This is a genomic window from Paenibacillus sp. J22FR83, from assembly GCF_059691955.1.
Genome location: NZ_JCAUAM010000013.1, coordinates 57,672 through 262,017, shown reverse-complemented (window position 1 = coordinate 262,017; position 204,346 = coordinate 57,672). Strand labels below are relative to the sequence as shown.

Genomic DNA, 204,346 nt, shown 5'->3' with positions numbered 1-204,346 from the left:
TAAATTCATCATTGTACCTTTGCCGCTGTTCACCCATTGTGAACACCTCCTCGTTAATTGTATTATCTTAAATTTGTTAACGAGGTGTCCACTTTTTATTCTAGCTGCAAACCTCCAGTTAAATTCAACCCAAACCTGCTAAATCTAAGTTTAGATGGAAAACCTCCAGTTATTTCAGCTAAGTTAGGCCGTTCTGAAGAGAATATAGCCAAATGAACTTCAGAAAATCCAGTTATTTACTTTAAATGGTGTTTTTCAAGCAAATTAACTACAGGAAATCCAGTTATTTGCCCGAGGAGTAAGTTTACAGCAAATATCGCCAGCTATTCAACAGACTGCTCTGTCGCACTCTCGTTCTTATCCTTCTGCTGCGCCTTCATCAACTTATCCTTCATTTCATCCCGCTTCGGTCGACGATCCTTCAGTGACAAATGTTCAGGCGTTTCCTGATACACTTTTCTTCTACCAATTCGCCGCAAATTTTCTGGCACTAAGTTGAATTTTTCATCTTTCATGAGGGCAATGATGCCGGTGCTTTCTGGTTGTTTTTGAATGCCATATATTTCGTTGAAATATTCATCTGCACGGCCTGGTATATAATTTTTCGGCTCTGGATAGCCGACGATTACACCTTCATAATTGCGCAGAATGACTTTATCCTGACTTTGTGAGATGAGATAGTTGGGTTGGAGTGCGATTTTGCCGCCACCACCAGGCGCGTCGACGACGAAGGTAGGCACCGAATACCCAGAAGTGTGACCGCGCAGGGACTCAATAATTTCAAGCCCCTTGGAAACAGGTGCACGGAAATGTCCGATACCCTCGGATAAATCGCATTGGTAAATGTAGTAGGGGCGTACACGCATTTTTACAAGATCATGCATGAGCTTCTTCATAATGTAGGTGCTATCGTTAATACCAGCGAGAATCACGGATTGATTACCCAGCGGAACACCAGCGTTTGCAAGCATCTCGCAGGCTTTTTGCGCTTCGTCCGTTATTTCTAGAGGATGATTGAAGTGGGTATTCAACCATATCGGGTGATATTTACGGATAATATTGCACAAATGCTCTGTAATTCGCTGCGGGAATACCACAGGAGCTCTCGTACCAATCCGAATGATTTCAACATGGGGGATCGCCCGCAAATTTTTCAGAATATACTCCAAAATATTGTCGTTAATTAATAAACCATCCCCACCAGACAGCAGGACATCGCGTACTTCTGGTGTATTTCGGATGTAGGCAATCGCATCATCTAACTGTTTCTTCGGCACACCCATTCCAACCTGGCCCGAGAAACGACGGCGCGTGCAGTACCTGCAGTACATAGAGCACTGATTCGTTACCAAGAATAGCACCCGATCCGGGTAACGATGCGTTAAGCCAGGTGTAGGGGAGTCTTCATCTTCAAAAAGCGGATCCTCCAGATCATATTTGGTTTTTAATAATTCAGCAGAAATCGGAACAGATTGCATACGAATTGGGCATCGAGGGTCATCGGGATTCATTAAGGATGCATAGTAAGGTGTAATATTTAAGGGAATGGTTTGCGTTGAAATGCGAACGCCTTCCTCTTCCTCCGGAGTTAGCTTCACGACCTTCTTCAGATCATCTAATGTTCGAATCGTATGTGTCAGCTGCCACACCCAATCATTCCATTGCTCATCTGTCACATGCTTCCATAGCTCAATTTGCTTCCAGTTACGTTGTTCCATCATTGCACCTCCAGCATGGATGTCTTCTCACCTATACTAAGATGCAAGAAGGATGCCAACATGCCACTTTCCTTTGAAAAAAAGAAAAAAGACTCCTCGGAGTCTCACTGAAACCCTATAGTTTTCAAGGTTTTCTACCGATCCCATAACGGTTCAGCTTATATTGCAGGGCTTGCCGCTTAATACCGAGCGCTTGTGCGGTGAGCGTGATGTTATATTGATGCGAAGCTAGCGCATTCGTAATGGCTTCCTTTTCTAGTTGTTTCACTTTATCCGTTAATCGACTGGTCGTGATCTCTGCAATAGGGTCACTCCGAGGGCTGGTTCGAAGCGGTGTCGGGATTGCATCGCCGAAGAGATAAGCAGGCAGATGGTGATCTTCAATCCTTTCGCATTCCAGTTCCAACATATTATATGTCGACTCAATCGCATGGCTTAATTCACGAATATTACCAGGCCAATGGTAGTTCGCTAAAATGGCCAAAGCCGAGGGAGATAATCCCGTTATTTTCATCCCGAATAAGTGATTGAATTTGTCAATAAAATGGGAAGTAAGGAGCGGGATATCTTCTATTCTGTGTGCTAGTGGAGGCAAGTGTAAATTCACGACATTGAGTCGGTAATAGAGGTCGCTTCTAAGTACGCCTGTAGCTAATGCTTCTTTGGGATCGATATTCATGGCGGTAATGATGCGAACATCGACTTGTTGCTCCTGTGTTCCGCCGACCCGACGAACGATGCCATCTTGTAAGACTCGCAATAATTTGGCTTGCAGAAATAAATCCAAGCTATTCAATTCATCTAGGAAAAGAGTACCCCCATTCGCTTGTTCGAATAATCCCGCTCGATCTATGGCACCAGTAAACGCGCCTCTTGCGGTTCCGAACATAATGCCTTCCATTAACTCATTAGGCACTGCGGCACAATTCTGAGCAATGAATAGTCGATTCCGCCGGGCACCAGCATTGTGAATGCTATGAGCAAATAATTCTTTCCCAGTGCCGGTCGGTCCTGATATCAGAACAGGCGAGCTTGTGCGCGATGCCTTTTTGGCGAAAGCAATGGTTTGCAGGAAGCTTTCACTTTGTCCAATTAAATCACTGAAATGGTAACGAGCAGCGCTCGCATTTTTTTTATCCTTAGACGGGGATTCATAGATCTGATGTCGTAGATCCAAGATTTGATCATGCAGATGAACGATACTCGTGATATCCTTAGCAACCTCTAACGCACCGATGATTTCGCCATTTTCCAAGAGTGGGTACGTGCTATTGATGGTTGTAATCCTTTTCCCTGTAACATTCACATAGGTTTGAATTTTTTCGCGGATGTCATTGCCTGTTTGCAGTACTTTCATGAAGGTACTCGTTTCGTTCGTCAGGGAAGGGAAGAGATCGAAGAAGTTTTTCCCCACAACCTGTTCCTTTTTTAAACCATCCGTCTCCGCCATCTTCTCATTATAAAAAATAGTAATTCCCTTATTGTCAATCAGGTGAACACCGACATCGATGATCGTCAACATCTGCTCAAAATATTTAGATCCATGATCGTTCTGCTCGGACATTACGTTCACCCGCCTCACGAAGAATGGTTGAGTGGTTCAATTAACAGCTTATGATGCACGATTTGGAAACATGACAAGGACATGATGTGCAGTTCTTCCCCATATAAATCGAGTAAAACGCGATGACGACATGAGAAAAAGGTGGGTTAGCGGTGAACACACACGTCTATCGGCCCAAGAATCCAGTACGCTTTGTCACGGCTGCAGCTCTGTTTGACGGACACGATGCGACCATTCAACTTATACGAAGGATTTTACAAGCATCAGGGGTTGAAGTGATCCATCTGGGTCATAACCGATCTGCACAGGAAGTTGTTCATGCAGCAATTCAGGAAGATGTGCAAGGGATCGCCATAAGCACTTATCAGGGGGGACATATTGAATACTTGACGTACATGTATGATCTTCTCCAGCAAAAAGCTGCCGGACACATTAAAATATTCGCCGGTGGTGGAGGCGTTATCATCCCTAGTGAGATTCATCATTTGCAGCAATATTCTAGAATATTATCTGAGCCGCGGGATGCATATCGACGATTTTGCGCCGAATTTGTCTTATTTTTTCAGCAATGGATTGGATCCGGAATATACCGTAATGGGTAGAGTGGCGCGTCGCATCTGGGCAACGCTAATTCGAAATCAATATGGCGGCAATGCGCGCAGTCAGAAGTTAAAATACCATATTCAAACATCAGGCCGCTCCTTGCATGCTCAAGAAATGGATTTCAATGATATACGAACCAGTCTGCAGGCTCTTATGGCGATCTACGATAATTGTAATTCCTTGCACACGAACGCCTATATTGAAGCGATTACAACACCAACAGTGAATTCCGTTCGAAGAGCGATGGCCATTCAATTAATTATTAATAAGGAATTGGGCTTGACGAAGAATGAGAATCCGCTGCAAGGCGCTTTTATTGTGGATGATTTAACAGATCTTGTGGAAGAGGCCGTACTAGTTGAATTCGAGCGAATTCATGAACGCGGCGGTGTCTTAGGGGCCATGGAAACGCAATATCAACGTGGTAGAATTCAAGAGGAATCTATTATATATGAAGGTAAAAAGCATTCCGGAGAGCTGCCGATTATCGGTGTGAATACGTTTGTTAAGGGGAGTGATCCTCTTCCTGCTGCAGAAATTGAGCTGGCTCGTTCCACAATTGAAGAGAAGGAAACGCAAATTGCAGGGCTACAAGTTTTTCATGAACAGCACAAATTAGCTTGTCCTGCAGCTCTGGAACGATTGAAGCAGACGGCACGCAATCATGGGAACATTTTTGAAGAACTGATGGAAACAGTTAAAGTCGCTTCGCTTGGGCAAATCACGGCTGCCTTATATGAAGTTGGCGGACAGTATCGCAGAAATATGTAAAAGTTGATAGATTGCTATAGCTCATTCGTCCATTCCATGATATATATGTAGGGAGCCAAATTTTGTTGAATGGAGTGAGATGAATGAGAATCGCCACGCAATTGTATACAGTTCGTAACTTTTTGCAAACCCCAGAGGATATTGCCGAGAGCTTGAAGAAAGTGAAGCAAATAGGGTACCAATCGGTGCAAGCATCAGGTGTTGGTCCTATTGGTGTTCATGAATTTAAAGCGCTTACGGATCAAGCGGGTCTGAGTATTTGTGCGACGCATATCGGGTATAACGATTTGTTAAACGATATGGATTCTGTCATTGAGAAGCATTTGGCCTGGGAATGCAAATATGTGGGACTTGGTGGTTTACCGCCAGAATTCCGCGAAACAAGCCAAGGGTATGCCACATTTGCAAAACAAGCTTCCGATTTTGGCAGACAATTGAAAAATGCTGGTTTGCAATTCATCTACCATAACCATGATTTTGAATTTGCCAAGTATGATGGGAAAACAGGTATGGAGATTTTGTTTGACGAGTCTGATCCGGAAACCGTGGATTTTGAGCTTGATGTGTATTGGGTCCAAGCTGGCGGAGCCGATCCCATTGAATGGATTCGCAAAGTGGACGGACGGATGAAAGTTGTCCATTTCAAAGATATGTGCATTACGCCAGATCGGCAACAGCGCTTCGCTGAGGTTGGTGAAGGCAATATGAATTTCAAAGGCATCATTCAAGCCTGTGAGGAAATTGGCGTGGAGTGGGCGGCCGTCGAGCAGGATGACTGCTTTGGACGCAATCCATTCGAAAGCCTGGAGATTAGCTACGCTAATCTTGCTCGCTTAGGGTTAAAGGGATAGATTTGTTTGTGTGAGTAAGGAGCTGGGCGCTTTGGGCGCTTGGCTCCTTTTTGTTTTGGTGGTAGAGATGGGGACTGAGCAAGCGCAATCGAGCCCCATTAACTCGAAAAATCGAGTTACGGAGCCGCGAATGCGCTGTCGCGCATCACAGACAGACCAATAGTCCGATTTTGCCGATCTAATTTCACTGAATGCGGCATTTAAGTTTGAATAGTCCGACTTTGCACAACTAAATCGACGGTATCGACCTAAAGACACGAAAACCGGGGAAATAGGTGGGTAAAATCGGACTATTGGTCATTTCCTCCGCTTATTTCTCATTTTAAGTGGGCAAAATCGAACTAAAGCTACTCTCGGCCACATGTTAAATTGAACACGGGAATAATGAGGAAATTTCACGCCAACAAATCAGGAGATCTAGTAGAAAACCTCAATGTATGTCAGGTTTTATCACTCATTAATGATGAACTAAACTTTATGTTTAACATTGTCGAATTATATGTTATATTATCTAACATATTAAAAAGTTTTCTAGGGTTCCGCGGAATCACCGCCGGTCAGGTCCGAGAGAAAACACACAGCGCGCTGTGTTCACGGAGGGATAAAAGCCCGGGAGGTTATCGATTCTGATACCTTTCGGGTTTTTATTATATCTTTGGATAAAGTGACATATTGGAGGGGTTCAGATGACGATTAAAAGAAAGCTTCTGTTAGGATTTGGAATTATTGTTGGTTTATTTTTAATTTCGCTTTCCATTCTCTATACGTCACTTCGTCAGACATCTTCCTCATTTGATCAATTTGCGCATGATGATGTTCATTTACTTAACCTAGCTAATCAAATAAGATACGAAGATATCCGGTTAACGGATTCGGTGAGAGGAATTATTATTGATCCTGGAAACAAATCAGAAAGTGATACTTATAACAATTACGCGGTACAAATCGATAATCACATTAAAGAAACGGTCGGTCTACTTCAGACAGAAGAAGAGAAACAGATCTTCCGTGATTTGGATGCAGGTAACGTGAAATTGGTTGAGTTGGAAACCAAAATGATGGAACTCGCAGCTAGCGACAAAGCGCAGACATTACGCATTTTTGCAGGTGACTATGCAGAGCTTCGGATACACTTTGCCCAACTATTAAACCGATTTCAACAAATGCAGGAGGGGCATATTGAGGAGCGTTCCCATCATACTGCAACGCTCGTGAAGCAACGATCAGCAATTGCACTGGTGGTGCTTGCATGTTCAATTATCGCTGCGGTGCTTATCGCATTATGGGTAACTAGACATATCCTTTCTCGGGTGCGCCTAGTGAAATCCAAGCTGGACGAGCTGTCTGGAAGTTCAGGTGATTTACGTGAACGAATTCAAATCCAAGGCAAAGATGAAATTGCCCAGTTAGCGCAATCTTTTAATGGGATGATGGATATGATCCAAGGACTCATTCATCAAGTCAAGGAATCAGCCGACAGAGTTAACTTAGCAACCAAGCATCTAGTCTCGTCTTCCGAACATACTTCTAAGATTACACGTGATATTGATCAGAAATCCGCGGATATTGCGAAAGGTGCGAATTCACAAGCCAAAGGGATCGAAGAGAGTTCTTTTGCCATGGGAGAAATTGCCTCAGACATCCAACGAGTTGCTGATCATATGTCGACGATGGCTGCGCAATCAGAACAATCTGTTTCACTAGCGACGATGGGGAGTAAGTCCATTGCAACTGCAGTAGCTGGTATGCATGCACTTACGGAATCGGTACAACATGCGAATCAAGCTGTGAAGAAAGTAAACGCGAAATCACAAGCCATCAATCAAGTGATTGCATGGATGCGAGAGGTAGCCGATCAGACGAATCTTTTGGCACTTAATGCAGCGATTGAAGCTGCCCATGCTGGAGAGCACGGTAGAGGCTTCGCTGTTGTAGCTGAAGAGGTTAGAAAGCTTGCTAGCCAGAGCACGCAATCGGCTGAACATATCACTCACTTGATTGGGCAAATTCAAGCGGACTTAACGGAAGCAGATGTGGCCATGGATCAAGGAGGGGCAGAGGTTAGTACAGGCCTTGCGAGCATGGAGCATGCGGGGGAAATATTTGAGAAAATTCGGAACGATATCCAGCTCATCTTTCACAATACACTGGAAGTGTCTGGCGTGTCGCAGCAGATGGCCGCGGGTTCAGAGCAGATCTATGCATCATTCAGCGAAGCAACTGAGATTAGTAAGCACACGGGAAGAGACACGAAGTTTGTGTCTGAGATGGTGCAACAGCAATTAGAAACGGTAGAAATCGCAACAGAACATGCGACAACACTATCACAGGTTGCGAATGAATTGCATACACAGATTCAACGTTTTCATATTTGAAAGAAGGTTACGAGCTAACGCTTATTGCGTTGGCTCGTTTTGTATATCCGATGACAAAGTAAGGATGTTCCAAGGAGGAGTCACATCTTTTACTGTTGAATACAAGAAGTGTTGCTTATATGCTTAATTTCAAATTACGGAGTGTGATTACGATGCTGTTACAGCTGAATGAATTGCAGTTTTATAAAAATTTTGATGAACTGGCAAGAGATGTTCTAGAGATGGCGAAAGAATCGATGCCAGATCGATTGATTTACTTGACTTCTTTGAACAAACAACAACAAATCATTCTAAAACTTTCTGAATCACATGCAGATATCGGTATTCATGAAGGTATGGTGATAGAAGCTAACGAGACTGTATGTAACCGAATTGACTTTGTGAACAATTCACCACTCGTTCTTGAAGATATGAGTATAGAAACCAACTTGGACAATTTAAGGGCCGCGCTTGTTGCAGCTAACATTAATTCTTATTTAGGCATTCCGATTGTGTTATCCAATGGTGATACCTTTGGGACGTTATGCGCGGTTCATACAGATGCCATGGTCATCAACAAGAAGTGCATTACGATGCTCCAAAGAATAGCCAAATTATTCTCATACTACTTAGAATTGGAACGACTAGCTTATCGAGATTCTTTAACAGGGCTCTATAACCGGCAGTTTCTTTATAAATATTTTGAAGAGATGTCCACCACTGGGGGCGCTTTGTTGTTTCTGGATTTGGATGGTTTTAAGAAAATTAATGACTTGTACGGTCATGATACAGGGGATTTAGTCCTGAGGGAAGTTGCCTTAAGACTCGAGAGTTTCGTTCAGCAGCAACAAGGGTTTGCGGTTAGATTAGGGGGAGATGAATTCGTCGTTAATCTGGTTGGTGTCTCGAGTAGAGGAGAGATCAGTGCATTAGCCAGTGTGTTGCTTGCCCGGTTATCATCTTGGGATACCCAGTTAGAAGCATTCAATTTGTCAGTGAGTATTGGCATTGTGCTTTATCCAGCTGATGAGGCCAATCATTTAAAAGTGCTGCTTAAAAATGCAGACAATGCCTTATATCGTGCGAAAGCAAACGGAAAGAACGGTTATCAATTTTTCTAAAGAGTAGAGCCATACGTTTCAGAATCATTTTACCAAAAATATGTGTAATAACTTCTATTCCACGCGTGTTGAGAGTTATGCTATAATTCACGGAGTCATAATACCTGGCTTACAACCTCCCAAGGTTGTAGGTCTTTTTTGCAGGAATGCACGAAATATCGCAATAACAACTTAGGTGTTTACGGAAATTAATAAATAATTGTGATATTGAAAGTAGGTACATTTATGAATTTTATTCTAATGGCTGCGATGTCGTTGGTACCCCTGTTTTTAGGTTTGTCGTGCAAAATGCTGTTTAAAACCAAACTAACCAATGCCATGTTAATTTTCATGATTTTTATGAGTATTTGGCAGTTAGATGTCAGCGTTCTATACAGCAATGATGTGATTGAAACGAAGGCAATCTTGTTTCTGTTTCAGCTATTTCGAATTGGTTCGATTATGCTTCCTCCTGCCTTTCTGTATGTTGGTTATATCTCACTTAGACATCTCTCCAAAGATGAAGCGAAATGGATGAATCTCATCATCAATAAGTATACGCTTACTGTCTACGTATTATGGTCGCTCTTTATTTATTGTATCAATTGGACAACACTTGGTGTGCTTGGGTTAAAGTCGATTCAAGGAATCGGTAACCAGATTACGGTTTTGTATCCGATCTATGGTGCCTGGGGGAGTTTATTTGTTAACCACATTAAATTATTAGTCGTGAGTATTTTGTTGACGTTAGTTGCGAGTCGAAAAGTTGCAGATAAATATGTGCGAAATTTCCTTACCTTATTTAGTCTCACGTTCCTTTTAACGTATATGATCGGTGTCTTGAATCTGCAGGCAGGTACGTTTATCTACTCAAGTCAAATTGCCGTCATGATGTTTTCTATCATTATTTTCTTTATCTTTGTTCAAATGAGTACAAGAATGATTAGAGACACTTCTCAAATTTTGAAGAGGAAAGAGAAAGAAGAGCAAATTGAAATATCGACTTCTGGACTCATTCATGAAATTAATAATCCACTTACAGTGGTAAAAGGATATTCCGACCTCTTATCCCGATATGATCAATTGGATGGCAGTGCCAAATTCATGGTCAGCCATATTGGGATTGCTGGTGACCATATGAACAGTATCCTTACGAACTATAATCATTTTATTAAAAGTGGTAAAATTCAAACGGAACCCGTTGACATTCTGGAGGTTCTTCAGGAATCGATCGCATTGACTTCCATTCAAGCGAAAGAGAAGGATGTATGCATTGAATTCAGCCAACATAAAAATATTATCGTCTCGATAGATCGAGATAAAGTAAGACAGGTATTTATTAACCTGATTAATAATAGTGTGGATGCCATGGAGCATTCAGCTCGAAAAGTGCTTAAGATTGATTATTACACGAAAAATAATGAGATTCATATCCTAATAACAGATACCGGCTCTGGTATTCATCAAGACGAGTGGGATCGCATTTTCACACCATTTCATACAACCAAGAAAACAGGAATGGGTTTAGGCTTATCGATCTCGCAACGCATTATTAACTCCCATGGCGGATATATTGAAATTGTAAATAGTTCTGAAGAAGGGACAGAACTGAGGATAATCATGCCTCTCTGGTCCGAATAGATACAAAAAGCTTAGTCCGAGACACTCGTCTCACAGACTAAGCTTTTTATTATTGACTAACGGCAATTTGCTCATCGGTCGAAGTATCCTGCATGAGAGGTCTGCTCTTCGTTCTGTAGACGCCAAGCATTAATCCTGCGCCTAGTGCTGTGCATTCGAGAGGGTGTTCGGCAATATGCACCGAAACTCCCGTTTCAGCACGAATACGTTCATCAATTCCTTCCAATAACGCACCGCCTCCACAAAGCAATATGCCTTGTTCCATGACATCCCCTGCAAGCTCCGGCGGACACAGTTCTAACGTAGCTCTAATCGCATCAATCAAAGCATCCAAAAATTCATTAACCACAGCGTATATTTCACTGGATACCAAACGGATGGAACGAGGTAAACCGTGAACCAAATCACGACCACGGATCTCGATCGAACGTTCTTCCGCGGAAAGGACGGCCGTTCCGATTTGCATTTTAATCTGCTCTGCGGTACGTTCACCAATTTCCATGTTATATTGACGTTTCACATAATCCATAATATCTCGGTCGATCGAAAGGCCACCTTGGTTAATCGTATGACTCGCGACAATGCCACCCAGAGATAATACGGCTACTTGACAAGTTCCGCCACCAATATCGAGAACTAAGTGACCGATGGGTTCGTCGAGCATAAGTCCAGCTCCAAGCGCAGCTGCAATGGGTTCTTCGATGGCGATCGCTTTTTTGGCTCCCCGATGAACGATGGTTTCTTCAATCGCTCGTTTCTGCACGTTCGTAATGCCACACGGCACAGTAATATAAATTTGCGAACTACGAAGAAATGAAGGTCTACCTTGAATTTTTTTTATAAAATAGTTCAGCATCTTGCTGGTTTTTTCAAAATTAGCAATGACACCATGGATTAAAGGATACGTGATATCCACATGGGCGGGAGCTCGTCCAATCATTGCTTGCGCTTCCGATCCTGCGGCTAACAATTCTCCTGTATGGTTATCGAAAGCGACAACAGAAGGTTCATTAAGCACAATGCCTTTACCCTTTTCGAAAATAACGGTGTTGGAAGTACCTAAATCAATCCCGAATAACTTATCAAACTGTTTGAACATTACTTGTTTCCTCCTTTGAGTTGTAATTAAGCCTAGTGGGGAGGTGGCATTCACGTCTGTATAGTATTCTTGTTCAATTGCAGATTTAAGGGGGCTGTTCACAAGGAAATATTTGTGAGAGCACGAATACTTAAGTAAACTCATGATACGAAATTCAATTAAACGCACAGGAATATCATGATGAATATTGCTTTTGGTTGAAAGCACTACACACTTAATTGATAAGAGGGAGTAACAATGCGCGTAAACATACAAACAGTAATCAATAGATTGATATCACCGATCGCGAAGCTCGAGCAAACTGTCGATACCCTGAAGTTTGGCCATCCTGACACGGAAGTGACCGGTATTGTGATCGCTTTTATGCCGACGCAATCTGTCATTGAGCAAGCGATTGAGCGAGGAGCTAATCTAATTATTGCTCATGAAGGTCCCTTTTTTTCGCATCATGATGATACGGTATTACGGAAAGATGATCCTGTTTATGAAGAAAAGCGTCGACTCTTGGAATCATCGGGTATCGCGTTATTCCGTTTCCACGATTATTTGCATCGCTATACGCCAGATGGTGTCATGGAAGGTTTGCTTCAGAAACTCGATTGGATGCCTTACGTTCAGAAGCATCAGCCTGCCTACTCCATCTTGCAAATTCCAACGGCAACTTTGAGTCATATCGCAGAGCATGTGAAGAGGCGGCTTGGTATTACATTTGTAAGATCACATGGTGATCGTGAGCTGTCATGCTCGAAAATTGGTTTGCTTGCAGGTTATCGTGGCGGTGGTCAGAATGCCATTCCGTTATTCGAAATAGAGGAATTGGATCTAGTTATGTATGGAGAAGGACCTGAATGGGAAACGCCTGAGTATGTAAGGGATGCAGTCTATCAGGGAAGACATAAGGCATTGATCGTGCTTGGTCATGCGGAGAGTGAAGAGCCTGGTATGGAATTGCTGGCAAATAAACTTACAAGCATGTACCCCGAGGTTCCTATTCACTACGTGAAAGAAAGTCCGATTTTCAATATTTTGTAAGTTATGAAGTATCAGGAGTCGAATAGCCCATATGAGAGGGGTTATCACTTCCCTAGGAGGATACAATTTGGCACAGGAAGTTGTCATCGAACCTTATCATTCGGAATGGGTCCAAGAATTTGAGCATGAACAAATAAGGATATCGCAAGTTTTATCAAGCAATGCCATTCAAATCGAGCATATCTGCAGCACCTCAATCGTTGGGATGCCATCCAAGCCGATTCTAGATATTGCTGTAAGTGTGACTGGTGAATATCCTTCGTTTCCGGAATTACCTGAGAAGTCATCCTGAGAAGGCAGAACAATATGCCCGGCTCAAAATTCAACTTGCTCACTTATACGTTGAAGATAGGGCGACGTATACGCAAATGAAAGCACCTTTCATTCAATCTATCATCGAATTAGCCCGAAATGAGTAGAGGCACAGACTGTTAATGATCACACCTGACTGAGGAGTTGATTTCAAATGCCTGTTTACAATGCAGCTTGTGATGTAAATCATCCCCAACAAGGGCTACTATCCGAGATCCTTACTGGACATTTGGAAGGGCCGTGGGAACAACTTCCTCCTCTTGTGAGAGATGACAGTGGCCACGGCATGATGTTCCAGTCTTCCGGAGGTACATGGGTGCTAATCCTTCACCAACCTTTTCGAATGCCTGAATCGAGATGCAAAATGTTCCAAATGGAAGACACAGGCGATAGCTTCAAAGTGGTTCGCCAAATCGAATAAATAGGACTGAAGGAGATGCTTATATGATGAAATTACGCTGTGCCATACTAGATGATTACCAGCAAGTAGCCTTGACTTCTGCAGATTGGTCGCAGTTGCTAGATCAGGTGGAGGTTACACGTATTGATCGGCATATCGACAACGTTGATGAACTGGTCGAGCATATTGCAGACTGTGAAATTGTCGTTATTATGCGAGAAAGGACGCCGTTCCGCGAGGCCTTACTCGCAAGGCTTCCGAAGCTGAAATTGCTCGTTACGACGGGCATGCGCAATGCCTCTGTAGATATGACAGTCGCTGCGGCGCAAGGCATTATCGTATGCGGCACGGGAGGGGCTGGCAATGCAACAGCGGAGCTAACGTGGGCGCTGTTACTAGGTCTTGCCCGCAACATTGTCACGGAACACAATGCGATTCGTCATGGACAATGGCAGAGCACGGTTGGCGCGGATTTGTACGGGAAGACGCTTGGCGTCATCGGGCTTGGTAATTTGGGTTCGAAGATTGCCAAATTCGGCCATGCGTTTGGCATGGATGTCATGGCATGGAGCCAGAATTTAACGCAAGAGCGGGCTGACGAAGTTGGCGTGCGACTTGCTGCTTCCAAAGAAGAACTGATGGCGAATAGTGATTTTGTGTCGATTCATCTTGTTTTAAGTGATCGAACACGCGGATTGATTGGTGCTGAGGACTTGAAGCGAATGCGGTCTTCGGCTTATTTAATCAATACATCTCGAGCACCGATCGTAGATCAAGCTGCACTTGCGGAAGCATTACAGAACGAATGGATCGCCGGAGCAGCGGTGGATGTGTTCGAAGTGGAACCTTTGCCCAAGGATGATAAGTTCCGGTCACTTCCGAATCTCCTCACGACACCTCATATAGGCTATGTAGCGAAAGCGAATTATGAAGCATTTTACAAGCAAGTGGTTGAAGATATTGAAGCTTATTTAGCCGGGTCGCCAATTCGTAAACTGAATTAGTTAATCACGTTAACTATTGAACGGGGGAATTTGTCGGTAAGACTACGATCGAACGAGTAGGTAGGCAAGTGGATTATGTGGAGGGTTTACAGGGCTTAGTTGTAGAACCGAATGGAATGCAATGCACACAAGTTAACTGGAAAATATACATCTATTTCCGCATAATCTGCTCGAAAACTCTAATTAACTGTAAAACATGTAGGTAAAAACTGCCGTTACTCCTCAAATTGAGTGAAATGGTTGAAATTAGCTACATATTTTCCATCTATTCTTAATTTAGCTAGGATATCCAAGGGAATAACTGCAGAAAATCCATCTATTCATGAGTGGCACAAGAGATATACGAAACGCAACCGTTGGCGTGCAAAATCCCCGATGGAGCATAAGCTCTGTCGGGGATTCTTCGATTGGCTTCACTTCAACTGCCCCATAGAAGCTCTATACTGCGTTGGTGAAATCTCCACAAGCTTCAAGAAATTACGACTAAAGCTGGCGAACGATTCGTAACCGACTTCAAACGCGATATCCGTTACCTTCATTTCGGTGGTTGCTAACAGACTACAAGCGTGCCGAATTCGAGTCTCTTGAAGCAGGGTCACGAATGTCACGCCGAGATGCTGCGATAAGATTTGCGTCACTCGTGATGGATGACAATGGAAATGAGCGCCGATCAGTTCCAACGTGAGCGGGTCGCGATAGTGAGTATGAATGTAGCGTAGGATCGCCCATGGCAAAGCGGTTTTGGAAGGCAATTCAGATCCATTCGGTTTCGACTGTACGACGACGTTACTGGAAGTAAGTCGGTGTAGAAACGCAAGTATGCGTTGGAGCTCGCCTTTTAAGAGAAGGGGCTGCCAAATATCAGTGGATTGCTCATATTCATGGAGCATACCTTGCAGTTTCTGTCGTAAAATTTCAGCTTGTTCAGCATTAAGGTCATAGTGCGTTTGGAATGAAGTATGATCCGATAACAGCAATCGCTCCGCGGGATCCCCCAGCAACTCTAAACCAAACATACAGTTGAACAGAATAAGCGGGCTTCCCGGGCTCGCAGTGATTTCGTGCACTTGATAGGGAAGAAGTAAAGTAAAGGTCCCAGGTTGCATGGGATGTACGTGGCCATTCACGGTTTCATATCCATTGCCCGCAACGACTAGAGAGAATTCCAAGAAATCATGACGATGGCTGGGAAAGTGCTGGTCAACACGATTAATGGACAAATGAAAGGGGAATGCCCCGATATTAGGATAGTCCGATAATTGCTTATTCATCGGAAATGTCATGAGAATCACAGCCTATTCAAGAAATGAGAGGTTTGTTCAAGGAATGATAGGAAACCTGCGCACACCTATTGTAACCTATGGATAGACAAGATTGAAGGAGGAACTCTCATGACATTAACTATTGGTTCATTAAAATCAAGTTCTGTTATTACAAGGCATCCTGCTAACCCGATCCTTACGGCAGATTCCGTACCTTATCCTACAGCGCTTACATTCAATGCAGGCGTTACCAAGTTCCAAGGTCAATATATCATGGTGTTCCGGAATGATCATGGCTCTATCCAAGATCAAACGATCGAACCTTCGCATACTACTGATCTAGGTCTTGCTTACAGCAAAGACGGCATTCATTGGGATGTAAAGTCGAAACCATGTTGGAAGCTATATGACGAGGAAATTACACGCGTGTATGATCCACGACTAACGGTGATGGATGGGCGAGTTTATATGTGTTTTGCCGTCGATACGCGTCACGGAGTTCGGGGTGGGATTGCCGTAACGGATGATTTTGAATCCTTTGACATTTTGTCCATGTCAGCACCAGATAACCGAAATATGGTTCTGTTTCCTGAGAAAATTAACGGCAATTATGTACGTCTAGAGCGTCCTTTCCCGGTTTACAGCCGTAGCAAAGATCAATTCGACATCTGGCTTTCACAGTCGCCTGATCTCAAATATTGGGGAGACACGGATCTTGTCCTAGGCGTTGAGCATGTGCCTTATGCGAATGACAAAATTGGTCCAGCGGCGCCGCCGATTCGTACGTCCAAAGGGTGGTTAACAACAATCCATGCTGTTGATATCGATGCCAGCCGTGGTAAGAATGGCTGGGAGCCGACGTGGAAAAAGCGCTATACAGCCGGTATTATGCTGCTTGATTTGGATAACCCGAAGAAGGTTGTCGGCCTATATAAAGAGCCATTGCTTGCCCCTGAGGTTAGCTATGAAACAGATGGCGGCTTCCGTAATGACGTTATTTTCCCAGGCGGTATGATTCTTGAAGATGATGGTGAAGTGAAAATTTACTATGGTGCAGCGGATACCGTTGAATGTTTGGCTACTGCACATGTAGATGACTTGGTGAAATTATGTTTGGAAGGAAATAAATAACGCCTGTTGACTTTTGTCGATGAAGATGCAAGAATGTATTAACTGAATGTTCGAATTAAATTCATTGACGAGAAAGAGTATAGGGAGCCCTTGATCCACAGAGAGTTGGCGCTGAGCTGAGAGCCAATGTTCAAGACTTCGTAGAAAATCCTCTCCGAGAAGGAAAGCTGAAGTAGGTAAGTAAGCTGACCCGGGTTCCAGCCGTTACTAAGGATGCGTATGATGGTACGTAGTTAGAGGTGTCGTAGGATTATGGTAGTCACAATCCCTACGGAACTAGGGTGGTATCGCGAGATGAAATCTCGTCCCTTATGGGACGGGATTTTTTGTGTTTTTCTAAGAACTTTCTCGTCAAGGAATGGACGTACAGTGGGATGAATGAGAGGATGAAACCTATGAGAAAAGTGGATGTGAAAGAGCAAGCAAGGACGCGTGAACTCCGTGTTCTTGAACAGTGGAAACAAAATGATACATTTCGTCAATCGATTGCAAATAGGGAGGGAAGTCCCAACTTTGTTTTCTATGAAGGTCCCCCGACAGCGAATGGTGAGCCGCATATCGGACATGTGTTAGGCCGCGTGATCAAAGATTTCATCGGTCGTTACAAAACGATGGCAGGCTTCCGTGTCGTTCGCAAAGCAGGATGGGATACGCATGGACTTCCCGTAGAGCTTGGTGTTGAGAAAAAGCTTGGTATATCTGGCAAGCAGGAAATCGAATCGTATGGGGTCGCCAAATTCGTGGAGGCGTGTAAGCGCAGCGTTTTCGAATATGAGAAACAGTGGCGCGAATTGACCGAGGGGATCGCTTACTGGACGGATATGGAGAACCCCTATGTCACATTAACCAATGCGTATATCGAGAGTGTTTGGCACATTTTATCGACCATTCATGGGAAAGGACTGTTGTACAAAGGGCATCGCGTAAGCCCGTACTGTCCTGATTGTCAAACAACGCTAAGCTCCCACGAAGTAGCACAAGGGTATGAAGATGTGAAAGATTTGAGTGCCACTGTGAAATTCAGGAGTAGGCACGGGAATGAACATTTTCTTGCATGGACGACGACGCCATGGACGTTGCCTGCCAATGTCGCTTTAGCCGTCAATAAAGATCTAGATTATGTCAAAGTCAAACAGGATGGCGAAGTCTACATTGTTGCAAGCAATCTTGTGAGTAAGATCATGAAAGGAGAGTATGAGCTCCTATCTACGCATAAGGGATCCGAATTTATAGGGATGCCGTATGAGGCACCATTTGGGTATGTACAAGTGACGAAGGGACATATCGTCGTAGACGCTGATTACGTGAGTGATACCAGTGGTACGGGGATCGTCCATATTGCGCCAGCACATGGGGAAGACGATTATCGTACCGTACGTCAGCATGCATTGGATTTCGCGAACGTTGTTGATGCGAGAGGCCGTTATAGCGACCAAATTTCAGATTTTGCCGGTCGTTTTGTGAAGGATTGTGACATCGATATCGTCAAAAACTTAGCTGAACGTGGCTTGTTATTTTCTAAGGAACGATACGAGCATAGCTATCCGTTTTGTTGGCGTTGTAAATCACCGCTGCTCTATTACGCGACGGAGAGTTGGTTCATTCAAACAACAGCGATCAAAGACCAACTGATCGCAAATAACAGTAACATCACGTGGTATCCGTCTCACTTGCGAGAAGGCCGATTTGGGAAATTCTTAGAGGAGCTAGTTGATTGGAATATCAGCAGGAATCGCTATTGGGGAACGCCGCTGAATGTATGGGTATGCGAAGACTGCAACGGCGAATATGCACCTCATAGTCATAAGGATCTCCGTGATCGCGCTACTGATCCGATAGCGGAAAATTTGGAGTTGCATAAGCCGTACGTGGATCACGTGAAGCTGCGCTGCGCTTGTGGTGGTAAGATGCATAGAACCTCGGAAGTCATTGACGTCTGGTTCGATAGCGGCTCCATGCCGTTTGCCCAGTATCATCAGCCATTCGAACATGAGGAGCTGTTTCAAGAGCAGTATCCCGCGGATATGATATGCGAAGGAATTGATCAGACGCGGGGCTGGTTTTTCAGCTTGCTGGCGGTATCTACCCTTTATAATGGGCAAATCCCATATAAGTCTGTGTTATCAACGGGGCATGTACTCGATGAGAATGGGCAAAAAATGTCCAAAAGCAAAGGCAACGGAATCGATCCTTGGGAAATCATTAACGAATTTGGCACAGATGCATTCCGTTGGGCATTGTTGTCCGACAGTGCGCCATGGAGCAGCAAGAGGTTCTCTAAACAGATTGTCGCAGAGGCGAAATCCAAAGTTATCGATACGATCAACAATACACATGCCTTCTATGCGTTGTATGCACAAATCGATCAGTATGAACCAGAAGACTTTCCGCAGATAACCTCCGTGAATGTGCTAGATCGTTGGATATTGTCTAGATTAAATAGCACTTTGCAAGACGTTATCAAAGGTTTAGAAGTGAACGATTTCTTGAATCCAGCGAAGCAGATTGAAACTTTCGTAGATGAGCTTAGCAATTGGTATATCCGACGTTCGCGTGATCGCTTCTGGGGAAGTGAGTGGACGGAGGATAAAATAGCAGCCTATCAAACGTTACGTCATGTACTGCTCACGCTTGCGCAGATCATTGCTCCTTACACGCCATTCATTGCAGATGATTTATATGCCAATCTGGGTGGAGAGGGAAGTGTGCATTTGACAGATTATCCGAGCATGGTTGCATCATTGCACGATGTTTCTTTAGAGAAAGAAATGGGTACCGTGAGGCAAATCGTGGAATTGGCTCGTAATATCCGGAATGAAACGGGGATCAAAACTCGGATGCCACTCTCAACGTTATTCGTTTCGATGGATGGTGTGTCAAACATCGATGGATTTGAAGGCATCATCCAAGATGAAATCAATGTGAAGTCGATCCAATTCGTATCGAATGATGACGGCTTCGTGCGCGTTACGTTGAAATTAAACTTGAAAGCAGCTGGTAAAAAGGTTGGGAAATTGGTAGTGCCTGTGCAAACTCAGCTGAAGCAGCTGTCTGCACTAGAAGCGCAGTCCGTGATTGACAATGGCTTCCTGGATATGGAGGTTGATGGTGAAACCCTTCATATTCTGCTTGAAGAACTTCTCATTGAGAAACAAGCGAACGAAGGTTATGCTTCAGCAAGCCATAATCAAATGACTGTTGCCCTAAATACAACCTTGACAGAAGAGTTAGAACAGGAAGGGTTAGTTAGAGAGGTCATTCGTGCAATTCAGGATTATCGCAAAAAGAAGGGACTTCCGATTGAGAAACGCATCGATCTTGTTCTAGATGTAGACGCGCACGTACATGCTGCTTTAGTCCGTTTTGACCACGTATTACAAGAACATGTTGTACTGAACAGTGTTCGCTATGCAGCAGAACCCCATATGGAATCTGTTTCGTACGGTGAAAGTACGTTCAATCTCCGAATTGTAGAGTGTGAAAGCAGGAGCTGAAACGTCTTTTTCGCGGCAAGTAAGTCACATTTCCACTTCACCTACAATATGATGGGTCTAGACATATACTCAATTGAGGTGAGCGAATGGCAGTCGTAAAAGCTAGAAAGCAGGATATCGACATGTTAGCTAGGTTGCTTCGAGCAGAAGCGGAGACCGAAGGCGAAAACGGTATGCTACTTGTTGGAAATGTGGGGATTAATCGTATAAGAGCGAATTGCTCTGATTTCAAAAATCTTCGGACGATTCCCCAAATGATCAATCAACCGCATGCGTTTGAAGCGTTGCAGCACGGGTTGTACTATCAGAACGCGAGAGAAAGAGAGCGGAGGCTTGCTCAAAGAGCTGTAAATGGAGAGCGGATTTGGCCTGGTAAGTTCTCACTCTGGTATTTCCGACCGGGTACATTCGACAATCCAGGCCCGTGCCCGGATACTTGGTATAATCAGCCGAAAGCGGGACGCTATAAGAAGCACTGTTTCTATGAGCCAACTGCGAAAGAATGTTCAAATGTTTATAATACGTTTTAGGATTGAAACAGAGTCATACGACGTGAAGAAAGAGCTGTCCATGGACAGCTCTTTTCGTGTTTTATTTATTTTTCAATTGATTTTGTTCCGCGAGATAACCTGGATTGTCATAAGCACCACCAGGATCAATTTCGGTTACGCCATCCCAAATATTCGCAACATCAACCTGATCAGGGTGTTCAAAAATAAGGAGGCCAGAAGGTAGTCTTCTTTCGCCATAACGGCTGGAGGGATGCGTGATGAGATCATTCCCGACAACCATCTCCGAAGATGCACCGCCATCCAAGAAACCGGCATTGACACAGCCTTCTTTCAGCAGAAGATCTTGAACATCTTTTAGAGAAGCGCCAATGCTTTTGGTTTGACGTCCGTCAATCACGATCATAATGATTACGCCATCCGCCCGTTGCCCAATGGCTGTCCGCGGGTTAAGACCATCACCAACGATGGGCAGAGCTTTCCCATTGGCGATAATGCGCGGATAGAAGGATACAGCGTCAGTCACATGCAAAGCTAATAGCTCATCAATCGAGTATTTCCCTATAATTAATTTCCCCGTAGTGTCGAACGCAACGACTTGTTGAGGAACAGTCCCGTCTACGCTTGTATACAAGATCTTGCCTCCAGACATAATAACGCCAATGGGGGCAAAACCATTGCCCAGTCCCTGCGGGTCATCGAAACCGCCACCGTTAATACCGGCAAGTGCCCCTGTACGATTCACCATTGAACTAATCGTTTCCCCTTGGCCCACTTTACTGGGAACAACTACACGAATCGCTCTTGGATCGTAGACAATCATTTTTTTACCGACCCAGCCACGTCCAGCAATATCTTCAACATCAATGAGCTTGCCATCTTGTTTCTGAACCGTGATGGCATTCAAATCCTGTTTTTCAATCGCGTTATTTTCACTCATTTGTTGAACGTTTTGAATCATTTCATCCCGTTTCTTCACACCTACAAAAATCCATGCCCACTCCCGATGTTGAGTAGCAATAAATGTGTCCGCAAGGAACAAGCGAATTTTCGCTCCAGGTGGCGTTAAGAATAGAAAGCTTAGGGATAGAGATATCATAATGATACAAATCACTATGGAACGTTTCAGCCAGCTTACGCTTTGCTCATGTTTGTAAGTAATCCCCGCTAGCTTCATGATAATAGGTGCCTACTTTCTATGATTTTTGAATCGGATAAAGCTAGTTTAAGTATATATAATGAACCTGTAGCAAAGCTGAAAATAACCTTAAAAACGATCCATTGAAGCCAAGTAAATAGATCCAATTATGCCAAATCATTCTTTAAAACAAAGCAAAAATGGCTACCTGAGAGGGTAGCCATTCAATGGTTCAACCTTTGTTCTGAAGCTGGATCCGCCCTGAAACCCTGTTTGCCAATTCTTGTGACGATTGGTATAGATAACTGAGGACGATGTGTTGGAGGTCAGTGGATATACGAGCTAAATCAGCAGCAAGATTCTCTACCAAATGTTCTTGTTGAAGGGGTGGAAGGGCGTTATAATACTGACCTGCTTGTGTGAAATTATTGGGGTTAGGTATATCCGATCGCACGAGGCGACCTTCAACATATCTACCCTCACCACTAGTCTCGAGCGAACGAGGAGTCCAATTCATCTGATGGTTAATGGGAAGCTTACGGAAATCAGATCCCAGACGATGTCGCTGTGAATCCCAGTATATATTCGTACGGCCTTGCAGCATTTTATCGTCCGACAATTCGGCTCCTTCTAATAGATTGGCAGGAGAAAAAGCAATTTTCTCGACTTGTTCCATATAATTATCGGGATTACGATTCAGTATAAGCCGTCCTACAGGCATCAACGGGAACTGTGTTTCATCCCAAACTTTCGTATCGTCTAGCGGATCATAAGGCAGCTTGGCACCCTCGTCAGGGTTCATTAATTGAACATACAGCCCATATTCAACTGTTCTACCTGAGGCTAGCGTATCAAAGAGATCCTTACCCGCATAATCGGGATTTTCCCCAGCTAACTTAGCAGCTTCGCGGCTATCAATAACCTGTCTGCCTGCTAAGGGATACCAGTGATATTTCACCAATGTACGAATGCCTAGTTCGTTGCGCCAAACATACGTGTTTACGCTATGACCTGGCATATGGCGGAAACTCTTGATGGTTCCAGCATCCGAATATAATTGGACAAGGAAGTGAGTCGCTTCTGGCGCACGGGCGATGAAACTCCAGAAACGTTCAGGATCAATCAAATTGTTAACGGGTGAAGGCAAGAAGGCTTTGATCGACTCAGGAAATCGAATAGCATCCCGAACAGAGAAGACAGGGATATGATTACATAACAAATCAAAGACGCCTTGTTCTGTATAAAATTTCGTAGAAAACCCACGCACATTACGAGACGTATCCGGTGTACCTTTATTGCTAACAGCAAGGGAAAATCGGACTGTAACAGGAACTTGCTGACCTGGTTGTTGTAGAAAGTGAAGCTTCGTATAAGGTGTCATCGCATTTACGGTTTGAAAGTATCCAAAAGCGCCATAACCTTTCACATGGACAGGTCTTTCTAGAATCTTGCTATGTACGAAAGTTTCTAAAGTTTCATGTAATACACTATCTTGTTCTAGAACGGGTCCTTGATTACCAACACTTTGGGAATGAAATTTCGCAGGTGTGTCTCCTGACCATCCTAAAGAACCGTTTGGATGATTAGGTTTTTGCGGCAATCCTCTGTTATCTTCCATGATTCTACCTCCTGTACATAGCACTGATTTAGATCGTTATGCTGGTATTTCAACAATTATGCCAACCGCCACAAATGAGGATGCTGCACATGAAAATTTCTCGGTTGACATCTTATCTACTAAAAGGTAGAATAACCACATGACCAAAACCACTAACAACAAAAACACATCAGAACTTATTCTTGACACCGCACAAGCGATTGTTCAGCAATATGGGTTTAACGGATTCAGTTATTCGCATATTGCGGAAAAAGTAGGTATACGTAATGCCAGTATTCATTACTATTTCCCGAATAAGGAGGATTTAGGAGAAGCTCTAATTGCTCGTTATCTCAGAAATTTCAACCAATTTGTTGCTGGAATCGATGCCGAGATATCGAATAATATGGAGAAGCTACGCAAATTCATCTTACTTTACAGTGGTCCTGTTCAAGATTACTGCGCTTGTCTAAGTGTCATGCTCTCGACTGACTTAGCTACGTTATCAGGCAAAGTGCAAGTCGGGTTATCCCAGTTCTTCACTGCCAATCTCGCTTGGTTGGAACGCGTGTTAGAGGAGGGCCGGCGTAAAGGTCAACTGAACTTTGAAGGCGCCGCAGATATTCAAGCTCACCAATTTCTAGCTGCATTACAAGGTGCCCAATTATTGGCGAGAAGTTTTCATGATACAAGTAAGTACGAGAAGATAGCAGAAGGTTTACTATCCGCTTTAGCTTGAAAAAGAAGGCGGATTACTTTTTGAGTTATGTCTACCTTTTAGTAGGTAGATAATATGAAGTAAGGAGGTGAGAAAATATGTTATATGAACTACGAATTTATCATGTTCACCCTGGCAAAATGCAGCACCTTCATGAGAGATTCAGAGATCATGTGACCGAATTATTTTTGAAACATGGCATGAAGATTACGCATTATTGGGAAGATATCAATGAGTTAAACAACCGACTCTATTATGTAGTTGAGCATGCTAATATGGAAAGTCGCAATCTGAATTACGAACGTTTCCGAAACGATCCGGAATGGATGGAAGTGAAACGAATTTCAGAATTGAATGGTCCTCTTCTTAGGGATCAGGAAAGTATTTTTATGCAGAATGTAGCCTTTTTCCAAAACAAATGAAACAAGACAATATAGCAAAAACAAATCATATAATTAGAATGGAGCAAACCTACAATGAAAACATTAGTCATCATCACTCATCCGAATATCGAGCAATCCCAATGGAATAAAGCCTGGTTGGAAGCCTTACAAGAGCAAGGTGAGTTCACCATTCATCAACTTTATAAAGAGTATCCAGACGAAAATATCGATGTTGCCAAAGAACAGAAATTAATTGAAGCACATGACCGGGTTATTTTCCAATATCCGCTCTATTGGTACAGCACGCCTTCTTTGCTTAAAAAGTGGTTTGATACCGTTCTTCAATACGGCTGGGCTTATGGTCCAGAAGGCAGCAAAACGGCAGGTAAAGAAATCGGTGTTGCGATTTCGACATATGGCACAGAAGCTTCATATCAGGCTACAGGCTCTAATCGTTTCACACTTCAAGAAATTTTACGCCCGATGGAAGCACTCGCGCAATTTATCAGCGCTTCGTATTTGCCACACTTTGCACTGAACGATACTTCTACAGTTACCGATGAGCGGTTAGCGCAAAGCAGCAAAGATTACATTCATCATCTGCAAACGGTAAAGCCAGCTCTAGTTTCCAATAAGTGATAATTTGTGTTGCTTATAATTTACCTTTTAGTAGATAGATGAATTTTGTTAATCATTTCAAGGAGGGGTCCATCTATGCCAGTCGTTACGATTAAAGTAACCCGAGAGGGAACCACGCCAGAACATCAGTCGGTTACGGCCGAAGAAAAGGCAGCACTGATCAAAGGTGTTAGTGAACTTCTTCTTAACGTCCTAAACAAGCCATTAGAATCAACTCATGTTATTATTGAGGAAGTCGAATTGGACAATTGGGGATGGGGCGGTTTACCAGCACTTGAATACCGCAATCAGCGATCCTCTCTCAAGTGATAGGAGGCAGAAGATCATTCATCTGAACACAGCACTTTGCCGCATGTTTGACATTCGTTATCCCATTTTCCTAGCGGGTATGGCAGGAGGACCTGGAACGGTTAGCTTAACGGCAGCCGTATCCAATGCAGGCGGGTTAGGTACCCTCGGAGCGGCCTATATGGAGCCTGAAGCGATTCGTAAAGCTATTAAGGAGATTCGTACATTAACGAACGCTCCATTTGGTGTTAATTTGTTCGTTTCTCAGGCTCCTGATGATAATGAGCGAACACTGGAAGTTCAACGGGAACTGAACGGGATGAGAACCAAACTTGGCATACCGCAGATTGAGGCAGGAGAAGTAAAGACACCTGATCACTTTGAGCAGCAATTCACTGTTCTGTTAGAAGAACGCGTGCCGGTGATCTCGACGGCTTTCGGCGTACTGCCACCACACATGACAGAAGCAGCCAAAGCGGCTGGGATTCGAATTGTAACGATGGTAACCAGCGTTGAAGAAGCCATTCTTGCTGAGCAAGCCGAATGCGATGCAATTGTTGCACAAGGAAGCGAAGCTGGCGGTCACCGCGGGACATTTGACATTACCAATCGGCCTATGGGCTCAAACATTGGTACAATGGCGCTCGTACCGCAAATTGTTGGGCATGTTCGAGTTCCAGTTATTGCAGCAGGCGGGATCATGGATGGTCGCGGACTGGTTGCCGCGTTGGTACTCGGAGCTCAGGGGATTCAGATGGGAACGCGATTCCTGACTTCGATTGAATCGGGAGCTCACCTCGCTTACCAACAGAAACTGCTTGCAAGTACCGAAGAGAGTACAGTGATTACGAATGTATTCTCCGGGCGACCTGCCAGAGGGATTGTGAACGAATTTATAAAAACATGGGATGGGCATGGGGTCCAACCGCTACCGTTTCCCACTCAAAATACGGCGACAAGAGACATTCGTAATGCAGCGGCTCAACAAGATAACACCGACTATATGTCGTTGTGGTCTGGGCAAGGCTTGCGCTTGCTTACAGCTGGCCAAAGTGCGGAAAGCATCGTGGAGGAGACCATCCAACAAGCTCAAGTGATTCTCAACCAAATTAAAAACGCTTAAATAGGGCAGGGATCCTCATGGAGGGATTCCTGCTTATTTTTGCATGTTGACGGATTATTCGAATAGGAATATATTAAATGTAGTTAGATTAAATAATTATAGGATATTAAATAGAGTAATCATTACATTCGATCAGACAAGGAGATATTCTTATGCATATTCAAATACTAGGACCCGAACAACAGGGGAGAGAAGAATTCGACGGAGGCAAAATTAGGGCTCAGAAACCATTAGGCTTCTCTGGCCAAGGGGCAGTTACGGTTAGACTAGGTCCACTATTTTATTGGGCATGGGGACAAGCAGAAGCGGCAGGCGGGATTGGGTTTCATCCCCATCGAGGGTTCGAGATTCTTTCTTATGGGATCTCGGGTCAAGGCTTTCACCGAGACACACTCGGAACGGAAAGTACGCTTCAGCCGGGAGACATTCAACTCATGCAAGCAGGCTCAGGCATGCAGCATGCTGAGAATGTGGAAGCGGGCTTCGAAAGCTTTCAAATTTGGCTTGAGCCTGACTTAAATGAAGCGGTTCGACGTGAGCCAACCTACTCCCTTTATAAGGCAGAAGAATTCCCTCAGACAGACCAAAATGGCGTTAAGATCAAGACCGTTCTAGGTGAAGGATCGCCTGTTCACCAACTCATCAGCGACGCGCGTATGTTTGACATCGAAGTTGAAGCAGGTGTATCTTATGTTCACCGACTATTACCGAACCGCACGCTTGCAGGACTTTCGATCCGAGGGAACGGAGGATCCTTTCTTTTACAGGGACAAGAGCCCATCCCATTCATGAATAAAGACTTTGCTATCGTGCAAACGGATAAGGAAGATGACGTCATCATTCGTGCTGCTGGTGAGACACTTCGAATATTTTTAATTGAAGTTCCTACTGAAGTCGATTATCCTTTGTATAACAAAGCTAGATAAGGTGGTTGACGAATGATAGAACGAGACGCTGAGGGGAAGGCACTTGATTTAAGGCTTACTCGCGTACTAAGAAACATGGTGAATGAGCTGTATGGAAGCTTAGAACGCGATATTGACAGCTATGGTCTCAGTAGAGAAACTTTTCAAATTCTTGAGCTGCTCTACAATAAAGGTCCGCATCCTATTCAGAAAATAAGTGAGACATTCAACATTCCAAGTGGGAGTATTACGTACGTGGTTGATAAGTTGGAAAAGAAGTCCTTCGTGGAACGACTTCCGATTCCTGGAGATCGACGAAAAACGAATGCGGCTTTAACCGAAGCCGGACGCAATTACTTTGATACGATTTTCCCCACCCATGTCCAAACCATTTCCAATAATTTGTCTTATATAACAGATGAGGAAAAGCTCCAACTTATTGAGCTGCTGAAGAAGATAGGCTATGGAATTAAGCATGCTCAAGATGGAGAAACGGAGGAGTCATGATGACAACAACCATGATTAACGCAGAAGTAGTCATGCAAGAACTTGAAGCTCTTGGTAAGGAACGAATGAAGAAAATATACATGTCGAACGGAGCTCACGAGCCGGTGTTTGGCGTGGCAACAGGTGCGATGAAACCATTAGTAAAGCAAATCAAAATTAACCAACCTTTAGCAGAAGAACTTTATGCAACTGGGAACTATGACGCGATGTACTTTGCGGGCATCATCGCTGATCCCATAGCAATGACGGCAGCGGATTATGAGCGTTGGATCGATGCAGCTTATTTCTATATGTTGTCTGACTTCGTCGTTGCTGTAACGTTATCGGAATCCAATATTGCACAGGAAGTTGCCGATACCTGGATCGCAAGTAGGGAAGAGCTGAGAATGTCAGCGGGGTGGAGTTGTTACTGTTGGCTTCTGGGGAATCGAAAAGATGTTGAATTTGAGGAAAGTAAAATATCTTCGATGCTCGATTTGGTATTAAATACGATACATGATGCACCTGAGCGAGCTAAATATGCGATGAATAATTTCATCTACACAGTAGGGCTATCTTACAAGCCGATGCATGAGAAGGCGATAGATATCGCAAAAGCTGTAGGACTTGTTGAAGTTAAACAGGATAAGACGAAAAGTAAATTTCTTAACGCTGCGGACAACATCCAAAAAGAAGTTGATAAAGGACGAATTGGATTCAAACGCAAGCATGTAAGGTGTTAATACGTACGCACAATTATATATTCGTAGAAATAAGTCCGTGAATCTCACGGGCTTATTTGATGTACTGAACAGAATAATCGTTTCATCGTCTAATTTAGTGGGGATATTTACCAATCACATTCGGGTAATATTCATGAGTATAGACGAGCGTGCAGGAGAGTGACATTCGCAATGGAAGTGAACTATTGGAATCATAATACGGTATTTCACGATGAATTAATTGCAGACGCTAAGCTGCGTGAAGGCCGCGTGCTTGATATTGGTTGTGGTGATGGATTACTCCTTCAACGTCTCGCGCCATTCGTATCACAAGTGATAGGGATCGACCCCGATCATACAGCGCTAGAAGTTGCACAGAGGCGACTTGCTGCGATCTCGAATGTGACATTGATGAATGGCGACTTCCTTACGTTGCCAATCCCAAACCAAGAAGAACGATACGCAACTATCGTTTGTGTGGCGACTTTACATCATATGGATTTAAGAAGCGCGCTTCTACGAATGAGCCAATTTCTCGCCCCTGGGGGGCGACTTCTTATCATCGGACTAGCAGAAGATAAATCCTTGCTGGATTTGATGATATCCGGCGGACTGCTTCTTCCAATCCGTATCATGGATCGACTTCATGGTGGGATGGGGAACCCCAATGTTCGGATCGCACCGCCCAAGGAGAGCATACGGGAAATTCGTCAGGTTACGAAGGAGATTCTTCCAGGAGCAAAGGTTCGACGACGCTTCTATTATCGTTATCTTCTATCATGGGATAAACCCTTGGTGTAAGATTAGGGTAGCACTTTACTCCAACTTTTTTAAAGCAGGAAAACATCTTGTGCTTATCGAACAAAATGACAGATATAGCAGAGTTGTTACTTAAGTAGCTGCTTTTCTCGGAAGGGGGATTTTTTATGAAAATAAGGGTTATTGGCAGATGGGGTGCTTATCCAAAGCGAGGAGAGGCAACGGCAGGCTTTCTTCTGGAAGTAGGCACTCATAAAATCTTGCTCGACTGTGGCAGCGGCGTATTGTCTGTCTTACAAAATTACATCCAACTTCACGAATTGACGGCAGTATTTATATCGCACAATCACTTCGATCACATGGCGGACTTAGGTTCTCTTCAATATGCTTGTTTAATTGATATGGATTTGAAACAACGTGACATACCCCTAGAAATGTTAATTGCCAAGGAGACACAAGATGATTGGGAGATTCCTCCTTTAAATGGAACGATAGAGGGAGTAATTAACCAAGACACAATTATTTCGTTCGAAGATGGCTTAACGTTAACTTTCTTTCGAACTGATCATGATATATATTGCTTAGGCGTGAAAGTTTCGTATGGAGGAAAGAAGTTGGTGTATACGGCAGATACACGATATGATGAAACGCTCATTCCTCATTTGCAAGATGCAGATCTGCTTATTACAGAAGCTTCCTTCTATGCTAACTTCGACGCAGCTCGATATGGTCATATGAATTCAACAGAAGCTGGGATGCTTGCATCGAAAGCAGGAGTCAAGAAATTGCTTCTAACCCACTTGCCTCACTTTGGAGATATTCCGTTATTGAGGGAAGAAGCTGCAGAAAATTATGGCGGCGAAGTCGTGCTAGCTGAATGTGGCTTACAAGTCGTCCTATAAAACAAGGAGGAAACGTATGTTAAATATGGATCAGATTTATCTCATAACAGATATTCCTGGTTATTCGCCGCAGATTAGTCGATTGCTGTCGATGATGAATTATGCCAGGCATGTAACCCTAGAATCCGTCAAGAATCTAACCGTACATGAATTAGATTTTCTATTAGATGAGGAAAGTAATTCAATCGGCGCCTTGTTAATGCACTTCGCGGCAGTTGAATACGCATATCAACTGGAAACTTTTGAAAAAAGAGATTTGAATGAGGAAGACATGGCAATTTGGGGGCCTGCTATACATTTAGGTGCAGAAGGGCGGGAAAAGATAAGAGGAAATGATTTATCCTACTATCTAGATAGGTTAAATGAAATGAGAAATCGTACTTGCGAATTATTCAAAACGGTGGATGATGATTGGTTATACCGTGAGGAAGAGTTCTGGTCTAAGAAACAAGCGAATCATTATTTTATGTGGTTTCACGTGTTTGAAGATGAAATCAATCATAGAGGCCAAATTAATTTGATCAAGAAAAGAGTAAAAAGATAGGAAAAGAACCGTCAGGATATGAATCCTGAACGGTTTTTCTTTTGTAAGCATAGGTGCTAAGTGATGCTTGTCAAAAAAGTGCTATTTGAAAGTCAAATCACTCCTCTATGAATAGAAGATCGTATCCTTAATAATTAAAAGCAAAAGAGAGCCATGCTGGTTATGAGGTAAGTGTGTGACAGTCATTTAATGTGTTCCCAATCGAAATGTGAAAGGTGTGAAAGAATGAAAAAGTTGGTAAGTTTACTATTGGTCTTTGTTCTACTGATTGGCTTTATCCCAGTATTCTCGGAAACGGTTTCAGCGGCAGAAGCAGAGCTAACGAATGGAGGGTTTGAGAACGGTTTGACAGGATGGACGCAAACGGTTGCCACTACAGGAGTTACAGTTAGTACGGAACAGAAAGTATCCGGCACTAGCAGCCTAAAAATTGTAGATGCTAGCGCAGGTACAACCGTGGCCGTGGAGAGTACAAGGTATGATGCCGTACCGGGGAATTTCTACACGGTGACGGGTCAGGTTTATCTAGCATCGGGTACGACGACAGTCAATCTCCGATTCTATGATGGCGCCAATAATGTAATTGGAACGCCGCCATTGGCCTATGTATTTACACCGATCGGCGCATGGACGGGCATTAACATAGCGGGGGATGCCCCAGTCAATGCGGTGAAGTGGAGCATTTACTTAAACACAGGAAATTCAAATACAGGAACAAGTTATTATGACGATATCCGCGTTTATGAAAGCGCTCCAACGGCTATGCCGTTTCACGATACGTTTGACAGCGAGTCTGTAGGATCAATGCCTAATGCTTACACGGCATACGGTGCAGGGGAAGTAACTGTTTCGGATATACCTGGAGGAGGGAACCGCAGTTTAAGACTTCATGACCAGCAAGCGTCAACTGCTGGTGTTGTGGCAACACGTGCTATACAGCCGGTTACGAGCGGGAGTTATGAATTCGAGACTAAGTTTCGTTATGGGTCCAACTCTCCGCTGACGAACCAGGTGCTGGCTGCTAACCTGAAAGTAATGGGTAAAACTGCGGCAGGCGTATTGCAGCCTGCTGCCCAGATACGGATCGTAAAGGCTGGCCCAGCCAAAGTAGTAAGCGCTACAGCTTTTAATGATATTCCGAACGGGAATGGGCCGCTAGCTTCGGACAAATGGTATACCATTCGTTTTGCCATTGACTTGGATAACAAGACTTTCGATACCTATATGACGAGTGATTTCATTCAGACAGGGACATATATTAAACCGCCAGCGGTAAGAATCGACCCGAATACGGCAGTTATTAAAGATCAGACATTTTCGACAAGCGGTCTTGTCAGTTTGAATAATGTTACATTCGAAACGGTAGATAATACGGGAATAATCGATATCGATTACGTGAAAATGGTCCGCAAGTTCAGTGGATTTGTAAAAGAAACTGGAGGGGCCGTTATTTCAGGTGCGAATGTGACATTGTACCACACAAGCGATACAGGTTTTCTCAACCCAATTGCCACTGCTAGTACAGGAACGAATGGGAAATATGCTTTTGAAAATACGATTGAAAATGGTAGTTACGTGCTGCGGGCGACAAAACCAGGCTATCTGGAAGTGACCAACCCCATTACGGTTTCAGCGTCCAGCCTAGGAAATACGGATCTAACTATGATAGTAGATTCAGGATATATTGTTCTTCCAGTTAATGGAAATATAACCTTGGATGGTTCAGGATCCCCGCTTTCGGAGGTCGAGGTGAAACTGTACGCTGCGGCCGATACAGGCTTCCTTCATCCGATCGCAAGTAGTGTGACAAACGTGAATGGCAGTTACAACTTTAGCGCTATTCCAAGTGGCAGTTATGTACTGCGAGCGGTAAAAACAGGGCTGATTACGGTGACGAAGGCTCTTACAGTTACTACCGCAGGTGTTGGCAATGCGGATCTGACAATGTCTGAAGATCCTGAAGTCAAGTGGTATACCATCGGCGGGAAACTGTTTGAGGCTGGTTCCAAAGAACCGCTAACAGGAGCAGTTGTGAAATTATACAGTGATGCAGATCTTGCTTTTGCGACAGTGCTAGGCACGGGAACGACGTCATCTGATGGTTCCTTTACCATCAATCCTCAAGTATTTAATGGTCGATACAGACTGAAAGCGGAGCTGACGGGCTACATCCCAACAACGTCACCTGTTGCTGTATGGCAATCTGATATGACGGATGAAGTGATCGTGATGCCAGTGAAAGAAACGGTATCGCTGGAAGCCATGCCTAAACCTCCCTTGAATGTTCACCCGAGATTGTACCTCAGAGAACAGGATAAACAGGGAATCAAGGACAAAATGAAAGATCCACTCTTCCAAAAAGTGTGGGAGCAAGTCATTGTTAAAAGTGAAGCAGGCTCCTATACAGCGAAGAGCAGCGGTACGACCCAGGAACTTGAAACGTATGTGCTGCCGAGTGTACAACAGGCCCGCTATGTGCGAATCGTTGGCAGAGGCACGAGTCAGGGTGTTTGGAATTCTATTTTGGAAGCTAAGGTATATGGACAGAAGCAAGGGGGCGTGTTCACAAACCTGCCCATTCAAAATGTGCAATGGAGCGCATCCAATGGCAGCGACTATGACGGAACGAAATCGATCGATGGAAATATGTCAACCTATTGGACAGCAGAAGGTTCAGGCGTATGGTTATCGTATGACCTAGGTTCTCTGCAAGATATTCATGCTGTTGCCTTGGCTTGGTTTAGAGGTAATGTTCGCAATGCCTACTTCGACATTGATGTATCGACAGATGGGGAGCAATGGACACGTGTCGATCTAGGAATGGGACCAGCTAATATGGGTCAACTGCCGTCAGTTGGGCCTAACTACAATAAGACGATTCGAGAGGCCATTGAAGCTTCAGCTTTAAGGTATGTCGTATTAGGAGACGTGCAACAAGGGAATAAAGCCATCTCCATCTTGAAGAACTTTCTGAATTCGATTATCTTCACAAGCCCTGAACAATATAATCAAATCGGAAGTACGATCAATGCGATTGCCATCGTATATGATTGGTGTTACGATCTGCTGCCCGAAGCGGATCGGAAGGCATTCAGAGATAAGATAAAGGCTATAGCGAATTATTCGGAAATCGGATACACGAATCTGATAACGAATGCCGTGGAAGGTCATCCTAGCGAGAGTATGGTGATGAAAGACCTGTTAGCGGCCGGTGTCGCGGTTTATGACGAGGATACGGAGATTTACAACAAAGCTGCGGAACCCATTTTCAACAAATATGCTCCCGTACGTAATTTCTGGTATGAATCGGGCATGCATCATCAAGGTGACTCCTATGGTATGCAAGGACGATATGAGCCGGAGCTCTATTCGCAGATCATTATGCGTCGTATGGGACATGAGGATATTTTCTCGGAAAAGCAAGGGGAAGTTCTGATGAGAGCTATCTACACTCGCCGGCCAGATGGACAACTGTTGCGTGATGGGGACTCGTATCAAGACCTCTATACGCTTCCGAATACGACTTGGAAATATCTGAGTCAATCGATGCTTGCGGCTTCCCAGTATGACGATCCGTACATTCGGGATATGTTTCTCAAAGAATATGTGCCTGGAAAGATCGATCCGGTCATGGAAATGTTGCTTATACCATCCAATATCGTGAGCAGACCGGTTGATGAGCTGCCACTTACCAAATACTTCGGATCACCCATGGGCTCGATGGTAGCGCGTACCGGATGGGATAACCCCGTCGCTATTAACAAAAATTCTCCATCTGTCGTTGCAGAGATGAAAATCGGCGGTTATTGGTTCGGGAATCATCAGCATTTGGATATGGGCAGCTTTCAGTTGTATTACCAAGGAGCACTTGCGGTGGACAGCGGAATGTATCGAGGTGTGTTAACGCCTGGCGCTCAAGTTACGCAAGATTATATGAGTGCGCATGACCGCAATTATTATAAAAGAACGATTGCTCATAATTCCATGCTCGTGTACGATCCATCTGAAGTTTTTAGCTATCGGGGACAATCATTGGATAATGATGGCGGACAGCGCTGGGCGAACAGTACTTACGCTGAAGCCAAATCGCTTGATGAGCTTGTGAGCAAGGATTACAACAGAGCGAAAGTAACGGGGCAAGAGTATGGAAGCGATCCCCTTGCACCTGAGTACAGCTACATCAAGGGAGATTTGACACAGGCTTACTCAGATAAAGTAAAGCAATTCGAGCGCTCCATGATGTTTCTTAATTTGAAAGACAGTACACATCCGGCCGCTATGGTTGTCTTTGATAAAGTCGTATCGGCGGAGGGCAACTTTAATAAATATTGGCTGCTTCACAGTATGGAGAAGCCTGTTGTAAATGGTTCAATTGCAACGATTACAACGAATGCTAACGGTTATTCTGGCAAACTGGTCAATGAGACACTGCTGCCATTGAATCCTTCCGTGAAAGCAGTTGGCGAACATGATTATAACTTTGAGGGGTTCGGCAAGAACTATGACCAATGGCCGTATGTGGCTACCGGTCAGCCATCAGGTCAAGATACGACTGAGCAAGGGGCATATCGGGTCGAGGTCACTCCGACAATCAAGACAGAGACGGACTATTTCCTGAATGTCATGCAGGTGATGGATAACGGTGAAACAGTGACGTTGCCTAGCCAACGTTTAGATTCGGAACTCATGACCGGCGCGCAGATTGCAGACCGGGCGGTTTGGTTCAGTAAAAGTGGCAACCGATTGGATGAAACGGTGACACTATCCACCTATGGCTCGCAAACGGACATGATGTTGACGGTGGCCGATTTAGAACAGGGAACATGGCGAATTTCGAAAGCTGGTCAACCGGATCAATTTGGCGAAGTAAGCGATGAAGGCGGCGTGTTGGCATTCCATGCAGCAGCGGGCAGTTATACGCTCACACCTATGGGCATGATCGACAATGTAGCACCATCGACAAGAGCAATTATTTATGGGGATGCAGGAGTAGGAACGTATAACAACCATGCTGTAACGGTAAAATTCGAAGCGACTGATCGCATATCTGGCGTTAAGAAAACGGAATACCGTATAAATAGCGGAGCTTGGACTACGGTAACTGATTCCGTATATGTGAGCGGCAATGGCATCCATTCGATCGACTATCGCTCCGAGGATTTCGCTGGGCATATCGAGTCAACGAAGCATGCAATCATTGCGGTTGATACAATCAAACCAACAATCGCATGGAGTGGTGTCACCGAAGGCGGAGCATACAGCAATTCCATCACTCCTGCCGCAGTGGCAACCGATGAATTAAGCGGCATTGCCAGTGTAACCTACAAGCTGGATGGAGCAGCGTGGGTCACGGGAGGAACAATCAGCGGATTAGGCATCCATAAGCTAGAAGTCATAGCAGCGGATCAAGCCGGCAATACGATGATTTCTACTGTCATGTTTACCATTACAGGTCAAACTGCTGGTGCTACATTATCGTCAGTTAATCCCGTAAAACCAGGCGAATCTTTCACAATCAAACTAGGTGTACAGCAAGTAACCCATGTTTCGGCGCTCGACATAACGGTTGCTTATGATAAAAATGCTTTTGACTATGTTGATGCTGTAAGTGACCGTTCAGGAACTGTCATTGCGGATTGGGATCACGACATTGAGGCGGGTACCGTACGTTATATCATTGCCAATTCGGGTACGTCAGGAGTGATGAATGGCGAAGCCTCCGTTATGCAAATGAATTTCAAAGCGAAAGCAGGTTTACCTGACGGTAGCGGTATTATATCTGTCATTAGAGCGGTTACTGCGGAAGGTAATGGTCAAGAAACAGTCATAGGCCATACGTTGCAGACGGTAACCATTCTGAATGCAGTTTCGAAAGAAGCATTACTTGCAGCCATTGCAAATGCAGAATCGATCAGCAATAGCGCAGTGGAAGGGATTGACAATGGTCAGTTCTTTCCCGGTACGTTGGATTCGATGAGAACAGCACTCCAACTAGCGATGACGGCTGCACAAGCAGTAGCGGATCATGCAACTGCATCTCAACTCGTTATCACGCAAGCTGTTACAGATTTGGAAGCGGGAATTGCTGCTTTCGAAAGCGGCAAAATCACAGTGCTTACGGGGAACGTGATTAATAAAGATACTACAGGCATAACAATTGGTGATATTGCTAATGTGGCATTCAATTTAGGAGTTGCAAACACAAGTTCGACATGGAGCTTGCTGGAGGCTGCGGATGTGAATAGAAACGGTACAATTGACCTGATCGACCTTGCATTCGTGGCAACGCGAATCGAATAGAACGACATGAGGTGAGGACTTGAATTGGAAAAAGGTAGTGCTGCTAGTAACGGCAACGTTGACGCTGCTGGCGGCTATACCGGCTCATGGATCGCTCGCAGCTGCTACAGTTGTGAGCGAGCTCCAAGCCGATGCCGAGTGGGGTGCTGCTGCCTCTGAGTTGCGAGTTGGCGATACAGCTACGCTCGCATTGAAAGGCATGAGGTTGTCGAATTTGATCGCGTTCGAAGCATTCGTAGAGATCGATCCTGATAAGCTTGCTCTTGTTGAAGCTAAGGCGGGATGGAATGGATTTGATGCCCTCCAAGAGGAGGGCACGGTCCTCCACTTTGCCTCAACTCTGTTGGGCAAGCAAGCGGGAGTGAGCGGCGATCGAACGTTAAGTGAATTTACATTCAGAATGAAACATGCTGGGGACATGAAGTTGAAGCTTAAGAAAATTATATTCGTTGATTCGAGTTTTCAAAGTGTAACCATTCAAAAGGATGCCGAGTTATATCTGTCTGTTGTAACCGTTGGTACGCCTACACCTGAGCCACCAATAACACCGCCAGTAGCACCACCTGTTACACCATTGCCACGATCAACAACACCGTCTGTTGTCGTTCCCAACACACAGGTAATGCGCCTCGTTGTGAATGAGGAAAAAGCCGATGAATACTTCCGAATTACCGCTTTCCAGTCTGGGCTGCCCGGTACTTTTCGACCAGCCAGTGAACTCGTTGAGATTCAATTTAATGCGCAAGAGTCAACGGAAATTGTCCTTCCAATTAAGAATGTAGACAGCAAGAATATCCATATGCTTGGAGTCTATAGCTTGGATACGAACAGCCATAAGTGGGTGTATGTCGGGGGCAAGCTTGATAAGGACCGAACGAAAATGTCGTTCGTAGCGAAGCAATCTGGGATGTACGCAATCATGGCGTACGATCGATCTTTCCAAGACTTGACTGGTCACTGGGCTCGTGCGCTCATTGAACAAATGGCAGCAAAGCATATCGCTCAAGGCACAGGCATGGTTACGTTTGAGCCGGACGCAGCGGTCTCGCGAGCAAGTTTCGCAGCTTTTCTCGTTCGTTCACTTGGTATGAGCTCGCAAGACCAGAGTGGTCTTTCTTTTCCTGATGTGAAGGAGGGGACGAGGTTCTACCCCGTCATCGCTGCTGCCATCCAGAATGGTATCATCGATGGCGATTCGGGGACTATTCGACCCGAAGAGCCCATTACGAGGGAAGAAATGATCGTGATGCTGATGCGCGCGTACTCGAAAGCACAAGGAAAGGTAGATCCACGGCCAAGTACAGTTGTTGGCTCACAAGGAAGGGAATCCACGTTTGATGATGCTGGAGATATTGCCGGCTGGTCATTGGCAGCGGTGAAGCAGGCCAGGGCACTAGACATCATTGAAGGGGCGGAATCCAACCGCTTTTTCCCTAAAGAACAAGCAACGAGGGCGGAGTCAATGGCTGTCATTTTACGATTGTTAGCACATATGTAGGTAAAAAAAGTACCAATCGAAAGTCAAACTGCTCATCTATGAATTCACGTGCTCTTGAAGGATAATAAGCGTAAGCGATTACAAGATAACAACTTTGGAAGGTGATGAAAGGTGAAAAAATCTTTACTTGTTATACTAACGGGGTTATGTGTGTTAACAACAGCGTGCTCAGAGAACAGCCAAACAGCAGAGTCAAGCAAGCCAACAGTAAGCAGTGATACGAAAGCAGCGACAGAAACGACGAAACCGGTCAGACTCAGTCTTCGCTTCATGATTCCTGTCGGAACCGAGTTTGCCAATGCGACATTGCCTGCGGCTGACAAGGACTTTGTCAAAAAAGCCATTGAAGAGAAATTTAATGTAGATCTGAAGCTCGATTATTTTGTTGGTGGTGAAGATTATAAGAATAAAATGAATGTTCAGCTGGCTGGTGGGGATATTCCAGATATTTTCATCGGGGATGCCGCTGCCTCGCAAAAGTATGCGACAGATAGGCTGCTGGCTGACTTGACCTCATATTTCACGCAACAATCGATGCCGAACTACTTCAAATGGGTTAAGCAACAGGAGTTGGAGTCATTCCAGATGAAAGGCATGAACATCAACCGTGGCATCTTACCATTCTTGCGAAATCAATATCCAGCTTGGTATGTGCGCCAGGATTGGTTAGATAAGCTTAACCTGAAAGCTCCAAAGTCTTACGACGAGATGCTCGAAGTTATGCGTAAATTCACGAATGGCGATCCGGACGGAAATGGTAAAAAAGATACGTTTGGTTTCTCGGTTTCGGGTAATGGCGCGAGCGTACCCTTTGATTTCCCAATGTGGCTGGCCAACGGATTTGTGGCTGATTTCCAAATCGCAAATAATACGTTCGTCGATAATCGGACTGACCTAGGTGTTCAGAAAGTAATTCAGGATATTATTAATGTAACGAATGAAGGTATCATCGACCCGGACTGGTTCTTAAGTAAATCACCTGGTCACTTGGATAAAGCAGTTCAGAATAAAATAGGTATTTTCTTCAGTGGAACTGAGAATGTAGCATTAGAAGGCACTCCGAATAGTGTGCAAGCTCGAACGAAAGCGATTGATCCCAAAGCGAACTGGCAGCCGTTCAATCCATTCCCGGATAAACCAGCAATTTGGAAAAATGGTGTACCTGAAACTTCGGTTATGGCGGGTAAAACGGTAGCTGAGAAAAAGCCGGAAAACATAAAACGAGCTTTCGAAATATTGAACTGGTTAGCTAGCGAAGAAGGATATTTATTGACTCACTATGGTCAAGAAGGCAAGCATTACAAGAGGGATGGCAAGAAAATTACACTTGTCCCAGAAACCTTTGATGCAGATATCGCGAAAGCAGGCAATTGGTTGGGCATCTATCGTTTCTTTACACCAGAAGAGCCGGCGGTTCTCGGATTTGAGATTAACGATCCGCGGATTTCTCCGCGCGACCAAGCTATTTTGAAAACGGTGGCATCATACCCTAAGCATGACGCGCTTCCACCAGTCTCGCTCCAACCTCCACAGGGGATGAATATCGGTGATTTGCGCAAAGAAATGAACAAGCTGCATATCAAAATGATATTTGAAGACAAGAGCGCTGATAAATGGCCGCAATACCGTGAAGAGCTTATGACGAAGTTCAGTGGAAGAGCCATATTCCAAGGGTATACGGATCAAATTAATTCGGTTATGAAAGATAAAAAGTTGAGCGATTTCAAGTAAGCTAATGGCAAGAAAACCCTGGTGAATTCAGGGTTTTCTTCTTCTCAGAAAGCAGCCTGACAAGAAAGGGAGAAATGGCAATGAACCGAAGTATAACGGAGATGAAGCAAACGATTGCCACCCCGCGCACGACCGGATTGCGTAAATCGCTAAGTAGAATATACCGCAGCAAATGGATGATCATCATGATGATTCCCGGTCTGCTTTATTATTTGTTATTTCATTATGTTCCAATGGCGGGAATTCTGATTGCCTTTCAGGATTATAATCTCCTGAAGGGAGTATGGGGAAGCCCTTGGGTAGGATTAGATAACTTTATGACTGTGTTTAAGTCCCCTGATTTTCCGCTCATTATGAAAAACACGCTGTTAATCAGCATCTATCGGATTGCGTTCAATATGCTGCCGGATATGCTATTAGCTCTCATGCTTAATGAGATTCGTTCTCCTTGGTTTAAGCGTGTTGTACAGACCATTACGTATGGTCCACATTTTCTATCGTGGATCATCGTTTACGGCATTGTATTTTCCTTCTTTGCTCCTGGAGCGGGACTAATTACTACGTTTGTACGAGACATGGGATGGGGAGATCTAAACCTGCTAACGGATGCAGACTATTTTCGCCCCTTGTTGATTGTCTCGGATTTGTGGAAAAATGTAGGTTTTGGTGCCATTATTTACTTGGCCGCGCTTGCGACGATCAATCAAGAATTGTATGAAGCTGCTGTCGTGGACGGGGCGGGAAGATGGCGGAAAATGTGGCATATTACGCTGCCCGGCATACGTTCGGTATTCGTCCTGCTGCTTATTCTGCGAATGGGGAACATTCTCGATGCAGGTTTCGATCAGGTTTATATATTCCTAAATGCAAGGGTATATGATGTTGGCGATATCATTGATACGTGGGTCTTCCGACAAGGACTTGAACAGCTAGATTTCAGCCTAGCAGCGGCAACTGGGGTTTTCAAATCGGTTATAGGTTTGGTCTTCATTCTAGGGGCTAACAAAATAGCCAAAAAAGTCGGGGGTTCAGGCATATGGTAACCAAGGTAGATCGCCTTGTCGACATTGTACTTTATACGGTACTGGCATTGTTTGCTTTATCGACGTTGTTTCCCCTGTATTTCGTGTTTATTATGTCGGTAACACCGTATACGGAGGTTCTGCGTAATGGCGGGTTTATTATATGGCCGAGTTCGGTTACGCTGGATGCATATAAGCAAATATTCGCAAGTAAAAGGATTCCAGACGCTTTACAAATAACGGTTTTCGTCACTGTCGTAGGTACTTTCTTGAATCTGCTTGTGACGACGCTGCTTGCCTATCCACTTTCTAAGAAAACTACACCATGGCGGAACGGTATACTGCTCGCGATCATTTTCACCTTGCTGTTTAATGGTGGTTTGATTCCCACTTATCTCGTCGTAAGGGGACTTGGGTTGTACAACACAGTCTGGGCGCTGATCGTGCCTGGTATGGTATCCACATTTAATTTTCTAATTATGAAAACGTATTTTGAAGGAATTCCACAGGAAGTGGAAGAAGCTGCGCGTGTTGACGGATGCGGTGAATTAGCCACATTATTTCGCATTGTACTTCCACTGTCGGCTCCCATTATGGCAACAATCGGACTTTTCTATGGGATCGGTCACTGGAACGAATATTTCAAGGGCATTATGTATGTAACGGAAAAGAGCTTGGCTCCCATACAGGTTGTCTTGCGTAATATGATTCAGACACCAAGCGTGAGTCAAGAACTATCGCTGAACGCGACGAATCTGTCGCAACTACCGCCGGAGACGATCAAGATGGCGACTGTAACGGTTGCGATCCTGCCCATTATACTTGTGTATCCGTTTCTGCAGAAGTACTTCATTAAAGGTGTCATGATTGGTGCGATCAAAGGATAGGGAGATAACGGGGCTCGGCAATTCGGAACATTCTGAATTGCCGTAGCCCTATGTGAGTTATATGTTAAAATATGTGTAAACGTATTCGTTATTATCCACCCTTCCAATCGGAGGTATTGACACTAATGGCCGGTTTACTCACAAGGATAACAAAGGCTTATAAACGATCTGTCCAGTTTCGGTTGACGAGTTATTTCCTGATTATTCTTGTCCCGTTAGTTGGGGTCAGCATGTTTGCCAGTCTTCGTTCCGAACAAATTCTAGAACGCAAGGTAAATGAACAAACGACAGTTGCACTGTCATCAGCTATGGAAGCTATTGATATGACGATGGATAATATTGAGAACATGTCGATGGTTCTTGCGACAGATACGAATCTGAATGAACTACTAAACCGCAAGGAAACGCAATTGACTGCGGAGATGACGTTGGATTTTCAGAAAGTGCTACTACAACTGTCAAACATGAATTCGGTCAACACATCCCTAGCACAATTATCCATCTACCACGCCTATTCCCAAACGGTTCTTTCTTCTAGATACGGAGGCAGGAGGATGGATGAGTTGCCGGACCAGTCCTGGTATCAGAATTTGTTAAAAGCGGGAGGCAAGAGTCAGCTCTTGCTTCCGAGAATAGGCGAATTCAATTCGTATCAACAGTTAGACCAAACGTTTCAACCAGGCTATGTCACTTTGATGCGCACGATGGACCCGTTTAAACCAGGTGACCGTAAACATGTACTTATGATAACTTTGGATGCCAATCATATAAGGAAGCATCTCGATACGTTAATTCATGACAATAATGAAAGCGTTTATCTAATAGCACCTGATAACCGTTTGATTGCCGGAACGAGTACAAATGAGGTTCCTCCGTTATGGTCAACCGGCACGGAAAACATGCTGATTCGCAATTCCGAGCTAACCGGTGAATCGGAAATGCTCGTACGTTACCGTTCTGCCCTCTCTGGTTGGACCGTTGTCGTGGTGAAACCAGCTTCTGCCATGTACGCTGAGCTTAACCAACTAAGGACGTTTATGTACATCATAATCGGGATGAGTATCCTATTGACGATATTAATTTCGTGGATCGTCTATCGGGGCATAGCATCGCCTCTAAGTTCGCTTGCCTATGGGATGAAGCAGGTGCGACTAGGCAGACTGGATACGAATCTTCCGAATAAGCGAGAGGATGAGTTCGGTTACTTGATGAATTCGTTTAACGATATGGCGTTGGATCAGAAGCATTTAATCGAGAATATCTATGAGCAGCAGCTGCTGAGGTTAAAAGCAGAACTCCGCGTGCTTCAATCGCAGATTAATCCACATTTTCTATACAATACACTGGATACCATCTATAGCATGGCTGAAAATTATGAAGCGGAAGAGATCACGGAAATGGCGCTTAATTTATCCAAATTTTTCAGATTGAGTTTAAGTAAGGGGCATGACGAGTTCACTGTTGAGGAAACCATCGAGCATCTGCAATATTATTTACGGGTCCAAGCCTTACGTTTCATTGATAAACTCTCCGTATCCATCAGTATGGATGATTCATGTAAGTCCTATCTCGTCTTGAAATTGTTACTGCAACCGATTGTAGAGAACGCAATCTTACATGGACTGGAGCAGCGAAAGCGTGATGGACAGGTGAAGATCGACTGTCGGCTGGACCAGGGCAGGCTTCGTCTGGAAGTGACCGATAATGGAAAAGGCATTAAAGCAGAACGACTTAGCTATATTCGTGATGAACTTGCGAAGGTTTCCGTATATACAGGAAAAGCATGGGTGCAAGAAATAAGAAGGAACGATCTCTATGGCTTATGGAATGTAAAAGCAAGGCTAAAGCTGTATTACGGCGAGTCGGCAGATTTGACCATTGATAGTGTAGAAAATGAGGGAACCACAGTTGTTCTATGGATCCCAATCGGAGGCGCAAATGAATCTGATGATCGTGGAAGACGAACTACGGCTTCTTAATAATATTGCTCACAACATTCCTTGGGAAGAGCAGGGAATTGAGGTTGTCGCCACGGCGGACAATGGAGCCGATGCCATCAGGCTGTTCGAGCAAGTGAAACCTAATATTGTGCTCATGGATATTCAAATGCCGGAATTGGACGGTTTAACTTTGGCTAAACATATACGTGAAGTGGATCCTCTGGTAAAAATTATTGTGCTCAGTGGGCATGATGATTTCACATATGCGCAGACCGCCATTGAACTTCACGTTGTGAAATATTTGCTGAAGCCATCTAGCAATACCGATGTACTTCAAGCAGTATTGGATGCACGCGAAATCATTCGTCAAGATCTAGAAGCCAAGTATAACCAGGAAATGATGCAGAAGAAGTGGATGGAGCATTTGCCAAGGCTTCAGGATTTATTTTATCAGAGCTGGACAGCTGGGAAATATTCGGAGTGGGAAATCGAGCAACGTAGTCGTGAATTAATGATTACACTTCCATACAAAGGATTGTGGGCTGTAGCAGTCGTGGATCCGGATCCCTTAACAAGTGCAAATGGGAGATTTACCGCTGAGGACATCACCTTACTGAAAATTTCGTTGCTTGGGATGGCAAAAGAATTTCTGGATAAGGTACCTTGCTTTATTTTCTCCAATGATAATGGGTCCACGGTACTCGTATTCTTCGATTGCTCGAATAAGGAGAAGGGTCTTCGTCCAATGAATGATTTCATGGCGGAAGTTCACTTGCATATAACGAGGCTGTTGTCCATATTTAAGGAGTATTTGAAAACAACCGCTAGTGCCGGAATCGGCCGAGCTGTAGATAAGAAACTATCAGTGAGCAATTCGTACAGGGAAGCTTGTCAGGCGTTACATGAAAGAGTAGTTCATGGGCACGATATCGTCGTTCCATATCGAGATGAGCATCAACCCCACAACGCTGCAGCATCGGATATCCAGATGGAGAAGGTGCTAGCTCATGCCTTGGAGTCTGGACAACGAGAGAAAGCCATTGCGATCATTGACGAGTGGTTCAAAGTGAATGTGGAACAGGCCAAGTCAAGCGGTGAGGTGCACGAAAATATTTTACTCCTCAGCTCACTTATCGTTCATCTCATTCAATTACAAGCGTGGCCACTGAAGGAAGTTGTCGGTCATCATTTTGAATATTTTCACAATCTTCGTGCATTAGTTACCAAGGAACAGACGCTGCAGTGGCTCTATGGGATTGTAGATCATATTTGTTTATATGTGAATGATAGTAAGAATAAAAGCCGGCACGAACTCATCAGTAAAATGATTAGTCTGGTTGAAGCGAGCATCAATGAAGATATTGGTCTGCATGAGGTAGCAAGCAAGTTATATATTAATGCTTCTTATCTATCTCGATTATTTAAGCAGCATATGGGGCAATCTTTCACTTCGTATATCGTGGAACGCAAAATGAAACTGGCTATGCAGTGGTTGACGGATGGCATGAAAGTATCCGAGACGGCAAATCTTCTAGGCTACCGGGATTTCAGTTATTTTACGAAAGTATTTCGGAAACAATGGGGGGTTACACCAGCTGAAGTGAAGAATAAGAAAATGATTACTTAGTTGCATGATAATACAGGATGTGTGCTAATATGGAATCGACAAGATTAACCAATAGGAAGGATGTACACATGCAGATCGTTCAATTAATTTCGAACAACATTAACAAATTAGATGCGGATATACCCGTAGATAAATCATTAGGAATTGCTGGTTTATCGGGATCAGGTAAAACAACGTTCTGTCAGACCATAGGGGAAGAATCCAAGAAGCGTCTCGTATCTTTACTGCCGAAAGCGGAGTATCAGTATTTATTTCCAGAAATTATGGAAACAAATTTCAGTGCGATTAAGATGGAGGACATGCCGCTAGTCCTTTTTCTCGGCAAATCATCCATCTCATCGAATCCTCGCTCAACCATTGGCACGCATACCGGCGTTTTCAAAGAGATTCGTGATCGTATGGCCGAACAATTCAATCTATCACCAGAAGTGTTTTCCTTTAATAACGCACTAGGGTGGTGCCCCGATTGTAAAGGGCGCAGCACGACACAAAATGTAGAATGTTCGAAGTGTAACGGGAAGCGCTACAGTCCTGAGGTTGAACAATATAAGCTGGATTTAAGGAATCAACCCCACAGCATCTCCGATATCAATAACTTAAGCATCGAAACGATCCTTACGCTTGCCAAGGAATTACATATTAGTGAAGCTAAGCAGCATATCCTCCAGAATTTAATCAACATGAATATTGGGTACTTAACCTTAAATCGGATTATGGGTTCATTATCTGGGGGGGAATTAACACGGCATTATTTGGCTGAATTCATGGCTACCAGTGAAAATACCGTCATAATTATTGATGAAATTTCCGTTGGTCTTGATCATGAAACGCTTTTGAAAATTCTCGATCAAATTAAGCAATTAGGGTATAAGAATCAAATTTGGCTCATTGATCATTCAGACACGGTGCTGGATGCTACAGATGAACAGTTATTCTTCGGCCCAGGCAGCGGTAAGTATGGCGGGAAAATTGTAGAGGAATCTCCTCGTCCTAAACCAGTCCTATGGGCACAAAATCAGGCAGAACCTACCGCGTATTATCAGTTTCTAGATCTGTATTGTCGGAATATTCAAATGGCGGAAATTCAAATTCCCAAGAATAGACTGGTAACTTTTACAGGTGAGTCCGGATGTGGTAAATCAACACTTGTGAACGAGTGTATGTCCAAGGATTTTCAGAAACGTTATCCCAAGGATAAACTGGTCATGGTGGGGCAAGATCGTAATCAATCGATTACGAGCCGCTCAACCGTTGCGACATTCCTTGATATTAAGAAGAAGCTTAATAAAGTTAATGAAGATACCGCGGATGATATTTTCCAACGTTCCATTGAAGATATTATTGAGGAATTGCCTAACGAAGATATCGTCCATAAACGCTTGAGCTTATTGAATAAACTTGGACTTGGTTATCTAACCTTAGAGAGAAAAACACAATCCCTATCAACGGGTGAGTTTCAATGTGTTCATTTAGTTTCTGAGTTGTTTGCGAATTCTAGAAATCCGCATACCCTGTTTATTTTTGACGAACCTTCGAAAGGTTTATCACAAAATATTTTAAACCAATTCATCGACAGTGTCAGGGTCATTCTGGAAGATGAATCGGTCTCCATCCTCATGATTGAACATAATGCTTATATGCTGGAAAGCTCTGATTTTATCGTTGATTTTGGCAAAAGACGGTCGGAACCCATCGGACATTTGGATGTTGTTCCTCATGCGGACTACTATCGTCTAAAAAACAAGGATGACCATACAGCTCCTGTGCACATTGCATCCGCGTTGAAACAGCAAAATGGTATTCAATATATACAAGAAAATCAGATCGAATATTTTAAAAGAGCAGAAAATATCTATAAAGGCGGTATCCTAAAAAGCTTATCTTCCATGGCCCGCTTGATCTATGGGGAATACGAGTCAGATAAGATTGCTCCTGTGATCGCGATTGATCTTGAACGACACCTGTATAGTCAGTATAGCTTTCTCTATGAAATCGGTGGTTTGATCAACCATATTGTAGCTTCTCATCCGACCAATAAAGATACAAGAAGTTTCGATTTCTATTATCAAGATAATCATTGTCCATGTTGTTCTGGCCGTCGTGTCATTGAAAGATTCGATATGCATGTTCTCATTCAAGATCAAAATGTCCCGTTCTGGGATGGCCTATTGTTGCCTGAAGTGATGGATGTCTTGAAATATTATCAGCATGCCAAGCTGCACTTCCTTTTCGAAGAGATCAAGAATGAACTCGGTCATGATATAAGTAAAAGTTATAATGAGATGACAGAGCAAGAGAAGAATACGTTCCTATACGGCTATTGGGAAAAGTCATTTTATGATAAGGCTGGCAAGGCGTCGAGAACATGGGAAGGCTTTAATCTCATCCTCGGACGCTATATGGTCATTTCGAAGAATCTTACGATCAAAGAGGCCATGAAAGCTTCAAGAGAGATGATTACTTGTCCAGTCTGTCATGGAACCGTGTTAAACCATCATAAGAAATTGAAGTTCAATGGCGTAGATATCCGTGAAATCATTGGTCAGCCGCTGGATCAAGTCATTCAAACTGTAGGGGATTTGCCGGAATTAGTAAAATTGAAATCCATTGTAGGCGGCGATATTTCACTATCGGAGGATGTTTCTTTATTACCTAGGGAATCTCAAGTTGCCCTGAAAATGTACGAGTTGGAGCTTGCTAGCTTCGTTGGCTATGAAGTGGTTTTACAAAATGCTGTGCCTTTCTGGGATGGGATTACAGGGAATCTTGATGTGATCAGCTCCAAAAACGTGATAAGCATCTGCGATTTTCCCGATATTACAGAAACCAGAGAGACCATTATTGATAAATATTTCACCAATGGCAAATATAAAAAGTTGACTTATGTCTATGAAGCCTTTGGTTACAATAAGATTGTTACGCAGATCAATAAGATTAAAGGGAGTCATCCTTGCCCATTTTGTGGCGGTAAACGAGTCATCTCGGAAGATGGACTTCATGATGGCGTTCAGAAATTGTCTGTTCCTTGTGTAAGCTGTTATGTGAGTGGCATTAATGATGAGGGCCGGAAGGAAGTCGTCGATGGCGTTACGGTTCAAACATGGCTTACCGGGAAAGTAAGAGATGTTGTTGATGAGAGCAAAGTGACTGAATCTGTTGCCGATATACCGATCTACAATCGAATTCGTGAATTAAACAAACAAGATATGATGGCCGTTTATCATAGTTTGAAGTAACGAATAAGCACTGACCTTAGGGTTAGTGCTTTTCATTTGCCTTAACAATTTTCATGTGAAAATAAATAAAAGTAACACTTGAACCTGACGTAACGTCATGTTTTATAGTATAGTTACCGGTAAACAGCTTGATCAGCTTTAAGGAGATGATTATGAAGCAGCTTTGGAAAGTAGGCGAGCTTGCCAAACTCACAGGACTTACGATACGAACCCTGCGATTTTACGATCAAATCAGCTTGTTCTCGCCGTCGACGCATTCCGAATCGGGACACCGCATGTACAATGAGGGGGATCTCTCGCGGCTGCAGCAGATTTTATCATTGAAAGAGCTCGGTTTATCCTTAGATGAGGTGAAGTCCGTATTAACTGGCGAGCAATTCAGTCCTCTAGAGATCGTATCGTTGCAAATTGCCCGTCTGAAAGAGAATATTCGGATGGAGCAGAACCTTCTGCTTGAACTGGAATACGTATCGAATCTGATGACCTTGCAAGAACCGGTGACTGTTGATGATTTTACCAAGTTATTGGAAACCATGAAGAAGAGCCATGAAAAAGTGATCATCGAACGTCGGATGTCGTGGGAACGACGACTAGATCTGCTAGGTGAACTCCTAGATGGCAAATCCGGTGATTCAAATTAAAGGAGCTGACTACTATGAAAGAAAGAGTTGCTATTGCGAATACCTTCGTTGTCGAGCGCGTATATAATGCCTCACCGTCACGTGTTTTTGCCACATGGGGGGATGCCAAACTGAAAGAGCTGTGGTTTTCCAAAGCAGATGAATTCGATTTCCGCGTAGGTGGGAAGGAAATGAGTAAAGGAGGCCCTCCAGGGGGACCGATCTTCACTTTCGACGCCACGTATCAGGACATTGTTCCAAATGAGCGGATTGTCTACAGTTACACGTTGGATATGGATCAGACGCGGATTTCGATATCCGTGACAACGGTAGAATTCAAACCAGACGGAACAGGGACGAAGCTGATTTTCACGGAACAAGGCATCTTCCTTGATGGCCATGATACACCTGCTTTACGTGAACATGGTACGAAGGAAATGCTGGATAATTTGGGCAAATCGTTGGATAACGTGTAAGCGTACAAATGGAATACCGCAACCGGCCGATATTGGCCGGTTGTATTTGTTACAGAGAAAAAACTTCACACAGGTGTGAAGTTTTAGGGGATTAGATTTTGAATTCGATTGAGCAGGAGGGTAATATCACTGATTGTCGTGAGTAATTGGGAGTTCTGAAGCTTATCTAGTGCAAGATGTCCATTTACGATCACTTTATTGATCTCATCTAATAACACTTTGTTCTTTTCTACCACTTGTTGATGAATGTCCTTTGCAATCGATGGCACACTCTTCAGATTGAATTGTTCAATCTCTTTTTTTATCGCGATCAGTTGATTTTCAAGTTCCTGTTTCGTTTCTGGATTTGTGGCGGCATCCTTGATCAATTGAGGGGCTCGTTCTGCGAAATCGCCTAAGGTTTGGATGTGCTCTGTAGCTTGATTGACATAGTCGACAGAACCATTTACTTTCTCTACTAACGTACATGCACTCAATTGAAGGGTGGATACAGCTAAAATGAGAAGCAATAATTTCTTCATAAAGTTGCACTCCTTTACGGTTCGATGTCAGGGATAGATAAATCTGACGTATGGATTAGTACGTTTATTCTGCAAAAGGGTTTCATTTCCAACCTCATTTGTGTTACTATTTTATCAAATCGTGACACTGCACACGTTAACATTGGGGGAGAGTGCGTAAATTGAAGCATCGATTATCTATGATTTTGATTATTTTGACCGTATTATCCTTGGTAACTGCTTGTACGAAACAAAAGCCTCAGCCATTGGCGGATTCGGAGAAAAAAGAGATTGTTCTCGCTATTGGCGGTGAGCCTGAAACAGGATTCGACCCAACAACGGGTTGGGGTCGTTACGGTTCGCCATTATTCCAAAGCACCTTGCTCAAACGAGACAAAGATTTGAATATTGTTAATGATTTGGCAACAGGGTATGAGGTAAGTCGAGATGGCATGGTTTGGACAGTTAAGCTGCGCAATGACGCCAAATTCAGCGATGGAAAATCACTGACAGCGGCAGACGTACAATATACCTTTCAAGCTGCTTCAACTAGCGGCTCGTCGATCGATCTGAGCAATCTAAAAAGTGTAGACATCACAGATGAAACGACTGTAAAGTTTTCGCTTAAAGAACCGCAATCCACTTTTGCACAAATGCTAGTAACTACAGGTATTGTGCCTAAGCATGCGCACGGCAAAGATTATGCTCTTAAACCGATTGGTTCAGGGCCATTCACAATGGTTCAATGGGACAAAGGACAACAATTAATCGTTGAAGCTAATCCAGATTACTACGGAAATAAGCCTTTCTTCCGAAAGATTACGTTTTTATTCTTAGGTGAAGATGCTGCTTTCGCAGCTGCAAAGGCAGGAACCGTTGACATGGCTGCCATTCCAGCAGCATTCAGTAAGCAAGCGGTGAACGGGATGGAACTGAAAACGGCTAGGACTGTCGACAATCGTGGCATAATGTTTCCTTACGTCAAATCGGGCGGTACAACGAAAGAAGGCTATCCGATTGGGAATGACGTTACGGCCGATTCAGCCATTCGTCAGGCTATAAATATCGCTATAGATAGAAAAAGTTTAGTTCAAGGTGTTCTAGAAGGACACGGCACACCTGCGTATACGTTGAATGACGGTCTTCCATGGTTTAACCAAGATGCTGTGTTTACGGATGCAGACATGAATGCCGCGAAGAAACTGCTGGCTGAAAATGGCTGGAAGGATACAGACAATGATGGTGTTATCGAAAAAGGAACATTGAAAGCAACATTTAATCTGTTGTATCCATCCAGTGATGTAACACGTCAGTCGCTTGCCATAGCAACCGCGGATATGTTGAAGCCTCTCGGAATTCAGGTTAAAGCAGAGGGCAAAAGTTGGGATGAACTAGAGAAAAAGATGCATGCGAATCCCGTGATGTTTGGCTGGGGCAGTCATGATCCACTTGAAATGTACAATGTGTACAGTAATAAATTTGGCGGCGTCGAATATTACAATCCAGGCTATTACAATAATCCGAAAGTTGAAACTTACATGACGCAAGCTTTACGGGCAACGAGTGAGAAAGAGGCATGGGCATTTTGGAAGAGGGCACAATGGGATGGTGAAACGGGCTTAAGCGCCAAAGGCGACGCGCCGTGGGCTTGGCTAGTAAACCTAGATCATCTCTACTTGGTTAAATCGGGTCTTAATATCGGGAATCAAAAGATTCATCCACATGGGCATGGGTGGCCAGTCACCGATAACATTGAGGAGTGGCGATGGAATTCTTAAAGCTGTTTCCATGGATGATTCGAAAAGGCCTCGGTTTATTGTTACTGTTATTTGCTGTGAGTGCCATCTCATTCATGCTTGTTCACTTCTCTCCCATAGATCCCGTTCAAGCTTATGTTGGCGCGGATATGATGAAAGTCAGTCCAGAACAACGTGAAGCGATCGTGCATTATTGGGGGTTACATGATCCGCCACTCATTCGGTATTGGCATTGGTTGCGTGCGCTGGCGAGTGGCGATTTAGGCACATCTATGATTTACCGTCGGCCTGTGCTGGAAGTGATCAGCGAACGTTTTGCCGCATCCCTGGCACTTATGGGGGCTGCCTGGTTGTTGTCAGGACTGATTGGATTCGTGTCAGGCATATTAGCCGCAATGAATCGGAATAAGTGGGTCGATACTTGGATCCGATGGTACTGTTATACCCTTTCGTCAACACCAACGTTCTGGGTCGGCTTGTTACTCATGCTTGTGTTTGCGGTATGGCTAGGGATCTTGCCCGTCGGACTTGCCGTACCTGCTGGTACAACAACTGATCAGGTTCAATTCATAGATCGCATCCGACATATGATCTTGCCCGTGTTGACGCTTAGCGTAACAGGGATCGCTGCAATTGCCCTGCACACGAGAGAGAAACTGATTGAAGTGACGGAGAAGGAGTACTGGTTGTTTGCAAGGGCTCGCGGCGAGCGAGGATTCACTATCTTCTGGAGACATGGGCTCAGGAATGTGGCGTTGCCAGCGATTACACTGCAATTCGCTTCATTCAGTGAACTGTTCGGTGGAGCTGTATTGGCGGAACAAGTATTTTCATATCCTGGCCTGGGTCAAGCTGCTGTGGAAGCAGGATTACGCGGGGATATCCCACTGTTGATGGGTGTTGTATTATGCAGTGCACTATTCGTATATGTTGGAAATGCGATGGCCGATATAAGTTATCGGTGGATTGATCCGAGGATGAAGGAGGGAAGTCGTCTATGAAGGAACCAATGCGCGTTGGAATAGGGCTTCCCAAGCTTCATCATCAACAGAAATTATGGATTTCAACTACGATAGCCCTAGGTATATTACTAACATTGCTTGTTATATCCAATGGATTGGGTACCACAGGATTAACCACCAACTTGAGTCAGCGTAATTTAGAGCCATCCTCTTCACACCTATTCGGGACAGATTGGCTAGGCAGGGATATGTTTACCCGCACAATGAAAGGCTTGCTGCTCAGTCTGAAAGTGGGGCTAACTGCTGGTTTCTCCAGTGTTGTCATTGCAAGTATGATGGGACTTGCAGCTGCCCTCATGGGTCGAACAGTGAATCGGTTTATTACTTGGTTGACGGATTTATTTCTAAGTGTTCCTCATTTAGTCACACTGCTCTTGATTTCATTTGTACTAGGGGGAGGGGCCAAAGGTATTATTATTGGCGTCGCGTTGACCCATTGGCCAGCCTTGTCGAGAGTGATTCGCGCGGAGGTGATGCAGCTTCAAACGGCACCCTATATTATCATCTCGCGTAACTTCGGCAAATCCCGTTGGTGGATTGCAACGAGGCACATTATTCCTCATCTCGTTCCACAACTAATTGTAGGTATTATACTCATTGTTCCACACGCCATCTTACATGAAGCTTCGATTACCTTTCTTGGCATGGGTCTATCTCCTCATGAACCTGCCATTGGGATCATTTTGTCTGAATCTATGCGCTATTTATCCTCAGGTATGTGGTGGTTAGCTGTGTTTCCTGGCTTATGTTTGTTACTCGTGGTAAGAACGTTTGCTATGCTAGGTGAAAATTTGAAACAGTTCGTGAATCCACAACATGCTCATAATAAATAAGGATGAAAATAGAAGGGAGAGGAGCTCGCTTATGCTAGAAATTAGCAGGCTTTCTATCCGGTTTCATCGGCTGGATCGTCGTTTGCGACAGGTACATACCGAAACGATTCATAATCTGCATCTCGCTGTTGCATCGCAAGAGATTCTTGCGGTAGTAGGCTCTAGCGGTTCTGGTAAAAGTCTGCTCGCCCATGCGATATTAGGCATTCTTCCTAGTAATGCGCAAGTTTCGGGGAGCATTCAGTTTATGGGGGAAGTATTGACCCCAGAGAGACAACGTCGGCTACGAGGGAAAGAAATCGCACTTATCCCACAATCTGTTGCCTACTTAGATCCTTTGATGCGTGTCGGGGAGCAAGTCCAGCAATCTGTTCGTCAAGGTGATCCCGTGGAACTTAGGCAAAAGGCCTTTCATAAGTATCATCTCGCTGAATATGTGGCCAAATGGTTTCCCTTTCAACTATCTGGTGGCATGGCGCGTAAAGTTCTAGTCTCAACTGCAACGGTTAGCGGAGCTCAATTAGTTATCGCCGATGAGCCAACGCCTGGCCTTGATGCCGCCGCGATGGTTGAAACATGGAGTCGTTTCCGACAGTTGGCAGATGATGGATGTGCGGTAATGCTGATCACCCATGATATAGAAGCCGCTTTGACAGTTGCGGATCGAGTTGCCGTATTGTACGCGGGAACTGTTGTGGAAATTGCGCTTCGCAGTGATTTTGCTGGCGACGGTGAGAGACTGCGTCATCCTTATTCGAAAGCGTTATGGAGAGCTCTCCCTAGTCAACAATTTATCCCGATACCAGGCTCTCAACCATTACCACATGCTTTACCCAAAGGGTGCGTATTTGCACCGCGATGTTCGTTAGCTACGGTCGAATGTGAAGAGTTTCAGCCTGAGCCGCGTACATTGAGAGGCGGAGAAGTGAGGTGCTTGCATGCCACTTGAGGGAAACTCGCTTGGTTATCGCTATAACAAAGGGGCATGGGTTGTGCAGCAGACGACTATGCGATTAGAGGCTGGAGAGGTTGTGGGATTAGTAGGGCTAAGTGGTTGTGGCAAATCAACACTTGGTAAAATACTTGCTGGACATCTTCGACCCATTGAAGGTCATGTTCTTCTGGATGGCAGCCCGATTCCTTCAGGGGTACGAAACCCTGTGCAGTTAGTTCTTCAGCATCCTGAACAGGCTGTGAATCCCAAATGGAAGCTGCGAAAAACTTTAGCGGAGTCGGGGCCCATAGACGAAATCTTACTTAGTGAGCTAGCCATTGAGGATGCATGGTTAAACCGTTACCCAAGTGAGCTCTCAGGCGGCGAACTGCAGCGAATATGTGTGGCGAGGGCGCTCGGATCAGGAACTCGGTACTTGATTGCAGATGAAATGACTACCATGCTCGATGCAATTACACAAGCGCAAATCTGGCAATCGGTGCTGAAGTGGGCAGAGCGAAATCAGACAAGTATACTCGTCATTAGTCATGAGCATCAGCTTGTGAAGCGAGTATGCAGTAGAGTCATTGAGTGGGGGAAAGCTTAAACGTCAAGTAAAAAGGTTGCCATGTGCAGCCTTTTTTATTTGTATTTGCCGTATTGTATTTTTAAAAAATTCAAGGATTATAGTAGCTTTCAAGCGTCAATATGATAAAATTTAAGCATCATCATGTTGTATGCAATTCGTTTTAATGACAGGTGTTTGATGATACAAACAATAGAGAATTTTTCAAAAGTGGGGGAAGGTCCATGATCTCAAGAAGACAGTTTATCAAAAGATTGCTTGCAACCGCATTCGCAGTAACGGGTGTCGGCGCGCTGCTCAAACAAACGTTAAAGGGACCCGAAACAAATGTCGCAATTGCGGATGGCTCAGAAGAACAAATCGTTCCCCAAGCATCCCCACATCCAGTTTCGGTTGACGCCAGTACAAATCGATTATTGCTATCATTTTTCCTACTTAGCGATGTGCATATTTCAGATAATGGTACTTCCACGATTACGGATAAACTTCATTCTGCATTGAAGGATATCAGCCATTTCGAAACGCCGGTAGATACGATTGTTTTCGGAGGCGATGTCACGGATGTAGGCCGCGAAGTGGATTACAAACTTTTCCGCAAAGTATTGGACAAATACAAACTACCTCCTATTTATGCTAATATGGGAAATCACGACTATTACGACATTTGGATAAGCCCTAAGGGAGATTGGTCCGCAGATACTGTGCCAAATGGGAAAACCGACGCCATGTCCCGAGAACGCTTTATGAAATTTTTCGGCTATAAAGATAAGCCTTATAAAGATGTCTGGATGAATGATGTACATCTAATTATCATGTCTCAAGAAACGTATGTGCAGGAGAAACCGGAGGTAGGAGAGGGGGCATGGTATTCGGATGAGCAGCTTGCCTGGCTTGAGAATACGATGAAATCACATGTGGACGGAAAGCCCGCATTTGTCTTCATCCATCAACCGCTGCCTGCGCCAGATATGGACGGGAAGCCGCCGCAGTTGCTTCGAGCGAAGGAGTTTCGTGCCATTTTAGCACCGTATAAGAATGTATTTGTGTTGTCCGGACATACGCATCGTAATTTTGCAACGGAAAATCACTATAATACCCAGAATTCCTTTCACTGGTTCAATAATGCTTCTGTTGGCAAAACAAGGAGCTCAGACAATCCCAATTGTGCGCAAGGCATGTATGTTCAAATCTACAACAACGAAGTGGTGGTTCGCGGCCGTGAATTTTCCAATCAGACTTGGATTGAATCGGCAAAGTACAACGTACCTATCGTTCATGTCAACCAAGCGTAGTTATTTAACACACGAATTGTAACCAAGCAAGGGAGATTTAGAGGAGGCATTTTAGTTGGATGTTCAACGAATAATCGTGACTGGGCGCATGTATAAAGAACTAGCCAAACTTGCCCAACTGGACACGAAGAGGGAGTATCTGTTTCTACCAGAAGAGGAAGTACATTCAAGTCACTTCGACTGGGGAGATGGTTATGTGGCATTTAAACCGACGGCGTCGTTTCACTTTGGTAAGCTGAAATGGGTTCATGCTCTTGGAGCTGGCGTCGATGCCTTTCTATTGAATCGGGAGTGGAAAAAGGATGTCGTGTTAACGCGTACGATCGGCAGTTTTGGGCGAAAAATAGGCGAGTATTGCTTAAGTTATGTACTCGCAGATCTACAACGCCATGACCAGTTTCAACAGGCTCAAGCTCAGAGGCAATGGCTGCCTTCCCAACAGAAGCTGCTTCATGAGATGAACGTTGTCATCTTTGGAACTGGCACGATCGGCGAGGAAGTTGCCAGAATGCTGCGTGCATTCGGCGTAACGGTAAATGGCATATCTCGCAGCGGCACTGCGAATATGCATTATGACAGGGTTCTTCCCTTGATCGATGCGCATACGGTGCTTCCTGGGTCCGATTGGGTCATAAACACGTTACCGTTAACTGAACACACGGAAAGTTTGTTTGAACGTCGTTTATTTTCCTATATGCGCGGATCAGGATTTATCAATGTCGGAAGGGGAGGTTCGGTTGACGAGAACGCACTTCTGGGGGCCATTGAACTCGGACAGGTACGTAAAGCTGTTCTGGACGTGTTTAGAGAAGAACCTTTGCCCGAGCATTCGCCGTTATGGACTCATCCGAATGTGGTCATTACACCACATATTTCAGCAGTTACAGGTGTGGATGAAGCGATTGAAGGACTGCTAACGGTTCTTGAAGAAATAGACCATGGATGGGAACAAATTAGCCATTCCGTCGATGTCAGTAGAGGGTATTAGTTCTTTAGTGATGACATATCCGCGCACATGTACGGACGCTACAAACCAATATGTTACTTAGTTATGGAGCCCTGTTTAGGGCTCTTTTTGACGTGGATGGCTAATGAATTCTTAACTAAATGTGGGAGTAAGATTTCTCGAATCACTCGAAGAACCGTTACTTGGACTGGGGTTGAAAATGACGCCTACATGCAGAATGAATGACTTGTCATTGGCAGAATAATGACGAGTCACTTGCATTATTATGTCATTAGTCTCTACTCCGAGTATCTAGGCGACCTCATAATGAAAGGAGAAGTGAACCAAGGTCAGGAGGTTTCAAATGAGAATGCGTAAGTGGTATAGAAATTGTGCGATCATGCTCAGTTTGTTGGTGTTGTTTCAATCGACGCTTCCTTCCGTGATGAGTGCTGAAATGGGGGATGTGGCAGCAACGGTAGCAACTACAGAAATGACAGAATCGACACAATCAGTTTCCCCTCCATCTATGGCAGTGACCGAAGTACTACCTTCATGGGCCAAAGTTGAAATTGAGGAGCTGTTGAGCAAAGGTATTGTGAATAAACGACCAGAAAGCAGCGATTTCGAGTCGAATACGCCACTCACCCGAGCGGATGCGGCCGTTTGGCTTCTTCATGCTGCAAAGTTACGTGGTATGGATACTACAGCAGGTGAGAATAAGCCTACTTTTAAGGATATTGATGATCAACTGCACCGCGATGAGATTGTCAGCGCTGCAAGAATCGGTTTGATCGAGGGGTATGAGGATCGCACATTCCGTCCTGCTGCATCAATCTCCCGGGTTGAAATTGCCGTTATGCTGCAGCGCATATGGAAGTTGGATGCGTCTCACTCCTCGGATTTTGCAGATCAGTCTATCATCCCAACATGGTCAGCATTAGCTGTTGGGGCCATGAGCAAGGCTGCGATCGTTCAAGGATATGAAGACCGTACCTATCGTCCCTACAATCAGGTTACGAGGGCTGAAGCTGCTGTCATGCTGCATCGCGCTTGGAAGTTGCCAGAAGTCAAACAGGAAGGCATATTACAGCTGTCAGTAACAACACCTGACGGACGCGCCTTACAAGGCGCTCATATACAAATTCATACTAAAGGGAAGCGAGCTCTATTAGCTACTGGAACGACAAGTGCTTCTGGTGGGTATGAAGTGAAGTTGCCTTACGGTGCGTACGATGTTAACACGACTAGCGACAGCGGATTCGTAGCGTATCAAATTGTGGAGTTAAGCGCACAGCGTCATCCTGTGGCCGTGCAAACGGTTCAGGCTGCAAGCCTAACCGGCAAAGTAGTTGGCGAGAACGCTGAACCACAATCAGGCGTCATCGTGACGTTCACAACGAACCCTACTTTCTTCGCTGTAACAGGTCAAGACGGAACATTCAAAGCTAACGTTCTTCCAGATCGTACATACCAACTATCATTGCTCTCGTTGGAAAATTGGAAAGCATACACGGATCAATCTGGCACAACGGGTTCCATTCTTTCAAATGGAGCACTTCAGGATATCTTGAAAGTTCTTGATCTAGGCACGAAAAACAAGGTGAAACAGACATGTACTTGTCAGCTGGTTGATGTCCCGCAAGAGGTAAGTGCACCTGGGGTGGGCCAAGTCACTGAAATAGGCCAGTTGTCTACGGTGGATGGCACCATCCGTCCAGCAGGTGGATATTCAGGCGGGAACGCAGGAGGTGGAGGCGTCTCCCCAGGCGGTGGTTCAACAGATGTGACGGCTCCAGCTATTCCTACTGGATTGAAAGCAGAGACAGCAGCTCAACAGGCTACGCTGAGTTGGACAGCGAATTCAGAAGCCGATCTGGCTGGCTATAAGGTTTATGTCTCTCTCGATGGAGGAGTAACGTGGTCACTAGCGGCCGATGCCATTCCTACACCTTCCTATACAGCTACAGGTTTAGTGAACGGTACCACATACACGTATGCTGTCACAGCATATGACAAGACCGGTCATGAGTCGTTGAAATCAAGCCCGTTAACCGTGCAACTCAGCCCCCAGACTCCAACCAAGCCAGCAGGATTTGATGGAACGGTTGGCGATGGCGAAGTGTACTTATCCTGGCTGCCGAACACCGATACTGTTACAGTTGGTTATAAGCTTGTCATCACATCGGCTGACGATGAGGGAGCATCCTATCACGAAGAGTGGGATGCCGCGAACAATACAACGTTGACTTGGGGTGGAATCACTAATGGTCAGCCCTATCGATTTAAACTGATCGCTTATAGTCGTAACGGCCAAGAATCGGAAGCAGCTTTTCTTGAGCTGACGCCAGGAAGAGAGGTCATTCCAGATATGACGGCGCCTGCTATCCCGGTAGGTTTTGCGGGCACGACTAACCAAGATCGGGTGACTGTGGTTTGGCAGACGAATGAAGAAAGCGATCTTGCTGGATACAATCTCTATGTCTCAATTGATAATGGGAATAACTGGATACTTGAAGGGCAAATATATCCCTATCTCTCTTCTTATACATTTACGAACTTAAGTTACGATGTCACGTACAGCTTCGCTATTAGCGCTTATGATTCTAGCGGCAATGAGTCAGAGAAATCCAATATCATTTCACTTACGCCACAAGAGGAGCCAGACCTCGAAATTCCCGTTCCACCTATAGGGCTCTCGGCAACGGTTGGTGATACCAAAATTCAATTGACATGGTCACTAAATGAGGAAGAAGACTTAGCAGGCTATAAGCTTTATGTTTCCGAAGACGGCGCAGCGACTTGGCGCAGTGGTGTTTCCACGGGATATGCAACAACTTATCAAGCAACAGGTCTAACGAATCGCAAACCATACACGTTTGCCATAACTGCAATAGATTATGCGGGCAACGAATCCGCTAAATCCGCTTGGGTAACAGCTGCGCCAAAAAGCGCTGATCAGACAGCGCCAGCTGCGCCAGTGGGTCTGAACGGAAGTGCCATAGACGGGAGTTCCTCACTCATCTGGCAAGCGAACAATGAGAGTGATTTAGCCGGCTATACCATTTATTCGTCAACGGACGATGGTGTCACTTGGCACGTGAAGGGCGATGCGAAGAAGCTGACCGTCTTTACCGTTACTGGTTTAACAGACGAAACAAGGTACAAATTCACCGTTGCTGCCTATGATCGTGAGGGCAATGAATCTGCCAAATCAGCTGCAATCGACCTTATGCCGGTTAAGCAAACCATCCCGGATGATCCTGCTTCGGCAGCACCTGAGATTCCACTAACGCGTATGCCTTCTTTTGCTGAGCAAACGCAATTCTTGCATACAGGCAGCAACGCCGTGCAAGCTGGGGTCATCCCAGGAGCGATACGCACCGATGTTGCGGCTGTGCTGCGCGGTAAAGTCCTTGATACGAATGGCTCGCCACTAAGTGGAGTGAAAGTGAGTATTCTGAATCATCCCGAATATGGTCAAACATTAAGCCGTGTTGATGGCGCTTATGATTTGGTGGTTAACGGAACAGGACTGCTTACTGTCCAGCTCAGCAAGCCCGGCTATATGATGGCCCAGCGTCCAGAGAAGATGACTTGGGGCACCTATACCAGCATGGAAGATGTGGTGCTTCTTGCTTATGATGCCAAAGTAACGGAGCTCAACTTGTCGAATGCAACGGATACCCAAGTAGCCCGTGGAACAACCGTCCAAGATGAAGATGGTGAACGGACATCGACGATTGTAGTACCGAAGGGTACAACTGCCACGATGACACTGCCAGATGGAACGGTTCAACCGCTTTCACAAATCCATTTCCGAGCAACGGAATACACAGTTGGCAATAGGGGACCTGAAGCGATGCCAGGCATATTGCCGCAGAATGTCGGCTACACCTATGCGGTGGAGCTGTCGGCGGACGAAGCGGTGGATGCGGGGGCGACAGAAGTTACTTTTAACCAACCCTTGTATCATTATGTTGATAATTTCCTTGAATTTCCAGTTGGTATTTCCGTTCCAAATGCCTATTACGATCGCAAGGCTGGGCTCTGGGTACCCGCGCAGAATGGTGTTATTCTCCAGATCGTTGGGATTGCAGAAGGTATGGCGCAAGTAGACTTGGACGGCGATGGTGCGGCGGATAGCGGAACGAAGCTTAGTGCCTACGAAATCACAGATGAAGAGCGGCAGAAGCTTGCCGGATTATATTCTGAGGGTCAAAGTTTATGGCGTGTGCCGATTCCTCATTTCACACCTTGGGATCACAACTGGCCGTATGGTCCACCAGGTGATGCCATTGCTCCGCCGAATCCAACACCTAAGAAATCGCCTCAGCGGGATCCGAGAGAAGAACCTTGCAAACAGCCAGGCTCCATTATCGGCTGTCAGGATCAATCGCTTGGAGAAGCGATAGCCATTCCCGGTACACCGTATACACTCCGGTACCAAAGTGAGCGAACGGAAGGGTATGAGGAGCGTTCGACGATTCAATTCCCTGTGACAGGCTCAACAGCGCTGCCAGCATCGTTACAAGGAATTTCAGTCAGTATTCAAGTGGCAGGTAAGACAGTCTACAAGAAGCTGCCATTAACGATCAACCAACTGCATACGTTCAAATGGGATGGTATCGATGGATATGGCCGCAAACTGATTGGCGATCATCCTTATCAAGTTACGGTGAGTTACCACTATAAACCCGTTTATTATCCTACACCTGAAGGTTTCGCTATGAGCTGGGCAAGGCTTCCTTCAAGTGTCGGGGGTATCGGTTCCCGAGGCAGCTCGGATATGAGGGTCACCAGATCGTATGAAGGCATTATTAGCTCACCTGTGAATCCTTATGAACAGCAAGGTATTGCAGGCTGGAGCTTGGATGCACATCACATTTTTGATAATACGACGAAGAAACTGCTGAGCGGTGAAGGCGAAACGCAGAAGAAGGACAGTGGTCAATTCAACCCGCTGAATCCTCAGATGGGGCAGGGTCAATATTACGTTGATGGGGCGTTGTATGCGGTTGTTGGCTCTGATTTTTATTTTCTAGTCAGAAACAACAGCATATTGAATGAATTGTCCATCGTTCGAGTAACGCCTGATAATGTTTCGCTCAAAGTGGCGACGTTTCCCTCGCAAGGATTTCCTAAAGCTTTTACTGTGAGTCCGGATGGTACGCTATACCTCGCCTATTTGAACGATGCCATTTATAAAAAAGGAACTAACGATTCCGATTGGCAACGAGTTGTCGGTCAAGGAATTTACAGTGTAGCGGTTATTCCTGATGGCACTAAGGGAACTGAGGTTGCAGGCGGAAACTTCAGCTCATTTGCAGCAGATGTTCAAGGAAATCTGTACTTCGAAGGTGTTCATCCTACTGGTACTTACAACAGTACCATTCAGTATTATAAGCTCGATGCAAGTGGTTATGTCTATCATGCAGGCAAATCGGGCTATGGCCCTGATACAGGACCAGCTACACCAGCTAATATTGGGTACGGGAGATTGACTTCGAGTCCTAATGGTACGATTTATGTCATGGATAACATGTACGATTATTGGGGTGTTAAGAGCCGCATTCGCAAAATAACGAAGGATGGCACGCTAGAACTGGTCGCAGGTGACGTAAGCATGGGTAAGAAGGATCCTGTTATAGCAGATGGCATGCCGGCAACCGGTTCACGATTCAATGTCCGAGAGATATTTGTGGACGGACAAGAAAACATCTACATGCAAGTAGATGCCGTCAACACGACATTAGGACCTATTTATAAAATAACCCCAGATGGCATTGTTCATCTTGTTGAACAATCAGATGCGATGGCCTATGTGCAAAGAAATGATTTTAAACTTAACTACGTGAAGCTTATCGGCGTTGATCAAAAGGGTAATCCGATGTATATAACGTATGACCAAGGTGGCATGACGCCTAATTTCTTCCGAATTGGCGCCGAGGTAAGTAAAACCAGCATTCCGAACGATGACGGAATCACATTGACACAAATTGATACGTTAAGCGGGCGTCATATGCAGACTACCCATGCACTAACGGGTAAAGTGATGGCTAGCTTCGGTTATGATGCGGAGGGCCGATTGATTCAATTAGATGATAGCTATGGCAATCGCACGACGATCATGCGGGATGCTGCTGGCAAGCCTACGGCTATTGTAGCGCCTGGTGGTCAACGTACAGAATTGACGGTCAACGAGCAAGGACAACTAATAACGGTAACTGGAAAGCTCGGATATCAGTATGACATGACCTATATCACAAAAGGACTGCTGACTTCATTTACTGACCCGAATCGGCATACTTCTGAGTATCTCTACGATGAGAAAGGGTATCTGATTCAGGCGAAGACGCCCACTGGTGGGATTAAAACCTTAACACGGACAGAACTAAGTGACGGCTTATCCATCACATTCACCGATGCCGCTAACCGTTCAACCGTGTATGAGACTCGTACAATTGGCAGTTATACGAAGCGTACGATAACGGAGCCTGGTGGTGCCAAGTCCACGGTCGTTTATCAATCGGACGGTTCCAAAGAAATGACGTACACAGACGGTACGAAGGTCATTCAAAAGCTTGAAAATGATCCTCGCTATGGCATGGACGCACCTATTCTTAATCTTATGAAGATTACAACACCAGACGGTCGCGTTGTGACGTATTCGGAGTCACGTGCTGTGGAAAGAGACAGTCAAGGTCGCTTCATTTCCTTAACACAAACCTATGTGGTCAATGGTGCAACGTCTTCAGTGAAATATGATGCAGCTGCAAAAACGTATGTGGAGACATCTGCGGAAGGTTTAATTAAGGTGTCCCATCTGGACGACAAAGGTACAATTGTGCGTGTTGACTATCCGAATCAGCCACTGCAACCCATCCTATACACGTATGATGAGCGCGGACGTTTTCGTACGATTTCACAGGGTAGTCATTCCATGACTTATGCCTATAACACGAGCGGAGAGCTGATTTCGGAGACCGATGAAGAGGGCAACCGAAAGGAATATGGCTATAATGAGACTGGATTACTGAAGATGATCAAACAGCCCAGTGGTAAGACTTTTTACAAAGATTATGATGGGAAGGGGAATTTGGTACAAACGTCGCTGCCTGACGGAACCATTTATAAGCAACAATATAATGACTTGAACCAGCTTAACACATTTACCCCGTTAGGTGGGCAGCCATGGTTAACACTAACACATGATGTCACAGGCTTCATTGACAAGGCCATTCTAGCAAGCGGACGCGCTTTACAGTATGGGTTTGAGTCTAGTGGCAGCAAGCGAATCCAAACCATGAATGATCCTGATCTGAATCGAACGTTTACGTATGGAGACGCAACAGACCGCGTAGCACAGATGGTCAGTGAGCAAACGGGGGATCCCGATCTGCGGCAATCTGTCGGTTACACCTATGGCGGTAGTGAGGTGCTGCAGATGGTGCTGCAAGGCGCAGCGAATGCTACCTTCGATTATAGTTTTGACACAGGTGCGAATGTGACGAACATTACGAATATTCGCACTACGGTTACGGAACAAGTCTACGGGCAACCGAAGACGGTTATTCAGAATACACCGATAGGCTGGGATCGCGATGAACAGATGACGAAGTTTGGTCCTTTCCAAATCTCACATGAGGCTAATGGCCTTGTGAACGAGATCTCAGATGGTTCGTTCCAGATTATGAATACCTACGATGACCTAGGGAAGCTCGAGCAGCGCAATTACTTATGGAGGGGCCAACTCCTCTCCAGCAGTGAGTTTACGTATGATTCTCGCGGGCTTTTATCCCATGAAAAGGAAACTTCTACTAGCGGTGCTGCGAGCCAAACCCATTATAATTATGACGATGATGGCCAGTTGTTAGCCTCGCTCAAATCTGGTACCGAAGGTACCTATAATGAGGTTTACCAATACGACATTAGGAAGAACCGTGTCAGTAAGCAGGTGAATGGCTCTCCTTTGGAAATGAGCAGCTATGACACACACGGTGAATTACTAGCAGTAGGATCAGTCGATTATTCGTTTGATACCGATGGATTCCTGACGGCTCGAGGTGAGAACACCTATCGTTATGGTATACGGGGGGAACTCTTGGAAGCGACTGTCACAGGCACCACATACCGGTATGCTTATGATGCAATCGGACGACGGACAGCAAGAGAAGGAGGGGGCAATATGGAGAAATACTTATATGGCCATCCAGAGTTCATTCATATGCTGACGGCTTCCATTGATAAGAATGGCGTTCTAACGAATTATTTCTATAATGAAGAAGGTTTACTCATCGGTATGGAGCGTGAAAGTCAACGCTATTATGTCATTACTGACAATGTAGGAACACCGAAAGAAGTTCTGAATGCGGAAGGCGATACGGTCAAAAAGCTTCACTATAGCTCCTTCGGCAAACTGCTTAGTGACTCCAATCCCGGCTTCGAGCTGATGATTGGCTTTGCAGGAGGTCTAGAGGATCGAGCTGTTGGGCTTGTGCGCTTCGGTGCAAGAGACTATGATCCCATATCTGCGCGATGGACAGCGCGTGACCCGATTCTACTGGACAGCGGAGAAACGAATGTCTATGCCTATGTTGGTAACAATCCGATTGTACTGCGTGATCCATGTGGTTTGTTCTGCATCGGAGTATCTGCGTATGCCGGTGTTGGGATTGGCGGGAAGGTGTGCGCGACGGAGGATGGCGTATCTGCCTGTGCAGAAGCTGGTGTTGGCGCAGGCGGCGGTTTGGAAGTTGATCCATTCGAGGATCTATCCAAAGGCGGTTCTTCTTTCGAAGCAGCAGCTAAAGTCCAATACGGACCTCTCAAGGGTGAATTAGGGGCCAAATATTTCAAAGCATGGGATCCGTGCAAAGAAGGGGAAGGATCTCTCATTGCCAAGCTGGGTGCTGGGCCTGTTCAGTTAGATTTCAACGATCTTTCCAAATCTGCAGTCAAAGGCAAATTTGATGATTTACGCAAAAATGTGAAAGATCTGTTCAAACCATCGGTTAAGCTGGAAGCCGCAGCGAAAGTGAAGCAATGCTTGCAATATAAATGGTGATGGAAGAAACCGTTAGGGCTGCTCGCCTTGACGGTTTTTTCTCAAAGATCAGGTATACAACCTTTTCATTGAAAAAAATGGCGTTGTATGGTTCACTCGATAAGAAGCTAGATTTCAACAGGGCGGGGAGAAGATCCAGTGATATCAGTAGTAATTGCCGATGATCAAACATTAATGCGGGATGGGTTGCAAACCATTCTCAGCCTGCAAGAAGATATCCAAGTTGTTGGTATGGCAAAAGACGGTGCAGAGGCACTTCAACTTGTTAAGACTTTATCCCCGGACGTCGTGCTGATGGATATTCAGATGCCTGTAATGAATGGCATTGCGTGCACGCGGCAGATCCGAGCCGAGCATCCAGAAACGGTGGTTATGATTCTTACTACTTTTGCCGATGACGATTATATTATTGAGGCACTTGCTGGAGGAGCTACAGGCTTTCTACTCAAGGACATTCCTGGTGAAAAGCTTGCGCAATCCATACGCGATGCCGTATTGGGCCATTTCCTGCTGCCTTCCGTCATTGCGGGCAAATTAGCAGCACGGTTATCTTCCGCATCGGCTTCGATCCAAGGGATGAAGCATACAGTACGTGCGATTGCAGATGGCATCACCTTATCCGACAAGGAACTTGAAGTCGCGCGTTGGATGCTAGAGGGTAAAACAAATCGGGAAATTGCAGCAGGGATGTTCATGAGTGAAGGTACGATTAAGAACTATGTGAGCGCTATTTATGCCAAAATCGGTACGAATGACCGGACTGTGGCCATACTTACGTTACGCCAATTATTAGGCGGTGGAGATACTTGAGTAGGCGTTCACCGAACCGTTTTACTGGCGTCGTGTTATTCTTGGCATTGATTATACTTTGCTCAGTTGGCGCTACTTACTTTGTGAATGACGGATTCTCCAAGCTGCAAGTGCTACCACCGAAAGTACTGCCTGGCATGAGCAAATGGGAGGCGCACTTAGGCAAGCTGCCGATTGTGAATGACCAGCTGCAAGATACGGAATCCGATTGGAATTCCTATTTGCAGCTAGCCTCGACCCCACAAGGGCAAGCTAACAAGGCCGAATTCTGGGTTCGTGTTCGCCTTCCAAGCAGTGTTGCGTCACTGCGTGATGCCCAGCTGAATATTCAAGATACGAAGTCTTTTGAAGTCTTCGTGGATGATCACAAAATTGCCTCTGTGAATGCAGATCACCAAGAGACTAGGACGAAATCCATCTTCATCTGGAAGCAAGTACCACTGCCAGATGATGTTACCGGCAAATGGCTGCAGGTGCGGATTATTCCTGACGGAACTTCCTACGGAGCTTCGGCTATGGGCATGTATCTGCCTATGCGAATTGTAGAAGCTGAGGACAATCTAATCGAGTTAATTCGGATAGATACGATAAAATGGGCACTTATCGCGTGTTTTTTATTTCTGAGTGTGGTTTCCTTTGGTGTCTTCATCATGCACCGAGATGTACTGTATGCGTATTTCTCACTGTTAAATTTTACTTGTGCATTTGCTTGCGTAGCACTTACCTATACGTTGCAGATCTATGGCGATTGGTCGCATATCACCTATTATTATAGCGTCTGTATTCCGGTGGGCATGGTTGCCGTTGTCGGTATTTTTGAAAGGTTAACAGATGCCAGACTTCATAATCGATTCAGGAAAAGCCGTTATTTGTTAATACTTTTTGCTCTGGCTTGTATAGTAGTTGCTTATCTATATGAACCTTGGGTTTCGCGTTTTATCCATATTTACCTTGTTGTACTCGCGATTATTATTCCATTTCTTGCCATTCCTTTAATGCGTATTTACCATAAACAGCGGGATGGCGAAGCGGCCTGGCTTGTCATGGGGATAGGTGCGATTACGTTAGGATTATGTTTGAATTACGCTACCTATTTCTTCCCGCTCTTCGGCAAATTCGCCAATGAGCATGCGCCCTATTATTATATTTACTGGATTGAAAATATTGGCATTTTCGGCGTTTTCATTTTTGTCTTATCCCTTGGTATGGTTTTTATTACAAGATTGCGCAGCGTTTTTGTGCAAAATCAAGTTATTTCCGAGCGCTTACAGGCTCAGAATAGCCGACTTCATGAGCTCGATCGTCTGAAGGATGACTTCCTAGCCAATACGTCACATGAACTGCGTACGCCGCTACAGGGAATTATCGGACTAACGGAATCATTGCTCGATGGTGTTGCTGGCGCGCTGCATCCTAAAGTTCAGGCCAACTTAGAACTCGTTGTGAACAGCGGTAAACGCTTGTCTAGACTCATTCATGATTTGCTCGATTTATCGAAACTTAACCATCAGGATCTCGCGTTAGACTTGGTTTCCCTGCCATTGCCGGACACAGTTTCGCTTGTCTTAGCTGCTTTTGAGCCGCAAGCGGCCACGAAAGGTATTCAGCTTGTAAAAAGTTTTCCAGATGATCTGCCGCTCGTACGTGCGGACGTTAATCGGTTGCAGCAAATACTGTACAATTTGATCGGAAACGCTGTGAAATTCACGGATTCTGGTGAGGTACGTGTAACCGCGAAACGAGTAGGGGAGTTTGTCGAGGTTACCATCAGGGATACAGGCATTGGGATCCCTAAGTCCAAACTGCAAACCGTTCTTTCACCATTTGAACAGGCAGAATCTGGCGCTAGAAGAGGTGGGACTGGACTCGGTTTAACGATTTCTCATAAATTGATCACGATGCACGGCGGGCAGTTTCAGTTAGATGCTGCGGAGGGGAGCGGAACAACAGCCAGCTTTACGATTCCAATTTGGCACGAAGAGGCGGAAGTTTCGGTGTCTGAGGATAGCTACTTGTTACCGGTACTTGATTCGCAACCCGCCTGGGAGGCTGCTGCAGCAGCTACTGCGGAGTGGACGCCGAATGAGGCAGGGAAGTTCGCTGCACCAGGGATGCGAAACGCGTTGCCTTCAGCCACGGTGCTGCTTGTGGATGACGAACCTGTTAATCTCCAGGTGCTGGACAATTATTTGAGCGGATCCTCGCTACGATTATTGAAGGCTGCGAATGGGCAAGAGGCACTGGCACTTATCGAGCAGAATGTGCCTGATCTCTTGCTGCTAGATGTGCTGTTGCCGGATCGGAATGGCTATGAAATTTGTCGTCTCCTTCGAGAGCGCTATGACGAAAGCACATTGCCGATTATTCTACTTACCGCCAAAGGACGCTTGGTTGATTTGCTGGAAGGCTTCGATGCTGGCGCAAATGATTATATCGTGAAGCCGTTCACCCGGCATGAGCTGCTGGCCCGCGTTGGAATTCAATTGAAGCTGTCACGCTTCACCTTGGAGCTGGAACGCATGGTCAAGGAGCGCACTTCCGAATTAGAATTTACGACCAATCGTCTTCGTGAGTCTGTTCGTGAAACAGCGGAGACACTTAACGAATTGACGCTCATGGAAGAGCGGAATTTGCTTGCACAAGAAATTCATGACCATGTTGGCCACACACTAACTACTTCAATCGTTCAAATGGAGGCTGCCAAAATGCTGCTCGAGCGAGGTGATCCTCGCGGCAATGAGAAGCTAGCGCTTTCGCAGCAGCTAGTCCGCAAGGGGTTAGACGATATTCGAGAATCCGTCCGTACTTTGAAACAACAAGGCGCAGATTTTCAATTGGAACCTGCACTGAAGCAGCTGCTTGCGCAAACAGAGGAAGTTACAGGCATGAAAGTTGATCATGCCATTTCACCGCTTCCGCCACTTAGCTCTATGCACAAAAAAGCGATCTACCACGCGCTCAAGGAAGGGCTCACGAATGGTATTCGCCATGGTCGTTGCACGCGGTTTGAGTTTAAGCTAAATGAGGAGGATGACAAGCTGATCTTCTCACTGTGGAACGACGGAGAGCGCTATGAAGCGACTGCGCTGGGCTTCGGACTGCAATCGATGATGGAGCGGATCACACAATTAGGGGGCAGTCTTCGAATATCCGGCGACGAGGAGCCGGGAATGCATGGATGTATGTTGATGATTGAATTACCAGTTGTCGGATTCAAGTAGAAGGTGCGGGGAGATAGTCGAGAGTATCGACTATGCTCAGAGCAGAAGCGCCACGAGGGGGGAGATAGTCGAAATAATCGACTATCTCGGGTGAAACCGGCGCCTCCTGCGGCGCAACAATCCCCAAAAAGGGTCCCTCACCATAAAATGGTGTAAGGGACCCTTTTGCACTTGCCAGCAATTTCGTGCTGCCAATGCCTAATATCTTCACCCTTGAGCTGCCTGACGATCCAGCTCTTTGCGAACGATCGGTGCGACTTTCGTGCCGAGCAGCTCAATCGTACGCAGCAATTCATGATGCGGCAAGGTGCTGACATCTGCATGAAGCAGGAAGCGCGTTATGCCGAGATTCTTTTGCAGTAATATGATCTTCTCTGCAACATATTCAGGATCGCCGACGTAGAGCGCGCCGCGAAGGCTGCGTGCAGCATCGAACGTGTCGCGTGTATAAGGCGCCCATCCGCGCTCACGGCCGATGGTGTTCATCATTGCTTCAGTTGCAGGGTAGAACAAGTCGGCAGCTTTCTCACTTGTATCGGATATGAAGCCATGGGAATGCGTCGCAATTTGCAGTTTGCTCACGTCGTGACCCGCCTTAGCCGCGGCTTCTTTATAAAGGTTGACTAGCGAAGCGAACCTCTCCGGCATGCCGCCAATAATGGCAAATACAACAGGCAACCCTAGTATCCCTGCGCGAATCGCGGAGTCTGGATTTCCACCAGTACCGATCCATACAGGTAATGGCTCTTGTACTGCTCGCGGATAGACACCTAAGTTCTTGATGGCAGGACGATGACCGCCTTTCCAACTTACTTTCTCCGATTCGCGGATTGCGAGCAGCAGCTCTAATTTTTCCTCAAATAGGGTGTCATAATGGTTCAAGTCATATCCAAAGAGGGGAAAGGATTCGATGAAAGAACCACGACCCGCCATAATTTCTGCCCGTCCGTTAGATAGTCCGTCCAAAGTCGAAAATGCCTGATACACGCGGACAGGATCATCGGATGATAACACCGTCACGGCGCTAGAAAGTCGGATTCGCTTCGTCGTGGAAGCAGCTGCTGCCAGAATTACAGCTGGTGCAGAGCTCGCATAATCTGCTCGATGATGTTCGCCAATTGCGTAGACATCCAGGCCAACTTGATCGGCCAAATTAATTTCTTCTACAGCTTGTCGGAGCCTTTCCGCATGTGTGATCCCATTAGCTCTGGGAGCTGCTTCAAGAAATGTACTTATTCCTATTTCAAAAGTAGAAGTTGTATGATTGGACATAATGAATCGCTCCTTTCAAGATATATCTAGTATACTATAAATTTTAATGTAACTCAACAAAAGTAAGCATATTATTCGAGATTGAAAACTTTCAGCTCACAGGTTTGACAAACACCGTTTGGCAGGCATTGCATGTTGGGAGTTTTGTGCGGAGTGGACGATTACGATTGTGGTATAATTATCTAACTTTAGACTTCCCGAAAAGAAGACGCACTATTTGCGTGAAAACTGATCAAATTGTCATGTGATATATCCTATTTTTAGCGAGTTAGCAACAGACGGAAGGTGCGACCATGATGAAAACAAATGCGTGTCGAAAATTAGATGTACTTAAAATTCCTTATACTTTACATCAATATGAATGGGATGAGAATGAATTAGATGCTCACACTGTAGCAGAGAAGGTGGGTATTCGAACGAATCAGATTTTTAAAACGTTAATTGTTCAAGGCGATAAAACAGGTGTGATGGCAGCTTCTATTCCTGGTGATTGTGAGCTTAATCTCAAACGATTAGCTACAGTTAGCGGAAATAAAAAGGTTGAAATGGTTCCACTCAAGGAAATTCTACAACTCACTGGTTATATCAGAGGTGGGGTATCACCTCTTGGCATGAAGAAAAAATACCCAATCTATATAGATATTTCTGTTAAACTCATGGATCTTGTTAGTATTAGCGCTGGACAGCGCGGACTACAAATCTTTCTAAGCGGTGAGGATTTACTTATGGCAACAGAGGCATCCCTCGTGGATATAACAAGTAGTTAAAAAGCAAAAAAAATCATATCTCATTAAATAAACACAATGTAAGCCCACCTGCACAATTGTATATTTACATAGAATGTGAAGCATGCGTGAAAGGTTGTGGCTTTGATGTTGAAGACATTAGTGGACTGGCCATCATTTATGGCGAGACATGATCTAACTTGGTCCGTTAAGCCAAATTCGTGGAACGAGGGAGCTTTTCTAGGCAACGGGTTCATCGGAGCCATGATATATAGTGAGGAGCATCGGGAGAAACGCAACGTGCTGCGATTTGTGCTGGGATGCACAAATGTCACAGCGCAGAAACCTGGTGGAGGATTTCCACCGCGTGTCCCAGTTGGGGAATTGCACCTGGAGCTTGCTGGATGGTATTATCAACCGTCAAGTATACGGATTGACTTGTGGAATGCGGAGATGCGGGCAGAGATTACGACAACTTTAGGTACAGTAAAGCTCCGCGCTTTTGTTCACAGCCTAGATAAAGTGCTAGCTGTTGAACTGGAAACAAGTGAAGGCGAGAAAGACGCACGTATGACCTGGCATGCTTTCAGCGAAGTTGACCATGTATTGAAAAATGCCGACGGTTTCAATCTTAATCAATACGTTCCAAAAGCTGAAGTCGAACGGCACGCGCATGAGGGTGGGTTGACAGTTGGCGTACAACAGTTTCACTATGACGGCGGTTGTACGACTGCCTGGATGGAGACTCAGGTCGAAGAGGGCCAAAACCTGCGCCGGCTTTGGCTCTCCATAGGGAATGGTTTCGATGCTCAGGTGAAACAAAGAATTGAATCAAATGTTCGGCTTGCATCTAGTCAGCCTTGGGAAGCATGGGTGGACGTTCACCGACGCTGGTGGCATGATTACTATCGCCAAAGCTTTATTTCCATTCCGGATACAATTCTAGAAAGTTTCTATTGGATACAAATGTACAAGTTGGCCTCGGCAACCCGATCTGACGGGATGATCATGGACAACCAAGGGCCGTGGCTCACGACTACGCCATGGGCAGGCGTTTGGTTCAACATGAATGTACAGATGAGTTATTCACCGGTCTATACATCCGGTCGGTTGGAACTTGGCGAATCGCTCGTTCGCGCTTTTCAAGACAATATGGCGCAGTTAATTCGTAATGTTCCTGAGCAATATCGCGAAGATTCAGCCGGATTGGGCCGAAGTATGAGCTATGATTTAGCGGGAACTGTCGGCACTGAGGTAGGCAACTTAACGTGGGTATGCCATAACTTATGGAGGCATTACCGCCATACGATGGACACTTCCATGCTAAAGGATCTGTTGTTTCCGTTGTTGAAACGCAGTGTACAATACTATTTGCATCTGCTGGAAATCGGCGAAGACGGCAAATTGCATCTACCCCCAATGATCTCGCCTGAATATGGGTCATTCTTGCAGTTAACCGTGTCTGATACCCATTATGATCTTGCCTTGCTGCGTTGGGGCTGCCAAACATTACTCCAGATTTGCAATATTCTTGATATAGAGGACTCCGGATCTGCACGTTGGGAGGAAACATTGGCGCAATTAACACCGCTGCCGGTTGATGAGACTGGCTTTATGATTGGTGCCGGCCAGCCTCTGGAATTCGGTCATCGGCATTTCAGTCATTTAATGGCGATCTTCCCACTTCATCTAATAAGTGGAGATACGCCCGAGGAGCGAGAGCTAATTATGCGCTCACTTCGGCATTGGTTTGCACGCGAAGGTGATTTGCGCGGCTTCACGTTTACTGGGGCGGCATCCATTGCTGCAGCGATGGGTGAAGGCGACGAATCCCTCAAATACTTGAAGACGTTGATCCATCTTCTAAAACCGAACACGATGTACAGGGAAGCAGGTCCAGTCATTGAATCACCGCTTGCAGGGGCTGAGGCTATCCACGACATGCTATTGCAAAGCTGGGGTGAAGAGATTCGAGTTTTCCCAGCCGTTCCATCCGCATGGAAAGATGTTGCCTTTCATAATTTGCGAACCGAAGGCGTATTTGAAATCAGTGCGACTCGATCCGAAGGGGCAACTCTGTGGATCCGAGTAAAAAGTTTGGCTGGACAACCTTGCCGCATGAGAACCGATTTGCTGGGAAATGTTCGGATGTCTGCAAGTTCTTCGGTACAACTTCGATCTCTAGGCGAAGGCGTATACGAGTTGGATTTGCAGAAAGGTGAGGAAGCCGTTCTTTACAGCGCAGATCAACCTGTTGCTGATGGACATGTATGGGAAATCTCACCTGTGCCTGCAGAGAGTCACTTATGTGGTTATTTCGGCGGAAACAAGCCTTGGCGCTTGTACGGGCTTCCCATTCAGTAAATGCCAGGTGCAGCTTTATAAATCGGACTTGAATGGACTACTCGGTATCTTGCCGGGTGGTCTGTCTTTATTTTGCATACCCATTCACCTTATTAGAGGTTGGCAGTTTCGATTTTAATGATGTTGTTCCAGTTTTGATGGGTATCCAGACGCAGGGGAATCAGAACATAATAAAGGCATAGCCCTCTTGTCGAGGCGATCGAAGGTTTTCATTTTTTGAAACACGAGGGGGCGATGGAATGGCTAGAATCTGTATTGTTGACGATGAACCGATCATCGGAGTTGGCCTTAAGATGCTGATTGACGAATACAGAAGGTTTAGTGAGATCAAGACGTTTACGGATGGTGAATCCGCCTTGTCGCATATTATCGCTAACCCTCCTGACGTTGTGATGACGGATATTCGAATGCCGCGAATGGATGGTCTAGAGCTATGCCGACAAATTCAGGGGTTAAAGCTCCCATCCAAAGTTGTCGTGCTTTCCGGATATGGCGATTTTGCCTATGCACAGAAATGTATGTCGTATGGTGTACAGGAATATTTATTGAAGCCAATTACAGAAATTGAGTTGTACCCCGTCTTGGATAAAATGCTTGCCATGCGGGAAGCTGCGCTTGTTTCCTTTACTCATTTTGAAGCGTGGATTGATCATATAGAGGAAGCCATTTGGATCATGGACAAGGTTCGGGTCGATGAACTGCTCGAAGAGGGCAAGCTGGCTTTGTTCGATATGGATACGGAGCTCCAACAACACCAGCGTGTATCTGATGCTGTAAGACTGCTTCATAAGAAACTGAATGCGAGAGGGACGTACAGAATGGAGGCGAAGCCATTTGCAGAGGAAATTATGGCTAACTCGATTACGTATGAAAAGTTTCAAGCTGAAATCCGGTGCTGGATACAGCGTCTGAGCGAGTATCGCAACCACGAGAGAATCGATGTATTGGAAGCAGCAATTCAATTCATTGATGAGCATCTGTTCGATGAGGAGCTTTCACTCGATAAGGTTGCAGGGAAGCTAGGATTAACGCCGACCTATTTCAGTCATTATTTTAAGAAACATACGAACGAGACCTTCGTGCAACACCGGATGCGCAAACGAATCGATCGTGCCAAACAGCTGCTTGCCGTGCCGCATTACAAAATTATTGACATCGTAGCAGAGGTCGGCTATGAAAGCTATCCACATTTTACGCGCGTATTTAAAAAGGCAACAGGTCTTTCCCCCACAGAATATCGCGGTTTACTCGGGATCAAGTAATGAAAAGCAGACTCGTTCGCAAGGTCTATACGTACTTCGTTGTGATTATCACAATGGCCTTAGTGACAGTGGGGGTCACGGTCTATTGGCGGTCATCCAACGAGTTAGAGAATCAGTATGATGGTTTATTAACACAAATCGTTGATAATGTGCTGCATGAAACCGATTTATTTCTGAAAAGTTACGAGCGAGCAACGCTGTCTATTCTGATTTCACCTGTTGTGAAAGAAGCGTTGGATCTTCCTAATCGTTCAACTGCGGGGTTCTATTCAGCAGAGATCGCAATGAAAGGGGTATTTCAACCAGTTCTCATTAATAATCCAGAAATATCCATGACCTATATCGTCGGTTATAACGGGTTCAAAGCAACGGATTTTAACGTCCATATTGTTCCATTTAACTACAAAGGGTTTGAGGAATATGTGGAACAGATGAAAGAGGACGATACGATTAACGCGAAGCTGACGATCCGAGATTCTGGATTTCTGGACGGCCATCTTACACTCATTCGTAAATTGGCGGATCGAACCTCATCCTCTCAATTTAAAGGCATCATGGGTTTTGAGCTCAAAATTGAAGAGTTAAACACGCTTTGGAAGGGGATCAAACTCGGGAATACGGGTTATTTTTTTATCGTGAACGATCGTGGGAAAATACTGTATCACCCGGATTCGAGTCGAATTGGGAAGCAGCTTAATGGTAAGCATTATAATACGGTTGAGGCGAAAACGGATCAAGTATTTAAATTGCCTGGAGAACCGGGGAGAGTGTTCTTTAGTCGCAAGTCGGATTACTCGGGTTGGACGTTAGTGGCCAGTATGTCCACTTCCGAGCAGCGACAGCCTATCTCCGATTTACGGCAAACTACACTAATCGTAGGGGTCGTCACGTTAATTCTTGCGATATTCCTAGCATATGGATTCGGTCGATCTATCATACGTCCAGTTCGATTGCTGGAGAATGGGATGCGGCAGACAGCCAAAGGTCAGTGGACACGAGTTCCGCTCTCGGGGAGCTTGGATGAAATGGATCAACTTATCATCAGTTACAATACAATGGTCTCTCGGTTGGAGGAGCTTGTTGAAAGGGTTTATGAGACTGAACTGCGCAATCAGGATAATCTAATGAAACGACAGCAGGCCGAATTCCAATCGCTGCAATTACAGATTAATCCGCATTTCTTGTACAACACATTAGAGATTATTATTTGCTATGCGGTGATTCAGAAATCAAGCGAGATCAAAGACATTGTACGTTCGCTCTCCTATATGCTGCGCTATTCTATCCGCACGGATTTGGAAGAGATTACGGTGGCCAATGAGCTTAAGCACATTCTGTATTTCATGTCGATTATGAAGTATCGCAACCAACGCGAATTCGAGATTGATGTCCGAATCTCTACGGACTATTTGCTGGACAGTATGGTTCGCTTGACACTGCAGCCCTTGGTTGAGAACGTGTTTAAGCACGCGTTTCCTTATGGTATTGAGGATAAGCACACAATCATTATTGACGCATGGAAGGAGGGTTCGGATTTCTATGTTGTCGTGCAAGATAATGGCTGCGGTATCGGAGAGGAATCTCTACTGCAATTAAATACACGGCTCATGAACAGCAGGCAAGAGAAGTTAGTGGGTACACAACCTACATTCGAAGGCAGCATCGGTCTCGTAAATGTACACAATCGCATTCAAATGGTATTTGGACAGCAGTATGGACTTTCTGTACAAAGTGAGCAGGGGGTCGGCACGAAAGTTACGATTCACATGCCAACTTCCAGTGCAAAAAAAGTCATAGCGGTATAAATGAACACAATGCTCGCCCTACCTTGCTTTTTGTATGATTATGACAGAAGTACAATACACACACGAAGTCATGGTCATCGAAATAGGGAGGGATTTATGGACATTTCGGCTAGCAAGCGTAACACACTGTCTACAAGCGTCGTAAAAAAAGAAAATTACTTATTTAGATTAAAGAAAAATGCATCTAACCATTGGCAACTATATCTGCTTATGCTACTGCCGATTATTTATTTGATCATTTTCAAGTACGTGCCGATGTATGGCGCTCTGATTGCATTCAAAAATTATTTGCCGACAAAAGGCGTATGGGGCAGTGATTGGGTAGGCATGAAGCATTTCGATCGCTTTTTTCACTCCTATGAATTCGTACGGATTATGAAAAATACGGTCTTGCTCAGTATTTATAGTTTGTTTGCAGGGTTTCCTTTCCCGATTATACTAGCGCTTTCATTGAATTACGTTAATTCTCGTTTCTTTAAGAAATCTGTCCAAATGATTACTTATGCACCGCATTTTATTTCCGTCGTCGTCATGGTAGGTATTATTCTACAAATGATGGATCCTCGGGTTGGCCTTGTTCAGAAAATTATGAGATTTATCGGACTACCCACCGTTAATTTCATGGGCATTCCAGAATGGTTTTCACATGTTTTTGTTTGGTCGGGTATATGGCAAAATGTCGGATTTTCCTGCATCATTTACTTGGCAGCGCTTGCAGCCGTCGATCCTTCACTGCATGAAGCAGCAGTAGTCGATGGCGCCAATAAAATCCGGCGTATGTGGCACGTTGACTTGCCGGGAATTATGCCGGTAGCGGTCATTCTGCTCATCATGAACACAGGGCACGTACTGGATATCGGTTTCGAAAAGGTGTTGCTCCTGCAGAATCCGCTGAATATGAGCTCATCCGAGGTTATTGATACGTTTGTCTATAAAGTCGGATTGGCTTCGACCGCAATTAATTATTCTTATTCATCTGCGATTGGATTGTTTAAATCAGTTATTAATTTAGTCCTGTTGGTTCTCGTCAATCGGATCGCTAGACAATTAGGACAAACCAGTCTGTGGTAAAGGAGGCACGTCAATGAGAGGAAGTATTAGAGAGAGTGCAGATGACAGACTTTTTACAATACTGAATTACATGATTCTATTTATTTTTACAATTACAATTTTGTATCCGCTGATTTACATTGTTAGTGCTTCTTTCAGTTCATCCACTGCGGTTATTTCTGGTAAAGTCTGGTTGTATCCTGTGGAGCCGACGCTTGCAGGATATGAAGCCGTATTTAAACATCGTTTGATTATGTCGAGCTTCTTGAATTCCGTCTTTTATACCGTTGTAGGAACGACGATTAATGTCCTGTTTACACTTATTGCGGCGTATCCACTTTCGCGGAAAGACTTTATGCCACGCAATGCCGTCATGGCGTTGTTCGTATTCACGATGATGTTTTCAGGCGGATTAATTCCTTCTTATTTGGTTGTAAAAGAGCTCGGGATGATCGACACCAGGTGGTCATTAATTATTCCTGGCGCGTTAAGTGTCATGAATATGATTATTGCCCGTACCTATTTCCAAACGACCATTCCAGAAGAATTGCTTGAAGCAGCTCAGATGGATGGCTGTAGTGATTTTACGTTTGTACGAAAGATTGTACTCCCTTTATCAGGTCCAATCATAGCTGTGATTTCCTTGTTCTACGCTGTAGGGCATTGGAACCAATACTTTAACGCATTGCTCTATTTGAAACATCAGGAGTTGTATCCGATTCAATTGGTGTTAAGGGATATTTTGGTGCAAAACGAGGTCGACGCGTCGATGATAACCGACATAGCTGATCAATCGGCAAGGGATGGTTTGCGAGAGTTGTTGAAGTTCTCCCTTATTGTCGTGTCTACGCTGCCCGTGCTCATCATTTATCCATTCATACAAAGGCATTTTGTCAAAGGCATGATGATTGGTTCATTAAAAGGCTAAAGGGAGGTTTTTACATGAAGAGAGGGTTAAAAGTTTTAGTAGCCATCACGGCGACATCCTTAGTACTTCTAAGCGCATGTTCAGACAGTGGTTCGAAGGAGACGGCTCAGCAGACTGAGGCAATTGTCGATGATCTAGTAACACCAGCAGGCCAATTCCCAATCACGAAAGAAAAGACGACACTTAAAGTGATGGTTAAAGGGTCCAGCATTGTCGAAAATTTTGCAACGAACGAATTTACGAAGTGGCTGGAAGAGAAAACGAACATTCATATTGATTGGGAAGTCGCTCCGGAAAAAACATTTGCAGAGAAGCTCAACGTTTCACTTGCAAGTGGTGATTATCCTGACGTTTTGTTAAATATGAATGTGACACCTGTTCAGCAGTCGATCTATGGAAAAGATGGCGTATTCATTCCGCTCAATCCTTATATCGATAAATACGGTGTTGAGATGAAAAAGATGTTTGAACAGGTGACCTATGTCAAAGATATGATTACGATGCCTGATGGTAAAATCTATTCCGTACCACAGGTAAATGATTGCTATCATTGTTCACTTGGTCAGAAAATGTGGATTTATAAACCATGGCTGGATAAGCTCGGATTAAAAATGCCGGAAACGACGGAAGAGTTTTATCAAGTACTGAAAGCTTTCAAAGAAAAAGATCCTAACGGAAACGGGAAAGCAGATGAGATCCCGCTGGTTGGTGCAACGAATGGACCATCTTCGACCTTAGACTTATTCCTGCCTAGTGCTTTTATTGAGAAGGATTTCAATCTGCGCTTTGTAAAAGACGGGAAGGTTCAACTTGCGTTTAATCAGCCGGAGTGGAAAGAATCCCTGAAGTACTTGAATAAACTGTTTACGGAAGGCCTAATCTCTCCACAAACGTTTACGCAAGATAGAAACCAGCTGAAACAAATGGGGATGAATCCAGAAATTCCAATCCTTGGTGCCATTGCTTCCCAAAATCAAACGGTATTTGTCGATGTGGATAACGCAAGGTTCAAAGATTACGTTTCCGTTCCTCCGCTCAAAGGGCCTACGGGCATTCGTTCCACAGCCTACAATCCTTATGCCGTTTCTGCTGGTCAATACGTAGTAACGAATAAAGCGAAAAATCCGGCTGCCGCATTCCGTATGGCTGATTTGCTGCTTTCAGAAGAAGCGACGCTTCGTAGTACACAAGGTCGCCCAGATCAGGAATGGGTACGTCCAGCTCAAGGCGAGCTTGCTGTTAACGGGAAACAAGCAGTATGGAAACCGATTGCCACATTCGGTAAACTGCAAAATATCCACTGGGCACAGGCAGGTCCATCCCTTAGAACGAACGAATTACGTTTAAGCGTGGCGGCAGATCCGAAAAACTCACTTGAACTCGTTCTTTATAATGAAACGAAAAAGTATGAACCATTCGGAACGAATCCGAGCAAAATTGTACCGCCACTGTTCTTCACCAACGAACAAGCTGAGGAGCTTTCTACGCTAGAAAAGACCTTGACCGATTACAGAACTGAGTTTTTCGCCAAAACGGTTACAGGCTCATTGGATGTTGAGAAGGAATGGAACAACTACTTGAGCACGTTGGATAAAATGAACATTAAGCGCTATTTGGAAATTTATCAGCAGGCGTATGACCAATTCAAAGCCAAGAAATAGAAGACATCCTCATCATACTGAATGATGTCGCATAGGAGTGAGTGTTTAACATGAAAGAAGAGATAGATCTAACGGATTTACCGAAACGACCCCATGTCGTATTCCTCATTGCAGACGATCATCGCGGTGAAGCTATCGGAGCTTTCGGCAATGAAGCTGTTCAGACACCCGTATTGGATTCGCTGGTTAACAGTGGGACAGCATGTCGGAATACGCACATATTCGGTGCCCTCACGGGAGCGGTTTGTGCGCCGAGCAGAGCATGCGTCCATACCGGCATTCCGCTCTTCCGAGCGACGATCGGCAAGGATATGACGAACCGAGAACATTCGAGCGTAATTCGCTCGGATGTTCGTCTTATGGCAGAGACGATGCGCAATGCCGGATATCACACACATGCGGTCGGCAAATGGCATAACGATAAGGCAAGTCTCACCCGGAGTTTCGAAGGGGGAGCTAAGCTGCATTTTCACGGGATGAGCGATCATAACCAGGTTCCTGTGTTTGATTATGACGCAACCGGTGTGTATCCGAAGGAAAACGAGTATATGGAACATACGTTCTCGACGGAGTTATTTTCCAATGCAGCACTCAACTTCATTGAGGATTATCAAACGAACAAGCCATTTTTCCTCTATGTCGCTTATACAGCCCCTCATGATCCACGTATCGCGCCTGAGCCATATGCGAGTATGTACAAGAAGTCAGACATTACGCTGCCTCCGAACTTTGCGCCGGAGCATCCCTTCGATACAGGGGATATGGTTGTACGCGACGAGAAGCTTGCAGGATGGCCGAGGGAAAAGGACGAAATTCGGCAGCATATGGCCGATTATTACGGCATGATAACCCACTTGGACGCCCAAATTGGCAGAGTCATCGAAGCGCTGAAGGCCAAGGGGATCTATGACAACACACTGATCGTGTATACTGCGGATCATGGCTTGGCTGTTGGACAACATGGGTTGATGGGCAAACAAAACCTTTACGAACATAGCGTGCGAATCCCGCTTATTTTCCGAGGTCCGGGTGTTCCAACAGGCAAGCAACTGCAAGCACTGGCCAGCAATATCGATATTTTCCCGACGGTTGCCGGGCTATGCGATGTCGAGTTGCCAGAGGAAACCGAAGGTATCTCGTTGCATACGAACATACGCGGAGAGAGCGATGGCGTCCGTGGTACGGTTGCCACTGTGTATCGAGATTTGCAGCGGATGGTAACCGATGGTCGGTGGAAGTTGATTCGCTATTTTTGTTCACCTATCACGAACACAGGGACGGAGCGTATCCAGTTATTTGATCTGCTGAATGACCCATGGGAAATGAATGATTTGTCAGGGGATCCTTCGCAGATTGAGAATATCGAGCGACTTGCATCGGAACTTACTGCATGGATGCAGGCAAGCGGGGATATTTTACAAGATAAGCTCGTAATTCCTGTTAGCGTGGGGATGGAAGGTGAATGACATCATGCAAACCATTGAACTCAACAGCGCTTGGTTTCGAGGTGCCGTTTCCTTAGAAATGAATGAAATCGGCATCCGACCATGGCGTTTACCACACGAACAACTTAACTTATTTGCGTCTCAAGTCGTGCAAAGAGCAGAGGATACAGCAGGGGTTAGATTAGCATTTCTAACTGACACTACTTGTTTGGAGCTGCATGTAGCTAGATCAGATCAAGATAGACAATTCGATCTTGTTGTCGAAGGTGCGTTAAACGAAACCGTGATCCTTCTTGCAGGGGATGAGAAATGTTATTTTACGAACTTACCTGACAGGTTGAAACGGGTTGAGATCTATTTTACGCAAAATGCTGCCGTCAACGTGAAAACCTTAAAGGTTGAAGTTGGGGCATCAGCTGTGCCTGCACCTAACAATCAACCACGGTGGATTACATACGGCAGCTCCATCACACAATGCAGCACAGCGGAGAGTCCCGCTCAAACATGGCCGGCACTCGTTGCGCGTCACAAAGGGTGGGACCTCACCTGCTTGGGGTTTGCTGGACAGTGTCATGTGGAACCCCTGGTTGCACGCGTTATTCGGGACTTGCCAGCCGACATCATTTCCTTGTGCCTCGGCATCAATGTTATGGGTGGCAATTCGTTAAATCTCCGAACATTTCGTTCTGCCATCATTGGCATGGTTTCGATTATTCGAGAAAAGCATGAGGATACGCCAATCTTTGTAATATCTCCTATCTATTGCCCTCACAGGGAAAAGGATACGAACGTAGTAGGAATGAATCTGGTCATCATGAGGCAAGAGATTCAAGAAGCGGTGAACATCCTGACGTCTAATGGGGATACGAATCTTACGTATGTGAACGGGTTGGACATTATGGGTGAATCGTATATAAACCATCTCCCAGACAACCTTCATCCGAGCGCGGAAGGCTACAAAATTATGTCGGAGCGGATGCTCAATACATTAAGTGATAGGAGTCATACGTATGGTTAGAAAAATGTCGGTTCCACCCATGCAACTTGTTGAGTATGATGGCGAGGGTACGCAGTTATGTGCGGTGGTGGAAGAGATTGGGAATATTGTGTTAAAGCGAGCTCTAATTCCCGAGCCTGCTGAAGGGGAAGTACGCGTAAAAGTCAAATGGGTTGGCATATGCGGGAGCGATGTGGAAGTTTTCCGTGGCGCTCGAGAGCCGGAATTTGTCTCCTATCCAACACGGCTTGGTCATGAAGTTGCTGGGGTTATCGATAAAGTAGGACCCAACGTGATCGGATTAAAGGTGGGAGACCCGGTTGCCTTGCGCTATATATGGGGGGCCTTTGCGGAATATGTATGCTGTACGCCTTTTTCCGTCAAAGTCTTGCCACAGTCGCTGCCGCTCATTGAAGGTTCGCTCATTGAAGTGCTTCCTGGCATTATTCATGCGGCAGAGCTTGGCGATATTTCACCCCACAAAAATGTCTTAATTACGGGACAAGGCGTTAGTGGACTAGTGATGACGCAGATCGTAAGCTTGTATAGTCCACGTAACCTTGTCGTAACGGATCTGTTCGATGAGAAGTTGGAACTAGCCCGTAAGTACGGTGCAACGCACACATACAAGCTACCCTCGTCGGACACGAATACGATGGATATTGTAGGCAAAGACTTCCCGGATGGCTTCGATGTCGTCATTCCATGCTTGCTTGAAGGGGATGGGATGGTTGATGCGATCGATGCGGCTTCCCAGAATGGCCGTATTGTCATGTACGGGTGTATTGGGACATGCCATAAGCCGGTCGATTTCTTCAAAGTTCATAAGAAGAGACTCGATATCTTATCCACCGAACCGAAGCGAGATATTGATAATCGCCATTATTTTGATAGAGGGCTCCAGCTTGTTCTGGATGGGTTAGTTAATACGGAAGAAATGATTACCCATGTCGTTCATTTGAGCAACATTGCCGAAGCGTTTAAGCTGCGCAACGAGCATAAAGGGAACACGATTCATGTCATGATTGATTGCGAAACCAATGGTTAATGATGTTATTCTTTAAGAAAACAACAATGATAATCATGCAACGGGCTGCCGGCACATTCGGCAGTCCTTTTTCATTATTCTGGCAAATGATCAATACTCGAGAATGAAACTTTCACATTTTAAAAACGTATTAAGTTGTAAAAAATTTCAAACGTAGTCTAACGTTGAGCCGTGAATCTCGAATCGAATCAACAACTAGGAGAAGATGTACATGATTCTAGATTGGAAACAAGCTGAGGAAGCTTTGAAGGATGTTGAGATTGTTGGTTATGAGAACAATAAACCTGTTTCCGTCATTCGGCATTCCGAAGATTTGCGTTGTCTAGGCATTGGGACAGATGCAGCGGTATTTTATTGCGCATACACACCTGATTATGCATATAAAGTTTACTCGGATAAAGCTTTGGAGAAAAAGGATGTGGAAGCAGGTATATACGAACGTTTAACGGGATCACAGTATTTCCCCCGTTGTTACGGAACCGGACCTAATTATTTGGTATTAAGTTATGAAAGGGGTGTTACTTTATTCGATTGTCTTCTGCACGGAATTTCAGTTCCAACGCAAGCCATTAAAGATATAGAGGAAGCTCGCGAGTTCGTTCGAGGTCAGGGACTGAACCCAAGGGACATTCATTTGAAAAACGTTCTCTTGCACGAAGGTAGAGGCAAAGTTCTTGATGTCTCGGAGTATGTCAAAGAAGGCAGCGACAATCGATGGGAGCACTTAGTGTGGGCATACACGCATTTTTATCATCTTCTTAACGATGTCCAAGTGCCATTGTGGATCTTGGAAACGATAACGAATTGGTATAACCGTATCGATACTGCAAATTTTCGGATTGAAGACTTTTCGAAACGAGTGAGTCGGCTTTTTCTAGGGGAACGCAAATAACAAATGGCTTCTGAGAAAAAGTGTTCTATGTAGGATGAAGATGTTTCCAATGAGAGAATGTGCTAATATATGGATAGGGCAACTTTGTGCTCTGCCTTTCCAAGCTCTCTGTGATATCCAAACCATTAATTCGGGAGGTAATAATATGGATGATTATTTTTTGGTTAAAGACGGACGAATTGTACGCTGGGACGGGCTAACATTAGGGGGGACTAAAATCCTCGCCGACGAGCTTGTAGAATCCTTTGGACGTAAGGCTCTTGAAGAAATTGAACGGTTTGGATTCTTTACCATTAAGAAATCTTAACAAAAAACGGAAAGAACAATAACTCAAACAAAGCCGCGTGCAACGCGGCTTTTTATTATGACATTAGATGACATATTCGAGGTCTATACTAAGTGGTAGATCAACGAAGGGAGCAACAACTCTTGAAACGAAAAATAATATTAGATTTAGCTGTAACGTTAGATGGATTTATTGAAGGGAAAAATGGAGAAGTTGATTGGTGCATCATGGACCCTGACATGGGGTTTATTGATTTCTTGCATCAAATTGATACCATCTTGTACGGTAGAAAGAGCTATGATTTATGGGGACAATTCACACCTGGGATGGAACAAACTGATGCCGATAACGAAATGTGGAACTTAGTTCATAGTAAAGAAAAGTATGTCTTTTCAAGAACGCAACGAGCCCCTGATGATAAAGCAATTTACATCCATGATCATATTACTGAAGAAGTAACGAAATTAAAGAATACATCAGGAAAAGACATTTGGCTCTATGGCGGAGGGAGTCTCATTACAACTTTTATCCAATTGGGGCTTATTGATGAATTTAGATTATCAGTTCACCCCGTAATTTTGGGCGAAGGTAAACCGTTGTTTGCTGATATTAAACAGAGATTGAATTTAGAATTAGTGAAGACAAGAACTTTCGCTTCCGGTGTTGTGCAACTGGTCTATCAATTGAGATAATTTGATTGGGGCTGCCAAATGGCAGCCCTTTTTGGATTCATTCATGATAACATGATAAAATTCAATTATGGAATATGTTGAGAAGGAGACTAATCTTGGAAAAACTAAACGCATTACATTATCCAGGAAAAATATATCTTATTATTGTCCTGTGTGTTGCTACTTTAATTGCTTTAATAAGTGTCTATACCATTCAAACTCCGGCAGGAAATAGACCGTATTTATTTATCTTTTGGGATACGTTTCTGGCTTGGGTTCCTGTGGGAATTGCCGTAATACTAGATGTACTGTTTAGATATACCCGTAAGCGGATTCGTGCGTTACTCCTCATAATCGTCGGCGCAGCTTGGTTGTTTTTCTATCCCAATGCGCCATATCTAGTGACCGATTTGCTTCATGTATTCGCGCGGTACAGCTTAGACCCAACTAAACGTTTCTGGTCAGATATCGCGTTTTGGCAGCATCTATTTACTATTTTTACGATTGCGATGTTAGGCCTTTTACTGGGGGCTTATTCACTTTTCTCCGTGCAGCATTTGATGAGAATCTCATTTGGCGTTATGGCTAGTTGGATCTTTGCAATTCTTGTTCTCGGTTTAAGCAGTTTCGGAATCTACATTGGCAGATTCATTCGATGGAATAGTTGGGATATTATCATGCGGCCAGGTCATATTTTGCAGGAATTAATTGTTATGTTTACGGATAGGAGTAAGCTTTATCATATTGTTTCTTTTTGTAAGTTCATGTTTATGGTTTTATTCATTAGTTACGTACTGATTTATGCCATAACCAAACTTAGGAAAGTGTAGATTTCAAGGTGTGTGAAGAGGGAAATTGAAATGACAATGGAAGCCAAATTACGTTATAATATAAACCAGTTACATACCAGTTTAGAAGGACCCGGAGGTTCATAGTTTCATGATGGAGAAACCTAGTCGATCTACTTTTCGAACACGATTGGAAGAAATGATTGCATCTCTGCGCCATAATATTGTAACCGGTAAACTGCAGCCGGGAGACTATTTGCCATCCGAATTAACGCTTGTGGAGCAGTATAACTTGAGTAAAAACTCGGTCCGCAAAGGTTTGAATGCCTTACTCGCGCAAGAAATGATTGAAAAAGTGCCTCGAGTCGGCACGCGTGTCGTAGGAGCAGGGTTATGCGAGAAGCTCACTTTGAAGTTTGGCTACTACCCAACGCTTACGACGGAAGCTAATCTTTTACAACTGGTCGATCTCTTTAGAAGTCAGAATTCTCATATTGAACTTCATATGATTCCACTTTCGAGCTCATTTTTTTCACAGAATATGCAAGAGGTCATGGAGCGAGATGCACTGGATGTGCTGACGCTTAACTTACAGAATTACGAAGCTTTTACGGATAGCGGAGACATTGCGAATATGTTGGAACCGCTTCAACCGCGAGAAGGTGTTTATCCTTTCCTACAGAGGCCGTTTATAAGTGATGGTAATTTGTATGTGCAACCATTCACATTTTCTCCGATTATCTTGTGTTACAATAAAGCTCATTTCAAGGAAGCCAATCTCCCTGAACCGGACAGCAGCTGGAATTGGGATGATGTACAACGCACGGCACGAGTACTGTCGCAAAAAAATGAGAGGTTCGGACTGTTTTTCCATTTGCAGTCTATCAATCGATGGCCGCTCTTCTTGTTGCAAAATAAGGTCGTATTTGAACGAGATGTCAGGGGCAAGCTCATCCTTGACAATGAACCTTTTCGGGAGTCGATGCGCTTAAGTCTGCAATTGTTCGAGGGGTTGAATCCAGAGAGCTCCTATTTGTCTGAACAGGACTCCGATTGCGAAATGTATTTCATGCAGCAGAAAGCTTCCATGATTGTCACGAGTTATTATAGTCTTAATCATCTGCGTAATGCCGGATTTGATTACGATATCGCACCGTTGCCTTATTCCGAAGAAGCAAGAACGCAACTAGTCATGATTGGACTTGCTCTCAATAAGCACAGTAAACAGAAAGAAGCGGCACAGGCGCTAATTGATTTTCTTCAATCGGACCAAGCGCAGCTTCATATTCGCCGGCATACGCTTGCGCTTCCGAGTGTTCAAGCATTGGCGGAATGGAAGGGAGAGGAGGAAATTTCCCGGCCGAGTAGGTTTATGATGTATCGGGATATCATTCCAACATTCCGCCTCTATTCCGACATGAATGTTACTTTCCGTGAGTTGGAAACGATGAGACGAGTGTTCAAGCTGTATTGGGCGCGACTCGATGATTTTGAAACCACATTTCGAAGATTGAAAGAAGCTATGCAGGTAAATGAACCAGGTTAAAAAGGGGAAAGGGTAGGGATCATGAGATCCGCTACCTTTTTTTTGTTTTAGTATTGAATAAGGACGTTCGGGTCTGTAACCGTGTTAGCGATAATTTCTTTTCGAATTCCTCCGGAAATAGCACTCAGGGTATATGTCCCGGCTAACAATTCCTTATTTGACTGGCCATTCGTTGTTACGCCGAATGGCCGCCAGCTTCCCCCGTAATAGGAGAGGGTACCTTCCTTTGGAGTTCCAAGTGCGTCCTTTAATTGAACGTTAACAAGGATCGTTTGGAAGGAAACACTGGGATCTGTTCCTACTTGCTGCACTTTCTGGTTCAATGTACCTTCATAATTCATTGCAAACGTATACGCATTCGCCAACAATTCTTTACTAGCCTCGCCCTGGCTGTCCGTCACGCCTAAGGGTTTCCAGCTTCCTGCGTAATAACTGATACTTCCGCCACTTAGTGGGGTACCCAAGCTATTCGTAAGGTTTACATTTACCGGTACCGTGTGGAATACAAGCAAGGGATCTGTTCCGATGTTTTGAACTTTCTCATTCCTTGCTCCATCATAGGTAATTGCAAACGTGTATGAGCCAGCCAACAATTCTTTGTTGGCAGCACCAGCGCTAATTGAACCGAAAGTCCGCCAACCTCCGCCATAATAGGAGACAGTTCCTTCTCCGTGTGGGAGACCTTGGCTGTTCGTAAACTGAACACCGACGTTAACGGTCTGAAACGCAACAATAGGGTTTGTTCCTGTGTTTTGCGTTAATTCGTTGCGGGTACCTTCGTAAGTGATTGCAAAGGTATAGCTTTTGTTGGCTATCGGTTTGCTGACAGAACCAGATGCGTCGGTGACCCCAAATGTTTTCCAGCCTCCGTCATAATAACTCACGGAGCCACCGCTGAGCGGATTCCCTGCACTGTCTTTCAATGTTACCTGAACAGCATTCTCAGAAGGGGTTTCATTTCCCGACGTAGCGCGTGTTACAGTGACCGAATACACGTTCGTCGATCCGTCGATTGCGGTGACGATGAGCTTGATCGTATTGACTCCTGTGCTCAAAGGGAGTGAGGAACTAGCCAACCCGCTCGTTAAGTTGATCGGACCTAGCACAAGTGTGTTGCTGCTATTGTATACGCTAGCGGTTACCGTAGCGTGTGCGGTGTCATACACGGATGCAGTCACCGTTAGTGCCGATACGCCTGCAGCTACGTTGTGTGTATAACTAGTCGCTTCCCGTGAGAATGGCTCATTCAGCGCTCCACTGCTCAAAAGAATATCGTTCAAATCTGCAGAAGGAGGAAGAGGGTGGACCGTGACACTAATCGTATTCGATCGTTTGGTCCTACCGTTTAATGTGATGTCCGCATACACACTAACCGTTCCTTCTTTGATCGCCTTCGCCTGACCGTCTACGATGGATAGAACGGTTGGGTCGCTGCTGGTATAAGTAATGGTACTTCCTGCCAAAATCGCTGGCATTCCGTTCTCAAGCTGACCGATAGGAAGTATCGGCTCACTTGCTCCTTGCGTCAGAGAAACATTCGCCATCGAAATAGAGGCTTGAGCTAATCGGACAGGTATTCGGTATAGATTGGGTCCCGAGGTATAATAGATGCTGCCATCTATGCCTATATCCATTAAATTCGTTGGGGTATCCGAGAGAGTGCGATAATTGAGCGTGTTAGGATCAATTACGGTTATATAGCGTGCGATGGTTGTATAGAGTAAGCCGTCTTGCCCCCAGCGTAAATAGAAGGCTCTCCAGGTGCTGCCACCACTTGCGTTTGAGAACATCAGCTGGCTTTTGACAACTTCAAGGGTGCTCGGGTTCAACGCATAAATGGCATATATGTTAGTGCCGTCTACGCCAGTTCCCCAAGCAATACCCCATAATAGCCCGTCTGGTCCGAAAGATAAGCCTCCAAACAAGCGAGGGGAAGACAAACCTGGTATGGAAGGTTCAAATTCATTCAGTTTGGCGTTCGTGTTGACATCCCACTTAAATAATTTGGCATGTGTGGCGGATGCTATGGAGCCGAGACCGCCATCAATGGACGTTCCACCAAAGAGGACTCCATTCTTATAAGCAAGTGAGATAATCGATTGATCAGTAACCACATTGCGTGTGGATTGCCATGAACCTGTTGTTTCATTGAAGATTGTTAGACTGCCGCCTAAGTTGCCATAACCAGGAATGGTTCCGATGAATAGACGGTTGTCGCCAGAAGCGAAGGCGTATGGCCGATCTTGAAGGTTCGGAACCGTGTAAACAAGTTTAGGATTAGACGTAGGTGTGTCTCCGTATTGATAGGGTTGGGTGGCATCAAAGGCATATATTCTTGCTCCACCGTAAGCCCCGAAATAGGTTTTGCCATTCAAAAAGCCGATTTCTTCCACTTGATGCGGTGAATAAGGGGAAGATACCTGCAAGTCATAGGATTGCGTTTCTTGATTCAACACGCTCAAACCGTCAATAAAGCCGCCAAGATAGAGCTTCTTGTCAGGACCTGCTGCCAAACTTTGAATATTGACACCTTCCCTGGCTAAGGGAACTTGGATCAATTGAATCGAGTTGTCGTTAGGCTTATACAGGGTATACTTGCCGTCCTCGTAAAGGGTTGCTAAAGCCTGCTCACCACTCGAGAGTGTCACCCAACCGTAAGCTTTTGTTCCCTTCTCAGGCAGTGTATTAGGCAGTGTTACTTGTTGAACGGTATTCGTCAATACGTTATAGGACCATAAGTTATTTGAAACTTTGTTACGGTAATAGATCAGATTTGCGTTATAAGGGGACGGAGGTGAAATTTTGCCGTCGAACGCTTCAGGTGAGTCATAAGGTACACTTTTTAAGACGCTGAGTGTTTGCTCGTTAACAATAACTAATGAAGTACCGTGTGTGACATAAAGCAGCCCATTATAAGGGGTAATGTTATGAACAAAATCGTCCAAACCCGTGAACGGCATCGTGATTTCTGTTTTAATGCTCGTGCTTCGATCCATGCGAATTAAGTGTTTCTTGGAGCCGATGCCGACATATAAATATTGGTCCGTCACACCGGCACCACGAGCATATTGCTCTTTGTCGTGCATGCGGCCTAGATCGGCAAACTTCTGCGTAAGCGTATCGTATGCGAACACTTTGGCATTCGGACTGGTTGAGCCATAGATGATACCGTCTGTGCTTGCATCCAAGTCCCACACGAAGTTGTCAACAGGGTTGCTGCCGATCAAGGTGATGTTCCGATAACCCGGCCGAGTGTCAAATTTCCAAAAATTACGGTTAGCTGTTGCAGCGAAATAAACATTGTTGTCGGCTCCGACCGTCACAGCCCACGTTTCAGTCGTCCCAGGGACTGAGATTTGGGAGTTGATATTCCCAGTCGCTGCATCAATAGCATAGAACGTTCCCGGATTGCCGTTGGTAACGAAATACAACTCGCCATTCCCAATCGCCCCTCCAAGCGTTGTGGTTGTCAGCGTCGCTTTACCTAAATTGATTGCATTCTCGAACGCATATGGCATTACGAGTGCTTCACCTTTGTAGGTAAAAGAGATATCGTCCCAATACACATCGCTTAACGTGCTAACGCCTGAATACAGTAACACCTTTGCTTTGACTGCTGATTCAGGGGCAATTCCTTCAACTTTGAGCACATCGCTCCAAGTGTTAATAGCTGCGGTAAAGGAGCGTGAGGTAGTGCCGACTTCTTTGTCCGCTCCATCGTAAAATTTAATGTACAGGTTGACGCCACCCCCAGACACTAAGTACACATTCGCTTTGGCTTCATATCTGCCATTCGAATGAATCCCAATGGCTTGGGTACTAAGTCCGACTGGCTTATCTACGAAAGTGTCTTCCAGACGTAAACTTGATGTATCGCTTTTCTTCTGTGCACTTGTGATGGAGACAGCGCTAGTCGGAGTTCCTGGATATAATTCCCAACCAGGAATGAGAGCACCTGAAGCTGGTTCTTCGAAACCTGGATTATACACGCTGACTTCATTCGGATCGATTCGATAGAATTGCACTTCATCCACATAAGCTGTCATTAGGACACTGGAAGCTGCATAGGGAAAGATTGTTGCAAAAGCGGCTCCTTCCGGTGCGGTGCCGGATACACGTACGTCAAGCCAAGTGTTTATAGCAGGATTGGTAAGGTAAAATGTTGCCTGCTTGTTCATAAATTGACCTGATGCATTATACCAGCGTATCCACAGACCTGGTGTACCGCCGCTATAATTTTCTAGATACAATTTAATTTTTGCTTCATAAGCTTGCCCAGCCGTGACCGCCAGCTTCGCGCTTTCGGCACCGAGTCCACCAGTGGTGGGTTTGCTCATCTTAAGACTTCTTGTACCTGCAAAGAAAGTTGACTCCGATAAGGATAGACTGGATGCTAATCCGAACGCGCTCCAACTAGGAATTTTACCTGCGATCAAATTTTGCTCGAATCCGCCGTTTGGTACTGGAATTATCTCAATCGGTTCGGCTGCCCGTGAATGAGAAGGAAGTAGAATAGCTAAGAAGAGTATAGCGATGAGCCCAATCACCCCATGCTGCCATCTGAATGTTATGCCTGTGTACGTATTCATCAACATCACCTTCTTTCCATTTTCTGCCCATAGACAGGTTGATGCCAGTCTTGTCGTTAACGCTTACATCGTAGGCAATTGTAAAGATTAGTACGCGCTGATCAACTCCTTTCCTTTCCTGACCGAGTGCTTGTATTGGTATATATCTGGTTCATAATGCTCATGTTATGCCAATCAAAATCAGCTGTCAACACGAAAAAAATAGCTCCTTAAATATGAAAAAAGTGCCAATTTTTAGCTGTAAGTTCTTGAAAAGAGACACTATTTCTTGAATGCGTGTGCTAGTTATGTCATTGTGAATCACCTATAATTAATCCGAGTATATCCCACACCAATATGTATCTATGAATCGTCCTACTGATCATGACATGCCAATCAGTAGAACGATTTTTTTGTATTCTCGGGGAAAGGAGGTGAGATTGATGAAATCCCGATTGAGTCTCACGAACAACCGCAACTAAACTTCATGTGAGGAGTGGTAAGAATGAGTCTAGGGAAGCATCACCGATGGTGGATTCGATTCATCTTAACGGTTTGGAGCGTTGTCATGATTGTAAGTATGTTCGGCAACCGAGAAGCACATGCTGCTGGTATTGCTATGTCGTTACCGAATGCTTCATTCGAGGAGGAAGGAACAGGTATTCCGAATTGGACCACCCATCCAACTTTTGGAACGGCAACAGCAACGGTTTCGGATGTAAGGGCTTACACGGGATCTAAAAGTATGAAGATGGTTGATGTCAGCTCTTCAAGCTCGCTTGCACGTGTGAGCGATAAAATCAGCATCTCGCCAACAGAGCAAGTTGCATATACCGCATCGGCTTATGCGTATATCGATCAAGGATCCGTTGAAGTTTACTTAGTTTTCTATAACGGTACGACAGAAACTCGCGTACCTCCCGAAAGCGTTACACCAACGGTAGGTCAGTGGAACAAACGCACGATAACAGCTGAGGCACCGGCTGGTGCAACAGAAGTGGCGGTGATGATCTATAGTGGATTGGCCAGTATTACAACGGCCTACATCGACGATATATCCATCGGGAAGACCGTGAAGAATCCTGGCTTTGAAACGCTTGACTTAACTGGAAATTGGACAGTATCAGGCGCAGCGTCTTCGACCACGGTGAAAAACAGTGGAGCAAATAGTCTCAAATTGGATGATACCAGTTCGTTGGCAGCAAGCTATGCGGAGAGCAGTGATGTTCCTGTCACATCCAATGCACGGGTATCCGCAGCAGCGAAAGTATATATTGCGAGCGGAGATACGAGTGTTAGTATGCATCTTCGTTTCAAGAATGAATCTGGCACGGTGATCAAGGAAGTTGAAAACGTATTCAGTGGTACTACATTGCAATGGACCCCGCTTTCGATTTCAGCGACGACTCCGAATGTAACAGGAGCCAAAACGGTATCCGTCTACTTCACGACGAAGACGACTGCAGTAACGGTTGCTTACGTTGACGACGTGACGCTTGACACGCCGATCGAATACAACTTGGGCACGCAGATTGTGAACAATCCGCTTGACGGAGTCGTTTTCGGCAAAGATGCAAGCAGCAGCTATGATCTTATGTATGTCGGATCCAGTGGCTATCCATCTAAGGTTGTGGTTTACGATGCGCGAACAGGTGAACTTCTGGATGATCAAAATCTTGATCAAATTGAAGCCGTCTGGGGCATGACTGTCGCGTCAGATCAAACCGTTTATTTCGGAACGGCTAACAAGAGGGCTCTCTATCGCTATGTACCAGGAACAGTTAGCGTTACTGGAGGTGTCAAAAGCATCGCGGGAAGTTCCTTGCAGAAAACGACCTTGGACGCAGGCTTGAACGTCATTTGGGATGTGACAGCGGGGAGCAGCGGGAATGTGTACGGCGGCACAGCCACGGAAGGGAAAGCATTCCTTTACAATCCAACGAGTGGTGCTACTGTTTTAAACGGTAATCAAGCAATTGTCAGCGGTCTGGCTCATGTTAGATCGATTGCGTATGCGAGTGATACCGAAGTATTTATGGGGATGGGACCCACTACGAATGCCACGATTATTCGATTTAATCCAACAACGGGTACACAATCGACGATTTCTCCCAGCGGTTATGGCAGTACGTATGTCCTAGGGCTTGATTACATTCCGAATGGGCCAGATTCGAAACTATTTGCCAAATTGTCGAGTGAACCTCTGATCGTCATCAATCCGACAACAGGTGGAGTCGATGCTTCTCTAGGCAATGTGGATTCGATTGGCGTGTCAAGCAAGAATCCGACGGATGATAAAGTGTACTATACCAAAGGAACGCATTTGTACGCCTACGATATATCTGCGAAAAATCAACAGGACCTTGGTGACGTAGGGGGCAAAGCAGCTGGTTATACCTTTGTCAATGACGCTGGTACTACGTATCTGTACGCAGCACTATCCTCGGGTAAAATTCTGAAATACAAACTTGCAGCAACGCCAACAATTGACACATCGACTTCATTCACAATCCCGAATTCTCCGACAAAGATCCGCTCACTCGTGAAAGGTCCTGGCGATCGAATTTATACTAGCGGCTATCTGCGCGGTGGGTTAAGCGACTACGAACCAGACACTGGTAAGTTAACACGAAATAGAGGTGCGGGTCAGGCGGAGAACATGACGCCGATTGGCAACAACTTGTATCTAGGCATCTACCCTGGTGCGTGGATCAAAAAGTACGACACGAACTCAGCGTGGAACGATACGACGAATCCGTCACTTCTTTTTCAAGATATTGCGGGATCGCCTAGTTACCAGGACCGGCCCTTTGGGATGTTGGCAGACCCTGCATTAAATCGACTGTATGTCGGTTCTGTCGCGAGCTCTGGTAAACTAAGCGGCTCCTTCACTGTGTATGACTTAACGACGTCAACGAGAGTTACGACTGTGCCGGACATCGTTGATGATCAAAGTATTATTGCGTTAGCCTACAAAAATAATAAGGTATATGGTGGTTCATCGGTATATGGAGGGATTGGAAGTACAGCAAATCCTAGTGTAACCGAGGGAAAAGTATTCACATGGCAAACGACTAGCTCAAATACACTTCCCGTTCCTCAGTATGTGCCAGTTGCAGGAAGGAAGGTAATATCTGATCTTATCGTTGGTCCAGACGGCAACATTTGGGGACTCGCTGAAGGGAACTCTTCCACGGATCCATCTCGGAATCTGACCGCGGACCTATTTATTTTTGATCCGAATAATCCTGATGCGGTTCATACAACGATATATGCTAACAAATTCACGTCATCCGGGAATGTATCCTGGCAGGGCGGGAAGATGGTTGTCGGCAAAGACGGCAATGTTTACGTTACTATCGGAGGCAAATTATATGCGGTTGACGCGAGTTCGACTACGAAGGATGCTGTTATGTTGGTCTCAACTGGAGTGTCACTGCTGACAGCGGATGCGAATGGCGATCTCTATTATGTCAAATATGAAACCAACTTGTACAAATACGATAAGTGATTCGTTTGACGTCTAAATGAAGGAGGCCAGGGAATTAATTCTTCCCTGGCCTCCAACTCGTTGTTCATGCACTTAAACTACGCCTGGATACCGAAGTACTGTCTCATTACTTGTAATTCATGTTGAACACGCAGTGGAATTTCCTCTAGCAGCTCAGTCCATGGTATGAAAATGGAGGTATCCCAATTGAATGGAATGAATTCCATCGTGGGGCGAAACCGCAGCGTCTGCAAGTATCGTTCTACCAATTGATTCGTTTCGAGATCTGTCGACATCTGATCCTTGAGCATATCGGGGACTAGCAGACCTCCGCTGCCCGCTGTCTCATACGTACACGTATGTAAATTCGGAACGAGTTCAAGCATTTCGAGAAGGGGAGAGAAGGCATGCTTGCCTGGCTGTGAATATAGTGTTACTTGGGTAGGAATACGCTCAGATACATTGCTACGATCCTTAAGGAGCCCTTTGAAATATTTGCCATGAAAGCTGCACTCACAATTCAAAACACTGCCATCACGTCCAACATAGATCCAAACATGTTCTAGCTCATATAAATGTTCGATATCATAATCCCAGTAGATGGCATATTCAATGACTTTCTCAAGACGAGTATCCGAGTCGAAGCTGATCGTACGACGAAAGGAAGGGGACGGGCCGTCGTGATCGAAGATCGTTACCCCAACACGAACAGGTAAGAATGGTTCCAAACGATCAAATAACAGCTGTGGGGCATATTTGCGGACAAGCGCCACATCGAAATTTCCTTGCTGGTTCTGCATCGTAGCTTCCTCCTATTGGACTTGATGAACTATACTTTTCATTATAAGAATATGTGAGGGTCAAACCTTAAAAATTCCTAGAATAATCTATAGAATTATTGGAATAAAATTCATTTTAAAAAGGAAGTAAAAAAGATTTGGTAATTGGAACATTATGTAAAGTTTCCTCGTCTAATAAGCATGAGAATGACAGGAGGCCAAGAAGAATGATGATTTTTAGGAAAAGTAAACTTCTTTCGATTAGTCTGGTTATCGTACTAATTGCAACTGCATGTTCAAAGCCAAGCGGGAATTCGGTTTCATTAGAAAAACGTCAAGACGAAGCTGCCAAAATTGATGAACGTATCATCCGAGCAAGCAATGATTTCGGCATGCAGCTTCATCGGCAACTCGTTCAGGCGGAGCAGGATAAGAAGAAAAACATAGTTATTTCACCTACAAGTGTTTCTTTGGCGTTCGCCATGACTTACAACGGAAGTAAGGGGGAAACGCAAGCCTCCATGGCTAAAACGTTAGGATGGCAGGGCTTGTCCCTGGATGAAATTAATCGAGGCAATAAGACGCTTAGCTATCTGCTGCAGCAGCCTGGCAGCGGCGTTAAAGTACAGATTGCCAACTCGCTTTGGTCACGAAAAGGAACTTCAATTCTCAGAGAGTTCATGAAAACTAATGAGGCGTTTTACGACGCCAAAGTAACTGAGCTTGACTTCAACAGTCCCAAAGCTCCTGACTCAATCAACGAGTGGGTAGACAAGAATACCAACGGGAAAATTCCTAAGTTAATCGAATCCATCAATCCCAATGAAGTTTTGATCCTGATGAATGCGATCTACTTCAATGGCGGGTGGAAAAAGGAATTCCAACTTTCTAGAACGAATGAACAAAGCTTCAAACTGCAAGATGGTTCCACCAAGCAAGTGCAGATGATGGCGCAGTCAGGTTCCTACGAATATTTGCAAGAAGGGGAATTTCAAGCCATTCGTTTGCCGTACGGCGAAGGGCAGATGGATATGCTAATCATTGTTCCAGATGAATCGTCTTCACTTGGTGCTCTTCACGACAGGCTTTGGTCGAATCCCGAACGCTGGCACAAGCCATTTCATTTGAACAGGGGTGAAATCCAACTTCCCCGTTTTAAGATTGAATACAGCGACAAGTTAAACGTATCGCTTAAGACGATGGGCATGACATTGCCCTTTGATGCAGACCATGCAGATTTTTCCGGAATAGCATCTGTTCCACCCAACCTTTTCATCAGTGCGGTAACACATAAAACATTCATCGAGGTCAATGAAAAAGGAACAGAGGCAGCTGGGGTCACTTCCGTACAAGTGGCAGGTGCTTCCGCACCGATCGACGAACCGTTCCAAATGACGATAAATCGGCCGTTTTTCTTCGCAATAGAAGACCGTCAGACTGGCATATGGCTTTTCGTAGGGTCCGTGGTTGAACCATAAGTACATACAGTAACTTATGGCCGAATCGTAACCCGAGTATGAATAGGAACGAGTTGCGCGAGCTGCAGGACATCCTCGTTGTACATTCGAATACAACCGTGACTAACTTCCCTTCCGATGGAGGAAGGATCATTTGTTCCGTGGATGCCATAATGTGGTTTAGATAAGCCGAGCCAGAAGGCACCGAATGGACCTCCAGGGTTAGCTTGTTTATTAATGATTGTAAATTCGCCTTTAGGGGTCTTCGTAACCATTTTGCCTATTCCAACTGGAAATTGCCGAGTAACCGTATTCCCATCAAGCAAATACAAATTACGGTCGGATAAATCGACGATAATTCGATAGTTTGGCATTCATTTCGCCTCCTAAGCAATAGTCTATTCATGCCTAGTTACGGAAGTGATATAGCAGAGAATCAAAAAAAGAACCTGATAATTAATCAGGTTCTTTCGTCTTGCATATAGATAAACGCGATGGTATAATCGGTTTGCGACTTTATTTTTTTTCATGTAGACATAAAAATTGTATCTTATATTATTATTGTAGCACGAGGCCGAAACACTTGTCAAATGGTTTTTATTACTTGTATGGATAGGAGAGATCTTGCATGCGTTCTTGGGTTCTTAGTTTGGAGGAAATGGATGTCACTCAACTCTCGCTTGTTGGTGGAAAAGGGTTGAATCTAGGGATCTTATCAACAATTGAAGGCATCAAAGTGCCAGATGGATTCGTGGTTACAACGGAAGGGTTTCACCAAGCTATGGATCATAATGTGTCTTACCAGGCTTTATTGAACCGACTCTCCCTGCTAAACGCAGATGATCGAGATCACATTGGTGAAATTAGTAAACAGATTCGACAAGTCATCATGGACGCAGAAATGCCATCCGAAGTTGTCAATGCGGTTACGCACTATCTCTCACAGATCGGTGATGCACATGCCTATGCCGTGCGCTCTAGCGCGACCGCAGAAGATTTGCCACATGCTTCTTTCGCAGGACAACATGACACGTATTTAAATATCATCGGCAAAGAAAGTATCTTACAGCATATTAGCCAATGTTGGGCTTCTTTATTTACAGATCGTGCGGTCATTTATCGGTTGCAAAATGGTTTCGATCACAGTCAAGTATATCTGGCTGTTGTTGTGCAGAAGATGGTTTTCCCGCAAGCTTCGGGGATATTATTTACCGCGGATCCGATGACTTCCAACCGAAAGATACTTTCCATCGATGCCAGTTATGGACTCGGTGAAGCGTTAGTGTCTGGATTAGTATCTGCGGATTGTTATACCGTACAAGATGAGAATATCGTCAATAAACGGATTGCATCCAAAAAAATAGCGATCTATCGTCGAGAAGAAGGCAGCACAGAGACTAAGCCTCTCAGCCATGAGGAGCAGAATTCTCAAACATTGACGGATCAACAAATTCTAGAACTAGCTCGTATTGGCAGAGGGATAGAAGCTTATTTTGGCAACCCACAAGATATCGAATGGTGTTTGGCAGAAGATACATTTTATATTGTCCAGAGCCGTCCAATCACAACTTTATTCCCGATTCCTGAAGCGAGTGATGAAGCGAAACACGTTTATTTATCCGTTGGCCACCAACAGATGATGACGGACCCCATTAAACCAATGGGATTATCTTTCTACCTGTTAATTACGCCTGCACCCATGCGTAAAGCAGGTGGACGGTTGTTTATTGATGTTGCTCCTAGGCTGGCTAAAACTTCCGACAGGGAAACTTTACTAAATACTATCGGAACCGATCCGCTCATCAAAGGCGCACTCATGACCATCATTGAGCGAGACTATATCAAGTTATCGCCAGATGATCCAACAGTACCGATTCCAGTAAGACATACGCCTGATTTCCTTGAAGAAATTGAAAATAATCCGAATATCGTTACTGAATTGATTCAGAGCAATGAGGCATCGGTAGAAGAGTTAAAACAACGCATTCAGACGAAATCAGGCTCGGATGTAATGGATTGTATTTTGGAAGATGTCCAGCAATTGAAGAAGATATTATTTGACCCACGAAGTACGGCTGTGTTTATGACTGCCATTCAAGCTTCCTTATGGATCAATGACAAAATGAACGAGTGGTTAGGCGAAAAAAACGCAGTAGATACGCTTTCCCAATCGGTACCTTACAATATTACTTCGGAAATGGGTCTAGCCTTAATGGGGGTTGCAGATCAGATCCGGCCTTATCCGCAAGTCATTGAATATTTGCAGCGTGTAAAAGATGATCACTTCATAGACGAACTGGTTAAGCTCGAAGGTGGACTGGAAGCACAAGAGGCCATCCAGGCTTATCTTCATAAATACGGAATGCGCTGCGCGGGTGAAATCGACATTTCGAGAACCCGTTGGAGTGAAAATCCGAGTGCGTTGATTCCACTGATTCTAGGTAACATCAAATCCTTTGAACCAAACGCGGGTCAACAGAAATTTGAACAAGGGCGCCAAGAAGCTTTGGATAAAGAACAGGAACTAGTCGCTCGATTACGCCAATTGCCGGATGGTGAACACAAAGCAGAAGAGACCCAACGAATGATTCGCCGAATTCGCAATTTCATCGGATACCGTGAATATCCCAAATACGGTTGGATTAACCGCTATTTCGTTTATAAGCAGGCTTTACTGAAAGAAGCTGAAGTTCTCGTGCAAGCGGGTATCATTCTTGAAAAAGAAGATATCTTCTATCTCTCTTTTGAAGAGCTTCGCGATGTGGTACGTACGAATCAATTGGATTACCAGATGATCCGTAAAAGGAAAGACGATTACAAGTTATATGAGAAACTAACGCCTCCGCGCGTAATCACATCGGATGGTGAAATTATTTCGGGTACATATAACCGAGACAATATCCCTGATGATGCGCTTGTGGGTCTCTCCGTTTCTTCTGGCGTCATAGAAGGACGTGCTCGTGTCATTTTAAAGATGGAGGATGCGAATTTAGAAGAGGGAGACATCCTAATCACGTCTTTTACGGACCCGGGATGGACACCATTGTTCGTATCCATTAAAGGACTCGTCACCGAAGTGGGTGGATTGATGACCCATGGTGCCGTTATCGCACGAGAATATGGCTTACCTGCTGTTGTTGGGGTAGAAAATGCGACCAAACTGATTAAAGATGGGCAACGGATTCGCGTGCATGGCACGGAAGGGTATATTGAGCTAATATAAGAGATAGGTAAGTGTAGTGGCCGTTGCCGTTTCGGTCTCAAAGGGAGGAGTGACTATGAACAAAGAAGATCAAGTTATTAAGGGTTTCAGGGACATATATAACAAGATGGTTTGGCTTAATAAAGATAAAATGGAAGATAGTCTAAAAGGATATAAGTCATCTGAAGTCCATTGCATCGAATACATTGAGAATAATAAAGATTCCAATGTGACCAAACTCGCCGAGACCTTTTATATGACACGCGGTGCCATCAGTAAATTAACGCAGAAGCTTATAAAAAAAGGTCTTATCGAAAGTTACCAGAAGTCGGATAATAAGAAAGAAATCTATTTCAAGCTTACTCCACAAGGGAAACACATATATAACATCCATGATGAGCTGCACAAAGAGTTTCAAGAGCGGGATAAAGCCGTATTTGAACAGGTGACCGATGAACAATTTGATAGTGTGCTTAAATTCGTAGAGAAATATAATCAACATCTGGATGCAGAGTTAAAGAAATTGAGCATAGGTTTAACCTCGGAATAAATTCGAATCATTAATAGGCAACCTGTAACAGGCAGTCGCTCTCACTCGAGAACGGCTGTTTTTTTTTATTTTGTTGACAAGGAAACAAAGTTTCGATACGATATATTTGTTTCCAAGGAATCAAAATAACAACTTGCAGGGAGAAGATCCATGACTATATTTCGCACACACAATAAACAAAACAAAGATCACAACATCAATAAACACGCTTTACTTTTCGGCCTTATTTCTGTATTTCTTTGTGGAATAGGGTTCAGCATTATAACGCCTGTCGTTCCATTCATCGTGCAACCTTATATCAACGATCCAAGCGAACAAGCAATCGTTGTCACGTTACTAACCTCTGTGTATGCCGTCTGTGTGTTTTTTGCAGCCCCTGTACTTGGCATTCTTAGTGACAAATATGGGCGTCGTCCCTTACTCTTACTCTGCTTATTCGGTTCTGCAATCGGGTATTTCGTCTTCGGGCTTGGAGGAGCCCTATGGGTCCTATTTGTGGGACGGATCATAGAAGGAGTAACGGGGGGTAGCATAAGCACGATCTTCGCATATTTTGCAGACATCATTCCTTCGGAACAGAGAACCAAATACTTTGGATGGGTTGGTGCTGTTGTAGGGATAGGTACAGTCATTGGCCCAACGGTAGGCGGCTTGCTTGCCAAGTTTAGTTACGCTACACCGATGTATGTTGGAGCACTAATCACTTTATTAAATGTTATCTATGGCTACTTTTATATGCCTGAGAGCCTTAAAGAGAAAAATAAACGGCTAGTGATTAGTATTGGAAAGCTTAATCCATTTAGGCAGCTTGCAAACCTACTTTCGATGAAACACTTACAACGATTGTTTATCTCCGCATTTTTACTTTGGATCCCCAATGGATCATTACAGGCAGTTTTTTCACAATTTGCAGTAGATACGTTTAGTTGGAAACCAGCGCTGATCGGACTGATGTTCTCAATTATAGGCGTCCAAGACATCATTTCTCAAAGTTTGATTATGCCTAAGCTTTTGATGAAACGCACTGATCAACAAATCGCCATATTAGGGATGGCCTCAGAAATGATCGGCTACGCACTAATTGCCCTAGCTGCTATTTGCTCATGGTATCCTTTATTGATCGTAGGCACGTTTATCTTTGGTTTTGGTGATTCGATTTTCGGACCTTCATTCAATGGGATGCTCTCCAAGTCAGTCGATTCAAGTGAACAAGGAAGGATTCAGGGAGGCAGCCAAGCCATTCAGGCTTTAGCAAGAATGATTGGGCCCATTGTTGGCGGCCAACTCTATGTATCACTAGACCATGCTGCACCCGCGATAATGGGAATTATCCTTATAGGAGTTGCGATAGCAGTGTTATATAAGAGAACTCGCAGAAAGGTATTTTTATCAAAGTAGCCTGTAAAATTATATTAAGAAAAGGAATATTCCTATGCGCTCACGAATAGTTGCTGATAGTCATACACACATGAAGAGGAGAGGGATAGGTTGACACAAGAGTGGCAGGCAAAATGGCTGACAGATCGCCCTTTTATGGAGCTGGACAAATTATATCTGTACCATAAAGAGCATGAAACGGTAGCAAACGAACCGTACCTAACAGACTTACAACATCATCATTGGTATGTAAGAAACGTATTTACGATAGAGGATTCGGTGATCGATGACGCCAAGTTTTGGCTTCATTTGACAGCGGATGATTACTACAAACTGTATATCAATGGTGAATTCGTTGGTCAAGGGCCGGCACAAAGTGATGCTAACCATTATTATTACAATCGTATAGATGTAAGTTCGTTTCTAAAACCGGGTAAAAATGCGATAGCCGTTCATGTTTACTATCAAGGGTTGTTGAACCGCGCCTATAATAGCGCTGACAATCGACAAGGCCTTATCGCAGAACTGTGGTCCAACGAAAATCTATTGCTCAAGACAGATCGTACTTGGAAAGCGAAACGTGTTCATGATAATCGGCCGGGTGTGACATTTGGGTATGATACGCAATTCACAGAACATCTAGATGCCAGGCAATCCGAGCGCGGTTGGATGGATGTCAACTTCGACGATTCAGATTGGCCACATGCGGAAGCCGCGGAGCATACCGATTATACATTTGTTCAGCAGCCAACACCATTGCTTGACGTCTATAAGAAGCAGCCTGCACGGGTCGAAAGGCTTGCACCTGGCCATTATCTGATCGACTTCGGGACCGAGTTGACAGGTCAATTCGCCATGAATGCCCATGGACAGGCAGGCGAAAATGTACATATTTGGTCAGGGGAAGAATTGATGCCAGGGGATCAATCCGTTCGCTATGAAATGCGCTGCAATTGCCTGTATCATGACCAATGGACATTATCTGGTGATCTCGATGATTATGAGACATATGATTACAAGGCATTCCGCTATGTGGAAGTACAAGGGCCTGAGGCATCACTCAGACCTGAATCTTTCCACGCGGTCGTCAGACATTATCCATTAGATGATCAAAGTTGCGTACTTCATAGTTCCGATGAAAGAATGAATCAAATTTTCGAAATTTGTAAGAATGGCGTCCGCTATGGATCTCAGGAAAACTTCGTTGATTGTCCAAGTCGGGAGAAAGGTCAGTATCTGGGCGACAATACGATCATAGGTCATTCCCATATGCTGCTTAGCGGGGACTTGCGACTGGTTCGTAAAGCGATTGAACAATTCGGGCGAAGTTCGTTCGTCTGTGATGGGATTATGGCCGTCGTGCCCGGACATTTCATGCAGGAAATAGCTGATTTCTCCCTGCAGTGGCCGATGCAAGTCATGACGTACTATCGGTACAGCGGGGATAAAGCATTTCTTCAGGAGATGTACCCGTATGCGGAGGGATTACTTAAACATTTTGAGAAATTCGAGCGTGAAGATGGATTGATTGCGAATTTCACGGACAAATGGAATCTGGTTGATTGGCCGCAAAATTTACGCGACAACTATGATTTCGAACTGACTAGGCCAGTTGGCCCTGGCTGCCACAATGTCATCAATGCATTATATATCGGGTGTGTACAAACGGTATACGAGATTCGGGAATTGCTCGGAATTGAGTTTGAGAATCGACTGCCGAAATTAACGAGTAGCTTCTTACATGCATTCTACGATGAGAAGGAAGGGTTATTCAGAGATGCCGAGCAAAGTACGCATCATGCTCTGCATGCCAATGTACTTCCTCTGTTGTTCCATATCGCACCGAAGGAATCTGTCGGTTCCATTGTCAATATGATTCGGACGAAGAGGTTTGCATGTGGGGTGTATTTCTCTTACTTTGTTATGAAGGCTCTTGCAGAGGTCGGAGAATATGAGTTCATCTATGACTTACTCTCAGCGGATGATGAACACTCTTGGGGGAATATGCTCAAAGAAGGAGCAACCACCTGCTTCGAGGCGTGGGGGAAAGACCAGAAATGGAACACAAGCTTATGCCATCCGTGGGCAAGTGGGCCGGTTCCAATTCTAATTGAGGATATTATTGGTTTAAAACCATTAAAGCCGGGATGGCAGGAAATCTCATTTTCTCCGAAGCTTCCTGCATCTTGGACATCCTTTACGCTGCAGTTGAATGTGCCAACGGGCACGATTCGTCTCCAATACGAGAATGGGGAGTGGCGTGAAAGCTTCCCACCGGGTATCGCTGTGATACGGACCTAATCCAATGGCTCTAATTTGCAATGCTGTATAGGGAGAGATTGATTTGAAGATTCAGCGTTTACTTGGCATAACAATGCTGCTATTAAGTCAGCGGCGGATTAACGCTCCAACACTTGCGGATAAATTTGAAGTCTCACTTCGGACGATTTATCGCGATGTAGAGACGATTAATACCGCAGGCATTCCCATCGTTTCCTTCACAGGAAACGATGGGGGATATGAAATCATGGAGCAGTTCCGAATTGATCGGCAAATTGTGACGTTAGATGATTTGCAATCCATTCTGATCGCGTTAAAAGGGGTACAAGCTTCTCTTGACGATAAAGAGATGGATGATTTATTAACTAAAATCAAAGCGCTCGTCGTGAGATCTGAGCACAATCAAATGGAAGAGTCGGGTGAAACACTTCTGTTTGATACGAATCTTTGGCATGGCGGAGGATTAAAGGACAAATCCATGCTTGTCTCGCTGCGTCAAGCTTCTAAGATCAGAAAGGTTGTCTCCTTTTTATATACGAATACAGAAGGTATTGAAGAACAGAGAGAGGTCGAACCCATTGGGATAGCCTGGAAAGGATATGCCTGGTACTTGTATGCTTACTGCAGGCTGCGTAGCGACTATCGGACCTTCCGTCTCTCGAGAATAAACGGATTACACATCCATTTGGAGCATTTCACGAACAAAGGTGTTCGAATGAGCGAGCTTGATGCACGATGGGGAACTCAGGAAAAGGGTCCATCAATTCCACTCCTGCTGTTATTTCAGCCAAGATTACGAGTACGAGTGGAGGAAGCCTTCGGTCTGGACAATATCAAAAGGCAAGAAGATGGTTCCTTGCTCGTCAGTACTAGCTATCCTGATAATCACTGGCTGTATGGCATGCTCCTTAGCTATGGTTCGGAGGTTCGTGTTCTTGAACCTGCGTTTGTGGCCGAGAAAATTAGAATACAAGGAGAGCAGATTGCTAGGAATTATACATGAACTCACATAATGCCTAGGGACTTCAAAGCTTTCAAGGTAATCGTTTTGGCAGTTGTCCCACTGCTGTCTACATTTGCAGCGAACACCCAGTCTGTTTTACCACGCTCCACATAGCCAACATACCATCCAAGACCCATATCGGATAACCGCGTGCCCGTCTTCTCATGGACGGTGTACGTATCTTGGTCGTTATCAATCATGATTCGTTTCACCGTTTTCATCGTCTGCTCTTGGAACGGCAGCGTTTCTTCCACCAGATCTTCCATGAAATTCACCTGTTCCTCCGCTGAGATCTTGAGGGAACTATTCAACCAAAATGTATCGATGCCCCCGCTAATATCCATATTCCCATAATGAATTCGTTCTATATTACTCTTCATCCGATCGTTCCCAATATCCCTGGCCATGGCTTGATAATACCAGATTGCAGAAGCTCGCAATGCAGAAGCTAATGAATGATCACGGTTCCATGTTTCGAACGGACGGACGACACCATCCCATCTCTTCACGTCATATTCGTCAATCACGGCTCCTTCCTCAAGACCGATGAGCGCATTCGGCACCTTGAACGAAGACTCTGGCGTAAACCGCTGCTTGCTCCGTTCGGGATTGCAGACGTACACGCGGTCAGTCTTTAGATTTTTGACAATCAGCGTACCCTGATTGCCTTGGAACATCTCAGCGCAAGGGAGTTTCGTATCTTTCGATGCGGCATTAACAGAAAGTGCAGCACTTCCTGATGTACATACGAAGAGTAGGGTGGCGGACGCCAGGACGATTCGGTATTTCCTTTTCCAAGTAAACAAATTGCATTCCTCCTCAGGCTTATTCATAATGGAGTAACAGAAAATCTCGTGTCGACAACACTGAGTATAGAGGAATTAACGGAGGGGCTACTGGGCTGTTTGCGGGAAGTGTACCCATACAGTTGGCATGAAGGAGTGAATTGGAACATGCTATTTGAAAGGATTGTGGAACAGCTCTTGCAAGAGATGATGGACGGCAAGAGGAGACCGGGGGACAAGCTGCCTTCTATCCGGGAAGGAGCGGAAACCTTCAACTGCAGCCGAAATACGGTTATTCGGGCGTATGGGGAACTCGAACAAAAGCACAGGATCTATGCTGTGCCTCAGAGCGGCTATTATGTGGCACATAGGCGCGAAAGTATAGACGAGGCAAGCGGCTCAGAGGAAGTCATCGATTTCGTGTGGGCGGGACCTGACCGGAGCGCTATGCCGTACCGTGACTTTCAACACTGCATGAACGAAGCTATCGAGCGGTACCGCGAGGACATGTTCACATACTCGGATGGGCAGGGACTGCCTTCCTTGCAACAACAGTTGGCCAAGCATCTTCGGGATTTGCAGGTGTTCACGGTGCCTGAACGAATTTATGTAGTGACTGGATCCCAGCAAGCGCTGAATTTATTGGTTGGGTTGCCTTTTCCCAATGGTAAGAGCAACATCGTCGTGGAACAGCCGGTGCATGCGGGCATGATTGAATCTCTGCGGGGATATAGAGGTAGTGTGTATGGCATAGCGTATGAAGAAGGTGGGATGGACCTAGCTCGATTAGAGATACTGTTTCGAGAAGGGGATATCAAGTTCTTCTATACCGTGTCAAGGTTACACAATCCAACTGGGTACAGCCACACGAACGAAGCACGCAAGCGCATGGTGGAGTTGGCTCAGCGATATGACGTGTACATCATAGAGGATGATTACATGGGGGACTTAGACGGAGATTCAAAGTACGACCCCATGTTTGCTTATGATCCATCTGGGCGGGTTATTTATGTCAAGAGTTTCTCCAAGGTCATGCTCCCTGGCTTGCGCCTTGGGCTGGCCGTTGTGCCAGATGGCTTGCGGGAAGAGTTCTTACGCGCGAAGGTTGCTGCCGACGTGCATTCGCCACTTCTGACACAAGGGGCGCTAGAGGTATTCCTCGAGAGTGGAATGTTTGCCGCTCATATCGGCAGAATGCGCGAGATTTACCGCCGCAAGGCGGGACTGCTCCAAGAAGCGTACCGCAAGTATCTGCCACGGGGTACCACTTACTCCAAATCTTACTCGGGATTCTATACGACGATAGGGTTGCCAGCACCACTTCGAGCGCAGGCAACAGCTGATTACCTACTGGAGTGTGGTGTAGGAGTTGACCCCGTCCAGCGTATGTACCTTCCGGAATTTAGACAGGAGGGCGTTCTTCGACTGAGTGTCTCTCAAGTGGATGAGAGACTCATCGAACCTGGGATCCGAGCCATAGGTGATGGCATTCGGGAGTTGCTCCGTCAGCGTACCGAAGTGAGGTTTGTGAAGACCGTATAGATCAAGTCCCAGGAATGGAGCTGTTGCAATTGATGAATAAATGGATACCAGTTACTGTTCTTACTGCACTCTTACTTAGTTCTTGCTCATCACCGAAAGAGGAACTGTCCAAAGCAGCGAATGCCGTGACAGGAAGCAAATCTAGCAGACAACAATTAGTTCTTGCTGAAGGTACCAACGTGATGGAACGAATAACCGTTCCCAAGGGTTATGAGAGGGTTCCTATTGAGAAAGGGTCCTATGCAGAATACTTGCGTAAACTGCCTCTGAAACCTCCTGGTTCCAAAGTACACTTGTTTAATGGCGAACTTAAAGCTAAAGAGGTGTACGAAGCTGTCCTTGATGTGGATGTTGGTGAACGGGATCTGCAGCAGTGCGCAGATGCGGTTATGAGACTGCGAGCAGAATACCTGTATGGTACTGGCAATTATGATAAAATCCACTTCAATTTCACAAATGGCTTCAAAGCTGACTATGCTACATGGAGGAAAGGGAATCGGATCGACGTATCCGGTAACAAAGTTTCATGGGTAAAACGGGGAGCGGCCTCTAACAGCTATGAGGTATTTCGAAGTTATTTGAACATGGTATTTGCGTACGCAGGAACGTTATCCTTATCGAAGGAAATGAAGCAAGTGCCGATATCTGACATGCAAGTTGGCGATGTATTCCTGGAAGGAGGCTCGCCGGGACATGCCATCGTCGTATTGGATATGGCACAGAATCCGAAGACGGGCGAGAAGCTTTTTATCCTTGCCCAAGGTTACACGCCTGCGCAAGACATTCATATTCTAGTGAATATGGGCAACGGAGAGGGGAATCCTTGGTATTCCACTGCGTTTGAAGGTAAATTGCATTCCCCGGAATGGACATTTACACGGGAACAACTGTATAGGTTCACTGATTAATTCGAAAGAGAAGGCCCAATAAGGGGATCCTTCTCTTTTTTTATTTGAATGCTAGAAGCTGTGCGTTGCCGGGCCCATGATTTACATTTCAACGGATTGGAATTGCTTGTGTGTCTGCTCAATGAGTTCAAGCATGTATCGTTTTGCCTCATCCAAATCGCCTGCTGTAAGTGAATCGAAAATCCGTTTATTGGATTGGCCTGATTGCTGTGGTTTCGGTAACGTGTGAACGTGCAGCTTGCGATATGAAATGATTTTGAACATAAATTTCCCTTTAATTTGCTCGAGAACATGCAGCATGCTTGCATTATTTACGAGCCGAAGCATGGTTTCAATAAATAGAAGTCCGCTTTCATAATAGGTGCGGTAGTCATCCTCTTCTGAAGCGTGCAACTGCCTCATGAGATGATATTCCAACTCAGGCAGATTAAAGCTAAGCTTCCGTATCGCCGCAATTTCTAGGCAATATAACTGCATGGAAGCCAATAACTCAAACATGTCATGAAATTCGCGAAATGAGATCTCTTTGACGAATACGCCTCGCCCCCGGATCGATTCCACAAATCCCTCCGTCTCTAGGAGCGAAATTCCTGCTCGAATTGGCGTTCGGCTCATGCCGAGTTGCTCGGCCAGCTCATTCTCTGAAAGCAGCATGCCTGGCAGGAAATGCCCATTAATAATATTCTCACGAATTTGTTGATAGGCTACTTTCTCAAGAGACAGTTTAGCTGTGCCCAAGAGGTTCGTTGCATTCCGTGCATCGGGTAGAATTGGAGTCATGTTATGCCGCCTTTATCTAATAGTTAATAACATTTATTATGCATGTTGTATGTAAGCTGAATATTAAGTTGAAGAAAATAATATGAGTTAACTTACCTGTCGAAACGCCATTTTGCTAGGTTTTAATCAGATATTACGCCTTATTTGGTGCTCATGTATCAAGATGGAGCACGAAAGATTAACATTCCGCTTACATAAATCCTATCTTCCACTAACAATCCGATCCTAATCTAATACCTGAAGGTTCGCGACAATTATTTAACAGGAGACAGGAGAATTTCTATGAAAAAATGGTTAGCAGTACAAGCAGCGACAGTTATGTTGGGGATGACTATCATACAGACAGTAGGAGGAGGGAACCAGGCTTACGCAGCAGAAGCTGTTCAGCCAACACAGCAGATCAGCAACATAACCGCAGGGGTAGAGCGGCAATCGGATGGATCGATCAAGCTGAGCTGGCAGTTAGGTGCAGGTCAAAATGGGGACGTTCGTATTACCTGGAGCCGTTCGCCATATAACTTTGATAAAGATCATGTACTCGCACAAGGTGTCAAAGACGGTTCGATTACTGTGAAGGATCCGAACCCAGCCGGTCGTACCTATTTCCTACTTGAAGGTGCCGGTACATCCGTAATTACTGCTGAGCGCAAAGTCAATGTCAAAGGACTTGATAATTTCCGTGATCTAGGTGGTTACCCAACGTCGGATGGTCGCACTGTAAAATGGGGCAAGCTGTTCCGTGCAAATGAGCTGTCCGCGTTAACTGCGAGCGATAAGCAAGTTGTTCAAGATCTAGGCATCCACACGAACATCGATTTTCGCTCTCAAGGCGAAGTTGCGCAGAAACCTGATCCAGAAATTCCAGGTGTTACCTATGTGTGGGACCCTGTTATGAAAGACTTGGGCAACTCGACTGATATTACGCAGCTATTCCAAATGAATTATGCCAGCATGATGGCGATGATGGAAGATGGCCAGCGCAATATGGTTAGCGATCCACAAGTAGAGGCATACAAAACACTGTTCAATCTGCTGAAAGATCCGGCAAATGGCGCTATCGTTTACCACTGTACGGCAGGTAAGGACCGCACGGGACTAGGATCGGCTCTTATTTTACTAGCGCTTGGGGTTGATGAGAAAACCATTATGCAGGACTATTTACTGAGTAACGACTACCGTTATGCGAGCAATCAGATGACGATCAAGTATATGGCGCCAATGATGACTACGGAAGACTCGAAGAAAATCGCTAACTCCATTCTCGGCGTTGAGCCCGAGTGGCTGCAAGCCTCCCTCGATGAGATCAAAAAGCAATATGGCAGCTACGATGCCTTCTTCGAGCAAGTATTAGACGTAACGGCAAAAGACCGTGACGAATTGAAGTCGATGTATTTGGAGGCACCGGGTACCTATGCACCGAGTTTCGGCGATATTATTGGCCACTGGGCACAAAAAGACATCGAGCAGCTTACGAGTGCGTCCATCGTCAGTGGAGTGAATGATCTGTCATTCGCACCGAACCGGAACATCACGCGCGCCGAGTTCGCTGCTTTGCTGGTACGCGGGCTGCAACTGCCAGCTTCCATCGTGGCAAGCGGCTTCCACGATGTCGCTGATAGTGCCTGGTATGCAGCACCAGTAAGCGCTGCTGTGAAAGCGAAGCTGATCTCCGGCTACGAGGATCACGGCTTCAAGCCTGATTCGCCGATTACACGCGAAGAGCTGTCGGCGATGCTCATCCGCGCCCTGCAGGGGGCTGGTGTAAGCACAGCGCTCAGCGCCGAGGCGGAAAAGTCTGCGCTGGCGAAGTTCAAAGACAGCAGCAGCATCGTATGGGCGCGTCCGGAGATGGCCGCGGCTCTGCAAAGCGGGCTTGTAAACGGCCTTGGTGACGACACATTGTCACCATCGGTACCGGCTACGCGCGCGCAAGCAGCGACTATGTTAGAGCGTTTCTTACAGCTTGCTAAGAAAATATAAGGTAGTAAAAATCCCGTGTCGCTTGGAGAGCGCACGGGATTATTTTCCTTTTTCCTATTTAAAATATTGTTTTGGCGTCTGGCCATACGTACGCTTGAACATTCGGATAAAATAGCTGGTTTCCATACCCATCTGCTGAGCAACCTTCTCAACTGTGATCGTAGGATTTTCTTCAAATAATTGGACAGAACGACGCATGCGAATTTGTTGAATGTACATCATGGGTGATATGCCGTATATGGCTACGAACAGACGATGAAAATGTTGAACAGAGTAACCGACTGCTCTTGCCAAGTTGGACAAATGTAAGCGTTCATTATAATGATCATGTATGAATTTGATCGCTTCTTGAAGCGCAGGATTGGATTGCCCTACGGGTTTAATTCGCTGCTTGGCTTCTTCCGTGGTCTGATCTTCTAAGACACTCAATAAGAAATCATACATTTTTCTAGATGCTTCCCAATAACCGCTTTCACCATTCAAGTTAATGAGTTGCCATAAGGATTCTAGCTTATGCCAGTACAATTGGAATTGTGCTTTTTTGAGTAGGGTAGGTTTTTGGTTGCCCAAATGTGCAAGAATGGAACTTGCTGTGGGTCCTCCAAAAGCAACAAAACCTAGCTCCCAGGCATCTTCACTTTGATTAGGAAAATATTCATGAGGTACGCCAGCAGGGAGGATGAGCATAGTGCCAGGCGTCATCACCATATCGCGATTATCCGCAATGCGAAATATGCCTTTCCCGCTGCGGCTTAAGAAAAGTTGATGGGTTGGATAACCATCAGGACGCAGAAGATTCTTCTGCTCATGACTGCCAACACAATACACATAGAGAGGCAACTTGTTCTCTAGTAAAGCAAATTCAGCTAAAAGAAAAGGCATCATGGTACCCGTCTCCATCAATGTTCATTTTGTACGATTTTTAATCTCGTAATTTCTATTAGTTTACCAACTTTTTCTCCTATAATCAAAATGAATAAGTGAATACGACGATTCCCTATGAGGAGAGATGATTTGACGATGACCATCAAATTTCAACCAATTAGCAATAAGCTGCCTGTTATGATGCATGGCGCTGATTATAATCCAGACCAATGGCTTCACGACCCACAGGTGCTAGAAGAAGATATACGCCTGATGAAACTGGCAGGCTGTAACGTGATGGCCATTGGGATATTTGCTTGGGCGGCTCTAGAGCCTGCTGAGGGAACCTTTACCTTTGAGTGGCTCGATCGGATATTGCATACATTTGCTGAGAATGGCATCTATGCTTGGCTTTCAACGCCAAGTGGGGCACGTCCTGCGTGGATGTCGGAGAAGTATCCTGAAGTTAGACGGGTAGAGGCAAATCGTGTACGCAATCTCCATGGCCTCAGACATAATCATTGCTTCACTAGCCCGATTTATCGGGAGAAGACAGGGATTATGAATAGGAAACTTGCTGAACGCTATGGTCAACATCCAGCGGTCGTTGGCTGGCACATTTCCAACGAGTTTGGCGGAGATTGCCATTGTGGGTATTGTCAGGATGCCTTCCGATCGTGGTTGCAAGAGAAATATGGCTCACTGGAAGCGTTAAATGCCGCCTGGTGGACTTCCTTCTGGGCGCATACGTACACGGATTGGCAACAAGTTGAATCTCCAGCACCTCATGGAGAGAAGATGGTACATGGGCATAACCTGGATTGGAGCCGCTTCGTTACCGACCAAACCGTTGCATTCTGCAAACATGAGATTGATGCCGTTCGGGGAGCGAATCCTGCTCTTCCAGTTACAACCAATATGCATTTGATTGAAAGCTTGGACTATCGCAAGTTTGCTGATCTGTTGGATGTCATTTCGTGGGATGCGTATCCGACATGGCATGAAGGGAAGAATGACAGCCAATTAGGTGCATATATTGCCTTCAATCATGATCTGTTCCGCTCGTTGAAGAAGAAGCCGTTCCTGCTGATGGAAAGCACACCTAGTCAAACGAACTGGCAGTCGGTCAGCAAGCTGAAGCAACCTGGTATGCACCAATTGTCCTCTCTGCAAGCTATCGCACATGGATCGGATTCAGTACAATACTTCCAATGGCGTAAAAGCAGGGGATCCAGCGAGAAATTCCACGGTGCGGTCGTCGATCATTGCGGACATGAACATACACGCGTGTTTAAAGATGTAGCCGCATTGGGCCAGACGTTATCGAGTATTTCCGAAGTTGTAGGCACGACGACACCAGCGGAAACAGCTATATTGTTCGATTGGGATAACCGCTGGGCGGTTAAAGATGCTCAAGGGCCACGCAACATGGGCATCCATTATGATCAAACTATTTACGCGCATCACCAAGCGTTCTGGGAACAAGGTGTTCCTGTCGATATTCTAGGCTCAGAAGATGACTTATCTTCATACAAGCTAGTTGTAGCGCCTATGTTGTATCTATGTCGGGAAGAAACAGGACGTAAACTCGAAAGGTTCGTTGAGCAAGGTGGAACGCTAGTAACAACGTACTGGTCTGGTATTGTAAATGAGCATGATCTCTGTCATCTAGGTGGATTTCCGGGACCATTGCGGACAACGCTTGGTATTTGGGCGGAAGAAATTGAAGGCTTGTATGACCACGATCGCAATGGCTTATCGATGTCTCCAGATAACCTATTAGGTTTAACTGGCACTTTCGAGTCGCACGAAATCTGTGAATTGATCCATGCCGAGGGTGCAGAGGTGCTAGGTGTCTATACGGATAGCTTCTATGCAGGCCAACCCGCACTTACTGTAAATTCATTTGGTAAAGGGAAAGCTTATCACATGGCTACGCGGCTAAAGGCAGATTTTCTTGGAGCTTTTTACGCCAAAGTGATTGAGCAGACAGGTGTTGCCAAAGCTATGAATACACATCTCCCTCAGGGTGTAACCGTTCAAGTTCGAACGGATGGAGAGACAGATTATGTATTTGTGATGAACTTCAGTGGTCAAAGCGAACAGATTACACTTGATGGCAGAAACTACACGTATCTGGAGTCAAATGAATCGGTAGAGGGTGTCATTGATCTGCCGGTTAACGGGATTGTGTTACTCCAACGCAGCACAAGATAAAGGAAATAATCATGTAAACCGACTGCTGAACCTTAAAGCAGTCGGTTTTGTGTTTTATCAATGTCACGGATTCATACAGTGGGCTAAAATGAGCGTGTGTTAAAAGACCCGAACTCTACCAATTCTAACTCGTTACTTTCGTAATTAGTTGATATCCAATAATCAATGGTATGGCAATTCTTATAGCTGTCGGTTATGTGAGTTCCTCCTATACACTGAGATACATACACTGTATGAACTTGGAATACATTACCTTACAACACGGGTATTGAGGAGGGGTAACGTTGAGATATACAGTGCAATATATACCTCTAAGTAAAATTAAGCAGGAAAGTAACCACACGAAGATCTCACCACGTAAGAAGGAATTGAGAAAAGTGGCTCAAGATCTTATGCAATTACTTATTGTGCAAAAAAGCAAGAAAGATGGTGGCTATCTCATTCAGGATGGGCATCAGCATTTTGCTTTCATCAAAAAGCACACCAATAAAAGTAAGGCCATATGCCTCATTGATGAAAGTAGGATTTCGTCTAACTTAGGAAATCTTGTGAATCGTTTTCGCAAACGACAGCTGCCTTATGAACTTTCTTACCTTAAACCAAACCGGTTTGAAATCAATAGTTGGACCATTATTCGGAAATTTTTAAAACAAGAGCCACGATTTCGCATGTTGTCCCGCAGACAGCAATTGAAGGTAATTCGGCTTGGAATTCAATATAGGAAAACTACGGTGCAATCCATGCAAGCAAAAGTTGAAGATATGTTAAAAAGACACCAGTGATTTAGTTATGCAAAATTTGTCTGAAAAATAACAACAAATGTCCATGGATTTACTTTTGAGGAGGGATTAGAATGAGAACGTGATTGAGAATGATTATCAAACGGAGGTCTTTATGTTAAAACGAATCTTATCCAAACCTGCATGTACTTCATTATTGCTGGTCCTTATGTTGTCCATTCTATCAGCGTGTGGGAGTACAGGAACGGAGACAAAGCAAGCAAATGAAACAGCTTCGCCATCACCCGCGTCAACATCATCTGCAGCTCCTACAGAGAAAGCATCAAAGAGAGTGTATAAAGATGCGATTTCAAGAGAAGTTGAGATACCAGTTCATCCTACTCGGATTGCTGCTCACTATTTTGCAGCTGAGATGAAAGCTCTTAACGGACCCCTCATTGGCACAAACTTCTTAAATGCTAAGCTTTCCTTAACACCTGAGCAACTGATGGGAATTGCTGATATCGGCGGGGATGGCGTCAATCCGAATGCAGAAAAGCTTGTAGCTTTGGATCCGGATCTCATTATTTTGCCGAATTTCCTTGATCAGAAAGTAGTCGAAGCCGTTTCCAAAATTGCACCAACCGTAGTCATGAACTATAGCGAAGATACATTCACTCGTTTGAAGAAACTTGGGGATGTAGCAGGGGTTCAAGGTGCATCGGACAAATGGTTAAGTGCGTACGATGCTAAGGTGAAGAAGAGGAGAGAAGAAGTTAGCTCCATTGTCAAAGAGGGTACGACTGCGACTGCTTTCGTCCTTCACTCTGACAAGAAACTCTATGTGTATGGAACTCAGCGTTTAGGTCCAACGATGTACGATGCTTTAGGATTTAAGCAGTCGGACAAAGTTAAGCAATTATTTGCGAATGAACCGAATGCCTTATGGAAGGAAATATCACTGGAAGTACTTCCGGAATATACAGCTGATCACATTTTCATCGTGTCTTCAAAGATGGATGGTAAGACTGTCCCAGAAATGGATGACCTTCTGAGCAGTCCGATCTGGAAGAACGTTCCCGCAGTTAAAAACGGAAAAGCCCATGTCGTTGGCACGCGGTGGGGACTAAATGATCCTTTAACTTTGGATTGGTTATTGGATGAGATGCCTAAAGTATTACTACAAAAATGATAAAAAAGAAGCTATCTTTGACGTGATTGACGTGAAGATGGCTTCTTTTTTTCGACTAAATCTTTTATACTAGCATATAAATGATACTCATTCTCAATTGAGGAGGCGTTGAACTTGCAAACTGATCAAACCCAGACCTATGCTTCACCGCCGGTGTATGAATTAAAGGAAATCCGTAGATGGACACTAGATGAAGGGCATGACAGGCTGAGCGTTCACCAGGGTGCCCTATCATTTCATTTGACATACAGTGGGCTACTAGTAATAACGCAAGGCAAGGCCACCTTCAAAATCAGGGGAAGAATCTATGAAGGTTTTGAGGGAACTTGTTTGAGATTGCCACCGGGTGCTCAAGTAGACATAGACATGCAAGGGTCTCCTGGTTATGAACTGTTTCTCCTGCATTATCAGTCAACCAATGATTTGTGGGGATCTCCCCAAGAAACAATAGAGTTCAGCTTCGATGAACGAGATTCTTTGCACAGAAAACTTAAAATGTTACTAGAGCGCAACGTAGAGGGGGGGATACTCGCGCTGCAAAACCATATTCTATTCCAACAATTGATGCTGCAAATATGGAAAGAACATGCTTCAATGGAAACCGAAGAGCTTTGGAAAATTGAGGATATTCAGACGCATTGGGAGCATGAAGAACGGTATGAAGATGAGGCAGCCGTTGAACAGACCATTTCCTACATGCATGCACATTATAATGAACATATGCTAATTGGTACTTTGGCTCTTGATGCACATATGACGCGATGGCACTACGGTCAAGTATTTAAATCACTTACAGGACAGACGCCCATGGACTATTTGACCGCGCTCCGCATCGTCCTTTCCAAACAACTGCTAGCCGTTAATCCAGGAGCTCGTCTTCGTGATATCGCGGGGAAAGTCGGGTTTCATGATGAGTTTTACTACAGTCGACGTTTCAAGAAATTGACGGGAATTTCACCAAATCAATTCAAAGAGCAGGGAGCCAAACCGCCACGTATCGTTTGTATTCAGTATCTTGGTGAATTGCTATCCCTGGGCCTACGTCCTATTGCTGCGAATAGCAGCATCCATCAATTGCTAGAGAAGCATACCGAGGGCGTTCTTTCCTTGCAAGAACCTATTGATATCAAGGAGCTGACTGCTCTTAAGCCTGATCTCATCATCTATCCGAGCTATATACCTACAGCGCTTGTAAGGGAGTTTCGACGGATAGCCACATCGCTTGACATCAACTGGAAGGATAATGTTAATGTTCGCATGCGCAAGTTAGGGGCTTTATTCGGAAAAGAGCAGGCAGCGAATGAGTGGATTGCCAGTTATGCCAACCGATCCGAATATTGGCAGCGAACACTTAAAGATCAAATAGGACATAAGGAGACCGCGGTAGCATTCGTCTATCATCATGGGCTCTTTGTGTATACAGGGCACCATTTTGGCCATACCCTATACAACGGTTTAGGTTTCGAACCGCCAGAACGTGTTCGTGAGCTGATTGCAAATGATTCCCAAATGAAATGGAAGCGCATTTCACTCGAATCCATCCACGCGTATGCCAGTGATCGCATCTTCATGGCTGTGCCAGCATTTGGTCCTGACGCTGTGCGGGTTCGCCAGTTGCTGGAAGAAGAGGCATGGTTAACACTTCCCGCCGTTCAAGCAGGACGAGTTCGTTATATGGATTTGTCATTAGCCAATTACAATCCGATTACATTACATGATCATCTCGAAGCCATCGGGGCTTCTATGCTCGAAGGTCTGACAGATTTTACGATCCCATACCGTCCACAGACCTAGTCGTCATACTAATCTATCCATTTGTGAGTCAGAATTTGTATCTATAGCACTATTTGTATGCGTTCATCCATTTGGTAAAATTTACTAGAATGGTATAGTACCACTATAATAACCAAGAGGATGGGATACCTATGAAGGACGTTGAAACAAATTTTAGCAAAAAAGTCGTAGCTGTAGGTTTAAGATTATTTTATAGTGGCGTTATCATGTTAGCGCTATTTCCAACCATTTATGGTTCTGATTGGCCTGAGAGAGGTTGGTGCTAATCTGCGACGATAGCCAAATCGTGTGAAAAATCCCCGTTGATCGGGGATTTTTTTTATCATAATCCGACTAAAAATCCTTTGATTTTTCAAATACTGTACATTAATGTAAGTGATAAGTAGTAAGTAATAAGTAGTACGTGAATTTAAGAAAGGTTGATGCATCCATGTTGAAAAATTTATCAATTCCCCAAGAGTTTGTCTTACTTGCATTAGATCGTGAAACGAATAAACTGAAGGCGATCTTTCGTATGCATGTTGGCTTGTACGCGGTGATGGCCTGTATGGTGGAACTTTCTATTAGTGGCCATGTGACATTTGATAAGGACGATACGGTTAGGATTTCTAACTCGACATCCACAGGTGAAGCCTATCTAGACAGATTGCTTACTATTATTGCTACTGAAAAACCGAAGAAACTAAAGGCATGGGTCTCGTATTTTTACTATTTTAAACAGAAAGAAATCTATAAGATGGTTATAGAAAGCCTTGTAGATAAAGGTGTTCTTGAGATAGAAGATACAGAAGTTTTATTCATTGTTCCCGTAAAAAAATATACAGATGTTGCAAACGCTCGCAACCACATTGTGGAGAAAATTCGAGCTGAGTTATTAGAGAAGGGAAATGTGGAAGACCAAACTGTAGCCTTGGTGTTATTTCTAAACATTAAAAATATGCTCAACGATTATTTTTCTGATTACGAACAAAAAACATTAAAACAACGACTAGAAACACTGCGAAAAGAGGACTTGTATAAAATAATTAAAACGATTGATATTGCTATCCAAAATATAGATTCTGGGTTATAGTTCAACTATTGCAGCAATGTAAGGAGAAAACGATGGGGAGAAAAAGAAGTTTAGAAGCCATTGCGTCATCATCGCATGTCAGTATCAGTGAGTTAGTTGAACTTTCTGGTGTTCGATACAGCACGATCAAATACTACACGGAAGAAGAAATGATTGTATTTGAACAAGAAGATACAAGACTAACAAGAAGATATCCACGGGAATCCGCACTAAAGCGACTTAAGGAAATTCGTGTCATGAAGGAAGTTGACGGATTAACGATCAAACAAATTAAAGAAAATTTAAGACCTGGCAGCTAGTACGCATGTGCCAGGTCTTTTTTATACCACTTAGCCGTTAACAATTGTTCCGCCATTCACATGGAGTACTTGTCCAGCCATATAGGAAGAATCTTCACTAGCTAGGAAAACATAGCTCGCTGCAAGCTCGCTTGGCTGACCCGGGCGTTTCATCGGCGTGGAGGCACCGAAGGCGGCAACCTCTTCCTCTGTGAATGTGGACGGAATGAGTGGAGTCCAGATGGGACCGGGAGCAACGGCGTTGACACGAATGCCTTTGTCATGAAGCTGCAGCGATAACGAGCGAGTGAACGCTACGATCGCTCCTTTGGTAGAGGAATAATCAAGCAACCTCTCATGCCCATGATAAGCCGTGACGGAAGTTGTGTTAATAATGGCGCTGCCAGGTTTCAAATGTTGAATAGCAGCTTTCGTTAAGTAGAAGAAAGAAAAGATATTCGTCCGAAATGTCTGCTCTAGCTGCTCGCTCGTAATATCCTCAATGCTATCTTGCGGATGCTGTTCGGCGGCATTATTCACAAGAATATCGAGTTTACCGAATTCTTGAATGACTTGATTTATAATTTGCTGGCAGAAGTTTTCGTCGCCGATATCACCTGCGATATGTAGACACTTGCGACCTGCATTCTCGACAGTAAGCTTGGTTTTCACTGCGTCGTCATGCTCATCGAGATAGACCAGCACAACGTCTGCGCCTTCTTTCGCATAAGCGAGCGCAACGGCGCGGCCAATACCACTGTCGCCACCGGTGATTAGTGCGACTTTGTCTTTCAGTTTACCAGCTTCCTTGTAAACTGTACTGTCAAACTCGGGTATCGGGTCCATTTGCGATTCAATACCAGGCTGCTTTTTCTGATGTTGGGGAGGGATAACAGATTTCGATTGTGTCGTCGTTGTCATGTTTAAGGGCTCCTTTCATGTTCAACATTCATAGTGTTACCCGTACATGAACCTATACCCATGTTCTCCCTACATCGAAACAGCTAAATGTAATCAGCCCATGGTTGACGAGTGGACACCACTGTCTCTCCAGTTCGAATGGCCTGTTCAATTAATATACCGATATAGTGGTCCTGAGAAGCTTCTGGAAGCCCATAGAATCCTGGTCCGCCTGCGGCATAAACAGCCATTTTGTTCAAACAGCTGGCAATCGCAATTTCATCATCATATAGCCTGGCAGGCATATAAGGATTTTCGTATACCCAACGTTCGCCAGCCATAATTCCTTTGAGGAAATAGCCTTCTGCGTTCTCATATTCCCCTTTATTCATGCGTTTGAATTCCATTTGAATCTGTTGACAAGAAGGATCTTGAATACTTATTCGATTATCAAATATTTCCCCACGTTCCCCCCTGATACATAAATGGTTGGAACGGGTCCATGAACGATGTTGGTCCTTGGTGAAATCATAAATGCCCAGTTTACCTCCATAGTCCAACCATGCTATATCTCGCTCAGATCTGATCAATTTATCTTCTGTTGGGGGACCGCTTCGGTTAGGTCCAGCTACCCAATCGGATTCAAATCGCATTCCTTTAATGCTGACATCTTCAAAGTGCACACCTAACATTTTCCGAATGAGACTTACGGCATGATAGTACTGAGAAATCGATACCGTCACTTGATTAACATGGCCTAATTGTCCAGACATAATAATCTGTTGGCGGGCTTCTTGGATCGGATGGAATTGATATTGTTCCGCCACTTGAATTCGCGCACCTTGTCGCGTAAGTTTCTCGTGTATCCCAAGTAAACCTTCTAAATGAGGTGCAGGAGGTGTCTCTGTAAGTACAGGTATGCCTCGTTCTGCCAACTCTAACATGTAATCAACAGCAGCGGATACTTGAATAGATAAGACAATAAAGTCCGGTTGTTCATTTTGCAAAAGCTGATCGAGTGTTCGATAAGTGGGCACTTTCCATAATTCTTCCATTTCCTTGCCTTTGATTTCGTCACGAACGACCATTCCGCTCACACAGAACTGTTTGGGGAGTGCTTGTGCAATTCTTAGAAAATACTGCGCGCGAAAACTTCCACCGCCTATTATGCTAAATGTGATTGGTTTACTCAAGGATTACACCGCCTTTTCAGTTGTAGCTTCGTTTTATCAAAAATAAATTTCATAGTCAAGTTTTAGAACCTACATAAATAGTGGTATTAGACTAGAAAAAGTAGGATTCCCCATGCAGTAAGACCATAAAAACTCATATAATAGAAGGTACTACAAGTTACAGCGCAATTATAGGCATAAGGAGACTGAGATTATGTATAAACTGGTCATTGTCGACGATGAACCTGCTGTCAGAGGGGGGCTCAGCAAATTTGTTCAATGGAGCGACTATGGGATTGTACTTGCGGGTACAGCGGACGATGGAGATACGGGACTTGAGCTAATTCACCGAGTAAAGCCAGATATCGTGCTAACGGATGTCATGATGCCTGTTATGGACGGTATCCAAATGTCGAAGGAGATTCGAGAACGATTCCCTGAGATCAAAATTGTATTTATCAGCGGCCATAATGAGGCAAATCTGCTGCGCTCTGCCTTGCAGGTTCACGCTGCCGATTATATATTCAAACCGGTTAAACGGACAGAAATTCAGAAGGTGATCGAGAGTGTCGTGCAGGTTCTGCGTTCGGAAGAGAAGGAGCGTATTCGTCTGAAAGACATGGAGGTCAAATTGACACAGAGTATGCCACTTCTTAGGGAGAAGTTTCTCATGGCATTGATCCAAGATGGGGATGCAAAGCTGGATGTGCTGCGGGAAAGAGCAGCGTTTCTCAATTTGGAACTGCCGTTGGAAAAGCCATATCACGTACTAGCGATAACCATCGACGATTCAAATGAAGTGCTCGGTAGTCGTACGGAGAGGGACAAGCAGCTGTTTTCTTACTCCGTCTTGAATATCGTTCAAGAATTGATTGACCAGTACGTACACGGTTATGCATTCGAGAATCGAGATGCTGAGTACGTTGGACTACTGGTGCTTGACGATCAGATGATAGAACCGGAGGCTACGTTACTTTCCCTGGCTGAGGCGATTCGTGACAATCTTCGACGCTGGCTTCAAGTCAGTGTTACGATTGGCGTAGGCGAACGTGCTGCAAATATTCGTATGCTCCCAGCTTCCTTTAGGCATGCTCGTGACGCAGCAGACCAGAAGTGGTATATGGGCAAGAACCAAGTAATAACGATGGACAGCCTGGAAATCGGTGTGACTAACCCGATCCGGTTCGATGCTGGCCAGAGTGAGCGACTGGTGTCGGTACTGAAATCAGGTGAGAAGCACCGTTTGGAAATGGAAATGGAAAGTATTCTCGAGCCGCTGGCACAGATCCGTAAGGACGCCTTTAAGTATGGCAGGCAGGTAGCGTTGCAAATGATCGCTCTCGCGGGTAGGCTGCTGCTTGACCTTAATCTACTCACTCGCGAGAAGGAAGAGCAGGAAGCTTGGATGCTGGAACGACTTCTGAAGATAGAAACAATGGCAGAATTGAAAAGCATTGTAAGCGATTACCTGTATGACGTTTGCTGCTGCATCCAAGAGAAGCGGAGCGGTCGCTCAAGTAATGTCATCGAACACATTCAGATGTATGTTTCTGATAATTTCACCAAAAACCTCACGATTGCAGAGATTGCAGCTAGTGTTTACCTCAGCCAAACCTACGTGAGCCTACTGTTTAAACAAGAGACTGGTGAGACGATTTATGAATATTTGATGAAAGTACGTATCGCGAAAGCGAAGGAACTGCTGCGGGATCCCCGCATTAAATTCTACGAAGTATGCGAGCTGGTTGGCTATACTGACCCAAGCTATTTCAGCAAGCTATTTAAGAAGATGACCGGACTTACTCCAAGCGCTTACCGAGACCAGCAATAAGAGAGAAGTAACGTAGTGATGCGAAGGAGTTGATCCAGTGAGAGGGGTCTTTCAAAAAAGAAAAAGCTATGCCTCCAATTTATGGGAAGGTGTTGTAGCGGCCAGGAGGTGGATGCTCGTCTACGGACTACTGATATTCCTGCCGGCATGCATTATGTTGTTCGTCTATTATGAGCAATCCTCCCGGATTTTGCAGGAAGAAGTGACCCAGACGATGCAGCAAGCGCTGAAACAGGCTGGTATCAATTTAAACTCGCGGCTCAACTATGTTCAGAATTCATCCAATACGATATTCATGAATCATAAGCTGTATGAGAATTTGGATCCTGCTAATCCAATTATTGAGCGCATCACACAATCCAAGGAGCTGCGTAATTTGCTCGAGACCGTGCAAACGGCTGACATTGTCAGGACTCGTGTGTTTACCGATCCAGGCAATTTATATGGCTTCGATCTGTTAAATCTATTCCCATTAGACAATTTCAAAGAACGCCCTTGGCATGAAGAGATCTTGAACGCGGGCGGCAGCATCGTGTGGACAGGCATCTATGAGGAAAACTATCTGGATTCGGGACCTGCGCGTATTCTTTCCTGTGCACGTATTCTGCGACACCCTCGGAATTTCGATCGTATCCTTGGTGTGCTCATGCTGGATGTGCCTGAGTTGATGGTCACAGAAGTTATTTCTGAGTTAGATTTCCCAGCACAAAGCCGTGTTTATATCGTGGATCATAACGGAACTATTGTTTACAATACTGACCAATCATTAATTGGTACGAAAACTAAACTCGCGAGCGAATTCAATGGAGGAATCAGCGAACGATCTGAAAATGGGATCGACTTGTTCGAAATGCGCGCCCCCATTCGAGCTGCGAATTGGCAACTCGTGCTAGAAGTGCCTAAGGCAGGCCTAACGCAACGGGCGACCACATTGAGTCAGTGGTCCGGAATCGCGACCATTGCTGGTATGACGATTATGTTCTTGATTCTCGTATTTATATTAATGGCATTTATTATTAATGGCATGAATCGTCGAATACAATCAGTCTTTAAGACGATTCGAACAGAAGGTGTCGATGGTCTAGATGAGGCACGTACGCCTACAGGGAATGATTTTAATCTCTTGGAACGCGTCGTCGACCACTTGGTGAATCGGGTCAAAGATTTAATGGAGGAAGCTTACCGCTCGAAAATGCTGGAACGAGAAGCTGAACTTCGTGCCCTACAGGCACAGATCAATCCGCATTTTCTCTATAATACGCTGGATACGATTAATTGGCTGGCGATCTCTAGGGATGCCGACGATATCAGCCATATGATCGAAAGTCTATCCGACTATTTCCGGCTAAGCCTCAACAAGGGGAAAGATCATGTCTGTGTGGTAGATGAACTAGAGCTCGCGAAAGTATATTTGGAGATTCAACAGACTCGATTTCCGTCCACATTCGAATTCATGGTTGAAGTGGATACGGAGGCAAGCAAGTGCGTTATTCCGAAGCTGACGCTGCAACCCATCGTTGAGAATGCGCTGTTGCATGGCATCCGTAAGAATAAAAACAAAATTGGAATGATCACTATTCGTGCGGAGCAATGTGGCGATGAGCTGCAGATTACCATTACAGATAATGGGATTGGTATGGATGAACAATTAACCGCTAGTCTGTTATCCACATCACGTCCTTCACTAGATGCAGAAGGAAACGGAAGTTCGTATGGGCTTTATAATGTGAACGAGCGTATTAAGTTATTGGCGGGTTATGACTATGGCCTGTCGATCCATTCTCGTCTAGGGGAGGGCACGAGTGTGATCGTTCGTCTCAAAGCAATGAAAGAATAAGTAAGTAGGATACACCTAGAAAGTGTCGGATTACCCTCTACATGATGCACCATCCTGCAGATACAATGAAATCATAAGTGCAGGAGGTGCAACTACTATATGAACGAGCTTATCTCGCAATGGAATGGAAAGGCAGGGGAAGCCAAGGTTTCGTACAAACGAGAAAGCAGATGGAAACAGGCATGGCGGAACATCGATACGTACTTGCTGTTGGTGCCAGGACTTCTTCTACTTCTGTTGTTCAAATACACCCCGATGTATGGCGTGTTAATCGCATTTCAAGACTACAACATTTTCGATGGGATCACGGGCAGTGAATGGGTCGGACTCGAGCAGTTTCGCAAGCTCATGCAATCGTCCGAATTTATGCAAGTGTTCATGAATACGCTGCTCATCAGTGTATACAAGATCGTGTTGCTTTTCCCGATTCCGATTCTCATTGCTCTGTTGCTGAACGAGATTCGGTTCTCAGCGTTTAAACGAACCATTCAGACCATTATCTACATGCCACACTTCTTGTCATGGGTCATCATCTCTGGCTTGTTCATGACAATCTTGTCACCTTCCGATGGGCTTGTGAATGCCGTGATTCACTGGTTTGGCGGCGAATCCATCCGATTCTTTATGGACAATCACATCTTCCGAAGCGTTATTGTATTCACGGCAGGCTGGAAAGAGATCGGCTGGAATGCCATTATCTTCATCGCCGCTCTCGCTAGTGTCGAGCAGGAGCAATATGAAGCAGCTTCAATCGATGGAGCGAACCGGCTGCAGCAGATGTGGCATATCTCGCTTCCTGGCATAGTGCCGACAATTATTCTGATGTTAATTCTCCGACTGGGTATGGTGCTTGATGCTGGCACGGAACAGATCCTGACGATGTATAACCCAACCGTTTATGCATCAGGCGACGTCATCGGCACATTCGTTTATCGAACGGGTCTCGGCAAGATGGATTACAGTTTCAGCACGGCGGTTGGACTATTCAATTCGGTCGTCGGTTTCATTCTCATCATATCCGGCAACGGGCTCAGCAAAAAACTGCTGAACCGCAGCATCTGGTAAGGAGGTCTAACATGCATATTCGTAAAAGAACACGCAGCGACTGGGCATTAGATATCTTCGTCTACGGTTTCATGATCGTGTTAGGACTAATTACCTTACTGCCGATGATTCATGTGTTTTCCAAATCCGTGAGTTCGGATTGGGCACTTGTATCCGGACGAGTGAACCTGCTGCCAGTCGGCTTCCAACTCGACACGCTAGTAAAAGTCGCGACATCACACGCATTCGGCAGAGCATTCCTAATTTCCGTTATCGTAACTGTAGTTGGTACACTTCTGAGCATCTTGGTGACAGCAATTACGGCTTATCCTCTGTCTAAACGCCACTTACCCGGCATCTCGTTCATTATGGTATTGTTCGTCTTTACCATGATGTTCAATGGAGGTCTCATACCGAGTTACTTGTTGATTCGGGAGCTGCACCTGCTGAACAATTTATGGTCTCTTATTTTGCCCGCCATGATCTCTGTATTCAATATGTTGGTGATTAAAAGTTACTACGAAGGGCTTCCCGAAGCGCTAGAAGAATCGGCTCGAATTGACGGGGCGAAAACCTTTCTCATTCTGTTCCGAATTATTCTTCCACTAAGTATGCCAGTTCTCGCAGCAATCGCGTTGTTCTATGCAGTTGGCTTCTGGAATGACTACTTCAGTCCGATGCTCTACATCAGTGACCCCTTGCTCAAAACGCTGCAATTGCATCTGCGCGATATCGTGATGGAGAACGATACGGTCAATGCGCTCAATAAATCAGCAGACGATCTGATGAATATGTCACCAGAAAGTATCAGAGCCGCTACTGTTGTGGCATCTACTGTACCTATTCTTCTTGTATATCCGTTCCTTCAAAAGTATTTTATTAAGGGCGTTCTCATCGGTTCCGTCAAAGGTTAATGTTGCATTAACGTCGGCGGAATGCATGCCGCTGCTTAATGATAAATCGCACTACATGTATATAGGAGGGTTATAAAAGATGAAAAAAACGATGAAATGGGTCGCGCTTCCCGTAGTGGCCAGCCTAATGTTCCTTACTGCATGCGGCTCAAGTAATGAAGGTGAGAAGAGCGGTACACCCGTTCCGTCTGCGCAATCAGCGACTGCTGGACCCAAGCCCGAATTGAAAGCGCTTATGCGACTCGGTCCTAACTTCAGCAAAGATCCAATCGCCGCTATGTTAGAGGAGAAGACTGGGTATAAAGTCAATTACGAAGCGCTTCCGGTCGATAAGCCGGAGGACAAACTTAATCTGCTTATCGCTTCTTCCGAGCCTTATGACATTGTCTCGACAGCCGGTGACAGCAGCTCCAAAGCGATCTATGCTGATTATGCCAAGAAAGGCGCATTGGTGGATCTGACACCGCTTATCGAGAAATACGGTAAAAACATTAAAGCGTCCCTGTCCAAAGAGACACTAGAGATGGCCAAAGTCGACGGTAAAATATATGCGATTCCGACGCGAACCCTTGAATCCGTCGGCACGAGCTTACTGATCCGACAGGATTGGTTGGATAAGTTGGGACTAAAAGTACCGACGACACTTGATGAGCTTCAGGTCGTCCTCAAAGCGTTCAAGGAGAAGGATCCTGGCGGTAACGGAGCCAAGAACATTCCGATGTCGATCAAGGGCGACGTTCCATTGGTCGACAATCTTGTCGGTGCTTTCGGGATGGTCAATGATTGGAACGATGTGAGTGGTAAACTGATCCCGCGCGCGATGAATCCAGCGTTTAAGGAATATCTGACCTATATGACGGATCTTTACAAACAAGGACTGCTGGATCAGGAGTTTGCGATTAACAAGGACGCTACGGTTAAAGAGAAGTTTACGAATGGCAAAGCAGGTGTCATCACATTGCATTGGGCCGACATTCCAACGATTGACGATGCGCTCAAGAAAAATGTCCCAGGCGCCACGTATACGTACTTGCCAGCATTGATCGGCAAAAATGGTCAGGCAGGCTTGGCGCAATCATCCGGATTTGATAGGTTGACGTTTATTCCGAAAGCTTCGAAACACCCCGAAGATGCGATTAAATGGATGGACGCGAAGCTGGTACCGGATACGTTTAAAAACATGGCGATCGGTGTAGAGGGCACGCACCATACGGTTAAAGACGGCAATTATTACCCGATTTTGCCGATTTTCAATGACGAGCGAGGCACGGCTAGCAACTATTTGACCGGCATCGATGAAACGAAATATCCGATCTATTGGCAAGCTCGTGTCCGCAAAGACGAACGATTATACAAGGGTTGGGAATTCTTGAACAAGCTGCAAAAGCCAGAAGTGTTCAAGCAGAATCCACTTGGATTAGCTCCGTATTTCCCTAACTACTCCAAGGAAAATGCACAACTCAATCAGATGGTTAACGATTATGCCGTTAAAATCATCGTCGGCGGCGAACAGCTGACAGGCTTCGACGCTTTCACAGATAAATTCAAGAAGGCCGGCGGCCAAACGAGTTACGACGAGATCAACACGTGGTACGCAACCACTCGTAAATAACACCATGCGGCAGTCTGCCGATGACGATTCGTCTGCGCAGGCTGCCGCCTTTTTATTTCCTTTTTATAAGGATGAGTAATGAAAGGGGGGATGAAGGCTGCAAGTCAAGCAAGTTAGTTTTCCATAATAGGAGGGAAATGGGATGATGACTTTGGCATTTGCAAAAAGGTGGAAATGGCATGTATGCGTGATGTTCTTATTGCTAAGTGGTATGCTTCTATGGGCTGCTTCATCCGTTAATGCCGCACAGCAAGAGCCTTACAATTGGCAAAATGTGCGAATCGGCGGTGGGGGATTTGTTACTGGTATCGCCATTCATCCGACAGAGCCGGATCTCGTCTATATTCGGACGGACGTCGGAGGCGCCTTGCGCTGGGACCCGGTTAAGCAGGAGTGGATTCAATTAATGAATGCGCTTCCAAGAGAAAAGTATAATGAGTACGGCATCGACAGCATCGCTCTGGATCCGTCGAATCCGGATGTGGTATATGTCGCAGCCGGCAAGTTCGACTATGTAGGAGCGCCGTCGGATATTCTTAAATCCACGGATAGGGGAGCGACTTGGGCGTCAACTGGATTTGCTCCTAGGCATTATGGCAACGGTCCAGGACGAGATCTTGGTGAGCGACTTGTGGTAGACCCGAACAACACTCAAATTATTTATATGGGAACTCGTTATGACGGACTGTGGAAGAGCACTTCCAGCGCTAGTGCAGGCTCATGGGAGCAAGTAACTAACTTCCCAACCATTGGCGCCAGTCCGACTGGACTTAATTTCATAATATTTGATAAGACTACGGGATCTCCAGGTGTTACTACCCAAACGATCTATGTCGGGGTCAAAGGAACTGGCATTTATCAGACTGTTAATGGCGGCGCGACATGGACGCTGATGACCGGAAGTCCACTTACGCCTCGTCGGGCTATTCTAGCAGATGACGGCACGCTATACGTCACTTATGAATCAGGTGTCACGAAGTTTGCAAATGGCGTATGGACGGACATTTCACCTCCAGCGTCAGGTAGATACAACGGGATTACGGTTGACCCTACCAACCCGAACATCGTAATGACAGCCGTCGAGGACGGCGCGAACACGCCAGCGCCAATCTATCGTTCACTGGATGGCGGTGCACACTGGACGCAAATCACCTTCGTCAAACATCAGAATGTGCCATGGTGGACGAGTAATTGGTTTGCCGCTAATACATCGACAATAACAATCGATCCTCATTATCCCAAGCGGGTATGGCTAACCGACTTCTATGGTACATGGCGGACCGATGATATAACTGCAAGTCCATCCCACTGGTATACGTATGAAGAAGGCCACGAAGAAGTCGTGACATTCGCTTTGCGCAGTACGCCGATCGGTGCACCGCTGCTTAGCGGACATGCGGATGTCGATGGTATGCGCCATACTTCGCTTACGACGTATCCAAGCGGCAAATTCGGAAGTCCATCGCTTGGCGATACGGTTTCCATTGACTTCCAAGAGAGTAATCCGAACTTTATCGCTCGTGTAGGATCTACACGTTATGCAGGTACCGGCGGTGGTGGCTATAGCACCAATAATGGGGCAACATGGACAGCGTTTCCTAATCCCCCTGGTATGGCGGGCCGCATCGCCGTGTCCGCTGGAAGTGAAACTATGGTCTGGGTTCCTCAGTTCGGCAGTCCGTTATATTCAACGAATCGGGGACAAACGTGGAACTCTAGCACAGGTGCACCATCCGGGACTGTACACGATTTCTGGGTCTGGTATCAGCCACTAGCATCCGACCGCGTCAATAACAATACATTCTATTTGTTAGAACGTAATACGTGGAAAGTATTCCGAAGCACGGACGGCGGTGCATCTTGGAATGTTGTGTCCACGATGCCGACAATTCCAACGAAGACGCCGGCCTATTTCAGTATCAAGGCAGCTCCAGGTAAGGCGGGCGAAGTATGGGTTAGCTTGGATGGCAGCGGCCTCTGGCGCTCTAGCAACTCCGGCGATTCCTGGACTCAGGTGCCGAATGTGCAGCAGGCAACCTTGTTTGCTTTTGGCAAGAATAAGCTCGGATCTTCGGATCCTACGGTCTTCGTATATGGCAAGGTCGACAATAGCGTGGGTATTTTCCGCTCCGATGATTTCGGCACGACCTGGGTGAAGATTGATGTAGCTAATCCTGCGATTGGTGCAGAAGCGAATACGATGGAGGGTGACCGTCAGACATGGGGTCGCGTCTATATCGGAACGAATGGGACCGGTGTTTTTTATGGCGACACCTTGATGAGCGAAGGTACCGATACGGAACCTCCGACAACGCCTTCGAACCTCACATCTCCATCGCATACATCAACGAGCGTCAACTTAACCTGGACGGCTTCAACCGATAATACGGGTGTAGCAGGGTACAACATTTACAGCGGAGGCGTATATGTGGGTGCTACCACGACACTTTCGAGTACAACGTATACCGTAAACGGCTTATCACCAAGCACCGCTTATTCGTTTACTGTGAAAGCTAAGGATGGTGCGGGTAATCTTTCTACTGCAAGCAATGCGATAAGTGTGACGACAGCAGCACCGCCGGCACCGCCGACGAATCTAGTAACTACCACTTCGACGATCACGAGCCTGACCCTGAGTTGGAGTCCTCCAGCCAATCTCGCTGGTGTCGTCGGATATAACCTTTACGTTGGTTCCAAGCAGGTGGCTACGACCTCAGGCACGACATATACACTTACAGGGCTTCTGCCCAACCAAACGTACTCGGTTACCGTTAGATCGGTGGACGGTGCAGGCAGCACATCAACAGCAAGCAATCTACTTCCTGCAATAACGTCCACAGGCCCTGGAACTCTCGCTTTCAGTGACGATTTTCAGGATGGGGTAGCGGATGGTTGGACGCCTGCCAACGGTACTTGGTCTGTCGTAACATCAGGCGGATCCAAAGTTTACAAGCAATCTTCTTGGTTAGGGACGAATGCTTTCAGTACAGTCGATACCAGCGCGTATAGCAACTATAGTGTGGAAACTAATATCAAGCTTACGCAGAATGATATCGATTTGGCAGCCGGTATTACAGCCCGCTATACAGATCCGAACAATTTTTACTATTTCCGCATCAAAGCAGGCAAGCTGCAAATCGGCAAATCGGTGAATGGTGCGGTCACGATACTCATTGCCAAAAATTACACGATGACGACGAATGAAGTGTACACATTTACTGCGCTTTTAAACAACAGCACACTCGATTTCTATGTAAACGGGTTTAAGGAATTAACCGTTACGGATACGAGTCTAACTACAGGTAAAGTTGGTCTCTATGCCTTCAAGACGAGTGTAGAGTTTGACAATGTCAAAGTGATTCATGATCGCGATTTCGCGCCTCCGACAGTACCAGGGAATTTCCGCTTATTGTCCAAAAGTGAGACCACAGCCGATCTGTCATGGGATACTTCCTCAGACAATATCGGGGTCACACAATACGAAGTGTATCAAGGATCATCGTTGATTGGAACCGTAACGTCCAACACGTATGCCGTGAGTAATCTCACAGCGAATACGAATTATGTGTTCAGCGTGAAAGCAAGAGATGCGGCAGGCAATGTGTCCGGAACGAGCGCTTCACTCAGCGTCACGACAGACCCATATTTGTTTCAAGCTAAGAAAACAATTACCGCTATTACCGCAAACGGATCCCTTGACGAACAAGTTTGGTCATCATTCAAGCCTGTGAAGAAAGCATTGATTGGGACTCCGAACAATTCAGTAGAATTCAGCTCGCTTTGGGACAATACGTATTTGTATGTAGGTGTCAAAGTTCTCGACGGTCATCTGTACAATACCTCCGTGCAGCCTTATTATGATGACTCGATTGAAATCTATATTGACAGCAATAACAATAAGGCAACGACGTATGATAGCTATGACCAGCAGTATGTCAAAGGTTGGAATGACAGCACGATGTGGTTGCAGAGAGTGATGCCTAACGGTGTACAACATGGTTGGGCTCCGATTCCAGGCGGGTATAGTGTGGAACTAGCCATTCCATGGAGCACGCTTGGCCTTACGCCATCCGCTGGGTTGACCATCGGTTTTGACGTAGCGAACAATGATAACGACACCGGTTCCAGCAGGGAAAGTCAGTTAATGTGGGCCGGAACGAATGACAATTGGACAAATACGTCTGCCTTTGGAAGCTTACAACTTTCCTCCATCACTACAGGGGATTTGCAGCCACCGACAGCCCCGACGAATTTGACATCGCCAACGCACACGGACCGAACTGCAGATTTGGTTTGGACGGCTTCTACAGACAATGTAGGCGTGACTGGCTACGAAATCTATTCCGGCGGTAGTGTGGTTGCAACCGTAACTTCGACAACGTATACCGTCAATGGGCTAACTCCAGGAGCTACCTATTCCTTTACGGTAAAAGCAAAAGACGCGGAAAATAACAGATCAGCGGCGAGCAGCGCAGTCAGTGTCACGATGGATGCGTCATATACACTGCTTCCCGTCACCAAAACGAGCGCCGCCATCCAAGTCGATGGCTCACTGAACGAAACGGCATGGGTGATCACAGCGCAAGCCAACAAAAATGTAATCGGAACCTCTAACAATGGCACACAATTTGGGTTATTATGGGATAATACGTATTTGTATGTCGGCGTCATCGTCACAGATGGAGATCTATTCAACAATTCGCCGGAGCCTTATTCCGATGATTCCATCGAGATTTATTTGGATGGCAATCATAACCAGGGCGCGACATATGACAGCTATGACCGACAATTCATCAAAGGTTGGAACGACCCTACGCTCTACGAGGCGCGAAGCCTCACGAACGGCGTTCAGCACGCGTGGACTTCAACACCGGCTGGATATAGTGTCGAAATGGCAATTCCATGGAGTTCACTTGGCATTACGCCAACCGCGGGGATGTTGATCGGCTTTGACGTAGCGAACAATGATGAGGATGATGGCAACGGTCGTCATAGCCAGACTGTATGGGCTGGAACATCCAATAATTGGTCGAACACGTCCGCCTTCGGAGAATTGAAGCTGGTATTGCCGTAACTGCTGGTGATAGATCGAACAACTATACGTTTCACCAAATTCATAGTATGAAGGGAGGCTAAGCGCATGAATATTATTCAACAAGTTTCAACTTCACAGAAAGCCATTGCTTTTACGTTTGACGATGGTCCTAACCCCGAATATACACCTCAATTGTTGGATATTTTCGACGAGGTTGGCGGCCGTGCTACTTTTTTCATGATGGGTAAACAGATTGAGCTGTATCGTGACACCACGCTTGATGTTCATAATAGGAAACATGAGATTGGTAACCATACGTATTCCCATCCTTTTATGACCCAAATCAGCTTGGAAGCGTGTGAACATGAACTTCGGGAAACTGACAGATTAATTACAGAGGTGACAGGTACATCGCCTGTTGTTATGCGTCCTCCATATTTGGATTACAACAACGAGGTTGATACCGTTACTGCCAAATTTGGCTATCCGGTCATTGGATCTGTAAACGGAGGGACAAGAGATTGGGAGATGCCTGGCGTTAACCATATTCTTGAGGTAACCCGAGCACAAATCGGGTGTGGGAGCATTTTTCTCTTCCATGATGGCTTTGGAGATCGCTCCCAAACCATTGAGGCTGTTCGAATACTGGTCAAAGATTTAACAGACCAAGGTTATCAGCTTGTTACCGTCAGTGAGCTCTTACAAATGGCGGAAGCATAAAAAGCATTATTGAGAAGCTGTGTAGAGGTATTATTCTACACAGCTTTTTCTACGTCACATAATCGTTGATATCGACAGTTCCAACCTCGTCCCGAATAGCATCACTCGATTGATTTCAACATAATTTGCTATATGTTAAAAATGTCTCTAAAATAAAGGAAGCATTGAAATTATGAATAATGGAGGTTTCCTTTATGAGTATTGGATTCAAATCATGGTTGCAAAATTCTAAACAAGGTTTAACCGAACAAGTTAAAAAGTTCAAAAATAAGGACTTTATGGATGCTGTCGTTGCCGGATGTGCAGTTGTAGCTGCTGCAGACGGATCGATTGATGCCAATGAAAAGCAAAAGATGGCTGGATACATAAGCCGTAGCGAAGAACTAAAAGTGTTTGATATGAGTGATGTTATTGCTCGATTCAATCACTATGTTGGAAACCTTGAATTTGATGCCATGATTGGCAAGCAAGAAGCACTGAAGTCAATTGCCAAGTTCAGTGGTAAGCCTGAAATTGGACGAGTTATCGTTGGTGTATGTAGTGCAATCGGTGCTGCTGATGGTGATTTCGATGATAAAGAGAAAGCAGCAGTTCGTGATATTTGCAATTCGCTCGGTTTAAACCCAAGTGAATTCAACCTATAAGATTGTTTCCTTCGAATTGGAGCCAGCAAACCTCAGGGTTTGCTGGCTTTTTACACGTTATCACGTAACGTCTTACTCATAAAAAATTCACTAAAATGGAACCAATTGTAAATATGTTGCGTCTACTCTATGTAGCTTTCGCTAACATAACCAGAAATAGGTGATTTATGTTTGAGAACATCCTCGGGGGAACACAATTTGCTTTCATGCTCAAAAGAATACTAAAAGGGCTGGATGGCATTATTTTATTGCTGTTACTCATTTTAATGACCATTAGTATATTCTGCATCTATAGCGCAACACGGACTGTACCAGATTTCTCCCAGAACTATATTAAAATGATGTATTTTTACGGGATTGGTTTTATGGTCTTATTTGTCATGCTTTTTATTAATTATAAACTCTTATTGCGCTTCGCCCCGGTGTACTATTTCATTGGGTTAGGATTGCTGATTTTATTATTCTTTAAAGGGGATACGATCAACAATGCGCAAGGCTGGTTCATTCTTCCTGGGGGGATTGGCTTTCAACCTGCAGAGCTTTGCAAACTTATTTTAATCTTGTTTTTATCCTATTTTCTATCCAAAAGAGAAGCCGAGACATTGGGTCTGTTCAAAGAAATACTGCCAATGGGCGTTATTACATTCATTCCATTTCTCTTAGTTCTCATGCAGCCAGATCTCGGCAATTCCATTGGGTATTTGGTTATTTTTATTGTGCTCTGTTGGTTCGGTCATATTCATTACAAGTATGCTTGGATAGGTCTAGCTATTATGATAATCGTAAGCGTTGGTTCTCTTTACAGCTATATCACATACCATGCGGAAGTAAAACAATTCTTAGCTTCTAAACATAAAGAGTATTGGTTGGATAGGGTGGATGCGGTCCTCTTGCCAGAGCAAGCTTCTGAAAAAGCAACCTATCACGTGAACCAAGCGATCAAAGCAATCGGATCAGGCTCGTTAGAAGGAGATGGTTATCTTCAAGGAACGTCCGTCCAGAGTGGCCAGGTTCCCTATACCTACTCAGATTCCATATTCGTTGTAATTGGAGAGGAGTTTGGCTTTATAGGAGCATCTGCGTTGCTCTTCTTATATTTTCTTCTCATTTATCGCATGATCACGATTGCACTTCATATTCGCAGCCAAACAGGCATCTATATCATCGGTGGAATCTCGGCTATGTTTTTGTTCCAGGTTTTCGAGAACATCGGAATGCTAATTGGGATTATGCCGATTACGGGGATCACGCTTCCTTTTATCAGCTATGGAGGAACCTCGCTCTTGATTAACATGATTTCCATTGGCTTTGTATTAAGTATCAAAATCTATGATGATATCGATGTTGATGAAATGATCATTCGTTAAATTTTTTAATTCCTTCATGGTTAAAAGAGGAAGCAGGACCCCCATTGATAGGGATCCTGTTCCTTGACAAGATTAGTTACTTGTATATCCGTAGTGAGCGATGACCGGTTGGGATGAGTAAGTGGTTCCTTGTTGTGAATATCCGCTGTGTTGGGCGTTCTGTGCTTGATAGCCGCCATAATGAGAAATGACTGGCTGGGAAGCGTTTTGCGAGTACGAATTGATTTGGGAAGTAGGATAAGACTGTGAATTCTGCTCTTGGTAGCCACCGTAATGAGAAATAACCGGTTGGTTCGTATTTTGAGATAGTTGAGACGTATGGTAAGGTTGTGTGTGTTGCGAATTCTGTGCTTGATAGCCACCGTAATGGGAAATGACGGGTTGTGATGTGTTTTGGGAGTATGAGCTCGTTTGGGATGCAGGATTACTACGAATGCTGTATTGGGAATTCTGTGCTTGGTAGCCGCCATAATGAGACATGACCGGCTGGGAAGATTGGGAGAAGGCATTCATGTGGGAGACAGCGTTAGGTTGAAAGCTTTGTTGGGAGTTTTGTGCGGAATAGCCGCCATAATGAGAAATAACTGGTTGTGAAGCGTATTGTGCGTACGAATTCAGTTGGGATGTTGGATTATGCTGAATACCGTGTTGAGCATTTGAGGCTGAATAACCGCCATAATGAGCAATAACCGGTTGGGAAGAATTCTGCGCAAACGAATTGTCCTGCGAGAAATTGGAATTTGCGTATCCGTTGGTATAGGATGAATGAGATGCGTTGTTTTGTTGTCCGAATTGGTTCATGTTTGATTTCCTCCTAAGTGATCTGTATTGGCTTAAAAGCCTACATTATTATTAGGATTCAATCTGTTTTTATCCTGTGAATAAATGGGTATTCCTACATGGGATGCCCGTTGCCAATTTAGATTTTTTCTCCTTTATGTACAACAAAGTCTTGTGATTGATATTCTCTTTTCAAGAAGTTAGACTGTTCATGGTCAAATAGTTTCGTTAGCTCAACCGCATTGGAGTACGAATCATACATCCCAAAGAAATAAATCGATGGAAAGTATAGGAACCACTGTGCTCCCAAAATTTCTCTTGATCTCGGGAAATTTCCTAGTAAACAGTAATGGAGTCCTTCAATCATGTTGGAGTTAAAAACAATAAACATCGTCATTACGAGCGTTAAACAAGCTGCTAAAATACGATGAATATACAGTTGTCCGAGACTCGGGATGGTCATTGACCAAATTAGGGCAATCCACGGCTTTTTCTTGTCCAAAAAGTTCATCTCGAAAGCGTTCACCGAGAAACTTGGGTATCTGGCATTTTCCCTTTTCGCCAGCAGGTGGACCTTATTTTCATCAATCGTCGTCCGGTAGCTGTCCCATATTGAAAATAAATAAACGGGAATATAGAGATAGATGTACTTTTCATTGAGTACCGCTTTGGCTTGGTCAATATTACCGTTAAATGAATACATCATGGCTGTATTGAGTTGAGTCAATTGGTTGATATAAAATTCCCAAAAAAACAAGGCAAAACCAGTGATAAATTTGTGAAGTAAAATATGACCGAATCCAGGGAACGCAACCGACCATAAAGCGATAATTAAGGGATTTCGTTGATGGAGTTGAATAGTACCGAACGAGGTAACATTAGCTAGATAATACCGATTTTTATATGTGTTTCGGAAGTTATTCATGTATGACCTCGATCCAAGAATCGTTTTGCTCATAGTTTTTGTCAAATTGTTACAGTTTATTCGTGCATTGTAGAAAGAGAGAAAGCATAACAAGAGGTTGTTAGGAAATAGTAAGGTATGCTTGATATTTTTGGAGTCGAAAAGGATATAACTAAAAAAACCTTCCTAATGGAAGGTTTTAATTTGTATAATGATGGTTGCATGTCGGATTGCCTATAGCCTAATCTTATTTGGAAGTTTCTGTTTCACTATATTTTTTGAAATTGTCGAGAAACGCTTGCCAGCCAGCTTTTTGCATTTCAGCAGGATTGCTCGTTTCTGGTTCAAATGTTTCTACTACTTTTGTATCGTTGTCTTGACGAATAAAGGTAATCTCTACTTTTCTTCCGTCGCCCAACGTGTACGAGATAAATTCATGAGGTCTTACGTCATCATAAACGCCACCAAAATCAAATCCGAAACTACCATCCTTGGCTTCCATACGTGTATGAAATTTGCCGCCAACCCTTAAGTCATTTTCAGCGTTTGGGGCATGCCAATCATCAGAAGCAAATGACCATTTCGTAATATGTTGCGGTGCTGTCCAAAATTCCCACACTTGTTCAGCTGGTACATGTACCGTAGTTTCTACCGTTATTGTTTGATTAACTGTTTCCATTGTAATTACCGCCTCACATATTCGTATTTTTTAATTACAGGATAATTATACCATTTAACTATTGCTGAAATACAGTTTAAGGGCATTTTTTTCCGTAGCCTTTAAGTGAAGGATAGCAATGAATCAGATCGTAACCATGGGAGGTTGAAATGGCCTGGAGCAAATTGAAACAACAGTTAGAGAATTTTCTCAGTCCTGCACTATATGGAAAGGTCGAATACCTTTCAACTAGCTATCGCTATTTACCAGATAAAGCAGGACTTTGTTATCTTGCAGTAGATAAGAAGAAAGTACTTAATATGAGTGACAATGCCATCCGATGGTATCAGACTGAGTTGGAAATTAAGAATGATTCAGATATTCAAATTCCTATCCATAATGAGGATATTGAAGCAGTCAGAAAAGATACTAAAGGAGCTGTGCCTGAGGATCGTTTGAAAATCATTGTACGAAATAGAAAAATATCGGAAATTGCCAAAGAGCTTATGTTTGCACAATCATCTTTGAGTAAATCAAACTTTACCGTTACAGCTACCAAATTTCTCTCCACTTCCATAGAGGAAAGCATAGAGAGCAATGATATATTATTGAATATCCTAGCTTTAATTGATAAACGAGTTGGTAAAAAACGAATCTTAAACATGAGTGAGACGATCAAGGTGAAGCATCCCATCGTGCAATATTTTTATGAGCTGCGACTTCGTACGTTTGTCAAATAATAGATTCACAAGTCTTTCAAGGTGAACTATCTTGTTTCCTAGTTCGTTTCTTTCTATACATGGCCTCATCTGCGTTTTTCAATAATACAGCGACATCCGTAGCATCCCTAGGGTATAAACTGAATCCAGCACTGAATGAAATTGGGATTTCAATCCCCTTATACTCAAAAGGGCGTTGGAGTAGGAGGGACAAGCGGGCGTCTACTATACGTTCTAGTTCACTATTATCACCCATAGAGGAAATGATCCAAACGAATTCATCTCCGCCGATCCGTCCTATCCGGTCAACAGGTTGGGAGCAGTCCTTCAAAATTTGTGCGAAATGCTTGAGATAAAGATCTCCAATCGAATGTCCGTAGCGATCGTTAATCGGTTTGAAATTATCCAGGTCGATTAAGATGAGGGCAAAGCATTCTTGACGCGCTATCTTTTCTTGCAATTGCTCTTGAAGAGCCGGACGATTATATAAATCCGTAAGTGAATCATGGTGTGCTAAATACTTATAATTCTGCTCAGATTTCAATAATTTACGTTCGGCAATCTTTAGAGAAGTAACATCAGTAAGGTGCATCACCAATAGTTTCTCATCGGTTTCCTCAATGAGTTCAAGGCCTATTATCAAATCCAATTCCAACTCATCATTGTTCGGATTCTTTAATCGAGCTTCCCATTGATATTTATTCTCATGCTGAATCAGAGCAAGCCTCTCACCGATGTGAAGATTATCTTCAAACTGGAAATAATTCATAATGTCACGCGGTGGGATACCGTCAAGCCATTGTTTCGCTTTTGGATTCATTTCTATAATCGCTCCGTGATAATCCAGCAGCAGGATGGCTGTCGGGGCGGATTTGAACAAAATGTGAAAGAGCTTCCGGTAGTCGGGCATAATGTCATACTTACCAATCAAATGACGGAGTACGATAGCCCATAATAAATAGCCTATGAAAAATAGGATCATTGCATTTCGTGTCGTTATAAACTGTAGTTGTAAAAGCAATGTAACGAAGACAAACCATGCAAACAGTGAGAATAGACTGAGAAGCAGAGACAGTAGAACCTGTCGATGTTTTGTTTTACTTGCCCGATACCAAGAAAGGGCAAGAATGACAACCGAGAGCAGAATATACCCTGCAACAAAGCAAACGGTAAGAAGCAAAAATAGGGGATCCAGAGGACTTCTTCCATCCGTCACTGCAGCATTGTATAATACCCGATGATCTTTGGTAACTAAAAACACCATCCATAATACATAAGGTGCCGCATATATGAACGGCAACAATCGCTTGAACGATGAAGTTGTAGGGCTTCCCATGAGTATACTGAGATGGACTAAGCAGCATATAACCAAGAGAAGCATGGGGCTATTTCCATATAGTACGATCTGCATTTGATATTGGGGCAACAACGACGTCTTGATGTACTCCCCTAGGAAATAAAACTGGAATGCAAACATAAGTAGAGCAGCGATTCGGTTAATCATGCTTCTCATATTTCGATAAATGAGGGTTATTGCCATGTAAAAAAAGAAGAACGAAGGGAGTAAGATTGTTAAGAAATCCATAAAAAGTTCATTCATATATGTTTTACCTTATCGTAATTGGTGTAGTTGCGATGATGTGTGACCACATAGTAGCATCCTCTCTCACAGTAGCATGAACTTAGCCTTCATTCAATTATTGCTCGTATTGCCTTAGCAAATCTAGCAATCCCCAATGCAATCTCTTGCGGCTTAGCCCGTGAGAATGTGAATCGCACGTATCCCGAATCGGATCCATACACACTCCCAGGAACCATAACAACGCCATTCTTAATGGATTCTTCCAACAAGATAGAGTCTGGAATGTTCGGAATTAATTTGCACCAAAAGTGTATGCCACCGACTGGCACTACATACTCGACTAGACCCGAAAGTTCCTTCTCTAAGGACTCAATGAGCAAATCCCTTTTAAATTGAAGCTGGATGCGCAATCGTTCCAAATGTGGACGGAAATAAGATGATTGTAGAAATTGCCCCGCTACCTGCTGTGGAATGATACTTAAACCAAAATCCATCTGTTGTCTAGCATCGGTAAGCCGTTCCACAATGGAACGAGGCGCTACCATCCATCCGATCCGTAAGCCAGAAGCTGCGATCTTAGAGAAGGAGCCAATATAAAGAATCGAACCCATCGTATCCATGGATTTGAGTGGTGTAAGAGGGAGGCCATCATAAGAAGTTAAGCTGTAAGGATCATCTTCCACAACCGGAAGTCCTAATTCACTGATAATTTCAAGAAGACGTTTGCGCCTTTCATTACTTAGTACCGATCCAGTAGGATTCTGGTAATTTGGATTCAAGAACACCATCTTAATCCGATGTTTTTTGTATAATGCCCGAATATCTTCTGGCTCTATGCCATGATTGTCGACCGGTAGGCGGAATAAACGAAGCCCAGCTGATTGAAACATGGGCAGCGAGTAGCAGTAGGAAGGATCTTCAATTGCTACGGCATCACCAGGAGATAGCAGACATTGTGTGATTAGATATAACGATTGCTGGGAGCCAGATGTAATAAGAATGGATGATTCCGAAGCTTGTATGCCTCGATAATGATGCAAATAATCTACTAAAGCCTCTCTTAAAAGCATTGAACCCTGTGGGTTATCGTAGCCCAAATAGGACGTGTATGCGTTTGTACTCATCAGTTCGGCAATCTCATCCGTAGGAGCTAGATCAGCGGATAATTCTCCACTTGCAAAATCGATTAATGTTGGATGTTGCGCTAATGCCTCGCGGATCCTCCGCAAAAAGGGCAGGTTCGGAAGGAAGCTGCCGCCTTCAGCAAACCGACTCCAGTTCGGCGTATGTTTCGGAGTGGCGCCCCATTTGGACGTACTTACACGAGTTCCGCTTCCTGTACGGCTTTCAATAATCCCAGTGGATCGAAGTTCTGCGAACGCAGATATGACAGTACTTCGGTTCACATCAAACTGCTCAGCAAGCTTCCGTTCCGAGGGCAACAAGCTCCCAGGCGGATATTCCCCGTAAGAAATTCGTTGCTCAAGATAGTCAGAAATTTGCTGGTAAAGAGCTATTTTGCTATTTCTATCAGGTTTCCACATCTCAAAATCCCCTTGCGTATTCGGATCAAACCAAATAATTATATATTACCACTTAACCACGATAAATAGTCGAGTTTTCTCATATAATCCACTCGTTTGCTGTGGAAATTGGATGGCACAAAAACTGACTAATTGGTTGGTTACATCTATCGCGTTCAATTTTATGATAGTTACATGAATTACTTAAAGGGATATAACGCTAGAAAGGAGATGGGCCCATGGCAGCTTTGATATCATTTATTATGCTTTGTGCTGCGTTAGTAGCAAGTCCATTGCTCATCGCTATAGGAGGCGGTATTGTCGTCCGTCAAGATGATCGTGACATTGAAATGAAAAAGTCCAATACACATTAAAAGGAGTAGATCTTCATGAACAATTCACATCGAAATGAATACGAGCAAAAATTGGATGGACTTCTTCCATTAACTATTATATTCTTTTTGTCCATTTTTTCAGGTTTTTTTTACTTCTTAATCAACGAATTTATATTGAAATAAAATGGAAATGTTAAAAAACAACCACTTTGCGGTATTGAACCGCCAAAGTGGTTGTTTTTTATTTCATTATTCGTTAACAAATTTAACTATATACACAATCAAGGCTAAGAGGGCCAAAGGGAAGATAATGACATAATAAAGAGAAAGATTGGTAAATATGCTTTTAGTTTGACGATCATATCCCGGATTACCTTCTTTATTTTTATTGGAGAGACCAATCGCGAAAGTTGCTACTCCCCCGCATATTAATATCACAGTAAATACTACATAGTAGACGTACAACGGCATATTGTTCACCCCCATTTCGTTTGACAGTCCCATAGTATCAGTTCCTTATTGTGCTGTAACCATCCAATATGAAAGAAATTGATCGATCCAATTTCGTTGATAGTCGCTGTTTCAAACCAACCCTTTTAGCTTTAATAGGAAGTAGGTTATAAGAAAAGGAGTGTTGGGAATGACCAGTATACATACACGATTCGTCTCTGTATCCAACAAAAGTCTTGGCAGGGAAGCCTCAATGAACGAACAGCTTGAAGTCCGCGGGACTGAAGAAGAGATTGACATGCTACGTCACATGCTTGAACAATTAAAGCGAGATGATGAATTGACCCAATTCAGAGCTCCAATTCCGTATAAATCCGCCGATCACGATAAAGCAACCGATCAATTTAACGATGATCTGCTTAAACTCTATCAACTCATCTATCATTTAGGAACTGAGAAAACGAAGGCTCATATTGATGATATGAACATCCTTAATAAACTGCAAAATACCGATTATGAAGATCCCGGTTATGAGCGTTAATCTGTTCTATTGAAATTCACAAGTCCGTGTAAATCGCGGGCTTTTTTTAATGTCAAGAATGGAATAGAGATTGGGCAGAGCAAACCTTAGTAGGATAGATCATTAAAATTCAAATCATACACATGGTTTGGAGTCATAAGTATAATATTTGCACTAGTTCGAAATAAGGGATGTGCTATTTTGAAAATAGAGGCATTGCCGAAATCTAGAACAGAAGGGAAGACTCATGGAAAATGTAAGTGAGAATTTGGAATCTTCATCGGAAGAGAAGTCGCAGATGCTGGATCAGCACCTTAATGTGGGTCATGCATGGCCACCCGAGTTGGAGATGAACGCTAATCTTCCATTTCGTCCGACACACGCGCTGGTTACGACACAGAATCCACCCGACTTTAGTTGGCCTTTTGTCCCTGAGGCTGACTTTTACTTGCTAGAACTCTCGCAGGAGGCCAACTTGGAACATGGTGTGCGCGAGACGGTGGAGACAACGAATAACTTCGTTAACTTTCCCTTCACATTGAAAACGGGGACTTGGTATTGGCGGGTTAGGTACCATAACCGAACAGGGGGATGGTCGACTTGGAGCTCTGTTAGAAAGTTTCGGATCACGGAGTCAAGTGTTCCATTCCCTGTGCCACCGATAAACGAGATGCTGGCGCGCATGGAAATCAGTCATCCACGCGTGTGGACGAAGCCCAGCGAACTTGCTGCCTTCCGTGCACGTCGTCAGCATGGTATTGCAAAGTTGATATTTGAAAAGACGCATGCTTCGGTACTTGCAACACTTGATCAACCCTTGCCTGAGGACCCTAGCTTCCCTTATATGGACGGGACTGTATCTACTGGGTCTCCTGCCTACGTCAAAGCGCTGCAAGACCTTCGCAAATATACCGATTCAGCGCTCGATCGTCTAGTGGCTGCCGCATTCGTTTATCTCCATACGGGCGACCGCAATATTGGAGCGTATGCGAAAGAGCTAATGATGAAATTCAGCTCTTGGGACTGTGACGGGGCAACAAAGTTCGAAATTAATGATCAAGTTCACCGCGCCATCGCCTACCGTTCGGCCATTGCCTACGATTGGGTTTACGATTTGCTGTCAGCTGCAGAACGGAAGGCTGTTCAAGATATGGTTCATACACGTGTCTCTAAGTTAATCGACTATTATTTAGTTCGTCAACCGATCTATCAGTTTCCGTACGACTCACATGGTTGGACCATAATGGGCTATATAGGATTGATCGGCACGATTATGTTACATGATATCCCAGATGCTGAGGACTGGTTTCGCCACTCCGTTCCCGCGTTCATTAATCTGTTGCCACCATGGGGAGGAGAAGATGGCTCCTGGTCGCAGGGAACCGGTTACTGGCAGTGGTCGTCCGGATCCAACAAGGAATTAATGGATGTTATACTTAGTGCAGGCGTTATAAATCTATATGACAAAGCGTTTTCACGGAACGAGGGTCTGTATCCTCTCTACATGTTCCCGCATGGAAGCCCGTCCGGGGTGTTCGGCAATGATAGCCATTATAAACCGGATTTGCCAAGCATCAGTCTATTGATCCGTTTGGCTCATATATATGGCGATCCACGTTTGAAGTGGGCATCCGAGGCGATTGGAGCAGAGCCCTCACTTAGCTTGCATGACTATATCTACAGTGATAATCAACTAGGTCAATTGCCACTCTGCGATCTGCCCAAATCCAAATGGTTCCCGACGACTGGACTTGTTGCTATGCATGATGACCTAACTGATCCTGAGAGAATCTCCCTCTATTTCCGTTCGAGTCCGTACGGCAGCTACAGCCACAGTCTAGCGGATCAAAATAGCTTCATCCTGCATGCCTATGGCGAGGCACTTGCGATCAAAAGCGGGTTCTACGATTATTACAACAGTGTTCATCACAAAGGTTTTACCAAAAGGACGATTTCTGCGAATGCAATCACCATGGATGGAGGGCAGGGGCAGCCGATGAACGATTTCGACGCGAAGGGTCGAATCGTCGGATTTGCATCCCATCCCGCCTTCGACGCCACAACAGGTGATGCCGTCAAGGCCTATGGTGGAGTACTCGCTCGTGCGCTAAGGCACATCATTTATGTGAAGCCTTCCGTCTTCGTTGTTATCGACGACCTAGCAACATCCCAACCAACCGGAGCCTCCTTCGAATGGAATCTTCATGCGGATGAGCATCTGACACTCGATTCCGACGGTGGCGCAACGATAGAAAAGGGGAATGCTGGGTTGAAAGTCCGCCTTCTCGGCCGGGAGTCTAGCCATTACACAGCTTCGATTGAAACAAAGTTCCATAGTCCGGATGGGGTTGAGGTACCTCCTGTAGCTGGCTTCTCAAGTATGACACAGGTGCATGCAAAGTTCGCAACGCCGAAGACGAACGCTGCTATCCTAGTTGCGACCCTTACACCCTATAGGTTGGGCAATTCACCTGAAGAGATTTCCTCAGAAGAATATAAGGACTTTATCAGGTTGTCATTCACAGATGGAGTGATGCTATTCATACGGACGGCATCCGAGGGACTGGTTGATACGGGGGTTTTCGGATTCCGGTTCGCTGGCGCGGCACTGGCGGTTCGGGGTGACTCGGTCTTACTCGTACACGGCACGAAGGCCGAACGAGAAGGGATAATCATCGTCCAGAGCAATTTGCCCTCTACGATTGCAAGCGGAGATGGACGTCTTTCGGTGTCTGTCGAAGGAGACGCAGACCTGACCATCCTTGCATCCAATCTGATTCACCTGCGTGATGAGGGTACAGGTAACGAACTTCTAGAAGGAGGGGAGATCATAACACGTCTAAATACCCAAGGTGTGCATTGGACCGCGGCATCAGATCGACTACATCTGAAGTTGGAAAAGGGCTATCGTGCATTTAGATTGGACAATTCCCCTATGCCGGGAGCGCTCCAGCCAGTGATTCTGCCTACAGAGATTGATGGTGTTATTGGCCAAATAGTGCTGGAGGCATGGCGAGACGTTGACGGTCAACGTATTGCTTGGGGAAATGTAGAGATTGAACCTGGTAATTATGAAGTATTGGACGCACCTAATGGCTTGACATTCACGCGTCACGGGCGGATCCGAGTGGGGCCACTCAGCCGACGGGAGCCAATTGTACTCAAGGGAGAGCTTGCTATTCTTCGGCTCAGACGAAATATTACTGAAACAGATACGAATAGGTAAGCAGATCGCATCGAAAGGAGGGAATTCGAGTACCTCCAAATTGTCACAGCTTACTTAATGATTCAATGCCTCTTTCAAGGGAAAGAAGCATTTTTTGTTATTTTGAAATAAAAATCGGTATTATGAAAAAATCCGAAAAATATCTTGACCGATGACATAGATGATGTTAATTTAAAATTATTAATTGATATATCGAATATATTTTTGTTATAACAAAAAAAGCGAAGATGTGACTCACTTCAGTGGAGGGATTCCATGATACTGGACATTACGGGACCTATTCAGAGCGGGATGTGGACATACGGCGATCCGCTTCCTTCCGTGGACATCGAACAAGTGGCCACGCTCGAGGGTAATGGTTGGAATGGTCATCGTTTGCAGCTGCACACTTTGGCCGGAACTTACATCGAGTCAGCTGATCACTTACTGCCAGGGAGGAAGTCGATCGGTGAGTTGCCGGTCGAGAATTTCGTCCGCCGTGCTTGGATTGCGCAACTCTCAGATAAGAGGGAGCTGGAACCAATTACGGTGTCAGAGCTTGCCGCAGCTTGTGAGGGGTATGACCACCGACCAGGGGATGCGCTCTTGATCGCGACCGGTTGGGATAAACGATGGCAGGAGCCTGAGTTCGTCACACATTGCCCCTTCTTAATGGAGGAAACGATGAAATGGGTGATCGAACAAGATTTCGGGCTATTAGGGCTGGATGTTCCTTGTATGCAGGATCCCCGGGCAGACAACGGGTCGTTGGGGCGACAGTTTTTCCAGCAAGAGAGGCTGCTGCTCGCGCCATTAGTCGGCCTGCGGCAGGCGGCATCGGGTCCGTGGACGTTGGTGGCGCTGCCGCTGTCCATCCCTGGTGTCTGCGGCGCGCCTTGCCGGGCGATCCTCATGCCAATCGCCGAAGGAGTTGAGCGGGCTCTATGAACATGCAGGCAACGACAGAAGAACTTGCGCTAAGGAAGGCGGTCTTGCTCGAAGCGATGGCCGAGTACGGATGGGATATCATTTGTCTCGCTGACCGGGCAAATCGGGATTATCTTATCGATATGATTGAACCGGTTGGTCATCCAACCTATCTGCTGCTGGACCTGTCGGGCGAGTATATACTGATCGCCGGTGAAGGTGACGGGGGAACGAGCTGGCAGCGGGAAGACGTGACTGTCAGACGCTATCCGGTCTATGATGCCGAGCGATGGACGTTTCCCGCTAACAATGCAGCGAAGTTTCTACTCGAAGCAATTCAGTCATCTCGTGCCACACAGATGGGTACAGACTTGTTGCCGGTCAGCTCTGGCCGTGGAAGCCTCATCTCCTTGCTCGGCGAGAGTCTTAAACTATACGATGCGAGACCGATTGTAAACCGGATGCGCCAGATTAAGCGACCGTATGAAATCGAACGAATCCGGGAAGCCGGCAGGCTGCACGACGCGATGTATCGCGCTGTTCGTCGGCAAATCTTCGAAATGAAGGATGAATTTGAACTTTTTCACCTCATGAGTCTCGAAGCTTGGCGGTTTGCGGGACGTCCGATCTCTCTAGACGGACAATACGACCTGTTATCAGGGCCTCGTACCATGCTAATGGGAGGAAAGCCAGTAAACCGGAAACTGTGTGCAGGCGACCTTGTTCTAGTGGATTTATTTCCAAGGATTGGAGGCTATTATGCCGATACCTGCCGCACCTTCTCCTCATCAGCCGCCGGGCCGACTCCGCTGCAGGAGAAACTATTCGACCGTGTAGATCGGGCACTTCGAATCGCGGAAAGTGGGCTGAAGCCTGGTGTTCGGGTGAAGGAGCTGTTTGCAGAAGTAAACGCGGAGCTCGCCAAAATCGGCGGTGAATACTCGCTTCCGCATCATCTTGGACATGGCATTGGGCTGCGTGACCAAGAGGGGCCATTTTTGGTGCGAGAGAGTGAAGATATTCTTAAGGAAGGCATGGTCGTATGTGTAGAACCAGGCATTTATCTAGAGGGAGCTGGGGTGCGAATAGAAAATATGTACGTTGTTCGCGCCGATGGACCCGAGAATCTTACTCCGTTTGATGAAGGTTGGTAAATAAAAAAAGTTGGAGGGACTTATAATGACATTATCAGGCAACATTCCTGTAATCCCAACGCCATTTCTACATGGTGAAATTGAATACGCCGGCTTGGATCGACTAATGGAACGGACAATTGACCAGCTCGAAGGCTACGTTGTCTGCGGCAGCACAGGTGAAGCACCAGCTTTATCGATGCACGAGCGGATCGACATTGTCAACTATATGGCCCCGAAGATGCCAGCGGGCAAAGAGCTCGTCATCGGTCTTGGTCACACGAATTTGCAGGAAGCGATTCGCATTGGTTGTGCAGCTAAAGAAAGCGGCGTACGCGCTGCGCTTGTGCCCAGTCCGTATTATTTTCCAAATTCGCCTGCCATGGTTACCGATTATGTAGGGCAACTAGCAGAAGGCACGCAGCTTGACATCGTCTTCTACGACAATCCCGTTACGACGAAGACGCACTTTACCGCAGATCAGCTGCTCCAAATGGCGAGCGACATTCCCCAAATCAAAGCGATTAAAATGACGGATCACCACTTTGAGAAAATTCGTCAACTTAAATCTCGTTCGAGCTTAACCGTATTCGGCGGCGACGACATCATCTGCTTCCGTTCCTTCGAAGCGGGGGTGGACGGCAGTATGATCATTGCACCGATCATTTATCCAGAAGAGTTCCGCGCTTGTTGGCAAGCGTTCCAGGCTGGAAGACGCGAAGAGAGCTATCGCCTCTTCTCGGAAGTAATCCTACCATTCATTCATATGTTCGGGCCTGGAGATGAAATTCCAACGACGAAAGCGCTGTTCCACAAGTTGGGCATCTTCTCTAGCAATGAGACAAGGTCGCCACTGCTCCCTGTTACGGAGCACCGCCTACTGGAGGTCATGCTCGGCTATAAAGCGTGTATCGGACACAAGGCTGATTAGAGGGGATGGGAAACGATGAAAGCATTAGTATATGAAGGGCCGCGAGAGATGCACCTCCGGGAGTTGGCAGCTCCTGAACCCCTGGAGGACGAGGTGTTGATCCGAGTCGCTTACTCTGGAATATGCGGCTCTGAGCTGAGCGGATTCTTAGGGCATAATGCGCTCCGCAAACCACCGATGGTGTTCGGTCACGAGTTTTCGGGTACGATCGCAGCGATGGGTAGGCGAGTAGATCGTAACGGGCTGCATGTCGGCGCCCACGTGACAGCGAACCCGCTCGTAACTTGCGGAGAGTGCCGCTATTGTTTGAGTGGTAGGCAACAGTTGTGTCCGACAAGGCGGTTACTCAGTGCTGCACTTCCCGGAAGCAACGCTGAGCTTGTCAAAATCCCGGCACGCTTCGTGTACCCCTTGCCAAACGGGATGCCGCTAAGGCGCGGTGCGCTCGTCGAACCGGTAGCTTGCGGTGTGCGGGTGGCAGAGTTGGCCGCACCAAAGCCTGGCGAACGAGCGGTTGTAGCTGGCATGGGACCGATTGGATTATTTGCGTTGCAGGCGCTGAAGCTGTATGGCGTCACTGATCTCTACGCGATCGATCTGAGCCCAGAGCGGCTAGAAATCGCTGAGTCGCTAGGCGCGATTCCCATCATGCCAAGCGGCACCGCCGATATGGCGGCTGAAGTGCGACGACTCACTAACGGGGGAGCTGACCTTTCCGTAGATGCAGTCGGAGCAAGCGTTACGCGCCGGCAATGCATCGATTTTACCGCCCCAGGCGGTCGGGTTATCGTAACGGGACTCCACGAACCAGAATCGTCCCTGCAAGTCAATGCGATGATCCGCAGCGAAATCTCGCTGCTCGGTTCGTTTGCTTACTCGGCCATAACTTTCGAGAAGGCGCTTGCATACCTCGCCAATGGTTCATTCGTGCTCGACGAGTGGGTAGAGGAAGCTCCCCTGGAGACTGGCTCAGCTTGGTTCGACCGCCTCATCGCGAAACCCGGTAAAACTGCTAAGGTGCTGCTTGTGCCTTAAACCGAGCATGGATCCGCCGGAATGCGTTCATTCCGGCTTTTTCATTTGGGCAAGACTGGAAGAAATAGACTTGTCTCCGGGAAGAAGGCAGGTTATTATATTGAAATAGGAAGTCTGAGAGGGTGTAATTTGGGTTTAAAAGTCAGACAATTCGGAATAATCTTTACATTTGTCAAAGAAAATAGGTTCCCTCGAAACATGACGAAAAGGGAGGTGACTTCGGTTGAATGGACTGCGAAAGTCGAATCGAAGTAAAAGTATCTTGATTACGATACTGATCTCGTATATCGCTATCCTCCTCTTTCCCGTTACGGCCGGCGTATATCTATATCATCGGGTAGAGCGCATCATGGTAGATAATGCGAATCGAACGAATCTTGGCCTGCTCGAGCAGATCACGCTCGTCGCAGAGGACCGTTTTAAAGAGGTCGATAGCATGGCCGTGCAGCTCGCTTTTAATCCGAAGCTTCAGTGGTCCCTCAGCAACCTAGAAACCGATTATACGAAGAACGAGTTCGATTTAGCCGACATTATGAAAGATTTCCGCAATGTTAATAAGGCCAGCAGTTTCATCTATGATTTTATGGTCTACTTCAAAAATTCGGATATGATCCTCACCTCATCCGGAAAAGCCGATTCCTCCTTCTATTTTGATAAAATCCTCAATTTTAACGAAAAAGGCACTGGTTGGGTAAGGAATACCCTCTTAACTGGCGCTCATTATAAAACGTACTTACCGGTTACTTCCATCAAGGAAGGCGAGCGGATCACCAACGTCTTGACGTACGTCCAATCCCTCCCTATTGGAGAATCCGTGAATGTAAAGGGAAATCTGGTCATTCTCATCAATGAAGCCGAGTTCGATCGACTGATTAAACAGATTGAAAAGGTAAACCAAAGCTCGATCTACATTCTAGACGAACATGGGCAGGTCATTATGACGACTGCAAAGAAACCCATATTGGAAAACGGGTTGTTTGCGCAGCTGGGGAATGACTCTGGGTACCAAACCTTTCAAGAGAACAATCATTCGATGATGCTTTCTTATACGACAGGGCAGAACGGTTGGAAGTTCGTCTCGGTCGTCCCGATGCATGTAGTATTGAAACAGGTTGACAAGGTAAAAGAAATTGCACTGCTGCTGCTTCTACTGATCGTCGTTGCTGGAATCATGGCGTCTTATATCATGGCCTACCGTAATTATTCCCCGATTCGTGATGTCGTCCAAACCATTATGAAGGAGAATACTGCTCGTAGACAGGATTCGGGTGAGAATGAGCTCGAGTATATTAAACATTCCTTTGTTCGCACGTTTAGCGAGAACAAGGAGCTGGGCCAAACCTTAAAGCGGCATGCGCCTGTCATCCAGGCCAATTTCCTGTCCCGACTGATTAAGGGACATATTGACGAATCGTCGTTAAGCGACGACTCCCTTACTTTCATGGACGTTCAATTTGAATACGACTATTTCGGTGTAATCGTACTCGATATCGAGGATTGCCGCGACTACATTAAGGACAATACAGAGCAGGAATGGGCTCACGTGCGATTTATACTGTCCAATATTAGCAACGAGCTTTTGGGCAGCAGAGGTTTCATCGTTGAGATGGATCGAAGCCGTATGGCCATCCTACTCAACGTTAGCACAAATACTGGACCGATGAAGCAGGAGGTAGCGGCGTTCATCGATCATCTGCAGAAAACCTCGGTCCAGCGGTTTCATTTGAAAATATCAATCGCCATTAGTCAGTTCCACAAGGGGATTGAGGTAATTGGCCGATGCTATCGCGAGGCATTGATCGCACTCGATTATCGAATGATTAAAGGTTCTAATGCAGTCATCTATCATGAAGAAATAGTGGGCTTTGAGCCTCGCTTTTACCATTATCAGATGGAGGACGAAGTTCAGCTGATGAACTTTGCCAAGAGTGGCGATTACACGAGCGCGGAACGTCTGCTCAATCAGATTTATATTGCAAATTTTCAATCCAACGTCTTGACACCGGAGATGGGGAAATTCCTTTTGATCGATCTGCTTAGCACCGTTGTAAAGGTGTTGAACGGCATGCAATTCACCGACAAGTCGCAGTTCGAGAGCTCATTCGATCCTGCGAAAGTTTTAGTTGAATGTACGACCGCCGAGGAAGCCATTCAGCGAACCAAAGACCTTTATCAGACGATTTGCGCGTTTACCCGAGAGGAAAAAACGGATCATGGAAGCCGGTTATATAGTCGTATATGCCAATACATTGATGAGCATTATTCAGAAAACGGCTTAAGCCTAGCTTCCATGGCCGATCACTTCCAAATCAGCCTTCAATATTTGTCGACATTCTTCAAGCGGCACAGCGGAGAGAACATTACTGACTATATCGCCACCGTACGGATTCGGCAGGCGAAAAACATGTTATCCGATCCGAATATCACCATTGCGGAAATTGCAATCAAGGTCGGCTATGCCAACGCGGTTGGCTTCGTCAAATTTTTTAAGAAGGTAGAAGGTGTGCCGCCAGGCAAGTATCGCGAAATGCTGAGTCGATAACGAGGAAGAGAGGAGATGAGGGTATGTTCCGATTTCGAGGGAAGAGGTTGGCTTCGTTACTGCAATCAGTTTTGTTGGCTTGCGCAATGCTCAGCCTTGCCGTCGCCTGTGAAGATACCGCTGAGCCGCCGGCTGGGCAATCCCCCTTTAAAGAGTCGAGTCCATATCCATCTTCTCTTACCTACTGGGTGCCGATGGATTCGGATGCAGCGGTTACACTTAAAAACTATAGTGAAATGGGACTATATAAGCAGTTGACGAAGATCACGGGAACTCAGGTCACCTTCCTGCATCCCCCGGCAGGGGCACCGCAGGCGCAAGATCAGTTCCATTTGATGATGGCATCCGGTGAGCTGCCCGATGTTATCTATACGGATTGGTCAAAGAATAGCCCGGATAAAGCGATTCAAGACGGAAAGATTCTACGATTAAACGAGCTGATTGAACAGTATGCACCGAACTTATCCAGACTTCTGGACGAGAAGCCTTATCTTCGAAAAGAATTGACGAGCGACGAAGGGAATATTTACATGTTTCCCTCCATTGGAGACGATCCTCAGGTATTTGCATACCATGGGCTAATGCTTCGCAAGGATTGGCTAGATAAACTGCATTTGAAGACCCCTGTTACGATCAATGATTGGGAGCAGGTGTTAACGGCTTTTCGTGACGGGGATCCAAACGGGAACGGTCGGAAAGACGAAATTCCCTTTTTCTATCGTCAGACGGATATGGAAACGAGCTATCCTTTCATTGGAGCATTCGGCATTACAACTGGTTTCTATCAGGATGGCGGCGTGGTCAAGTACGGTCCAGCTCAGCCTGCTTTCAAGACATTTCTAACCCTGATGAACAAATGGTATGCAGAGGGGCTAATTGATCGCAATTATTTGACCTCCGATATCAAAATTCGAGATGGGCGAATGCTGGATAACCAGCTCGGCGCGGTAGCCGGTTGGGCTGGTAGCGGACTCGGTGCGTATATGCAGGCCGTGAAGGAGAAATTGCCCGATTTTAACCTGATCGGTGTCCCATTCCCTGTACTCAATGAAAGGGGAACAGCCGTCTCACTGGCAAGACCGCTCATTATTGGACTCGGTGCAGCCATCTCAGCCAAAGCGAACCATCCGGAACGTATTGCGGCTTGGCTCAATTATGGCTATGGAAAAGAAGGGGCGATCTTGTACAATTTTGGCGTGGAAGGTCAAAGCTACACCATGGCAAATGGCAAGCCTCAGTATACGGACCTCATTCTTCATAATCCCATGGGATTGACTGTTTCTCAGGCTCTATCGAATTATTCACTACAATCTGCCAGTGGTCCGTTCGCTACGGATTCCGATGCAGACAGACAATGGCATGCCGAGCCTGAGCAGTCGGACGCGATGACCAAATGGACGCAAGCTGATCATTCAAAAGCGCTGCCGAATGGGCTTCTGAATGCTGGGGAGCAGGAGCAATTTGCATCCATCATGGCCGACCTTCTAACCTATAAAGATGAGATGGTTAATAAATTCATTATGGGTGCGGAACCGTTGTCAGGGTTCGACGATTATGTACATAAGTTAAGTAAACTCGGGTTGTACGAAGTAGTTAGAATTAATCAGACGGCATACGACCGATATTCCAAGAAGTGAGGAAGAAGACGCTCTCAGGCGTCTTTTTTGTTTTTCGTGGAAGTAAAGGGGATAACAGATGTTTAATATGGACTATTTGGAGGGAAACGCCAACGTTATATAGTCATAGAGATGGCTGGATCTTGATCAGGCCACGAACCTAATTAATGAGGAGTCGATGAACATATGGAAACGATTGAGCTTCTACTGGGAATAGCGAAGGTGGATATTACACCACAGAGCCCGATGCCGCTGGCCGGGTTTGGTCATCGGCACGGCGATTTCGAAGGCATTGCTCATCCGTTATATATGAGGGCATGGTTTTTTGAACAAACGGAAGCTTCTGGAATGACATATAACGCACTGCTCGTACAGGCGGATATTCTTGCGTGGAGCACGGAACGAACGGAAATGGCCCAGCGGTTGTTATCCGAACAGTACGGCTTGGAACCTGCGGCAATTATCCTGCATGCGACCCATACACACTGCGGTCCGAGAACGATCGACATTCTCGATCCTATGAACACTGGCTATGTGGAGACTTTGGAGCATAGCCTCTTCGAAGTGGTCGAAGAGGCCTACCGCAAACGTGAGCCCGTCGCCATCGAGCGGGGATCGAGTGAATGCCGGCTTGGCATTAACCGCCGGAAGTCGGTAAACGGTGTAATAACCATGGCTCCGAACGAAGCAGGGCCACTGGATCCGGAGGTCAGCGTGATTCGATTCAGGAGCCGACAAACGAATGAAACAATTGGCGTGTTGTTCCATTACGCCTGTCACCCTACCACGACCGATCATAATCTCATTAGCTCGGAATTTCCAGGGGTTTCCATGGAGCTCTTGGAGCAGGCCATAGGGGGCGGAGCGATTGCCTCTTTCCTGCAGGGGTGCTGTGGTGACATCCGTCCCGCCTTAATCAAGGAGGATGCCTTCTACCGTGGGGGCGATGAGGATGTACAACGGCTCGGTACGCAACTATCCGATGTCGTGCTGCAGGTACTGGGACAACCGATGCAGCAGTTGTCTCCCGGGCGAATCCATGCGGAAGCCGTAGAAGTGCTGCTTCCTTTCGAGTCAGTGCCCGATGTTTCGCAGTTGCAGCAGTCGGCAGGGGAGCCAGGCATGGCTGGGGCATGGGGCCAGCGAATGCTCCAGGAGACCAAACGACTCACATCGCATATTCCGCTTAAGCTGAATCAAGTTACGATCACGGATGATCTCGTTTTCTTGGCAATGAACGGAGAAATAATGGTCGAGTATGGTCTGTACATCAAGAATCTGCAACCAGGTGTCGTGCTTCCTCTTGCTTACAGCAACGGCATGGTGGGCTATATTCCGACGGATCGGCAGCTGGACGAAGGAGGATATGAGCCAAAAGAGTCCATTTTATACTTTCTCTTGCCAGCACCGTTTGCCCAAGGAATCGAAAAACCCTTATGTGACGCGGCTTCTCGGCTTCTCAAACGCACGATGCTTAATTTGGATAACCCATGCATAATTTAGGCTATTTGCTCATGACCATGGTCTTTATATAGTGAAATCGAGCAGAACAGCTCACGATATTCAGAATCTAAGGGAGGTTCACGGTATGAAGTTTAAGCGAAAGAAACAGATTGCTGCAGTACTTTCGGTATCCGTGTTGGGGGGATTGGTGGTTGCGTGCAGCAACGATAACAAACCTGTAGAGGGCACTGCGAGTCCTACGAACGAAAGCGCTAAACCAACAGCAGCTCAGACGACCACGGGTCCGAAGTATCCAGCTTCATTCTCGTATTGGGTCACTATGGATACGGATGCTGCTGTTTCGATTAAAAATTACAGCGAGATGGGCATCTATAAACAATTAGAGAAGATTACTGGTTCGAAGGTAGAGTTTCAGCATCCACCTGCTGGTGAGCAACAAGTTAGGGATCAATTCAATTTGATGATGGCGACTGGCAAGCTGCCCGATGTTATGGGGTACGCATGGAAGGCGAATTCCCCGGACAAAGCAATCAAGGACGGCAAGATCCTTCGTCTGAATGAGATTATTGACAAATATGCCCCCAATCTATCGAAAATGCTCAAGGATAAGCCCGACTTGAAGCGCCAGCTGACGAGCGATGACGGCAATATTTACGCATTCCCTTTCGTAGGTGAAGATAACCCAGTATTTACATTTCATGGTTTGTTCCTACGTAAGGATTGGCTCGATAAGCTCAAGTTGCAGCCGCCAGCGACAGTCGACGAATGGGAGAAAGTACTAACGGCTTTCCGTGACGGGGACCCGAACGGCAACGGCAAAAAGGATGAAATCCCTTATTTCTACCGCCAGACCGATTATGAAACGAGTTATCCGTTCCTCGGTGCATTCGGCCTCAACGCAGCGTTCTATCAGGAGAACGGCGTGGTTAAATACGGTCCATACCAGCCGAAGTTCAAAGATTATTTGACGCTGATGAATCGCTGGTACAGTCAGGGCTTGATTGACAAGGATTATTTAACCTCTGACGTTAAGCTTAGAGACAGCAAGACATTGAATGATATAATCGGCTCTCAAGCCGGCTGGGGTGGAAGTGGATTAGGCGGCTATTTGCAGCTCAAGCGGCAGCAGGATCCGAACACGAGCTTCAAATTGGTCGGTGTTCCGGTTCCGTCGCTTAATAAGGGCGAGCTGGCCGTATCTGCAGGCGCACCGACGGCCCAATGGAGTGGCATCGGTGTAGCCATCACCACTTCGGCCAAAAATCCGGAACAGATTGCAGCATGGCTCGATTATGGCTACAGCAAGGAAGGTAAAACACTGTACAACTTCGGTGTTGAAGGTCAAAGTTATACACTGGATAACGGAAAACCGAAATACACGGAGACAATTACAAAAAATCCGAACAAACTTTCGATCACGCAAGCGCTCGGCATCTATACGATTGTCGCTTCCAGCGGTCCGTTCCAAGCGGATGAGGACGCTGATCTGCAGTGGCATCCCGATCCGGATACGCAAGATGCCATGAGATCATGGACGAAGGCGGATCATACGAAATACATACCATCCAACCTTAATTCGGATGAGCAGGCCAGAATTGCGTCCATAATGACGGATTTGCGGACTTACCAGTACGAAATGATCAATAAGTTTATTATGGGCCAAGAACCGCTTTCCAAATTTGACGAGTTCATCGCCACGCTCAAAAAGCTGGGGATCGAAGACGCTACGAAAATTTATCAAACACAGTATGAAAGATACATGAAGAAATCGTAAGCAACATGCAGATGAAGGAGGCGGAGGGGCGTTACGTGATTTGGACCTCCCTTCCTCCTTCGTACTAGGAGGAATTGTCTATGCAGCTTGGATCGAAGGCGGTGACGACGCTCCCGAAAGTAGACCGAACCCAATACAGCTATCGGTTGAAGCGGGATTTGAAAGTGAATCGTTATCTGTATCTCATGGTATTGCCGGTAATCGTCTATTACTTATTGTTCCATTACGTACCGATGTATGGCATTCAAATCGCGTTTAAGAATTACTCGCCTGGCACGGGCATCTGGCACAGTGATTGGGTGGGCTTTAAATATTTTAACGAGTTTTTCCATAGTTTTTATTTCGGAAGGCTAATTCGGAATACGCTGATCCTCAGCTTCTATGAACTTATTTTTCAATTCACAGCCCCAATTGTGCTAGCGTTTCTGCTGAACGAGCTGCGCAGCGCCCTGTTTAAACGAATCGTACAAACGATCGCTTACCTCCCGTATTTTATCTCCATCGTCGTTGTAGTTGGCTTTATTGTCGACTTCCTAGCGAGGGACGGATTGCTTACTAATTTACTGAATTCCCTGTTCGGCATGGAGAAGGTGGCTTATCTAGTTAAGCCTGAATGGTTTCGAACAATTTTCGTCAGCTCTGGCATCTGGCAGAACGTCGGATGGGGCACCATCATCTATTTGGCAGCAATGGCAAACATCGACCCTTCGCTTTACGAAGCGGCGAAAGTCGATGGGGCCAGCCGGCTGAAGATGAGCTGCCATATCACGTTGCCGGGTATTATGCCGACAATTATTATCCTATTAATTTTGCAAATCGGCAGTTTGATGTCGGTGAATACCGATAAGATCCTGCTCCTGTATAATACAGCCACCTATGAATCGGCAGATGTGATCGGCACCTATGTCTACCGAAAAGGTATATTGGAAGCCAACTTCAGCTATAGCGCCGCAATCGGATTATTTAACTCTGTTATTAACTTTGTACTCCTCGTGATGGCCAATATGCTAAGTAAACGCGCAACAGAAACGAAACTTTGGTAGAAGGGAGGAAACGCGATGATTAGGCGGTCCACGGGAGAACGAATTTTCGATATTGGCAATGTCCTTTTTATGCTGCTGCTCGTGTTTGTCACCTTATATCCGTTCTGGTACGTGTTCATCTCCTCGATCAGCAACCCAGCATGGGTGGCGCGTACACGTGGTTTGATCTGGCTGCCGCACGGTTTCAACCTGAGTTCGTATAAGGCGGTTTTTCAAAATCCGATCATTCAATCAGGTTACTTGAACACGCTGTTCATCGTGATCGTGGGTACGACCCTCAACATCCTTATGACCTCGTTAGGAGCCTATGTTCTTTCTAGACAGAATGTCATGCTTAAAAACGGCATTATGTTTATGATCGTGTTTACGATGTTTTTTGGCGGTGGGTTAATTCCGAATTACATCCTTGTGACCAGCCTCGGCATGCTTGACACCTTGTGGGCGCTCATCATCCCGGTGGCTATAGGCTCCTTTAATTTGATTATCATGCGAACCGCTTTTCAAGCGCTGCCCGTTAGTCTCGAGGAATCAGCACGCATGGACGGAGCGAATGATTTCATCATTTTATTCCGGATCGTACTTCCGCTGTCGCTGCCCGTCGTAGCCGTTATGATCTTGTTTTACGGCGTCGCCCATTGGAATTCCTGGTTCGGTGCGCTCATCTATCTGCGGGACCGTACGCATTATCCGTTGCAACTAATCTTAAGGGAAATTCTTATCAGTAACAGTACAGACAACATGACGGCAGATTCCAGCGGAGATAAGATGCAGGTCGCGCTAACCATTAAATATGCGACGATTATCGTAGCCACGGGTCCGATACTCATTCTGTATCCTTATTTGCAAAAGTTTTTTGTGAAAGGCGTTATGATAGGCGCCATAAAGGAATGATGAGGAGAGTGAATTCATGTTTGGCCGAAAAATAATAGCAGGAGGCATAGGTCTTGCCATCATTTATAGTCTAGCCTTTGCGGGAGTGCCGAAGACGTTAGCAGCTACTACGGATTATTATGTTTCAACAACAGGCAGTGACGCCAATCCTGGTACACAAGCGCAGCCCTTTTTGACGATTCTCAAAGCGTCCCAAGTTGCCACGCCAGGCACCACCGTACATGTCGCGCCGGGAACGTACACGGGTGGCTATCAGACGAAAGCGAGTGGGACAGCTTCTGCCCGAATTCGGTATGTGTCCGATACATTGTGGGGGGCGCGACTTGTTCCGCCTGCCGTGAACGCCAGTGGCTATGTTTGGGATAATCAGGGCAGTTACGTGGATATCGACGGTTTTGAGGTGGATGGAAACGGCAGCGACACACGCAATGGCTTATATAATGAAGGTTCTTATGTAGCAATCAAAAACAATCACGTTCACGATATTGCGACGAACATCGCTTGTACGGGCAGCGGGGGAGCAGCCATTAACACCGACTATTATCGCTATGGCGTGGAAACGGAAATCAGTGGGAACATCGTCCATAACATCGGCTATGCCGGCTGCAGTTACATACAAGGCATCTATGTCAGCACGTCGGGTACGGTGAAAAATAATCTCGTCTACCAAAACGGTGGAGCTGCCATTCACCTGTGGCATGACGCTAATCATGTCACGATTGCGAACAACACTATTTTCTCTTCATGGTTCGGTATGGTCATCGGCGGCGGAGACTTCTGGCATACGCAGGGCCCAGCTGAAGAGGTTCATGTATCGAACAACATCGTATTTGACAACAGTTACGGGATCTCTGAGCAAGGGAAAACCGGAACAAACAATACGTACACGAATAATCTTATTTTCCAGAACAGCATTTACGACTTGAGTCTGCAAAACGGCTTAACAGCCTCTGGCACAATTGCAGCCGACCCGCAATTTGTATATTATGATCCGGCTGGCGGAGGCAATTATCACCTGAAATTTACATCGCCGGCACTTGATACGGGAGTGCCGGATGATGCGCCTGCGTTTGATTTGGATCGTACGCTACGGCCTAAGGGGACCGGCTTCGATATTGGGGCTTACGAATACGATCCGAACGGTTTTACGATTCAGTCGGTATCGCGTGCACTTCGAATTGGAGAATCCACACAAATCGTATCATCTTCTAATCTGAGTGGTGCCCAGTATACAAGCGATAACCCAGCTGTAGCAATGGTTAGCGGAAGCGGACTTGTCACGGCAGTCTCCAACGGTGTAGCGAATATTGCAGCTGTCGTCAGCGAAAATGGGACACCGAAGAACAGTGTGGTTCAGATTAAGGTGGCGGAGCGATTGCAGTCCATCACACTGCAAACGGGTGAACCAACGCCAGAAATCGGTCAAACCCAGAAGTATACGGTAACTGGGTTAATGAGTGACGGCAGCGCTGCCGATCTGAACGCCGCATCAATTCGCTACTATATGAAAGGCAACTCCATTGCATCTGTCAGCTCAAGCGGATTGGTTACAGGATTGAATAGTGGTACAGACATTCTCAATGTCGATGTGACGTTGGATGGTGTAACGAAACGGACGAATCTGCCAGTCACCGTCGCTGCGCCAACGATTGCATCCGTTGCCCTTACCTCACCGAGCAGCTCCCTGGTCAAGGATCAGAAGACACAACTGACCGTTTCGGGGACATCAACGAATGGGAAGCCGGCATCACTAAAGACATCTACCGTCGCCTACCAAAGCAATAACACCGCAGTCGCAACCGTCAGCGCTACGGGGCTCGTCACGGCTGTTTCCCCGGGGACAGCTATTATTGCGGTCAACGTGACGCTGAACGGAGCCATGCATTCCGCCTCGTTCACGATTACCGTGCAGCCTGGCTTATCGGTCATATATGGATTCACCAAGCTGCCGATCAGCGTCAAGACCGCTGGCACGATCATCTACAATCCGACATTGCAATTCGAGGCCAATGAAGCAGGACACTCGATCACATTCGGTGTAGATGTGCCGGAAACGCATTTGTACCAGCTTCGTATGACGGCTTTCAAGGCTACCAGCTATGGCAAGTATGCGATAAAGCTGGACGGTCAGCCGCTTTCGGACTATAACTTCTACGGATCGACAGGAAGAGGAACCGTGTTCGAGCCCATCGGGACTATGCAACTGACGAAAGGCGTTCATCAGCTTACTTTCGAGAATATCGGGAAGATCGATGAAGCTACCAATTATAAACTGGGGATCATCGAGCTAGAGCTGCTCGCGTTGCAAGATATTACAACGCCAGTTACGAGCGCAGCGGTACAGGGGGACTCGCATAATGGTTGGTTTACGTCCGACGTGAAAGTGAGCTTGACTGCAGAGGACGGTGATACAGGCATTATCCGAACTGAGTATCGTCTGGACAATGCAGCTGATTGGGCAACGTATAGTGAACCGATCGCAATCTCGGGAGATGGCACTCATACCCTTGCATATCGTTCGATCGATGCAGCTGGGAATTTGGAAGAGTCGAAAGTGCTGCCTATTCATATCGATAGAACGGCGCCTGGCTTAACCATAACTCTGAACAAGTCCACGCTGTGGCCTGCGAACCATAAGATGGTGACCATCCAAGCTCAGCTGAACACGGTCGACACGGCTTCCGGTATTGCTGCAGTTACCTTAACTTCGATCACCAGCAATGAACCGAATGGGGATGGGGACATTATCGCAAATATAGGATCGGCGGATGTTACTTTCCAATTGCGGGCGGAACGCAACGGAAATGGAAACGGACGGATTTATACAATCACATATACCGCCGTCGACCAAGCGGGACATCAAACGTCGGCTTCGACCACCGTATTTATACCTCACGATCGATCATAAGCTCAACAATAGAAAGTTAGGGGGACTTCGAAGCACATTCCAAATTCAATTGGAAAGGGGTGAGGATGATGTAGCGAGTAGCTAGGTCGATGACGTGCTGAAGAAAGTCGGACATCCGTGAATTGACAGGGAAAAGACGATTACAAACCTGAAGGAGGAATCGTATGTTGATGAATGGTTATGTTGGAAGGAAATTAGAGTTTGGAAAAATTTCAGCCGTCTTCTTGTGTCTAATGATGGTGTTAAGTCTGCTCATGATGGTGCCGCCGAAAGCTTTTGCCGCAGGAGATATATGGGTAGCACCAGCACCTGTTGGAAACGACTCGTCTCCAGGCGATGGTTCACAGGCACACCCCTACGCAACGATCGGCAAAGCATATACGGTCGCGGCTGCAGGCGACACCATTAAAGTCAAAGCGGGAACGTATACAGTGGGAACATCATCGGTAGGGTTCTTAACAACAAAGAACAATATCACCTATGTGTCCATTGATGGACTGTATCAAGCTACGATTACACCTACGGACGCCACCAAAGATTTTAATATTTGGGAGAACTGGGGAAACAATGTCGTTATTGATGGATTTGAAATTGACGGTACAGGCGCCAAGGCAAGAAATGGCCTTTTAAATCAAGGTTCTTACGTCACGATAAAGAATAACGAAGTCCACAATATCATGCAAACGTATTGTGACAGTAAAGGCGGGGCAGGCATTAACGTCACTGATTTCAATACGACGACCACAAGCTTCATGGTAGGTACGGTAGTTACCGCTAATAAAGTTCACGACATCGGCGATGGATCATGCGGTTATGTTCAAAGTATTTATATCAGTACAAGAGCGACTGTAACGAACAACGTTGTCTACGACAATCCAGGCGGGGCGGGCATTCACCTATGGCATGACGCGCACCAAGTCACGATTGTGGGCAACACGGTTGTCGATCATAAATTTGGCATCGTAGTAGGTGCTACGAATGGTTCCGCCAACGGATACAAAGCTTGCACCGTAGAGAGTTGGGGATGCTCAGCTAATAACATATACGTATCCAATAATATCGTGCAAAACAGCAATTCCGGCACAACTTATGGCATTGACTTATCCGGAACGGTAGGTTCAAGCAACACCTATGATTACAATTTACTAAACGGTACGACTTACTATTGGTACCCAACTACAATGACGCACGGTACCCACAACATTACAGGGTCAAATCCATTGTTTGCGAATAGTGCAGGCAATGATTACAAGCTTACTTCCACCTCTCCGGCCAAAAACACAGGAGGCACGGCGAATGCACCTGCCGTAGATTTTGATGGGAATAACCGTGACTCGTTGCCTGACATCGGGGCATACGAATACGGCGCTTCCAGCAAATCGCTAACGTTCTGGGAAAAGGACAACTACACAGGTGGAACTGCGACTTACTGGTATAAACAGGCGCTGGTAGACGGCGTGGTTGTCTGGGAAGGCGATGTTGCGGCAGACGGAACAACATACCAGTCGCATACGGTCCCGATTAATCCAGCCGGTACAAACTTTACGTTGCAGTTTAGGCTGGTCAGCAAGAAGCCAGTCTCCAATTTCCCGATTTCATTCTACATTGACGACGTTTCTGTGACTGGTAAGACAATCACGAACGCGAACTTTGAGGGGACGACGGGCTGGACCTACGCCGAATTAACGACTCCGTTCACCGGCGCATACGATACGACCTACCATGGTGGGGCCAAATCATTTAATCTTTCGTATCCGGGTTCAACCGGTTCTTCGACAGGCGATAACGCCTCAATCTCGCAATCGCTTTAATGTAACGAGTGAGATCCAGCAAGGTGCAGGGTTTAATCCTTTCGCTGCACCTTGCTGTTTCCTATATAAAACTTATGTAAAGGGTGGATACGTATGAAGTTTGGCATGTCCAAGGCGGATATCACACCGCAATCGCCTGTATTTATGTCTGGTTTTGGTGACCGAACGCACGAAAGTGAAGGGATCCACGATCCTGTTTATGCGAAGGCTGTGCTCCTGCAAGCGAACAAAACGCTTCTCATTATTACCTTGGATTTGTCGGGTGGTGATCGCAGCTTTATCGATGGGATCAAAAGCGTGATAGAACAAACGTTCGAAATCAAACGCGACGAAGTTCTCATCAATTTCTCCCATACGCATCATGCCGTTGCCGCAAGAGGGGAAGGAACGGAGAGCACGAATAGCGTGGTATATCGTAGCGCGATCGAGTACGGCTTTATTCGCGATACGATCGTTGGCCTCGTGAACGAATGCTATTCTCGTTTGGAGGAAGGACAGCTTCAGCTTGCGCGGGGTACCTCCGTATTTGGCGTCAGTCGCCGTAAGCTGACAGACAAAGGCGTTCAGTGGAAACCAGCCTACGATGTGGAAATCGATCACGATCTATTCGTGCTGAAGTTGGTCAATGAAACCAACGATGTCAAGGGCATTTTGTATAGCTACGGTTGTCATCCTACCTCGATGAGCTCGGACAATTATTTGATTTCGAATGACTATCCTGGAAAAACGAACAGCTATCTCGAAGAAACCTATCCAGGGGTAACGGCTGTGTTTCTACAGGGCTGCGCTGCCGAAATCAAACCGCTGAAATGCGCGGTCGGTGACGACTTTATCAGTTGTAACTTTGAGCAAATGGAAGCGGCGGGCGTCGATCTGGCCAAAGACATTATTCGTGTGCTAGAGGAAGGGACGTTCAGCTCGATCAATGGTGTCTTCAAGACAGTTTTGGTTGAGGCAAACCTAATTATGGAGCATACGCCAATTGAATTTTTCGAAAACATCGTTAACAATCCCGCGATTGGTGAAGTTCGAAGAAGAGGAGCGAAGCGCAAAATCGAGTTCATGAAAGAAGGCCTCACGAAGGATCGGACGTCGATCTATATCAGTGTGTGGCAGCTGGACGATGAAACGCGCGTGATTGCGATGGAAGGCGAAATATCAACCGAGTACTCGCTCATGCTCAAGAAACTGTTCCCTGGCGGGAAAACGATCGTACTCGGTTATTCGAACGGCGTAACCTTCTATGTCCCGACCCGCAAAATGATCAGTGAAGGCGGCTATGAAGTCGACTATAACCATATCGGCGGTACATTCAGCGGTATCTTTTTACCTGAAATAGAAGATATCATCGTCGGAAAAATTACTACGGCCGATTTATCGCTTCGTCTGGCGGACACGGCAAAATAGAAGGGATGGGTACAGGATGCAGGTGGAAACCAATGCCGAGAAATGGTTGGAGCGTCTGACACTTGAGCAAAAAATCGCGCAAATGATCGTGGTTAGAGGACATGACTATGCGCAAAACGCCAAACAAATGAACGCGGAAAGCCGATTAGGCGGCGTAGGGGCTGTTATGCTGACAATCAAGGGATCGCGCGAACTGGAGGATATCGTGTCGTGGGTCAATGAATGCCACGCGCAATCCACCGCTCCGATCCTCTTTTATTTGGATGCGGAGAACGGCCTTGCTGACACGTTTAACTTCGGTACTCCGTTTCCGACCTTGATGGCGCTCGGCGCGACACGTTCTAAGGAGCTGGCTTATCAAATGGGTCTCTGTATTGCGCGAGAAGCCCGTGCAATCGGCTTCGGTGTCGTAAGCAATCCGACGGTCGACGTTAACTCCAATCCCGACAATCCGATTATTAATACGCGGGCAATCAGCGACCGGACGGACCTCGTCGCTTCGCTGGCTGCTGAAATCGTCCGTGGTATGCAGGAAGAGGGGGTCGTCCCGACGGCCAAGCATTTCCCGGGGCATGGTGATACACAGGAAGATTCCCATGTATCAATGCCTGTCGTGGCGCGGGATAAGGCATCTTTGTTGGCGGTGGAGCTGGCACCGTACCAGGAGCTGATCGCCAAAGGGCTGCTCGGTATCATGACCGCACACATTTTGTATCCGGCTCTACTCGGACCGGGTGAGGAACGCGTTCCTGCTACTCTGTCGAGGGCAATCATGACCGACCTGCTGCGAGACGATCTCGGCTTCGAAGGACTGCTGATTTCCGACAGCCTGACCATGCGCGGCATCAAGGTAGAATACGGTATTGAAAGGGCAGCCGTGTTAGCCGTGAAGGCCGGTCATGATATTATTTTGCAAGATTATGAGTCTGATCCTGAAATCACATTTCAAGCGCTTTACGCTGCTGTACAGTCCGGAGAGTTGGACATTAACCAGATCAATTCGTCCGTTAAACGCATATTAGAGGTCAAAGAAAAGCTCCAGTTGCTCGAGCATCGCCCGATCTCGGCCCAGGAAGCGTCCCTTATCGTCAGTTCGCAGGAGCACGCTGCCGTTTCGGTGGAAATCGCCGATAAGTCGGTTACGGTATTAGAAGCGGCCTCGTTGCCGTTTTCGGAAAAATCAACTTTGGTCATTGCTACAGTTGGTGAAGAAGAAGGATTGGAAGCAGAGGACCTCGGGTATGTAGTCAAAGGCAAAACGTCCTACCTTCGTGAGCGAATGAAGGACTATGCAAGTGATTTCGACATGCTGCTTATCCGAGAGCATCCGACGGAGGAAGATTTCGCCAACGTCAAGCAAGCACTTGCAGCAAGACCCTTCGAGCAAGTTGTATATGCGACATTCGTTCGCGTTTTGTCCTACAAAGAGGGGAGCGGTTCGGTTCCGGATGCCCAGCTTGCCTTGATTGAATTGATCAAGGATCATTCGCCAGATGCGGCGCTGCTCATATTCGGAAGTCCCTATATTCTGCGGAAAATGACGCCGCCGGGCAACTGCATTTGCACTTACGGCGACTGTGAATATTCGATTGATGCAGCACTTAAGGTATTATTTGGCCGACTTAGAGCAGAAGGAAAGCTTCCAGTTACAGTGAACGAACAATATCCATTTGGCTACGGCTTATGAAGAATGAAAGGGGAGCTACAGGATGAGCTTGTCTCCGATGACACGCTATTTGGCGCTTGTGACAGAGCATCTGTCACGGCTGCATGAAGAAGAGGGAGAGGAAGTTCTGAAAGCTGCACGATTGGTCGCGGATCACATTAAGCAAGACAAGATCGTCTACGCTTACGGTCCTGGTGGACACTCCAACCTTGGGTCACAGGAAATATTTTTCCGAGCAGGCGGCTTGATGCACGTCTCCGCCATGCTTGACGAAGGCACGCTGCTAAGCGGAGGCGCACTTCGATCCATGGCGGTCGAACGAACGCCGGGATATGGTCGTATCGTGGTCGAAGACTATGGGCTTCAGGCAGGTGATCTACTGATCATCATTAATGCATACGGGATCAATTCAGCTGTCATCGATTCTGTGCTTGAGGCGAAGAAAAGAGGGGTCACGACGATCGGCGTCACTTCGGTTGAACACGCGAGGCTAACGCCCCCGGAACATCCCGCACGTCATCCGTCAAAGCAGAATCTGCATGACCTCGTCGACATCGTGCTGGATTGTCAAATAGGCGTTGGTGATGCCGTATTGGAAATTAACGGCTTGGAGCAGCGCGTAGGCGCCATTTCGACGTTTGCCAACGCGTTTTTATTAAATGCTCTGGTTGCAGAAACAGTTAACCTGCTTGTAGAGGAAGGCGTACAACCACCGATCTGGATGAGCGGCAACGCCTCCGGTGGAGATGAGTGGAACAGGCAGTTTATGGAACGCTTCAAAGGGCGGATCAAAAAGCTTTAGCTGGTAGGAGCTTGCCCACCTTCATAGCCCAACTGTTCGGATATCCGCAGCGCAGCTTCCCGAACCTTCAACCCGACTTCCTGATAAGACATGCTAGGTAACTCGCTTCGCAGTGCCGTTACGCTAATAGCGGCATAGATTTGGCCTAAATGATCGAAAATAGGCGCTGCCAAGCAGCGTATCCCGACTTCGGCTTCCTCGTCCTCAATCGCATAGCCGACGTCTCGGACATTTCCGAGAAATTTACGAAATGTATCAAGACTCGTGATCGTATGCTCGGTCATGGCGGGTAGTCCGTGCATCTCCACATATTGCGCGAGAGCGTCTTCCGGAACGTACGCGGCAAGCGCTTTGCCCACACCTGAATTATGGAGATGGAAGGATTGCCCCACTTCGGTTGAGAATTGCACAAAACCTGGACCTTTAACCTTTTCGATATAACTAGCTTTGCCGTTCTCCAACATCGCTAGATGCACCGTAAAGCGAAGCTCGGAAGCGAGTTTCTCCATGTAGGGGCGAGCGATATTGCGAATATCCAGCCTCGACAGCATTTCCATGCCAAAGTTGTATAAACGAAGCGTAAGTCTATACTTGCCATCATTCGTCTTTTGCACATACTTTAAGTCTTCCAGCGTGGTAAGAATCATAAAAATCGTCGATTTCGGGATCTTATTCACTTCGTAAATATCAGTAACGCCGAGCGGGACCGGAGAACGGGCAAGCATTTCGATGATCGCAAGACCTTTTTCGAGCGCCGGAACTGTGTATTTTCTTTTCATCATGTCAATCGTCCTTTTGTAATTTTGAATAGACTCAACTCAATTATAAACCTGAGTTCCACTCTCTTACAACTACCATAAAAACTAGCGTAAAGGGGAGGCTGTCGTTGAATTTCGATAGGATGGATGATCTGTACTCTTCCCACCGTTCTGCTATTTATGCTGGCAATGGGATGGTTGCGACTTCACAGCCGCTTGCAGCCCAAGCAGGTCTTGATATGTTAAAAAAAGGCGGAAACGCCGTAGATGCTGCGATTGCCGCAGCGGCTGCCTTGACCGTGGTGGAACCCACCTCTAACGGGATTGGCGGAGATGCGTTTGCCTTGGTCTGGTTTCAGGGGAAACTCCACGGCTTGAATGCCAGCGGGCCCGCTCCACTGCTGATATCCCTTGAATCGATGCTAGAAGCGGGATATGATCACATGCCCCTATATGGGTTTGGTCCAGTTACTGTCCCAGGTGCGCCAGCTGCTTGGGCGGAATTGGCTTCAACATTCGGGAAGTTACCATTAACAGAAGTGATGCAGCCTGCCATTCGCTATGCGGAAGAGGGATTTCCGCTTTCCCCAGTTGTTGGGAGCTCCTGGAAAGGAGCGATCGACTATTTTCGCGAACGTCTGCAAGGACATGAATTTCAATCTTTGTTTGATACGTTCGCACCCAATGGCAAAGTTCCGGGTATCGGAGAGATCTGGTCTTCACCAGATCATGCTAAGACGCTAAGGCTCATTGCAGAAACGAACGCCGATGCTTTCTACCGTGGGGAATTAGCGGAAAAGCTCGATCGATTCTCCAAGCAATATGGTGGATATTTACGCTTCGAGGATCTGGCGGCTTACAAGCCGGAATGGGTGAAACCAATCAGTGTGAACTATCGGGGGTATGACGTATGGGAGCTTCCACCTAATGGGAGCGGAATGGTGACGTTGATGGCACTGAATATGCTCAAAGGGTTCGAGTTCGAGCAGCGCGATAACGCTGCTACGTACCATAAACAGCTTGAAGCAATGAAACTTGCTTATGCGGATGGAAAGGCGTACATTTCTGATCCGCGAAGCATGTCCGTACGTCCGAAGGAGATGCTTTCGGATGCGTATGCGAATGAACGCCGCCGACTCATCGGATCGTCGGCGCTTCAACCTGCGCCAGGACGGCCGCCGCAAGGCGGGACCGTTTATCTTTGCACAGCGGATCGGGACGGAAATATGGTTTCCTTCATTCAAAGCAATTACATGGGCTTCGGATCCGGCCTTGTCGTTCCTGGCACGGGAATTGCCCTGCACAACCGGGGATACGGATTTACGATGGAGAAGAATCACCCCAACTGTCTTGAACCAGGCAAGAAGCCATATCACACGATCATCCCAGGTTTTCTTAGCAAAAATGGCCGAGCAGTCGGACCTTTCGGGGTAATGGGCGGCGCGATGCAGCCGCAAGGCCATCTCCAGGTCCTGATGAATAGCATCGATTTCCATCACAATCCGCAAGCGGCATTAGATGCTCCGCGGTGGCAATGGATAGAAGGGATAACCGTAGAGTTTGAACTGACAACTACACGAAGTATCGTCGACAAGCTGGCTAGAATGGGCCACGAAGTAAGGTGGTCTCAAAGCACAGGAAGCTTCGGCAGGGGGCAGATCATCTGGCGCTTGGATAACGGCACATTGGTCGGAGGTACCGAGCCCAGGACAGACGGTCAGATTGCAGCTTGGTAAGATGCAACAAACTTTTTGATTCAGGAGGCCTGCATCATCATGCAAATTAAAGAACTGGACACCCCGGTCGTCTTGATCGATCTAGAACGTTTGAACGCAAATATCAGCAACATGCAGCAGATCGCTGATTTGGGCAGGGTCCGTCTACGGCCTCATGCCAAAACACATAAACTGCCTGAGGTGGCTCGACTGCAGATCGAGGCTGGGGCGGTTGGCGTCACCGTCGCTAAGCTTGGGGAGGCGGAGGTAATGGCGGACGGAGGTGTTCGCGATATCCTGATCGCCTATCCGATCATTGGACGCCTTAAGATCGAGCGGCTGGCGGCACTGCTGCCGAGGGCGGCGATTACTGTTGCGGTGGAAAGCGAGGCAGGCATTGAGGCTGCGGCGGAAGCCGGCCGACTGGCTGGACGCCCAGTGGCGGTCCTGATCGAAGTGGACAGCGGCTTCGGGCGAGTAGGCGTAAAGCCGGATGCAGACATTTTACGTGCGATAGCTGCCCGCATCACGATGGAGCCGACGCTTAAGCTAAAAGGGCTGCTAACGTTCGCCGGTCAATCTTATGATACGGAAAGCGACGAGGAACGTCTTCGGATTGCAACGCAGGAGGCGGGGACCGTTGAACGACTTGCTGCATTGCTGGAAGCAGACGGCTACCCCATGGAGGTGGTAAGTGCGGGCTCGACGCCTACCAGTCGTTTCGTCGCCGGTTTACCCGGCGTCACGGAGCTGCGACCTGGGACCTACGTGTTCGGTGATCTGATGCAAGTGAAACTTGGCGCTCATGCGTTGGACCATTGCGCGCTTACTGTATATACCACCATTATCAGCCGGCCTGCGCCAGACCGTGCGGTTATCGATGCGGGAACAAAGTTGTTCTCGAGCGATGGAGAAGACTCGCCACTCGGGACTGGACGCGGCTATGCGGTCGGTCAACCGGACGTGACGCTCGAATGGATGACGGAAGAGCACGGCATGCTGCGTCTTGGAGAAGCGGCGCGCGATCTACGTATTGGCGATCGGCTTGCCTTCATTCCCGTCCATTGCTGCGGAGTTATCAGCATGACGGACCATGTCGCTGTTGTGCGTGGCGAAGAGGTCGAAGCATTCTGGAACGTTGCGGCGAGGGGGAAATTTCAATGACACTGTCCGAACGCAACTTGACTGAACTGGATGCTCGAATAGCCGCATGGGTGACATCGAACAAGGATGAGTTGATTAATCTGACATCCATGCTTATCCGCCAATCGACGGTAAATCAAATAGTTGATGGGACCGAACGGGAATGCCAGGTGCTGCTGCAAGACGTGATGCGGCAATGGGGACTCGAGACGGAGTTGTATTCGCCGGAGGATGTTCCAGGCTTTCGGGAACATCCCGCCTACTTCCCCGGCAAGGATTACCGCCACAGACCAAACGTTCATGGCAGGCATCGAGGGATGGGCGGCGGGCGTTCGCTTCTGTTCTCGAGCCATATCGATACGGCGGTCGTTGCGCCCGGATGGTCTGTTTCCCCGTGGGAGCCTTATGTCCACGAAGGGCGCCTTTACGGGCTGGGCTCCTACGACATGAAAGGGGGCTTGGCAGCTTCCATGATGGCCTTACGCTGCATAAGGGAACTCGGCGTACAGCTAGCCGGCGATGTCATTGTGGAATCGGTCGTCGACGAGGAGTTCGGCGGAGCGAACGGTACATTAGCCGGGCGAATAAAAGGTGTTCATGCCGATGCGGCCATCGTGCCAGAGCCGACGAATTTAGTCGTCTGTCCGGCTGCTCGCGGAGGAGCCTTGTGGCGATTGACGTTTCGCGGGAATACCGGGTTAGCCTTCAATGGGGAAGCGATTCATAATCCGCTTTTCGACGTCGGCCGATTTCTTGTTTTCTTGGAGCGCCATGAACGAGAAAAGAGTGGGCTGCCGGGACCTTCGCCCTGGTACGTGGAGCCAGCCTCGCTGCCGATCATCCCCACTCGGTTGGAGGCGGGGGACTTGCATGCAGCGCTGTGCGATGTGGGTCCCGAAGTCAGCCTACTCGACATTTGGGTCGAGTGCTACCCGGGGGTGACCGAGGAGGAACTACGCAGTGAGCTGGTTGCCGGTTATCGGGAGATGTTCGGTGATACGGTATCAATGCCAGAATTTGCGAAGCTCATCCGTTTTCTGCCGGGCTCGGCGTTGCCGCCCGAATCGCCTATTCTGGCAACCGCCATTCGGCAGACACAGCGGGTTCTAAATACTGCCCCGATCGTACGCGGGGCACCTTTCGCTTGCGACTCTTTCATGTTCAACCTACACAGCCCAACACCGGCTCTCGTGCTTGGCCCAAGCGGTGCCAATGCACATGCGGCAGATGAATTTGTCAACCTGGAGTCCCTGTACCATCTGACGGAGATTTACGCCCGCATCATCGTTGAGTGGTGCGGCCTCAGAAACGAATAACGAAATTCTAAGGAGGTAGCCTTCAATGAGAAAACCAGTTGTGACCGGTACTGCTTCCAAGGGAGACGGACCCTATTCACAGGCGATCCTATCAAGAGGTCATGTGCACGTATCCGGCCAAGGTCCACTTGATTTGGATGGTCGAATCATCGGCGTCTCGATAGAGGAACAGGCGGAGAAAACGTTAGAGAACGTACGCCGTATACTGGAAGCGGCTGGAAGTTCACTGGACGACGTCGTGAAGGTGAACGTAATTTTGTCCGATATGGCCGACTTTGAGCGGTTTAATTCGGTCTATCGAAGCGTGTTCTCCGCACCTTACCCAGCGCGCACTTGTTTCGGGGGTCAGTTAGACGGCATACTCGTCGAGATTGACGTCGTCGCTGAGATTGCAGAAGGGGAGGCATGACGATGCGCAGATTCGAAGGAAAAGTGGTCCTTATCACGGGGGCAGGGCGGGGAATCGGCCGAGCGGTGGCTGAGCGGTTCGCCCGCGAAGGTGCGGCTTTGGCCTTGGTCTCGAACGATGAAGCTAATTTATCGGAAACAGTCAAAGAGCTAGAGGAGGTCGCAACAGACATTCTCGCGGTTACAACGGACGTATCCGACACAGGCCAAGTCCGCGATGCCGTTGAACAGATCGTGCACCGCTTCGGAAGAATTGATATTTTGATCAACAATGCAGGGATTGCTTGGGAAGAATCAGTTCTAGATATTACTCCGGAGAACTGGCGCCGGATTATCGACGTGAATTTGAACGGGATGTTCTGGGTAGCTCAGGAGACGGCCAAAGTCATGGTTCGTCAGCAGGAGGGCGTAATCCTCAATATGGCCTCCACCAATGGACTCGTAGGCGAGGCGAAGTACGCGCATTACAACGCATCCAAAGGCGGTGTTGTGCTGCTGACGAAGACGATGGCGATCGAGCTAGGGGCTAGCGGCATACGTGTAAACGCGGTTTGCCCGGGCTACATCCAGACCCCGATGTCCGAAGCGATAGACGACACGCAGTTTGTCGAACAGTACGTTCGGGATAAAATCCCGCTTGGACGTACCGGCAAACCCAGCGATGTGGCCGGTGTATTCGCATTCCTCGCTTCAGAAGATGCGGCCTTCGTCACCGGCGAGTGCTTAGTGGTAGACGGTGGACAACTCGCATTCTAGAAGAGGGGGAGAACAAGTGAAACAGGTTGAAGAGAAGCTCGCACTTCTGGGCGGACCGAAAGCAGTTACTAAGTCGCATGAGAACTTGTTTCGCTGGCCAATCATCACGACCGAGGATGAAGAAGCAGTGCTGGAGGTGCTGCGGCGCGGCGGGATGTCAGGTACCGATGTCACCGAGCAGTTCGAACGGGAGCTGGCCGATTGGCTCGGAATCCCCTTTGCACTTGGCTTCCATAATGGAACTGCGTCACTGCAAGGGGCTATGTTCGGCTGCGGAGTTGGGGTCGGCGACGAAGTCATTGCACCAGCTCTTACTTACTGGGCGACCGCGATGCCAGCGTTCTCGCTCGGTGCCTCCGTTGTATTTGCCGACATTGATCCCGTAACACTAGGCCTGGATGCTGCAGATATCGAGCGGAAGATCACGAGCCGCACAAAAGCGATCGTGGTCGTGCATTACTTGAGCCATCCTGCAGATATGGACCCGATTATGACTGTAGCAGCTAAGCATGGGGTGAAAGTGATTGAGGATGTCTCCCATGCGCTAGGAGGCCTTTATAAAGGACGTCCGCTCGGCACGATCGGAGATGTTGGCGCCATGTCCATGATGACCGGCAAAGCGTTCGCGATCGGTGAAGGCGGCATGCTGGTGACGAGGGACCGGACCGTTTATGAGCGGGCAATCGCCTTCGGCCATTACGAGCGATATGGAACGAACATCGAATCGCCGGAACTTCAGCCCTACAGCGGGCTTCCGCTCGGCGGCATTAAGTACCGGATGCATCAGCTCAGTTCGGCGGTCGGCCGTGTGCAGCTGAAGTATTATGAAGAACGCATCGCTGAGATCGAGCGGGCGATGTCTTACTTCTGGGATGGGCTGAGCGGGCTGCCCGGCGTCAAACCGCATCGTCCAGAAGCAGAATCCGGCAGTCGCAACGGAGGGTGGTATGCTGCCCGTGGACGATACGAGCCGGAGGCGCTAGGCGGCCTGTCCGTGACTAGCTTTTGTGCCGCTTTGCAGGCAGAGGGAGTGCTCGGCGTAAGTCCGGGCTGCAACTTGCCACTGCATTTGCATCCTTTTTTCCATGATGCGGATGTTTACGGACACGGCAAACCGACGATTATAGCTCATGCCAACCGCGATTTGCGGCAACTCAGGGGCAGTCTGCCAGTGACAGAGTCAATCTCGGCACGATTGTTTGCGACTCCTTGGTTCAAGCATGAATGGCGCGATCATATCGATGAATACGTGCTGGCCTTCCGCAAAGTGATTGCCCAGCATCGGGAGCTGCTAGCCACCGACACCGGTAACCCGCCTACTTTAGGTGGATGGCACTTTTTCAATCACGACTCGCAAAAAAATTAATAGTTCGCCATTACTCTCCTAAATGGGACTTAACCTTTTTTCAGTAGAAACTAGCAAATACCCTCTCCTAATTAAACGTACTGAATAAGATAACGTATACGTTAATTGGAGGTGGGGAAGTTGATTCAACTGAATGGAATCGTAGGCGGAAATGCACCCGTAGCAGTGGGAGCTCGAAAAACAGTGCTGCTTCAGCAAATTGTGATTCGGGTAAAAAATCGTCAAAAGTTGGTTTTGAAAAATCTAAACTTTTTATTTAACAACGAAGCCTTTGCTATCAAAATAGAGGCTGAACCTTCACCAGGCGTGTTTATTGCAAGAGGTGGAGCCGGTGAACTAACTCCCAATAAAATACTGGTTAACAACACAACTGGGTCTGAACAGACGATATTCTTGCTTATTAGCGCTGTAAACACAGCCAATAACACCAGATCGTTAAGCCGTTCCGACAGCTGGCGTCTACTACTTCAACGTAAGTAAATGAATTCATGAATCTAGCCATCGCTAATGATAGCGGTGGTTTTCTTTTGGTCATTTGGTATTTTGACTACAATAATTAGGGATTCGATTATCCTATCCATTCAAGAGTTCCTATAAACTAAGAATATAATAAGGGTAGGATCCGATGAATATTCGTGTAGCAAGGAAACAGTAGGGAGCAGAAGCCACGTCCGGCGGCTGCTCCCTTTTAGTATAAAAGGTATGAGAAATGTTCGTATCGGCTTCCTAAAGGTATAAGAAGAAATAATCAACCTTGTTTTTTCACACCCTTGAACCATACTGCTTTAATCGATAGCGTATCTGAGATATCGGTAGTCGGGTCACCATTGACCAGTACTAGGTCAGCACGCATACCTTGGGCAATACGACCACGATCATGAAGACCAAATCGGCGGGCTGGTTTGGAGGTAGCCGATTGAAGGGCTTCTATTGGAGTGAATCCGGCTGCTACCAGTAACTGCAACTCATGATGCACACTAGCTCCATGAGCAAGACCACCAAGGTTCGGAACAGGGACAGGGGCAACATCTGTTCCGACAAGAATATCGACTCCGGCTCTGTGAAGATCCATCACATTTCTAAAACTATTTTCTAAATTGCCCTGTGGGAATGTATTAAAGCTCGAGTTCAAAATATCGATCCAATCCGGACTTAATTTGGAATGAACACGTGGATCATTGGCCAATTGTAATGCTGGGTTCCCAAGAATAGATGAGTTCAAAACCAAGCACGGTGTAACAAACGCGCCAGAATCCACGATGGATTGCACTACCTGCGGTGTGTAATCGGGCCTATCGATAAACAGGTGGCCCAACCCGTCCACGCCAAGATCGATGGCAGTTTGGGAAGAATGAGCAGTCAAGACGTGGGCTATGACGATTTTATCGAATTTGTGGGCTTCTTCGACCGCTGCTTTTAGAATCTCGTCACTTAGAACAGGAAGTCCAGGAGCGCCCATGACTGTTCCTTCTTCAATCATTATCTTTATATAGTCGGCTCCATTCTCCACTTGGGTGTGCACATGTTTAATCGCTTCTTCCACCGTTGTAACTTGCGGCACTTCTTCGTGATCGTGAGCGTATGCGGCTAGCATAGCTTCCCGGTCTTCCTTCGATAACTTCTCCAATTCCTTTAATACGAATTCTGGAATTTCATCCCCATCTGGCAACAATTCATCTGGATGACCACCAGGAGCAGTGACAGCTGTACCTGCAGAACGGACATCGGCGATGTCTTCCGTATTCTTCAATTGGATCGCACGTCCTCTTGCTGTAAAGTCACCATTCATTTCAAGTTCTGTCGTCACCCCGAAATTTAGAGCATCCCGTAATCCACCAATGGACGTATGAACATGCGCATCAATTAAGCCAGGCAGTAATGTTGCATCTTCAGCATCGATGATTGTTGCATTCGCCGGAATGTCCCCACCAACTGCAACTATGGTTTCCCCATGAATCAGAACACTCCTTGATTCTAATACTCTTTCTCCATCGAAAATGCGCACATTCGTAATTGCAGTTAATAGGTCTGCAGATAAGCTTTGGACTATATGCTTCATATTGTTATTCCTCCTCAATTCGTCTTACAACAATTCGAAGTATAACTGTTAGGTTACTAACTGTCAATTAACTATCATTTCAATTGACATGATAGCTGGATATTTGTATAGTTTACTTACTAACAGTTAGTTTTCTAATAATATGAGGAGGTAGGTTCATGAAGCCTCGCAAAAATACACCTTATCTGGATTTGTTTCAGGTTATTGGCCTTAAATTAAAGAAAAAAGCGGATGAAAGCATAAAAGAGCTAGGTTTAAACGCTCAACAAGGAAAAATAATTGGCTATATTTATGAAAACCAAGAAACTGAATTAATTCAGAGAGATCTTGCTGATCGGTTTCATCTGCGCGGAGCTAGCATAACAGGGATGCTTCAAGGACTTGAGCAAAGAGGATTCATCGAGCGGAAAATTCCAGTCAACAATGAACGACAAAAAAATATCTATGTATTGCCCAAGGCCGTTGAATTAATTGATGACTTTAATGAATCCTTCCAAAAAGTGGAGGACGAAATCGTAGAAGTCCTTACCGAAGAGGAGAAACAAATCTTGAAGGACTTGTTGATCAAAATTAATGAACGCTTATAAAAGATACAAAAAAGAGCTCGGCATTTAAGCCAAGCTCTTTGTGTACCATCATATTGTTCGACTAAACTTCTACCTTGGTATCCGCTTCCGCGGCAGTTTCTTCGACAGTTGACTCAAGTGTCTCATCTAGCTTCTGAGCTACAAGGATGTTTACCAGAATTGCCTCTGGATCTGTTAAGATCTCTACATCTTTGCCCGCTTCCAAATCGGAAACATGTAATTTATCGCCTATACCCAGCTTGCTGATATCTACATCCAAAGAGCTAGGCAGCTTATTCGGCATACAGCGAATCATGACCTCATGCATCTCAACCTGCAGCATACCGCCTTCTTTGGTACCGATTGGCTCACCGATGAAATGAACAGCCACAGCGGTATCCAGCTTTTCTTTCATATTAATTTGCAGAAAATCGACATGCAGCAATTGTCCATTTAAACTGTCCTTTTGAACTTGGTGAATCATCACGGGATGCTTTTTCTTGGAAGGGAGAACAACTTCCAAAATCGCGTGCGCATTGCTTTTAAGTGCGGCTCGGATTACTTTCTCCTCAACGGCTACATGCTCGTTTTTCATTCTGCTGCTGTAGACAACTGCTGGAATTTGTCCTTGATGTCTCATCTTTTTTAACCTACTGGTACGGTCTAATAGTTGGATAGAATTACTCAATTCGAACACCTCCTGAATGATTGCAAAAGCAGCTAAAAGCCCTATTATTACATACCCAATTCAGAGATAATTGAAACACTTGATTAAATTTCACAGGATATTTCTCATGTAGCAATAAAATGGAGATGAGGCATAACCATCATGATTTCTTTACGCAATGTTACAATTTCAGATCTAGAACAGCTGATTATTATTGAGAACGATGGCTTCTCGAAAGAAGAGGCCGCTACAAAAGAAGCATTTGTAGAAAGGATTACATTAATCCCAGATACGTTTATTGTGGCTGAAGAAGCTGACGAAATCCTTGGTTATATGAATGGACCGATCATTTCGCAGCCCTATATAACAGATGATCTATTTAAGGAGATTAATGAGAATCCAAAGCGTGGAGGGTATCAGAGTATTTTGGGACTAGCAGTGTCCAAACAGGCTAGAGGTCGAGGAATTGCCAAGATCTTACTTGAAGAAATAGAGAAGCTTTCAGCATATAACGAAAGAGATGGAATCACGCTAACATGTAAATTGGAATTAGTATCTTTTTACGAAAAACTCGGGTTTGTTAACCATGGCTTATCGGAATCACAACATGGTGGCGTAAGTTGGTACAACTTGCTTAAATTACGAAGAAGTATATGAAGTTGATTTATTCAGCATAGAGGCTGCCAAACAGTTATTGTTTGGCAGCTTTTTCATTTAACAAACAATTTGATAATTAAAATTCCAAGATATGCATGAATGCTTGTTCGACATGACATCCTAACAATATATGTAAAAGGTGAGAGGAGCAAGGCCAGTGGCAGAGTACCTATTTGTATTATTGTTATTGGCCTTGTACATAGCCTTATATCGCTACGATTGGCATCGAATGGAACGAAAGTCGTTCTTATGGTGTTGTGTACTTGGGTCTCCTTCGCTTTATTTGATCATCTTGTTCTTGTATCACCCGGCATGGCCGAGCCCCGGGCAATTGTTGGATTGGCTGTATGGGTACCCCTCCGATGCCATCGTAGCCTTTTTCGACTCCATCAGCGGTTCTTAAAGAACGGAGAATACTATGAACAATCGCCTATCCATCCTAACGTCAGGACAGATGGCGAGCCTGTTAATCGCAGTAACAATGGGTTCTGCCATTATTTATATCCCCACGCCACTTGTAGGATTCGCAGGAAATACTGCCTGGATCTCACTCATTGGCGCATTTGGTTTTGGTACCCTTGTACTGGCTTGTACAATGTATCTACATCACAGTCATGGCGGAGTAGGATTAGTTGATTATTGCGGTAAACTGATTGGAAAAATTCCCACCTATGTCGTCATGTTACCGATTGTCTTGATGCTCCTTTTTGCAACGTCTGCGATTGTAACCGGCATTGGCGATTTTTTCGCAAGCAGTATGATGCCGAAGACGCCTTCTTATATCTTCTGTTCCATAAGCTTAATCGTGTCTGCTTTAACGGCAAGAGCAGGAATTGTCATTGCGGCACGCGTATTTGTGCTACTTGTTCCCGTTATGTTTGTATTTACGCTGATTGTACTGATAATTGCATTTCCAATTTATGATTGGGGAAGACTCCTGCCTATCCCAGATAAGGGAATGGGAGATCTCCTTCATGGCTTTTATGTAGCTGCAGGATTCCCTTTTGGCGAGGTATGTCTGTTTCCATTGTTTCTGTCTTTCGCTGCCAAAGATCAGACAAACATACTCTATCGCAGATTGTTTCTCGCTTTCACGCTTACAGGTGCGACGATGGTTATTGCCACCGTATGCACAATCGTGGCTTTTGGCCCAGCAGCAGGTCACCTCAGTTATTCCCTCTATCAGCTTGCGAGTAACATTCAAGTGAATGGAAGCAATGTTCGAATCGAGGCGATTGTAGGCATCGCTATTATTGTAGGATCCTATATGAAAGCGACGCTCTATTTATTTGCGTTAAATAAACTGATGGTTCGTTTAACAAATGTGAGCAACACGTCTGCTTATGTGTACCCTGCGTCTTTGTTATGTACGATGCTGTCACTCACGTTATTTTCAGGGCCGGCAGATTTTCAAAACCAAGTGTATACGATTTGGCCATTCACGGTTATTTTTGTCGGTTGTACATTAATTTTTGTATTAACCGTGCTGACTTGGGTTAAAGGCATCATCTCTAATCGTCAGAAGGTGAACGAGACATGAATAACTCCGAAGATTATTCGGGAATGCTCCAAGCAAACCTTCAGTTCAATAGAGAAATATTAGAACAGGCATTCTTGAATTGCCAAGACGTTGTGTTTGAGTTACGCAAGTACGGCAGTGAGCTTACTTATTCGGTGTTGGTGGGGTATTGCAGCTCGCTGATTGCCGATGATAGTGACAGTTATTTAATCAAAGTACTTAGTGACCTTGCTACTGTTCAATCAGCAGATCCTGCTTCCATTGATCCCGAGGACATTGCATACTTTTTCAGTCAATCCGGGGCGACATCTTTAGGATTATCCATCATTTCCGAAGTGAAAACAGTTGTGGAGCTAGTCCTGCAGGGACATGTGGTCCTGCTTTTTGACGGGTGGAATTGTGGGGTTGCCTATAAAGCAATTACGTTCGATAAACGTCAGGTGAATGAACCGGTAAGCGAACCTGTAGTTCAAGGACCTCGGGAAGGAACAGTCGAGTCGATCGGTATCAATCTTGGCATGATTCGGCAACGAGTTCAGTCTCCACAGCTTAAGATTGAATTTATTACAGCTGGGAAAACGTTTAGGACGACCATCGCCTTTTGCTACCTAGAGGGTGTTATTCATCCAGACATTTTGGAGGAATTTCGCAACCGAATGGAAGGAATTGAGCAGTATGATGTTCTTGAAACGTCTTATATTCAGGACTGGTTACAAGACTCTTCCTATACACCTTTTCCGCAATACCGCAATACCGAACGAACAGATGTCATCGCAGCTGCTTTAATGGATGGGAAACTTGCCATACTGGTAGACAATTCGCCGACAGTTATGATCGCTCCGGCTTTTTTGGTTGATTTTATCAGTACAGGTGAGGATTACTATGTTCGTACGATTTTTGCTTCGATGATTCGTTTGGTGCGACTTCTGGCATTCTTCATCGCACTTACACTGCCGAGTATTTATATCGCTATGTCCACGTTCCATCCCGAATTAATCCCTTCCGTCTTATTACTTGCAATTTTAGATACGAGGGAAGGAATCCCTTTTCCAGCATTCTTTGAAGCCTTGATCATGGAGGTATCATTTGAGTTACTGCGAGAAGCGGGAATTCGGCTTCCAAGGCCAGTCGGCTCCGCTGTTAGTATTGTAGGTGCTCTAGTCATTGGTCAAGCTGCAATTACAGCCAAAATTGCATCGCCTATCATGGTCATAGTCGTCGCTTTGACGGGTATTGCTTCGTTTGCAATTCCGCATTACGACATTGCCATTGCTATCCGTGTTCTTCGCTTTCCGTACATGGTTGCTGCATCGCTCCTCGGTGGTTTTGGACTGATGGTCATGTTTCTGCTCACGCTATTGCATTTAACATGTTTGCACACATTAGGTCAGCCCTATTTATCTTCGATCGCACCATTCAAAGCAAGGGATATGAGAGATGTTGTGGTCCGAGCTCCCCTTCGAATATTTATGAAATCCCCCCGAAATCGGCGTTTGCTTAACTCAGCATCACCTCGCAGAAAGAAGTGAGAACAGGGATGACGAAGCGATATGTACGTGTAGGGATTCAGTTGTTGCTTTATGGACTTAGCATAAGCCTACTTGGTGGCTGCTGGGATAAGAATGAGTTGACACAATGGGGTTTTGTTCAGGCTGTGGCCATTGATCAGACAGATAAAGGGGGATACCTTGTCACAACGCAAATCTATCGCCCTGGTTCATCAGAATCGAGAAATAATAAAGCAACGAAAGGCATATCTTACCTAACGATTTCGAGTGAAGCTTCGACCATTTCGCTAGCCGCGGCGCATATTTCGGGGAAGCTCGGAAGGAAGCTGCAATGGAGCCATATGCGTGCGCTCCTCATTAGTGAGAAGATGGCGGCAAATCGAAATATAGGTGATATTCTGGATTTCTTCTCGCGTTCTCAAGGTCCTCGAGGTGCTGTCGCGGTGATGACAACAGAGGGAGAAGCGGGCCGCTTTCTTCTTGTTGATCCCGTTATTGAAAATACAATTGGCCAACAAATGAAAACAGTAGAAGAGATGTCCAATACACTGACGGGTATGGCCTCCAAAGTTTCTCTGCTTGATCTTGATATCCTTGCGCAATCGCCTCGTTCTGTGACGCTGCTGCCACATCTTCGATTGCTTCGGCAAGAGCATTCGCTCTTTATCATTGATGGCATGAACGTATTGCGATTCCCGTCCGGTACAATCGATCAAGGCTTTATTACAGCCGAAATCGCTGATAGTATTCTGATGATTCGTGATGAATTTAATGAGGGATTAGCCACAATACCTTGCGAGGGTACCAATGATAAATTGCATGCGCCAAGCGGGGGCGATTCTTATTGGATTTACAAAGAGCAAACAACGCTTCATGTCTCTTCTGTCGACGACATGCCCTTCATTGAGATTCATCTTGAAGTCGATGGGAAAGTTGGGGAAATGAGCTGCTCTAGTATCCTTACCAAAGAGGAGCATCAGCTTTTCATCAAACGAATTGAGCAGGCGATTCATAAAGACACGATGGAAGCTATTCAAAAGGTACAGAAAATGAAGGCAGACGTGCTACTGGTGGATCAGAAACTCCAGAGGAGATCTCCTCAACTATGGAAGAAGTGGTCGGAGGATTGGGATGAACGGTTCTCACAGGCAAAAGTTTCTGTCACTGTAAGAGCAAGATTGACAGATACAGGGATGAATGCAGGTAGCCCGATGGCAGTTCCCCCTGAGCAATAAGAAATTCAGCTGATACGCTAAAGCGTTCGAAGAACTACCTTGTAGTCCTTTGAACGCTTTTTATCATGTATTGTGTTAAAATTAAACCCATATTACTGAATTGAGGTTACTCGATGCATCGTAAAATCCGAAGAAATCTAGTAGTTTATCTAAGTCTTTGATATCGATGATATCATTTTAAATACAGTAGGATTTTTCATTGGATTTGCATTATATGAAATATGAAATGCTCTGGGTAAATTCAGAATGAAAACGTAGGAGTTGGAAACAATGGAGCTGGTTTGTTCCGCGTCGGAAACATTGAAATATGGTGAAGGCATTTGTTACGCAAAGGCTAATCTTCTATGTTCGATATTACGAAGAGCAGGCATACCTACAGGATTCTGCTATCAACGACTTACAATCGGGGACACGCTAGATACAGGCTATTGTATTCATGCATTAAATGCTGTTTATGTTCAGCAATTGGGAAAGTGGATTCGACTGGACCCCCGTGGCAATAAACCAGGAATTCATGCAGAATTCTCATTGGACGAAGAAATACTTGCTTTTCCAATTCGCGAACATTATGACGAGACTGATTATTTGACCATATACAAGTCTCCTAATGCCAAGACACTTGGAGCACTAAAGAGTAACACTAATTGCATGCATATGTATCTTCATGGACTCCCCGATCAATTGTGATCATTAAGATAACGAAGCGTAATAACTCAACAATCTCTCACGAACGGCAGCCGCAAACTTAGAATTGGACTGAAAACTATGGATGTGCAACGTACAGCTTCGTCGTGTTGCGGCTGAAATGGATGATGAACATAGAGAAAACTTAGTGACAGATCTTGGAGGATGGGGCTCCTGGATTAATGGCGGTGGCTGGTTAACCGTTAATCAGATTCGAGTCGATTTTCTATTCCGTGATCTCAATAAAGTATCACAAGTCATTGAAGCATGTAGCTGGGGAGATGTAACCATTGATTATCAACCAGGTCATCCCCATGGATTTGCCAATTCAATTTATATGGCAGAAACCGCGTTATGTAAAGTGTTATGGGATCCTACTGATCTTATTGAAAAATTGAAGAATAAAACAACCCCATACCCGTCTGCTTTTAAGGAAGCGACTATCCGGAAGTTTTTATGGGAGGCAACATTTGCTTTCGAAAATGCTAATAAAGGAATCTACAAACAAGATCTACCCTATATCGCTGGATGCTGCTTCTGATCCGTTGCTTGGTTGAATCAGGTTTTATTTGCTGTAAACGAGTCCTACTTGATGAATGAAAAAGGAGCAACTGCCATTGCCGATACATTTCGCATCGTGCCTATGAGATACTCCCAGAGAATTAATCAGATTTTCACTTTAATCACGGAGGATCAAGAAAGTTTAAAGAAAGCTATCAGCATAATGAGCGAACTTGTTCAGGAAACAGAATTATTAATGGATTTTAAATCGTATATTATAAAAGGAGAACATAGTGAGATCTGAATCCAAACTTCGCACACTTGCATTAGTTGCAGTTTTATTAATCTCTATATTCCCACTTATTCTAAACTCATTAAGTCTATTTATTTCAAAAACGATTGTTTCTGAAACTAGCTCTGATTCACAATTTTTATCTAGTATAATATGGGAAATTCTTTCATTGGGAGTACTTTATTTAGTTTTGAAAAAACAGGGGAGAGATTTTAAAGATATAGGTTTTAAATTTCGTAAAGTAGATATTTTACATTGTATCCTGCTCTTTGTCGGAATCTATATTATGTATATAATTTCTCTTGCAATCTCACCAAATTTTGGACAGACACCTAATAATATTGGTTTCTTAAAGACAAATATATCAATATTCTACATACTATTTATTTTTATTAATCCTTTTTTGGAAGAACTAATTGTTAGAGCATATGTCATAACAGAGGCGAAGTATTTACTTAAAAATGAAGAAATTTCAGTTCTAATAAGTACAGTAATTCAAACATCTTATCATCTCTATCAAGGACTAATACCTGCTTTATATGTAGGATTAATGTTCTTTGTTTTTTCAATATATTTTGCGAAGAGTAAGCGGATCGTACCTGTTATTATAGTACACTTACTTTTTGATCTTATAGCAATGTTAGATTTGGGTAAGAGTAGAATACATTCTTAATAATTTATGCAATATGGCAATAGAGGATGCTCAAGCATTTGAGGTGAAATTTGATTTTACTGATGAAAGTATATATAAACTTGAAGAAATACTTGATTATTATTCAGTTGAATTAAGTAATAGCATCAAAGGAGAAGAACCAACAGAAAAACAAATATTCTCTATGGCATTCTATCTGGGGCGTCTATGTAGGTGAAGTTATGAGGATAAAAGTCGGTAAGCCCTGTAAATGGGTTTATGTCTACGACGAAATATTGCTAAGTGAAAATGGAGCAGAAGCTAATCCAATAGGTAAAGCATATAAAAGAATAGTTAATGGTTCAGAGGAAAGTGTAATTTCCTTTTATCATATTATTACAAGTGAACTAATTAATAGTATTAAATGATTACTATGAATTAACACAATACATACTGAAAAATGGAATGGTTTTGTCTTTTTTGAAATCTGGTACACGTTGACCTAGGGGACACGATCTAATAGATCCGCTAGAAAAGGAATGAGGCTGATTCGCATAGGAACAGCTTCTTTCCTTTTTTATTTGAATTTCTTCAAACCGACCAGCGTAAGCTTAATTCACATGGTTCAGGTGGACATATTAAAATCAACTTCTTCGATGAATTCGATAATTTCCCCATTGGGGCTGTGAATAATCGCATTCTTGATATGTAGAGGAGGCTCACCAAGAGTAAGATGAGCAGGTTCGATAAAAGCTTTTGCTCCATGAGCAAGGGCTTTTTGAAATATGTCATCTACATCATCCACATAGAAAGCGAAATGTAACATTGCTCCGTGTGCGATATCTTCTTCAGACATAGCTTTCTTCCCTTGGGCGGGAATGACTGCATCATTATCAAAGATCTCCATGCAAGATTTGCCATCAGGTGAAATCAACATGGAAGCTTCTTTAATTTGAAAGGAAGGTAAACTCCAAGAATGACCTAACTTAAACCCTAATACTTCCGTATAGAAATGTATCGTTGCTTTATAATCTTTGGCTTGGATCGCTACATGTGATAGGCCCTTTACACTCATTTATCATCGCTCCTTTTTTAATATATTGATTATAGTGGGAATAAACCTTGTTATACATATGAAAAGTAAGTGTTTTATTGTAAAATGGTTATTAAAAATAAGATATATTAAGTTAATTGGTTTATTATATTAAAATGGGACGGGGGTTAAGGTATGGAACATCCTATAGATGACATTGATAAAAAAATCATGGCATTACTTCAATACAACGCACGAATGTCCATTTCTCAAATCAGTAAAGAGGTTTCGATGTCGCAGCCATCCGTTAAAGAAAGAATAACCAAGTTAGAAGAGAAGAATATCATATCTGGGTATAACACTGCTTATAATTTACGGGTTATGAATCGAGGTACAACCACTTTTATTCTAATAAAGACAGAACATTGCCAAGCATTCACTAATTTCTGTGAAAATGCGAGGGAAGTGACTGATTTATTTCGCATCAGTGGAGAATTTAATTATCTCGTTAAGGTACAAACTTCATCGATTGAGGAGCTGGCTGAGTTCCAAGATTCCCTTATTAAGTTTGGGCCCTCGAAGTCTCATATCAGTATGAAAAATATTATTGAAAATAGGGTTATACTTTAATTGCAGGTAAAGCAACTGAATAAATCACTATACTTCGATTAAACCGCAGATTCTGCGGTTTTTATATGATCTTAAAAGTAATTTTTACAATTAGATTGACAAAATGGATAGTTAAAGATATAGTTCGAATTATTAATAGTAATTATTACTATTTAATTGCACGCCCCCTTAAATAGTAATTTTTACACTTAAAAAGTACATTGCAAAGGAGGATTGCGGTGGGGAAACAGATCGTTGATTTCGTGAAGTGCAGTCCAACCCAAAACATGACGATTTTGGTTAAATCGAAACATCCGACAGATGCGTATACACACATTGCTTCAAAGCTCATGTCATATGATAGTGTGTACGCAGAGCAAGTTGGATATATTGAAACGCCTGTTAACAGGGCAGCAGCCGCTCATTTGCAAATGGCCGGGGGTGAGTTCTGTGGGAATGCGTGCATGGCCTTGGCTGCTTTTATTGCTTCTGAGAAAAGCATGATGCCCAACGAGTGTACAGAAATTATATTAGAAGTCTCTGGCATTGATACATTATTAAATTGTTCAGTGAGGAGAATAGCAGCAGGGTATTCCTGCAGCGTTACGATGCCAACGCCACAACTCATCGAAGAACGAATCATCCATTATGAGGGCGACGAATTGGTTGTCACCATCGTGAGATACCCCAATTTTATACATATGGTTATTGAAGCCGATGAATTTCATTCATCCATTAAAGGTAAAGCGGAATCCTTGGCTAAATTGCTTGGTTTGACCATGGGAGCTAATTTAATCGGTATTTTACTCTATAAGGTGAAAACGAAGGAATTAGCGCCTCTCATTTATGTTCCTCAAGTAGACAGCATGATTTGGGAACGCGGATGTGGCTCAGGCACAGCTTCTATTGGCGCATATTTGGCTTGGAAGCATAAAGAAAAGATCTCTGCTGCAATCAAGCAGCCTGGCGGCATCATACAAGTTCATGCCAATTATCAGGAAGAAGACACGGCGAGTCTTCGTATAGAGGGTATCGTCAATATTGTCGCACAAGGGAAAGCATTTATTGAAATATACAATTATATTGCGTAGGAGGTAAGAGAGTGCAGTCTACCTTAACATTTCAAACATCTTTGGAAAAATATTATGAAGATTTTGATGTATTGGTGTCAGGTTATGATCAAACCCTTGCTCACAGTTTAGAATTAGAGGATTTAATCAATAGATATTCCACTTTTATAACAACTCCTAGCAACAATGAGCTATGGGAACGGTTAAAACTGGATAAACGCGAGGAATTAACCCGACTCGGAGAAGCACTAAGAAGAACATCGGCACGTGCTGTTGCCTATATGGAGAAATATCGTGCATTTAGGTTGCAACATGGGATGAATGAGATCTCTACCTATTTTACAAATATTGAAACTTGCATCGAACAAGAGTTTGGAAGTTCTCAGTTAACCTCGGATTCTAAAGTCCTATTCATTGGTTCTGGTTCCTTCCCGATGACACCGCTGTTGATTGCTAGGCGAACAGGAGCAGTCGTTGTGGGCATCGATATTGATAAGGAGTCTGTTGCACTTGGTAAGCTAGTTGTTGAAAAACTGGGACCACAGTTCAACATCCAATTGGAAAATACAGTCGTGGCAGATTTGCCTTTTACCAAAGAAGCAACACACATCATTTTCAGTTCAACCGTACCCATTAAATATGAACTATTAGATCAATTACATGAATTAACAAACGATAGCGTAGTGGTAGCAATGCGTTATGGGAATGGGCTAAAATCTCTTTTTAACTACCCCATGAAAGAAGTAGATAAACGAAAATGGGTACTGGTAGATACGATTGTACGTAAAGATCAAGTGTTCGATATTGCTTTGTACATAAAAGCTTAACTTGTTTATACGATGAGAAGGAGGTAACCATGAGTGATTTAAAGCGAATCCTGCTGTTAGGCACAGGACCTGTAACGTTTCAACTTGCCCTGTGTTTAAAGAATCGGCTTCCTTGCTATCTCGGAATTGCTGGAAGAGTATCTGCCCGTTCTGAACATGTATTCGATGCGCTTGCACAAAGCAATCATCAGGTTCGTGTAAGTATTCAAAATGAAAAGCACCGCGCATTGGAAGGCAATTGCTTCGTCGATGAGGTTTTCAAAGGATACGATGCTGTAACAGGTGATTGGGATACGTTGGTTATTGCAGTAACTACAGATGCTTATATCGAAGTTCTGAGTCAGTTAAGCGAGGAAATGATTACAGGTATAAGATGTATTATTTTGGTTTCGCCTACTCTTGGATCCAATTGTTTAGTCCGCAATTATATGAATGCATGGCATACAAATGTTGAAATTATTAGTTTTTCTACATATTTGGGTGATACTCGGTGGTTAACGGGAGGTTCGCAGCAACCTCATGTCCTGACAACCGCCGTGAAGAAGAAAATTTTTGCGGGATCAACCCAATTACACGCTACGAATCTCAATGAGTTACAGCAACTTTTTGAACAATTAAACATTGAACTAGTTATTCTGGAGACTCCGATTGAGGCGGAAACGAGAAACATTTCTTTATATGTTCACCCAGCACTTTTTATGAATGAATTTTCACTAGATGCGATCTTTACGGATTCAGGTGCTCCGAAATATGTCTATAAAATGTACCCAGAAGGCCCGATTACGCAATATGTAATTCGGGATATGCTGAACCAATGGAAAGAAATCATGACACTGCTAGATGCTCTGAAGATCAAGCAGCTAAATTTGCTTCAGTTTATGACAGATGATAATTATCCCATCAGACTTGAGAGCATCTCACGACATGATATTGAACATTTCAATCAATTCGACACAACCCGACAAGAATATCTATTGTACATTCGCTATGCTTCACTGCTCATTGATCCTTATTCCGAGCCAGATGAAGCGGGTAAATATTTCGATTTCTCAGGGGTTCCGTTCCGAAAATTATTTGTCAATAGGGAAGGGGAGTTGGACCTCCCCCGCATGCCCAAAGAAGATTATTACCGCACCAAAATTATTCAGGGCATGATGACCAATTTGGGTTTGCCATGTCCCACTATTACGAAGTTTCTGAATACATATGAGCGAAAACTAGAGGAAGCAGCTCAATCCTATCCGCATCATAAACTTTCTCCTGCCTTTGAGATTCAAAGCTTTAGCAGGGATATAAACCGGATTAACAATGCACTATTTTTATAATACCAGGAGGAATTTCAATGAATAAAGGGTTAATTAAGCTACAAATCTTGCTTGTATGTGTATTTGTTATTGTTCTTGCAGGATGTAGCAGCGATCAAGAAACGGCATCGAGTTCGACAGCAGTTCCATCGGATAGCCCTAAGCATTCAGAACTGATCTATGCAACAGCGAAAGATATCAATGACATTAATCCACATTTGTATACGGGGTCTATGCCCGCTCAAGGGATGATCTTTGAATCCTTAGTTGAAAATACGAGCGAAGGCATCAAGCCATTGCTTGCGGAATCTTGGGATATTTCCAAGGATCAAAGGGAATACACATTTCATTTGAGAAAAAATATTACATTCCATGATGGTGAACCGCTAACTGCTTCTGCTGTGAAACAAAACATAGACGCCATCCAGGCCAACGCTGCTAAACATGCTTGGATCAAGCTATCAACCAAGATTGTAAACACTGAAGTTCTGGACGAGTATACCTTGAAATTGATATTGTCGGAGCCTTATTCACCAGCCTTACTTGAATTATCCATGACAAGACCTTATGTTTTCATATCTCCCAAAGATTTTGTTAACGGGGGGACGAAAGACGGGGTAAAAGGTTACCATGGCACAGGTCCTTATATGATGGCTGAACATAAAACGAATGAATTTGCAACTTTTGAAGCCAATAAGAATTACTGGAATGGCGAGCCGAGCATCAAGAAAATTACAGCTAAGGTACTACCATCCGGTGAAACAACACTCTTGGCCTTGCAAAAAGGAGAAATCAATGTTGTATTCACGGATGATCGAGGCACAGATAGCATTGATGTCGAAGCAATGAATAAATTAACGACTTCAGGTAAGTATCAACTAGTCCGAAGTGAACCCATGAATACGAAAATGATTGTCGCCAACAGCAGCAGGTCTAGCAGTCCGGTTAGTGAAACTGCTGTGCGTGAAGCCATCTGGTACGCAATTGATCGGGAAACCATTAGTAAAACGATTATGAATGGAACGGAGACTGCCGCCAATGCACTATTTTCCTCAAATGTTAATTATGCGGACGTCGATTTAAAGAAGCGTGACTTTGATCCCGAAACAGCTAAAAAGAAGTTGGAACAAGCAGGTTGGAAGTTAGAGAGCGGCGCTGCAAATAGAACCAAAAACGGTAAGAAACTGACGATGAACGTGTACTATGACAGCAACTCCCCGTCTCAAAAAACGCAAGCCGAATTTATTCAAAGCTCATTGAAAAATGTTGGTATCGGATTGGAACTGAACGGTGAAGATTCCACGTCTATCGCAAAAAGAAGATCGACAGGCGACTACGATTTACTGTTTAACCAAACCTGGGGATTAGCATATGACCCTCAGAGCACGATAGCAGGATTTATCTCGGAGTCCGCTTATTTGCATACGACCAAAGGGATTGCCAAAGCGGCTGATCTCTACAAAAAAATTGATGAAGCAGCCCTATCAACGGATGAGAGCACTAGAAAGTCGCTGTACGCCGATATTATGAAGATGGTTCATGATGAAGCCGTATTTATCCCGCTTACCAATGGCAAAGTGACTGTTGTGGCACCCAAGAATGTAAAAGGCATTTCATTTAAACAAACGCAATTTGAACTGCCGTTTGAGCGATTGAAGATTGAATAACAAAGGAGAGTCTACTCTTGGGAAGGTATATGGTGAAAAGGCTGTTCTTCTCCATCCCGTTGCTTCTGATGATTTCGTTCGTAACGTTTGTATTCATTAATCTCTCGCCGATGGACCCCGCTGAAACCATCCTTCATGCAAGGGATATACCCCAAATCACAGATGAACTCATTGCTCAAACCAAAGACGAGTTGGGTCTTGATAAGTCATTTATCGTTCGATATTTTCACTGGCTCATGGACTTCGTACGATTAGATTTCGGGAACTCATATACAACAGGCAAACCGGTATGGTCTTTGCTGGCACCGGCATTTCTAAATACATTCAAACTCACATTTGTTTCTTCGGTCGTCATTATTCTATTATCGATCCTGCTTGGGATTGTATGTGCACTGAACGTAGGGAAGTGGGTCGACAAAACAGTCAGAGGGATTTCATTTTTCCTAACATCCATGCCGCCATACTGGCTAGGTTCACTCCTGATCTGGTATTTCTCCGTGAAATTGGACTTGTTACCGACGAGCGGCATGCAATCCTATCAGAGTTATATTCTTCCCGTTTCCGTCATCTCAATTGGTTATGCTGGGATTTACTTCCGAAATGTCAGAAGCGCGATGTTAAGTAATTTAAATGAAGACTATGTGCTCTACGGAAGAGCTTGCGGCCTGTCCGAGAGGAAGATTATTAAGCATATTGTAAGAAATTCCTTGGGAGTCGCCGTTTCGATATTTTGTATGGCAGTACCTACGATACTTGGAGGTACAGTCGTTATTGAAAATGTCTTTGCGTGGCCTGGGCTTGGAAGTTTAAGCGTTAAATCCATAATGGGCAGGGATTTTCCTATGATTCAAGCCTACGTGTTAATTTTGGGAGTGGCCTTTGTCGGGTTTAACACGATTGCCGACCTGATTCAGGCTGCCTTGAACCCTCGATTAAGGAAGGAAATCCAATGAAGGTCGTTACACGTTTATTCAAAGATAAGCTAGCCATAATCTCCATATTGATTATTACCGGTACGATCCTTCTTGGTCTAGGCGCACCTCTCATGGCCCCCCATAATCCGGAAGAAGTCAATATGAGCCTTCGGTATGCCGGTCTTTCTTGGGATTATCTGTTAGGGAACGATCACTTGGGGAGATGCATCCTATCTAGATTGCTGTATGGTATCCGCCCCAGCGTACTGTGGGTTGCCGTTGCCTTGTTCATATCCGTACTGATCGGGGCCGTACTTGGTTTCCTTGCAGGTTATTTTAAAGGCAAAATAGATGCGTTAATTATGAGAATTTGCGATGTTATGCTTTCATTTCCTGGCTATGTCATGACGCTTGCGATTGTTGGAATCTTGGGAACGGGACTTGCAAATATCCTAATTGCGTTTGTTTGCATGAAATGGGCATGGTTCGCTCGGGTGATTCGTGCCTCTGTTAGTCAGTATTCGGAACTGGATTATGTGAAGTTCGCCAGAGTCGCAGGGGTTCGCCCTGTGACCATCATCTATCGGCATTTGATGCCGGCTGCACTAGCCGATATTGCAGTTATTTCAAGCAGTGCCATGTGTTCAATGATTCTGCAGATGTCAGGCTTCTCGTTTCTAGGATTAGGTATCCAAGCCCCTCATTCTGAATGGGGGATGATGTTGAATGAAGCGAGAAGCGTGATGTTCTCCAAGCCGCAGCTCATGCTTGCGCCTGGTTTTGCCATTATGATGATTGTGGCAGCTTTTAATTTCTTATCTGATGCGCTTCAAATTGCGCTAGACCCTAAATTACACGCATCCGCCTCTAGAATACGGGTAAAGGAGGTGACAATCTAGACCATGAATATCCTAGAAGTCGACCATCTGAAAATATGGGATGCGAATACAAGCGATGTCCTTGTTGCTGACTCTTCTTTTTCCTTGAAGCAAGGAAGCTGTCTCGCTATTGTAGGTGAAAGCGGCAGCGGGAAATCGCTGACTTGCCGTGCTCTCATGAGACTGAATCGTCCTTGGTTACTTCAATCTGGCCATATCCGTTTCAAGGGCGAAGATATCATGAGGCTCTCACCCAAAGAAATGAGGAAGAGAAGAGGCAAGCACATTTACATGATTGTTCAAAATGGCATGCGTGCCTTTGACCCCTCCTATGTGGTCGGGGTCCATGCCAGAGAGACGCTTGCCCAGCATTTCAACTGGAATAAGAAAGACATTGAAGATAAAATAATCCAAGCGATGAAGAGCGTCATGCTCAAAAATCCAATGGAAACCCTAAATAAATTTCCCCATGAGTTATCGGGTGGTATGCTCCAGCGGATGATGATCGCTTTGGCTCTAATTCTAGAGCCAGAGGTCATCCTCGCGGATGAGCCGACAACAGCGCTAGATGCCATCTCGCAATACGAGGTGTTAGAGCAATTAGTGAATTTAAGGGAGCGAACAGGTTGTTCCATGATCCTTGTCTCTCACGATCTTGGAGTTGTCAACAAGATCGCAGATGAAGTTATTGTTATGAGAGACGGAGTTATTATTGAGAACGGCCATATTCCTACTATTTTTACAGAAGTCCAGCATCCATACACCCACTATCTAGTGTCCAGCCGATTGGCACTTGGATCCCGTTATAAAAAGATTATGGAGGAGAGGGTCATGCTTGCTAGTCGTTGAAAACGTGGAGAAATCGTATCGAAAAATGGGTCTCTTTACTACCAAAAGGCACCACATTCTTAAAGATATCAATTTTGCTTGTGGGTATGGCGAATGTCTCGGCATTATTGGCGAAAGTGGAAGCGGTAAATCGACTTTAGGACGGTTAATTGCCGGCATTGAGAAGCCTGATCGTGGAACTATCTTGTTGGAAGGGGCAGACGTCGCAGAACGAGTTGTCCGAACTGGACGTATCAGCGTAGTGTTTCAAGACTATACCTCGTCAATTAATCCATTTTTTACTGTTGAACAAGCCATAATGGAACCACTGAGAATGCGAAGTAGGGACATAACAGAGAATCATCGTAAGCTGAATCATCTCCTGCATCAAGTTGGATTGCCCTTATCCTATCGGACAAAATATCCTCATGAGTTATCCGGTGGGGAAGTTCAACGCGTCTGTATCGCCAGGTCGATTTCAACTGAACCCAAGTACATTGTATTCGATGAGGCGATTAGTTCGCTGGATGTAACTGTTCAAACACAAATTCTCGATTTGCTCCAAGATTTAAAGAAGTTCAATCACATGAGCTATATGTTTATAACACACGATATGCAAGCTGCCGCTTATCTTTGTGACCGGATTATGATTATGAGGACTGGTCAGATTGAAGAAATGGTTCCTATTGAACATTTACAGTATGTTCAGTCGGCATATGCAAGCACCTTATTGCAGAAGCAAATCACCTTGTAATGTAGGAGGAACCAATTTTGACTGGAGCGTTGTCCTGGCCTTTTGTACGATTATATCTACTTGCACTTCTGTTCTTTAGCGCCAACTCCATTCTAAATGTCCTGATCCCATTGCGTGGGGAAGCTCTTGGCGCTAGCAATACAACAATTGGTTTAATCATGGGGGCTTACATGTGTACAGCGATGCTATTCCGCCCGTGGGCAGGAGAGATCATCCAACAGCAGGGACCGATTAAAGTTTTGCGTATCATTCTTGTTATTAACGGAGTGGCGCTGCTACTGTATACATTCAGCCCCTTGGAAGGATTTTTGATGGCGCGAATTCTCCAGGGTTGTTCGACGGCATTCTTTTCAATGGCTTTGCAAATTGGGATTATCGATGCGTTGCCAGAAAAAGAACGTTCTCAGGGGATTTCACTTTATTCGTTATTTACGTATATGCCCGGTATTCTTGGCCCCCTGGTGGCGATCGGCATTTGGCAAGCGGGTGAGATGAGTTATTTCACTATGCTGTTGGTTGCCATTGCAATCGGTACCGGTGTATTTGGCTACAGCATTCCAGTTGAAAAGGAGAGAGAACGACCTGCCGAGAAACAAAGGGTGTTTAAGCTTGGCGTGCTTCAATCATTCAGTCAGCTGGTTAAAAATCCTCATTTGTTCAAAAGCAGCGTCTTAATGTTGACAGCTTCAACCGTATTCGGAGCGATTACCAACTTCCTCCCCCTGTATGCCGCACAACTGAAACATGGTAGTGCCGGTATTTATCTCATGGTTCAGGCAGGGGTCGTGGTTTTATCTCGATTTGTTTTAAGAAAAAAAATTCCTACAGATGGGATATGGCATTCTTTCTTTATAATGGGCATCATGCTAATCTTGGCGGTTGCTGCGCAATGTGTAAGCTATTCCCTTGAAGGAGGGAGCATCTTTTTCTATGCGGGCGCCGTGCTTATGGGATTGGCTCAAGCGCTACTTTATCCGGCTTTAACCACGTATTTAAGTTTTGTTTTACCTCAGACAAGCCGCAATGCACTCCTTGGTTTATTCATTGCCATGGCGGATCTGGGGATGTCACTAGGTGGTGTCGTGATGGGGCCGATCGCGGATGCGACCACTTATTCCACTATGTATATGATATGTGCCGTGATAAGCGCAGTTATGATTATTTTTGCCTATGATCGAAGAAAGGGATATGTTAGCGAAACAACTTGATGATTAAGGAGGTAACTGGCTTGGTGCTTTCAGAATGGCCACTAAGCTAGTGCGCAAAGGCGGCACGATTCAGGTCACTGGGGCTTATGGGATGAATTATAATGCTTTTCCTTTTGGTAATTTGTTTAGCCGGAACATCACGTTGAAGATGGGCAAGCTATCAAACTAATTTTGAAACCTTAGTTATTTTCGTAGTGATGTGAATTGAAAACTAATATAACCCAAGGGATTAGGATCCTTTGGGTTATTGTTTATTTATTTTATTATTGTCATTTTCCCTTGATCGCAAAGTAAATTGGAAATGAAACTGCAGTTGCAATTCCCAATGAACTAGCAATGAGACGTGCTGAGATGAACGATTTATTTTTCAATTTGACAACCTCCTAAGTGTATAATGGATCTAGTTATTTACCCGTTCTATCGTTCATTCCGACTTCAATTTATCGTCATAAGTAATAGCTTGATACATAGGCTGTTTGTTCAAGTGACTCCTGTAAAGCGTAACTTCATCTGATTGCCACGAAAGAAGATCTTCTGAGGGAGAATTAGGCATCGTAAAAGTACTCAACTTATTTCGATCAAATGAAGTCTTGCCTATGTAATTTCGTGCGATCGTTACGTGTGGGTGAAACTTACGATCTTCGGGAGAAAAGCCAAGTGGCGTAAGTGCGTCAGCTACCCGTACCTGTAAGTTGCGAAGCCCTTCTACGTCGCCGCCGACACCGACCCATAACACAGCTGGCTGTGTTGATCGCCCGAAAATGCCGAGTGATTCCAATTGGAGTGCCAGAGGACTAGATACTGTCATTAGTTCCTGCAGAACTTGATTAATCCGAGGGACACTTTCTGATGGTGTATTCCCAAGAAACTGCAGTGTGATATGCAGGTCCTCAGGATGGACCCATTTACGAAAAAACATATGTGGCTTAATGTCCTCGATCCAGTTGGCGAGAGCATGCTTAATTCCGCTCGGGACAGGTACAGCAACAAATAATCGCACTATACATACCGCCCATGGTCTGGGACAGCAATCCGCTTGAAATGGGCCACCAAGTGAGACAATCCACTTGTTAGTTCCTCGCCAAGCATAGGCACCCCATGACCGGTAATGGCTACACTAGGTTTGAGAGCTTCTAAAACTCTGACAGATTGCTCTGCAGCATGCCAATCGGTTGTCAAATATACCGGTGGACCTGTTACCTGTTTTTTCTGAGTTATGACTTTGTACAGTGAATCCTGCTCAACCGTTACAAATGCATCACCTGCAATAAGCACCTTGTCCTTATCTCGGAAAAGCGAGATATGCCCAGGCGTATGGCCTGGTGTATGAATCCATCGCCATCCTGGCATGCTTGGGATACTGCCATTAGCGGGTAAGGTTCGCACATGACTCCCAAGATCAATCGGTTCGTTAGGAAAGAAGGGTGAAATTTTGGCGATAAGTCCGCCTTCAACAGTGCCGTCAGGTTCTGGGTAACTGGTTAGGCCAGTTAGATAGGGTATTTCTAGCTCGTGCGCATATACCACTACATCCCAAGCTTCAACGAGATCAATAACAGCACCAACATGATCAAAGTGCCCATGTGTTAAAATAATAGCCTTTGGTTTCGAACCTATACCAAAACGATCTTCAACGACTTTCAGAATACGTTTACCGGATTGCGGCATGCCCGCATCAACTAACACCCAATCTTCGGCTGTGCCAACCATACCTATATTTACGATCTGATTGGTATAACAGATTAGATCGGGAATAATCTCTTCGCCTTCACCACTTCTTATGGAAGTCATCGGTATATAATGATCCGCCATTGTATCTTCCATCTCCCCGAGATGATTATGTGCCATTCCAATAAATCCCCCCCATTGTAAAGTGATTTAAAATTATAAATAGTATGTCCAAGCTATCTTGATAGTAATAATTTGAAATAGAATAACATGACTAAAACAACGAGTGGTGGATTACATCTTCCTATTCATGAATAAGGGTGGAAAATAGCGCCATAATATAGCTGGAAGTCCATTTATCGAAAAGGGAGGAACAACTACGATGACATCGAGTCGAGGACATCAAGGCGCACATGGCGCTGGTCAAATTGCGGAGCAACTGAACAATCAAGCCGAAGCTGCGGAGCAAATTCAAGGAAGTAATGAAGTAGATCAAGCAATCCAGGCTGCCGCAAACGAACATAGTTCAGAGCTAGATGAAATATTTAATAATGATCATGATAGTGACTAATTAGCATCTTTGAAATGAAAAAGGCTTACGCCTGATCATTCAGGTGTAAGCCTATATGTAGGCTAAACTTACACAAACATATCTTGCAAACCAGGGCTATGCTCATTTGGCATATCTGGGAGCTGAGGAACCGGGAATCCCATTGGAGGCGGGGTAACTAACATTTGTCCTTTGTTTCTGCTCGGTGATGCCCCTTGGAAAACTTCACCAATTCGAGTATCATCTAAGCGGAAATTAAACTGCACATTATGATAACCCATATCTACAAATTTTCGGCATTCTGGATATTTATTAATATCATAATTAGGAACAGGGAACAGTTTCCCCCAATCAACGCCTAAAGTTTCTAAAGCTTTTGCAAAAGCATTCTGGTGGGCATTATCACGGACGATAAGAAACCCAAGCGTTTCACGGAGTGCTTTATTGGAGCTCATTTCATAGATTCTGGTTTTCTGAAGGACTCCTGTTGATTCGAGACTTAGATTATTCAACAAATCAGCAATCAAATTACCATGCGAATACACCCATGAACCATTCCAAGGGTTACCACCAGCATCTACGGGTAGAGAAGCCTGCGCACCGACAATGAAATGGTGAGGAT

The 204,346-nt window shown here is 45.3% G+C and carries 160 protein-coding genes, 1 pseudogene, 1 riboswitch and 1 other annotated feature (1 of these 163 running past the window's edge); of the genes and pseudogenes, 133 read left to right on the top strand and 28 right to left on the bottom strand.

What is annotated here, in order from left to right; genetic code table 11:
• Window positions 1-323 precede the first annotated feature (323 nt).
• Window positions 324-1,721: a lysine 2,3-aminomutase gene (gene kamA, locus AC58PV_RS23945; RefSeq protein WP_497435020.1), complete on the bottom strand. Its 1,398-nt coding sequence runs from the start codon at window positions 1,719-1,721 to the stop codon at window positions 324-326.
• Window positions 1,722-1,842: 121 nt separating this feature from the next.
• Complete coding sequence (locus AC58PV_RS23940; protein WP_497435019.1) at window positions 1,843-3,282, bottom strand: sigma-54 interaction domain-containing protein; 1,440 nt, start codon at window positions 3,280-3,282, stop codon at window positions 1,843-1,845.
• Between the two features lie 152 nt (window positions 3,283-3,434).
• Here AC58PV_RS23940 and AC58PV_RS23935 point away from each other — a divergent pair, with 152 nt between their 5' ends.
• The 6 genes and pseudogenes from AC58PV_RS23935 (at window position 3,435) to AC58PV_RS23910 (ending at window position 10,602) form a co-directional block, all read left to right on the top strand.
• A complete protein-coding gene (locus AC58PV_RS23935; protein ID WP_497435018.1) occupies window positions 3,435-3,884 on the top strand; it encodes a cobalamin-dependent protein in 450 nt (149 codons plus the stop codon).
• A pseudogene (locus tag AC58PV_RS23930) lies at window positions 3,781-4,656 on the top strand (methylmalonyl-CoA mutase family protein); the annotation flags it as partial. The gene AC58PV_RS23935 and the pseudogene AC58PV_RS23930, both read left to right, overlap by 104 nt.
• A gap of 83 nt (window positions 4,657-4,739) precedes the next feature.
• Window positions 4,740-5,507, top strand: a complete 768-nt coding sequence (locus tag AC58PV_RS23925; RefSeq protein WP_497435016.1) for a sugar phosphate isomerase/epimerase family protein — start codon at window positions 4,740-4,742, stop codon at window positions 5,505-5,507.
• Between the two features lie 520 nt (window positions 5,508-6,027).
• Window positions 6,028-6,125, top strand: a riboswitch (guanidine-I (ykkC/yxkD leader).
• 68 nt (window positions 6,126-6,193) lie between these two features.
• Window positions 6,194-7,882, top strand: coding sequence for a methyl-accepting chemotaxis protein (locus tag AC58PV_RS23920; protein ID WP_497435015.1), 1,689 nt, complete (start codon window positions 6,194-6,196; stop codon window positions 7,880-7,882).
• A 95-nt stretch (window positions 7,883-7,977) separates the two neighbouring features.
• Window positions 7,978-8,982, top strand: a complete 1,005-nt coding sequence (locus AC58PV_RS23915) for a diguanylate cyclase domain-containing protein (protein ID WP_497435014.1) — start codon at window positions 7,978-7,980, stop codon at window positions 8,980-8,982.
• Between the two features lie 225 nt (window positions 8,983-9,207).
• Complete coding sequence (locus tag AC58PV_RS23910; protein ID WP_497435012.1) at window positions 9,208-10,602, top strand: sensor histidine kinase; 1,395 nt, start codon at window positions 9,208-9,210, stop codon at window positions 10,600-10,602.
• 49 nt (window positions 10,603-10,651) lie between these two features.
• On the opposite strand, the gene AC58PV_RS23905 is transcribed toward AC58PV_RS23910, so the two are convergent.
• Window positions 10,652-11,701, bottom strand: coding sequence for a rod shape-determining protein (locus AC58PV_RS23905; protein WP_497435011.1), 1,050 nt, complete (start codon window positions 11,699-11,701; stop codon window positions 10,652-10,654).
• Between the two features lie 237 nt (window positions 11,702-11,938).
• Here AC58PV_RS23905 and AC58PV_RS23900 point away from each other — a divergent pair, with 237 nt between their 5' ends.
• The 5 genes from AC58PV_RS23900 (at window position 11,939) to AC58PV_RS23880 (ending at window position 14,449) form a co-directional block, all read left to right on the top strand.
• Window positions 11,939-12,733, top strand: a complete 795-nt coding sequence (locus tag AC58PV_RS23900) for a Nif3-like dinuclear metal center hexameric protein (protein WP_497435010.1) — start codon at window positions 11,939-11,941, stop codon at window positions 12,731-12,733.
• 67 nt (window positions 12,734-12,800) lie between these two features.
• A complete protein-coding gene (locus AC58PV_RS23895; protein ID WP_497435009.1) occupies window positions 12,801-13,025 on the top strand; it encodes a GrpB family protein in 225 nt (74 codons plus the stop codon).
• Window positions 12,982-13,152, top strand: a complete 171-nt coding sequence (locus tag AC58PV_RS23890; RefSeq protein WP_497435007.1) for a GrpB family protein — start codon at window positions 12,982-12,984, stop codon at window positions 13,150-13,152. Before AC58PV_RS23895 ends, AC58PV_RS23890 begins: the two co-directional genes overlap by 44 nt.
• Window positions 13,153-13,199: 47 nt before the next feature.
• Window positions 13,200-13,466: a hypothetical protein gene (locus AC58PV_RS23885; protein ID WP_497435006.1), complete on the top strand. Its 267-nt coding sequence runs from the start codon at window positions 13,200-13,202 to the stop codon at window positions 13,464-13,466.
• Window positions 13,467-13,489: 23 nt separating this feature from the next.
• Entirely contained in the window at window positions 13,490-14,449 is a 960-nt protein-coding gene (locus AC58PV_RS23880; protein ID WP_497435005.1) for a D-2-hydroxyacid dehydrogenase family protein, read from the top strand.
• A 413-nt stretch (window positions 14,450-14,862) separates the two neighbouring features.
• Here AC58PV_RS23880 and AC58PV_RS23875 read toward each other — a convergent pair whose 3' ends face one another.
• Entirely contained in the window at window positions 14,863-15,732 is an 870-nt protein-coding gene (locus tag AC58PV_RS23875) for a helix-turn-helix transcriptional regulator (protein ID WP_497435004.1), read from the bottom strand.
• 108 nt (window positions 15,733-15,840) lie between these two features.
• Between AC58PV_RS23875 and AC58PV_RS23870 the strand changes: the two genes are divergently transcribed.
• The 3 genes from AC58PV_RS23870 to AC58PV_RS23860 all read left to right on the top strand — a co-directional run bounded on the left by AC58PV_RS23870 (window position 15,841) and on the right by AC58PV_RS23860 (window position 20,866).
• Window positions 15,841-16,842, top strand: coding sequence for a glycoside hydrolase family 130 protein (locus tag AC58PV_RS23870; RefSeq protein ID WP_497435003.1), 1,002 nt, complete (start codon window positions 15,841-15,843; stop codon window positions 16,840-16,842).
• A gap of 55 nt (window positions 16,843-16,897) precedes the next feature.
• Window positions 16,898-17,155, top strand: a binding site (T-box leader).
• Between the two features lie 82 nt (window positions 17,156-17,237).
• Entirely contained in the window at window positions 17,238-20,336 is a 3,099-nt protein-coding gene (gene ileS / locus AC58PV_RS23865; protein WP_497435001.1) for an isoleucine--tRNA ligase, read from the top strand.
• An 86-nt stretch (window positions 20,337-20,422) separates the two neighbouring features.
• Complete coding sequence (locus AC58PV_RS23860) at window positions 20,423-20,866, top strand: cell wall hydrolase (RefSeq protein WP_068667805.1); 444 nt, start codon at window positions 20,423-20,425, stop codon at window positions 20,864-20,866.
• A gap of 61 nt (window positions 20,867-20,927) precedes the next feature.
• Here AC58PV_RS23860 and AC58PV_RS23855 read toward each other — a convergent pair whose 3' ends face one another.
• A complete protein-coding gene (locus tag AC58PV_RS23855) occupies window positions 20,928-22,022 on the bottom strand; it encodes a phosphodiester glycosidase family protein (protein ID WP_497435000.1) in 1,095 nt (364 codons plus the stop codon).
• Window positions 22,023-22,215: 193 nt separating this feature from the next.
• Complete coding sequence (locus tag AC58PV_RS23850) at window positions 22,216-23,601, bottom strand: catalase (protein ID WP_497434999.1); 1,386 nt, start codon at window positions 23,599-23,601, stop codon at window positions 22,216-22,218.
• Window positions 23,602-23,740: 139 nt separating this feature from the next.
• Between AC58PV_RS23850 and AC58PV_RS23845 the strand changes: the two genes are divergently transcribed.
• From AC58PV_RS23845 to AC58PV_RS23745, 21 genes are all read left to right on the top strand, one after another.
• Window positions 23,741-24,319, top strand: a complete 579-nt coding sequence (locus AC58PV_RS23845) for a TetR/AcrR family transcriptional regulator (protein ID WP_497434998.1) — start codon at window positions 23,741-23,743, stop codon at window positions 24,317-24,319.
• 77 nt (window positions 24,320-24,396) lie between these two features.
• Entirely contained in the window at window positions 24,397-24,720 is a 324-nt protein-coding gene (locus AC58PV_RS23840; RefSeq protein WP_497434996.1) for an NIPSNAP family protein, read from the top strand.
• A gap of 54 nt (window positions 24,721-24,774) precedes the next feature.
• Window positions 24,775-25,320 carry an NAD(P)H-dependent oxidoreductase gene (locus AC58PV_RS23835; protein ID WP_497434995.1) on the top strand — a complete coding sequence of 182 codons (546 nt, stop codon included), beginning with the start codon at window positions 24,775-24,777 and terminating at the stop codon, window positions 25,318-25,320.
• 75 nt (window positions 25,321-25,395) lie between these two features.
• Window positions 25,396-25,629 carry a tautomerase family protein gene (locus AC58PV_RS23830; RefSeq protein ID WP_056621715.1) on the top strand — a complete coding sequence of 78 codons (234 nt, stop codon included), beginning with the start codon at window positions 25,396-25,398 and terminating at the stop codon, window positions 25,627-25,629.
• A complete protein-coding gene (locus AC58PV_RS23825) occupies window positions 25,595-26,731 on the top strand; it encodes an NAD(P)H-dependent flavin oxidoreductase (RefSeq protein WP_497434994.1) in 1,137 nt (378 codons plus the stop codon). The genes AC58PV_RS23830 and AC58PV_RS23825 overlap by 35 nt, the downstream gene beginning before the upstream one ends.
• A 152-nt stretch (window positions 26,732-26,883) precedes the next feature.
• Window positions 26,884-27,657 carry a pirin family protein gene (locus AC58PV_RS23820; RefSeq protein WP_497434993.1) on the top strand — a complete coding sequence of 258 codons (774 nt, stop codon included), beginning with the start codon at window positions 26,884-26,886 and terminating at the stop codon, window positions 27,655-27,657.
• A 12-nt stretch (window positions 27,658-27,669) separates the two neighbouring features.
• Complete coding sequence (locus AC58PV_RS23815; protein WP_497434991.1) at window positions 27,670-28,143, top strand: MarR family winged helix-turn-helix transcriptional regulator; 474 nt, start codon at window positions 27,670-27,672, stop codon at window positions 28,141-28,143.
• Window positions 28,140-28,865, top strand: a complete 726-nt coding sequence (locus AC58PV_RS23810; protein ID WP_497434989.1) for a DNA alkylation repair protein — start codon at window positions 28,140-28,142, stop codon at window positions 28,863-28,865. Before AC58PV_RS23815 ends, AC58PV_RS23810 begins: the two co-directional genes overlap by 4 nt.
• A gap of 171 nt (window positions 28,866-29,036) precedes the next feature.
• Entirely contained in the window at window positions 29,037-29,645 is a 609-nt protein-coding gene (locus AC58PV_RS23805; protein ID WP_497434988.1) for a class I SAM-dependent methyltransferase, read from the top strand.
• 125 nt (window positions 29,646-29,770) lie between these two features.
• Entirely contained in the window at window positions 29,771-30,505 is a 735-nt protein-coding gene (locus AC58PV_RS23800) for an MBL fold metallo-hydrolase (protein WP_497434987.1), read from the top strand.
• 16 nt (window positions 30,506-30,521) lie between these two features.
• The gene (locus AC58PV_RS23795) at window positions 30,522-31,049 is read left to right on the top strand and encodes a DinB family protein (protein ID WP_497434986.1); all 528 of its coding nucleotides are present in this window, start codon (window positions 30,522-30,524) and stop codon (window positions 31,047-31,049) included.
• Window positions 31,050-31,274: 225 nt separating this feature from the next.
• The gene (gene hepB, locus AC58PV_RS23790; RefSeq protein ID WP_497434984.1) at window positions 31,275-37,349 is read left to right on the top strand and encodes a heparin/heparin-sulfate lyase HepB; all 6,075 of its coding nucleotides are present in this window, start codon (window positions 31,275-31,277) and stop codon (window positions 37,347-37,349) included.
• Window positions 37,350-37,368: 19 nt separating this feature from the next.
• Entirely contained in the window at window positions 37,369-38,847 is a 1,479-nt protein-coding gene (locus AC58PV_RS23785; RefSeq protein ID WP_497434983.1) for an S-layer homology domain-containing protein, read from the top strand.
• A 111-nt stretch (window positions 38,848-38,958) separates the two neighbouring features.
• The gene (locus tag AC58PV_RS23780) at window positions 38,959-40,578 is read left to right on the top strand and encodes an extracellular solute-binding protein (protein ID WP_497434981.1); all 1,620 of its coding nucleotides are present in this window, start codon (window positions 38,959-38,961) and stop codon (window positions 40,576-40,578) included.
• 80 nt (window positions 40,579-40,658) lie between these two features.
• Entirely contained in the window at window positions 40,659-41,621 is a 963-nt protein-coding gene (locus AC58PV_RS23775; protein WP_497434980.1) for an ABC transporter permease, read from the top strand.
• Window positions 41,615-42,487, top strand: a complete 873-nt coding sequence (locus AC58PV_RS23770; RefSeq protein ID WP_497434978.1) for a carbohydrate ABC transporter permease — start codon at window positions 41,615-41,617, stop codon at window positions 42,485-42,487. Before AC58PV_RS23775 ends, AC58PV_RS23770 begins: the two co-directional genes overlap by 7 nt.
• A gap of 125 nt (window positions 42,488-42,612) precedes the next feature.
• A complete protein-coding gene (locus AC58PV_RS23765) occupies window positions 42,613-44,466 on the top strand; it encodes a cache domain-containing sensor histidine kinase (protein ID WP_497434977.1) in 1,854 nt (617 codons plus the stop codon).
• Window positions 44,426-46,054: a response regulator gene (locus tag AC58PV_RS23760; RefSeq protein WP_497434976.1), complete on the top strand. Its 1,629-nt coding sequence runs from the start codon at window positions 44,426-44,428 to the stop codon at window positions 46,052-46,054. Before AC58PV_RS23765 ends, AC58PV_RS23760 begins: the two co-directional genes overlap by 41 nt.
• A gap of 68 nt (window positions 46,055-46,122) precedes the next feature.
• Window positions 46,123-49,290: an ATP-binding cassette domain-containing protein gene (locus AC58PV_RS23755; RefSeq protein ID WP_497435029.1), complete on the top strand. Its 3,168-nt coding sequence runs from the start codon at window positions 46,123-46,125 to the stop codon at window positions 49,288-49,290.
• 152 nt (window positions 49,291-49,442) lie between these two features.
• Window positions 49,443-49,931 (top strand): MerR family transcriptional regulator, encoded by a 489-nt coding sequence (locus AC58PV_RS23750; protein WP_497434975.1) that lies wholly within the window; start codon window positions 49,443-49,445, stop codon window positions 49,929-49,931.
• Between the two features lie 14 nt (window positions 49,932-49,945).
• Complete coding sequence (locus AC58PV_RS23745) at window positions 49,946-50,386, top strand: SRPBCC family protein (protein WP_497434973.1); 441 nt, start codon at window positions 49,946-49,948, stop codon at window positions 50,384-50,386.
• Window positions 50,387-50,469: 83 nt separating this feature from the next.
• Here the strand turns inward: AC58PV_RS23745 and AC58PV_RS23740 are convergent, their stop codons facing one another.
• On the bottom strand, window positions 50,470-50,907 hold the full coding sequence (locus AC58PV_RS23740) for a DUF6376 family protein (protein WP_497434972.1): 438 nt from the start codon (window positions 50,905-50,907) through the stop codon (window positions 50,470-50,472).
• Window positions 50,908-51,086: 179 nt separating this feature from the next.
• Here AC58PV_RS23740 and AC58PV_RS23735 point away from each other — a divergent pair, with 179 nt between their 5' ends.
• The 10 genes from AC58PV_RS23735 (at window position 51,087) to AC58PV_RS23690 (ending at window position 71,354) form a co-directional block, all read left to right on the top strand.
• Complete coding sequence (locus tag AC58PV_RS23735) at window positions 51,087-52,664, top strand: ABC transporter substrate-binding protein (RefSeq protein ID WP_497435028.1); 1,578 nt, start codon at window positions 51,087-51,089, stop codon at window positions 52,662-52,664.
• On the top strand, window positions 52,652-53,644 hold the full coding sequence (locus AC58PV_RS23730) for an ABC transporter permease (protein ID WP_497434971.1): 993 nt from the start codon (window positions 52,652-52,654) through the stop codon (window positions 53,642-53,644). The genes AC58PV_RS23735 and AC58PV_RS23730 overlap by 13 nt, the downstream gene beginning before the upstream one ends.
• Window positions 53,641-54,498, top strand: coding sequence for an ABC transporter permease (locus tag AC58PV_RS23725; RefSeq protein ID WP_497434969.1), 858 nt, complete (start codon window positions 53,641-53,643; stop codon window positions 54,496-54,498). The genes AC58PV_RS23730 and AC58PV_RS23725 overlap by 4 nt, the downstream gene beginning before the upstream one ends.
• Window positions 54,499-54,529: 31 nt before the next feature.
• Window positions 54,530-55,447: an oligopeptide/dipeptide ABC transporter ATP-binding protein gene (locus tag AC58PV_RS23720; protein ID WP_497434968.1), complete on the top strand. Its 918-nt coding sequence runs from the start codon at window positions 54,530-54,532 to the stop codon at window positions 55,445-55,447.
• The gene (locus tag AC58PV_RS23715) at window positions 55,437-56,039 is read left to right on the top strand and encodes an ABC transporter ATP-binding protein (protein WP_497434967.1); all 603 of its coding nucleotides are present in this window, start codon (window positions 55,437-55,439) and stop codon (window positions 56,037-56,039) included. Before AC58PV_RS23720 ends, AC58PV_RS23715 begins: the two co-directional genes overlap by 11 nt.
• A 203-nt stretch (window positions 56,040-56,242) precedes the next feature.
• Window positions 56,243-57,310 (top strand): metallophosphoesterase family protein, encoded by a 1,068-nt coding sequence (locus AC58PV_RS23710; protein ID WP_497434966.1) that lies wholly within the window; start codon window positions 56,243-56,245, stop codon window positions 57,308-57,310.
• A 55-nt stretch (window positions 57,311-57,365) separates the two neighbouring features.
• Entirely contained in the window at window positions 57,366-58,298 is a 933-nt protein-coding gene (locus AC58PV_RS23705) for a D-2-hydroxyacid dehydrogenase (RefSeq protein ID WP_497434964.1), read from the top strand.
• A gap of 322 nt (window positions 58,299-58,620) precedes the next feature.
• Entirely contained in the window at window positions 58,621-67,323 is an 8,703-nt protein-coding gene (locus AC58PV_RS23700; protein ID WP_497434963.1) for a fibronectin type III domain-containing protein, read from the top strand.
• 138 nt (window positions 67,324-67,461) lie between these two features.
• On the top strand, window positions 67,462-68,133 hold the full coding sequence (locus AC58PV_RS23695) for a response regulator transcription factor (protein WP_497434962.1): 672 nt from the start codon (window positions 67,462-67,464) through the stop codon (window positions 68,131-68,133).
• Window positions 68,130-71,354, top strand: a complete 3,225-nt coding sequence (locus tag AC58PV_RS23690) for an ATP-binding protein (RefSeq protein WP_497434961.1) — start codon at window positions 68,130-68,132, stop codon at window positions 71,352-71,354. The genes AC58PV_RS23695 and AC58PV_RS23690 overlap by 4 nt, the downstream gene beginning before the upstream one ends.
• 207 nt (window positions 71,355-71,561) lie before the next feature.
• On the opposite strand, the gene AC58PV_RS23685 is transcribed toward AC58PV_RS23690, so the two are convergent.
• Complete coding sequence (locus AC58PV_RS23685) at window positions 71,562-72,626, bottom strand: LLM class flavin-dependent oxidoreductase (protein WP_497434959.1); 1,065 nt, start codon at window positions 72,624-72,626, stop codon at window positions 71,562-71,564.
• A 293-nt stretch (window positions 72,627-72,919) separates the two neighbouring features.
• Between AC58PV_RS23685 and ybaK the strand changes: the two genes are divergently transcribed.
• From ybaK to AC58PV_RS23610, 15 genes are all read left to right on the top strand, one after another.
• Window positions 72,920-73,393, top strand: a complete 474-nt coding sequence (gene ybaK / locus AC58PV_RS23680) for a Cys-tRNA(Pro) deacylase (RefSeq protein ID WP_497434958.1) — start codon at window positions 72,920-72,922, stop codon at window positions 73,391-73,393.
• A gap of 105 nt (window positions 73,394-73,498) precedes the next feature.
• Complete coding sequence (locus AC58PV_RS23675; protein WP_497434957.1) at window positions 73,499-75,715, top strand: glycosyl hydrolase family 95 catalytic domain-containing protein; 2,217 nt, start codon at window positions 73,499-73,501, stop codon at window positions 75,713-75,715.
• 239 nt (window positions 75,716-75,954) lie between these two features.
• Window positions 75,955-76,977: a response regulator gene (locus AC58PV_RS23670; protein WP_497434956.1), complete on the top strand. Its 1,023-nt coding sequence runs from the start codon at window positions 75,955-75,957 to the stop codon at window positions 76,975-76,977.
• A complete protein-coding gene (locus AC58PV_RS23665) occupies window positions 76,977-78,782 on the top strand; it encodes a cache domain-containing sensor histidine kinase (protein WP_497434954.1) in 1,806 nt (601 codons plus the stop codon). The genes AC58PV_RS23670 and AC58PV_RS23665 overlap by 1 nt, the downstream gene beginning before the upstream one ends.
• A 96-nt stretch (window positions 78,783-78,878) precedes the next feature.
• Window positions 78,879-79,853: an ABC transporter permease gene (locus AC58PV_RS23660; RefSeq protein ID WP_497434953.1), complete on the top strand. Its 975-nt coding sequence runs from the start codon at window positions 78,879-78,881 to the stop codon at window positions 79,851-79,853.
• A gap of 13 nt (window positions 79,854-79,866) precedes the next feature.
• A complete protein-coding gene (locus AC58PV_RS23655; RefSeq protein ID WP_497434952.1) occupies window positions 79,867-80,760 on the top strand; it encodes a carbohydrate ABC transporter permease in 894 nt (297 codons plus the stop codon).
• Window positions 80,761-80,774: 14 nt separating this feature from the next.
• Window positions 80,775-82,421, top strand: coding sequence for an ABC transporter substrate-binding protein (locus tag AC58PV_RS23650; protein ID WP_497434951.1), 1,647 nt, complete (start codon window positions 80,775-80,777; stop codon window positions 82,419-82,421).
• Window positions 82,422-82,471: 50 nt separating this feature from the next.
• Window positions 82,472-83,887, top strand: coding sequence for a sulfatase family protein (locus AC58PV_RS23645; protein ID WP_497434949.1), 1,416 nt, complete (start codon window positions 82,472-82,474; stop codon window positions 83,885-83,887).
• Between the two features lie 4 nt (window positions 83,888-83,891).
• Entirely contained in the window at window positions 83,892-84,884 is a 993-nt protein-coding gene (locus AC58PV_RS23640; RefSeq protein WP_497434948.1) for an SGNH/GDSL hydrolase family protein, read from the top strand.
• Entirely contained in the window at window positions 84,877-85,911 is a 1,035-nt protein-coding gene (locus AC58PV_RS23635) for a zinc-dependent alcohol dehydrogenase (RefSeq protein WP_497434947.1), read from the top strand. Before AC58PV_RS23640 ends, AC58PV_RS23635 begins: the two co-directional genes overlap by 8 nt.
• Window positions 85,912-86,122: 211 nt before the next feature.
• A complete protein-coding gene (locus AC58PV_RS23630) occupies window positions 86,123-86,803 on the top strand; it encodes a serine/threonine protein kinase (protein ID WP_497434946.1) in 681 nt (226 codons plus the stop codon).
• 145 nt (window positions 86,804-86,948) lie between these two features.
• Window positions 86,949-87,110, top strand: coding sequence for a hypothetical protein (locus tag AC58PV_RS23625; protein ID WP_157265009.1), 162 nt, complete (start codon window positions 86,949-86,951; stop codon window positions 87,108-87,110).
• Between the two features lie 122 nt (window positions 87,111-87,232).
• Window positions 87,233-87,781: a dihydrofolate reductase family protein gene (locus tag AC58PV_RS23620; RefSeq protein ID WP_497434944.1), complete on the top strand. Its 549-nt coding sequence runs from the start codon at window positions 87,233-87,235 to the stop codon at window positions 87,779-87,781.
• A 95-nt stretch (window positions 87,782-87,876) separates the two neighbouring features.
• The gene (locus AC58PV_RS23615) at window positions 87,877-88,590 is read left to right on the top strand and encodes a DUF1361 domain-containing protein (RefSeq protein WP_497434943.1); all 714 of its coding nucleotides are present in this window, start codon (window positions 87,877-87,879) and stop codon (window positions 88,588-88,590) included.
• A gap of 109 nt (window positions 88,591-88,699) precedes the next feature.
• The gene (locus tag AC58PV_RS23610; protein ID WP_497434942.1) at window positions 88,700-90,094 is read left to right on the top strand and encodes an extracellular solute-binding protein; all 1,395 of its coding nucleotides are present in this window, start codon (window positions 88,700-88,702) and stop codon (window positions 90,092-90,094) included.
• Window positions 90,095-90,141: 47 nt separating this feature from the next.
• On the opposite strand, the gene AC58PV_RS23605 is transcribed toward AC58PV_RS23610, so the two are convergent.
• A complete protein-coding gene (locus tag AC58PV_RS23605; protein ID WP_497434941.1) occupies window positions 90,142-94,683 on the bottom strand; it encodes a cadherin-like beta sandwich domain-containing protein in 4,542 nt (1,513 codons plus the stop codon).
• 484 nt (window positions 94,684-95,167) lie between these two features.
• On the opposite strand from AC58PV_RS23605, the gene AC58PV_RS23600 reads away from it, so the two are divergent.
• Complete coding sequence (locus tag AC58PV_RS23600) at window positions 95,168-98,173, top strand: hypothetical protein (RefSeq protein ID WP_497434940.1); 3,006 nt, start codon at window positions 95,168-95,170, stop codon at window positions 98,171-98,173.
• A gap of 77 nt (window positions 98,174-98,250) precedes the next feature.
• Here AC58PV_RS23600 and AC58PV_RS23595 read toward each other — a convergent pair whose 3' ends face one another.
• Window positions 98,251-98,952: a hypothetical protein gene (locus tag AC58PV_RS23595; RefSeq protein WP_497434938.1), complete on the bottom strand. Its 702-nt coding sequence runs from the start codon at window positions 98,950-98,952 to the stop codon at window positions 98,251-98,253.
• A gap of 206 nt (window positions 98,953-99,158) precedes the next feature.
• On the opposite strand from AC58PV_RS23595, the gene AC58PV_RS23590 reads away from it, so the two are divergent.
• Window positions 99,159-100,409 (top strand): serpin family protein, encoded by a 1,251-nt coding sequence (locus AC58PV_RS23590; RefSeq protein ID WP_497434937.1) that lies wholly within the window; start codon window positions 99,159-99,161, stop codon window positions 100,407-100,409.
• A 14-nt stretch (window positions 100,410-100,423) separates the two neighbouring features.
• Here the strand turns inward: AC58PV_RS23590 and AC58PV_RS23585 are convergent, their stop codons facing one another.
• The gene (locus AC58PV_RS23585) at window positions 100,424-100,762 is read right to left on the bottom strand and encodes a L,D-transpeptidase (RefSeq protein ID WP_497434936.1); all 339 of its coding nucleotides are present in this window, start codon (window positions 100,760-100,762) and stop codon (window positions 100,424-100,426) included.
• A 254-nt stretch (window positions 100,763-101,016) separates the two neighbouring features.
• On the opposite strand from AC58PV_RS23585, the gene ppsA reads away from it, so the two are divergent.
• From ppsA to AC58PV_RS23560, 5 genes are all read left to right on the top strand, one after another.
• Window positions 101,017-103,611 carry a phosphoenolpyruvate synthase gene (gene ppsA / locus AC58PV_RS23580; RefSeq protein WP_497434935.1) on the top strand — a complete coding sequence of 865 codons (2,595 nt, stop codon included), beginning with the start codon at window positions 101,017-101,019 and terminating at the stop codon, window positions 103,609-103,611.
• Between the two features lie 55 nt (window positions 103,612-103,666).
• Complete coding sequence (locus AC58PV_RS23575) at window positions 103,667-104,140, top strand: MarR family transcriptional regulator (protein ID WP_497434934.1); 474 nt, start codon at window positions 103,667-103,669, stop codon at window positions 104,138-104,140.
• 150 nt (window positions 104,141-104,290) lie between these two features.
• Window positions 104,291-105,538 (top strand): MFS transporter, encoded by a 1,248-nt coding sequence (locus tag AC58PV_RS23570; protein WP_497434932.1) that lies wholly within the window; start codon window positions 104,291-104,293, stop codon window positions 105,536-105,538.
• A 90-nt stretch (window positions 105,539-105,628) separates the two neighbouring features.
• The gene (locus tag AC58PV_RS23565; protein ID WP_497434931.1) at window positions 105,629-107,818 is read left to right on the top strand and encodes a family 78 glycoside hydrolase catalytic domain; all 2,190 of its coding nucleotides are present in this window, start codon (window positions 105,629-105,631) and stop codon (window positions 107,816-107,818) included.
• A gap of 43 nt (window positions 107,819-107,861) precedes the next feature.
• On the top strand, window positions 107,862-108,800 hold the full coding sequence (locus AC58PV_RS23560) for a helix-turn-helix transcriptional regulator (RefSeq protein ID WP_497434930.1): 939 nt from the start codon (window positions 107,862-107,864) through the stop codon (window positions 108,798-108,800).
• 2 nt (window positions 108,801-108,802) lie between these two features.
• On the opposite strand, the gene blaOXA is transcribed toward AC58PV_RS23560, so the two are convergent.
• Window positions 108,803-109,606, bottom strand: a complete 804-nt coding sequence (gene blaOXA / locus AC58PV_RS23555) for a class D beta-lactamase (RefSeq protein WP_497434929.1) — start codon at window positions 109,604-109,606, stop codon at window positions 108,803-108,805.
• A gap of 147 nt (window positions 109,607-109,753) precedes the next feature.
• Here blaOXA and AC58PV_RS23550 point away from each other — a divergent pair, with 147 nt between their 5' ends.
• Both AC58PV_RS23550 and AC58PV_RS23545 read left to right on the top strand, forming a co-directional pair.
• On the top strand, window positions 109,754-111,127 hold the full coding sequence (locus tag AC58PV_RS23550; RefSeq protein ID WP_497434928.1) for an aminotransferase-like domain-containing protein: 1,374 nt from the start codon (window positions 109,754-109,756) through the stop codon (window positions 111,125-111,127).
• Window positions 111,128-111,159: 32 nt separating this feature from the next.
• Window positions 111,160-112,035, top strand: a complete 876-nt coding sequence (locus AC58PV_RS23545) for a DUF4846 domain-containing protein (RefSeq protein ID WP_497434927.1) — start codon at window positions 111,160-111,162, stop codon at window positions 112,033-112,035.
• 81 nt (window positions 112,036-112,116) lie between these two features.
• On the opposite strand, the gene AC58PV_RS23540 is transcribed toward AC58PV_RS23545, so the two are convergent.
• Window positions 112,117-112,815, bottom strand: coding sequence for a GntR family transcriptional regulator (locus AC58PV_RS23540; RefSeq protein ID WP_497434925.1), 699 nt, complete (start codon window positions 112,813-112,815; stop codon window positions 112,117-112,119).
• A gap of 282 nt (window positions 112,816-113,097) precedes the next feature.
• Between AC58PV_RS23540 and AC58PV_RS23535 the strand changes: the two genes are divergently transcribed.
• Window positions 113,098-114,795 carry a tyrosine-protein phosphatase gene (locus tag AC58PV_RS23535; protein WP_497434924.1) on the top strand — a complete coding sequence of 566 codons (1,698 nt, stop codon included), beginning with the start codon at window positions 113,098-113,100 and terminating at the stop codon, window positions 114,793-114,795.
• A 54-nt stretch (window positions 114,796-114,849) separates the two neighbouring features.
• Here AC58PV_RS23535 and AC58PV_RS23530 read toward each other — a convergent pair whose 3' ends face one another.
• Window positions 114,850-115,680: an AraC family transcriptional regulator gene (locus AC58PV_RS23530; protein ID WP_497434923.1), complete on the bottom strand. Its 831-nt coding sequence runs from the start codon at window positions 115,678-115,680 to the stop codon at window positions 114,850-114,852.
• A 135-nt stretch (window positions 115,681-115,815) separates the two neighbouring features.
• On the opposite strand from AC58PV_RS23530, the gene AC58PV_RS23525 reads away from it, so the two are divergent.
• The 6 genes from AC58PV_RS23525 (at window position 115,816) to AC58PV_RS23500 (ending at window position 122,952) form a co-directional block, all read left to right on the top strand.
• Entirely contained in the window at window positions 115,816-117,876 is a 2,061-nt protein-coding gene (locus tag AC58PV_RS23525) for a beta-galactosidase (RefSeq protein WP_497434922.1), read from the top strand.
• A 284-nt stretch (window positions 117,877-118,160) separates the two neighbouring features.
• On the top strand, window positions 118,161-118,658 hold the full coding sequence (locus AC58PV_RS23520; protein WP_497434920.1) for a hypothetical protein: 498 nt from the start codon (window positions 118,161-118,163) through the stop codon (window positions 118,656-118,658).
• Window positions 118,659-118,770: 112 nt separating this feature from the next.
• Window positions 118,771-119,787 carry an ABC transporter substrate-binding protein gene (locus tag AC58PV_RS23515; protein WP_497434919.1) on the top strand — a complete coding sequence of 339 codons (1,017 nt, stop codon included), beginning with the start codon at window positions 118,771-118,773 and terminating at the stop codon, window positions 119,785-119,787.
• 114 nt (window positions 119,788-119,901) lie between these two features.
• Window positions 119,902-121,581, top strand: a complete 1,680-nt coding sequence (locus AC58PV_RS23510; RefSeq protein ID WP_497434917.1) for a helix-turn-helix domain-containing protein — start codon at window positions 119,902-119,904, stop codon at window positions 121,579-121,581.
• A 430-nt stretch (window positions 121,582-122,011) separates the two neighbouring features.
• The gene (locus tag AC58PV_RS23505) at window positions 122,012-122,653 is read left to right on the top strand and encodes a GOLPH3/VPS74 family protein (protein WP_497434916.1); all 642 of its coding nucleotides are present in this window, start codon (window positions 122,012-122,014) and stop codon (window positions 122,651-122,653) included.
• A 32-nt stretch (window positions 122,654-122,685) separates the two neighbouring features.
• A complete protein-coding gene (locus AC58PV_RS23500; protein ID WP_497434915.1) occupies window positions 122,686-122,952 on the top strand; it encodes a helix-turn-helix domain-containing protein in 267 nt (88 codons plus the stop codon).
• Between the two features lie 30 nt (window positions 122,953-122,982).
• Here AC58PV_RS23500 and AC58PV_RS23495 read toward each other — a convergent pair whose 3' ends face one another.
• Together AC58PV_RS23495 and AC58PV_RS23490 are read right to left on the bottom strand one after the other, a co-directional pair.
• Window positions 122,983-123,852 (bottom strand): SDR family oxidoreductase, encoded by an 870-nt coding sequence (locus tag AC58PV_RS23495; protein ID WP_497434913.1) that lies wholly within the window; start codon window positions 123,850-123,852, stop codon window positions 122,983-122,985.
• An 83-nt stretch (window positions 123,853-123,935) separates the two neighbouring features.
• Complete coding sequence (locus AC58PV_RS23490) at window positions 123,936-125,024, bottom strand: Gfo/Idh/MocA family protein (protein ID WP_497434912.1); 1,089 nt, start codon at window positions 125,022-125,024, stop codon at window positions 123,936-123,938.
• A 193-nt stretch (window positions 125,025-125,217) separates the two neighbouring features.
• On the opposite strand from AC58PV_RS23490, the gene AC58PV_RS23485 reads away from it, so the two are divergent.
• From AC58PV_RS23485 to AC58PV_RS23445, 9 genes are all read left to right on the top strand, one after another.
• The gene (locus AC58PV_RS23485) at window positions 125,218-126,834 is read left to right on the top strand and encodes a response regulator (protein ID WP_497434911.1); all 1,617 of its coding nucleotides are present in this window, start codon (window positions 125,218-125,220) and stop codon (window positions 126,832-126,834) included.
• A gap of 37 nt (window positions 126,835-126,871) precedes the next feature.
• Complete coding sequence (locus AC58PV_RS23480; RefSeq protein ID WP_497434910.1) at window positions 126,872-128,671, top strand: sensor histidine kinase; 1,800 nt, start codon at window positions 126,872-126,874, stop codon at window positions 128,669-128,671.
• A 99-nt stretch (window positions 128,672-128,770) separates the two neighbouring features.
• Window positions 128,771-129,736 (top strand): ABC transporter permease, encoded by a 966-nt coding sequence (locus AC58PV_RS23475; protein WP_497434908.1) that lies wholly within the window; start codon window positions 128,771-128,773, stop codon window positions 129,734-129,736.
• Between the two features lie 11 nt (window positions 129,737-129,747).
• The gene (locus AC58PV_RS23470) at window positions 129,748-130,629 is read left to right on the top strand and encodes a carbohydrate ABC transporter permease (RefSeq protein WP_497434907.1); all 882 of its coding nucleotides are present in this window, start codon (window positions 129,748-129,750) and stop codon (window positions 130,627-130,629) included.
• 79 nt (window positions 130,630-130,708) lie between these two features.
• Window positions 130,709-132,241, top strand: a complete 1,533-nt coding sequence (locus AC58PV_RS23465; protein ID WP_497434906.1) for an extracellular solute-binding protein — start codon at window positions 130,709-130,711, stop codon at window positions 132,239-132,241.
• 142 nt (window positions 132,242-132,383) lie between these two features.
• Window positions 132,384-137,315 (top strand): sugar-binding protein, encoded by a 4,932-nt coding sequence (locus AC58PV_RS23460; protein ID WP_497434905.1) that lies wholly within the window; start codon window positions 132,384-132,386, stop codon window positions 137,313-137,315.
• 66 nt (window positions 137,316-137,381) lie between these two features.
• Window positions 137,382-137,996, top strand: a complete 615-nt coding sequence (locus AC58PV_RS23455; RefSeq protein WP_497434903.1) for a polysaccharide deacetylase family protein — start codon at window positions 137,382-137,384, stop codon at window positions 137,994-137,996.
• A gap of 194 nt (window positions 137,997-138,190) precedes the next feature.
• Window positions 138,191-138,640: a tellurite resistance TerB family protein gene (locus AC58PV_RS23450; RefSeq protein WP_497434902.1), complete on the top strand. Its 450-nt coding sequence runs from the start codon at window positions 138,191-138,193 to the stop codon at window positions 138,638-138,640.
• A 167-nt stretch (window positions 138,641-138,807) separates the two neighbouring features.
• Entirely contained in the window at window positions 138,808-140,007 is a 1,200-nt protein-coding gene (locus AC58PV_RS23445; RefSeq protein WP_497434901.1) for an FtsW/RodA/SpoVE family cell cycle protein, read from the top strand.
• A gap of 72 nt (window positions 140,008-140,079) precedes the next feature.
• On the opposite strand, the gene AC58PV_RS23440 is transcribed toward AC58PV_RS23445, so the two are convergent.
• From AC58PV_RS23440 to AC58PV_RS23430, 3 genes are all read right to left on the bottom strand, one after another.
• Window positions 140,080-140,808: a hypothetical protein gene (locus tag AC58PV_RS23440; RefSeq protein ID WP_497434899.1), complete on the bottom strand. Its 729-nt coding sequence runs from the start codon at window positions 140,806-140,808 to the stop codon at window positions 140,080-140,082.
• 118 nt (window positions 140,809-140,926) lie between these two features.
• Window positions 140,927-141,712 carry a hypothetical protein gene (locus AC58PV_RS23435; protein ID WP_497434898.1) on the bottom strand — a complete coding sequence of 262 codons (786 nt, stop codon included), beginning with the start codon at window positions 141,710-141,712 and terminating at the stop codon, window positions 140,927-140,929.
• 226 nt (window positions 141,713-141,938) lie between these two features.
• Window positions 141,939-142,370, bottom strand: a complete 432-nt coding sequence (locus AC58PV_RS23430; RefSeq protein WP_497434897.1) for an SRPBCC family protein — start codon at window positions 142,368-142,370, stop codon at window positions 141,939-141,941.
• 149 nt (window positions 142,371-142,519) lie between these two features.
• Here AC58PV_RS23430 and AC58PV_RS23425 point away from each other — a divergent pair, with 149 nt between their 5' ends.
• Complete coding sequence (locus tag AC58PV_RS23425) at window positions 142,520-143,089, top strand: SF0329 family protein (protein WP_497434896.1); 570 nt, start codon at window positions 142,520-142,522, stop codon at window positions 143,087-143,089.
• A gap of 16 nt (window positions 143,090-143,105) precedes the next feature.
• Here the strand turns inward: AC58PV_RS23425 and AC58PV_RS23420 are convergent, their stop codons facing one another.
• Both AC58PV_RS23420 and pdxR read right to left on the bottom strand, forming a co-directional pair.
• Window positions 143,106-144,572 (bottom strand): diguanylate cyclase domain-containing protein, encoded by a 1,467-nt coding sequence (locus tag AC58PV_RS23420; protein ID WP_497434894.1) that lies wholly within the window; start codon window positions 144,570-144,572, stop codon window positions 143,106-143,108.
• A 185-nt stretch (window positions 144,573-144,757) separates the two neighbouring features.
• Window positions 144,758-146,194, bottom strand: coding sequence for a MocR-like pyridoxine biosynthesis transcription factor PdxR (pdxR, locus tag AC58PV_RS23415; protein ID WP_497434893.1), 1,437 nt, complete (start codon window positions 146,192-146,194; stop codon window positions 144,758-144,760).
• A 218-nt stretch (window positions 146,195-146,412) separates the two neighbouring features.
• Between pdxR and AC58PV_RS23410 the strand changes: the two genes are divergently transcribed.
• The 18 genes from AC58PV_RS23410 (at window position 146,413) to AC58PV_RS23325 (ending at window position 172,633) form a co-directional block, all read left to right on the top strand.
• Window positions 146,413-146,547, top strand: a complete 135-nt coding sequence (locus AC58PV_RS23410; RefSeq protein WP_497434892.1) for a hypothetical protein — start codon at window positions 146,413-146,415, stop codon at window positions 146,545-146,547.
• Window positions 146,548-147,148: 601 nt separating this feature from the next.
• Window positions 147,149-147,499 carry a hypothetical protein gene (locus AC58PV_RS23405; RefSeq protein ID WP_497434890.1) on the top strand — a complete coding sequence of 117 codons (351 nt, stop codon included), beginning with the start codon at window positions 147,149-147,151 and terminating at the stop codon, window positions 147,497-147,499.
• Between the two features lie 226 nt (window positions 147,500-147,725).
• Window positions 147,726-150,704 carry a DUF4962 domain-containing protein gene (locus AC58PV_RS23400; protein WP_497434889.1) on the top strand — a complete coding sequence of 993 codons (2,979 nt, stop codon included), beginning with the start codon at window positions 147,726-147,728 and terminating at the stop codon, window positions 150,702-150,704.
• 255 nt (window positions 150,705-150,959) lie between these two features.
• A complete protein-coding gene (locus AC58PV_RS23395; protein ID WP_497434888.1) occupies window positions 150,960-151,631 on the top strand; it encodes a cyclase family protein in 672 nt (223 codons plus the stop codon).
• A complete protein-coding gene (locus tag AC58PV_RS23390) occupies window positions 151,628-152,764 on the top strand; it encodes a M24 family metallopeptidase (RefSeq protein WP_497434887.1) in 1,137 nt (378 codons plus the stop codon). Before AC58PV_RS23395 ends, AC58PV_RS23390 begins: the two co-directional genes overlap by 4 nt.
• 25 nt (window positions 152,765-152,789) lie before the next feature.
• Window positions 152,790-153,674 (top strand): dihydrodipicolinate synthase family protein, encoded by an 885-nt coding sequence (locus AC58PV_RS23385; protein ID WP_497434886.1) that lies wholly within the window; start codon window positions 152,790-152,792, stop codon window positions 153,672-153,674.
• A gap of 15 nt (window positions 153,675-153,689) precedes the next feature.
• The gene (locus AC58PV_RS23380) at window positions 153,690-154,709 is read left to right on the top strand and encodes a zinc-dependent alcohol dehydrogenase (RefSeq protein ID WP_497434884.1); all 1,020 of its coding nucleotides are present in this window, start codon (window positions 153,690-153,692) and stop codon (window positions 154,707-154,709) included.
• 223 nt (window positions 154,710-154,932) lie between these two features.
• Window positions 154,933-157,251, top strand: coding sequence for a helix-turn-helix domain-containing protein (locus tag AC58PV_RS23375; RefSeq protein WP_497434883.1), 2,319 nt, complete (start codon window positions 154,933-154,935; stop codon window positions 157,249-157,251).
• Window positions 157,252-157,274: 23 nt separating this feature from the next.
• A complete protein-coding gene (locus tag AC58PV_RS23370; RefSeq protein WP_497434881.1) occupies window positions 157,275-158,888 on the top strand; it encodes an extracellular solute-binding protein in 1,614 nt (537 codons plus the stop codon).
• A gap of 165 nt (window positions 158,889-159,053) precedes the next feature.
• Entirely contained in the window at window positions 159,054-160,370 is a 1,317-nt protein-coding gene (locus AC58PV_RS23365) for a neutral/alkaline non-lysosomal ceramidase N-terminal domain-containing protein (protein ID WP_497434879.1), read from the top strand.
• 85 nt (window positions 160,371-160,455) lie between these two features.
• Window positions 160,456-162,105, top strand: coding sequence for a type 2 periplasmic-binding domain-containing protein (locus AC58PV_RS23360; RefSeq protein ID WP_497434877.1), 1,650 nt, complete (start codon window positions 160,456-160,458; stop codon window positions 162,103-162,105).
• 80 nt (window positions 162,106-162,185) lie between these two features.
• Complete coding sequence (locus AC58PV_RS23355; protein WP_497434876.1) at window positions 162,186-163,148, top strand: ABC transporter permease; 963 nt, start codon at window positions 162,186-162,188, stop codon at window positions 163,146-163,148.
• A 15-nt stretch (window positions 163,149-163,163) separates the two neighbouring features.
• A complete protein-coding gene (locus tag AC58PV_RS23350; RefSeq protein ID WP_497434875.1) occupies window positions 163,164-164,039 on the top strand; it encodes a carbohydrate ABC transporter permease in 876 nt (291 codons plus the stop codon).
• A 16-nt stretch (window positions 164,040-164,055) separates the two neighbouring features.
• A complete protein-coding gene (locus tag AC58PV_RS23345) occupies window positions 164,056-166,947 on the top strand; it encodes an Ig-like domain-containing protein (RefSeq protein ID WP_497434873.1) in 2,892 nt (963 codons plus the stop codon).
• Window positions 166,948-167,111: 164 nt separating this feature from the next.
• Window positions 167,112-168,758 carry a choice-of-anchor Q domain-containing protein gene (locus AC58PV_RS23340; protein WP_497434872.1) on the top strand — a complete coding sequence of 549 codons (1,647 nt, stop codon included), beginning with the start codon at window positions 167,112-167,114 and terminating at the stop codon, window positions 168,756-168,758.
• 93 nt (window positions 168,759-168,851) lie between these two features.
• Window positions 168,852-170,165, top strand: coding sequence for a neutral/alkaline non-lysosomal ceramidase N-terminal domain-containing protein (locus tag AC58PV_RS23335; protein ID WP_497434871.1), 1,314 nt, complete (start codon window positions 168,852-168,854; stop codon window positions 170,163-170,165).
• Window positions 170,166-170,181: 16 nt separating this feature from the next.
• Window positions 170,182-171,852 (top strand): glycoside hydrolase family 3 protein, encoded by a 1,671-nt coding sequence (locus tag AC58PV_RS23330; protein ID WP_497434870.1) that lies wholly within the window; start codon window positions 170,182-170,184, stop codon window positions 171,850-171,852.
• Window positions 171,853-171,874: 22 nt separating this feature from the next.
• On the top strand, window positions 171,875-172,633 hold the full coding sequence (locus tag AC58PV_RS23325; RefSeq protein WP_497434869.1) for a sugar isomerase domain-containing protein: 759 nt from the start codon (window positions 171,875-171,877) through the stop codon (window positions 172,631-172,633).
• Here the strand turns inward: AC58PV_RS23325 and AC58PV_RS23320 are convergent.
• On the bottom strand, window positions 172,630-173,415 hold the full coding sequence (locus tag AC58PV_RS23320; RefSeq protein ID WP_497434867.1) for an IclR family transcriptional regulator: 786 nt from the start codon (window positions 173,413-173,415) through the stop codon (window positions 172,630-172,632). The two genes, AC58PV_RS23325 and AC58PV_RS23320, sit on opposite strands and share 4 nt — an antisense overlap.
• A gap of 119 nt (window positions 173,416-173,534) precedes the next feature.
• On the opposite strand from AC58PV_RS23320, the gene AC58PV_RS23315 reads away from it, so the two are divergent.
• From AC58PV_RS23315 to AC58PV_RS23285, 7 genes are all read left to right on the top strand, one after another.
• Window positions 173,535-175,127 carry a gamma-glutamyltransferase family protein gene (locus AC58PV_RS23315; protein ID WP_497435026.1) on the top strand — a complete coding sequence of 531 codons (1,593 nt, stop codon included), beginning with the start codon at window positions 173,535-173,537 and terminating at the stop codon, window positions 175,125-175,127.
• Window positions 175,128-175,166: 39 nt separating this feature from the next.
• Complete coding sequence (locus AC58PV_RS23310) at window positions 175,167-176,270, top strand: alanine racemase (protein WP_497434866.1); 1,104 nt, start codon at window positions 175,167-175,169, stop codon at window positions 176,268-176,270.
• The gene (locus tag AC58PV_RS23305) at window positions 176,267-177,565 is read left to right on the top strand and encodes a M20/M25/M40 family metallo-hydrolase (protein ID WP_497434864.1); all 1,299 of its coding nucleotides are present in this window, start codon (window positions 176,267-176,269) and stop codon (window positions 177,563-177,565) included. Before AC58PV_RS23310 ends, AC58PV_RS23305 begins: the two co-directional genes overlap by 4 nt.
• Before the next feature lie 25 nt (window positions 177,566-177,590).
• Window positions 177,591-177,974 carry a RidA family protein gene (locus AC58PV_RS23300; RefSeq protein WP_497434863.1) on the top strand — a complete coding sequence of 128 codons (384 nt, stop codon included), beginning with the start codon at window positions 177,591-177,593 and terminating at the stop codon, window positions 177,972-177,974.
• A gap of 2 nt (window positions 177,975-177,976) precedes the next feature.
• Window positions 177,977-178,729: a meso-2,3-butanediol dehydrogenase gene (gene budC / locus AC58PV_RS23295; RefSeq protein WP_497434862.1), complete on the top strand. Its 753-nt coding sequence runs from the start codon at window positions 177,977-177,979 to the stop codon at window positions 178,727-178,729.
• 16 nt (window positions 178,730-178,745) lie between these two features.
• A complete protein-coding gene (locus tag AC58PV_RS23290) occupies window positions 178,746-180,095 on the top strand; it encodes a DegT/DnrJ/EryC1/StrS family aminotransferase (RefSeq protein ID WP_497434861.1) in 1,350 nt (449 codons plus the stop codon).
• Window positions 180,096-180,215: 120 nt separating this feature from the next.
• Window positions 180,216-180,575 (top strand): hypothetical protein, encoded by a 360-nt coding sequence (locus tag AC58PV_RS23285; protein ID WP_497434859.1) that lies wholly within the window; start codon window positions 180,216-180,218, stop codon window positions 180,573-180,575.
• Window positions 180,576-180,843: 268 nt separating this feature from the next.
• On the opposite strand, the gene AC58PV_RS23280 is transcribed toward AC58PV_RS23285, so the two are convergent.
• A complete protein-coding gene (locus AC58PV_RS23280; protein WP_497434858.1) occupies window positions 180,844-182,154 on the bottom strand; it encodes an amidohydrolase family protein in 1,311 nt (436 codons plus the stop codon).
• A gap of 158 nt (window positions 182,155-182,312) precedes the next feature.
• Here AC58PV_RS23280 and AC58PV_RS23275 point away from each other — a divergent pair, with 158 nt between their 5' ends.
• Entirely contained in the window at window positions 182,313-182,741 is a 429-nt protein-coding gene (locus AC58PV_RS23275; protein ID WP_497434857.1) for a MarR family winged helix-turn-helix transcriptional regulator, read from the top strand.
• 61 nt (window positions 182,742-182,802) lie between these two features.
• Here the strand turns inward: AC58PV_RS23275 and AC58PV_RS23270 are convergent, their stop codons facing one another.
• Window positions 182,803-183,408, bottom strand: coding sequence for a 50S ribosomal protein L25 (locus tag AC58PV_RS23270; RefSeq protein ID WP_497434855.1), 606 nt, complete (start codon window positions 183,406-183,408; stop codon window positions 182,803-182,805).
• Between the two features lie 141 nt (window positions 183,409-183,549).
• On the opposite strand from AC58PV_RS23270, the gene AC58PV_RS23265 reads away from it, so the two are divergent.
• The 9 genes from AC58PV_RS23265 (at window position 183,550) to AC58PV_RS23225 (ending at window position 190,456) form a co-directional block, all read left to right on the top strand.
• Window positions 183,550-184,044, top strand: coding sequence for a GNAT family N-acetyltransferase (locus AC58PV_RS23265; RefSeq protein WP_497434854.1), 495 nt, complete (start codon window positions 183,550-183,552; stop codon window positions 184,042-184,044).
• A 157-nt stretch (window positions 184,045-184,201) separates the two neighbouring features.
• Window positions 184,202-184,447 carry a hypothetical protein gene (locus tag AC58PV_RS23260; protein ID WP_497434852.1) on the top strand — a complete coding sequence of 82 codons (246 nt, stop codon included), beginning with the start codon at window positions 184,202-184,204 and terminating at the stop codon, window positions 184,445-184,447.
• Window positions 184,448-184,462: 15 nt separating this feature from the next.
• Entirely contained in the window at window positions 184,463-185,584 is a 1,122-nt protein-coding gene (locus AC58PV_RS23255; RefSeq protein ID WP_497434851.1) for a GerAB/ArcD/ProY family transporter, read from the top strand.
• Window positions 185,581-187,092: a spore germination protein gene (locus tag AC58PV_RS23250; RefSeq protein ID WP_497434850.1), complete on the top strand. Its 1,512-nt coding sequence runs from the start codon at window positions 185,581-185,583 to the stop codon at window positions 187,090-187,092. Before AC58PV_RS23255 ends, AC58PV_RS23250 begins: the two co-directional genes overlap by 4 nt.
• A gap of 8 nt (window positions 187,093-187,100) precedes the next feature.
• On the top strand, window positions 187,101-188,306 hold the full coding sequence (locus tag AC58PV_RS23245; protein ID WP_497434849.1) for a Ger(x)C family spore germination protein: 1,206 nt from the start codon (window positions 187,101-187,103) through the stop codon (window positions 188,304-188,306).
• 270 nt (window positions 188,307-188,576) lie between these two features.
• Window positions 188,577-188,993, top strand: coding sequence for a transglutaminase-like domain-containing protein (locus AC58PV_RS23240; protein WP_497434847.1), 417 nt, complete (start codon window positions 188,577-188,579; stop codon window positions 188,991-188,993).
• Window positions 188,994-189,111: 118 nt separating this feature from the next.
• Window positions 189,112-189,531, top strand: a complete 420-nt coding sequence (locus AC58PV_RS23235) for a hypothetical protein (protein ID WP_497434846.1) — start codon at window positions 189,112-189,114, stop codon at window positions 189,529-189,531.
• A gap of 51 nt (window positions 189,532-189,582) precedes the next feature.
• The gene (locus tag AC58PV_RS23230) at window positions 189,583-189,795 is read left to right on the top strand and encodes a hypothetical protein (protein ID WP_497434845.1); all 213 of its coding nucleotides are present in this window, start codon (window positions 189,583-189,585) and stop codon (window positions 189,793-189,795) included.
• Entirely contained in the window at window positions 189,785-190,456 is a 672-nt protein-coding gene (locus tag AC58PV_RS23225; RefSeq protein ID WP_497434843.1) for a CPBP family intramembrane glutamic endopeptidase, read from the top strand. The genes AC58PV_RS23230 and AC58PV_RS23225 overlap by 11 nt, the downstream gene beginning before the upstream one ends.
• A 583-nt stretch (window positions 190,457-191,039) precedes the next feature.
• Here the strand turns inward: AC58PV_RS23225 and AC58PV_RS23220 are convergent.
• Window positions 191,040-191,489: a VOC family protein gene (locus AC58PV_RS23220; protein WP_497434842.1), complete on the bottom strand. Its 450-nt coding sequence runs from the start codon at window positions 191,487-191,489 to the stop codon at window positions 191,040-191,042.
• Between the two features lie 153 nt (window positions 191,490-191,642).
• Here AC58PV_RS23220 and AC58PV_RS23215 point away from each other — a divergent pair, with 153 nt between their 5' ends.
• The 11 genes from AC58PV_RS23215 (at window position 191,643) to AC58PV_RS23165 (ending at window position 201,675) form a co-directional block, all read left to right on the top strand.
• Window positions 191,643-192,077, top strand: a complete 435-nt coding sequence (locus tag AC58PV_RS23215; protein ID WP_497434840.1) for an Lrp/AsnC family transcriptional regulator — start codon at window positions 191,643-191,645, stop codon at window positions 192,075-192,077.
• A 218-nt stretch (window positions 192,078-192,295) separates the two neighbouring features.
• Window positions 192,296-193,147: a histidine racemase CntK family protein gene (locus AC58PV_RS23210; protein ID WP_497434839.1), complete on the top strand. Its 852-nt coding sequence runs from the start codon at window positions 192,296-192,298 to the stop codon at window positions 193,145-193,147.
• An 11-nt stretch (window positions 193,148-193,158) separates the two neighbouring features.
• Complete coding sequence (locus tag AC58PV_RS23205) at window positions 193,159-193,953, top strand: nicotianamine synthase family protein (RefSeq protein WP_497434838.1); 795 nt, start codon at window positions 193,159-193,161, stop codon at window positions 193,951-193,953.
• A 29-nt stretch (window positions 193,954-193,982) separates the two neighbouring features.
• Window positions 193,983-195,278, top strand: a complete 1,296-nt coding sequence (locus AC58PV_RS23200) for an opine metallophore biosynthesis dehydrogenase (RefSeq protein WP_497434837.1) — start codon at window positions 193,983-193,985, stop codon at window positions 195,276-195,278.
• Window positions 195,279-195,295: 17 nt separating this feature from the next.
• The gene (gene cntA / locus AC58PV_RS23195) at window positions 195,296-196,924 is read left to right on the top strand and encodes a staphylopine-dependent metal ABC transporter substrate-binding lipoprotein (RefSeq protein WP_497434835.1); all 1,629 of its coding nucleotides are present in this window, start codon (window positions 195,296-195,298) and stop codon (window positions 196,922-196,924) included.
• Window positions 196,925-196,941: 17 nt separating this feature from the next.
• The gene (gene opp1B / locus AC58PV_RS23190; RefSeq protein WP_497434834.1) at window positions 196,942-197,877 is read left to right on the top strand and encodes a nickel/cobalt ABC transporter permease; all 936 of its coding nucleotides are present in this window, start codon (window positions 196,942-196,944) and stop codon (window positions 197,875-197,877) included.
• The gene (cntC, locus tag AC58PV_RS23185; protein WP_497434833.1) at window positions 197,874-198,737 is read left to right on the top strand and encodes a staphylopine uptake ABC transporter permease subunit CntC; all 864 of its coding nucleotides are present in this window, start codon (window positions 197,874-197,876) and stop codon (window positions 198,735-198,737) included. Before opp1B ends, cntC begins: the two co-directional genes overlap by 4 nt.
• A gap of 3 nt (window positions 198,738-198,740) precedes the next feature.
• Entirely contained in the window at window positions 198,741-199,565 is an 825-nt protein-coding gene (gene cntD, locus AC58PV_RS23180; RefSeq protein ID WP_497434832.1) for a staphylopine uptake ABC transporter ATP-binding protein CntD, read from the top strand.
• The gene (locus tag AC58PV_RS23175; RefSeq protein ID WP_497434831.1) at window positions 199,552-200,298 is read left to right on the top strand and encodes an ABC transporter ATP-binding protein; all 747 of its coding nucleotides are present in this window, start codon (window positions 199,552-199,554) and stop codon (window positions 200,296-200,298) included. Before cntD ends, AC58PV_RS23175 begins: the two co-directional genes overlap by 14 nt.
• Window positions 200,299-200,315: 17 nt before the next feature.
• Window positions 200,316-201,506, top strand: a complete 1,191-nt coding sequence (cntE, locus tag AC58PV_RS23170) for a staphylopine family metallophore export MFS transporter CntE (RefSeq protein WP_497434829.1) — start codon at window positions 200,316-200,318, stop codon at window positions 201,504-201,506.
• Window positions 201,507-201,540: 34 nt separating this feature from the next.
• Window positions 201,541-201,675, top strand: coding sequence for a hypothetical protein (locus AC58PV_RS23165; RefSeq protein WP_497434828.1), 135 nt, complete (start codon window positions 201,541-201,543; stop codon window positions 201,673-201,675).
• A gap of 255 nt (window positions 201,676-201,930) precedes the next feature.
• On the opposite strand, the gene thpR is transcribed toward AC58PV_RS23165, so the two are convergent.
• Together thpR and AC58PV_RS23155 are read right to left on the bottom strand one after the other, a co-directional pair.
• Window positions 201,931-202,506, bottom strand: a complete 576-nt coding sequence (gene thpR, locus AC58PV_RS23160; protein ID WP_497434827.1) for an RNA 2',3'-cyclic phosphodiesterase — start codon at window positions 202,504-202,506, stop codon at window positions 201,931-201,933.
• Window positions 202,506-203,354: an MBL fold metallo-hydrolase gene (locus AC58PV_RS23155; RefSeq protein ID WP_497434826.1), complete on the bottom strand. Its 849-nt coding sequence runs from the start codon at window positions 203,352-203,354 to the stop codon at window positions 202,506-202,508. The genes thpR and AC58PV_RS23155 overlap by 1 nt, the downstream gene beginning before the upstream one ends.
• 202 nt (window positions 203,355-203,556) lie before the next feature.
• Between AC58PV_RS23155 and AC58PV_RS23150 the strand changes: the two genes are divergently transcribed.
• Window positions 203,557-203,745 (top strand): hypothetical protein, encoded by a 189-nt coding sequence (locus tag AC58PV_RS23150; RefSeq protein ID WP_497434824.1) that lies wholly within the window; start codon window positions 203,557-203,559, stop codon window positions 203,743-203,745.
• Between the two features lie 68 nt (window positions 203,746-203,813).
• Here the strand turns inward: AC58PV_RS23150 and AC58PV_RS23145 are convergent, their stop codons facing one another.
• On the bottom strand, window positions 203,814-204,346 hold the 3' portion of the coding sequence (locus AC58PV_RS23145) for a manganese catalase family protein (RefSeq protein WP_497435025.1). It continues 325 nt past the right edge of the window; the window shows 533 of its 858 coding nt (coding positions 326-858); its start codon lies off the right edge, out of view; it ends in the stop codon at window positions 203,814-203,816.

Coding starts and splice junctions, on each gene's coding strand:
- kamA (WP_497435020.1), bottom strand. CDS start 1,721: ATGATGGAACAACGTAACTGGAAGCAAATTGAGCTATGGAAGCATGTG.
- AC58PV_RS23940 (WP_497435019.1), bottom strand. CDS start 3,282: ATGTCCGAGCAGAACGATCATGGATCTAAATATTTTGAGCAGATGTTG.
- AC58PV_RS23925 (WP_497435016.1), top strand. CDS start 4,740: ATGAGAATCGCCACGCAATTGTATACAGTTCGTAACTTTTTGCAAACC.
- AC58PV_RS23920 (WP_497435015.1), top strand. CDS start 6,194: ATGACGATTAAAAGAAAGCTTCTGTTAGGATTTGGAATTATTGTTGGT.
- AC58PV_RS23910 (WP_497435012.1), top strand. CDS start 9,208: ATGAATTTTATTCTAATGGCTGCGATGTCGTTGGTACCCCTGTTTTTA.
- AC58PV_RS23905 (WP_497435011.1), bottom strand. CDS start 11,701: ATGTTCAAACAGTTTGATAAGTTATTCGGGATTGATTTAGGTACTTCC.
- AC58PV_RS23900 (WP_497435010.1), top strand. CDS start 11,939: ATGCGCGTAAACATACAAACAGTAATCAATAGATTGATATCACCGATC.
- AC58PV_RS23885 (WP_497435006.1), top strand. CDS start 13,200: ATGCCTGTTTACAATGCAGCTTGTGATGTAAATCATCCCCAACAAGGG.
- AC58PV_RS23880 (WP_497435005.1), top strand. CDS start 13,490: ATGATGAAATTACGCTGTGCCATACTAGATGATTACCAGCAAGTAGCC.
- AC58PV_RS23875 (WP_497435004.1), bottom strand. CDS start 15,732: ATGACATTTCCGATGAATAAGCAATTATCGGACTATCCTAATATCGGG.
- AC58PV_RS23870 (WP_497435003.1), top strand. CDS start 15,841: ATGACATTAACTATTGGTTCATTAAAATCAAGTTCTGTTATTACAAGG.
- ileS (WP_497435001.1), top strand. CDS start 17,238: ATGAGAAAAGTGGATGTGAAAGAGCAAGCAAGGACGCGTGAACTCCGT.
- AC58PV_RS23860 (WP_068667805.1), top strand. CDS start 20,423: ATGGCAGTCGTAAAAGCTAGAAAGCAGGATATCGACATGTTAGCTAGG.
- AC58PV_RS23855 (WP_497435000.1), bottom strand. CDS start 22,022: ATGAAGCTAGCGGGGATTACTTACAAACATGAGCAAAGCGTAAGCTGG.
- AC58PV_RS23850 (WP_497434999.1), bottom strand. CDS start 23,601: ATGGAAGATAACAGAGGATTGCCGCAAAAACCTAATCATCCAAACGGT.
- AC58PV_RS23845 (WP_497434998.1), top strand. CDS start 23,741: ATGACCAAAACCACTAACAACAAAAACACATCAGAACTTATTCTTGAC.
- AC58PV_RS23840 (WP_497434996.1), top strand. CDS start 24,397: ATGTTATATGAACTACGAATTTATCATGTTCACCCTGGCAAAATGCAG.
- AC58PV_RS23835 (WP_497434995.1), top strand. CDS start 24,775: ATGAAAACATTAGTCATCATCACTCATCCGAATATCGAGCAATCCCAA.
- AC58PV_RS23830 (WP_056621715.1), top strand. CDS start 25,396: ATGCCAGTCGTTACGATTAAAGTAACCCGAGAGGGAACCACGCCAGAA.
- AC58PV_RS23820 (WP_497434993.1), top strand. CDS start 26,884: ATGCATATTCAAATACTAGGACCCGAACAACAGGGGAGAGAAGAATTC.
- AC58PV_RS23815 (WP_497434991.1), top strand. CDS start 27,670: ATGATAGAACGAGACGCTGAGGGGAAGGCACTTGATTTAAGGCTTACT.
- AC58PV_RS23810 (WP_497434989.1), top strand. CDS start 28,140: ATGATGACAACAACCATGATTAACGCAGAAGTAGTCATGCAAGAACTT.
- AC58PV_RS23805 (WP_497434988.1), top strand. CDS start 29,037: ATGGAAGTGAACTATTGGAATCATAATACGGTATTTCACGATGAATTA.
- AC58PV_RS23800 (WP_497434987.1), top strand. CDS start 29,771: ATGAAAATAAGGGTTATTGGCAGATGGGGTGCTTATCCAAAGCGAGGA.
- AC58PV_RS23795 (WP_497434986.1), top strand. CDS start 30,522: ATGTTAAATATGGATCAGATTTATCTCATAACAGATATTCCTGGTTAT.
- hepB (WP_497434984.1), top strand. CDS start 31,275: ATGAAAAAGTTGGTAAGTTTACTATTGGTCTTTGTTCTACTGATTGGC.
- AC58PV_RS23775 (WP_497434980.1), top strand. CDS start 40,659: ATGAACCGAAGTATAACGGAGATGAAGCAAACGATTGCCACCCCGCGC.
- AC58PV_RS23770 (WP_497434978.1), top strand. CDS start 41,615: ATGGTAACCAAGGTAGATCGCCTTGTCGACATTGTACTTTATACGGTA.
- AC58PV_RS23765 (WP_497434977.1), top strand. CDS start 42,613: ATGGCCGGTTTACTCACAAGGATAACAAAGGCTTATAAACGATCTGTC.
- AC58PV_RS23760 (WP_497434976.1), top strand. CDS start 44,426: ATGAATCTGATGATCGTGGAAGACGAACTACGGCTTCTTAATAATATT.
- AC58PV_RS23755 (WP_497435029.1), top strand. CDS start 46,123: ATGCAGATCGTTCAATTAATTTCGAACAACATTAACAAATTAGATGCG.
- AC58PV_RS23750 (WP_497434975.1), top strand. CDS start 49,443: ATGAAGCAGCTTTGGAAAGTAGGCGAGCTTGCCAAACTCACAGGACTT.
- AC58PV_RS23745 (WP_497434973.1), top strand. CDS start 49,946: ATGAAAGAAAGAGTTGCTATTGCGAATACCTTCGTTGTCGAGCGCGTA.
- AC58PV_RS23740 (WP_497434972.1), bottom strand. CDS start 50,907: ATGAAGAAATTATTGCTTCTCATTTTAGCTGTATCCACCCTTCAATTG.
- AC58PV_RS23735 (WP_497435028.1), top strand. CDS start 51,087: ATGATTTTGATTATTTTGACCGTATTATCCTTGGTAACTGCTTGTACG.
- AC58PV_RS23730 (WP_497434971.1), top strand. CDS start 52,652: ATGGAATTCTTAAAGCTGTTTCCATGGATGATTCGAAAAGGCCTCGGT.
- AC58PV_RS23725 (WP_497434969.1), top strand. CDS start 53,641: ATGAAGGAACCAATGCGCGTTGGAATAGGGCTTCCCAAGCTTCATCAT.
- AC58PV_RS23720 (WP_497434968.1), top strand. CDS start 54,530: ATGCTAGAAATTAGCAGGCTTTCTATCCGGTTTCATCGGCTGGATCGT.
- AC58PV_RS23715 (WP_497434967.1), top strand. CDS start 55,437: ATGCCACTTGAGGGAAACTCGCTTGGTTATCGCTATAACAAAGGGGCA.
- AC58PV_RS23710 (WP_497434966.1), top strand. CDS start 56,243: ATGATCTCAAGAAGACAGTTTATCAAAAGATTGCTTGCAACCGCATTC.
- AC58PV_RS23700 (WP_497434963.1), top strand. CDS start 58,621: ATGAGAATGCGTAAGTGGTATAGAAATTGTGCGATCATGCTCAGTTTG.
- AC58PV_RS23685 (WP_497434959.1), bottom strand. CDS start 72,626: ATGTCCAATCATACAACTTCTACTTTTGAAATAGGAATAAGTACATTT.
- ybaK (WP_497434958.1), top strand. CDS start 72,920: ATGATGAAAACAAATGCGTGTCGAAAATTAGATGTACTTAAAATTCCT.
- AC58PV_RS23675 (WP_497434957.1), top strand. CDS start 73,499: ATGTTGAAGACATTAGTGGACTGGCCATCATTTATGGCGAGACATGAT.
- AC58PV_RS23670 (WP_497434956.1), top strand. CDS start 75,955: ATGGCTAGAATCTGTATTGTTGACGATGAACCGATCATCGGAGTTGGC.
- AC58PV_RS23665 (WP_497434954.1), top strand. CDS start 76,977: ATGAAAAGCAGACTCGTTCGCAAGGTCTATACGTACTTCGTTGTGATT.
- AC58PV_RS23660 (WP_497434953.1), top strand. CDS start 78,879: ATGGACATTTCGGCTAGCAAGCGTAACACACTGTCTACAAGCGTCGTA.
- AC58PV_RS23655 (WP_497434952.1), top strand. CDS start 79,867: ATGAGAGGAAGTATTAGAGAGAGTGCAGATGACAGACTTTTTACAATA.
- AC58PV_RS23650 (WP_497434951.1), top strand. CDS start 80,775: ATGAAGAGAGGGTTAAAAGTTTTAGTAGCCATCACGGCGACATCCTTA.
- AC58PV_RS23645 (WP_497434949.1), top strand. CDS start 82,472: ATGAAAGAAGAGATAGATCTAACGGATTTACCGAAACGACCCCATGTC.
- AC58PV_RS23640 (WP_497434948.1), top strand. CDS start 83,892: ATGCAAACCATTGAACTCAACAGCGCTTGGTTTCGAGGTGCCGTTTCC.
- AC58PV_RS23635 (WP_497434947.1), top strand. CDS start 84,877: ATGGTTAGAAAAATGTCGGTTCCACCCATGCAACTTGTTGAGTATGAT.
- AC58PV_RS23630 (WP_497434946.1), top strand. CDS start 86,123: ATGATTCTAGATTGGAAACAAGCTGAGGAAGCTTTGAAGGATGTTGAG.
- AC58PV_RS23625 (WP_157265009.1), top strand. CDS start 86,949: ATGGATGATTATTTTTTGGTTAAAGACGGACGAATTGTACGCTGGGAC.
- AC58PV_RS23610 (WP_497434942.1), top strand. CDS start 88,700: ATGATGGAGAAACCTAGTCGATCTACTTTTCGAACACGATTGGAAGAA.
- AC58PV_RS23605 (WP_497434941.1), bottom strand. CDS start 94,683: ATGAATACGTACACAGGCATAACATTCAGATGGCAGCATGGGGTGATT.
- AC58PV_RS23600 (WP_497434940.1), top strand. CDS start 95,168: ATGAGTCTAGGGAAGCATCACCGATGGTGGATTCGATTCATCTTAACG.
- AC58PV_RS23595 (WP_497434938.1), bottom strand. CDS start 98,952: ATGCAGAACCAGCAAGGAAATTTCGATGTGGCGCTTGTCCGCAAATAT.
- AC58PV_RS23590 (WP_497434937.1), top strand. CDS start 99,159: ATGATGATTTTTAGGAAAAGTAAACTTCTTTCGATTAGTCTGGTTATC.
- AC58PV_RS23585 (WP_497434936.1), bottom strand. CDS start 100,762: ATGCCAAACTATCGAATTATCGTCGATTTATCCGACCGTAATTTGTAT.
- ppsA (WP_497434935.1), top strand. CDS start 101,017: ATGCGTTCTTGGGTTCTTAGTTTGGAGGAAATGGATGTCACTCAACTC.
- AC58PV_RS23575 (WP_497434934.1), top strand. CDS start 103,667: ATGAACAAAGAAGATCAAGTTATTAAGGGTTTCAGGGACATATATAAC.
- AC58PV_RS23570 (WP_497434932.1), top strand. CDS start 104,291: ATGACTATATTTCGCACACACAATAAACAAAACAAAGATCACAACATC.
- AC58PV_RS23550 (WP_497434928.1), top strand. CDS start 109,754: ATGCTATTTGAAAGGATTGTGGAACAGCTCTTGCAAGAGATGATGGAC.
- AC58PV_RS23545 (WP_497434927.1), top strand. CDS start 111,160: ATGAATAAATGGATACCAGTTACTGTTCTTACTGCACTCTTACTTAGT.
- AC58PV_RS23540 (WP_497434925.1), bottom strand. CDS start 112,815: ATGACTCCAATTCTACCCGATGCACGGAATGCAACGAACCTCTTGGGC.
- AC58PV_RS23535 (WP_497434924.1), top strand. CDS start 113,098: ATGAAAAAATGGTTAGCAGTACAAGCAGCGACAGTTATGTTGGGGATG.
- AC58PV_RS23530 (WP_497434923.1), bottom strand. CDS start 115,680: ATGATGCCTTTTCTTTTAGCTGAATTTGCTTTACTAGAGAACAAGTTG.
- AC58PV_RS23525 (WP_497434922.1), top strand. CDS start 115,816: ATGACCATCAAATTTCAACCAATTAGCAATAAGCTGCCTGTTATGATG.
- AC58PV_RS23515 (WP_497434919.1), top strand. CDS start 118,771: ATGTTAAAACGAATCTTATCCAAACCTGCATGTACTTCATTATTGCTG.
- AC58PV_RS23505 (WP_497434916.1), top strand. CDS start 122,012: ATGTTGAAAAATTTATCAATTCCCCAAGAGTTTGTCTTACTTGCATTA.
- AC58PV_RS23500 (WP_497434915.1), top strand. CDS start 122,686: ATGGGGAGAAAAAGAAGTTTAGAAGCCATTGCGTCATCATCGCATGTC.
- AC58PV_RS23495 (WP_497434913.1), bottom strand. CDS start 123,852: ATGACAACGACGACACAATCGAAATCTGTTATCCCTCCCCAACATCAG.
- AC58PV_RS23485 (WP_497434911.1), top strand. CDS start 125,218: ATGTATAAACTGGTCATTGTCGACGATGAACCTGCTGTCAGAGGGGGG.
- AC58PV_RS23475 (WP_497434908.1), top strand. CDS start 128,771: ATGAACGAGCTTATCTCGCAATGGAATGGAAAGGCAGGGGAAGCCAAG.
- AC58PV_RS23470 (WP_497434907.1), top strand. CDS start 129,748: ATGCATATTCGTAAAAGAACACGCAGCGACTGGGCATTAGATATCTTC.
- AC58PV_RS23465 (WP_497434906.1), top strand. CDS start 130,709: ATGAAAAAAACGATGAAATGGGTCGCGCTTCCCGTAGTGGCCAGCCTA.
- AC58PV_RS23460 (WP_497434905.1), top strand. CDS start 132,384: ATGATGACTTTGGCATTTGCAAAAAGGTGGAAATGGCATGTATGCGTG.
- AC58PV_RS23455 (WP_497434903.1), top strand. CDS start 137,382: ATGAATATTATTCAACAAGTTTCAACTTCACAGAAAGCCATTGCTTTT.
- AC58PV_RS23450 (WP_497434902.1), top strand. CDS start 138,191: ATGAGTATTGGATTCAAATCATGGTTGCAAAATTCTAAACAAGGTTTA.
- AC58PV_RS23445 (WP_497434901.1), top strand. CDS start 138,808: ATGTTTGAGAACATCCTCGGGGGAACACAATTTGCTTTCATGCTCAAA.
- AC58PV_RS23440 (WP_497434899.1), bottom strand. CDS start 140,808: ATGAACCAATTCGGACAACAAAACAACGCATCTCATTCATCCTATACC.
- AC58PV_RS23435 (WP_497434898.1), bottom strand. CDS start 141,712: ATGAATAACTTCCGAAACACATATAAAAATCGGTATTATCTAGCTAAT.
- AC58PV_RS23430 (WP_497434897.1), bottom strand. CDS start 142,370: ATGGAAACAGTTAATCAAACAATAACGGTAGAAACTACGGTACATGTA.
- AC58PV_RS23425 (WP_497434896.1), top strand. CDS start 142,520: ATGGCCTGGAGCAAATTGAAACAACAGTTAGAGAATTTTCTCAGTCCT.
- AC58PV_RS23420 (WP_497434894.1), bottom strand. CDS start 144,572: ATGATTAACCGAATCGCTGCTCTACTTATGTTTGCATTCCAGTTTTAT.
- pdxR (WP_497434893.1), bottom strand. CDS start 146,194: ATGTGGAAACCTGATAGAAATAGCAAAATAGCTCTTTACCAGCAAATT.
- AC58PV_RS23410 (WP_497434892.1), top strand. CDS start 146,413: ATGGCAGCTTTGATATCATTTATTATGCTTTGTGCTGCGTTAGTAGCA.
- AC58PV_RS23405 (WP_497434890.1), top strand. CDS start 147,149: ATGACCAGTATACATACACGATTCGTCTCTGTATCCAACAAAAGTCTT.
- AC58PV_RS23400 (WP_497434889.1), top strand. CDS start 147,726: ATGGAAAATGTAAGTGAGAATTTGGAATCTTCATCGGAAGAGAAGTCG.
- AC58PV_RS23395 (WP_497434888.1), top strand. CDS start 150,960: ATGATACTGGACATTACGGGACCTATTCAGAGCGGGATGTGGACATAC.
- AC58PV_RS23390 (WP_497434887.1), top strand. CDS start 151,628: ATGAACATGCAGGCAACGACAGAAGAACTTGCGCTAAGGAAGGCGGTC.
- AC58PV_RS23385 (WP_497434886.1), top strand. CDS start 152,790: ATGACATTATCAGGCAACATTCCTGTAATCCCAACGCCATTTCTACAT.
- AC58PV_RS23380 (WP_497434884.1), top strand. CDS start 153,690: ATGAAAGCATTAGTATATGAAGGGCCGCGAGAGATGCACCTCCGGGAG.
- AC58PV_RS23370 (WP_497434881.1), top strand. CDS start 157,275: ATGTTCCGATTTCGAGGGAAGAGGTTGGCTTCGTTACTGCAATCAGTT.
- AC58PV_RS23365 (WP_497434879.1), top strand. CDS start 159,054: ATGGAAACGATTGAGCTTCTACTGGGAATAGCGAAGGTGGATATTACA.
- AC58PV_RS23360 (WP_497434877.1), top strand. CDS start 160,456: ATGAAGTTTAAGCGAAAGAAACAGATTGCTGCAGTACTTTCGGTATCC.
- AC58PV_RS23355 (WP_497434876.1), top strand. CDS start 162,186: ATGCAGCTTGGATCGAAGGCGGTGACGACGCTCCCGAAAGTAGACCGA.
- AC58PV_RS23350 (WP_497434875.1), top strand. CDS start 163,164: ATGATTAGGCGGTCCACGGGAGAACGAATTTTCGATATTGGCAATGTC.
- AC58PV_RS23345 (WP_497434873.1), top strand. CDS start 164,056: ATGTTTGGCCGAAAAATAATAGCAGGAGGCATAGGTCTTGCCATCATT.
- AC58PV_RS23340 (WP_497434872.1), top strand. CDS start 167,112: ATGTTGATGAATGGTTATGTTGGAAGGAAATTAGAGTTTGGAAAAATT.
- AC58PV_RS23335 (WP_497434871.1), top strand. CDS start 168,852: ATGAAGTTTGGCATGTCCAAGGCGGATATCACACCGCAATCGCCTGTA.
- AC58PV_RS23330 (WP_497434870.1), top strand. CDS start 170,182: ATGCAGGTGGAAACCAATGCCGAGAAATGGTTGGAGCGTCTGACACTT.
- AC58PV_RS23325 (WP_497434869.1), top strand. CDS start 171,875: ATGAGCTTGTCTCCGATGACACGCTATTTGGCGCTTGTGACAGAGCAT.
- AC58PV_RS23320 (WP_497434867.1), bottom strand. CDS start 173,415: ATGATGAAAAGAAAATACACAGTTCCGGCGCTCGAAAAAGGTCTTGCG.
- AC58PV_RS23315 (WP_497435026.1), top strand. CDS start 173,535: ATGGATGATCTGTACTCTTCCCACCGTTCTGCTATTTATGCTGGCAAT.
- AC58PV_RS23310 (WP_497434866.1), top strand. CDS start 175,167: ATGCAAATTAAAGAACTGGACACCCCGGTCGTCTTGATCGATCTAGAA.
- AC58PV_RS23305 (WP_497434864.1), top strand. CDS start 176,267: ATGACACTGTCCGAACGCAACTTGACTGAACTGGATGCTCGAATAGCC.
- AC58PV_RS23300 (WP_497434863.1), top strand. CDS start 177,591: ATGAGAAAACCAGTTGTGACCGGTACTGCTTCCAAGGGAGACGGACCC.
- budC (WP_497434862.1), top strand. CDS start 177,977: ATGCGCAGATTCGAAGGAAAAGTGGTCCTTATCACGGGGGCAGGGCGG.
- AC58PV_RS23280 (WP_497434858.1), bottom strand. CDS start 182,154: ATGAAGCATATAGTCCAAAGCTTATCTGCAGACCTATTAACTGCAATT.
- AC58PV_RS23275 (WP_497434857.1), top strand. CDS start 182,313: ATGAAGCCTCGCAAAAATACACCTTATCTGGATTTGTTTCAGGTTATT.
- AC58PV_RS23265 (WP_497434854.1), top strand. CDS start 183,550: ATGATTTCTTTACGCAATGTTACAATTTCAGATCTAGAACAGCTGATT.
- AC58PV_RS23255 (WP_497434851.1), top strand. CDS start 184,463: ATGAACAATCGCCTATCCATCCTAACGTCAGGACAGATGGCGAGCCTG.
- AC58PV_RS23250 (WP_497434850.1), top strand. CDS start 185,581: ATGAATAACTCCGAAGATTATTCGGGAATGCTCCAAGCAAACCTTCAG.
- AC58PV_RS23245 (WP_497434849.1), top strand. CDS start 187,101: ATGACGAAGCGATATGTACGTGTAGGGATTCAGTTGTTGCTTTATGGA.
- AC58PV_RS23240 (WP_497434847.1), top strand. CDS start 188,577: ATGGAGCTGGTTTGTTCCGCGTCGGAAACATTGAAATATGGTGAAGGC.
- AC58PV_RS23235 (WP_497434846.1), top strand. CDS start 189,112: ATGGATGATGAACATAGAGAAAACTTAGTGACAGATCTTGGAGGATGG.
- AC58PV_RS23230 (WP_497434845.1), top strand. CDS start 189,583: ATGAATGAAAAAGGAGCAACTGCCATTGCCGATACATTTCGCATCGTG.
- AC58PV_RS23220 (WP_497434842.1), bottom strand. CDS start 191,489: ATGAGTGTAAAGGGCCTATCACATGTAGCGATCCAAGCCAAAGATTAT.
- AC58PV_RS23215 (WP_497434840.1), top strand. CDS start 191,643: ATGGAACATCCTATAGATGACATTGATAAAAAAATCATGGCATTACTT.
- AC58PV_RS23200 (WP_497434837.1), top strand. CDS start 193,983: ATGAGTGATTTAAAGCGAATCCTGCTGTTAGGCACAGGACCTGTAACG.
- cntA (WP_497434835.1), top strand. CDS start 195,296: ATGAATAAAGGGTTAATTAAGCTACAAATCTTGCTTGTATGTGTATTT.
- cntC (WP_497434833.1), top strand. CDS start 197,874: ATGAAGGTCGTTACACGTTTATTCAAAGATAAGCTAGCCATAATCTCC.
- cntD (WP_497434832.1), top strand. CDS start 198,741: ATGAATATCCTAGAAGTCGACCATCTGAAAATATGGGATGCGAATACA.
- AC58PV_RS23165 (WP_497434828.1), top strand. CDS start 201,541: ATGGCCACTAAGCTAGTGCGCAAAGGCGGCACGATTCAGGTCACTGGG.
- AC58PV_RS23155 (WP_497434826.1), bottom strand. CDS start 203,354: ATGGCACATAATCATCTCGGGGAGATGGAAGATACAATGGCGGATCAT.
- AC58PV_RS23150 (WP_497434824.1), top strand. CDS start 203,557: ATGACATCGAGTCGAGGACATCAAGGCGCACATGGCGCTGGTCAAATT.